At 59.0% G+C, this 230,686-nt stretch carries 206 protein-coding genes, 9 tRNA genes and 2 pseudogenes (1 of these 217 cut by a window edge); 131 read left to right on the top strand and 86 right to left on the bottom strand.

What is annotated here, in order from left to right; genetic code table 11:
* The 3 genes in view from CF137_RS01090 to CF137_RS01080 are tightly spaced (at most 38 nt apart) and all read left to right on the top strand, a layout consistent with a single transcriptional unit that may run on beyond the window.
* Window positions 1-4,093, top strand: the 3' portion of a protein-coding gene (locus tag CF137_RS01090; RefSeq protein WP_139717300.1) for an ATP-binding protein. The gene continues 167 nt to the left of window position 1, outside the view; the window shows 4,093 of its 4,260 coding nt (coding positions 168-4,260); the start codon falls outside the window, past its left edge; it ends in the stop codon at window positions 4,091-4,093.
* On the top strand, window positions 4,086-5,297 hold the full coding sequence (locus tag CF137_RS01085; RefSeq protein ID WP_139717298.1) for an EAL domain-containing response regulator: 1,212 nt from the start codon (window positions 4,086-4,088) through the stop codon (window positions 5,295-5,297). The genes CF137_RS01090 and CF137_RS01085 overlap by 8 nt, the downstream gene beginning before the upstream one ends.
* 38 nt (window positions 5,298-5,335) lie before the next feature.
* Window positions 5,336-7,312: a HAMP domain-containing methyl-accepting chemotaxis protein gene (locus CF137_RS01080; RefSeq protein ID WP_139717296.1), complete on the top strand. Its 1,977-nt coding sequence runs from the start codon at window positions 5,336-5,338 to the stop codon at window positions 7,310-7,312.
* A 27-nt stretch (window positions 7,313-7,339) separates the two neighbouring features.
* On the opposite strand, the gene rfaH is transcribed toward CF137_RS01080, so the two are convergent.
* The 4 genes from rfaH to metN form a co-directional block, all read right to left on the bottom strand.
* Window positions 7,340-7,840, bottom strand: a complete 501-nt coding sequence (rfaH, locus tag CF137_RS01075; protein WP_162515479.1) for a transcription/translation regulatory transformer protein RfaH — start codon at window positions 7,838-7,840, stop codon at window positions 7,340-7,342.
* Window positions 7,841-7,936: 96 nt separating this feature from the next.
* Window positions 7,937-8,737, bottom strand: a complete 801-nt coding sequence (gene metQ, locus CF137_RS01070; RefSeq protein WP_139717294.1) for a methionine ABC transporter substrate-binding lipoprotein MetQ — start codon at window positions 8,735-8,737, stop codon at window positions 7,937-7,939.
* A gap of 25 nt (window positions 8,738-8,762) precedes the next feature.
* Window positions 8,763-9,416: a methionine ABC transporter permease gene (locus CF137_RS01065; protein ID WP_042018533.1), complete on the bottom strand. Its 654-nt coding sequence runs from the start codon at window positions 9,414-9,416 to the stop codon at window positions 8,763-8,765.
* Entirely contained in the window at window positions 9,397-10,440 is a 1,044-nt protein-coding gene (metN, locus tag CF137_RS01060) for a methionine ABC transporter ATP-binding protein MetN (RefSeq protein WP_139717292.1), read from the bottom strand. The genes CF137_RS01065 and metN overlap by 20 nt, the downstream gene beginning before the upstream one ends.
* Before the next feature lie 517 nt (window positions 10,441-10,957).
* Between metN and CF137_RS01055 the strand changes: the two genes are divergently transcribed.
* Window positions 10,958-11,413 (top strand): hypothetical protein, encoded by a 456-nt coding sequence (locus tag CF137_RS01055; RefSeq protein WP_101323766.1) that lies wholly within the window; start codon window positions 10,958-10,960, stop codon window positions 11,411-11,413.
* A gap of 104 nt (window positions 11,414-11,517) precedes the next feature.
* On the opposite strand, the gene ppgK is transcribed toward CF137_RS01055, so the two are convergent.
* Window positions 11,518-12,258 (bottom strand): polyphosphate--glucose phosphotransferase, encoded by a 741-nt coding sequence (gene ppgK / locus CF137_RS01050; RefSeq protein WP_139717290.1) that lies wholly within the window; start codon window positions 12,256-12,258, stop codon window positions 11,518-11,520.
* Window positions 12,259-12,369: 111 nt separating this feature from the next.
* A complete protein-coding gene (queG, locus tag CF137_RS01045; RefSeq protein ID WP_139717287.1) occupies window positions 12,370-13,524 on the bottom strand; it encodes a tRNA epoxyqueuosine(34) reductase QueG in 1,155 nt (384 codons plus the stop codon).
* 60 nt (window positions 13,525-13,584) lie between these two features.
* On the opposite strand from queG, the gene CF137_RS01040 reads away from it, so the two are divergent.
* The 10 genes from CF137_RS01040 (at window position 13,585) to CF137_RS00995 (ending at window position 24,525) form a co-directional block, all read left to right on the top strand.
* Window positions 13,585-15,096 (top strand): NAD(P)H-hydrate dehydratase, encoded by a 1,512-nt coding sequence (locus CF137_RS01040; protein WP_139717285.1) that lies wholly within the window; start codon window positions 13,585-13,587, stop codon window positions 15,094-15,096.
* A 10-nt stretch (window positions 15,097-15,106) separates the two neighbouring features.
* Window positions 15,107-15,580, top strand: a complete 474-nt coding sequence (tsaE, locus tag CF137_RS01035) for a tRNA (adenosine(37)-N6)-threonylcarbamoyltransferase complex ATPase subunit type 1 TsaE (RefSeq protein WP_042018522.1) — start codon at window positions 15,107-15,109, stop codon at window positions 15,578-15,580.
* Window positions 15,571-17,310: an N-acetylmuramoyl-L-alanine amidase gene (locus tag CF137_RS01030; protein ID WP_139717283.1), complete on the top strand. Its 1,740-nt coding sequence runs from the start codon at window positions 15,571-15,573 to the stop codon at window positions 17,308-17,310. Before tsaE ends, CF137_RS01030 begins: the two co-directional genes overlap by 10 nt.
* 328 nt (window positions 17,311-17,638) lie before the next feature.
* Window positions 17,639-19,498, top strand: a complete 1,860-nt coding sequence (mutL, locus tag CF137_RS01025) for a DNA mismatch repair endonuclease MutL (RefSeq protein ID WP_139717281.1) — start codon at window positions 17,639-17,641, stop codon at window positions 19,496-19,498.
* Entirely contained in the window at window positions 19,488-20,417 is a 930-nt protein-coding gene (gene miaA, locus CF137_RS01020; RefSeq protein WP_162515480.1) for a tRNA (adenosine(37)-N6)-dimethylallyltransferase MiaA, read from the top strand. Before mutL ends, miaA begins: the two co-directional genes overlap by 11 nt.
* A 72-nt stretch (window positions 20,418-20,489) precedes the next feature.
* Window positions 20,490-20,753: an RNA chaperone Hfq gene (gene hfq, locus CF137_RS01015; RefSeq protein ID WP_042018518.1), complete on the top strand. Its 264-nt coding sequence runs from the start codon at window positions 20,490-20,492 to the stop codon at window positions 20,751-20,753.
* Between the two features lie 63 nt (window positions 20,754-20,816).
* Window positions 20,817-22,103, top strand: a complete 1,287-nt coding sequence (gene hflX, locus CF137_RS01010; RefSeq protein ID WP_101318116.1) for a ribosome rescue GTPase HflX — start codon at window positions 20,817-20,819, stop codon at window positions 22,101-22,103.
* A 92-nt stretch (window positions 22,104-22,195) separates the two neighbouring features.
* Complete coding sequence (gene hflK / locus CF137_RS01005) at window positions 22,196-23,344, top strand: FtsH protease activity modulator HflK (protein WP_042018513.1); 1,149 nt, start codon at window positions 22,196-22,198, stop codon at window positions 23,342-23,344.
* A gap of 3 nt (window positions 23,345-23,347) precedes the next feature.
* Entirely contained in the window at window positions 23,348-24,229 is an 882-nt protein-coding gene (gene hflC / locus CF137_RS01000; RefSeq protein WP_101323772.1) for a protease modulator HflC, read from the top strand.
* Window positions 24,230-24,336: 107 nt separating this feature from the next.
* Entirely contained in the window at window positions 24,337-24,525 is a 189-nt protein-coding gene (locus CF137_RS00995; protein ID WP_139717279.1) for a DUF2065 domain-containing protein, read from the top strand.
* Window positions 24,526-24,612: 87 nt separating this feature from the next.
* On the opposite strand, the gene ispB is transcribed toward CF137_RS00995, so the two are convergent.
* The gene (ispB, locus tag CF137_RS00990) at window positions 24,613-25,584 is read right to left on the bottom strand and encodes an octaprenyl diphosphate synthase (protein WP_101323774.1); all 972 of its coding nucleotides are present in this window, start codon (window positions 25,582-25,584) and stop codon (window positions 24,613-24,615) included.
* Window positions 25,585-25,826: 242 nt separating this feature from the next.
* Here ispB and rplU point away from each other — a divergent pair, with 242 nt between their 5' ends.
* The 7 genes from rplU (at window position 25,827) to CF137_RS00955 (ending at window position 31,760) form a co-directional block, all read left to right on the top strand.
* Complete coding sequence (gene rplU / locus CF137_RS00985) at window positions 25,827-26,138, top strand: 50S ribosomal protein L21 (RefSeq protein WP_005304210.1); 312 nt, start codon at window positions 25,827-25,829, stop codon at window positions 26,136-26,138.
* Between the two features lie 17 nt (window positions 26,139-26,155).
* Entirely contained in the window at window positions 26,156-26,413 is a 258-nt protein-coding gene (gene rpmA, locus CF137_RS00980) for a 50S ribosomal protein L27 (RefSeq protein WP_042018503.1), read from the top strand.
* Between the two features lie 190 nt (window positions 26,414-26,603).
* Window positions 26,604-27,806, top strand: a complete 1,203-nt coding sequence (gene cgtA / locus CF137_RS00975) for an Obg family GTPase CgtA (RefSeq protein WP_101323775.1) — start codon at window positions 26,604-26,606, stop codon at window positions 27,804-27,806.
* 367 nt (window positions 27,807-28,173) lie between these two features.
* Window positions 28,174-29,544, top strand: coding sequence for a YjiH family protein (locus tag CF137_RS00970; RefSeq protein ID WP_139717277.1), 1,371 nt, complete (start codon window positions 28,174-28,176; stop codon window positions 29,542-29,544).
* A 152-nt stretch (window positions 29,545-29,696) separates the two neighbouring features.
* Complete coding sequence (locus CF137_RS00965; protein ID WP_139692969.1) at window positions 29,697-30,686, top strand: luciferase-like monooxygenase; 990 nt, start codon at window positions 29,697-29,699, stop codon at window positions 30,684-30,686.
* A gap of 3 nt (window positions 30,687-30,689) precedes the next feature.
* Window positions 30,690-31,136 (top strand): bleomycin resistance protein, encoded by a 447-nt coding sequence (locus CF137_RS00960; protein ID WP_193556547.1) that lies wholly within the window; start codon window positions 30,690-30,692, stop codon window positions 31,134-31,136.
* Window positions 31,137-31,259: 123 nt separating this feature from the next.
* Window positions 31,260-31,760 carry a 2TM domain-containing protein gene (locus CF137_RS00955; protein WP_139717275.1) on the top strand — a complete coding sequence of 167 codons (501 nt, stop codon included), beginning with the start codon at window positions 31,260-31,262 and terminating at the stop codon, window positions 31,758-31,760.
* A 116-nt stretch (window positions 31,761-31,876) separates the two neighbouring features.
* On the opposite strand, the gene CF137_RS00950 is transcribed toward CF137_RS00955, so the two are convergent.
* From CF137_RS00950 to lptD, 6 genes are read right to left on the bottom strand one after another with little or no spacing between them, the layout of a single operon-like run.
* The gene (locus tag CF137_RS00950; RefSeq protein ID WP_139717273.1) at window positions 31,877-32,698 is read right to left on the bottom strand and encodes a symmetrical bis(5'-nucleosyl)-tetraphosphatase; all 822 of its coding nucleotides are present in this window, start codon (window positions 32,696-32,698) and stop codon (window positions 31,877-31,879) included.
* A 6-nt stretch (window positions 32,699-32,704) separates the two neighbouring features.
* Window positions 32,705-33,067: a Co2+/Mg2+ efflux protein ApaG gene (gene apaG, locus CF137_RS00945; protein ID WP_139717271.1), complete on the bottom strand. Its 363-nt coding sequence runs from the start codon at window positions 33,065-33,067 to the stop codon at window positions 32,705-32,707.
* Window positions 33,068-33,071: 4 nt separating this feature from the next.
* Window positions 33,072-33,899 (bottom strand): 16S rRNA (adenine(1518)-N(6)/adenine(1519)-N(6))-dimethyltransferase RsmA, encoded by an 828-nt coding sequence (gene rsmA, locus CF137_RS00940; RefSeq protein WP_139692975.1) that lies wholly within the window; start codon window positions 33,897-33,899, stop codon window positions 33,072-33,074.
* Window positions 33,889-34,884, bottom strand: a complete 996-nt coding sequence (gene pdxA / locus CF137_RS00935) for a 4-hydroxythreonine-4-phosphate dehydrogenase PdxA (RefSeq protein WP_139717268.1) — start codon at window positions 34,882-34,884, stop codon at window positions 33,889-33,891. The genes rsmA and pdxA overlap by 11 nt, the downstream gene beginning before the upstream one ends.
* Window positions 34,884-36,182 carry a peptidylprolyl isomerase SurA gene (gene surA, locus CF137_RS00930; protein WP_101323803.1) on the bottom strand — a complete coding sequence of 433 codons (1,299 nt, stop codon included), beginning with the start codon at window positions 36,180-36,182 and terminating at the stop codon, window positions 34,884-34,886. The genes pdxA and surA overlap by 1 nt, the downstream gene beginning before the upstream one ends.
* A gap of 26 nt (window positions 36,183-36,208) precedes the next feature.
* Window positions 36,209-38,653 (bottom strand): LPS assembly protein LptD, encoded by a 2,445-nt coding sequence (gene lptD / locus CF137_RS00925; protein WP_139717266.1) that lies wholly within the window; start codon window positions 38,651-38,653, stop codon window positions 36,209-36,211.
* 174 nt (window positions 38,654-38,827) lie between these two features.
* Between lptD and CF137_RS00920 the strand changes: the two genes are divergently transcribed.
* The 3 genes from CF137_RS00920 to djlA are packed head-to-tail and all read left to right on the top strand — an operon-like array spanning window position 38,828 to window position 41,356.
* Window positions 38,828-39,838: an aminoglycoside phosphotransferase family protein gene (locus CF137_RS00920; protein WP_139717264.1), complete on the top strand. Its 1,011-nt coding sequence runs from the start codon at window positions 38,828-38,830 to the stop codon at window positions 39,836-39,838.
* The gene (gene murU, locus CF137_RS00915) at window positions 39,835-40,503 is read left to right on the top strand and encodes an N-acetylmuramate alpha-1-phosphate uridylyltransferase MurU (RefSeq protein WP_139717261.1); all 669 of its coding nucleotides are present in this window, start codon (window positions 39,835-39,837) and stop codon (window positions 40,501-40,503) included. Before CF137_RS00920 ends, murU begins: the two co-directional genes overlap by 4 nt.
* 19 nt (window positions 40,504-40,522) lie before the next feature.
* On the top strand, window positions 40,523-41,356 hold the full coding sequence (gene djlA / locus CF137_RS00910) for a co-chaperone DjlA (protein WP_139717259.1): 834 nt from the start codon (window positions 40,523-40,525) through the stop codon (window positions 41,354-41,356).
* A 91-nt stretch (window positions 41,357-41,447) separates the two neighbouring features.
* Here the strand turns inward: djlA and CF137_RS00905 are convergent, their stop codons facing one another.
* Complete coding sequence (locus CF137_RS00905) at window positions 41,448-42,899, bottom strand: aminoacyl-histidine dipeptidase (protein ID WP_139717257.1); 1,452 nt, start codon at window positions 42,897-42,899, stop codon at window positions 41,448-41,450.
* A gap of 949 nt (window positions 42,900-43,848) precedes the next feature.
* Here CF137_RS00905 and gpt point away from each other — a divergent pair.
* From gpt to CF137_RS00875, 5 genes are all read left to right on the top strand, one after another.
* On the top strand, window positions 43,849-44,316 hold the full coding sequence (gene gpt / locus CF137_RS00895; RefSeq protein ID WP_101323788.1) for a xanthine phosphoribosyltransferase: 468 nt from the start codon (window positions 43,849-43,851) through the stop codon (window positions 44,314-44,316).
* Window positions 44,317-44,468: 152 nt separating this feature from the next.
* A complete protein-coding gene (frsA, locus tag CF137_RS00890) occupies window positions 44,469-45,737 on the top strand; it encodes an esterase FrsA (protein ID WP_101323789.1) in 1,269 nt (422 codons plus the stop codon).
* A 62-nt stretch (window positions 45,738-45,799) separates the two neighbouring features.
* Window positions 45,800-46,192, top strand: coding sequence for a sigma factor-binding protein Crl (crl, locus tag CF137_RS00885; protein ID WP_139717255.1), 393 nt, complete (start codon window positions 45,800-45,802; stop codon window positions 46,190-46,192).
* Window positions 46,193-46,377: 185 nt separating this feature from the next.
* The gene (gene proB / locus CF137_RS00880; protein ID WP_139717253.1) at window positions 46,378-47,481 is read left to right on the top strand and encodes a glutamate 5-kinase; all 1,104 of its coding nucleotides are present in this window, start codon (window positions 46,378-46,380) and stop codon (window positions 47,479-47,481) included.
* A 118-nt stretch (window positions 47,482-47,599) separates the two neighbouring features.
* Entirely contained in the window at window positions 47,600-48,853 is a 1,254-nt protein-coding gene (locus tag CF137_RS00875; protein WP_139717251.1) for a glutamate-5-semialdehyde dehydrogenase, read from the top strand.
* A 96-nt stretch (window positions 48,854-48,949) separates the two neighbouring features.
* On the opposite strand, the gene CF137_RS00870 is transcribed toward CF137_RS00875, so the two are convergent.
* From CF137_RS00870 to rsgA, 5 genes are read right to left on the bottom strand one after another with little or no spacing between them, the layout of a single operon-like run.
* Window positions 48,950-49,339, bottom strand: coding sequence for a hypothetical protein (locus CF137_RS00870; protein WP_101321334.1), 390 nt, complete (start codon window positions 49,337-49,339; stop codon window positions 48,950-48,952).
* Window positions 49,340-49,341: 2 nt separating this feature from the next.
* Window positions 49,342-49,593 carry a DUF2960 domain-containing protein gene (locus tag CF137_RS00865; RefSeq protein ID WP_042018474.1) on the bottom strand — a complete coding sequence of 84 codons (252 nt, stop codon included), beginning with the start codon at window positions 49,591-49,593 and terminating at the stop codon, window positions 49,342-49,344.
* Window positions 49,583-49,867 carry a VF530 family protein gene (locus tag CF137_RS00860; protein WP_042018472.1) on the bottom strand — a complete coding sequence of 95 codons (285 nt, stop codon included), beginning with the start codon at window positions 49,865-49,867 and terminating at the stop codon, window positions 49,583-49,585. The genes CF137_RS00865 and CF137_RS00860 overlap by 11 nt, the downstream gene beginning before the upstream one ends.
* Window positions 49,864-50,754, bottom strand: a complete 891-nt coding sequence (gene asd / locus CF137_RS00855; RefSeq protein ID WP_139717248.1) for an archaetidylserine decarboxylase — start codon at window positions 50,752-50,754, stop codon at window positions 49,864-49,866. The genes CF137_RS00860 and asd overlap by 4 nt, the downstream gene beginning before the upstream one ends.
* 43 nt (window positions 50,755-50,797) lie before the next feature.
* Window positions 50,798-51,832 (bottom strand): small ribosomal subunit biogenesis GTPase RsgA, encoded by a 1,035-nt coding sequence (rsgA, locus tag CF137_RS00850; protein ID WP_042018620.1) that lies wholly within the window; start codon window positions 51,830-51,832, stop codon window positions 50,798-50,800.
* 92 nt (window positions 51,833-51,924) lie between these two features.
* On the opposite strand from rsgA, the gene orn reads away from it, so the two are divergent.
* From orn to CF137_RS00810, 8 genes are all read left to right on the top strand, one after another.
* A complete protein-coding gene (orn, locus tag CF137_RS00845) occupies window positions 51,925-52,470 on the top strand; it encodes an oligoribonuclease (RefSeq protein ID WP_101323793.1) in 546 nt (181 codons plus the stop codon).
* 178 nt (window positions 52,471-52,648) lie between these two features.
* A tRNA-Gly gene (locus CF137_RS00840) sits at window positions 52,649-52,724 on the top strand.
* A 36-nt stretch (window positions 52,725-52,760) separates the two neighbouring features.
* Window positions 52,761-52,836, top strand: a tRNA-Gly gene (locus CF137_RS00835).
* Window positions 52,837-52,867: 31 nt separating this feature from the next.
* Window positions 52,868-52,943 (top strand) — tRNA-Gly (locus CF137_RS00830).
* A gap of 117 nt (window positions 52,944-53,060) precedes the next feature.
* Window positions 53,061-53,136, top strand: a tRNA-Gly gene (locus tag CF137_RS00825).
* 25 nt (window positions 53,137-53,161) lie between these two features.
* Window positions 53,162-53,237: transfer RNA gene (locus tag CF137_RS00820), tRNA-Gly, on the top strand.
* 127 nt (window positions 53,238-53,364) lie between these two features.
* A tRNA-Gly gene (locus CF137_RS00815) sits at window positions 53,365-53,440 on the top strand.
* Between the two features lie 24 nt (window positions 53,441-53,464).
* A tRNA-Gly gene (locus CF137_RS00810) sits at window positions 53,465-53,540 on the top strand.
* A 410-nt stretch (window positions 53,541-53,950) separates the two neighbouring features.
* Here CF137_RS00810 and CF137_RS00805 read toward each other — a convergent pair.
* The 3 genes from CF137_RS00805 to CF137_RS00795 form a co-directional block, all read right to left on the bottom strand.
* Window positions 53,951-54,160 (bottom strand): cold-shock protein, encoded by a 210-nt coding sequence (locus CF137_RS00805; RefSeq protein ID WP_005317918.1) that lies wholly within the window; start codon window positions 54,158-54,160, stop codon window positions 53,951-53,953.
* Window positions 54,161-54,432: 272 nt separating this feature from the next.
* A complete protein-coding gene (locus CF137_RS00800; protein ID WP_139717246.1) occupies window positions 54,433-55,092 on the bottom strand; it encodes a LysM-like peptidoglycan-binding domain-containing protein in 660 nt (219 codons plus the stop codon).
* Between the two features lie 99 nt (window positions 55,093-55,191).
* On the bottom strand, window positions 55,192-57,294 hold the full coding sequence (locus CF137_RS00795; RefSeq protein ID WP_162515780.1) for a methyl-accepting chemotaxis protein: 2,103 nt from the start codon (window positions 57,292-57,294) through the stop codon (window positions 55,192-55,194).
* A gap of 274 nt (window positions 57,295-57,568) precedes the next feature.
* Between CF137_RS00795 and gltX the strand changes: the two genes are divergently transcribed.
* Entirely contained in the window at window positions 57,569-58,984 is a 1,416-nt protein-coding gene (gltX, locus tag CF137_RS00790; RefSeq protein WP_068977804.1) for a glutamate--tRNA ligase, read from the top strand.
* A gap of 151 nt (window positions 58,985-59,135) precedes the next feature.
* On the opposite strand, the gene CF137_RS00785 is transcribed toward gltX, so the two are convergent.
* Window positions 59,136-60,386 carry a methyl-accepting chemotaxis protein gene (locus CF137_RS00785; protein ID WP_139717242.1) on the bottom strand — a complete coding sequence of 417 codons (1,251 nt, stop codon included), beginning with the start codon at window positions 60,384-60,386 and terminating at the stop codon, window positions 59,136-59,138.
* Window positions 60,387-60,486: 100 nt separating this feature from the next.
* On the opposite strand from CF137_RS00785, the gene CF137_RS00780 reads away from it, so the two are divergent.
* From CF137_RS00780 to CF137_RS00730, 11 genes are all read left to right on the top strand, one after another.
* On the top strand, window positions 60,487-61,239 hold the full coding sequence (locus tag CF137_RS00780) for a potassium channel family protein (protein WP_162515779.1): 753 nt from the start codon (window positions 60,487-60,489) through the stop codon (window positions 61,237-61,239).
* Between the two features lie 146 nt (window positions 61,240-61,385).
* On the top strand, window positions 61,386-61,991 hold the full coding sequence (locus tag CF137_RS00775) for a TIGR04211 family SH3 domain-containing protein (RefSeq protein WP_101323797.1): 606 nt from the start codon (window positions 61,386-61,388) through the stop codon (window positions 61,989-61,991).
* A gap of 323 nt (window positions 61,992-62,314) precedes the next feature.
* Window positions 62,315-65,479, top strand: coding sequence for a bifunctional proline dehydrogenase/L-glutamate gamma-semialdehyde dehydrogenase PutA (putA, locus tag CF137_RS00770; RefSeq protein WP_139717239.1), 3,165 nt, complete (start codon window positions 62,315-62,317; stop codon window positions 65,477-65,479).
* Between the two features lie 245 nt (window positions 65,480-65,724).
* Window positions 65,725-66,504, top strand: a complete 780-nt coding sequence (nudC, locus tag CF137_RS00765) for an NAD(+) diphosphatase (RefSeq protein WP_139717237.1) — start codon at window positions 65,725-65,727, stop codon at window positions 66,502-66,504.
* Between the two features lie 180 nt (window positions 66,505-66,684).
* Window positions 66,685-67,752 carry a uroporphyrinogen decarboxylase gene (gene hemE, locus CF137_RS00760; protein WP_139717235.1) on the top strand — a complete coding sequence of 356 codons (1,068 nt, stop codon included), beginning with the start codon at window positions 66,685-66,687 and terminating at the stop codon, window positions 67,750-67,752.
* Between the two features lie 109 nt (window positions 67,753-67,861).
* Complete coding sequence (locus CF137_RS00755; RefSeq protein ID WP_139717233.1) at window positions 67,862-68,791, top strand: ROK family protein; 930 nt, start codon at window positions 67,862-67,864, stop codon at window positions 68,789-68,791.
* A 60-nt stretch (window positions 68,792-68,851) separates the two neighbouring features.
* Window positions 68,852-69,862, top strand: a complete 1,011-nt coding sequence (gene epd, locus CF137_RS00750) for an erythrose-4-phosphate dehydrogenase (RefSeq protein ID WP_101321310.1) — start codon at window positions 68,852-68,854, stop codon at window positions 69,860-69,862.
* 61 nt (window positions 69,863-69,923) lie between these two features.
* Window positions 69,924-71,087: a phosphoglycerate kinase gene (locus CF137_RS00745; RefSeq protein ID WP_042018236.1), complete on the top strand. Its 1,164-nt coding sequence runs from the start codon at window positions 69,924-69,926 to the stop codon at window positions 71,085-71,087.
* A gap of 115 nt (window positions 71,088-71,202) precedes the next feature.
* Entirely contained in the window at window positions 71,203-72,282 is a 1,080-nt protein-coding gene (gene fbaA, locus CF137_RS00740; protein WP_042018234.1) for a class II fructose-bisphosphate aldolase, read from the top strand.
* Between the two features lie 159 nt (window positions 72,283-72,441).
* Window positions 72,442-73,746: an NAD(P)/FAD-dependent oxidoreductase gene (locus CF137_RS00735; protein WP_139717231.1), complete on the top strand. Its 1,305-nt coding sequence runs from the start codon at window positions 72,442-72,444 to the stop codon at window positions 73,744-73,746.
* Between the two features lie 218 nt (window positions 73,747-73,964).
* On the top strand, window positions 73,965-74,591 hold the full coding sequence (locus CF137_RS00730) for a hypothetical protein (protein ID WP_139717229.1): 627 nt from the start codon (window positions 73,965-73,967) through the stop codon (window positions 74,589-74,591).
* Between the two features lie 54 nt (window positions 74,592-74,645).
* On the opposite strand, the gene CF137_RS00725 is transcribed toward CF137_RS00730, so the two are convergent.
* The 3 genes from CF137_RS00725 to cutA form a co-directional block, all read right to left on the bottom strand.
* Window positions 74,646-75,059 carry a hypothetical protein gene (locus CF137_RS00725; protein ID WP_139717227.1) on the bottom strand — a complete coding sequence of 138 codons (414 nt, stop codon included), beginning with the start codon at window positions 75,057-75,059 and terminating at the stop codon, window positions 74,646-74,648.
* A gap of 132 nt (window positions 75,060-75,191) precedes the next feature.
* Window positions 75,192-76,997 carry a protein-disulfide reductase DsbD gene (locus tag CF137_RS00720; RefSeq protein WP_139717225.1) on the bottom strand — a complete coding sequence of 602 codons (1,806 nt, stop codon included), beginning with the start codon at window positions 76,995-76,997 and terminating at the stop codon, window positions 75,192-75,194.
* Window positions 76,994-77,311: a divalent-cation tolerance protein CutA gene (gene cutA / locus CF137_RS00715; RefSeq protein ID WP_139717223.1), complete on the bottom strand. Its 318-nt coding sequence runs from the start codon at window positions 77,309-77,311 to the stop codon at window positions 76,994-76,996. Before cutA ends, CF137_RS00720 begins: the two co-directional genes overlap by 4 nt.
* A 244-nt stretch (window positions 77,312-77,555) precedes the next feature.
* Here cutA and CF137_RS00710 point away from each other — a divergent pair, with 244 nt between their 5' ends.
* Window positions 77,556-77,912, top strand: a complete 357-nt coding sequence (locus CF137_RS00710) for a hypothetical protein (protein WP_005362699.1) — start codon at window positions 77,556-77,558, stop codon at window positions 77,910-77,912.
* Between the two features lie 162 nt (window positions 77,913-78,074).
* Here the strand turns inward: CF137_RS00710 and CF137_RS00705 are convergent, their stop codons facing one another.
* A complete protein-coding gene (locus CF137_RS00705; protein ID WP_101325710.1) occupies window positions 78,075-78,521 on the bottom strand; it encodes a PACE efflux transporter in 447 nt (148 codons plus the stop codon).
* Window positions 78,522-78,648: 127 nt separating this feature from the next.
* Here CF137_RS00705 and CF137_RS00700 point away from each other — a divergent pair, with 127 nt between their 5' ends.
* Entirely contained in the window at window positions 78,649-79,530 is an 882-nt protein-coding gene (locus CF137_RS00700; RefSeq protein WP_139717221.1) for a LysR family transcriptional regulator, read from the top strand.
* Window positions 79,531-79,536: 6 nt separating this feature from the next.
* Here the strand turns inward: CF137_RS00700 and ygfZ are convergent, their stop codons facing one another.
* Window positions 79,537-80,445 carry a tRNA-modifying protein YgfZ gene (gene ygfZ, locus CF137_RS00695; RefSeq protein WP_139717219.1) on the bottom strand — a complete coding sequence of 303 codons (909 nt, stop codon included), beginning with the start codon at window positions 80,443-80,445 and terminating at the stop codon, window positions 79,537-79,539.
* Between the two features lie 112 nt (window positions 80,446-80,557).
* Here ygfZ and CF137_RS00690 point away from each other — a divergent pair, with 112 nt between their 5' ends.
* The gene (locus CF137_RS00690) at window positions 80,558-80,827 is read left to right on the top strand and encodes an FAD assembly factor SdhE (protein WP_098968575.1); all 270 of its coding nucleotides are present in this window, start codon (window positions 80,558-80,560) and stop codon (window positions 80,825-80,827) included.
* A gap of 19 nt (window positions 80,828-80,846) precedes the next feature.
* Window positions 80,847-81,245 (top strand): protein YgfX, encoded by a 399-nt coding sequence (locus tag CF137_RS00685; RefSeq protein ID WP_139717443.1) that lies wholly within the window; start codon window positions 80,847-80,849, stop codon window positions 81,243-81,245.
* 84 nt (window positions 81,246-81,329) lie between these two features.
* Here the strand turns inward: CF137_RS00685 and CF137_RS00680 are convergent, their stop codons facing one another.
* The 4 genes from CF137_RS00680 to torC form a co-directional block, all read right to left on the bottom strand.
* On the bottom strand, window positions 81,330-81,698 hold the full coding sequence (locus CF137_RS00680; protein ID WP_139717217.1) for a hypothetical protein: 369 nt from the start codon (window positions 81,696-81,698) through the stop codon (window positions 81,330-81,332).
* Between the two features lie 4 nt (window positions 81,699-81,702).
* On the bottom strand, window positions 81,703-82,371 hold the full coding sequence (gene torD / locus CF137_RS00675; RefSeq protein ID WP_139717215.1) for a molecular chaperone TorD: 669 nt from the start codon (window positions 82,369-82,371) through the stop codon (window positions 81,703-81,705).
* A gap of 99 nt (window positions 82,372-82,470) precedes the next feature.
* Complete coding sequence (gene torA, locus CF137_RS00670) at window positions 82,471-84,963, bottom strand: trimethylamine-N-oxide reductase TorA (protein WP_139717213.1); 2,493 nt, start codon at window positions 84,961-84,963, stop codon at window positions 82,471-82,473.
* Window positions 84,964-85,003: 40 nt separating this feature from the next.
* Window positions 85,004-86,170 carry a pentaheme c-type cytochrome TorC gene (gene torC, locus CF137_RS00665; RefSeq protein ID WP_139717211.1) on the bottom strand — a complete coding sequence of 389 codons (1,167 nt, stop codon included), beginning with the start codon at window positions 86,168-86,170 and terminating at the stop codon, window positions 85,004-85,006.
* A 145-nt stretch (window positions 86,171-86,315) separates the two neighbouring features.
* Between torC and torR the strand changes: the two genes are divergently transcribed.
* The gene (torR, locus tag CF137_RS00660) at window positions 86,316-87,029 is read left to right on the top strand and encodes a two-component system response regulator TorR (RefSeq protein WP_139717209.1); all 714 of its coding nucleotides are present in this window, start codon (window positions 86,316-86,318) and stop codon (window positions 87,027-87,029) included.
* Between the two features lie 39 nt (window positions 87,030-87,068).
* Here torR and CF137_RS00655 read toward each other — a convergent pair whose 3' ends face one another.
* On the bottom strand, window positions 87,069-87,473 hold the full coding sequence (locus CF137_RS00655; protein WP_139717207.1) for a GFA family protein: 405 nt from the start codon (window positions 87,471-87,473) through the stop codon (window positions 87,069-87,071).
* Between the two features lie 37 nt (window positions 87,474-87,510).
* Window positions 87,511-88,557 carry a TMAO reductase system periplasmic protein TorT gene (torT, locus tag CF137_RS00650; RefSeq protein ID WP_139717205.1) on the bottom strand — a complete coding sequence of 349 codons (1,047 nt, stop codon included), beginning with the start codon at window positions 88,555-88,557 and terminating at the stop codon, window positions 87,511-87,513.
* A gap of 70 nt (window positions 88,558-88,627) precedes the next feature.
* Between torT and torS the strand changes: the two genes are divergently transcribed.
* Window positions 88,628-91,453, top strand: a complete 2,826-nt coding sequence (gene torS, locus CF137_RS00645; protein ID WP_139717203.1) for a TMAO reductase system sensor histidine kinase/response regulator TorS — start codon at window positions 88,628-88,630, stop codon at window positions 91,451-91,453.
* A 51-nt stretch (window positions 91,454-91,504) separates the two neighbouring features.
* Here torS and CF137_RS00640 read toward each other — a convergent pair whose 3' ends face one another.
* Both CF137_RS00640 and CF137_RS00635 read right to left on the bottom strand, forming a co-directional pair.
* The gene (locus CF137_RS00640; protein WP_139717201.1) at window positions 91,505-91,789 is read right to left on the bottom strand and encodes a hypothetical protein; all 285 of its coding nucleotides are present in this window, start codon (window positions 91,787-91,789) and stop codon (window positions 91,505-91,507) included.
* 15 nt (window positions 91,790-91,804) lie between these two features.
* The gene (locus tag CF137_RS00635; protein ID WP_139717199.1) at window positions 91,805-92,056 is read right to left on the bottom strand and encodes a hypothetical protein; all 252 of its coding nucleotides are present in this window, start codon (window positions 92,054-92,056) and stop codon (window positions 91,805-91,807) included.
* Window positions 92,057-92,113: 57 nt separating this feature from the next.
* Between CF137_RS00635 and glyA the strand changes: the two genes are divergently transcribed.
* The 14 genes from glyA to CF137_RS00565 all read left to right on the top strand — a co-directional run bounded on the left by glyA (window position 92,114) and on the right by CF137_RS00565 (window position 106,255).
* Window positions 92,114-93,367 carry a serine hydroxymethyltransferase gene (gene glyA, locus CF137_RS00630; protein ID WP_068977825.1) on the top strand — a complete coding sequence of 418 codons (1,254 nt, stop codon included), beginning with the start codon at window positions 92,114-92,116 and terminating at the stop codon, window positions 93,365-93,367.
* 82 nt (window positions 93,368-93,449) lie between these two features.
* On the top strand, window positions 93,450-93,908 hold the full coding sequence (locus tag CF137_RS00625) for a hypothetical protein (protein WP_139717197.1): 459 nt from the start codon (window positions 93,450-93,452) through the stop codon (window positions 93,906-93,908).
* Between the two features lie 135 nt (window positions 93,909-94,043).
* Window positions 94,044-94,493: a transcriptional regulator NrdR gene (gene nrdR / locus CF137_RS00620; RefSeq protein WP_005338880.1), complete on the top strand. Its 450-nt coding sequence runs from the start codon at window positions 94,044-94,046 to the stop codon at window positions 94,491-94,493.
* A 105-nt stretch (window positions 94,494-94,598) separates the two neighbouring features.
* The gene (gene ribD / locus CF137_RS00615) at window positions 94,599-95,708 is read left to right on the top strand and encodes a bifunctional diaminohydroxyphosphoribosylaminopyrimidine deaminase/5-amino-6-(5-phosphoribosylamino)uracil reductase RibD (protein WP_139717195.1); all 1,110 of its coding nucleotides are present in this window, start codon (window positions 94,599-94,601) and stop codon (window positions 95,706-95,708) included.
* A 55-nt stretch (window positions 95,709-95,763) separates the two neighbouring features.
* Window positions 95,764-96,417: a riboflavin synthase gene (locus CF137_RS00610; RefSeq protein ID WP_139717192.1), complete on the top strand. Its 654-nt coding sequence runs from the start codon at window positions 95,764-95,766 to the stop codon at window positions 96,415-96,417.
* 149 nt (window positions 96,418-96,566) lie between these two features.
* Entirely contained in the window at window positions 96,567-97,676 is a 1,110-nt protein-coding gene (ribBA, locus tag CF137_RS00605) for a bifunctional 3,4-dihydroxy-2-butanone-4-phosphate synthase/GTP cyclohydrolase II (protein ID WP_101325697.1), read from the top strand.
* A 285-nt stretch (window positions 97,677-97,961) separates the two neighbouring features.
* Window positions 97,962-98,432 (top strand): 6,7-dimethyl-8-ribityllumazine synthase, encoded by a 471-nt coding sequence (ribH, locus tag CF137_RS00600; protein WP_042018201.1) that lies wholly within the window; start codon window positions 97,962-97,964, stop codon window positions 98,430-98,432.
* Window positions 98,433-98,446: 14 nt separating this feature from the next.
* Window positions 98,447-98,860: a transcription antitermination factor NusB gene (gene nusB / locus CF137_RS00595; RefSeq protein WP_042018200.1), complete on the top strand. Its 414-nt coding sequence runs from the start codon at window positions 98,447-98,449 to the stop codon at window positions 98,858-98,860.
* A gap of 57 nt (window positions 98,861-98,917) precedes the next feature.
* The gene (gene thiL / locus CF137_RS00590; protein ID WP_101325696.1) at window positions 98,918-99,877 is read left to right on the top strand and encodes a thiamine-phosphate kinase; all 960 of its coding nucleotides are present in this window, start codon (window positions 98,918-98,920) and stop codon (window positions 99,875-99,877) included.
* Complete coding sequence (locus CF137_RS00585) at window positions 99,874-100,368, top strand: phosphatidylglycerophosphatase A family protein (RefSeq protein ID WP_139717190.1); 495 nt, start codon at window positions 99,874-99,876, stop codon at window positions 100,366-100,368. Before thiL ends, CF137_RS00585 begins: the two co-directional genes overlap by 4 nt.
* 512 nt (window positions 100,369-100,880) lie before the next feature.
* A complete protein-coding gene (locus CF137_RS00580) occupies window positions 100,881-102,605 on the top strand; it encodes an ABC transporter ATP-binding protein (protein WP_139717188.1) in 1,725 nt (574 codons plus the stop codon).
* Between the two features lie 75 nt (window positions 102,606-102,680).
* Window positions 102,681-104,237, top strand: coding sequence for an ABC transporter substrate-binding protein (locus tag CF137_RS00575; protein ID WP_139717186.1), 1,557 nt, complete (start codon window positions 102,681-102,683; stop codon window positions 104,235-104,237).
* Between the two features lie 98 nt (window positions 104,238-104,335).
* Window positions 104,336-105,310 (top strand): ABC transporter permease, encoded by a 975-nt coding sequence (locus CF137_RS00570; protein WP_101347947.1) that lies wholly within the window; start codon window positions 104,336-104,338, stop codon window positions 105,308-105,310.
* Window positions 105,311-105,313: 3 nt separating this feature from the next.
* On the top strand, window positions 105,314-106,255 hold the full coding sequence (locus CF137_RS00565; protein WP_101325692.1) for an ABC transporter permease: 942 nt from the start codon (window positions 105,314-105,316) through the stop codon (window positions 106,253-106,255).
* A 76-nt stretch (window positions 106,256-106,331) separates the two neighbouring features.
* Here CF137_RS00565 and dxs read toward each other — a convergent pair whose 3' ends face one another.
* From dxs to xseB, 3 genes are read right to left on the bottom strand one after another with little or no spacing between them, the layout of a single operon-like run.
* Window positions 106,332-108,200, bottom strand: coding sequence for a 1-deoxy-D-xylulose-5-phosphate synthase (gene dxs / locus CF137_RS00560; RefSeq protein WP_139717183.1), 1,869 nt, complete (start codon window positions 108,198-108,200; stop codon window positions 106,332-106,334).
* A gap of 21 nt (window positions 108,201-108,221) precedes the next feature.
* Window positions 108,222-109,112, bottom strand: a complete 891-nt coding sequence (ispA, locus tag CF137_RS00555) for a (2E,6E)-farnesyl diphosphate synthase (RefSeq protein ID WP_139717181.1) — start codon at window positions 109,110-109,112, stop codon at window positions 108,222-108,224.
* Complete coding sequence (xseB, locus tag CF137_RS00550) at window positions 109,113-109,364, bottom strand: exodeoxyribonuclease VII small subunit (protein ID WP_005338838.1); 252 nt, start codon at window positions 109,362-109,364, stop codon at window positions 109,113-109,115.
* A 209-nt stretch (window positions 109,365-109,573) separates the two neighbouring features.
* Here xseB and pomA point away from each other — a divergent pair, with 209 nt between their 5' ends.
* From pomA to greA, 3 genes are all read left to right on the top strand, one after another.
* Window positions 109,574-110,332, top strand: coding sequence for a flagellar motor protein PomA (gene pomA, locus CF137_RS00545; RefSeq protein WP_042018184.1), 759 nt, complete (start codon window positions 109,574-109,576; stop codon window positions 110,330-110,332).
* A gap of 8 nt (window positions 110,333-110,340) precedes the next feature.
* Window positions 110,341-111,234: a flagellar motor protein MotB gene (locus tag CF137_RS00540; RefSeq protein WP_101321263.1), complete on the top strand. Its 894-nt coding sequence runs from the start codon at window positions 110,341-110,343 to the stop codon at window positions 111,232-111,234.
* 156 nt (window positions 111,235-111,390) lie between these two features.
* Window positions 111,391-111,867, top strand: coding sequence for a transcription elongation factor GreA (gene greA / locus CF137_RS00535; RefSeq protein ID WP_042018182.1), 477 nt, complete (start codon window positions 111,391-111,393; stop codon window positions 111,865-111,867).
* A 72-nt stretch (window positions 111,868-111,939) separates the two neighbouring features.
* Here the strand turns inward: greA and CF137_RS00530 are convergent, their stop codons facing one another.
* Both CF137_RS00530 and yhbY read right to left on the bottom strand, forming a co-directional pair.
* Window positions 111,940-112,521, bottom strand: coding sequence for a PilZ domain-containing protein (locus CF137_RS00530; protein ID WP_101347944.1), 582 nt, complete (start codon window positions 112,519-112,521; stop codon window positions 111,940-111,942).
* 103 nt (window positions 112,522-112,624) lie between these two features.
* On the bottom strand, window positions 112,625-112,921 hold the full coding sequence (gene yhbY / locus CF137_RS00525; protein WP_042018180.1) for a ribosome assembly RNA-binding protein YhbY: 297 nt from the start codon (window positions 112,919-112,921) through the stop codon (window positions 112,625-112,627).
* Window positions 112,922-113,018: 97 nt separating this feature from the next.
* On the opposite strand from yhbY, the gene rlmE reads away from it, so the two are divergent.
* The 15 genes from rlmE (at window position 113,019) to pnp (ending at window position 128,410) form a co-directional block, all read left to right on the top strand.
* Window positions 113,019-113,648 (top strand): 23S rRNA (uridine(2552)-2'-O)-methyltransferase RlmE, encoded by a 630-nt coding sequence (gene rlmE / locus CF137_RS00520; RefSeq protein ID WP_068977837.1) that lies wholly within the window; start codon window positions 113,019-113,021, stop codon window positions 113,646-113,648.
* Window positions 113,649-113,693: 45 nt separating this feature from the next.
* Window positions 113,694-115,640, top strand: coding sequence for an ATP-dependent zinc metalloprotease FtsH (gene ftsH / locus CF137_RS00515; protein WP_042018176.1), 1,947 nt, complete (start codon window positions 113,694-113,696; stop codon window positions 115,638-115,640).
* A 60-nt stretch (window positions 115,641-115,700) separates the two neighbouring features.
* Entirely contained in the window at window positions 115,701-116,546 is an 846-nt protein-coding gene (gene folP / locus CF137_RS00510; RefSeq protein ID WP_139717179.1) for a dihydropteroate synthase, read from the top strand.
* Window positions 116,547-116,561: 15 nt separating this feature from the next.
* Window positions 116,562-117,896, top strand: a complete 1,335-nt coding sequence (gene glmM, locus CF137_RS00505; protein ID WP_101325685.1) for a phosphoglucosamine mutase — start codon at window positions 116,562-116,564, stop codon at window positions 117,894-117,896.
* Between the two features lie 131 nt (window positions 117,897-118,027).
* Window positions 118,028-118,792, top strand: a complete 765-nt coding sequence (tpiA, locus tag CF137_RS00500; protein ID WP_139717178.1) for a triose-phosphate isomerase — start codon at window positions 118,028-118,030, stop codon at window positions 118,790-118,792.
* Window positions 118,793-119,119, top strand: coding sequence for a preprotein translocase subunit SecG (secG, locus tag CF137_RS00495; protein ID WP_139717176.1), 327 nt, complete (start codon window positions 118,793-118,795; stop codon window positions 119,117-119,119).
* Between the two features lie 9 nt (window positions 119,120-119,128).
* Window positions 119,129-119,213, top strand: a tRNA-Leu gene (locus CF137_RS00490).
* A 93-nt stretch (window positions 119,214-119,306) separates the two neighbouring features.
* A tRNA-Met gene (locus CF137_RS00485) sits at window positions 119,307-119,383 on the top strand.
* 166 nt (window positions 119,384-119,549) lie between these two features.
* Window positions 119,550-120,008 (top strand): ribosome maturation factor RimP, encoded by a 459-nt coding sequence (gene rimP / locus CF137_RS00480; RefSeq protein ID WP_042018169.1) that lies wholly within the window; start codon window positions 119,550-119,552, stop codon window positions 120,006-120,008.
* A 14-nt stretch (window positions 120,009-120,022) separates the two neighbouring features.
* The gene (gene nusA / locus CF137_RS00475) at window positions 120,023-121,525 is read left to right on the top strand and encodes a transcription termination factor NusA (RefSeq protein ID WP_042018167.1); all 1,503 of its coding nucleotides are present in this window, start codon (window positions 120,023-120,025) and stop codon (window positions 121,523-121,525) included.
* Window positions 121,526-121,545: 20 nt separating this feature from the next.
* A complete protein-coding gene (infB, locus tag CF137_RS00470) occupies window positions 121,546-124,245 on the top strand; it encodes a translation initiation factor IF-2 (protein WP_068977841.1) in 2,700 nt (899 codons plus the stop codon).
* 55 nt (window positions 124,246-124,300) lie between these two features.
* Window positions 124,301-124,738, top strand: coding sequence for a 30S ribosome-binding factor RbfA (gene rbfA, locus CF137_RS00465; protein ID WP_042018165.1), 438 nt, complete (start codon window positions 124,301-124,303; stop codon window positions 124,736-124,738).
* A gap of 1 nt (window position 124,739) precedes the next feature.
* Window positions 124,740-125,699 (top strand): tRNA pseudouridine(55) synthase TruB, encoded by a 960-nt coding sequence (gene truB / locus CF137_RS00460; RefSeq protein ID WP_042018162.1) that lies wholly within the window; start codon window positions 124,740-124,742, stop codon window positions 125,697-125,699.
* Window positions 125,700-125,827: 128 nt separating this feature from the next.
* On the top strand, window positions 125,828-126,097 hold the full coding sequence (gene rpsO / locus CF137_RS00455) for a 30S ribosomal protein S15 (protein ID WP_005326646.1): 270 nt from the start codon (window positions 125,828-125,830) through the stop codon (window positions 126,095-126,097).
* A 168-nt stretch (window positions 126,098-126,265) separates the two neighbouring features.
* On the top strand, window positions 126,266-128,410 hold the full coding sequence (pnp, locus tag CF137_RS00450) for a polyribonucleotide nucleotidyltransferase (RefSeq protein ID WP_042018159.1): 2,145 nt from the start codon (window positions 126,266-126,268) through the stop codon (window positions 128,408-128,410).
* A 99-nt stretch (window positions 128,411-128,509) separates the two neighbouring features.
* Here the strand turns inward: pnp and CF137_RS00445 are convergent, their stop codons facing one another.
* From CF137_RS00445 to CF137_RS00395, 11 genes are all read right to left on the bottom strand, one after another.
* Complete coding sequence (locus CF137_RS00445; RefSeq protein WP_139717174.1) at window positions 128,510-129,568, bottom strand: protein-glutamate methylesterase/protein-glutamine glutaminase; 1,059 nt, start codon at window positions 129,566-129,568, stop codon at window positions 128,510-128,512.
* On the bottom strand, window positions 129,565-130,056 hold the full coding sequence (cheD, locus tag CF137_RS00440; protein WP_101321254.1) for a chemoreceptor glutamine deamidase CheD: 492 nt from the start codon (window positions 130,054-130,056) through the stop codon (window positions 129,565-129,567). The genes CF137_RS00445 and cheD overlap by 4 nt, the downstream gene beginning before the upstream one ends.
* A 3-nt stretch (window positions 130,057-130,059) precedes the next feature.
* On the bottom strand, window positions 130,060-130,863 hold the full coding sequence (locus tag CF137_RS00435; protein WP_101321252.1) for a CheR family methyltransferase: 804 nt from the start codon (window positions 130,861-130,863) through the stop codon (window positions 130,060-130,062).
* A 57-nt stretch (window positions 130,864-130,920) separates the two neighbouring features.
* Window positions 130,921-132,678, bottom strand: a complete 1,758-nt coding sequence (locus CF137_RS00430; RefSeq protein WP_139717172.1) for a methyl-accepting chemotaxis protein — start codon at window positions 132,676-132,678, stop codon at window positions 130,921-130,923.
* Between the two features lie 43 nt (window positions 132,679-132,721).
* Window positions 132,722-133,291 carry a chemotaxis protein CheW gene (locus tag CF137_RS00425; RefSeq protein WP_139717170.1) on the bottom strand — a complete coding sequence of 190 codons (570 nt, stop codon included), beginning with the start codon at window positions 133,289-133,291 and terminating at the stop codon, window positions 132,722-132,724.
* A gap of 12 nt (window positions 133,292-133,303) precedes the next feature.
* The gene (locus CF137_RS00420) at window positions 133,304-135,229 is read right to left on the bottom strand and encodes a HAMP domain-containing methyl-accepting chemotaxis protein (protein WP_139717168.1); all 1,926 of its coding nucleotides are present in this window, start codon (window positions 135,227-135,229) and stop codon (window positions 133,304-133,306) included.
* A 10-nt stretch (window positions 135,230-135,239) separates the two neighbouring features.
* Window positions 135,240-137,450 carry a chemotaxis protein CheA gene (locus tag CF137_RS00415; RefSeq protein WP_139717167.1) on the bottom strand — a complete coding sequence of 737 codons (2,211 nt, stop codon included), beginning with the start codon at window positions 137,448-137,450 and terminating at the stop codon, window positions 135,240-135,242.
* Between the two features lie 22 nt (window positions 137,451-137,472).
* Complete coding sequence (locus CF137_RS00410) at window positions 137,473-137,799, bottom strand: STAS domain-containing protein (protein ID WP_139717165.1); 327 nt, start codon at window positions 137,797-137,799, stop codon at window positions 137,473-137,475.
* Window positions 137,800-137,812: 13 nt separating this feature from the next.
* The gene (locus tag CF137_RS00405; RefSeq protein WP_068977849.1) at window positions 137,813-138,181 is read right to left on the bottom strand and encodes a response regulator; all 369 of its coding nucleotides are present in this window, start codon (window positions 138,179-138,181) and stop codon (window positions 137,813-137,815) included.
* Between the two features lie 9 nt (window positions 138,182-138,190).
* On the bottom strand, window positions 138,191-139,405 hold the full coding sequence (locus CF137_RS00400) for a methyl-accepting chemotaxis protein (protein ID WP_139717162.1): 1,215 nt from the start codon (window positions 139,403-139,405) through the stop codon (window positions 138,191-138,193).
* A gap of 275 nt (window positions 139,406-139,680) precedes the next feature.
* Window positions 139,681-140,769, bottom strand: coding sequence for a ketoacyl-ACP synthase III (locus CF137_RS00395; protein WP_139717160.1), 1,089 nt, complete (start codon window positions 140,767-140,769; stop codon window positions 139,681-139,683).
* A 225-nt stretch (window positions 140,770-140,994) separates the two neighbouring features.
* On the opposite strand from CF137_RS00395, the gene CF137_RS00390 reads away from it, so the two are divergent.
* The 3 genes from CF137_RS00390 (at window position 140,995) to CF137_RS00380 (ending at window position 144,687) form a co-directional block, all read left to right on the top strand.
* A complete protein-coding gene (locus tag CF137_RS00390) occupies window positions 140,995-141,936 on the top strand; it encodes a LysR family transcriptional regulator (protein ID WP_139717158.1) in 942 nt (313 codons plus the stop codon).
* Window positions 141,937-142,063: 127 nt separating this feature from the next.
* Window positions 142,064-142,672, top strand: coding sequence for a LysE family translocator (locus CF137_RS00385; RefSeq protein ID WP_139717156.1), 609 nt, complete (start codon window positions 142,064-142,066; stop codon window positions 142,670-142,672).
* A gap of 143 nt (window positions 142,673-142,815) precedes the next feature.
* Window positions 142,816-144,687 carry a peptidase U32 family protein gene (locus CF137_RS00380; protein ID WP_139717154.1) on the top strand — a complete coding sequence of 624 codons (1,872 nt, stop codon included), beginning with the start codon at window positions 142,816-142,818 and terminating at the stop codon, window positions 144,685-144,687.
* Between the two features lie 86 nt (window positions 144,688-144,773).
* On the opposite strand, the gene CF137_RS00375 is transcribed toward CF137_RS00380, so the two are convergent.
* Window positions 144,774-145,247, bottom strand: coding sequence for a methylated-DNA--[protein]-cysteine S-methyltransferase (locus CF137_RS00375; RefSeq protein WP_139717152.1), 474 nt, complete (start codon window positions 145,245-145,247; stop codon window positions 144,774-144,776).
* Complete coding sequence (locus CF137_RS00370; RefSeq protein WP_139717150.1) at window positions 145,244-146,788, bottom strand: DNA-3-methyladenine glycosylase 2; 1,545 nt, start codon at window positions 146,786-146,788, stop codon at window positions 145,244-145,246. The genes CF137_RS00375 and CF137_RS00370 overlap by 4 nt, the downstream gene beginning before the upstream one ends.
* A 312-nt stretch (window positions 146,789-147,100) precedes the next feature.
* Here CF137_RS00370 and CF137_RS00365 point away from each other — a divergent pair, with 312 nt between their 5' ends.
* Entirely contained in the window at window positions 147,101-149,281 is a 2,181-nt protein-coding gene (locus CF137_RS00365) for an AsmA family protein (RefSeq protein ID WP_139717148.1), read from the top strand.
* Here CF137_RS00365 and CF137_RS22445 read toward each other — a convergent pair.
* Window positions 149,274-149,477, bottom strand: a pseudogene (locus CF137_RS22445) (hypothetical protein); the annotation flags it as partial. The gene CF137_RS00365 and the pseudogene CF137_RS22445 sit on opposite strands and share 8 nt — an antisense overlap.
* Before the next feature lie 561 nt (window positions 149,478-150,038).
* On the opposite strand from CF137_RS22445, the gene CF137_RS00355 reads away from it, so the two are divergent.
* The 10 genes from CF137_RS00355 to CF137_RS00310 all read left to right on the top strand — a co-directional run bounded on the left by CF137_RS00355 (window position 150,039) and on the right by CF137_RS00310 (window position 159,751).
* On the top strand, window positions 150,039-150,428 hold the full coding sequence (locus tag CF137_RS00355; RefSeq protein WP_139690543.1) for a type IV pilin protein: 390 nt from the start codon (window positions 150,039-150,041) through the stop codon (window positions 150,426-150,428).
* Window position 150,429: 1 nt separating this feature from the next.
* A complete protein-coding gene (locus CF137_RS00350; RefSeq protein WP_139717146.1) occupies window positions 150,430-150,849 on the top strand; it encodes a GspH/FimT family pseudopilin in 420 nt (139 codons plus the stop codon).
* Entirely contained in the window at window positions 150,846-151,238 is a 393-nt protein-coding gene (locus CF137_RS00345) for a type IV pilus modification PilV family protein (RefSeq protein WP_139717143.1), read from the top strand. The genes CF137_RS00350 and CF137_RS00345 overlap by 4 nt, the downstream gene beginning before the upstream one ends.
* Window positions 151,232-151,792: a PilW family protein gene (locus tag CF137_RS00340; protein WP_139717141.1), complete on the top strand. Its 561-nt coding sequence runs from the start codon at window positions 151,232-151,234 to the stop codon at window positions 151,790-151,792. Before CF137_RS00345 ends, CF137_RS00340 begins: the two co-directional genes overlap by 7 nt.
* The gene (locus tag CF137_RS00335) at window positions 151,789-153,408 is read left to right on the top strand and encodes a polymer-forming cytoskeletal protein (protein WP_139717139.1); all 1,620 of its coding nucleotides are present in this window, start codon (window positions 151,789-151,791) and stop codon (window positions 153,406-153,408) included. The genes CF137_RS00340 and CF137_RS00335 overlap by 4 nt, the downstream gene beginning before the upstream one ends.
* 320 nt (window positions 153,409-153,728) lie before the next feature.
* Window positions 153,729-155,111 (top strand): ATP-binding protein, encoded by a 1,383-nt coding sequence (locus CF137_RS00330; protein ID WP_139717137.1) that lies wholly within the window; start codon window positions 153,729-153,731, stop codon window positions 155,109-155,111.
* Complete coding sequence (locus CF137_RS00325; RefSeq protein ID WP_139717135.1) at window positions 155,108-155,755, top strand: response regulator transcription factor; 648 nt, start codon at window positions 155,108-155,110, stop codon at window positions 155,753-155,755. The genes CF137_RS00330 and CF137_RS00325 overlap by 4 nt, the downstream gene beginning before the upstream one ends.
* Window positions 155,756-155,850: 95 nt before the next feature.
* Window positions 155,851-156,615 carry a DUF2861 family protein gene (locus CF137_RS00320; protein WP_240038493.1) on the top strand — a complete coding sequence of 255 codons (765 nt, stop codon included), beginning with the start codon at window positions 155,851-155,853 and terminating at the stop codon, window positions 156,613-156,615.
* Window positions 156,616-156,723: 108 nt separating this feature from the next.
* A complete protein-coding gene (locus CF137_RS00315; RefSeq protein ID WP_139717131.1) occupies window positions 156,724-158,934 on the top strand; it encodes a glycoside hydrolase in 2,211 nt (736 codons plus the stop codon).
* Between the two features lie 82 nt (window positions 158,935-159,016).
* Window positions 159,017-159,751, top strand: coding sequence for an SDR family oxidoreductase (locus CF137_RS00310; RefSeq protein ID WP_139717129.1), 735 nt, complete (start codon window positions 159,017-159,019; stop codon window positions 159,749-159,751).
* Window positions 159,752-159,831: 80 nt separating this feature from the next.
* On the opposite strand, the gene glnE is transcribed toward CF137_RS00310, so the two are convergent.
* The 4 genes from glnE to ettA all read right to left on the bottom strand — a co-directional run bounded on the left by glnE (window position 159,832) and on the right by ettA (window position 166,651).
* Entirely contained in the window at window positions 159,832-162,729 is a 2,898-nt protein-coding gene (gene glnE, locus CF137_RS00305) for a bifunctional [glutamate--ammonia ligase]-adenylyl-L-tyrosine phosphorylase/[glutamate--ammonia-ligase] adenylyltransferase (RefSeq protein WP_139717127.1), read from the bottom strand.
* 190 nt (window positions 162,730-162,919) lie between these two features.
* Window positions 162,920-164,263: an NCS2 family permease gene (locus tag CF137_RS00300; RefSeq protein WP_101321211.1), complete on the bottom strand. Its 1,344-nt coding sequence runs from the start codon at window positions 164,261-164,263 to the stop codon at window positions 162,920-162,922.
* Window positions 164,264-164,560: 297 nt separating this feature from the next.
* Window positions 164,561-164,890 (bottom strand): hypothetical protein, encoded by a 330-nt coding sequence (locus CF137_RS00295; RefSeq protein WP_101321209.1) that lies wholly within the window; start codon window positions 164,888-164,890, stop codon window positions 164,561-164,563.
* Between the two features lie 93 nt (window positions 164,891-164,983).
* Window positions 164,984-166,651: an energy-dependent translational throttle protein EttA gene (gene ettA / locus CF137_RS00290; protein WP_042018107.1), complete on the bottom strand. Its 1,668-nt coding sequence runs from the start codon at window positions 166,649-166,651 to the stop codon at window positions 164,984-164,986.
* A gap of 232 nt (window positions 166,652-166,883) precedes the next feature.
* Between ettA and CF137_RS00285 the strand changes: the two genes are divergently transcribed.
* Both CF137_RS00285 and CF137_RS00280 read left to right on the top strand, forming a co-directional pair.
* Window positions 166,884-167,459: a Crp/Fnr family transcriptional regulator gene (locus CF137_RS00285; protein ID WP_139717125.1), complete on the top strand. Its 576-nt coding sequence runs from the start codon at window positions 166,884-166,886 to the stop codon at window positions 167,457-167,459.
* Between the two features lie 57 nt (window positions 167,460-167,516).
* The gene (locus CF137_RS00280) at window positions 167,517-168,023 is read left to right on the top strand and encodes a YgjV family protein (protein ID WP_162515777.1); all 507 of its coding nucleotides are present in this window, start codon (window positions 167,517-167,519) and stop codon (window positions 168,021-168,023) included.
* Window positions 168,024-168,128: 105 nt separating this feature from the next.
* Here CF137_RS00280 and CF137_RS00275 read toward each other — a convergent pair whose 3' ends face one another.
* The 5 genes from CF137_RS00275 to CF137_RS00255 all read right to left on the bottom strand — a co-directional run bounded on the left by CF137_RS00275 (window position 168,129) and on the right by CF137_RS00255 (window position 173,021).
* A complete protein-coding gene (locus CF137_RS00275; protein ID WP_139717123.1) occupies window positions 168,129-168,965 on the bottom strand; it encodes a phosphorylase family protein in 837 nt (278 codons plus the stop codon).
* 129 nt (window positions 168,966-169,094) lie between these two features.
* Entirely contained in the window at window positions 169,095-169,946 is an 852-nt protein-coding gene (locus CF137_RS00270; RefSeq protein ID WP_139717121.1) for a lytic transglycosylase domain-containing protein, read from the bottom strand.
* 155 nt (window positions 169,947-170,101) lie between these two features.
* Window positions 170,102-170,302 carry a hypothetical protein gene (locus tag CF137_RS00265; protein ID WP_101321201.1) on the bottom strand — a complete coding sequence of 67 codons (201 nt, stop codon included), beginning with the start codon at window positions 170,300-170,302 and terminating at the stop codon, window positions 170,102-170,104.
* Between the two features lie 329 nt (window positions 170,303-170,631).
* Window positions 170,632-171,645 (bottom strand): NAD-dependent epimerase, encoded by a 1,014-nt coding sequence (locus CF137_RS00260; RefSeq protein ID WP_139717119.1) that lies wholly within the window; start codon window positions 171,643-171,645, stop codon window positions 170,632-170,634.
* The gene (locus tag CF137_RS00255; protein WP_139717118.1) at window positions 171,642-173,021 is read right to left on the bottom strand and encodes a UDP-glucose dehydrogenase family protein; all 1,380 of its coding nucleotides are present in this window, start codon (window positions 173,019-173,021) and stop codon (window positions 171,642-171,644) included. The genes CF137_RS00260 and CF137_RS00255 overlap by 4 nt, the downstream gene beginning before the upstream one ends.
* A 243-nt stretch (window positions 173,022-173,264) precedes the next feature.
* On the opposite strand from CF137_RS00255, the gene CF137_RS00250 reads away from it, so the two are divergent.
* Complete coding sequence (locus CF137_RS00250) at window positions 173,265-173,876, top strand: YitT family protein (RefSeq protein ID WP_139717116.1); 612 nt, start codon at window positions 173,265-173,267, stop codon at window positions 173,874-173,876.
* Window positions 173,877-173,887: 11 nt separating this feature from the next.
* Here the strand turns inward: CF137_RS00250 and CF137_RS00245 are convergent, their stop codons facing one another.
* Window positions 173,888-174,679 carry a substrate-binding periplasmic protein gene (locus CF137_RS00245; protein WP_101321196.1) on the bottom strand — a complete coding sequence of 264 codons (792 nt, stop codon included), beginning with the start codon at window positions 174,677-174,679 and terminating at the stop codon, window positions 173,888-173,890.
* 79 nt (window positions 174,680-174,758) lie between these two features.
* On the opposite strand from CF137_RS00245, the pseudogene CF137_RS00240 reads away from it, so the two are divergent.
* Window positions 174,759-174,875: pseudogene (locus CF137_RS00240) on the top strand (YitT family protein); the annotation flags it as partial.
* Window positions 174,876-174,976: 101 nt separating this feature from the next.
* Here CF137_RS00240 and CF137_RS00235 read toward each other — a convergent pair.
* From CF137_RS00235 to CF137_RS00215, 5 genes are all read right to left on the bottom strand, one after another.
* The gene (locus tag CF137_RS00235) at window positions 174,977-176,023 is read right to left on the bottom strand and encodes an ABC transporter ATP-binding protein (RefSeq protein ID WP_139717114.1); all 1,047 of its coding nucleotides are present in this window, start codon (window positions 176,021-176,023) and stop codon (window positions 174,977-174,979) included.
* Between the two features lie 127 nt (window positions 176,024-176,150).
* Window positions 176,151-177,209, bottom strand: a complete 1,059-nt coding sequence (locus CF137_RS00230) for an ABC transporter ATP-binding protein (protein ID WP_139717111.1) — start codon at window positions 177,207-177,209, stop codon at window positions 176,151-176,153.
* A gap of 31 nt (window positions 177,210-177,240) precedes the next feature.
* Window positions 177,241-179,058, bottom strand: coding sequence for an extracellular solute-binding protein (locus CF137_RS00225; RefSeq protein WP_139717109.1), 1,818 nt, complete (start codon window positions 179,056-179,058; stop codon window positions 177,241-177,243).
* Between the two features lie 151 nt (window positions 179,059-179,209).
* A complete protein-coding gene (locus CF137_RS00220) occupies window positions 179,210-180,253 on the bottom strand; it encodes an ABC transporter permease (protein WP_139717107.1) in 1,044 nt (347 codons plus the stop codon).
* A 2-nt stretch (window positions 180,254-180,255) separates the two neighbouring features.
* On the bottom strand, window positions 180,256-181,290 hold the full coding sequence (locus CF137_RS00215; RefSeq protein ID WP_139717105.1) for an ABC transporter permease subunit: 1,035 nt from the start codon (window positions 181,288-181,290) through the stop codon (window positions 180,256-180,258).
* Between the two features lie 738 nt (window positions 181,291-182,028).
* On the opposite strand from CF137_RS00215, the gene CF137_RS00210 reads away from it, so the two are divergent.
* From CF137_RS00210 to CF137_RS00175, 8 genes are all read left to right on the top strand, one after another.
* A complete protein-coding gene (locus CF137_RS00210) occupies window positions 182,029-184,629 on the top strand; it encodes a TonB-dependent receptor (RefSeq protein WP_139717103.1) in 2,601 nt (866 codons plus the stop codon).
* Window positions 184,630-184,737: 108 nt separating this feature from the next.
* Window positions 184,738-185,502 carry a DUF3450 domain-containing protein gene (locus tag CF137_RS00205; protein WP_005338938.1) on the top strand — a complete coding sequence of 255 codons (765 nt, stop codon included), beginning with the start codon at window positions 184,738-184,740 and terminating at the stop codon, window positions 185,500-185,502.
* A complete protein-coding gene (locus CF137_RS00200; protein ID WP_139717101.1) occupies window positions 185,499-186,872 on the top strand; it encodes a MotA/TolQ/ExbB proton channel family protein in 1,374 nt (457 codons plus the stop codon). The genes CF137_RS00205 and CF137_RS00200 overlap by 4 nt, the downstream gene beginning before the upstream one ends.
* A gap of 10 nt (window positions 186,873-186,882) precedes the next feature.
* A complete protein-coding gene (locus tag CF137_RS00195; RefSeq protein ID WP_139717099.1) occupies window positions 186,883-187,410 on the top strand; it encodes a MotA/TolQ/ExbB proton channel family protein in 528 nt (175 codons plus the stop codon).
* 66 nt (window positions 187,411-187,476) lie between these two features.
* Window positions 187,477-187,884, top strand: a complete 408-nt coding sequence (locus CF137_RS00190) for an ExbD/TolR family protein (protein ID WP_033137735.1) — start codon at window positions 187,477-187,479, stop codon at window positions 187,882-187,884.
* Between the two features lie 16 nt (window positions 187,885-187,900).
* Window positions 187,901-188,536, top strand: coding sequence for an energy transducer TonB (locus CF137_RS00185; RefSeq protein ID WP_101347899.1), 636 nt, complete (start codon window positions 187,901-187,903; stop codon window positions 188,534-188,536).
* An 11-nt stretch (window positions 188,537-188,547) separates the two neighbouring features.
* A complete protein-coding gene (locus CF137_RS00180; protein ID WP_139717096.1) occupies window positions 188,548-189,789 on the top strand; it encodes a tetratricopeptide repeat protein in 1,242 nt (413 codons plus the stop codon).
* Between the two features lie 514 nt (window positions 189,790-190,303).
* Window positions 190,304-191,224, top strand: a complete 921-nt coding sequence (locus tag CF137_RS00175; RefSeq protein WP_101325640.1) for a L,D-transpeptidase family protein — start codon at window positions 190,304-190,306, stop codon at window positions 191,222-191,224.
* Between the two features lie 103 nt (window positions 191,225-191,327).
* Here the strand turns inward: CF137_RS00175 and sppA are convergent, their stop codons facing one another.
* Window positions 191,328-193,172: a signal peptide peptidase SppA gene (gene sppA / locus CF137_RS00170; RefSeq protein ID WP_139717094.1), complete on the bottom strand. Its 1,845-nt coding sequence runs from the start codon at window positions 193,170-193,172 to the stop codon at window positions 191,328-191,330.
* 208 nt (window positions 193,173-193,380) lie between these two features.
* Here sppA and CF137_RS00165 point away from each other — a divergent pair, with 208 nt between their 5' ends.
* Window positions 193,381-195,408, top strand: a complete 2,028-nt coding sequence (locus CF137_RS00165) for an NADPH-dependent 2,4-dienoyl-CoA reductase (RefSeq protein ID WP_139717092.1) — start codon at window positions 193,381-193,383, stop codon at window positions 195,406-195,408.
* Window positions 195,409-195,522: 114 nt separating this feature from the next.
* Window positions 195,523-196,071 (top strand): NAD(P)H nitroreductase, encoded by a 549-nt coding sequence (locus tag CF137_RS00160; RefSeq protein ID WP_139717090.1) that lies wholly within the window; start codon window positions 195,523-195,525, stop codon window positions 196,069-196,071.
* 372 nt (window positions 196,072-196,443) lie between these two features.
* Here the strand turns inward: CF137_RS00160 and CF137_RS00155 are convergent, their stop codons facing one another.
* From CF137_RS00155 to CF137_RS00145, 3 genes are all read right to left on the bottom strand, one after another.
* Window positions 196,444-197,412: a D-2-hydroxyacid dehydrogenase family protein gene (locus CF137_RS00155; protein WP_139717088.1), complete on the bottom strand. Its 969-nt coding sequence runs from the start codon at window positions 197,410-197,412 to the stop codon at window positions 196,444-196,446.
* 202 nt (window positions 197,413-197,614) lie between these two features.
* Window positions 197,615-198,493, bottom strand: a complete 879-nt coding sequence (gene prmA / locus CF137_RS00150; protein WP_101347893.1) for a 50S ribosomal protein L11 methyltransferase — start codon at window positions 198,491-198,493, stop codon at window positions 197,615-197,617.
* A 518-nt stretch (window positions 198,494-199,011) separates the two neighbouring features.
* On the bottom strand, window positions 199,012-200,028 hold the full coding sequence (locus tag CF137_RS00145; RefSeq protein WP_139717086.1) for a zinc-binding alcohol dehydrogenase family protein: 1,017 nt from the start codon (window positions 200,026-200,028) through the stop codon (window positions 199,012-199,014).
* 100 nt (window positions 200,029-200,128) lie between these two features.
* Here CF137_RS00145 and CF137_RS00140 point away from each other — a divergent pair, with 100 nt between their 5' ends.
* On the top strand, window positions 200,129-201,001 hold the full coding sequence (locus CF137_RS00140; protein WP_162515776.1) for a LysR family transcriptional regulator: 873 nt from the start codon (window positions 200,129-200,131) through the stop codon (window positions 200,999-201,001).
* Between the two features lies 1 nt (window position 201,002).
* Here CF137_RS00140 and CF137_RS00135 read toward each other — a convergent pair whose 3' ends face one another.
* The 7 genes from CF137_RS00135 to acs form a co-directional block, all read right to left on the bottom strand.
* Window positions 201,003-202,430: a PTS transporter subunit EIIC gene (locus tag CF137_RS00135; RefSeq protein WP_139717084.1), complete on the bottom strand. Its 1,428-nt coding sequence runs from the start codon at window positions 202,428-202,430 to the stop codon at window positions 201,003-201,005.
* Window positions 202,431-202,519: 89 nt separating this feature from the next.
* Window positions 202,520-203,977 carry a sodium/pantothenate symporter gene (gene panF / locus CF137_RS00130; RefSeq protein WP_139717082.1) on the bottom strand — a complete coding sequence of 486 codons (1,458 nt, stop codon included), beginning with the start codon at window positions 203,975-203,977 and terminating at the stop codon, window positions 202,520-202,522.
* A complete protein-coding gene (locus CF137_RS00125; RefSeq protein ID WP_042020952.1) occupies window positions 203,967-204,230 on the bottom strand; it encodes a YhdT family protein in 264 nt (87 codons plus the stop codon). Before CF137_RS00125 ends, panF begins: the two co-directional genes overlap by 11 nt.
* Window positions 204,231-204,437: 207 nt before the next feature.
* Window positions 204,438-205,778 carry an acetyl-CoA carboxylase biotin carboxylase subunit gene (accC, locus tag CF137_RS00120; RefSeq protein WP_042020951.1) on the bottom strand — a complete coding sequence of 447 codons (1,341 nt, stop codon included), beginning with the start codon at window positions 205,776-205,778 and terminating at the stop codon, window positions 204,438-204,440.
* Window positions 205,779-205,793: 15 nt separating this feature from the next.
* Entirely contained in the window at window positions 205,794-206,243 is a 450-nt protein-coding gene (accB, locus tag CF137_RS00115) for an acetyl-CoA carboxylase biotin carboxyl carrier protein (RefSeq protein WP_042020950.1), read from the bottom strand.
* A gap of 33 nt (window positions 206,244-206,276) precedes the next feature.
* Window positions 206,277-206,729: a type II 3-dehydroquinate dehydratase gene (aroQ, locus tag CF137_RS00110; protein ID WP_101321167.1), complete on the bottom strand. Its 453-nt coding sequence runs from the start codon at window positions 206,727-206,729 to the stop codon at window positions 206,277-206,279.
* 287 nt (window positions 206,730-207,016) lie between these two features.
* Complete coding sequence (gene acs, locus CF137_RS00105; RefSeq protein WP_101321165.1) at window positions 207,017-208,963, bottom strand: acetate--CoA ligase; 1,947 nt, start codon at window positions 208,961-208,963, stop codon at window positions 207,017-207,019.
* Window positions 208,964-209,133: 170 nt separating this feature from the next.
* Between acs and CF137_RS00100 the strand changes: the two genes are divergently transcribed.
* Window positions 209,134-209,412 carry a hypothetical protein gene (locus tag CF137_RS00100; RefSeq protein WP_139717080.1) on the top strand — a complete coding sequence of 93 codons (279 nt, stop codon included), beginning with the start codon at window positions 209,134-209,136 and terminating at the stop codon, window positions 209,410-209,412.
* Between the two features lie 54 nt (window positions 209,413-209,466).
* On the opposite strand, the gene CF137_RS00095 is transcribed toward CF137_RS00100, so the two are convergent.
* The gene (locus tag CF137_RS00095; RefSeq protein WP_139717078.1) at window positions 209,467-211,911 is read right to left on the bottom strand and encodes a sensor domain-containing protein; all 2,445 of its coding nucleotides are present in this window, start codon (window positions 211,909-211,911) and stop codon (window positions 209,467-209,469) included.
* A gap of 217 nt (window positions 211,912-212,128) precedes the next feature.
* Window positions 212,129-213,736 (bottom strand): L-aspartate oxidase, encoded by a 1,608-nt coding sequence (nadB, locus tag CF137_RS00090; protein WP_139717076.1) that lies wholly within the window; start codon window positions 213,734-213,736, stop codon window positions 212,129-212,131.
* 182 nt (window positions 213,737-213,918) lie between these two features.
* Between nadB and rpoE the strand changes: the two genes are divergently transcribed.
* The 11 genes from rpoE to cysQ all read left to right on the top strand — a co-directional run bounded on the left by rpoE (window position 213,919) and on the right by cysQ (window position 223,719).
* Window positions 213,919-214,500 carry an RNA polymerase sigma factor RpoE gene (rpoE, locus tag CF137_RS00085; RefSeq protein WP_139717073.1) on the top strand — a complete coding sequence of 194 codons (582 nt, stop codon included), beginning with the start codon at window positions 213,919-213,921 and terminating at the stop codon, window positions 214,498-214,500.
* Between the two features lie 22 nt (window positions 214,501-214,522).
* A complete protein-coding gene (locus CF137_RS00080) occupies window positions 214,523-215,125 on the top strand; it encodes a sigma-E factor negative regulatory protein (protein ID WP_139717071.1) in 603 nt (200 codons plus the stop codon).
* A gap of 21 nt (window positions 215,126-215,146) precedes the next feature.
* On the top strand, window positions 215,147-216,127 hold the full coding sequence (locus CF137_RS00075) for a MucB/RseB C-terminal domain-containing protein (protein ID WP_139717068.1): 981 nt from the start codon (window positions 215,147-215,149) through the stop codon (window positions 216,125-216,127).
* A gap of 109 nt (window positions 216,128-216,236) precedes the next feature.
* Entirely contained in the window at window positions 216,237-216,698 is a 462-nt protein-coding gene (locus CF137_RS00070; RefSeq protein ID WP_101321155.1) for a SoxR reducing system RseC family protein, read from the top strand.
* A gap of 116 nt (window positions 216,699-216,814) precedes the next feature.
* Window positions 216,815-218,608, top strand: coding sequence for a translation elongation factor 4 (gene lepA, locus CF137_RS00065; RefSeq protein WP_098968646.1), 1,794 nt, complete (start codon window positions 216,815-216,817; stop codon window positions 218,606-218,608).
* A 6-nt stretch (window positions 218,609-218,614) separates the two neighbouring features.
* Window positions 218,615-219,553: a signal peptidase I gene (lepB, locus tag CF137_RS00060; protein WP_101321153.1), complete on the top strand. Its 939-nt coding sequence runs from the start codon at window positions 218,615-218,617 to the stop codon at window positions 219,551-219,553.
* Window positions 219,554-220,225: a ribonuclease III gene (gene rnc, locus CF137_RS00055; RefSeq protein ID WP_042020934.1), complete on the top strand. Its 672-nt coding sequence runs from the start codon at window positions 219,554-219,556 to the stop codon at window positions 220,223-220,225.
* A 61-nt stretch (window positions 220,226-220,286) separates the two neighbouring features.
* Window positions 220,287-221,186: a GTPase Era gene (gene era / locus CF137_RS00050; RefSeq protein WP_042020933.1), complete on the top strand. Its 900-nt coding sequence runs from the start codon at window positions 220,287-220,289 to the stop codon at window positions 221,184-221,186.
* Window positions 221,187-221,200: 14 nt separating this feature from the next.
* A complete protein-coding gene (gene recO, locus CF137_RS00045) occupies window positions 221,201-221,911 on the top strand; it encodes a DNA repair protein RecO (RefSeq protein WP_139717066.1) in 711 nt (236 codons plus the stop codon).
* 84 nt (window positions 221,912-221,995) lie between these two features.
* Window positions 221,996-222,733, top strand: coding sequence for a pyridoxine 5'-phosphate synthase (gene pdxJ / locus CF137_RS00040; protein ID WP_098968648.1), 738 nt, complete (start codon window positions 221,996-221,998; stop codon window positions 222,731-222,733).
* 203 nt (window positions 222,734-222,936) lie between these two features.
* Window positions 222,937-223,719, top strand: a complete 783-nt coding sequence (cysQ, locus tag CF137_RS00035; protein ID WP_139717064.1) for a 3'(2'),5'-bisphosphate nucleotidase CysQ — start codon at window positions 222,937-222,939, stop codon at window positions 223,717-223,719.
* 96 nt (window positions 223,720-223,815) lie between these two features.
* Here the strand turns inward: cysQ and CF137_RS00030 are convergent, their stop codons facing one another.
* The 3 genes from CF137_RS00030 to CF137_RS00020 form a co-directional block, all read right to left on the bottom strand.
* Window positions 223,816-224,112: a YciI family protein gene (locus CF137_RS00030; RefSeq protein WP_139717061.1), complete on the bottom strand. Its 297-nt coding sequence runs from the start codon at window positions 224,110-224,112 to the stop codon at window positions 223,816-223,818.
* Between the two features lie 24 nt (window positions 224,113-224,136).
* Window positions 224,137-224,688 carry a septation protein A gene (locus tag CF137_RS00025; RefSeq protein WP_098968651.1) on the bottom strand — a complete coding sequence of 184 codons (552 nt, stop codon included), beginning with the start codon at window positions 224,686-224,688 and terminating at the stop codon, window positions 224,137-224,139.
* Between the two features lie 115 nt (window positions 224,689-224,803).
* The gene (locus CF137_RS00020; protein WP_139717059.1) at window positions 224,804-226,309 is read right to left on the bottom strand and encodes an aminotransferase class V-fold PLP-dependent enzyme; all 1,506 of its coding nucleotides are present in this window, start codon (window positions 226,307-226,309) and stop codon (window positions 224,804-224,806) included.
* 173 nt (window positions 226,310-226,482) lie between these two features.
* Here CF137_RS00020 and trhA point away from each other — a divergent pair, with 173 nt between their 5' ends.
* The 3 genes from trhA to CF137_RS00005 form a co-directional block, all read left to right on the top strand.
* Window positions 226,483-227,118: a PAQR family membrane homeostasis protein TrhA gene (gene trhA / locus CF137_RS00015; protein WP_101320127.1), complete on the top strand. Its 636-nt coding sequence runs from the start codon at window positions 226,483-226,485 to the stop codon at window positions 227,116-227,118.
* 117 nt (window positions 227,119-227,235) lie between these two features.
* Window positions 227,236-228,897, top strand: coding sequence for a putative transporter (locus tag CF137_RS00010; RefSeq protein ID WP_139717058.1), 1,662 nt, complete (start codon window positions 227,236-227,238; stop codon window positions 228,895-228,897).
* 231 nt (window positions 228,898-229,128) lie between these two features.
* On the top strand, window positions 229,129-230,686 hold a 1,558-nt coding region (locus CF137_RS00005), incomplete at its 3' end, for a retention module-containing protein (protein ID WP_139717056.1).

The following is a 230,686-nucleotide window of genomic DNA, read 5'->3' as shown; positions in this document are numbered from 1 at the left end:
CCCCTATAGCTTCAAGGATGTGGTTCAGGGATTCAACGGTCCGGTGCCCGAGACGGCGCTATTGATCGCCAGAGCTCTGGGGGTCACCCTGCACTACAAGGAGTTTACCTCCTACGATCGTGCGCTTGACGCGTTGCGCGATGGCGAGATCCATGTGGTCATCAACTTTCCCCCCGGCGATCAGTGGCAGAATCACATCGCCTCGATTCCTCTGCCGTTCGCCATTCCCCGTGGGGTGCTGCTCAGTAGCGGCCGCACGGAGTTGTCACTGAGTGACGCGAAAAAAATGCGCTGGGTTTGTGTGGTGGGGGCCGACTCCTGTGATCAGCTCAAGGCGCTGGGGCTATCGCAAGTCACTGCGGCAGAACGCCGCAGTGAAGCCGTCTTTATGCTCAAGCAGCAGCTGGCTGATGCCTATCTGGCCGACATGCCTTCAATACTATCAGAGCTGGATCAGCACCCGAATGCGGGGCTCACCATCCTCACGCCTGCGTGGGCGCCGGTCGCCTCGCTCTCGGTCAGTATCAACCGTGCTGACAAGGCGCTCATCAGCTTAATAAATAGCTTGATGCCCGAGCTTCCTATCACTGACTTGCGTCCTATTCTCGAAACAATCAATGGGGGGCAGGCTGCGGCATCGGGGCAGATCACTACCGTCAAATTTACCCCTGAAGAGCAGGAGTGGCTGCGCACGCATCAGACCTTGCGGTACGGCGTCTCGCCTCACTGGGTCTCGATGAGCGAGTTCAATTACCGTGGCCGACTGATAGGTTTCGTACCCGATATGGTGGCCCTGCTGCGTCGCTACTCCGGTCTGGAGTTCTCGCTGGTGCGCACCGACTCCTGGCGAGATACCCAGGATCTGCTCAAACAACACGTAATCGACTTTATTCCAGTGATGACCCCGTCGGCAGAGCGCGAGCATCTGGGTTTTTATACCCCCAACTACATGTTTGTCGATCGCGTTATCGTCGGTACCAAGCAAAGTAAAAACCTGCCTAATATCGAATTGTTGCGCGGCTCGCGGGTCGGCATTGTGGATGCGTCCATTGACGAGGAGCTGTTGGCCTCGCTAGGCGCATACCCGGTAGCAGTCAAGGATGACAGTCGTCTGCTGCGCTTGCTTGATGATGGACGGGCTGATTATGTGCTGCTCACCATGACCACCCTGCCTGCCGCCCTGGGACGGGGCTTTGAAGATCGCTACCGGGTGGTCTACTCCGGGCAAGACTTGCGTATTCCCGGTGCCATGGGGATATCCCCTGCCGACCCTATGCTGCAGCAGGTCCTGACCAAAATTCTCTATGCCATCCCCCAGCACGAGATTAGCAAGCTTGAAGCTCGTTGGCTGACGATGCGACTGCAAACCGGCCTGGAGACCCACACTGTGGTGCTGTGGTTTGTGGTTGGCTGTTCAGTATCTATGCTGTTTTTTGCCCTGTTCTGGGTCTGGAACCGTACCTTGCAGCGGCAGATCGTCCAGCGGCGCATGGCACAGAAGCTGCTCAATGAGCAGTTGGCATTTGTTCAGACCTTGCTCGACTCGTTGCCGAGCATGGTGGCGCTGCGGGATCGTCAACAGAACCTGACCTTGTGTAACAAGGCATACCGGGAGGCCTTTATCGGGGCCGAGTCCGGCGGGGATGGCTGGAGTTACATGTCGCCCGAGGAACGGGAAAAGATGTTGCTTGAGGAGCAGTCTGTTTGGGCTACCTCCTGCCTGCTGGAGGGGGCCGGCTATACCCGGCGGATCGATAACTCCCAGTTTCATGTGGTCTACGTCAAGCTGCCTTACCTGGGCCCCGACGGTGACATTCATGGCGTATTGACCGTGCTGACCGATGTCAGTGCCCTGAAAGCGGCAGAAAACAAGGTTCGGGAAGTGGAAGCCATGCTGCGGGATATGACCGACAGCATGCCGGGGGTGGTGTACCAGTATCAGTGGCATCGCTCCGGTCATGGCGCATTTCTCTATATCTCGCAAGGGGCGGGGGAGACCCTGGGTGTCTCTTCGCTGGCGCTGATGTCTGACTGCTCCGGGAGGAACGAGTTTGGTGTCAGCGAGGAGGTGCTGCAGGAGTTTGTCTGCAGGGTCGCTGCCAGTGCGCCGACCATGACCCCGATCGATTGGGAGGTCAAGGTGCCCCATTCCGGCGGAGATCGTTACTTGCAGGTGCGTGGCACCTTTGTGGTACAAGGGGAGGAGACCCTGCTGCTCAATGGCATGGTGCAGGATATTACCGCCCTCAAATTGCAGCAATATGAGCTGCGCGAGGCTCGCATCCATGCGGAACAGGCTATGCAGGCACGCAGCCGCTTTTTGGCCACCATGAGCCATGAGTTGCGTACGCCCATCTCGGGTATGCATGGCATGCTGGAGCTGCTGCGGATGAGCGACGTGGATGATGATCAACGTTACCTGCTGCGCAATGTAGTCACCTCGACCAATAACTTGCTCTATCTGGTGAACGATATCCTCGATTTTTCCAAAATCGAGGCAGGTCAGCTGCATATAAATTGTCATATGAGCCACCTTCAGACGGTGATATGCGATGCGATCCGCGGACATGCTACCCAGGCTCATGGCAAGGGGCTGCATGTTGACCTCTGTTGGGCGGGACATGTTCCTGATCGGGCTGATATCGATGCCGTCCGGGTGGCGCAGGTGGTTTCCAACCTGCTCAATAATGCGGTCAAGTTTACCGAGATCGGGGTCATTGCCATCAAGGTGGACTATCACGGTCAGCAGCTGGTGGTGACGGTGACGGATTCCGGGATCGGGATCGCCAAGGAGAAGCAGGCGCTGCTGTTTACCCCATTCGAGCAACTGGAGTCGGATATCAATCGCCGCTTCGGCGGCACCGGGCTTGGGTTGGCTATCTGTGATCAGTTGGTCCGCAAGATGGGTGGCAGCTTGACCCTCAAGAGCCGTGCCGGTGAGGGGGCCAGCTTCAGCTTCACGATCCCCATTACCAAACCCAGGTGGGATACCCCCGTGCTGGCGGACAGTGAGTGGTGGTACTTCGGTGATGACCCGCAGTTACACGCAATGATGAAGCGCTTTGGTGCCACCTTGCAGCCGGTCAATGCTGCGCGCCTGAGCAGTGGCATCAGCGGGTTGCTGCTGGCCGATGAAGATCAGCTAGAGCGCGCGTTGGGCTGTGACTGGTTAGCGCAGATACAAAAGCCTGACCTCAAGGGGATCATCTTCTCTTCCCGCGAAGTACTGCGCTCACGGCTGGGACCCGATCGCTGGTGGCGGCTTGGCCAGTCACCGCTCTATCCGGATTTGTTGCTTGAAAGCTGCCGTGAATTACTTGGCGGATCGGTGCATACCGTCATGGTAGAAAGCGAGCAAACATTGAGCGGTCGGGTGCTGGTGGCGGATGACCACCCGGTCAATCGTGCCTTATTGATGCGCCAGTTGACCCTGCTGGGAGTCGATTGCGAGGTAGTAGAAGATGGTGAGAAGGCACTGAAAGCGTGGCAAGAGCAGCGTTTTTCATTGCTATTGACCGACTGCCACATGCCGGTAATGGATGGGTTTACCTTGACTCAGCAGCTACGGGCGCAAGGAGAGTTGGCTCCCATCATAGGTGTCACCGCGGATACCTCGGAGGCATCGTCAGCCCGCATGGCGGCCGTGGGGATGAGTGGCATGCTGCTCAAACCTTACTTGCTGGAGGCCTTGCGCCAGACCTTGCTGCAGTGGCTGCCCGCCTCGCAACTGGCTGCGCCCGAGCCGATGGTTGAGAGTGCTGACAGCGAGTTAGCCGAGCGTTGGATCGCCCTGTTTAGTGATGAAGCGACTGGCCGTGCGATGGCCGGGGAGTATCTGGCCTCTAACCAGCAAGATGGCGAAGAGATGTTGGCGGCGCTCGCGACCCGTGATGCCGAGGCCTTGCTGGAGATTGCCCACCGTATCAAGGGCGCAGCCCGCATTGTCGGTGAAGACGAGCTGGCGGAGCAGGCCGAAAGCCTTGAATCGGCAGCACGATTAGAGCAATGGGGGGCGCTGGAGGGCTTGGTCCAGCGTGTTGATGAGTGGATCGCTCGGGTAACCCATAAAACGAGGTTATGGCTAAATGCATAAAACAGAACACAACCCGGTCATCATGGTGGTCGAGGATCACGCTTTTCAGCGCAAGACTCTGCTGCACCAGATCCGTGGGCTGGGTCATCAGCAGTTGCTGGAAGCCAAAGATGGCCTGGAGGCGCTGGAGCTGTGTCAGCTGCACAATATCGATATCCTGTTTTGTGACTTGCGAATGCCTGGCATGGATGGCATGGGCTTGCTCCGTCGTCTCTCGTTGGCGGGGTTTCGTGGTGGCATTATTCTCTCCAGTGCGCTGGGGGGGGATGTGGTTGATGCGGTGCTGAGAATGGGCTCAGCCTATGGTTTGCAGGTGCTTGGCCGCATTGAAAAGCCCTGTCGACCGGCGCAGCTCAAGCAGTTGATCGATGCCTGGTCTCCCGCGCTACCCCTTGCTTGCAGAGAGGAAGCCTACCGCCTGGATGTCGATGACTTGAAGTTGGCCCTTGATCGTGACCAGATTGTGCCCTGGTATCAGCCCAAGGTCAGTTTTGCGACCGGTCACTGGGTGGGGATGGAGGCGTTGGCCCGCTGGCAGCATCCGGAGTTCGGGCTGATCTCCCCGGGGCTCTTTATTCCGATGGCAGAGGAGCACGGCCTGATCGACCCGCTGACTGACCTCATCATCAGCAAGTCGCTGAGTGATGCCCATTTTTGGGGGAAAACCGGGTTATCGATCAATCTGTCGATGAATCTGTGTGTCAGTTCGCTCCATGAGGGAGGCGTGTGCCAGACCCTGGTTGAGCAATGTCAGCGCTGGAGCGTTGATCCTGAACTGATCACCCTGGAGGTGACCGAGAGTGCCTTCATTCGAGATATTGGTGCCATGCTGGAGGTGTTGACCCGGCTGCGGATGCACGGCTTTGGTCTCTCCATCGATGACTTCGGCACCGGTTACTCCTCAATGCAACAGCTGGCCACGCTGCCCTTTACCGAGTTGAAGCTGGATCGCTCCTTCGTCCATCGTTGCTATGCCGATCCGGCTCGTTTGGCTATTATCGAATCCAGTATTGAACTGGCCCGCAAATTGGGACTCAAATCGGTGGCAGAGGGAGTGGAAGACGAGGTGACCTGGCAGCTGCTGGCCAAGCTCGGCTGTGATCTTTGTCAGGGATTTTTCTCCGCCAAGCCGATGCCACGCAGTGAATTGCAGCATTGGCACCGGACTTGGCAAGATAGATTGCCTACACTGCTATCTATCTGATTTGTTGGCCTGAGCGCCCAAGTTGAACAAGGATGTTCATGAAAATATCAAGCAAGCTACTGCTTAGTTTCGGTTTTATCAACCTGCTGATCCTGCTCTCATCGACCCTGGTCTATTACCGGCTGACCCAGATAAATCAGGCCCAACAAACCCTGCTGGAGCAGGCGCTGCCCGCCCTGCAGCGGGATGAGGCGAGCCAGAAGGCGCTGGTTGCCACCGTTTCTGCCCTGCGTGGCTATCTTATCCTCGGTAAAGACCCTGCCCAGGCCTCCCGCCTCAAGCAGGAGTGGGGGTCGGCCTGGCAAGCCATTGCCCATCAGGCGTTCAGCCCGGCGCTCACTCAGTCCCTCGATACTTTCAAGCGCCATCAGGAGCAGGTCTGGACCCTGGCCCAGAGTGAAGAGAACCTGCCTGCCCACACCCTGATGCTGCAAGAGGCGGGGCCGCTGGCGGAGGCGGCGCTCGATCAATTGCAATCTTTTGCCAATGAGGAGGTCGCTACCCCGCAGGAGCAGCTCTCCGGCGATCGCCGCATGTTGCTCAAGCAGGTGGGGGATGCCTACAACAGCCTCGCCAATGCGCTATCCGCTTTGCGGGACTTTCTTATCTCCGGCGATCCCGAGTACCGCAGCAAATATCAGGATTACTACCAGTTTCACCAGCAGCGGGTCGCCGAGGTGAAACAGCAAGCCGCGCTCTTTACCGAGACCCAGCGCAGCCTCTGGCAGCTGTTTGAAGAGATGGCGACCCCTTTCTCAGAGCTGGTGGATCAGGTGATCAGCAAGCGGCAGGCGCCGGATTGGGATCAGGCTAATTTTCTGATGGCCACCGACATCGAGCCGATGCAGTCCCGTCTCAGTGAGCAGCTGGTACAGCAAATTACCAAAACCGGGGCCGAAGTGGAGGCGATCTCGCTCCAGATGACCCAAGCCGGGCAAACCATCAGCCAAACCCTGCTGCTGGCAAGCGGCAGTGCCATCGTGCTTGGCATGGTGGTCGCCTGGCTCTTCAGCCATCGTCTGACCCGTGACATCGCCAGTCTGGTGACCCGGGCGGGACAGGTCGCGGATGGCCGACTGGCGGCCGAGCCCCTGCCGATCACGGGGCAGGATGAGCTGGGTGTGTTGACCGGCTCCATCAATCGGATGTCTGCCCAGTTGCGTCATCTGGTCGGGGAACTGCAAGGAGCCGTGGGGCAGGTTGAGACCGCGTGCCACGATGTGGGCAGCACCACAGGTGCCATCGTGCGTGACTTGACTGCGCAAGATCAGCAGGTCGATGCGGTGGCGGTTGCCATTGATCAGATGTCGATGCGTGCCCGTGATGTGGTGGATAATATTGCCAGCGCGGCTGATAGCGCTCATCAGGTGCAGCAGCAGACCCGGCAAGGGCAGATCACCCTGGAGCGCATGACCGACACCATGCAGCAGATTGCCGCCATGATTGGGCAGGCCAACGAAGCCATGGGGCTGCTGGAGCAGCAAAGTGAGCAGGTTGGGCAGATCACCGAAGTGATCGCCACCATTGCCGAGCAGACCAATCTGCTGGCCCTCAATGCGGCAATCGAGGCGGCGCGGGCGGGGGAGCAGGGACGCGGTTTTGCGGTGGTGGCCGACGAGGTGCGCCAACTGGCGACCCGCACTCATCAGTCGACCGCCGAGATCAGCCAGACCATTGCAGCTATCTCCCAGCAGACTCGCCAGACGGTGCTCACGGTGAGCGGGGGTACTCGATTGGTTGAACAGGGGCGAGATGCGGTGGGACTGGTGACCGACACCCTGAGCGCCATGAACCAGCTGGTGCAGTCGCTATCGGGTCAGCTGGAGGCGATCACTGTGGCTAGCGAGCAACAATCCCGGGTTGCCGCAGAGGTGGCTGGCACCGTAGACCATATCGCCGGGCTCAGCCGTCAATCCTGCCAACGCAGTCAGCAGGGGGAGGAGATAGTGGCTAGGCTGGCTGGGGATACCGGCAAGCTGACGGCAGTGATTGCCCGCTTCGATCTCAAGGCGTGAAATGGCGGGATGATCCCGCCACTTTCCTTAATCGAGCCGTCTGAAGGTGTGGTTATCGAAGCTGCTGGTGGTCTCCTGATTGAGCAGGGTGACCAGCAAAATAGCCCGTTTTTCCCCATCCGGTTCCATATAGATGGCTTCAAATCCTGCCAGCGGCCCCTCTTCAATCAGTACCTTGTCACCCGTGATGGGCAGGTTGGCGTAGCAGGCTCTTGCTTCGTCGCTGTCATCACGACTCATCAACTGATAGACCAGCTTGCTGTTGATCGGGGTCCATTCACTGCCAAAGTGGATGATCCGGCTGATGCCGCGGGTCGATTTCAGGGTGATCGGTGTCACCTCTTCCAGATCGACGAAGATAAACAGGTAGTTGGGGAACATGGGTTCCCGTACTGGAACTCGTTTGCCCCGGCGCAGCTTCTCGATCTCCACCATGGGGTAATAAGATTCGATACCCTGGGCATCGAGGTGGGCGCGGGCGCGGGCCTCTTCTTTTGGCTTGCAGTAGGCCAGATACCATTTTTTCATGTTATGAGTATGTTCGTGTTGCCGTGCTCGCGGATATGATAGCGGCGCCAATAAAAAAGGCCACGCATTGCGTGGCCTTTTTTGCCAAGTGAGCAATTACCAACCTTTGACCAGGCCGCCTTTGAACAACTCGACGCCCTTTTTGTAGACCTCGTCGGTCTGATAGGCCTGAACGAACTGTTTGACCTTCTCGTCATCCTTGTTGTTGTCGCGTGCCACGATCAGGTTGACGTAGGGGGACTCTTTATCTTCAACAAACAGGCCGTTTTCGGTCGGGGTCAGACCAATCTGACCAGCAAAGGTGTTGTTGATGATGGAGAGATCCACATCTTCCAGTGAACGGGGCAACTGGGCTGCTTCCAGCTCGACAATCTTGAAGTTGCGCGGGTTGCTGGCGATATCCAGCACAGTTGCTTCCAGACCGGCGCCATCCTTCAGGGTGATCAGACCCTGTTTGGCCAGCAGGATCAGCGAGCGACCCAGATTGGTCGGATCGTTCGGTACTGCGATCTGGGCGCCGTCTTTCAGCTCGCTCAGCGCCTTGATCTTCTTGGAGTAACCGGCAATCGGGTAGACGAAGGTGTTGCCGACTGGGATCAACTTGAAGTCGCGATCACGTACCTGCGCATCCAGATAAGGTTTGTGCTGGAAGGCGTTGACGTCGATGCTGCCATCGTTCAGCGCCACGTTCGGGGTGACGTAGTCGGAGAAGTTGACGATCTCGACGGTCAGACCGTATTTCTCTTTCGCTACCTTGGCAGCCACTTCAACCAGCTCGGTCTCGGGGCCCGCAATGGCGCCCACTTTCAGAACCTTGCTCTCTTCTTTTTGACCGCAACCGGTCAGAACCAAGCCAGCCAGCAACGCTGCCGCAACGGATTTGATGCCAAATTTCATAAAACCTCCTGTCAGAAATCGACGATTAACGATGATCATATTTGTGAACCAGGCGCTCACCTGCGCTCTGGATGAGTTGAACCAGTACTACCAGGATAACCACGGTTACCAGCATGACGGTGGGGTCAAAGCGCTGATAACCATAACGAATACCCACATCCCCCAGACCACCGCCACCGATGGCCCCGGCCATGGCCGAGTAGTTCACCAGGGTGACGAGGGTGATGGTGACGCTGTTGATGATGCCGGGCAGGGCTTCAGGCAGCAGCACCTTGGTGATGATTTGCAACGGCTTGGCGCCCATCGCCTTGGCCGCTTCCAGCAGGCCATCCGGCACCTCCATCAGGGCCCCTTCTACCAGTCGGGCGATAAAGGGCACTGCGCCAATGGTGAGCGGCACGATAGCGGCGATAGTGCCGATACTGGTGCCGACAATCAAGCGGGTGAGAGGGATGATCGCCACCAGCAGGATGATAAAGGGCACCGAGCGGCCCACGTTGACCACCATGCCGAGGCTGCGGTTGAGCAGCGGGTTGGCCAGGATTTGGCCCCCCTTGGTCACGTGCAGCGCCACGCCGAGTGGCAGGCCAAGCAGGCAGCCAAACAGGGCTGAGCCCGCGACCATCAGCAAGGTGTTGCCCAGCTCGATAATGAGCAGATTAATCATGGCTTCGGACATAACCCATTACCTCCAGCTGAATATGGTTGTCAGTCAGGAACTGCTGGGTCGCCGCGCACTGGGCTTCATCCCCGAACAGCTCTGCCAGCAGAAAACCGAATTTAACGCCACCGGCGTACTCGATATCCGCGCTCAAAATACTGATGTCGATGTTGAAACGGCGACTCGCCTCGGAAATCAGCGGGGTATCGACCGTGCTGCCGGTAAAACCGAGCTTCACCAGTGGATAACTGCCAGCCACCCGCTCGCTACTCATCCGATCCTGATACTCCTGCGGTACCTCCAGATGGATGGTGGAGTGGATGAAATCACGGGCCAGCTGGGTCTTGGCATTGCTGAAGAACCAGGCCACTTCGCCTTGCTCGATCAGGCGGCCGTCACTGATGATGGCCACTTCGTCACAGATCCCCTTCACCACATTCATTTCGTGGGTGATCAGCAGTATGGTGAGCCCCAGCTTGACGTTGATCTCCTTGAGCAGGGTCAGGATCGAGCGGGTAGTCTGCGGGTCGAGGGCCGAGGTAGCCTCGTCACACAGCAGCACCTTGGGCGCGGGCGCCAGTGCCCGGGCGATGGCGACACGTTGCTTCTGACCACCAGAGAGCTCGGACGGATAGGCGTGGGCACGGGCTTCCAGCCCGACCAGCGCCAACAGCTCTTCGACCCGGTTTTTTATCTGTTCTTTGCTCCAGCCTGCCAACTCCAGCGGAAAGGCGATGTTGGAAAACACGGTGCGGGAGGCGAGCAGGTTGAAGTGCTGGAAAATCATCCCGATCTGACGGCGGGCTTGGGTCAAATCCCGCTCGCTCAGGGCGACCAGATCCTGGCCCGCGACGATGACGTGCCCCTCTGTCGGTCGCTCCAACAGGTTGACACAGCGAATGAGGGTACTTTTGCCGGCACCGGAGGCACCGATCACCCCGAATATTTTGCCTTGGGGTACATGCAGACTCACGTCACGCAGGGCGTGCACGGCGTCACTGCCGGTACCGTAGACTTTGTTGAGACCGTTCAACTTAATCATGGATTATTCCGTGCTCACAGCCTTACAGCACAGGGCGCTACAGGCGGGTAAATTGGGCAGAGGTTCCACTGGGTTACTCTGTCATCATGGAGGATGATGCTAAGATGTCTGGATGGCCGTGTCAACGCATGTTTTTACGTCTAGACGTCTAAAAAAGTGATAAGGATTTCTGTCTGGTGGATAACGAACAGGGTGGATAGGTTGCGCATCCAGATCCTGTTTCGCCTGCGCGGCATATAGCCGAATTAAAGATGGGTTATGGCGGGTAAATGCTGGTTTTATTAGTGTGTCAGCCCAATTTCACTTACATCAGGTGTCGAGCCTGACGCTTCTTCATAGTTGCACAAATATTTGCACAAATAGCTGCACAAATCGTTCCCTCTTCGCGACTGGCTCACCTGCCTGCCCTTTTGTCGTCGTCAACCTTGATGCAGCGCAAGGGGGGCTCGGATAGGGATTGGGTTACTGGTGGTTGTTTTTTATACTGGCGATATCGGCAAACATGGAGGGCAGGGCGATGAGATTCCAACAGATCAAAGAGTTGCTGCACTATCTTGAGCAGGTTCATCACCAGCTCGGGCTCTGTTACGGGCGAATGGCCAGCCAGGTGGACAGCGAACGCAGTCGGATGTTGCTGGTCTATCTGCAAGGTCGCGAGGATGCGGCCAGCGCCCATCTGCACGAATATGCCGCTCAGCTGGGGGAGTCGGTGCGGGAGACCTGGCTGAACCAGAGTTTCAGCGAGGATATGCTGCCTGCCATCACCCGGTTCGAGATACCGGCCTCGGCCCAGACTCAGGATATCGTCACTCAGGTGTGCCGCTGGGAAGAGCAGTTGGTGGGGGAGCTGGGCCATCTGGCCCGGGAGTGCCCGACACCGGCCACCACCACACTGCTCGACAATCTGGCCGGGCTGGAGCAGACCCGCCTGACCCGATTGGTACATGGGGTGCATCGATTGGATGATATGTAACGCCTGATGGCGGTCCAACAGACAAGATGGCCGCCAAACAAAAGGGCCCGGCAGCAGTGCCGGGCCCTTTCCATTGGTATCTGCTGATCTGCAGTGAACGTCGGTCAGCCCTGCTGCTCGGCCGCGTAGAGGGCGGCCCCGATAATGCCCGCCTGATTGAGGCTGGCCGCCGGAATGAGCGGTGCCCGGGTCTCGATACGATCGACAAACTTCTCCAGCTTGGTGGCGCTGCCGCCCCCCAGAATGAAGATATCGGGGGAGAAGAGAAACTCGAGGCGCGCCAGATACTTGTTGAAGCGCTTGCCCCAGCGGTTCCAGGAGAGATCTTCCCGCTTGCGCACCGCATCGGAGCAGTAGTGCTCTGCCACCATCCCTTCCAGCATCAGGTGACCCAGCTCGGTATTGGGTAGCAGCTGGCCGTTGACGAACACGGCGGTGCCGATGCCGGTGCCAACCGTGATGAGGATGATCACCCCCTTGCGATCTTTACCGGTGCCAAAGCGCATCTCGGCCAAACCCGCCGCATCGGCATCATTCAGTACATAGCAGGGCTTGCCGGTGACATCGGCAAACAGATGCTCGGCATCGGTCTCAATCCAGCTCTGGTCGATATTGGCGGCACTCTTGGCTACCCCGTTATGGATGGTGGCGGGAAAGCCGCAACCCACCGGCCCTTTCCACTCGAAGTGTTCTACCAGCGCCTTGAGGGTATGGGCGATGGCGGCCGGAGTGGCCGGTTGCGGTGTGGCAATGCGATGGCGCTCGCCGATCAGTTCGCCGGTTTTGGTATCCACCAGGCAGCCCTTGATCCCAGAGCCGCCAATATCCACTCCCAACATTTGCATCTGTGTTGTCCTTGTTGTGTGCCGACCAGCTGGTACTAATTACGGTGTTCTGGTCACTGCGGGTCGGCAGAGCATGAAAAAAGTGCAGCAATCCGGCAAGGGGCAGATCACTTATGCGTGATCCGGCAGACCTTTTTCGATGCAGCGGATCAGCAAACGGGTTTTCTTGTTCTCTTCATCCTGACGCCGGGCAAGGGTGGCCAGCGCCCATTCGATATGTTCGGCCACCATGGGCTCGGCGGTGGTCAGCCCCTGTTGCAGGGCGGCGATGACCTCGGGAGTCGCCGGGCCATTGCCGAGGGCAACTGCCAGATTGCGGCGCCAGCGTTGATAGCCGATGCGGCGGATCGGGCTCCCTTCGGTCTGTTTGAGAAAATCACTCTCGCTCCAGCGCCACAGCGCCAGCAGGGGCGGGCGGTGCAGGCTGGGGCGCGGGCTGAAATCGGGCTCTGGGCTGGCATCGGCGTAGCGATTCCAGGGGCAGATAAGCTGGCAGTCGTCGCAGCCGTAGATGCGGTTGCCCAGCAAGGGCCTGAACTCTTCCGGAATAGGGCCGTCGTTCTCGATGGTGAGGTAGGAGATGCAGCGGCGGCCATCCACCACATAGGGGGCGACAATGGCGCCGGTCGGGCAGATGTTGATGCAGGCGACGCACTTGCCGCACTGCGCCTTCTCCACCGACTGGTCCAGCGGCAGCGGCAGGTTGAGCAACAGCTCACCGAGAAAGAAGAAGGAACCAGCTGATTCGTTGAGCAGCAGTGAGTGTTTGCCAACCCAGCCGAGCCCCGCCTTGGCTGCCAGCGGCCGCTCCAAAATGGGGGCGGAGTCGACGAAGGGGCGCCACTCCCCCAGGGTGTCTGCGGTGCCTTGAAACAGCTCGGCGCAGCGCGCTTCGATGCGATCTCCCAGCTGTTTGAGCCGGTTGCGCAGCACCTTGTGGTAGTCGCGGCCGAGGGCATAGCGGCTGATGTAGCCGAGGGTCGGGTCGCGCAGGGTGGCGGCGAAGCCCGCTTCGAACGGCAGGTAGTTCATCCGCACCGACAACACCCGCACCGTGCCCGGCAGCAGCTCGTGGGGGCGCGCTCGCATCATGCCGTGGCGGGCCATGTAATCCATGCTGCCGTGATAGCCCGCATCCAGCCAAGCCTGCAATCTCGGCTCTTCGCTACGCAGATCGGTGTCGGTGATGCCCGCCTGGTCAAATCCTAGCTCCCGTGCCCAGAGCTTGATATCGTGGGCCAGCTGGTGGAAGTCAGGTGCGCTCATGCGGCTTGGCCTGGCAGGCGTGTGCTGGCGAGGGCCGGTTGATAAGGGGCAGGAGCCGTCATGGTAGAGATCATCAGGGGCGCGTTGGGCATAAAAGAGGGGGGCAGTTTACCACAGGGGCTGTGGCAGACTGAACAGATCCGCGCACTGGAGCGCAACTGGGCCGCGCGCGAGGGGCAACCCCTCTATGCGCTGATGGAGCGAGCCGGTGCCGCGCTGCGCACCTATGCCACCCTACATTGGCCCGACAGTCGCTGCTGGTGGATCTTTGTCGGCCCCGGTAATAACGGCGGTGATGGTTATGTGCTGGCCCGCCTTGCCCGCCAGATTGACATCGAGGTGGTGGTGATTGCCGCCAGAGCACCCGACCAGCTGAAAGGGGATGCCAGACGGGCCGCCGATGAGTGGCTGGCGGCCGGTGGCCGGGTCTGGTTGGCCGAGCAGTTTGACGGGATGCAGCAGCCCACCCCGGATCTGGTGGTCGATGCCCTGCTTGGCACCGGCGTCCACACCCCCCTCTCGCCGTTACTGACAAAGATCGTCACAACAATCAATGGCTTGGCTGCCCCCGTGCTGGCGGTGGATCTCCCCTCCGGCCTCAACGGCGATACCGGCCGTGCCATGGGAGCCGTGGTGCAGGTCACTCGCACCCTCACCTTTATCGGTATCAAGCAGGGGATGCTCACCGGCGACGGGGTGGATTGCGTTGGCCAGCTCGACTGTGACCCCCTTGGCGTCACGCCGGATGACGCTATGTTGCCTGCCGCCTGGCGTATTGATTATCCACTGCTAAGCACGCAGCTGACCCCACGCCAGCGCGCTTGCCACAAGGGCTGTTATGGCAAGGTGCTGCTGGTGGGAGGCAATCGCGGCATGCAGGGAGCCATAGTGCTGGCTGCCCGCGCCTGCCTGCGGGCGGGGGCCGGGTTGGTGCGGGTGTGTCAGCATCCGGACCACCCGCCGGTCAGCCTCTATCAACCCGAGCTGATGAGCCTCACTACCGCAGATGACGAGGGGTGGGCGTCGGTGTGGGTCATCGGCCCCGGCCTCGGTCAGGATGAGTGGGGAAGGGGGCAAATCGCCCGTTATCTCACCGATCGGCTGCCACTGGTTTTGGACGCTGATGGATTGAATTGGCTGGCGCAATCTCCCCGCCATCAGGATAATTGGGTGCTCACGCCCCATCCCGGCGAAGCGGCGCGGCTGCTGGGATGCACCATTGCCGACATTGAAACCGACCGGTTTGCCGCCGTGCAGGCGCTGCAGCGGCGCTATGGCGGTGTGGTGTTGTTAAAAGGGGCGGGGACACTTATTTATGACGGCGAGCGGGTCGCTCTCTGTTGTGAAGGCAATCCCGGCATGGCAAGTGGCGGCATGGGCGATCTGTTATCTGGTATAATCGCCGCCCTTTTGGCTCAGGGCTGCTCTGCCACCATGGCAAGCTGGCTGGGTGCAGTGATCCACGGCGAGGCTGCCGACTTGGCCGCCACCGACGGCGAGCGGGGCATGCTGGCGTCAGATCTGCTGCCGCTGATCCGCAAACTGGTTAATCCCGACACCATAACAAGTTAACAAGAAGAACATGGCAAAACAGTTGATGATGACACTGCCGGATGAGGCAGCAACAGTGGCTCTAGGTGGTCGTTTGGCACAAGCTTGCCAGCAGGCGACCACAGTATTTCTACATGGCACGCTGGGCGCAGGTAAAACTACCCTGACCCGCGGCTGGGTACAGGGCCTTGGCCATCCGGGCAAGGTAAAAAGCCCGACTTATACCCTGGTCGAGCCCTACGAGCTCGATGGCTGGCAGGTCTACCATTTCGATCTCTATCGCCTGGCTGATCCGGAAGAGCTGGAGTTCATGGGCATTCGGGACTATTTTGCCGCCAACACCCTTTGTCTGGTGGAGTGGTCCGAGAAGGGCGAGGGTTGGTTACCGGCCCCCGACCTTGAAATTACCCTCACTTATGTAGGCGAGCAGCGTGAGGTGCTGATAGAGGCCCGCACTGCTATTGGCGAAGCCATTCTGGAACGGTTGTCATCTACGTGCGCTTGATCCTTGTTTTTGCTCTCTCTTTGATGGCGTTACCCTCTTGGGCGAATCAGCTCAAGAGCGTACGAATCTGGCCATCACCGGATAACACCCGGGTGGTGCTCGACATGAGCAGTGCCCCCAATTTCAACTATTTCACCCTGAACGGCCCGGATCGGCTGGTAATCGACCTGAAAGGGGCGAGCAACGCCGCCAATCTGGCCCGGGTCGAGAACAACAGTGAGCTGGTGCGCAAGATACGCCAGAGCACCCCGCTGGAGAAAGGGGGCTTGCGTCTGGTGCTGGATCTCAGCTCCACCATCAAGCCGGTGGTGTTTCCGCTGGCGCCAGCCGGGCCATATGGCCACCGTCTGGTGATTGACCTGCCTTATGAAGAGAAGCGATCCGCTGCCGCTGCGCAACCGGTGCCGGTGAGTGGCAAGCACCGCGGTGTGGTGATTGCCATTGACCCGGGTCATGGCGGGGAAGACCCCGGTTCCATCGGGCCGCGCCGCACCTACGAGAAACGGGTCACCATGGCCGTCTCCCAGAAGTTGGCGGCGCTGATCGACCGCGAGCCGGGTATGCGGGCGGTGCTGACCCGCCGTGGCGACTACTTCGTCGATCTCAACAAGCGCTCCGAGATTGCCCGCAAAGCCAAGGCGGATCTGCTGGTGTCGGTGCATGCGGACAGCTTCCACAACTCGACCCCTCGTGGCGCCTCGGTCTGGGTCTTGTCGACCAACCGCGCTAACCGCGAGATGGGCAGCTGGCTGGAAAAGCAAGAGAAGCAGGGCGAACTGCTGGGTGGGGTGGGTAAGGTGTTGGCTGAATCCGATCCTAACCCCTATCTGGCGCAGACTTTCCTCGACCTCTCCATGGACAAGTCCCGTGCCGAGGGTTACGACGTGAGTCGCCAGATCCTGCGTTCCATGGGCAAAGTCGCCAAGTTGCACAAAAGAGAGCCGGAACACGCCAGTCTGGCGGTGCTCAAGGCGCCTGATATTCCCTCTGTGCTGGTGGAGACCGGATTTATCTCCAACCATGCGGAAGAGAAGCTGCTGGCTACCGCCAGTTATCAGGACCAGCTGGCCCGCGCCATTTTCGAGGGGATCCGCAACTACTATCGTGCCCACCCGACCAAGGGGGCCATGTTGACCGGCAAGGGACAGGCCAGCCAGCCAGCCGCCGTTAGTCGGCCGGTCGCCCCCAAGCAACCGGTGAGCCGGCCACAACAGGCGCAATCGCAGCCGGTGGTGACCAACAAGATGCCAGCGACGACCGTGCGCGACGGCGGGGCGCCGGTCAGCAGTGTCAGCAGTGGCTCTGGTGCTGGGGTGATCAAACCCTATTCGGCTGCAACCGCATCACCGACCGCCCCGGTCAGCTCTGTTGGCGCCAATGACAAAGCGGGCATGACCCGCCACGTGGTCACCCGAGGTGAAAGCCTCTCTCGGTTGGCTGAAAAGAACGGAGTGAGTCAGGCGCGCTTGGTGGAGATTAACAATCTGAAGAGCCGTGATGTCCAGATTGGTCAGGTGCTTTATATTCCCCGTTCCGGGCAACCGGCTCAGGCGACTCGCACCCAGAGCAATAATCAGTCGCAGATGATCCGTCATGTGGTCGCGCGGGGTGAGAGCCTCTCCCGCCTGGCCGAGAAACATGGGGTGAGTCAGGCGCGACTGGTGGAGATCAACAAGCTCAAGTCGCGGGATATTCAGGTAGGCCAAGTGCTCTATATCCCCCAGAACTAACGCGCGGGAGCTGGCGATGCGGCTCCCTTTGGTTGTGCCAGTCCTGAGCTGCGGGATTGTTGTCGGCGGTGATGGCGCGGCGCATACCATCCGCAAGATTGAAATTCAGGAGTAAATGATGCCGATCCGTATATTACCCCCGCTCCTGGCCAACCAGATTCCGGTTGGTGGATAGGTGGTGGAGCGGCTCTCTATCTGCAAGATTGAAATTCAGGAGTAAGTGATGCCGATCCATATATTACCCCCAATCCTGGCCAACCAGATTCCGGTTGGTGGAGAGGTGGTGGAGCGGCTCTCTATCTGCAAGATTGAAATTCAGGAGTAAGTGATGCCGATCCGTATATTACCCCCGATCCTGGCCAACCAGATTGCTGCCGGAGAGGTGGTGGAACGGCCCTCTTCGGTGGTGAAAGAGCTGGTGGAAAACAGCCTGGATGCAGGTGCCGACCGGGTCGAGATCGACATCGACAAGGGGGGCGCCAAGCTGATCCGCATCCGTGACAACGGCTGTGGTGTCGCCAAAGAGGAGCTGGTGCTGGCGCTGTCGCGTCACGCCACCTCCAAGGTTGCCACGCTGGACGATCTGGAAGGGATCAACAGCCTCGGTTTTCGTGGCGAGGCACTCGCCTCCATCAGTTCGGTCTCCCGTCTCACCTTTACCTCCCGCACCGCAGAGCAGTCCGAAGCCTGGCAAGCCGAGGCGCAAGGGCGCGAGATGAGCGTCACCATCAAGCCGGCGGCCCATCCGGTGGGCACCACGGTGGAGGTGGTGGATCTCTTCTTCAATACTCCGGCTCGGCGCAAGTTCATGCGCAGCGAAAAGACCGAGTTTGCCCATATCGATGAGCTGGTGCGGCGCATCGCCCTCTCCCGCTTCGACGCCACCCTGATCCTGCGCCATAACGGCAAGGTGGTGCGCCAGTACAAGGGCGCCAATACGGTGCCGGAGCAGGAGCGCCGCCTCGCCGCCGTCTGCGGCACCCCCTTTATGCACCATGCGCTGGCGGTAGAGAGCGAGCATAGCGACGTACGGCTGTGGGGCTGGCTGGCGACCCCGGATGGAGCAAGACCGCAAAACGATCTGCAATACACCTATGTCAACGGCCGGATGATGCGCGACAAGCTGATCAATCACGCCATTCGCCAGGCCTATGACGAGCTGCTGCCCGCCGATCGCTTCGCTACCTATGTGCTCTATATCGAGCTGGATCCCCGTCAGGTGGATGTCAACGTCCACCCGGCCAAGCACGAGGTGCGCTTCCATCAGGCGCGGCTGGTGCACGACTTTATCTTTCAGGCGCTGTTTACTGCGTTGCGCCGCGAAGGGGCCAGCACTGCTCATCAGGAAGCGCCGTTGGCCGAAATCCTGGTCGAACTGCCGGTCAGCCCACAGATTGAATATCCCGGTCAGGCGCCACGGCCTGAATGGTACGGCGCCGAGCACAGCTATCGAGCGCCTGCGCAAGTGCGGGAAGGGGCGGCTGCGCGCGCCAGCAACTACCAACCGCCCGAGCCGCCAGGTCGCGAGGCGATGCGTGGCATGGGGTCGCTGTTAACTACCCTGCCCATCGCAACGGCAACGGCGGCTGAGCCAGACACCACCACAGTGACTCCGTCAAAACAGGGGGGATGCCGTGCCCTGACGTTGGTTGATCAGGCCTACCTGTTGCTCGAGCGGGATAATCAGCTGGCGCTGCTCTCGCTGGTGCGCGCCGAGCGGGTGCTGCTGCGAAGCTGGTTGCTGGATGCCTGGGGACAGGGACTGGCGGCTCAGCCACTGCTGCTGCCGGTCTCCTTCAAATTGCCGAAGAATCTGATTGCGCTGGTGAGCGAGCAGGAACGTTTGCTGAAACGGATGGGGCTGGAGTTGAAAAGCGGGGGGCGCGACACCATGATCCTGACTCGGGTGCCAGCCTTGCTGCGCCAGACCGATCTGGTGCGGCTGTTACCCGAACTGTTGCAACTCATCGAGGGCGGATCTGACAGTGATGCCGGTCAGCAGGCTGAAGTATTATGCCAATGGCTGGTGGAGCAGGGGATAAGCCGCGAGAAGATATACGATTTTTCAACTGCCAGTCGTCTGCTGACGGAACTTGTGGCCGATTTCAGTGACCAACTGGCAGACATTCGCATGGTGCGCCCGCTTTCGCTGGCGACCGTGCTGGAGGAGTTTGAACATGGCGAGTGACTTGCCGACCGCAATTTTTCTGATGGGGCCGACGGCCTCCGGCAAGACGGATCTCGCCATTGAACTGTGCCAGGCGCTGCCCTGCGACATCATCAGCGTCGATTCGGCGCTGATCTATCGCGGCATGGATATAGGTACGGCCAAGCCGACCGCCGATGAACTGGCACGGGCCCCGCACCGGCTGATCGACATTCTTGACCCAGCCATGAGCTATTCGGCGGCTGATTTTTGCAAGGATGCCCTGCGGGAGATGAAAGAGATCGCCGACCGTGGTCGCATTCCGCTATTGGTGGGCGGCACCATGCTCTATTTCAAGGCGCTGCTGGAGGGATTGTCCCCGCTGCCTTCTGCCGATCCCGCCATTCGTGCCGGGATTGAGGAAGAGGCAGCCCGCCTCGGTTGGCAGGCGCTGCATGACGAGCTGGTGCGGATCGACCCGGTGGCCGGGGCGCGGATTCACCCCAATGACCCGCAGCGGCTCAGCCGGGCACTTGAGGTCTACCGCATCAGCGGCAAGACCCTCACTGAGCTTACGCAAGTGCAGGGGGAGGGGTTGCCCTATCGGGTGCAGCAGTTTGCCATTGCTCCCAGTGATCGCGCTGTGCTGCACCAACGTATCGAAATGCGCTTCGACAAGATGCTGCAAGGTGGTTTCGAGCAGGAGGTGCGAGCGCTGATGATGCGCGGCGATCTGCACCCGGATCTCCCCTCTATTCGCTGCGTGGGTTATCGCCAAATGTGGGACTACCTGTGCGGCGAAGTGGAGTATGATGAAATGCGTTATCGTGGCATTGTTGCCACACGCCAATTGGCAAAACGACAGATGACCTGGTTGCGCGGCTGGCCCGAGGTGACCTGGTTGGAATCTGGAGAGTCCGGCAATCTCGACCGTGTGCTTGCGCACGCTGGTGCGGCTTGACACTCCCTGTATAATCAGGTTGTTATATTGATATCCGGTGTTTAAAAACAACAAACTATAAGGAAAAGAACAATGGCTAAGGGGCAATCTCTCCAAGACCCGTTTTTGAATGCGCTGCGCCGTGAGCGGATTCCTGTTTCTATCTATTTGGTGAACGGCATCAAACTGCAAGGTCAGATCGAGTCTTTCGACCAGTTTGTCATTTTGCTGAAAAACACCGTGAGCCAGATGGTTTACAAGCACGCTATTTCGACTGTGGTTCCCGCGCGTGCCGTTAACCACCACCAGCCAATGCCTGATGGTGCGGCTGATGCACAGGATGAAGCCGAGGCGTGATATCCCCGGGTGAGTCGACTCGCCGATTCGGATTGGTCATGATCCCTGTTAAGGAGCAAACGCTTGTTTGACCGTTATGAAGCTGGCGAACAGGCCGTTCTGGTGCATGTGAACTTCAGTGATGAAGGTGAGCGCGAGGATCTGGAAGAGCTCAAGATGTTGGTGAGCTCTGCCGGCGTCAATGCGTTAGGGGTTGTTACCACCAGTCGCAGTGCTCCCAGTGCCAAGCTGTTTGTCGGTAGCGGCAAGGCTGAAGAGATCGCGTCCCAAGTCCAGATGCTGGGTGCCGACGTGGTGATCTTCAACCATGCCCTGAGCCCTGCCCAAGAGCGTAACTTGGAGCGTCTGTTCCAGTGCCGGGTGGTCGACCGAACAGGTCTTATCCTCGATATCTTCGCCCAGCGCGCCCGAACCCACGAAGGTAAACTGCAGGTCGAACTGGCCCAGTTACGCCATCTATCCACTCGCTTGGTGCGAGGCTGGACCCACCTTGAGCGTCAAAAGGGCGGGATCGGTCTGCGTGGCCCGGGTGAAACCCAACTTGAAACTGACCGACGGCTGCTGCGGGAACGGATCAAGGCGATTTTGCGTCGGCTCGACAAGGTGGCCAAGCAGCGGGAACAGGGCCGTCGCGCCCGTAATCGTAATGAAGTGCCAACGGTGTCACTGGTTGGTTATACCAACGCCGGAAAGTCTACTTTGTTCAACCAACTTACAGCTGCCAGTGTGTATGCTGCCGATCAGTTGTTTGCAACTCTGGATCCCACCCTGCGTAAACTGGTGATCCGGGATGTGGGTGATGTGATTTTGGCAGATACAGTTGGATTTATTCGACACTTGCCCCATGATCTGGTCGCAGCCTTCAAGGCGACCCTGCAGGAGACCCGCGAAGCGGATCTGTTGCTGCATGTGGTGGACTGTGCCGATGAGCAGATGCAGGAAAATATCGATGCCGTGCAGCAGGTGCTCGCCGAAATCGAAGCGGATGACCGCCCGCAGCTGATGATCTGCAACAAGATCGACAAGCTGGCGGATCGCCCTGCGGGTCTGGAACGTAATGACGAGGGGCGCCCGGTGCGTGTCTGGTTATCGGCCCAGACCGGCGAAGGCTGTGAATACCTGTTTATGGCGCTGACTGAATTGCTGGCTGGCTCCATGGTGCATCACACCCTGCAGTTACCCCCCTCTGCTGCTAGATTGCGCAGTGCGCTCTATCAGCTGAAAGGGATTGAACGGGAAGGTTTTAGCGAGGAGGGGGATTTTGTACTGGAAGTCCGCTTGCAAGTGGCCGACTGGAACCGCCTTGTAAAACTGGAAGGTGAGAGTTTACAACGCTTTATCCGACATTGATTGGTCGATGAAGATGAATGCTTAATGGCTTCATCAACGATTGATGGTCAGATAGGGATGATATCCATCTGCATGTATTAATGGAGACGCTGATGGCTTGGAATGAGCCTGGAAATAACGGCAAAGACCGTGACCCTTGGGGGAATAACGGCAAGAATCAGGGACCCCCTGATCTGGATGCGATGCTGCGCAAGGTGACCAGCCGGTTTGGTGGTCTTTTTGGCGGTGGCAAGTCTGGTGGTGATGTGGGTCGGTTTGGCCTATCCATCGCGCTGGTTGTGGCGGTGGTGGTGTGGGTCGTCAGTGGCTTCTATACCATTCGCGAAGCTGAGCGAGGCGTGGTGCTGCGTTTTGGGGAGTATTCCCATAACGTCGATCCGGGCCTGCGCTGGAAGCCGACCTTTATCGATCGGGTGATCCCGGTGGATGTGGAGTCCGTGCGTTCCCTGCCAGCGTCAGGTTTCATGCTGACTCAGGATGAAAACGTGGTGCGGGTCGAAATGGACGTGCAATACCGTGTCGTCAATCCCGAGCAGTATCTGTTCAGTGTGACCAATGCCGACGAGAGTCTGAGTCAGGCAACCGATAGCGCCCTGCGTTATGTGGTGGGCCATACCCGGATGGACGATGTACTGACTACCGGTCGGGAAAAAGTGCGTCAGGAAACCTGGCAGGTTGTCGATAGCATCGTCGAACCTTACCAGATGGGCCTGCAAATCGTCGACGTCAACTTCTTGCCGGCTCGTCCGCCGGAAGAGGTGAAAGATGCCTTCGATGATGCCATCTCCGCTCAGGAAGATGAGCAGCGCTTTATCCGTGAAGCCGAAGCTTATGCTCGTGAAGTTGAGCCAAAAGCACGTGGCTCGGTCAAGCGTCTGGAACAGGAAGCCGAAGGTTACAAGTCCCAGATCGTGTTGAAGGCCCAGGGTGAAGTTGCTCGCTTCAACGAGTTGCTGCCCCAGTATCAAGCCGCGCCTGAACTGACTCGTGAGCGTATCTACCTGGAAACCATGGAAGAGCTCTATCAGCAGACTAACAAGGTGGTTGTGGACATGCCTGCTGGCAACAACAGCATGATTTATCTGCCGCTCGACAAACTGTCTGGTAAAGCGAACGCGGTACAACCGGCTCGTCCGGCAGGCACGCCAGCTGTTGAATCGACCCCACCTTCTAACGAAGGGGCCAACTCTACACCGACCCCGCTGCGTGGCGGTGACCGTTTCAGCTCAGGGAGAAACTAATAGATGAAAAAAATAGCTATTGGTGTCATCGCTGTAGCGGCCATGTTCTGCTTCTCTTCTGTTTTCATCATTGATGAAGGTCAGAAAGGGATAGTGGTGCAGTTTGGCAAGGTGAAGCGGGTTGAGTCCGGTGAGCCACGGCTCTATGAGCCTGGTCTGCACTTCAAGGTGCCACTCATCGATCAGGTTCGCAAGATGGATGCCCGCATCCAGACGCTGGAAGGCCAGGCAGATCGCTTTGTTACCTCCGAGAAGAAAGACCTCATCATCGACTCCTACGTGAAGTGGAAGATCGAGGACTTCTCCAAGTACTACCTGGCAACCGGTGGTGGCAACAAGATCCAGGCTGAAGACCTGCTCAAGCGTAAAATCAACAACGGTCTGCGTTCCGAGATCGGTAACCGTACCATCAAAGACATCGTCTCTGGTGAGCGCAGTACCGTGATGGAAGATGCGCTGATGAAGATGGCGCGCTCTTCCGAGCTCGGTATCAAGGTGGTTGATGTGCGGATCAAGCAGATCAACCTGCCGGTGGAAGTCTCCAGCTCCATCTATCAGCGGATGCGTGCCGAGCGGACTGCGGTAGCCCGTGAGCATCGCTCCCAGGGTCGTGAGCAGGCTGAAATCCTGCGTGCAGACATCGACCGCAAGGTGACCGTGATGATCGCCGACGCCGAGAGTAATGCGCGGCAACTGCGTGGTGAAGGTGATGCTGAGGCAGCCAAGATCTATGCCGACAGCTACAAGAAAGACCCCGAGTTTTTCAGCTTCGTGCGTAGTATGGAGGCCTATCGCAAGAGCTTCGCCGGTGGCAACGACCTGATGGTTCTGAAGCCGGACAGCGAGTTCTTCCGCTACCTCAAATCTCCTAACGGCACCAAGTAATTATCGCCGCGAGGTTATCTCAAAAGGGTCTGACACATCAGACCCTTTTGTTTTGAGTGCTAAAGCCACCTGTCGATGCGGGTGGCTTTTTTATTTAAGGGGACAAGATGCTGACATCTATGCTGGCAGGATTGGGGCTGTTATTGCTGTTTGAAGGGCTGGGTCCGCTGCTGGTCCCAAAAGTATGGCAACAGATGCTGCGTCTGCTGAGCGAGCTGCCTCCGGAGCAGTTGCGCCGCATCGGAGGGTCCCTGGTGGTGGCCGGGCTGGTGATCCTCTGGATGTTGAACCACTGAGTTTTGATACTTGGCGCCGGCCGTTGAATGACAGGCAATAAAAAAGAGGCGTGCGCCTCTTTTTTATTTGCCAGGGGAGCGGCAGACTTAGGCGCTGCGTTGTACCGCCATGTGAGCAAGGGTTTCCAGCGCCTGCTTGTGGCGGGAGTCCGGCAGGATGGCGAGGGCGGCAATGGCCTTGTCAGCCTCCTCCCGGGCACGCATGCGTGAGTACTCCAGCGCACCGGTACGGTCGAGAATCCCGAGGATCTGGTCGAGATGCTCCATACCATTGCGGTGCTCGATGGCATCGCGCACCAGCTGACGCTCTTCCGCACTGCCTACAGCCATGGCCCGCAGTAGCGGCAGGGTCGGCTTGCCTTCAGCCAGATCGTCACCGACGTTCTTGCCCATCTCCTCGCTCTGGGAGCAGTAATCCATCACGTCATCGATGATCTGGAACGCGGTGCCCAGATACTTGCCGTAATCGGTCATCGCCTGCTCGATGGGCTCGGGCTGATGGGTCAGTACGGCGGCGAGGCGAGTGGCGGCCTCGAACAGCTTGGCGGTCTTGCAGTAGATGACCGTCATGTAACTCTGCTCGGTGGTATCCGGGTCGTTACAGTTCATCAACTGCAACACTTCCCCTTCTGCAATGGTGTTGGTGGCATCCGACAGGATCTCCATCACCCGCAGGTTGGAGAGTTCGGCCATCATCTGGAAGGAGCGGCTATAGAGATAATCACCGACCAAGACGCTTGCGGCATTGCCAAACATGGCATTCGCCGTTTCACGGCCGCGACGCAGATCGGATTCATCGACCACGTCATCATGCAGCAAAGTGGAGGTGTGGATAAATTCGATGATAGCGGCCAGTTTCAGGTGATCCTCACCTTCATAGCCGAGCGCGCGGGCGGCCATCACTGTCAGCATGGGGCGCATTCGCTTGCCGCCGGCACTGACAATGTAGAAACCCAGCTGATTGATCAGACTAACATCGGACTGGAGTCGGGCCAGGATCAGTTCATTGACCGCCGTCATGTCGGCGGCACAGAGCGCACGGATAGTCTGTTGGTCCATAAGTCTCGTAACGTGACAGCAGCAATAACTGCGATTTTAGTAATGGCGGGGATTCTACACGATTTCACAATGGGTTACAGTTAGGTGTTTATCCACGGCGGCAGATATGCGCACAAAATAAACTTTTTGCTAAATTGGCCTTGCCTGAGCAAATCGATTTGCGTAGAATGCCCGCCCATTGTTATAGGTTTTTGCGCATGTCTAGCCTTGAGCAAAAGACATGCCTTTACGGAGTTAATCAAATGTACGCGGTATTCCAAAGCGGCGGAAAACAACACCGTGTGGCCGAAGGTCAAATCGTTCGTCTGGAAAAGCTGAACGTTGAGACTGGCGCTACCATCGACTTCAACGAAGTTCTGATGGTTGCTGCAGGCGACACTTTTAAAGTAGGTGCTCCTTTTGTTGAAGGTGGCAAGGTTGTAGCTGAAGTTGTGGCTCACGGCCGTGGCGAGAAAGTGACTATCGTCAAGTTCCGTCGTCGTAAGCACCATCGCAAGCAAGCGGGCCACCGTCAGTGGTTCACTGAAGTCAAAATCACTGGCATCAGCGCTTAATTAGAGGAGTCCGATAGATGGCACACAAAAAAGCTGGCGGTTCATCCCGCAACGGTCGCGATTCTGAAGCTAAACGCCTTGGCGTGAAGCGTTTCGGCGGCGAAACAGTTCTGGCTGGCAGCATCATCGTTCGTCAGCGTGGCACCAAGTTCCATGCTGGTACTAACGTTGGTCTGGGAACAGATCACACCCTGTTCGCGAAAGCGACTGGTAAAATCCTGTTCGAAGTTAAAGGTCCGCTGAATCGTAAATACGTAAGCATCATTGCTGAGTAATTACGGACCGCAAGGATCCGAAGCCCCGCCAACAGGCGGGGCTTTTGTTTTTCTGAATTGTTGACGAAAAAACGGAACGCAGATGACCCGTGCCTCGACAGAGGTGTGGATTGCCAAGATGCGTATCGCCCGCAGGGGTCTGTACCACTATAATCGCGTATCGGTTTTTCGAATTAAGGTGACGGTGCCTATGAAGTTTGTTGATGAAGTCCAGATTCGAGTCGATGCCGGCGATGGTGGTAACGGTTGCGTAAGCTTTCGCCGGGAATTGTATATTCCGAACGGTGGACCCGATGGTGGTGATGGTGGTGACGGTGGTGATGTTTATCTGCTGGCAGATGAGAACCTCAATACCCTGATCGACTACCGTTTCGAGCGCTTCCATGCTGCCGAGCGTGGGGAAAATGGTCGTAGTGCCAACTGTACTGGTCATCGTGGTAAGGATCGGGTGCTGCGCGTGCCGGTCGGTACCCGTGCCAGTGACGAAGATACCGGTGAGCGACTGGGTGACTTGACCAGCCATGGCCAGAAGCTGATGGTTGCCAAAGGTGGTTTCCACGGTTTGGGTAACACCCGTTTCAAGAGTTCAGTTAACCGTGCTCCCCGTCAGAAGAGTAATGGTACTCCGGGCGAAGTACGTACCCTCAAGCTGGAGCTGCTGCTGCTGGCCGACGTCGGCATGCTGGGTCTGCCCAACGCGGGCAAGTCTACCTTTATTCGCGCGGTCTCTGCTGCTCGTCCCAAGGTAGCCGATTATCCCTTCACCACCCTGGTACCGAATCTGGGTGTGGTGCGTGGTGAGAACTCCCGCTCTTTCGTGATCGCCGATATTCCGGGTCTGATCGAAGGTGCTGCTGACGGTGCAGGTCTCGGTATTCGTTTCCTGAAACACCTTGAGCGTTGCCGTGTATTGCTCCATCTGGTGGATATTTGCCCGGTCGATGGTTCTGATCCTGCGCAAAATGCCGTCACCATTGTGGGCGAGCTGGAGAAGTACAGCCCCGAGCTGGCAGGCAAACCGCGCTGGTTGGTGTTCAACAAGATGGATCTGATCCTGGAAGAAGAAGCCCAGGAAGTGATGGATCGCGTCAAGGCGGCCCTGAACCATGAAGGTCCGGTCTACGCCATCACCGCCATCAGCAAGGAAGGTACCAAGAAGGTCTGCTACGACATTCTGGACTTGCTGGACACCATGCCTCGTCAACTGGCGCAAGATGCGCAAGATGCTATCGAGAAGGTTGAGTTCAAGTGGGACGATTACCACAAGAATCAGCTGGCTCAAGCTGAAGCTGAAGCGCTCGCCGCTTCTGTGGCCTTCGACGAAGGGCTGGATGACGACGATTGGGATGACGACGAAGATGATGGTGTTGAAGTCATCTACGTGCGTGACTGATCCCCGTTACTGTCACTGAAAACCGGAGCCTTCGCAGGCTCCGGTTTTTTTATACCTGTCGAGCAACCACTGATTCGATGAGTCGGTTACATCAGCTATTGCCGAGCCTTTGGTACGGGTTATTCCGCCCACAAAATCCAACAAAAATGAAACAATAATCTGGCGATGTCGATTGAATCGATATGCGTTGCCGTATCCGGTTGTTTTGATGAAAGGTTTACCTGTGGAAATATTTATGCGTAATTCACGCGACTAAGGGCTTGTTTGAGCATTTTTTTAGAGTATTCTTGCGCCCGCTATTGCTGGTCAATGGGTGAATATGCAGGTTGGCCAGGCCAGGTAAATGTAACATTAGGGCTGTCATATCATGTTGGAAAAGAGTCTCGAAGCACCCGCGGTCAATACCCGCCGTAACTTGTTGATGTTTTTGGTTCCTTCACTTATCGGGATCCTGCTGTTCATGACGCCGGTCGTCTATGACGCTAACGTCACCATCCCGGTTGCCGTGTTGGCCAAGCTGGTGCAGCGGGTGTTTGCCGATTATCTGGTGGCCATGGTCAGTGCGGTGATCACCACCACCATGCTGATGACGGTGATTGCCTGGTTGTTCAAGCCGGCGCTTCTGGTGCGCCGCCCTTTCCTCAACAGTTTGTTCAATGTCTCCCCTTTCTGGGCCTGTGTGCGGGTGTTGGGCGGTATTTTCGTGCTGTTGACCTTCTTCCAGGTGGGGCCAGAGTTGCTCTATTCCGGCGCAACCGGTGGTCTGGTGTTGCACGATCTGCTGCCGGTGCTGTTTTCGGTCTTCCTGTTTGCCGGTTTGTTACTGCCACTGCTGCTCGATTTCGGGCTGCTGGAATTTGTCGGCACCATGATGACCCGCATCATGCGCCCGGTATTCCGCTTGCCGGGTCGCTCTGCAGTGGACTGCTTTGCCTCCTGGCTTGGCGATGGCAGCGTTGGCATCCTGCTGACCAGCAAGCAGTATGAAGGGAAGTTCTATACCCAGCGTGAAGCTGCTGTGATTGGCACCACCTTCTCTGCAGTCTCCATCACCTTCTGTCTGGTGGTGATCTCCCAGGTGAAGCTGGAGCACATGTTCGTCCCCTTCTACTTGACCGTCTGCCTGGCAGGTGTGGTCGCTGCCATCGTGGTGCCGCGTTTGCCACCGCTCTCTTGGAAGAAAGATATCTATGCCGATGGCACGCCCTTATGCCGCAAGCAAGAGGCCGTGCCGCATCAGCACAGCGTGATGAGCTATGGCTTTGAGCGGGCCTTGACCAAGGCTGATAATGTGAGTGACCTGGGCGCGGTAGCACGGGAAGGGGTGAAGAATGCGCTGGATATGATATTTGGCGTATTACCGGTGGTGATGGCGATCGGCACCTGTGCTTTGATACTGGCCGAACACACCCCTATCTTCAACTGGCTTGGCGCCCCGTTCGTCCCTTTGCTGGAGCTGCTGCAACTGCCGGAGGCGGAAGCGGCCTCCAAGACCATCATGGTCGGTTTTGCCGACATGTTCATTCCGGCGGTGCTGGCCTCGACCATAGAGAGCGACATGACCCGCTTCGTGATTGCCGCCATGTCGGTGACCCAGCTGATCTATATGTCGGAAGTGGGGGCCCTGCTGCTGGGCAGCAAGATCCCGGTCAAGCTGTGGGAGCTGTTCGTTATCTTCCTGCTGCGCACCCTGGTCACCTTGCCGGTCATCGCTGCTGTGGCGCACCTGTTGTTCTGATCATGCCGCAGTGCTGAAAAAGGCCATCCCGCTTGCGGGGTGGCCTTTTTGCATCGGGCGCGTGCGCCCCTGCAGGGCAGATGTGTTCCGTTCGAACATCTCATGCTAGAGTGCCCCTCTGTTAGCAAATTGTGATGCAATGGAGTGTATTTATGTCTGCCATCCCCTATTCCGTGCTCGATCTGGTGCCTGTTGCCGAAGGTTCTGTACCTGCCGAGTCGTTTCGCCGTTCGCGGGATCTCGCCCGCCATGCCGAGGGCTGGGGCTACCGGCGCTACTGGCTGGCCGAGCATCACAACATGCCGGGCATTGCCAGCGCCGCCACCTCGGTGCTGATCGGTCATCTGGCCGAGGCCACCACCACTTTGCGGATCGGGGCGGGCGGCATCATGTTGCCGAACCACTCGCCGCTGGTCATTGCCGAGCAGTTTGGCACGCTAAGCTCTCTTTACCCTGACCGCATCGATCTTGGTCTTGGCCGTGCGCCCGGGACCGATCAGCGCACCATGCGGGCGCTGCGGCGTATGCGCAGTGGTGAGGTGGATGATTTCCCGGCCGATGTGCGCGAGCTGATGAGTTACTTTGGCGACGAGATCGGCGCGGTGCAGGCGGTGCCCGGTCAGGGGCTACATCTGCCAGTCTGGCTGCTGGGCTCCAGCCTCTACAGCGCGCAACTGGCGGCGGCGATGGGCTTGCCGTTTGGTTTTGCCTCCCATTTCGCCCCTGCCATGTTGCTGCAAGCGCTGGAGATCTACCGCAGCCAGTATCGCCCGTCCGCTCGCTGGCCCAAGCCTCATGCAGTGGTCTGCATCAATATGATCGCTGCCGATAGCGAGCGGGAGGCTCGCTTCCAGTTCACCACAGTACAGCAGCAGTTCTTGCGCCTCCATCGCGGTGATGCGGGCAAGCTGCCCGCGCCGATCGCCCAGCTTGGCGACGAGTGGGCGCCCCGTGAACTGATGGCGATGGAGCAGACTCTGGCTCGCTCTCTGGTGGGGGATCCGGAGCAGGTTCGTCACGGTCTCAAGGCGCTGCTGGCTGAAACCCGGGCCGATGAGCTGATGTTCAATGGCCCCATCGTCGATCATCAAGCCCGGTTGCGCTCTTTCGAGATCGCCGCCGAGCTGATGCAGAGCCTGTAAGCCATGACGAATCCAACTGTCGCAGTGGATGAGGTGTATTGGAACCCCATGGTGCCGGAGTTGTCGGTCACCGATCTGGCTTGCTCTCTGGCGTTCTATACCGGCTTGTTGGGCTTCTCAGTCCGCTATCGGCGTGATGACCCTCCTTTTGCTTATCTGGAGCAGCAACAGGTACAGCTGATGCTGGAACAGGTTCATCCGGCGGGTTGGCAGGTCGGGGCGTTGGAACCACCGTTCGGTCGGGGGATCAATCTGCAGATGGAGCTGAGCGATATCCAGCCGCTACTCGACCGATTGCAGCGCGCTGACATTGTGCTCTTCCGGCAGCCCGCTGAAGTCTGGTATCCGGTGGGCGAAATGCTGGCCGGGCAGCGCGAATTTTTGCTGCAGGATCCCGATGGTTATCTGCTACGGTTTGTTCAATATCTGGGGGAACGACCGGCTGACTGACAATGGTCACACCTTAACCATCTGATTTTAAAGGACTGTCAGGTGAGTGTCGGCCATCTGTCGTGTCACCTTGCGCTGCGCAAGCCCTATGCTGGCCCTGTCAATTACCACAAGGAGTTCGCGATGATCGTCAGGAAGTTGAGATTGCAACGGGGTTGGTCCCAGGATCAGTTGGCGACGATGACTGGCTTGAGTGTCCGCACTATCCAGCGGATCGAGCAGGGGCAGCAACTCGGACTGGAATCTCTCAAGGCCCTGGCCTCCGTCTTTGAACTCGATGTGGCTCAATTGGATGGGTCAGAGCAACAGGAGCGCGAGATGAGAGGAAGTGACGCTATGGATCGGGATGCGGTGCAGGTATCGGCAGAAGAGCGGGAAGCCATGCGCTATGTGGAGGGGCTCAAGGGCTTCTATCACCATGTCGCCAGCTATGTGGTGGTGATCTGCGGGCTGTTTGTCATCAACTACTTGAGCAATCCGGAGTACATCTGGGCCTGGTGGCCAGCGCTGGGCTGGGGGTTGGGACTTGCCTCCCATGCCATTCGGGTATTTCAGCCGTTCAAGCTGTTTGGCCCTGAGTGGGAGCGGCGCCAGATCGAAAAACGGTTGGGGCGCAAGTTGTAACGTTGTCCGCCCGGAACACAGAGAAAAACAGAAAGCCCGGCAGCTTGCCGGGCTTTGTCATTGATGCGGTTCTTGGCAATCAGTGCGGCAGCGACCGCCTGCTTACAGCACCGCCCCTAGCTGGCGTGAACCGGGCAGGGGGTGGTGATCAACTCATCATCTTCGTAGCGCCACAGGGTGAGGCTGTTGCCCCAGACGCAGCCGGTATCGAGCGCCTTGATATCGCTTTTGCCGGTGTTGCCCATCAGGGCAGCCCAGTGGCCAAACACCAGAATGGGGTCATCCACGTGGTGTTCCCGCTGCTCGAACCAGGGGCGCAGCCCTGGGGTCGACTCCTTGGGGCCCTTCTTGCATTTGAAGTCGAGACGACCGTCGAAATAGCAGAAGCGCATCCGGGTGAAGGTGTTGATGATGTAGCGGTAGCGGTCGATCCCGACCAGGTCATCTTGCCAGCCATCGGGCTGATCGCCATACATGTTGTGCAGCAGCCACTGGTACTGATCGCCGCGCAGCAGGCTCTCTACCTCGCGGGCGCAGTTGCGGGCGGTGCGGGCATCCCAGGCCGGAGAGATACCGGCATGCACCATCATGATGGGCAGATCCGGATGCTCGGCCAGCAGCGGGCGGTGGCGTAGCCAATCCAGCAGTTCATCCCGATCCGGGGCATCCATCAGGCTCTGCAGCTTGTCTTTCTTTTTCAGCGGCGCGACGCCATTAGCGACCGCCAACAGGTGCAGGTCGTGATTACCGAGCACGGCGACGGCGCGGTTGCCCAACCCTTTGACGAAACGCAGGGTATTGAGGGAGTCCGGGCCGCGGGCGACCAGGTCGCCGCAGAGCCAGAGTGTGTCATTGCCCGGATCGAACGCGGCAAGATCCAGCAGACGGCGCAAGTCGTCGTAACAGCCCTGGATGTCACCGACAAAATAGTTCGCCATGAAACCTCAGTTGATAATATTGGGGATGGCCAGCGTGAAGGGGGCGATGGGCGCCTCGAACTGCTGACCAGAGCCATCTTGCAGGGTATAGCTCCCTTCCATCACCCCAAGCGGGGTCGCCAGCGGCACGCCACTCTGGTAGCGGTAGGTCTCACCTTCGGCGATGACGGGTTGTTCCCCCACCACGCCTGGGCCTGCCACTTCCTGCATCTTGCCATTGGCATCGGTGATGAGCCAGCGCCGGTGCAGCAGTTGCACCGGGCCGAGCCCCAGATTCTCAATCTCGATCAGATAGTGAAACTGGTAAGGGTCTTTGGACTCCGCCACATACACGGGGTATGGGCGGATCTCGATGTGCGGGTGAGCCACAGGATCAGGCCTGTTGCTGATCCGCCAGCCAGTTGGCGATCATGACAAACTGCTCGAGGGAGAGGTTCTCCGGACGCAGGTTGCCATCGATACCAAGCTCGGTCAGCTGGGCGTCGGTAATGAAGTTGGAGAAGCTGTTGCGGATGGTCTTGCGACGCTGGCCAAAGCCCTCGGTACAGACGCGGCTGAGGCAACGAATGTCTTTGGCGACTATGGTCGGGTTTTTGTGCGGCATCAGGCGCACTACGGCAGAGTCGACCTTGGGGGCGGGTTTGAAGGCGCCCGGGCCCACTTCCAGCACCGGTACAACCTGACAGTAGTACTGAACCATCACGCTCAGGCGGCCATAGGCTTTGCTGCCAGGACCGGCACACATCCGCAATACCACTTCCTTTTGCAGCATGAAGTGCATGTCTTCAACCCGGTCGGCAAATTCGCACAGGTGGAAGATCAGCGGAGTGGAGATGTTATACGGCAGGTTGCCGAAGATCCGCAGTGGCCCTTTGCCTTCACCCATCAGGGTGCCGAAGTCGAAACGCATGGCATCGGCTTCGATGACGGTCAGCTTGTCTTTGAGGGTCGGGTGCTCGCGCAGGCGCGCCGCCAGATCCCGGTCCAGCTCGACCACTGTCATCTTGTCCATCTGGGAGGCGACCGGCTCGGTCAGCGCAGCCAGACCCGGACCGATCTCCACCAGATTCTGACCCGGTTGCGGGTTGATGGCGGCGACGATCTGGTCGATCACATAGCGATCGTGCAAGAAGTTTTGACCGAATCGCTTACGGGCGGTGTGACCCATATGCACTTTATTGCTCTGCGCCTTACTGCTCATATCTTTTTTTCTCTACCATCTTGATGGCGTGGTTAATCGCGGTGATCAGACTGCCCGAATCCGCCAAGCCTTTGCCTGCCAGATCCAGTGCGGTGCCGTGATCCACCGAAGTGCGGATGAAGGGAAGCCCCAGAGTGATATTGACCGAACTGCCAAAGCCCTTGTATTTGAGCACCGGCAGCCCCTGGTCGTGGTACATGGCGAGTACCGCATCCGCATCCTTGAGGTATTTTTCCTGGAACAGGGTGTCGGCCGGCAATGGGCCGACCAGATCGATCCCCTCCTGGCGCAGATTGGCCAGAGCGGGTTCGATCACGTCAATCTCTTCACGTCCGAGGTGGCCACCTTCCCCGGCATGGGGATTGAGACCGCAGACGTAAATACGGGGTTTGGCGATGCCAAACTTGGTGGTGAGATCCTCGTTGAGGATCCTGATCACCTTGCCGAGGCGATCCTCGGTAATGGCCATTGCCACGTAGGCGAGGGGGATGTGAGTGGTCGCCAGTGCGACCCGTAGCCCCTCGGTTGCCAGCAGCATCACCACATCGGCGGTATTGGACTGCTGGGCAAAGAATTCGGTGTGACCGCTGAACGAGACGCCGGCCTGATTGATGATCCCCTTGTGCACCGGTCCGGTCACCACGGCGGCAAATTCACCGCTGAGGTTACCATCACAGGCGCGTTGCAGGGTCGCCAGCACATAGGCGCCATTGCCTTCGTTCAACTCGCCCGGCACCACGGGGACGCCGAGGGTGACCGGACAGATGGTCAGGGTGCCAGCCCGCTGGGGGCGGGCAGGGGCGGCAGCATCATAGGGTTCAAGCTCGACGCTGAGCCCCAGCAGGGCTGCCCGCTCGCGCAGCAGCAGCGGATCGGCGATCACCACCAACTGGTGGGGCCAATCCTGCTGGGCAATCTGCAGCACCAGATCCGGGCCGATCCCGGCTGGTTCGCCCGGGGTAACGGCAAGACGACGGCAGCTCATCAGCTGCTGGCGCCTTCGATCTGGATGTAGGCCTCGTCACGCAGCTCGTCCAGCCATGCCTGGGACTCTTCCACGAAGCGGCGGTTGTAGATCAGCTGGTAGGCGCGCTGCTCCTGAGCCTTGTCGGTGGCATCCTGACTGCGGCGATCTTCCAGCTGAACGATGTGCCAGCCATGGCTGGTACGGAACGGGGCGCTGATCTGGCCCGGTTGCAGGCGGTTGACCATGTCGCGGAACTCCGGCACATAGACGTTGGGATCAGACCAGCCCAGTTCGCCACCCTGCACCGCAGAGCCCGGATCTTCGGAGTGCTTCTCTGCCATGCTGGCGAAGCTGGCCTTGCCGCTCTTGATGTCGTGCAGAATGCCGTCCAGCATCCCTTTGGCTTTCTCTTCGCTCAGGATGATGGAGGGCTTGATCAGGATGTGACGGGCCTTTACCTCGGTCTGCATCACTTGTTGCTGACCCTTGGTGTCGAACACCTTGACGATGTGCAGGCCGGCACCGGAGCGCAGCGGGCCGACGATGTCACCCTTGTTGGCGCCCTGTACAGCTTCGGCCATCAGGGTCGGCATCTCTTGCGGGCTCATCCAGCCCCAGTCACCCCCTTCCAGAGCTTTGGGGCCGTTACTCTCGGCAATAGCCAGCTTGCGGAAGTCAGCACCTTGCTTGAGGGCGGCCAGAATACGGTCAATCTTGCTCTTGGCGGCATCCAGCTGGGCAGCGGTGGGGTTGTCCGGCAGGGCAATCTGGATATGACCGACGTGATATTCATTCTGCTGTTGGCCCTGTTTTTTCAGAACCTCGACCACCTGCTTCACCTCCTGTTCGGAGATGTTGATGCGACGACGCACCTGATTGCGGCGCACTTCATTCATCAGGATTTCGCGGCGCACCTCTTCCCGATACTGGGCATAGGTCATCCCTTCACGGGCGAGTTGAGCACGTAGCTGCTCCAGGGTCATCTTGTTATCGGCCGCGATCCCCTGAATAGCTTGCTCCAGCTGGGTATCACTGATTTTCAGTCCCTGACGATCCGCCAGTTGCAACTGCAAGCTCTCCTGGATCAGTCGATCCAGCGCCTGTTTGCGCAGGGTGGCATCGTCAGGCAGGGATTGGCCGCTCTCCTGAGCGGAAAGTTTTACCTTGTTGACCAGTGCGTCCTGTTGACTGGACAGCACCACGTCCTTGTTGACCACGGCCAGTACCTTGTCCATCAGCTCGGGCGCCGCCAGGGCAGCCTGACTCATGGCACCAAACATTCCCGCGGTCAGCAGGGCAATCAGGGTCTTTTTCATATCCATCTCTCAAGGCTGGACCAGCATCATTGCTGGTCTTTCAGATTAAACGGGCGAACATAGGGCAACAGCTCGGTATCCATGGTGACGCTGCGGCCACCGGTACCGACACTGCCAAGTCCCTTCATCTCGAACTGCAGACCAATGACTTTTTCCGAGGTGGGTTGCAGGGTGATGTTATCTGGCTGGTTATGCCACTCCAGACTCATATTGATGCTCCAGCAACAGGAGTCATATTTGACACCAATCATCCGGTCAATGTTCACATCCTGCTTGATATCACGATAGTAACCGCCATACATCTGCCACTGATCGGCGATCGGCGCCATCATTACCAAACCGGCCTGGCTCAGATCTTCGGTAAGGGCCGGGTTGTTCGGGTCTCTGTAGTCCCGGTTACCATCCTTGATATAGCGGTAGTTGAGCTGGGTGGTCAGCTTGCCAGTCCGGTATTCCACTGCGCTGTTACCGGCGATGAACTCCCCTTCCGCTGTGTCGTACTGGGCGCCTGCATGGGCAAACCACTGCTCGGTGATGCGGGCATCCCCCTCGAAGGAGAGCAGGGAGCGAGAGTTGGTGCTCTCTGGGTCGGACGGGTAGAGGCGCACCTTGGGCGGCGTCATCTCGAAGGCTTGAGCCACAGCCAGACGTAACCGCTCATCACCGACATTGTCATAGACCCGGCTGGTCAGGCCAACGGTGATCCGGTTGGCATCGCTGATGCGGTCGAGACCGGCGTAGCGGCGATCGCTGAACAGGCTGTAGTAGTCCTGACGGGTGGTAGTGGAGTCATAGATCCCGATATCATCCTGATCCCGATAGGGAACATAGAGATATTGGAACTCGGGCTCCAGGGTTTGGGTCCCCTTGCCATCATACCAGTTGAGCGGGCGGTCGAAGTTGACCCCCCCTTTGAGACGGAAGGAGGGCAAGGTACGGGTAACTGTGCCGTCTTTGAGGGTTAACTGCTTGGTATCCGCGTCGGTGAAGCGGCTGCGATCCGTGTAGACCAGATCCTTGGGCACCTCCTGGTTGTAGGAGGTAAACATCAGCTTGTACTGGCTGGTGAGGTAGTAACCCGGTGCGTCCACCAATGGAACGGTCAGGGTCGGTGCCAGATGCAAACGGGTGGCGGTGTAACGCTCACCGGCCTGCTGGGCACTGGCGTTGCCACTGTCGTAACCAAACTTGGTCAGCTCGCTGTTCCAGGCCAGATCGAACCATTTCCCCTGCTGATAGTAGTTGTAGTCGATACGGGGCAGCATCTCGTGGGGCAGCAGCGCGTAGGGACTCAGGATCTGGTAGCGGCGTACCTCGGAGGTGAGGTTCCAGTTGTGCTGGTAGTAGCCAGCGGTAAAAGATTGCTGCAACTGGCTGTCGACCTGGGTGCCCACTTGCGGGCTGAAGTCGTTGAAGTAGTTGTAGTCCTTGTCCCGCACCTTGGTGTAGTCGATGCCAAAGCGCAGGGCGCCATCCATCAGGGCAGAGCCGTGACGGAGGTTCATCAGGTAGCGATGGCCATCGGACAGGCCAGCCAGGCTCTGGTTGCTCGGAGTGTACTGCTTGTCATCCGCCAGATTTTCAAAATAGAGGGTGCCGGTATGGGCGGGGTCCGGCATGTAGCGGAACTCCACCTGCTCCATCAGGCCGCGTTTGTCCATAAAGCGGGAGGTGATGGTGGCATCATAGTTGGGGGCAATGTTCCAATAAAATGGCTGGGTGATCTCCATGCCGTTGCTGGAACTTTGCTTGTAACCCGGGTAGAGCAGACCGGTCTTGCGCTCATCTTTGATGGGGAAGTTGATGTACGGGAAGTAGAACACCGGATAGTCATAGAGCCAGAGGCTGGCATTCCAGGCTTCACCGAACACCTCTTTCTGGTCGATGTCGATGCTGCCCGCCTTGAGGGTCCACACTTCCTGACCGGGGGGGCAGGTGGTGTACTGGGCCCCCTCCATGGTGATGTTCTGATTGTTGTTGGTCATCACCACGCGCTTGGCAAAGCCGCGCACCGGTGAGCCGTGCACCTGATAATTGCCCTCTTCCAGCTCGGAATTTTTTGTATTGAGGTTGGATTTAAGGGTCTTGTCGCTGGTGACGGTCACCTGACCGTCGTTGTAATAGATGTTGCCGATGGCGATGACATCCCGGCTCTGCTGATCGAGCTGGGCATAGTCGGAGTCAAACTTGCGAACGCCTTGACGCACCTTGACGTCACCTTCGTAGACGGCGGTGCCGCCCTGTTTGGCCTCGAGACGGTCGGCATCCACCTCTACGGGCAGCGCGTTGGCCTCCTGATCAGATGCAGGCTTCACGATTTTGGGAACATAGTCATAGCAAAGACTATCGAGGATCCCGGTGGCTGGCGGCGGATCGAACGGTGCCGCCTGTACCATCATGGATGTCAGGGCGGGTGCCAGGCTGATAGTCAGGGCGATGGGATAGCCGTACCCCAGTGTCCATTTTTTCATGTGAAAGACTCGTGCAATCCGTGATAGATACGGTTGATCCAAGGCATGCATTTTACGACAGGTTTCATCGAGTTGACATTGCATGTCATTGCTTTATGTTAGCCGGCAATGATAAAGCATTATTGCAGCCAGGGCTAACAGCCAAGTGCTGCTTTCCACCTTGGTCCCCGACTTATGCACGATCGCGATTCCCTGCTTTTGCAGTGGGCACGCCATGTTTCTGGTGATGCCAACCTTCAGTTGACCCTTATTTCCGGTGATGCCAGCTTTCGCCGCTACTCCCGTGGCGGTGGTCTGGTATGGGTAGATGCCAATCCTAAAACCGAAAAAAATCATGAGTTTGTTCGTAACTCCGCCGCCTTGCTGGCGCGTCAGCTGCTGGCGCCAGAGGTCAAGGCGGTGGACTACGAACAGGGCTTGCTGGCGGTCAGCGACCTTGGCGATACCCAGCTGATCAGCTGTCTGAACGCGCAAACGGTGCAGGCCTGGTATGGTAAAGCCATTGATCTGTTGCCCCGACTGGGCTCAGTCGAACTGGCGCTTGAGCCGTTCGATGCGGCCTTTATGGCGCGAGAAAACAGCATCTTCCCCGAGTGGCTGCTGGGGCAGCATCTGCAGTTGACCCTGAGCAATGAAGAACAGTTGTTGCTGGATGAGACCTTTGCCTGCCTCACCGCCTGCAATCTGGCCCAGCCGCAAGGGGTGATGCACCGGGATTTCCACAGTCGCAACCTGATGGTGTGTGGCGGTGATACTCCCGAGACCAGCACCCTTGCTATCATCGATTTTCAGGACATGGTGATCGGGCCCCTGAGCTATGACCTGGTCTCCCTGCTCAAAGATTGCTATGTGCGCTGGCCGGATGAGGTGATCGATGAAGGGATGCGCCATGGCTTTGCCACCCTGCAGCAGGCGGGTCTGCTTGGCGAGCTCGATTATGCCAGTTTCCGTCGTGATGCCGACCTGACCGGCATGCAGCGCCACCTGAAAGCGGCAGGGATCTTCACCCGCCTTTATCATCGTGACGGCAAGTCCGGTTACCTCAAGGATATTCCCCGCACCCTCGGCTACGTGGTGGATGTCTGTCGCACTCACGGTAGCGCCTATCCGGTACTGGCCCGTTTTGGTCAGTGGCTGGAGCGGGTGGTGTTGCCCGGGATGGCCAACGCGGGAGTGAAACCATGAAGGCGATGATCCTGGCTGCTGGCCGTGGCGAGCGGATGCGCCCGCTCACCGATTTGCTGCCCAAGCCGCTGCTGGCGGTGGGGGGCAAGCCGCTCATCGTCCATCACATCGACAAGCTCAAAGCCGCCGGGGTGACCGAACTGGTGATCAACCACGCCTGGCTCGGCCACAAGTTGGTGGAGGCGCTCGGCGATGGCAGTGCGCTTGGCGTGACCATCCACTGGTCGGCCGAGGAGAGTGCATTGGAGACTGCAGGCGGTATCGTGCAGGCGCTACCGCTACTGGGCTCTGCGCCATTTCTGGTGATTAACGGCGATACCTGGCTCGATCTGGATTATCGCTCTCTGGTCAGCCAGCCCCTTGGCGATGATCTGGCCCATCTCTGGCTGGTACCTAATCCACCCCAACACCCAACCGGCGATTTTGCTCTGCAAGAGGGGCGAGTCATGGATACGCCAGCATTTACCTTCAGCGGGGTCGGACTATATGATCCGGCAGCCTTTGCCGGTCTCGCTGGCGGCGCCCGCAAGCTGGCGCCGCTGCTGCGGGAGTGGATGGCACAAGGGCGAGTGGGCGGCAGCTTGCTCGCTGGCGAATGGCGCGATATTGGCACGGTCGAGAGACTGCGCGAGCTGGACGACCAGCTCCAGGCTCGCACTCATTAACATCAAGAGGTCTTGAACCATGCGTATTTGGGGTAAGGTGCTGGGCGCCTTCTTCGGTTTTCTGCTCGGCAATATCATTGGCGCCCTGATTGGTCTGTGGATCGGCCACCGTTTTGATCGGGGTATGGGGCTGCAAGGGGCGTTTCGCCGCGGCCCGAACCCGCAACAACAAGCGGTCTTTTTTCATGCCACCTTTTCAGTTATGGGCCATATCGCCAAAGCGAGTGGTCAGGTAACCGAGCATGAGATCCGGGTTGCCTCCAACCTGATGGATCGAATGCGGCTGGCCGGTGATCAGCGTGCCCGGGCGCAGGAGTCGTTTCGTCTCGGTAAAGAGGCCGATTTTCCGCTGCGCGAGACCCTGGCCGAGTTCCGTCGCGCCAGTCTGGGGCAGCGCGATATACTGCGCTTCTTCCTTGAGGTACAGCTACAGGCCGCCTTTGCTGACGGGCGGGTAGAGGAGGGCGAGCGCGCCATTCTTCATACCATCGCCGACGAGCTGGGTTTCAGTCGCATCGAGCTGGCCCGCATTCTGGCGATGGCCGAGGCGCAGATGAACTTCTTCAATCGTTCTCATGGCCAATATCAGGGCGGTGGTGCGGGTGGCCAACAGTACCGGCAGGAGGCGCCCTCTGCAGATCGGCTCAAGGATGCCTACCAGCTGCTGGGGGTGAGCGAAAGCGACAGCGATCAGGATATCAAGCGCGCCTACCGCAAGGAGATGAGCAAGCACCATCCGGACAAGCTGGCCGCCAAAGGGCTGCCGCCGGAGATGATGGAGATGGCCAAGGAGAAGACCCAGGAGATCCAGCAAGCCTGGGAGTGGATCCGCGAGGCGCGCGGCATTCGTTAAGCGCTGAAGCCTGTCATACAGGCACAGCAGACAATAAAAAGCCCCGCAGCAGTGCGGGGCTTTTGTTTTTGCCGTGTGGCGTCACGCCGGGTTATTTGGCCGGAATGGCTTCCAGCACGTGCACCAGCAGTTGCCAGAAACGCTCGACCGCCGGGATGTGCACCTTCTCGTCAGGGGAGTGGGCACCACGGATGGTCGGGCCGAAGGAGACCATGTCCCACTTTGGATAGGCGCTCTTGAACAGACCGCACTCGAGACCGGCATGGATCACCATGACGTTGGGCATGGTGCCGAACAGGGTCTGGTAGCTGCTCCGTACCAGCGCCATCACAGGGGAGTCCACATTCGGCGCCCAACCCGGGTAGGCACCGGTGAATTCGCAGCTGGCGCCCGCCAGGGTGAACAGGGAGCGGGTCATCTGCTCGATGCTCTCGCGGCCGGAGTCGATCAGGGAGCGGATCAGGCACTGGACGTACACTTCGCCATCCTGAGTCTTGATGACCCCCAGGTTGGTAGAGGTTTCGGTCACGCCGGGCATGGCATCGCTCATGCGCATCACGCCGTTCGGGCAGGCCAGCAGGGCATCCAGCAGGCGCTGCTGCAGGGAGACGCTCATCAGCTTGGCCGGTTTGGCAGCGCTGTTGACCAGCAGGGTCAGATTTGGCTCGGTGGCGGCCAGCTCGGTCTGGTAGATACCGGTGTAACGGTCAACCAGCGCGTTGAACTCGCTCACGCTGGCGGTTGGCACCAGCAGGGTGGCACGGGCTTCGCGCGGGATGGCGTTGCGCAGGGTGCCGCCGTGGATTTCGGCCAGACGGATACCTAGCGGCTCAGCTGCTTTGAGCAGGCGCACCAGCAGCTTGTTGGCGTTGCCACGGCCGCGATGGATGTCGCAACCAGAGTGACCGCCACGCAGCCCTTTGACCGCCAGCTCGACAGCGTCGCCTTCGCTGGCGTCAACCAGTTCGAGCGGGAAGCGGATATTGGCATCCACACCGCCCGCGCAGCCCATGTAGACTTCGCCATCTTCTTCGGAGTCGGTGTTGAGCAGAATTTCGCCCTCCAGCCAGCCTGCTTCGAGGCCGAAGGCGCCAGTCATGCCGGTCTCTTCGTCGGTGGTCAGCAGCACTTCCAGCGGGCCGTGTTTGATGGTTTTGTCGGCCAGCACCGCCAGACAGCCTGCCATGCCAACGCCGTTGTCGGCACCCAGAGTCGTGCCACGGGCAGTGACCCACTCACCATCTATATAGGCATCGATAGGGTCGGTCGCGAAGTCGTGTTTGGTGTCGGCATTGGCCTGCGGCACCATGTCGATATGGGCTTGCAGCACCACGGCTTTGCGGTTTTCCATTCCCGGGGTGGCCGGCTTCTTGATGATGATGTTACCGACCTTATCTTGCTTGACGGTCAGCCCTTCCCCCTGGGCCCATTGGATGATCCAGGCACTGAGTTTGGCTTCATGCTTGGAAGGGTGGGGAATGGAGCAGATCTGTTCGAAGAAATGCCAAATCAGTTGGGGGGTCAAGGAACTTAGTTGTGCCACGTCGGGACTCCTTACCAGCACGGAAAAAAACAGGGCCCCATCAGCGGGCCGAGGAAGAGGCTAACGATAATACAGTCAATCGCACAAAAATGTGAGCCGTCAGCGCAAATCGCAGGCTGATTGTGCTGGTGTATGACAACAGGACAGTACGATCGTCAGGTGAGAGCGATGCTGCGTAGTGCAAAAGAAATTTTTGTGACCGATCTCACAAAAAAGTTGAATTTACGGTGTCGACTGGTACATTAGCTCCCGTGGTTCGCCACCCGTCAGGATGACGATGAAAGCCTCCAGGGAACCGAAGCAAAGCAAGTGCGCCTCCATGGAACCGAGTGTTCGTTCAAGGATTTGAGCCCGCATAAAGGTACGTAACTTGTTAAGCAATCAGGAGTTTTAATATGCCAGGCAGCAACTCAACCTATTGGTTTGCCCCTTCTTTGTATACCCAGGGTTTCAGCTACCCTAACCCCTTCGTCACTCGTCGCTAAGACGAGTAGCCTGATTAGGCGGGGACGAGAAAGCAGCAGGTGCGTGAGGTCAAACCTCCCCCTGCTATTTTTTTATCTGCGATTTACCGCTGTGTCCTTTTTGGTGTCAACAGCAGGGGTGACAGGTTGGCCGTTTGGCTCTCAGGATCTGCCGAATGGAGAGGGTGATGCCGATTTTTCCTGTTTTTGGCATACGTTTGCCAGGCATTTTCTCTGCAAACGGTGCTATCATCTCGGCCCAACAGCTTGTCCGCGGTTTCGGCACTCTCTCTCTAGCCGATCGCCGGATATGTCAGTTTTGCTTCCATTGTATCCAGATCCGCTGCCGAGGCTTAGCCCTGAGGCAGCCGAAGTGCAATCTGAATTCAGTTGGGCGCGAGCCACATTTTCTGATCTCCGAAAGATTTCTAGCGGGGGTTTTGCTTTAAGTCATTGTTTTTATATAACTATTCGAGATAGATAACATGCCGAAAAAGTTCTATGTGTCGTGGGATAACCTGCAACGTGAAGCTCGCCGTCTGGCCCGTCGTCAGCTGCCTGTCAGCCAGTGGAAAGGTATCATCGCGGTCAGCCGTGGTGGCCTGGTACCCGCAGCCCTGATGGCTCGTGAACTTGGCATCCGTAACGTAGAAACCCTCTGCATCTCCAGCTATGACCATAACAGCCAGCGCGAGCTGGTAGTGGTCAAAGGCGCGACGACTGCGGGTGATGGTGAAGGTTGGCTGGTAGTAGAAGATCTGGTGGATACCGGTACTACCGCCAAGGCAATCCGCGACCTCTACCCGAAAGCCAAGTTCATCGCGATCTTCGCCAAGCCGATGGGTGAGGCGCTGTTGGACGACTTCGAAGTGGCCATCCCGCAGGATACCTGGATCGAACAGCCGTGGGATATGGCGCTGGAGTTCGCCACGCCGATTTGTGAAGAAGAGTAACACCACGTTAGTGTGTCGCATTTCACAGTTATGGTTGCACTGGGCCCCAATTTGGGGCCCAGTTTTTTGTGTATCAATCTGTTGCAGGGTGGCTGATCGGCGTTAAAAGTGGTTAAGATGGACCATTGCCTGATTCTTAATGGGACATCATCTTGGACTTGAACGACGACCTAAACCTGACTGACAAGTTATTTACCCGCGTCAAGAAGGTATTGGAAACATCCGAGATTTCCAACTCCAGTGTGGCTGACGTGGCTGAGGCCCAGTCAGACCAGATGTTTATCGACGGCTCCATGTCAAAGAGCTGGTATCGTCTGTTACGCCGCCCCTCTTGGGCTTGGCAAGGAGCCGATCCCGTCGAGGTAGAGCAAACCCTGGCCCAGATTGCCATGGCAACCGGTGAGCGTACGCACGACTGCTATCTCGATACCATCAAGGGATACGTACCTGGCAACTGGATCTATGAGTGGAGCCAGCTGGCCGGGACTTACTTCAAGCGAGGCCGTGAACTGTGTGAGCAAGGCGACCCCAAGGGGGCTCTCAAACAGCTGCTGAAGGCCGTGCGTTACTACTCCATCGCCAGCTACCCCCACCTGAAAGATGACGAACTGGCCGATCAGGCCCAGTTGCTTGGCAATATGGCCTATCGTGAGGCGGGCAGGCTGTTCAAAGTGCCGCTCAAAGAGATCCAGGTGCCTTTTCGCGGCAAGCAGATCCAGGGTTATCTCCATCTGCCGACCACTGACAAACCGGTGCCGCTGGTGATCATCAGCGGGGGAATTGACTCCCTGCAGCTCGATTTTCTCAGCTTTTATCTCAAGCGGCTCGAGCCCAACGGCATCGGCATGCTCTCTCTTGATATGCCGGGGATCGGCTATGCCGAGCATTGGCCGCTGGTACAAGACACCAGTCGTCTCCACCAGGCAGTACTGCACCATCTATCCGATGTAGCCTGGGTCGATCACCAGCGTATTGCCATGGTCGGTTTTCGGCTGGCAGGCAATGTTGCAGCCCGGCTGGCCTTTATCGAACCCTTCAAACTGCGCACCGTGGTCTGTGTCGGGGCCGGGGTCAATCAGTTATTTACCAATCAGGAGTTGTTTACCAAGTGTCCACGCATGATGCGTGATAGCTTGGCTAACCGGTTGGGGGCCGATGCGGCGCAGTGGGATGCCATGCGCACCAAGTGCCAGGTATTTTCACTTAAAACCCAAGGATTACTGGGGAGTCGCACCTCGGTGCCGATATTAAGTATCGGACACAAGAAAGATTTTATTTGTCCCGAGCAGGATGTACGGGCATTGGCGGCAGCCAGCCGTAATGGCAAGGCCATCGTATTCGATAAACAGCCTTTGCTGGAGGTGTATGACAAGGCATTGGACGAAATAGTCCAGTGGTTGAAGCAACATTTGTGTACCTGACATTGCGCTAAAAAACTGACGCCCTCATAAGATGGCGTGGCTTGTTTAACAGGGAGGTTAACATGTCTGAAAGAGTGACCTACAAGCGGCTGCTGAGGCAGTTTGCGGCTCTCGGCCCCTATTTGCGTGAGGATCTCTGCGAAGAGGGGCGCTACCGTTTTGACAGCCTTTCCGTTTGCATCAGTGCCAAACCGGCGCCGGACAAACGGGAGTTCTGGGGCTGGTGGCTGGTGCTGGAGCAGGACGATCACCATTTCCGTTACCACTATGAGCTTGGTTTCTACAATGCCGAGGGTGAGTGGATCAATAAGGCGATCCCCAAGAAGCATCAGGCGGAGGTTGACCGAACCCTTAACCGCTTCTACAAGCTCATCAGTGACAAGTTGGCGGCTCTGGAGTGCCAGTTAGCACCCGCTGATCAGGTCACCAATGAATTGACCGTGACAGCTGCCTGAATCCTGATGCCCGGCGAGGGGAGCAGACCCTTTCGCCGGGCTATCAGCTAACCCTTCGTCCAACCCTGCGAGCCACCTGAGCCGCGCATTTTCCCGCATCCCCTTACCCCGACGTTAATTGCCTTGCAGGCCACCATGGCCGTGGGTATAAAGATATTCCTTACTTTTTTAGCCTTTATGCTCCCATGGAAAACAAAACCATAGTCGTCAAGTTGGGCACCAGCGTGCTCACAGGGGGGTCTTCCCAGCTCAATCGTGCCCATATGGTCGAGTTGGTCAGACAGTGTGCGGCCTTGCACCGTCACGGCCATCGGGTCGTGGTCGTTACATCGGGGGCTATTGCCGCCGGGCGTGAACATCTGGGCCATCCGCCACTGGCGCCAACCTTGCCCAACAAGCAGATGCTGGCGGCCGTCGGCCAGACCCAGCTGATCCGGGTATGGCAGGATCTGTTTAACCTTTATGGCGTGCATATCGGCCAGATGCTGCTGACTCGCGCCGACCTGGAAGACCGGGAACGCTACCTTAATGCCCGTGACACCCTGCGCACCCTGCTTGATCACCACATCATTCCGGTGATCAACGAGAACGATGCGGTGGCGACCGCCGAGATCAAGGTGGGCGACAACGACAACCTCTCGGCCCGCGCGGCCATTCTGGCGGATGCAGATCTGCTGATCCTGCTCACCGACCAGAAGGGACTCTTTACCGCCGATCCCCGTACCAATCCCGATGCCCAGCTGATCGAAGAGGTGCAGACCATCGACGATACCCTGCGCTCGCTGGCGGGTGACAGCGTCAGCGGCCTCGGTACCGGCGGCATGGCCACCAAGCTGCAGGCTGCCGACGTGGCGCGCCGCGCCGGTGTCAACGTGGTGATTGCTACCGGCCAGATGCCGGAGGTGATCGGTCGCCTTGCCAAGGGCGAGCGGATCGGCACCCTGTTCCCGGCGTTGGCTTCGCCGCTGGAAGGGCGCAAGAGCTGGATTTTGGCTGGCCCACCCCCTCACGGTGAAGTACATGTGGATCAGGGGGCTGTAGCTGCGATTCAGGAGAAAGGCTCCAGCCTGTTACCCAAGGGCATAGTCGCGGTCAAGGGTGACTTCATTCGGGGCGATGTGGTGCGTATTCTCGATCCCAAGGGGGTTGAGCTGGCCCGCGGCATCTGCCGTTACGACCATCTGGAGCTGGAGAAGCTGCGCGGCGTTCACTCGGATCAGATTGAGCTGGTATTGGGCTATGGATATGGTTCAGTAGCGATCCATCGAGACGACATGGTGCTGCTCTGAGTGGGTTTGTACTACTAGCCCAGAGCCAACGATGGCTACGGGGTCTGTGGGCGATCCATCGGGATGATATGGTGCTGCTCTAATCAGGGCGGCACGGCATGAATAAAAGGGAACTGAAATGAGTCTGGAGAAAATGGGGCAGGCGGCCCGTGAAGCCGCCTATCAGCTGGCCACCATCAGCACGGCGCAGAAGAATCGGGCGCTGGCCGCCATCGCCGACGAGCTGGAGGCGCGAAGCGAGCAGATCCTGGCTGCCAACGACAAGGATATCGCGGCAGGCCGTGAGGCAGGCCTCTCCGAGGCGATGCTGGATCGGCTGCTGCTCAATCCGGCCCGGCTGGCCGGGATTGTGGCCGATGTGCGCAAGGTGATCACTCTGGACGATCCGGTTGGCGCTGAAATCGACAGCCGGGTGCTGGAGAACGGCCTGCGGCTCTCCCGTCGTCGGGTGCCCATCGGCGTCATCGGCGTTATCTACGAGGCGCGCCCCAACGTCACCATCGACATCGCCAGCCTCTGCCTCAAGACCGGCAACGCCAGCATACTGCGCGGCGGGCGCGAGACCTTCCACTCCAATCTGGAGCTGGTGCGGGTGATCCAGCGTGCGCTAGCCGCCTCCGGTCTGCCTGCCGAGGCGGTACAGTACATCGACAACCCGGATCGGGCGCTGGTCGGCGAGTTGCTGCGCCTCGATCGTTATGTGGACATGATCATCCCCCGCGGCGGTGCCGGGCTGCACAAGATGTGCAAGGAGAACAGCTCCATCCCCGTTATCATCGGCGGCTTTGGCATCAGCCATATCTTCGTCGACGCGAGCGCCGATCTGGAGCGCTCCCTGGCGGTGATCGACAACGCCAAGGTGCAGCGCCCCTCCGCCTGCAATGCGCTCGATACCCTGCTGGTACATGAAAAAGTCGCTGCTGTTTTTGCGCCGCAGCTGGTGGCGCTGATGAATGAACGCAAGGTGACACTGGTCGGCGCGGCCAATGCCATGGGGCTGCTGGTTGGCGCCGACAACCTGTGCGAGGCGGGGTCGGAAGATTTCGACACCGAGTGGCTGGGGTTGACACTGGGGGTCAAGCTGGTGGCGGATGTGAACGAGGCGCTGGCCCATATGCGCGAACATAACGCCGGTCACTCCGATGCCATCCTCACCAACGATCTGGCCAACGCCGAGCGTTTCGTCAACGGTGCCGGTTCGGCGGCGGTTTACGTCAACGCCTCGACCCGCTTTACCGATGGCGGCCAGTTTGGTCTGGGGGCCGAGGTGGCGGTTTCGACCCAGATGCTCCATGCCCGTGGCCCCATGGGGTTGACCGAGCTCACCAGCTACAAGTGGGTGGGGCAGGCGGATTATCTTATTCGCGCCTGATAACGCCATGTTTACCTGCAAAAATGCCGACCATAGGGTCGGCATTTTGTTTGACTGGTATCGCGCCGATACCACGCAGTGCGCTATCCCTTGGGGTTATTCCCCCTGATAAAGCACCTTGTCACCGGACTTGAGCACATAACCCTTCCAGATAAAGAGGGTGTAGTCGCCGCCCAGCCAGGACCAGTTGCCCTCTGCACCCTGACGGGTCAGAGCAAGCATCTCGCCGCTGGGCAGATGCAACTCGGCCAGCGTCTGGTCGGCATTGAACAGCACGAAGGCGCTGCTGGTCTGGCTGGTGTCGGTCGGATTGAGTCGTACACCCTGTTCAAACAGGCGCACACACTGGTTGGCCAGTGGTGACCACTGGTAGCCAGCACTGGCAAGGCAGCCGTGATTGTCGTGATCATTACCTACCATAGATGGCTCCGGTGCGCTGCAGGCAGCCAATAAGAGAGAGGCGGTCAGCAGGGTCAAGGTTCGCATGGTTACTCCTGATTATCTCGTTCAATGACGATGTTGGAAAATCCCAACTCTTTGAAGTAGTTCTCTTGGTAATCCTTTACGCTTTTCTTGTCACGACGACAAACCTGAGCCAGTTGGGCCTCCATGGCGTGGAAACTGGCGAGATCCAGCCCTTCGGCAGCGGCAATGGCATCGTAGATGCTGCGGAACTTGTCGTTCGCGTAGCCGAGCTCTTTAGCCTGTTTTTTATAGGTATAGGTAATCTTAAACGCCATCTGGCCCTTCCTTCTTCGATTTGGCTTGCTTGCGCTGGACGTAGAGGTAGAGGCTCTCCACCTTTTCCCGTGCCCACGGGGTCTTGCGCAAAAACTTCAGGCTGGACTTGATACTGGGATCTTCAGTGAAACAGCGGATATTGACTTGCTGCCCCAGCTCTTCCCAGCCGTAGTATTCGACCAGTGCGGTGACGATTGCTTCCAGCGTCAGCCCGTGCAGCGGGTTGTTTTTCTGCGCAGAGCCTGGCTGTGCAGGGGGTTGCTGCTCGCTCATGCTTGCTCCGTCAGCTTGGCAAAGGGTTGACCCATGCGAGTGGTCACACCGTTGGTCAAGTGGGATTCAAAGCCAGCCAGCATCCCGGGGCCAAACAGACAGACCACGGTACTGCCCAGCTTGAACAGGCCCATCTCGGCCCCTTTTTGCAGAGTGATAGCCTCATCACCGCTGTAATCCCAGCGCACCACTTCCTTCTGGCCACACACACCTTTCTGCTTAACCGGCGCAATGTTGCCGGCCCAGATGGTTTCGATACTGGCGACGATGGTGGCACCGACCAGCACCAGCGCCATCGGGCCGTGCGGGGTGCGGAAAGTCGCAACCACCCGCTCATTGCGGGCGAACAGGTTGGGCACGTTCTCGGCAGTGAGCGGGTTGACGGAGAACAGATCCCCCGGCACGAACACCATGCTCTCCAGCACGCCGTCCAGCGGCATGTGGATACGGTGGTAATCCTTGGGCGCCAGATAGATGGTAGCGAAATCGCCGCCTTGGAATGGTGCCACCAGATCCTGATAACCGCCCAGCAGCTCACGGGCGCTGTAGTCGTGGCCCTTGGCCTGAATGATGCGGCCCTGCTGGATCGGGCCGAGCTGGCTGACGGTGCCATCCACCGGCAGCGCCAGAGTCATGGCATCTTCAACTATCGGGCGGATACCGGGTTTGAGCTCACGGGTGAAGAACTCGTTGAAGCTCTTGTAGTGAGCCGGGCTTTCGTGCAGCGCTTCACTCATGTCGACCTGGTACTGCTTGATAAAGGTCTCGATGACGCGGGTGGTCAGGTTACCGGCTTGCGCAGCAGCAAACTTGCCGACCAGACGGGAGAGGGCATGCTTGGGCAAACAGTATTGACCGGCAATTTTAAGGTTGTCAGTAATGCTCATGTTGATCATCAGCTCTTAGTCAAAAGAGGGGGTGAATAGCGGGTCACAGTCGGGCCTGTTGCCGACCGTGACGGGCTTCCTGCATGGTTTCCAGGATGCGGTGATAATTGTAGAATCGATCGGCACTGATTTGGCCGCTATTGACGGCACCACGCAGTGCGCAGCCTGGGTCATCTTTGTGGGTACAGTCGCGAAAACGGCACCCCCCCAGATAGTCGCGAAACTCGATAAAGCACCAGGTGATGCGATCGGCTTCCAGATGCCAGAGGGCAAATTCGCGGATCCCCGGGGAGTCGATCAGATCGCCACCGCTCGGGAAGTGATAGAGTCGGGCCGTGGTAGTGGTGTGCTGGCCGAGCCCCGAGTTTTCCGAGACCTCGCCAGTGAGCACTCCCAGCCCCGGCATCAAGGCGTTGGTCAGGGATGATTTACCAACCCCTGACTGGCCGACGAAGATGCTGATCTTGCCTTCGAACTGGGCCTTGAGCTCGTCAAGCCCTTCGCCGCTCTCGCAACTGACCAGGATCACTTGATAGCCCAGCTTGCGATAGGGGGTCAGCTGCTGCTCAATACGCAGACGCGCTGCATCATCCAGCAAATCGACTTTGTTCAGCACTATGAGTGGCTGGATCTCCACATCCTCGGCGGCCACCAGATAGCGGTCGACGATGTTGGTGGAGAACTCGGGTAACACCGCCGAAACGATGATGATCTGGTCGATATTGGCTGCGATGGGCTTTACCCCGTCGTAGAAGTCCGGTCGGGTCAGCACTGAATGACGGGGATGAACCGCCTCGATGACCCCGGCGGTCGCGGCATTGAGGCCGGGACGCCACACCACCTTGTCGCCACACACCAGGCTGCTGATGCTGCTGCGCCGCAGGTTGCTGCGATGGATGGTGCCGTCAGTCGCTTCGACGTCTGCATGCTGACCGAAACGACTGATCACCATCCCTTCAATAGCCGGGCCAAACAGGGTGTCATCCACCACTGTGGTGTGATCTTTTTGCAGTCGCCGCTCGCGGTTAGCCTGGACGCGCCTTTGTTGACCCAGATTGAGTTTTGCTTTCTTTGCCACTCGATTCGCCAGTTTATGAACAGATCCAAAGCCAGTATGATACATGCAAATTGGCAAAATTCCGCCATTCCTCCCATATAGAGAGAGTAATCATGACAGTCAGCGCGCAGAACCTGGTATGGATCGACATGGAAATGACGGGTCTGGACCCTGAAGAGTGTGTCGTTCTGGAGATTGCCACCATAGTCACCGACAAGGATCTGAATGTGCTGGCACAAGGCCCGGTCATCGCCATTCACCAGAGTGATGCAGAGCTGGCCAAGATGGACGACTGGAACGTTAATACCCACACCAAGAGCGGTCTGGTGGCCCGGGTCAAGGCGAGCCAGCACGATGAGGCGAAAGCCGTGGCCGAGACCCTCGAGTTTATTCGTCAGTGGGTGCCGGAGCGTACCAGCCCGCTGTGTGGCAACAGCATTGGTCAGGATCGCCGCTTCATGGTCAAGCACATGGCCGAGCTGGAAGCCTTCTTCCACTATCGCAACGTCGATGTCAGTACCATCAAGGAGCTGGTGCGTCGCTGGCAGCCGGAGTTGCTGGATCAGTTCACCAAGAGCGGCTCCCATCAGGCACTGGATGACATTCGTGAATCCATTGCAGAATTGCAGTTCTATCGCAGCCACGTCTTCAAAATCTGAGTACCAGGTAAGGAGTTAGCCTGGTTTGGTTGCTAAAAGCGGCAGTTCGGCCAGCTTTTGAGCGAACGCGCGCAACCAGATAAAAAAGCCCTTGCAATTGGAACGACTGCTCTTATAATTCGGCTCCCGTACAGTAGCGCAAGCAACCAAATGCTGTACGACCTGTTTTAAGGTAGTTGCGGGAATAGCTCAGTTGGTAGAGCACGACCTTGCCAAGGTCGGGGTCGCGAGTTCGAGTCTCGTTTCCCGCTCCAAAAAGTGATGATGAAACTGGTTCAATCCAGCCCGATGCGGGAATAGCTCAGTTGGTAGAGCACGACCTTGCCAAGGTCGGGGTCGCGAGTTCGAGTCTCGTTTCCCGCTCCAATCATCATTGCACCTTCGAACACAATTTGTTGCGGGAATAGCTCAGTTGGTAGAGCACGACCTTGCCAAGGTCGGGGTCGCGAGTTCGAGTCTCGTTTCCCGCTCCAATACATGTATTGCCGGAGTAACAGAGTTGGTAGAGCATGATCTGTGCCAGCCAAGGCTGGGGTAGCGAGTTTGAATCTCGTTTCCTGCTTCAATCTATTTGCAAATGACATTCCGTTGCGGGAATAGCTCAGTTGGTAGAGCACGACCTTGCCAAGGTCGGGGTCGCGAGTTCGAGTCTCGTTTCCCGCTCCAAATTATTTGCAAGTGACAATCTGTTGCGGGAATAGCTCAGTTGGTAGAGCACGACCTTGCCAAGGTCGGGGTCGCGAGTTCGAGTCTCGTTTCCCGCTCCAATACGTTTTGCCGGAGTAGCCAGGTTGGTAGAGCATGATCCGTGTTTGCCAAGGCTGGGGTAGCGAGTTTGAATCTCGTTTCCTGCTCCAAAGAGTTTTACTAGATATGTGTAAGTGATATTCCGTTGCGGGAATAGCTCAGTTGGTAGAGCACGACCTTGCCAAGGTCGGGGTCGCGAGTTCGAGTCTCGTTTCCCGCTCCAATCACTTGCAAATGACATTCTGTTGCGGGAATAGCTCAGTTGGTAGAGCACGACCTTGCCAAGGTCGGGGTCGCGAGTTCGAGTCTCGTTTCCCGCTCCAATCTCTCTCCTCGAAGTACATCCATCCAATATCTCAAAACACTCACTGCCACATCCAGTTGGTAGAGCATGATCCGCGCCTTGCCAAGGCTGGGGTCGCGAGTTCGAGTCTCGCTTCCTGCTCCAATCTCTCTCCTTGAAGTACATCCATCCAATATCTCAAGACACTCACACCAATCCTTATCTCTTCGTGGTTTCATTATCTATTTGAATTACCCGTCACATCGCGCTGCGATGCTTTGTCGTATCTGGCGTTTACTCAGGGCGTATCTACCGCCTCTTGCAAGCAGGGAGGATATGGGGGCTCACACGGTGGGTTGAACGGGGCAAGTGGTTGTGACCGAAGAGGGCAAATTGCGGGCAAAAAAAGAGGAGGGGCCTTGGCTCCTCCTGCATATTCACTGGCGTGGCTTAGAGCAGGGTAACGTTCTCAGCCTGAGGACCTTTTTGGCCCTGAGTCACAGTGAACTGGACTTTCTGACCTTCAGCCAGGGTTTTGAAACCAGTGCTCTGGATGGAGGAGAAGTGAACGAAAACGTCCGGTCCTTGGGATTGCTCGATAAAGCCAAAACCCTTGGTTTCGTTGAACCATTTTACCTGGCCGGTGCGAATGTCAGACATGTGCTAAATCCTATCAATTACGAAATGAAACTAAGCCCGAGGTGGGCTGCATTTGCCTTGCAAGCAGGGGTTGGCTCATGACTGACCACGTCTCTTTGTCCCAGTAGCACGTAGAACAATCCCCGTTTAAAGCACAAACGATTGTACGTTAGCGCAGATCCTTGTCAATTTGCCCCCTTTCGTTTTTCGAACAAGCTAAAAATATTGTGAAGTCAGTAGCTTATTTGAAGGCAATTGACCAAAAAAACGGGAGGCCAGCGCCTCCCGTGTTGTTATTCCTTGAGGGCGAACCCTTCGCCCTGCCGGTCGTAGCGGTAGACCGCCTGACCATAGGAGCGGATCTCTACCCGCTGGATGCGGCGGGTGTCGTCCACCAGGATGAAGATGGCGCGGCCCGATTGCAGGCGGGTCAATGGCCGATCTGGCCCCTCGATGGCGATCAGGCGGCTCAGCTCCGCACCCGGCAACTCGAATTTGCGCCAGATGGAGTAGAGGGTCTCGCCAGCCTTCACCTCGTGTTGCAGCCAGGTACCGTTGACCTTCTCCTCGACCACGGGTTTGGCTGCCGCAGAGGTAGCGTTACCGGCAGTCAGTGCTTGCGCCGGTACCGCCAGCGGCACATCAAGCGAACCGGATGGGGCCGCTTGGGGGGCGGTCGGGGCCGGCTCCCAGGCCAGCACCAGCAACCAGAGCGGGATCAGGATCAGCAGACCTATGGTGTTTTTGCGCGGCAGCGGGCTGGACAGCTTGAATTTGCCTGCTTTGGCATCCTGGCGACGTTGGCCCAGGCTGCTCATCCCTTGGCCAAAACGTTGGCGCAGGGACAGAGTCACGGCATTGATGCGATGGAGCAGGGATCCTTGAGATTCGTCTTGGCGACGCAGCTGGGCTCGTCTGTTATGGCCTCGTGGGCGACGGTCCGGGGTGGGCACGGCATTTACCTCTCACTACATTGCCTGCCATCAGGCAAATTCGTTGCCTATGGTAAACGTACTCGCCCCCGAGGGGGAGAGTACCGGAGAGGAAAATTATCAGCTGAGACGAAATTGTCCCAATAATTGCTGCAATTGATCGGCTGCCTGACGCAATGCCTGACTGGCTTTGGCCGTATCGGTTGCATCCTGAGCAATGTCGTTGGCCAGAGCATTGGTTTTTGACAGGTTGCCGGAGACAGTCTCGGAGACCGAGCTCTGCTCTTCGGCAGCAGAGGCGATCTGATAGGTCATGTCGTTGATAGTGGCAATGGCCTTGTAGATGGTGCCCAGCGCCTCTTCCGCCAGATCCGCTTCGCCTACCGCCTGATGGGTCAGCTGCTGGCTGTGGGTGATGGTGTTGACCGCATTGGCGGAGCTCAAGCGAATTTTTTCGATCAGCTCCTGGGTATTTTGTACTGCTTGCTGGGTGTTACCCGCCAGTTTGCGCACCTCGTCAGCGACCACTGCAAAGCCGCGCCCCTGTTCGCCAGCACGCGCTGCCTCGATGGCCGCGTTGAGCGCCAGCAGGTTGGTCTGGTCGGCAATCCCCTGAATGACGGTGAGGATGCTGGTGATCTGGGTGCTGTCATGGGCCAGCCCTTCGACCACTTCGGCCCCTTTACCGGCTTCTGCTGCTACCTTGTGCATCGACTGGATCACCTGCTGGAAGCGCGCCTTACCCTGTTCGGCCGCACTTTGGGCCTGTTTGGCCGAGTCGGCGGTGTTGTTGGCATGGGTCGCCACCTCCTGACTGACGTAGGACATCTCCTGCACGGCGGTTAGCATCTGCTCCATCTCTGCCTGGTGATGCTGCAGGTTATTGTCGGTTTGACCGGCGATGCGGTCGGTATCGCTGGCGTGGCGGTTCACCTCGCTGGCGGTGTTCAGCACCTCCCCGAGCAGCCCCTGCAGCTTGTCGATAAAGCGGTTGATCCCTTTGGCCAGATCCCCCAGCTCGTCCACCGAGCGGGTGGTGAGGCGTTTGGTGAGATCTCCCTCGCCATCGGCGATGTCATCCACCAGGCTGACCATCTGACGGATGGGGCCTGTGATGCTGCGGGCGATCACCAGCATGGTGGCCAGTGCCAGCACCAGCACGATAACGGCGCCGACCAATTGCTGGGTCATGGCTGCCTGGTTCATGTCGCTCAGCTGGCTCTCCAGTTGATCGGCTCCCGCCAGTACCACCTTGTAGGGCAGGGTGACGATGATGGCCCAGTTACGGCTCATCCCCGGCACCATGATGGGCACCGAGATGCGGAACGACTCGTCCAGCTCCTGACGCTGCACTTCCGGTTTAAGGTACTGCTGCCACTGGTTGCCAAGCACCTTCTCTGCGCTACTGCCGAGCAGGCTGGCATCGCCGCTGGTGCCGGTGATGACGCCGGCGGCGCTGACGATCAGGGTCTCGCCCTTGCCGTCATAGATGTTGCTGTTGAGGGACTGGGCCTGACGGCTGATGGAGTCCACCGCCAAGTCCAGCGCGGCGATCCCCTTAAACTGACCGCCCACCAGAATGGGGGTGGTGATGGTGCTCACCAGCACCTGTTGACCGTTGATATCCACCTTGAAGGGATCAATAAGGCAGGATTGCCCTTCCCGTTTCGGGCAGGAGTAGTAGTCATTGGCGGGATTGCCGAATTGGTCCGGATCAGTTTTTTCGATGGAGAGCAGCAGGTCGGTGCCGATTTGATCCTTGTCGCGATAGAAGTAGGGGACGAAGCGACCCTTGCCGTCACTGCCGAGTGCATTCTGGCCGGCGAAGGTGGCATCCTGACCGTCGAAGCCGTTTGGTTCGAAGCCAGCAAAGGCGCCGTACAGCTGGGGTTCCAGCGCCAGCTGCGCCTTGAGCAGATCGATAGCCTGCTGGCGATCCAGTGGCAGCTTACCCTGTTGCTGCAACGCGAGGGCGCTGGCCATCTGCTGGGTATAGGAGAGCCCTTTTTGCAACAATTGGGTGATGGTGGCGGCCTCGGCGCGGGCGTTGGCGCTCACTTTTTGCCATGCCTCCTGCTGCAGCGCTGCGCGGCTGGAGCTGATGGTTATCTTTTGGGTCTGTTGGCCGGAGTATTGATTGAGCAGGATCAGGATGACCAGGGCTGCGGTCATGGCGATCCCCGCCATCACTAGAATGCGATTCTGGATAGAACGAAATTGCATCGTCTCTTCCTTGTGCGTGAGATGTGTGGTGAGCGTTATTTGGGTATCGGCTGAAGGAGGCAGCTCTCCAGCGCGATGCATAGCAAATCTGAAACAGCACTTCTGTTTTGCGATCCCCTTCAAATATCAGACGGTAAGCGAGCGGAGCACACATTTAATCCCGCTACTTTGGCCCACAACGGCTTCATGGTTTTCCCATCCGCGATGGTCGGTGCTAAAATGCGACGGTTTTTTCTAACGAATTGGCCCAAGGCCCTCTACACAAGGCTTAAAGATGAAAGTCAAAACCCGTTTTGCTCCCAGCCCGACCGGCTTTTTGCATGTCGGCGGTGCCCGTACCGCACTCTATTCCTGGTTGTTTGCAAAGAGCCAGGGCGGTGAGTTCGTGCTGCGTATTGAGGATACTGACCTGGAACGTTCCACTCAGGAGGCGATCGACGCCATTATTGAGGGAATGGGCTGGTTGGAGCTGAACTGGGATGAGGGCCCCTACTACCAGACCAAGCGTTTCGACCGTTATAACGCCTTGATTGACGAGATGCTGGCCGATGGCCGCGCCTACAAGTGCTACTGCTCCCGCGAGCGGCTTGACGAATTGCGCGAAGGCCAGATGGCCAATGGCGAGAAGCCCCGTTATGACGGTAAGTGCCGCGATCACGCTCACGACCATCCGGCCGATGCGCCGCACGTTATTCGCTTCCGCAACCCGACTGAAGGCTCCGTGGTGTTCGATGACCACGTCCGTGGCCGTATCGAGTTCGCCAACACCGAACTGGACGATCTGATCATCCGCCGTACCGATGGCGCCCCGACCTACAACTTCTGCGTAGTGGTCGATGACTGGGATATGGAGATCACCCACGTGGTGCGTGGCGAAGACCACATCAACAACACCCCGCGCCAGATCAACATCTACAAGGCGTTGAACGCACCGGTACCGGAGTTTGCTCACGTCTCCATGATCCTGGGCGACGACGGTGCCAAGCTCTCCAAGCGCCACGGTGCAGTCTCCGTGATGCAGTATCGCGATGACGGCTACCTGCCGGAAGCGCTGCTGAACTATCTGGTGCGTCTGGGCTGGTCCCACGGCGATCAGGAGATCTTCACCCTGGATGAGATGATCAAGCTGTTCAGCCTGGATGCCATCTCCAAGTCCGCCTCTGCCTTCAATACCGACAAGCTGCTGTGGCTCAACAACCACTACATGCGCACTCTGGATCCAGCCCGCGTTGCCACCTTCCTGGCATGGCACATGGAAAACCAGCAGATTGACACCCGCAATGGCCCGACCTTGCCAGAAGTGGTGACTCTGCTGGCCGAGCGCTGCAATACGCTCGTTGAGATGGCTGCCCAGAGCCGCTATCTGTTCGAAGAGTACGAAGCCATTGACGAAGCCGCTGCCAAGAAGCACCTGCGTGGCGTCGCGGCCGAGCCGCTGGCGCTGGCCAAGGCCAAGCTGGCTGCACTGGATAGCTGGACCACCGAAGCGCTGCACGAGCTGATTGAAGCCACTGCCGCTGAACTGGGTCAGGGCATGGGCAAGGTTGGCATGCCGCTGCGTGTTGCCGTGACCGGTCTGGGCCAGTCACCGGGTATCGACGCCGTGATGGCGCTGGTGGGTAAAGAGCGGGTGCTTGCTCGTATCGACCGTGCGCTGGCCTATATTGAAGCGCGCATGGCTGCTGAGTAAGCACTGCCGATGTGGCAGGCGAGGGGATAACCCGGCTCTGCCATTCGCCGAATAGAAAAAATCCGAAACCACTGGTTTCGGATTTTTTTATGGCTGCGATTTGCCCTCCTATTGGGGCTCGGCGGCTGTGATGCCCGGTCAGTGAGCGCTGTCAGATGAGCTTGAAGGAGTGTATCTGGCTGTCGAGCTCCTTGCTGTGCTGCTCGACCAGTTCCGAGGCTTCCTGCAGTTCACGGAAAACCACCACGGATCCTTCCGCGATCTGTTTGACCTGCTCCAGATTGCCGCGCATCTCTTCGGCGACCGCGATCTGCTGTTCGGAGGCGGTGGCGATATGGCGATTCATGTCGGCCACCCCCAGTACCCGCTCCACTATGGTAGCGAGCTGGGTGCCTGCCTGTGTCACCTGTTCCACCCCCTTGTCGGCCTGGCGCACGCTCTGAGCCATCAGCTCGGCGGCCTGACCGGCATTGCCCTGCAACTGTTCGATCATCTTCTGGATCTCGACAGTGGCGGCCTGAGCCCGGTTGGCCAGTTCGCGTACCTCGGAGGCGACCACCGCAAAGCCGCGACCCGCCTCCCCGGCGCGGGCCGCTTCGATGGCGGCGTTAAGGGCCAGCAGGTTGGTCTGTTCGGAAATACTGCGAATGGTGTCGACCACAGAGCCGATCTGCTCGACCCCCTGTTCTACCTGATTAACCACGCTCGCCGAGCGTTGGATGTTGCCAGAAAGGGTGTCGATGGTGCTGACGGTATCGGCGACGCAGCGGCTGCCTTCGTGTGCCAACTGGCTGGTTTCTGCGGTGGCACGGGAGGCCTGATCCGCATGGGCTGCAACCTCGCGAATGGCGCCCACCATCTGGCTCATGGCACTGGCCAGTTGCTCAATCTGGGTGAACTCTTCGCTGATCGCTTCGTGGGCTTCTTCCATGCAGAGGGTCACCTGGGAGGCGATGTCGTTGAGCTCCTTGCAGGCGATACGCTGGTTGCCGAATACCTCTTTGAGGTTCTCTTGCGAGTGGGAGACCGCCTTGGCGATGTCACCGAACTCGTCGCGGGACTTGAGCAACACCTTGTGGCTGAGATCCCGCTTGGCAAAGCGCTCCAGCAGGCCGACCAGATAGTTCACCTGTTTGACCATCAGCCGGGAGCCGGTGAGCAGCAGGATCACGAACAGCAACCCCATGATGGCTGTCTCCATCAAACCGGTCCAGAGCAGGCGATTGGAGATGGCGTCCGCTTTGGCAGGATCCAGCCCTTCGGCGAGCAGGGTCATCTCGAGATTGTTGGCATCAAACCAGAGTTTGGTCAGTAGCATCAGGGTACTGAACACCATCAGCAGCACCACTTTGGGTACCAGACGGATGTTGCTCATTCGCTTTTCCAGCAGGTTCAACTGCATTATCATTCTCCTTTTAAAATCTGCTTATCCTTTCCCGTCAGGGCTATCGGCATTATCTGCTTTTTTATTAATCCGTAATGTATTCAACATTGGAAAATGTATGCGAAGTCACTTAACTCATCTGCGGGCGATGGATCTGCTGATGGCATTTTTGTCTATTGTGTCGGTATTGCTGGTGACGGCCCGCTGGTGGGGGCACCAGAGTGTCACCCCGCAGACCTTGCAGCTCTTCTATGACATCGACAGCCTGATCTGCTACTTCTTCCTCGCTCACTTTGCCTATGGCTGGGTACGGGCCAGCGACAAGTGGGCATTCTTCAGGGCCAACTGGATCTATCTGCCGGGCAGTCTGCCGATGGCGGAGCAACTGCGTTGGGCGCGGTTGATCCAGTTGTGGCGGGTCTATCAGCTGATCCGCGAAAACCCGGATATCTGGGGCATGTTCCGCCGCGAGCGCAACGAGACCACCATATCTGGCATCCTGTTCCTGTTCTTCCTGCTGCTCGGGGTGGGGTCCGGCGTCATGTACTGGATTGAGTCTGGCCAGCCTGGCAGTCAGATTGAGACCCCTTACGATGCCTTCTGGTGGACGCTGGTGACCCTCTCTACCGTGGGATATGGCGATCTGGTCCCCAAGACCGAGCAGGGGCGTTTCGTTGCCAGCCTGCTGATCCTGTTCGGGGTCGGTCTGTTCGGTGCCATCAGCGGTTTTATGGCCAGTTTGTTCTTGCAGCCCAACAAGGGGGATGGCGAGACCGACAAGTGGCGCCATCACTACAACAGCCAGCAGGAGCAGCTGTTGCAGGAGATCCGCGCCCTGCGCAGCGAGGTGCGGGAGCTGAAAAACAAGTAAGGCTGCGGGCGGGCAAGTTGCGAGCTGACTCGCAACTCTGCGCGCTTTATTCGGGGGCAGGTGCTTTTTCTTTGCTTGTCCTTTAACCTGCAGGCGGCTTAACATTCAACCTCTTGTCCAAACCTGAAAAAGAGAACCGATCGACCATGCGCGCCCTTCTCGGGATTTTGATCTGCTTGTGTGCCCAACAGGCACTGGCCGATACCCGTTATGTTTCAGACAACATTTTTACCTTCATCCACAACGGTCCGGGCACCCAGTACCGGATCCTTGGCAGCATCAAAGCTGGTGAACCGCTGGAGGTAAAAGCGGTGAACAGCGAGGCCGGTTTCACCCAGGTGGTGGACAGTCGTGGTCGCGAGGGATGGATCAAAAACAGCGAACTGCAGAGCCAGATCAGCCTGCGTGAGCGGCTGCCCCAGGTGGAAAAAGAGCGCGATGAGCTCAAAGACCGCCTGCAGAATCTCAACGGTGACAACGAGAAACGCTTCACCGAGAAGGATGGCCAGCTTGCTGCCCAGAGCAAGGAGATTGCCGCCCTCAAGGCTCAGCTGGTCAGCCAGGGGGAGGAGCTTGGCAATCTCAAAGAGCAGAATGACGCTTTGACCCAGAGCTACGACAACCAGGAGCATGACATGCAGATGGACTGGTTTATTCGTGGTGGTGCCATGGTGGGGGCGGGGATCCTGCTCGGCATCCTGTTGCCGATGCTGCCCCGTCGTCGCAGCCGCGGCGATCGCTGGATGAATTGACCACACTGGTCTGAATAAACTGAAGGGTCGCCGTGGCGGCCCTTCTTTTTTATCTGCATTTTTGCTGGCACCGGTTGCTGTCGCCAGCGCCCGGATAGCGGAAAGCAACGGCACAAGATCGTATACAAACTGATGCCAGTTGACCCTCTTCATAGTCGGAAAAGGGACTCGTAGAGGGAGAATGAGGCAGAATTAGCGATCTTTGTTAAAGAGTGGCAACAAATTCATTTCATATAGGGTGCAACATTGTATACATTATCGGCGTTTCGGCGGCGCGTCCGCCTTTGTCGATATCAGCCTTCGGGCGTACAGGAAGACCCCCTATGTTCAAAGCGACTCACGTGCTTGCTGCTGACTACATTCCCTCTGATTTGACCGCCCTGCGCGAAGCCATCACCCAGAACTATGTGGTGGATGAAAATGCCTATCTGGCCGAACTGTCGGCCATGCTGGCGGTGGATGGTGCCGCGCTGGAGCAGGTGACCCAGCGTGCCCGCATGCTGGTGACCAAGGTGCGCAAAGAGAGCGGCTCCGGTGACGGTATCGACGCCTTCCTGCAGGAGTACAGCCTCGATACTCAGGAGGGGATCATCCTGATGTGTCTGGCCGAGGCGCTGCTGCGCATTCCCGATGCCGAGACCGCCGATGCCCTGATCAAGGACAAGCTCTCCGGCGCCAACTGGTCATCCCATTTCCGCAAGAGCGACTCCACCCTGGTCAACGCCTCCACCTGGGGCTTGATGCTGACCGGCAAGATCATCAAGCTCGACAAGAAGCTCGATGGCAACCCGGCCAACCTGCTGGGGCGCATGGTCAACAAGCTGGGGGAGCCGGTGGTGCGCTCCGCCATGTACGCTGCCATGAAGATCATGGGCAAGCAGTTCGTGCTGGGTCGCGACATGAAGGAGGCGCTCAAGGCGAGCCGCAAATCCCGCGAGCTGGGCTACACCCACACCTACGACATGCTGGGTGAGTCGGCGCTGACTTTGCAGGATGCCGACAAGTATCTGACCGATTACCGCAACGCCATCGAGGCGGTGGGCAACGAGCGGATCAGCGACGGCGGCCCGGCCCCCTCCATCTCCATCAAGCTCTCGGCGCTGCATCCGCGCTATGACGTGGCCAACCGCGAACGGGTGCTCGGCGAGATGTGCGAGCGACTGGTGGGGCTGGTGCGGCTGGCCCGCGACAAGGATGTGGCCATCAGCATCGATGCCGAGGAGATGGACAGACTCGAGCTCTCTCTCGATCTGTTCGAGCAGCTCTACCGCTCCGACGCCAACCGTGGCTGGGGCAAGCTAGGCATGGTGGTGCAGGCCTACTCCAAACGCGCGTTGCCGGTGCTGTGCTGGCTCACCGCGCTGGCCCGCGAGCAGGGTGATCTTATTCCGGTGCGACTGGTAAAAGGTGCCTATTGGGACAGCGAGCTGAAATATGCCCAGCAGGCGGGCTTGCCCGGCTACCCGCTGTTTACCCGCAAGGCGGGCACCGATATCTCTTACCTCGCCTGCGCCCGCTACCTGCTGAGCGAGCCAACCTGCGGCTTTATCGCCCCCCAGTTCGCCACCCACAACGCCAATACCGTGGTCAGCATTCTGGAGATGGCCGGCGATCGCCAGTTTGAATTCCAGCGCCTGCATGGCATGGGGGAGGAGCTGCACAACGCCGTGTTGAATGACAATCCCGGCCTGCACTGCCGCATCTATGCGCCGGTCGGTGCCCACAAGGACTTGCTGCCCTATCTGGTGCGCCGCCTGCTGGAGAACGGGGCCAACACCTCCTTCGTTCACAAGCTGGTGGACCCCAACACCCCGGTGGATTCACTGGCCGAGCACCCGCTGCGCACCCTCAAGCGCTACTCCGGCTTTGCCAACGACCGCATTCCACAGCCGGTGAACCTGTTCAGCGACCGCAAGAACTCCAGCGGCGTCAACATGAACATCCTCTCCATCCAGCGTCCCTTCTTCGCCCGCTTGCAAGAGCTGGAGAGCAAGCAGTGGCTGGCGGGCCCCATCGTCGATGGCGAGACCCTCAAGCGCAGTGAAGCCCGCGTGGTGCTGAGCCCGCAGGATGTGAGCCTGACTGTCGGCAAGATCCACTGGGCTGACGAGCAGGCGGTGGAGCAGGCCTTGGCCTCCGCCCACGCCGCCTTCCCGCGCTGGCGCGCAACCCCGGTGAGCGAGCGTGCCGCTGCGCTGGAGAAGCTGGCGGATCTGCTGGAAGCCAACCGCGAGCAGTTCGTCTCCCTCTGTACCCGCGAGGCGGGCAAGCTGCTACAAGATGGCATCGACGAAGTGCGCGAGGCGGTGGATTTTTGCCGCTACTACGCGGTGCAGGCCCGCAGTCTGATGGGGCAGGCGACTCTGCTGCCCGGTTACACCGGCGAGCAGAACGAGCTGTTCCTGCAGGGGCGCGGGGTGTTTGTCTGCATCAGCCCGTGGAACTTCCCGCTGGCGATTTTCCTCGGCCAGGTTGCGGCGGCGCTGGCCACCGGCAACACCGTCATCGCCAAACCGGCGGAGCAGACCGGCCTTATCGCCCATCTGGCGGTGACCCTGGCGCATCAGGCTGGTATTCCGGGCGATGTGCTGCAACTGCTGCCCGGTGACGGCGCCACCGTGGGGGCCAAGCTGACGGCGGATCCGCGCATCGGCGGCGTCTGCTTCACCGGCTCCACCGAGACCGCCAAGCTGATCAACATGACCCTGGCCCAGCGCGATGGCGCCATCCTGCCGCTCATCGCCGAGACCGGCGGCCAGAACGCCATGATCGTCGACTCTACCGCCCTGCCAGAGCAGGTGGTACGCGATGTGGTGAGCGCCGCCTTCCAGAGCGCCGGTCAGCGCTGCTCGGCCCTGCGGGTGCTCTATCTGCAGGAGGAGATAGCCCCGCGGGTGCTGGAGATCCTCACCGGCGCCATGCAGGAGCTCAAAGTCGGCAATCCGGCCGAACACAACACCGACGTCGGCCCGGTGATCGATGCCGATGCCAAGCTGGGTCTGGATGCCCATCTGGCCCGGATGATCCCGCGCGCTCGGCTGATTGCCCAAGCGCCGATGCCCGCCGCGACAATGGAAGGGCACTTCGTCCAGCCGACCGCACTGGAGATTGGCTCCATCCGCGAGCTGGTGAAGGAGCAATTCGGCCCGATCCTGCACGTGGTGCGCTACGCCATCCGGGATCTGGACAAGGTGATCGCGGATATCAACGGCACCGGCTACGGCCTGACGCTGGGGATTCACAGCCGTAACGAATCCCACGCCGAGGAGCTGGCGAGCCGCATCAATGTGGGCAACGTCTACATCAACCGCAACCAGATCGGCGCCATGGTCGGGGTGCAGCCGTTCGGCGGCCAGGGGCTCTCCGGCACCGGTCCCAAGGCAGGTGGCCCCCACTACTTAAGCCGCTTCGTCACCGAGAAGACCCGCACCATCAACACCGCGGCGGTGGGTGGCAACGCCTCCCTGCTGGCGATGGGCGATGCCTGATCCGCGTCGATAGAGGCCGGATAGTGGATGCCGGATAACAGCGGGCCGCCTTAGGGCGGCCTCTTTATTTGGGCTATCCGTTTTTTACGAAGAGGACAATCGGCCACGGCGGGGTCGTCAGCGACCTGTGCTGGTCGTAAGATGGGGCCATTCGCGCGGCGGCTGCCCCTTGGTGGGCCCGCCGTGGCCAGGGTTTTGTTTAACTGGACTTTGTGTAATTGGACTTAAGCGAGAGTGATTATCTGATGTCATTAACCGAACAAGCCCGCTGGTTCGTGCTAGGGGGCGATCATCTGCTACTGCTCGATCAGCAGGGAGAGGTGCCACAGGGAAGTAAAGCGTGCCTGCCCGCAGCGCTGGCTGATGCCCATTTCGAGCTGTTCGACGAGTGGCAGGGGCTGCCCTGCTATCTGCTGGATCTGGGGGATGAGGCCGACACGACTATGATGGCCCCCCTGCGCCAGCTGATGGTGGCGGGGGACGAAGAGGGCTTTCGGCTCGCGGGTCGCGCCTGGCAGCTAGCCACCTTCCGCCGTACCCACAGTTTCTGCGGCGAGTGTGGCGCCCCCATGACCCCGAAGGCGGGGGAGTGGGCGCAGGTGTGCCACCATGGCCACACGGCCTATCCGCGCATTTCACCCTGCATTATCGTGGCGGTGCGCAAGGGGGCCGAGATCCTGCTGGCTGCCCATCGCCGTCACTATCAGGCCGACGATCCCATGTATACCGTGCTGGCCGGCTTTGTGGAGGCGGGGGAGAATCTTGAGCAGTGCGTGGCACGGGAGGTGTTCGAGGAGAGCGGCATCCGGGTGCGCAATGTGCGCTACGTGGCGAGCCAGCCCTGGCCCTTCCCCCATAGCCTGATGATGGGCTTTACCGCCGACTACCAGAGCGGCGAGATCAGGGTGCAGGATGACGAACTGGTGGCCGCTGCTTTCTTCACCGCCGAACAGTTGCCGCGCTTGCCGCCCCACGGCACTATCGCCCGGCGACTGATCGCACTGTCGCTGGCAGGCGAGGGGTAGGGGCGCTGATCTTTTCGCCACTTTTTTGCACTTCTTTTTACAAACAGGGGTGCTCGGGTTTGCGCCCCTTCACATCTTTGCAACCGCGCGCCCATTTGCCACGTTTGGGGCAGTCCGCTTGGTCGGGCAAAGTGGTATTATGGCCGCCATTTTATGCGTGATACGAACTCAGGAACTGGGATGAAAGAGCTGAAGAACGATCGATACCTGCGCGCCCTGCTGCGCCAGGACGTGGATATGACCCCGGTATGGATGATGCGCCAGGCTGGCCGTTATCTGCCGGAATACAAGGCGACTCGTGCCCAGGCGGGGGATTTCATGTCCCTGTGCCGCAACGCCGAACTGGCCTGTGAAGTCACCCTGCAGCCCCTGCGCCGCTACCCGCTCGATGCCGCCATCCTCTTCTCCGACATCCTCACCGTGCCCGATGCCATGGGGCTGGGTCTCTACTTCGAGCAGGGTGAAGGCCCGCGCTTCGAGCGCCCGATCACCTCCATGGCTGACGTGCAGGCGCTGCCGATCCCGGATCCGGAAGATGAGCTGGGCTACGTGATGAACGCGGTGCGCACCATCCGCCGCGAGCTGAAGGGCGAAGTGCCGCTGATTGGCTTTTCCGGCAGTCCATGGACCCTGGCCACCTACATGGTGGAGGGGGGCAGCTCCAAGGCGTTCACCAAGATCAAGCAGATGATGTATGCCGAGCCGCAAACCCTGCATCTGTTGCTCTACAAGCTGGCCGACAGCGTCATCAGCTACCTCAACGCCCAGATCATGGCGGGTGCCCAATCCGTCATGGTGTTCGACACCTGGGGCGGCGTGCTCACCCCGCGCGATTACCGCGACTTCTCCCTGCAGTACATGCACAAGATTGTCGATGGCCTGATCCGCGAGCACGATGGTCGTCGCGTGCCGGTCACCCTATTCACCAAGAACGGTGGTCAGTGGCTGGAGCAGATCGCCGCCACCGGTTGCGATGCGCTGGGGCTGGACTGGACCATCGACATTGCCGATGCCAAGCGCCGGGTCGGTGACAAGGTGGCGCTGCAGGGCAACATGGATCCCTCCATGCTCTACGCCAATCCGGCACGGATCCGTGAAGAGGTTGCCTCCATTCTGGCCGGTTTCGGTCAGGGCAACGGCCACGTCTTCAACCTGGGTCACGGCATCCATCAGGATGTGAACCCGGAGCATGCCGGCGTGTTCGTCAACGCGGTGCACGAGTTCTCTGCTCAGTACCACGGCCGCTAAGGCTGGGTGAGCGAAGAGAGAGTGATTGATATCCGGGGCCACAAGGCCCCGTTTTACATTTAAAAAGGCGCCGCGACGAAAAGAGCGTGGCACCCGCGCAGGAGGCAAGATGAGCAGCAAATCACTGGATTGGGGTATCGATCTTGGCGGTACCAAGTGTGAATGCGTGGTGCTGGATGGCGACGAGGTGCTGTTGCGCCACCGCATTCCCACCGAGCGGGCTGGTGGTTATGACCACATGATCGGCCAGATCGCCAAGCTGGTGGCACAGTGCGTCGAGAAGGTTGGCCAGCGCCCGACCGTTATCGGCATGGGCACCCCGGGGGCGCGGGATCCGCAAACCGGCCTGATGAAGAACTGCAACACCACCGAGCTCAACGGCAAGCCGTTCAAGGAAGATCTGGAGCGCAAGCTGGGCGTGCCGGTACTGATTGCCAACGACGCCAACTGCTTCGCGCTGGCAGAAACCCACCTCGGCGCAGTGCGTCAGCACCATCCCGATGCGAAAGTGGTGTTCGGCATCATCATGGGCACCGGGGTTGGCTCCGGTATCGTCATCAACGGCCAGATCCTCAACGGCCACCACGGCATCGCCGGTGAGTGGGGTCACAATGTGCTCTCCCCCGATGGTCCCGAGTGCTACTGCGGCAGGCGTGGCTGCGTCGAGACCCTGATCAGCGGCCCGGCGCTGGAGGCCTGGTACGAGGCCAAGGCCAAGCGTCGCCTCTCGCTCGCTCAAATAGCGGCCGCCACCGCTCACGATCATGTGGCCAAGCTCACCATCGACCGGCTGCACCTGCTGTTTGGTCAGGCGCTGGCCAACGTGGTCAACATTCTCGACCCGGACGTGATCGTCATCGGCGGCGGGGTGGGTAACGTACAGAGCCTTTACAGCGTGGGACGGCAGACAATTTTGCCCTTCCTCTTTAATCCCCGCTTCACAACCCCCATTATTGCTCCTGCCCTTGGTGACAGTGCCGGGGTATTCGGGGCGGCGTTGCTGGCCCGCGGTGAATTCAAGGAGGCCCTGCTGTCGTAGCCGGGGCCCCCGGGCGGCCAGTGTGCCGCCCTGTTGCTGGTTCAAGGAAACGGATTCTCGATGATCAAGATTGCCATCAATGGTTACGGACGGATCGGTCGCAATGTGTTGCGAGCCCTCTATGAAAGCGGGCGCGACAAGACCATCAAGATTGTCGCCATCAATGAGCTGGCGGCCCCCGAGGCCATGGTGCACCTGACCCGTTACGATACCAGTCACGGTCGCTTCCACCATCCGGTACAACTGGCGGGCAACAGCATGCTGGTGGGGGAGGATCTCATCTCCCTGTTTGCCGAGCGGGATCCGGCGAAGCTGCCGTGGCGGGCGCTGGGGGTGGATGTGGTGCTCGATTGCACCGGGGTGTTCGGCTCGCGGGCCGATGCAGAGCTGCATCTGGCGGCGGGGGCGGGCAAGGTGCTCTTTTCCCACCCGGCCGATGCGGATGTGGATGCCACCGTGGTCTACGGGGTCAACCATCAGGTGCTGACCGGACGGGAGCGGATCGTCTCCAACGCCTCCTGCACCACCAACTGCGTGGTGCCGGTGATTGAAACATTGCATCGAGAATTCGAGATAAATTGTGGTACTATTACGACAATTCATTCGGCCATGCATGATCAGCAAGTCATCGATGCCTACCACAGTGACTTGCGCCGAACCCGTGCTGCCAGCCAGTCCATTATTCCGGTGGACACCAAGCTGGCAAAGGGGTTGGAGCGTATCCTGCCCCACTTCGCCGGCAAGTTCGAGGCGATTGCGGTACGGGTGCCGACCATCAATGTAACAGCGATGGATCTCAGTATTACTGTTCGTAAAAAAGTGACAGTTACTGACGTAAATCAAGCCCTGCAACGGGCGTCCAGAGGTACATTACAAGGTATTCTGGATTACACGGAAGAGCCTTTGGTCTCCGTAGACTTCAATCATGATGCACACTCCTGCATCATTGATGGTACCCAGACCCGGGTGAGCGATGCCAACCTCGTCAAGATGTTGATGTGGTGTGATAACGAATGGGGCTTCGCAAACCGGATGCTGGATACCACCCGGGCCATGATGGCCGCAGGCTGAGCCTGCCCCGGGCGAATAGGTTACTGTTTTTAACATTACCTGAAAATATAGAGGACTGAATATGTCTGTTATCAAGATGACTGACCTGGATCTGGCGGGTAAACGCGTTCTGATCCGTGCTGACCTGAACGTACCGGTAAAAGACGGTAAGGTCACTTCCGATGCACGTATCGTGGCGACGCTGCCGACCATCAAGCTGGCTCTGGAAAAGGGCGCCAAGCTGATGATCACCTCCCACCTGGGTCGTCCGACCGAGGGTGAATACAACGAAGAATTCTCCCTGGCTCCGGTTGTTAACTATCTGAAAGACGCTCTGTCTTGCCCGGTTCGTCTGGCCAAAGATTACCTGGATGGCGTAGATGTCGCCGCCGGTGAACTGGTTGTGCTGGAAAACTGCCGTTTCAACAAAGGCGAGAAGAAGAACACCGAAGAGCTGGCCAAAAAATACGCCGCCCTGTGTGATGTCTTTGTAATGGATGCGTTCGGTACTGCTCACCGCGCCGAAGGTTCTACCTACGGTGTTGCCCAGTTTGCTCCTGTTGCTTGTGCCGGTCCGCTGCTGGCGGGTGAACTGGAAGCCCTGGGTAAAGCCATGCTCAAGCCCGAGCGCCCGATGGTTGCCATCGTTGGCGGCTCCAAGGTCTCTACCAAGCTGACCGTGCTGGAATCCCTCTCCAAGATCGCTGACCAGCTGGTGGTCGGTGGTGGCATCGCCAACACCTTCATCGCTGCTGCCGGTCACAACGTCGGCAAGTCCCTGTGCGAACACGACCTGCTCGACACCGCCAAGAAGCTGGCTGCCGAGACCAACATTCCGGTCACCACCGACGTGGTTGTAGGCACCGAGTTCTCCGAGTCCACTCCGGCCACCATCAAGTCTGTTGCTGACGTGACCGACGGCGACATGATCTTCGACATCGGCCCTGACTCTGCCAAGGCCCTGGCTGACATCATCATGAACGCCAAGACCATTCTGTGGAACGGCCCGGTCGGTGTGTTCGAGTTCGATCAGTTCTCTGCTGGCACCAAAGTGATCGCTGAAGCCATCGCTGCTTCTCCGGCCTTCTCCATCGCTGGCGGTGGTGACACCCTGGCTGCCATCGACAAGTTTGGCATCGCCGACAAAGTCTCCTATATCTCCACTGGCGGCGGCGCCTTCCTGGAGTTCGTAGAAGGCAAGGTACTGCCGGCTGTTGCGATGCTGGAACAGCGCGCCAAAGCCTAATTGACCCGAGACGGGGGGCAAACGCCTCCCGTTTCGTTTATCATGTGGCCGCTGTGCCGGTTCATGATGAACCTCCCATTTTTTATTAACGGCATACGAGACAGGACGATTAAACATGTCTAAGAAAATTTTCGACTTCGTAAAACCCGGCGTGATCACTGGTGATGACGTTCAGAAAGTGTTCGCCATCGCTAAAGAGAACGGCTTTGCTCTGCCAGCAGTTAACTGTGTTGGTACCGACTCCGTTAACGCTGTGCTGGAAGCTGCTGCCAATGTTAAAGCGCCGGTAATCGTTCAGTTCTCCAACGGTGGTGCCGTGTTCACCGCCGGTAAGGGTCTGAAGATGGAAGGCCAGAAAGCCGCCATCCTGGGTGCCATCTCCGGTGCCAAGCACGTTCACGCTGTTGCCGAAGCCTACGGTATCCCGGTTATCCTGCACACCGACCACGCTGCCAAGAAGCTGCTGCCGTGGATCGACGGTCTGCTGGAAGCGGGCGAGAAGCACTTTGCTGAAACCGGCAAGCCGCTGTTCTCCTCCCACATGCTGGATCTGTCCGAAGAGTCTCTGGAAGAGAACATCGACATCTGCTGCGAGTACCTGACCCGCATGGCCAAGATGAACATGACTCTGGAGCTGGAACTGGGTTGCACCGGTGGCGAAGAAGATGGCGTAGACAACAGCCACCTGGATCAATCTTCCCTGTACACCCAGCCGGAAGATGTTGCTTACGCTTACGAGCGTCTGTCCAAGATCAGCCCGCGTTTCACCATCGCTGCCTCCTTCGGCAACGTACACGGTGTATACAAGCCGGGTAACGTCAAGCTGACCCCGTCCATCCTGGACGCGTCCCAGAAGTACGTTTCCGAGAAGTTTGCGCTGCCTGCCAAGTCTCTGGACTTCGTATTCCACGGTGGTTCAGGTTCCACTCTGGAAGAGATCCGCGAGTCCATCTCCTACGGCGTAGTGAAGATGAACATCGACACCGACACCCAGTGGGCAACTTGGGAAGGTCTGCTGAAGTTCTATCAGAAGAACGAAGCTTACCTGCAAGGCCAGCTGGGCAACCCGGAAGGCGCTGACAAGCCGAACAAGAAGTTCTACGATCCGCGCGTATGGCTGCGTGAAGGTCAGACTTCCATGATCAAGCGTCTGGAACAGGCTTTTGCCGACCTGAACGCCATCAACGTACTGTAATTCGTTACAGCACCTTGATTGCATGAAAAGGCGCCCTTCGGGGCGCCTTTTGCATTTCTGTGATCCGCACCGGTTGGTGAGTGGAGGAGGAACTGGGTATTATCGAAACAACTTTGCTTATTTTATTAAACAATTTGCAACCAAAGCAGGATGCTGAGTATGCAGGCAGGAAAGCACAACGGACATCAGGAGCACGTCGCCTCCTACTACGCGGCCACTCGCAACGATCCGCAACAGTGGCCGGAGCTGGAGGGGGAGCACAAGGCGGACGTCTGCATCATCGGCGGCGGCTTTACCGGCCTTAACACCGCCATCAATCTGGCGGATGCCGGTTACAAGGTGGTGTTGCTGGAGGCCAATCGTATCGGCTGGGGGGCGTCGGGGCGCAACGGTGGTCAGCTTATTCGCGGTATCGGCCACGACACCAGCCAGTTTACCCGCTGGATTGGCGAGCAAGGGGTCCGTGAGCTGGATCTGATGGGGCTTGGGGCGGTGCAGCTGGTGCGCGAGCGGGTCGAGCATTTCAATATCGACTGCGATCTGCGTTGGGGTTATTGCGATCTTGCCACCCGCCAGCGCCATCTGGTCGGTTTCGAGGAGGATCTCGCGCATCTGGCGAGCCTTGGCTACGAGCACGAGCTGAAGCTGGTGGCGCGGGAAGATATCCATACCGTGGTGGGGTCGGATCGCTACATCGGTGGCCTCATCGACATGGGCTCCGGCCACCTGCATCCCCTCAATCTGGCGCTCGGCGAGGCGCGCGCCGCCGCCAGCCTCGGGGTTGCCCTGTTTGAACACTCTCGGGTGACCCATATCGACTACGGCAAGCGGGTCGAGGTGACCACTGCCCACGGCCGGGTCACTGCCGATTATCTGGTGATCGGCTGCAACGCCTACCTCAACGACCTCAATCCCGATCTGGGTGGCAAGGTGCTGCCCGCCGGTTCTTACATCCTCGCTACCGAGGTGCTGGATCGCCGCTTGCGCCAGCGGCTGTTGCCGCAAAACATGGCGGTGTGCGATCAGAATGTGGCCCTCGACTACTACCGTCTCTCTGCCGACGGCCGCCTGCTGTTTGGCGGCGCCTGCAACTATTCGGGGCGAGACCCGAAGGATATCAAGGCCTTTATGCTGCCCAAGCTGCTGCGGGTCTTCCCCGAGCTGGCCGAGACCGCCATCGAGTTCCAGTGGGGGGGCATGATCGGGATCGGTGCCAACCGGCTGCCGCAGATTGGCCGCTTGAAGGAATACCCCAACGTACTCTACGCCCAGGCTTACTCGGGTCACGGTCTCAACGCCACCCATATGGCGGGCAAGCTGGTGGCCGAGGCGATCAGGGGCGAGAGCCGGGGTTTCGATCTCTTCGCCAGCGTGCCCCATATGACCTTCCCCGGCGGCCCGGCGCTGCGCTCCCCGCTGCTGGCACTGGGAATGTTGTGGCACCGGATGAAGGATATCTTCTGACCCGCCTTGTCAGCCTCTGTTGTGATGGCTGAAAGCGACCCTTGTACCGGCCCCTTGTTTATAGCGGGTTGGCACTATCGTTCCGCCTGATAGACCAAAATATGCATTCGCGCCAATCCCTTCCGGTTGGCGCTATCTTTTAGGTGTGAGAGTGATTCTATGCGGGCGTATCAGCTTGCCGGAAAAGGGCCGAGGACGAGGGAGAGAGGAGGGCTGAGATGGAGATGAATGTGGTAGCGTCAGGCGGGCTCAGCCCGCTGGCGCAGCGGCAGGGATCTCCCGCTGCGCAGGTACCGGAGAGGGCCACGCCGTCGCCATCGGCGAGCAGTGACAGCCGGATGGTACGCGACCTTGGCGCTGTGCTGGACGAGCTCGGACTGTCGCCGAAAGGTGAAGATAGCGGCGGGAGCAGTGCCTCAATCAGGGATTCGATGGAGGCATTCATCAACACCATGATGGGGGCCCTGCAACAGCAGCAGGAACAACAGCTGGCGTTACAGCAACAACAGCGGCAAGAGCAGGAACAGCGCAAGCTTGCCCTTGAAGGCAGCAGCGAGGATCCGCTGAAGCGGGATCTGGAGCGCCTGCTGGAGAAGCTGGATCAACCGGGCGAACAGGGAAGAGCGCGGGCGCAAGGATCAGAGAGCGGACAAGTTACAGAGAACGAGCAAGTCGCAGAGAGCAAGGAGGTGAACCCCTTGCAGAGTCAGCTGACCAAACTGCTGGAGAGCAGTGGTGCGGCAGAGAGCGGGGTTACTCTCAAGGAGGTGCTGTCAGGGTTGGCCAGCAAACTGCCGAACGAACCTGCCGAGCGAAAAGGGTATCGGGTCGATACCCAGGTTTGAGCTGGCTGGCAACAGCAGGCCAGTCGTTGCAGTGCGTAAGGGGCGGGAAGCCCTTTATTGGGCTGGTTCGGCCAGCCGCCAGCCCTGTTCGCGCTTCATCATCCACACCTCTGCCTCTTGCGGCAGCACCTGACCCGCCTCGAACTCGCCATATTTGCGCTCGAGCTCCATCAGTCCCATCTCCTGCTGGAAGGGGCCGACCCGGTCATAAATCAGATCTTCATCGTGCAACACCTGCAGTTGATCGATCCCCCGCTTGAAGTGGAGCTGGTAGCTGACCTTGACCAGATAGACCCCCTCCATCCGCTCCTCCTTGCCGAGGATGGTGAAGTCGCTGATCTCGAACAGGTTGGCGTCTGTCTCGGCCAGCAGCCTGGCGGTGACCTGTTGCCGGATATCCTCTTCACCGGGCCCTGCACTGCAGCCATAGAGCCAGAGGGCTAGCAGGGGGATGAACCACTTTTTCATCAAAACTCCGGACGGGCGAGACAATCGAAGGGCAAATTTTGCCATGCTGCCGGTCATATACAAGGGATTGCCAGAAAAATCAGCGCGTAACGTATAAGGCGGCCCCTGTCTGCCGACAAGGGACGCCGTTGGTCAGCGTAGCTGATCAAGCTTGCCCAGAAACTCGGTCGGCCCCATAAAGCCGGTGACCCGCTGCCCCGTCAGCTCCTTGCCCTCGCGGTCGAAGAAGATGAGGGTCGGCAATCCCAGCACGTTGAGGCTGTTGAGCAACTCGATATCGGCATCGTCGTTGGCGGTGACATCCGCCTGCAGCAGCACCATCTGGCCGAAGCGCTCGCGCACTGCGGGGTCGCTGAAGGTCTTGTGCTCGAACTCCTTGCAGGCGACGCACCAGTCGGCGTAGAGGTCGAGCAGCACCGGCTTGCCGCGGGCGGCGGCCAGCTGCACCTTGAGATCATCCAGGGTCTTGATGCGGACAAACTGTGGAGCGTTTTGGCTGGCGCCCGCAGAGACGGTGGCAGGGGCGGCCGGTTGCAGCAGATCCTTGCCCACCACCACGGCGCTGATCATCGCCAGCAACAGCACGAAACCGCGCACGCTTTTGGCCACCGAGTGGGGCTGGTGCTGGTTGTGGTGATAGAGGTAGCCGCACAGCAGCAGCCCCCAGCTGAGCCAGGCGAGGGTGGCAAGCTGATCGCTCCAGAGCCGTGACAGCAGCATGATGGGCACCGCCAGCAGGGCAAAGCCAAACAGCTGCTTGATCACATCCATCCAGGCGCCCGCCTTGGGCAGCAGCTTGCCCCCCGAGGTGCCGAGCAGCAGCAGCGGTAGTCCCATCCCCAGCGACAGCGCATAGAGCGCCGCGCCGCCGAGCCAGAGATCGCCGCTCTGGGCCACATAGATCAGCGCCCCCGAAAGTGGCGCAGTGGTGCAGGGGGAGCAGACCAGCCCGGAGATCATTCCCATAATGGCGACCCCGACCACAGAGCCGCCCTGCTGGCGGTTGGAGAGGCCGGAGAGGCGGGTTTGCAGGCTGCTCGGCAGTTGCAGGGTGTAGAGCCCGAACATGGAGAGGGCCAGCAGCACGAACATCAGCGAGAGGCCGATCAGCACATAGGGGTGTTGCAGCGCCGCCTGGAATTTCAGCCCCGCCGAGGCCACTACCAGTCCGAGCAGGGTGTAGGTGACCGCCATCCCCTGTACATAGACCAGGGAGAGCAGGAAGGCGCGGCCGGTGGAGAGGCGATGACCGGCACCGGCGATGATGCCGGTCAGAATGGGATACATGGGGAAGACGCAGGGGGTGAAGGCGAGCCCCAGCCCCAGTGCGAAGAAGGCGACGATGCTGAGCCAGAAACCTTGATTGCCGAGGGCGGCCGCCAGCTGATCCTGCTGACTCACTGCTGCGACGCTTTGTGGCGCCGCATCAGTAGTCGCTTTACTCGCTGTGGTCGCAGTAGTCGCGGCGGCCAGCGGGGCCACATCGATCAGCTTGTCGGTCGGCGGGTAGCAGAGGCCGTCGGTACAGCCCTGATAGCGCACTCGCAGGGTAGCGCCGTCGCCCACCTCCTTTAGCGGCACGGCGATGCTCACCTGCTGGTAGTAGACCCGGGTCTTGCCGAAGAAGTCATCCTGGTGCTCGGTGCCTTCTGGCAGGGTTGGCTCGCTGAAGCTGAGGTTGTTCCCCTTGAAGCGCAGGCTGTGGCGATAGAGGTAGTAGTCGTCGGCGATATAGAGGGTCAGCAGCAGCTGATCGCCGCGCTGTTCACTCTCGACCTGAAAGGCCTCATCGACCTGCAAAAATTTGGGTTTGGCATTGGCTGCAATGCCCAGTGAGCTGAGCAGATCGGCGCCGTTGGCCTGGGCCGAGGGGCTGCCCACCGCTGTCATCAGCAGGGTACAGAGCAGCAGGGGAGAGAGCAGTCGGGTGAGCGTCATGAGGTCTCCCCGTGCAGCCAGTCGAGGTAGGCGGGCAGTCCGGCACTGACAGGCAGGGCCAGCAGCTCGGGCACCTCATAGGGGTGATTGGCTTGAATGCATGCCTGCAGCTCGGCAAAGAGCGGCTGGCGGGATTTGATGATGAGCTGGATCTCGGTGGCGCGCTCCACTTTGCCTTGCCAGCGATAGACGGAGGTGACACCCGGCAGCTGATTGATGCAGGCGGCCAACCGCTGATTGAGCAGCTGTTCGCAGACGAGGTCGGCACTGGTTTGATCTGGGCAGGTGCAGAGCACCACAATGGCGTCGGTCATAAAGCGGATCTTCACCTCGTTGGGGTAAACCGGGCAGGCGCCCTTGCCGTGTCATCCCTCTCTTGCGGATGAAGGTGAAAAAGCGCCCGAAAATCAGCGGCTACTATACCCCAGAGCCGCTTCAAATAGCATCTGTAGCCATTTGTGAGCCAGCGCCAAAAATTAGTGGGGGGCATGAGATAGACGCTGTCATGGGGACAGGGCAGAATGAGCGGGCTTGTTCCCAATTGACGTAAGGAAATGTATGACCCAACAGAATGAGCAGCAGAGAAACCGCATGTTGAGCCTGCTGCGCGAAGGTGAGCGCCGCATGTTGGTTCAATTGGCCGGGCTGCTGCGCACTACCGCCGATGAAATCAATGCCGAGCTGGAGAAAGAGGAGCTGATGGCCACCCTGGAGCAGCCCATCACGGTGGAGTATCTCAACGGCGTGGTGCAGCACCATCTGTTCGAGCGCAAACACAAGGGAGATATGGCGGTTGCCCAGCAGATCCTGAGCGATTATCAGAGCGAGCTGGAAGCGCTGCAGGCCGCCCAGGCCCAGCCTGAAGAGGCTGCCGCTGCCGATGAGAGCGGCGAAGAGCTCAAGGCCCAGGCCTGAGCGACGGGCAGGCCTGAATCCTTACCTCTGAATCAGCCGGCCTGCCAGCGTTGATCCCTCTTGCGGCACCATCATGTCTGCCATGATGGTGCCGTGTCGTTACTTCTGTTGCCCTCACTTGTCGACCTTCACTTTCCGGTTCCGGCCTACTCGATTCGAGCCTTAGTTTGCCCCTTGTGGCATGCCGTGCGGCACTGCGCGGGGGATGGGGAACACCTTGTCATAACCCCAGTTGTAGACGAAGGCATAGATCAGGTAGAAGGCGACGAAGCCCAGATCCAGCACCAGCGCCTCCAGCATGCTGACGTTCAGCCACCAGGACATGACCGGCAGCGCGACGATCAGCAGACCGCCCTCAAAGCCGAAGGTATGCAGCACCCGTTGCCACAGGGTCTTGTGGGTGTGGCCCTGATATTTGAGCAGCAGCTTGTCGACCCCGATGTTGTAGATGTAGTTCCAGACGGTGGCCAGCAGCGAGAAGAACAGTGCCAGCGGCCCCATATGGTTGAGCCCGACCCCGGTGACCCAGCTGGCCAGTGGGGCGGCAATCAGCAGGCCAATAAATTCAAAGCCAATGGCATGGCGCAGGCGATCGTTACGGGTACGCATAAGTCACTCTCTTAATCAGGTTTATTCACGAATTACTGGCTAATCTATAGATCTTTTGCGATAGATTCATGTTGGTATCCATCGCTAAAATAGATAGATGAACAGAGGCTTGCCGGAGGGCCATAAGATGACGCCATCACTGGAACAACTGAGGATCTTGCTGGCCGCCGCCGAAACCGGCTCGTTTTCAGCCGCCGCCCGCAAGCTGGGCAAGGCGCAGTCGGTGGTGAGCAGCGCCATCGCCAATCTGGAGATCGATCTGGCGCTCACCCTGTTCGACCGCAGCGGCCGCTATCCGCAGCTGACGGAGGCGGGGGCCCGCATGGTGCAGGAGGCGGGGATCCTGCTGGCGCAAAGTGAACGGTTGCAGTCCATTGCCGGGGAGCTGGCGGCCGGGGTGGAGACGGGCCTCACCCTGGCCATCGATGATGATTCCCACCTCCCCTGGCTTGGCACCCTGCTGGAGGAGTTTGCCACCCGCTACCCGACCGTGGAGCTGGAGCTGCTCTTTCCACTGATGGAGGATGTGACCGAGCTGCTGGTGACCGGCCGGGCCCAGCTCGGTATCAGTTACCAGAAGGTGCATCCCCAGCGGGAGATCGTCGCCCGTTCGCTGGGGGAGGTGACCATGCCGCTGGTGGTATCACCGGCTCATCCGCTGGCCCGCAAGCAGCCGCTGCGAGAGGTCGATCTGCAGGGGGCGCGCCAGCTGATGGTGACCGGCCGACGGGAAGGGAGCGAGCGTCAGCGTTTTCGCATCTCGGCTCAGGTGTGGTGGGTCGAGGGGGATCTCGGGGTGCTGGAGCTGGTCAAGCGGGGCCTTGGCTGGTCCGCCATCCCGGAATTTCTGCTGCATCAGCCGTTGGCGCGGGGCGAAGTGGTGGTGTTGGAACCGGATTTTATCGCCAGCCACGCGCTGGCGCTGGAGCTGCAGTGGCATCGCGCCCGCCCGCTGGGGCAGGCGGGGCGCTGGCTGAAGGAGGCACTGCTGGCGCGGGTGCCTCGCTAGCCGACCTTACTCGGTCAGTGCGTAAGGCAGGGGTTGCAGGGTGAGGCGGGAGCCTTCGTCCTGCTTGAGGCGGAATTGGGCGTCAGCCTCGGTATCTTTCGGCAATACGGCGGTGAGCCACACCTGCCCGGCCTGTTGCCAGGCGTTGAGCACCATGCCGCTGCGGCGCCAGTTGTCACCCAGTTGCAGCTCAAGGGTATCGCCGCTGGCGATCGGCTCGCCGCTGGTGCCCGCCAGCAGGAACAGGGCGCGGTTGTTGGCGCCGCGATACTTGGCGCGGGCTACCGTCTCCTGCCCCATGTAGCAGCCCTTGTTGAAGCTGATGCCATCCAGTGCTTGCAGGTTGAGCATCTGCGGGATGTACTCCCCCTGATGCACCGCTTCCATGTGCGGCAGACCCGCCTTGATCTCGAGTCCCCACCAGAGTGATTCGTCGCCCTGTGGCAGAGAGTCCGCTTGCTGATTGCTCACCAGCAGCCAGCGATCCTGTTCGATCTTCACCGCCATGCCGCCGTCGATGAGACCGCTCTGCGCCAGATCAAACTGGGCGGCGATCCACCCATCGCTGCCTGCACCGGCGATCCCGGTGGCGTGGCGCTCATCGGCACAGATCTCCACCTTGGAGAAGACTGCGAACTTTTTGAGCTCCGGCAGTTGGCGTTCCAGCACCGATGGAGTGGTCAGCATTAATAGGGACTCTTCCAGGCAGAGCAGGCGAAAATCACTCCATAGCTTGCCCTTGGGATCGCAATGACCACCCGGGGTCTGTTGCCCCGGCTGCAGGGCATTCACATCACAGGTGACCTGACCTTGCAGAAATTTTGCGCGATCCGGGCCACTGAGGCGGGTGATGGCCAGCTTGGTCAGGGGGAAACGGGTCGGTTCGGCAGGAAAAGCAGGTGGTTGCAGACTCACGATGGTATTCCAGAGAGAAAGTATGTGAGCTGCATGGTAAAGATGTAACTAATGTTTGTCAGCCGGAAAATCCTGCTGGTACCATCCCCCGGGTCTATGTAAGGAGAGTGCCATGTTGAGCCCAGTTGAAAAATCCCGTCTGAAATGGGCCTGCCGTCGCGGCATGCTGGAGTTGGATGTGATCTTTATGCCGTTTTATGAAAACGAGTTCGACGCCCTGAGCGACGCCGATCAGCAGACCTTTATCCGCCTGCTGGAGAGCGATGATCCGGATCTGTTCCGTTGGACCATGGGCCACGCCGTACCGGCCGATCCCGCTTTTGTCGCCCTGATCAAGATGATCCTGGAGCGTAATCAGGCCCGCCACGACCGTCAGTTGTAATGCCGTGGCGCGGGTGATCATCCAGGTTCACCCCTCCCGCCATCAGCAGATATTGCTGGTGGCCCTCTTTCTGTTGCTGCTTTGGCCGGTGGCGGGTCTGATTAGCGGCTGGCAGTGGGCGCTGTTGCTGCCCGTCTGGCTGGTGGCGCTCTGCTTTAGCTGGCGCGCGCTCGCCGCACCCCCGTTTGAACTGATCTGGGATGGCCAGTGGCTGCAGTGGCAAGGGTGCCGCTACCAGCTTGGCAAGCAGAGCCGCACTCTGCCCGGTGTGCTGCGATTATCCCTGTTCCCCGATCCGCAAGGCACTGGATCGGCGTCGCCACGGCAACTGTGGCTCTTCTCCGATGCCCTTCCCCCTGAACACTACCGCCTGCTGGCCCGTGCCATTCACTTCCTGCCGTCTGGCCATCAAGGCTGATACCCCTTTACTGAGTAAGGCGCCAGGTGATTGCCAGTGTTGGCGTGTCTGGCTCAGGCAGTGATCAATAGGCGGTAGGGGTGATCAGCCTTTCTGGCGACCAAACGCTTGAATCCCCCGCACCAGCACCAGCCAGCCGAGCAGATGGAAGGGCAGGGCCAGCAGGTAGAGCAGCAGAAAGTGTGACTCGTTGCCGCTGCTGTTGATGAAGTCGATCCAGGCGGCCAGCAGGGCCAGCATACCGGCGATCTGAAAACGGCGGCGCAACACCACTTCCACACCGAGGTTGGCAAGATAGAGGGTGAGCAGAATACCGGCAAAGCCGGTGAGCTGGGCGGTGCCATACAGCTCACGATCCGGGTTGAACAGCAGCGTAATCAGTGGGGTAAGGCCCTGATCCAGCGGGATCAGGGCCAGCAGCCAGCATGCTATCAATAGCAGCGCTGTTCTCATTGCGTCAACCGGCCGGTTGGGTCAGCTTCACCAGACTCAGATAGTTGGCATCCATGGTGAGGAAGACCCCCAGCAGGCGCGCACAGGCGCCATAGAAGCCAAACTGGTCGGCAGCGCGACAGGCGGTTTCGAACTTGGCGAACCAGCCCAGCAGATGGGTGTGCAGCAGCGCCTCCTGTTCGTTCAACCAGCTTTCCCGCTCGGCCGCGCTCTTGGCTTCCGCCGCGCGGATGATGAGATTGCCCATCAGATCCAGCTCGATGGCCAGATGGTCGGCAGGCTCCTGGTATTTGTCGCTGACATTGATGCCGAGGCGATCGAGGCGGGCCTGCATCTCGGTCATCGGGGCCTGCATCAGCAGCTTGGCATCGCCGCGGTAGAGCGATTCGTAGGGCAGGGCGCCCTGCTTGGGATCCACCAGAAACAGGCCGGCGAAGTCGGCGGCCAGCTCCAGCTGGCGATCCGGGCGCACCAGCAGGCGAGCGATGGCGTCGTTGAGTTCCGCCACGGCGTCGCGCATCGGGTCGAGGGTCGAGAGGCTTTTCAGGAAGCTTCGCACATCATAGGTGTCATATTCGGCGATCTGCTCATCGCTGAGTTCGGCGGCGAACAGGGTGGAGAACCACCAGTAGAGTTCGGCCCGGCGTTCGCTGGTAGCCATAAATTCCTGCATTTTTCCTCCGTGGATGGCAATCGGGAGCCTTGATGGCTCCCGATTCTAACGACTTTAAAAATAAAGGAAACTCAAGGGGGCGCTTTCGTCCCCCAAGGGTCAGAGTGCCGGGAACATGGGGTCGATGCCCTTGGCTGATTCAGGTGTGCCGAAGGCAGTGACAGCCGGTGCCTGCCCGCGGAACTTCTCGATCTCCACCAGCGCGGTATGGGCCGTGGTGGCCTGCGCTAGGCTGGAGGAGCCGATGTCAGCAGTCAGTACGTTGGGGTCACCATAGGTACAGAGCGTACCCACCTTGCCGCCCTCTTGCGGGCCATACCAGGCACCTTCCTGAATGCGCACCACGCCGGGGGCGTAGTCATCGCTCACCACCAGACCGGCCAATACCTGACCGCGACCGTTGAACACCCGCACCAGATCGCCGTCCTTGAGGCCGCGGGATTTGGCATCCTGCGGATTCATATAGACAGGCTCGCGCCCCTGCACCGTGTAAGTGGCGCGGTAGTTGTCAGAGGAGCAGAGCTGGCTATGTAGCCGCTTGTCCGGGTGGCAGGATTGCAGGTGCAGCGGGTACTGCTTGCTGCCGGGCCCGCCGTGGGAGCGCTCGTAGGGCTCGATCCAGACCGGGTGGCCCGGGCAATCCCCATAGCCGTAGTCGGCGATGGTCTTGGAGTAGATCTCGATAAGGCCAGACGGGGTACCGAGGGGTTCCAGATCCGGCTCCTGACGGAACGATTCGTGGCGTACCCAGGGCTGGCCCGCCGGGAAGGTGACGAACCCCTCGCCGTGCCAGAACTGGCTGAAACGGGGCAGACGAATACCGATGCCGCGACCCTGCAGGCGGGCGTCGTCATAGATGCTCTGGATCCACTCCAGCTTGCTCTTGCCGCCGGTGAACTCGGCCTCGCGACCGAAGCGACGGCAGAGATCGGCGAAGATGTCGTAGTCATCGCGCGCCTCGAACAGCGGTTCCACCACCTTGTACATGGCCAGAATGCCCGCGTTGGAGTGGGAACCCCACTGCTCGATGTCATCCCGCTCATAGGTGGTGGTGGCCGGCAGCACGATGTCGGCGAAGCGGCAGCTGGCAGTCCACTGGTGATCGATGCTGACCACGGTTTCCAGCTTGCGCCAGGCCGCGACCATCTTGTTGCGATCCTGCTGGTGGTGGAACGGGTTGTTGCCGCAGAACACCGCCATCTTCATGTGGGGGTAGGTGATGGTCTGGCCGTTGAAGGCGATCTGCTTGCCCGGATTGAGGATGCAGTCGACGAAACGGGCCACCGGAATGAATTTGGAGTAGCCCTTCCAGTCGCCGTCATGGAGCGGCTTGACCCCGGGAATGACCGAGCTGAAACCGGACATGATGGGGCCGCTTGAGGTGATGGTGCCCGCACCGTTGTAGTGCCAGCCAAAGCCGTAACCGCCGCCCGGCAGGCCGATCTGGCCAATCATCGAGGCCAGTACCACCAGCATCCATGCGTACTGCTCGCCGTGGTGCATCCGCTGTACACACCAGCCGCCGATAAGCTGGGTACGGCCGCTGCTCATGGCGCGGGCCAGCTCGCGGATGGTCTCGGCTGGTACGCCACAGATGGCGGCCGCCCACTCGGCATCCTTCACCTGACCATCGCTGGTGCCCAGCAGGTAGGGCAGGAACTTGTCAAAGCCGGTGGTGTAGTTCTTGAGGAACGCCTCGTCGTGGCGCTTCTCGCTGTAGAGGGTGTGGGCGATGCCCAGCATCAGCGGCACGTCGGTCTGCGGATTCAGGGTCACCTGATCGCAATTGAGATACTTCTGGGTCTTGGATTTGACCGGATCGACGCTGATGACCCGGATCTCGCCCTTGGCCACCTTATCTTTCAGCTGTGCCCAGTAGTCGTAGACGCTGTGATCCGGCACCAGCCAGCCCACTTGCAGGTTCTTGATGGGATCTGAACCCCAGATGACGATGGTCTTGCTGTGCTCCAGCACCAGCGGCCAGGAGGTCTGCTGCTCATACACCTCCATGGCGCCCGCCACGTGGGGCAGGATCACCTGGGCGGCGCCGGTGGAGTAGTCACCGGCCTTGGCCAGATAGGTGCCGTGCAGGTTCATGGCGCGGCCAAGCATGGCGCCAGCGGAGTGCAGTTTGCCCACCGACTGCCAGCCGGAGTGACCGGCATAGAGGGCGCTAGGGCCATGGGTTTTCTGCACCCGCTCCAGCTCGTGATAGAAAAAATCGAGCGCCTGGGACCAGGTGACCCGCACAAAGCGGTTCTGGCCACGTTCGCTGGTGTCGGACTGATGGCCTTTGCGCAGCCAATCCAGTCGCACCATGGGGTAACGAATGCGAGACGGGTTATAAACCACTTCGCTCAAGGCTTTGAGCATGTCGGTGGGGTGCTTGTCATGCTGGAACGGCAGGGTATCGACCCAGCGGCCATCGACCACCCGGGCGCGGAAGGCGCCCCAGTGGGAGCCAGATTGCACCAGCTTGTCGCCAGACTCGGCGGCCATCACGGCACGACCGAGCAGGGAGGGGCCGATCAGGGCGGAGGCACCGCCAGCCAGCAAGCCACCCAGAAAACCACGACGGGAAATATTGATCATCTTGTTATTCCTCTCTCGGATCCGGAACTCGAATCCGGAATTAGTGGCTGCCCTGACCACCGGTATCGGCGGCATGGTTCTGCAGGTATTTGAGCAGGGTGCGCTCCTCTTCCTTGCTCAGGCGATAGTAGGCAGACATCGCCTTGAGTCCCGAGATCCAGCCGTTGGCAGTGAAGTGAGCGGGATCCGGCGCGCCGTGGCAGGAGTTGCAGGTGGATTTGTACATCTCGCCGGCGTAATCCCAGATCGGCTTGAGTGAGGATTCAAAGCCCTTGTTGTCGACCCAAGCCTGTACCTGTACCAGCTCCCAATTGATATGGGTGGCACTGTCGGTCTCTTTTTTCAGGATCTGTTCGCTGGCTTTCAGCTCGTCACGGATGGTGGCGACAAAGACCCGCTTGCCCATGTATTCGCTCAGCACCCGGCCCTTGCCGTCGCTCTCGCGCCACCCTTCGATGGTCACCTTGAGGCGATCGCCGCTGCGGGCCACTACCTCGATGCGGGAGGCGGGCAGCAGTTTGCCGACCGGATCTGTGCTCTGTTCGCTGGCATAGAGATCTTTTTCACCCAGGTTGTAGAGGGTCTCGGCGGCTGGCGCCTCTTGCGCGTCGTTGACCAGAGTGGCGTAAGTGGCCCGGAAGCCGCCCGCCATGTTGGGCAGTTCGTGGGCGATGCCCTTGTGGCACTCGATGCAGTTCATGTTCTTCGCTGCCGCATCTTTCATCGCCAGCGCTGCCGCCGGGGACTGCTTGGCGTGATCCATGTTGTCGTAGCTGTGGCAGGACTTGCAGGTCTTGGAGTTCTGGCTGCTCATCCGGGCCCATACCTTCTCGGCCAGATGCAGGCGCCGGTCCTCGAACTTCTCCTGGGTGTCGATGCTGTGGCCGATGTACTCCTGATAGAGGTCGTTGGCCGCCTCCATCTTGCGGGCCACCTTGCCAACGAAATCCTTCGGCTGGTGACAGTCGGTACAGACCGCCTGTACGCCGGAAGCATTCTTGAAGTGGATGGACTCCTTGTACTCCGGATAGACGGTGTCTTTCATGGAGTGGCAGGAGATGCAGAATTCGAGGCTGCTGGTTTTCTCAAAGCCATAGTGCAGGCCGACGGTGCCCGCGAGGGTGACGCCGACGCCCACCAGAAGCAGCGCCAGTACCGACCAGCGACGGCTGGGGGTGCGCAGGAAGTGCCACAGTTTTTTCATCATGCTCTCTCACATCACTTTTTTGATGGGAGCCATGATAGGGAGGCGTTGTGAACAGGGCTGCCGCCACAAATTAATGAAATAGGGGTATTTATGACAAAATGTGAATAGAATAATCCTCCCTTGTCGACCATCGTGAACCCTGCCCATGAGCTACCACATTCTGGTTGTTGAAGATGATGCGGTTACCCGCGAGAAGCTGACCGGCTATTTCGAGCGGGAGGGCTATCGGGTGACGGCGGTCGAAAACGGCCAGCAGATGCGCGCCGTGCTGGTGGGGCAGACGGTCGATCTGGTGATGCTGGATATCAACCTGCCGGGGGAAGATGGCCTGCTGCTGACCCGTGAACTGAGGGCGCGCAGCACTGTGGGGATCATTCTTGTCACCGGCCGCAGCGATGCGGTGGACCGGATTGTCGGCCTCGAGATGGGGGCCGATGACTATGTCACCAAGCCGTTCGAGCTCAGGGAGCTGCTGGTGCGGGTCAAAAATCTGCTGTGGCGGATCTCGCTGGCGGCCGCCGCGCCGAGCGAGCCTGCGGTGGCTGACGATGCGGTGCGCTTTGGCCCCTGGCGTTTTGATATTCCCCGCCGCCAGCTCAGCAAGGACGGAGTGCCGGTGCGCCTGACCAAGGCGGAATATGAAGTGCTGGTGGCCTTTGTCGCCCATGCCGGGCGGGTGCTTAGCCGGGAGCGGATCCTGACCCTCATCAGCCATCGCGGCGATGGCCCGAGCGATCGCACCATCGACGTGCTGATCCGGCGGCTGCGCGGCAAGATGGAGCTGGATCCGCGGGATCCCCAGCTGTTTGTCACCGTCCATGGTGAAGGCTATCTGTTTGCTGGCGAGATAGTATCCTGACTCCGGCGTGGTAGCTTTGGTCTGTCTAACTCTCGAGGATCAGACCGGCGGACGGGTATCCAATTGCGGGCAGTCGTCGCCAATCTGGTGCCAGGGCGCCTTGGAGCCGACAAAGATGTGAAATGCGGGCCGCTGGCTTGGTACATCGTCCAGCACTCCGAGGCGCAGGTTGATCTTGCCGCTGCTGCTCTTCTGGCTGAACAGGCTGGAGCCGCAGTGACGACAGAAGGCCAGGGTGGTCTCTGCCGATTTCCGGTAGCGGCCGATGGCCTCTTCTCCCTTCACAATGGTGACCTTGTTGCCATCCAGTCCGCCGACAGAGGCGTAATCTCCCCCTGAAAACTTGCGGCATTCGCTGCAGTGGCAGTTCCCCATATAGTCGAACTGATCCGGCAGGATCAGGGCGACGGCGCCGCACAGGCAGCTGGCATGTAACTCTTTCATCTCTTCTCCTTGAGTGTGCTAATCGGATTTGGAACGGCTATTCGACCCGATAGACGGGACGAAAAGCGCCATCCGAGAGGGAATCGGCAGGGTCGGCCAGCGGTGCAGAGAGGGTCAGAATGGGTGGCCCCATCACCCGCGGGCACTGCTCGGCATTGGCATCCGGGTGTTGTAGCAGGCAGATAGCCTGAGCCACTGCAAGGCGCCCCTGCAGCCGCATCTGATCGCTGTTGGCAGCCAGGATCTTGCCCCGGCGCAGGCCCCGCTGCACCCCGTGGCTGAAGTAGGTACTCAGCACTTGGGGCCTGTCGAGATGGCGCTGCGCCAGTTCGTTGACGGCCACTTCGGCGGCGATGGCGCCTCCCACCAGATAGTCGAGATCGGGATAGCGGGCAAGGGTCTGCTGCACCAGAGTGCGCTGGATTTCCCGGCTGTTGTCGCCGCGCTCGGTTGTGACCAGCTTGATGGCGCTCCCCTTGATGGCGTCGGCAAAGCCAGGTTCGACGAAGTTATTGCCGCCGCTCGCCTGCGGGCCGGGAAAGAGGGCGACCGAGACCGGCTTGCTGCCGGCGGGGTGGCGCTGCGCCAGCCAGTGGCCAATCTGCCAGCCCATCTGGTACCAGGAGACCCCCACCTTGGCCTGCACCAGACCGGTGGGCAGATCGTTGACCAGACCAAAGACCGGCAGCGGCGTGGCCTTGATTGCCTCGTGCAAGCCCTGATAGCTCACGGCGCCGAGCAAGATGGCGTCGCTCCCTTCGTGCGCGCAGCGCTGCAACTGCTGGCGCTGCTCGGCGAGGGCGCCGTAGCCCCCCGCTTCGTGGATCTGCAACTTGACTCCCAGCCGCTTCGCCTCGTCCACCATGCCCTGATTGACCGACAGCCAGTAGGCGTCGCGAAGATGGGGGTAGAGGGCACAGAGGGTCAGCGGTTTGGTTGCTGCGGCGGGTTCCGGCCACTGCTGGCGCACCGGCTGGCCGCTGAATTCGCCGCCGGGCCAGATATCGACCGCAAAGGCGAGGGCGGCGCGGGGAAGCATTAGCAACCAGATCAGCAACAACGGGGAGAGATAGACGCTTCGCATAGTCAGGGGTTTTGTTAAAGTGTTGGGCCATATTATCCGGTCAAAGCCGACCACAACCAAGGGACTTCCCGTGAGAATCTTTTCCGGCCTGGGTGGCAAGTTGCTGCTGGCCTTCTCCCTGATGGCATTACTCACACTGAGTGCCTCCCTGCTGGGCTGGGTAGGGCTTAGCCATCTGCGCCAGCTGGAACAAGGGGTACAGCAGACTCTGGCCGATCAGGAGCTGGCACGCACACTCTCTCGCCTCAGCGGCGAGATCCAGAGCGCGTCACGGCTGCTGGCCACCGCAACCAGCGAGCAGGAGCGGGAGCATCAGGGGCGTTTGCTCACCCTGCAGGGACAGCAGCTGCAGCAGGTGCTGGCGCAACTTGGCCGTGGGCAGGGTTCAACAAGCCTCGATCAGCTCAGTCAGAGCATCATCGGCAATCTGGGTCAGCAGGGCTGGCTGGTGGGGGAGCGGTTGACCCTGATGGCGCAGGGTGAGGCGCAGCGGGCCCGTCTGGTGGCGGCGGCCGGACAGATCGCCGAGTTGGCGCGCAGCCAGATGGAGAACGCCGAAACCGTGATGGTGGCGGGATTGGGTTCCCTCTACCAACAACAAGGTGCGCAGGCGACTCGGACGCTGGACCGCCTGCTGGAGCAGGATCTCGACTGGCTGGAGCAGATGACCGAGCTGCGCCATCGCACCCTGATGCAGCAGCAGCGCATCGAAGAGATGTGGCGCAGCGATCGGCAGGAACAGTTGCAAACGTTATTGCAAGAGGGGCAGCGGGAGCTGGCTATCTTGCAACTGCGGGCCGGGGCGGTGACCGATCCGGCACGTCGTCAGGCGGTGGAGCAGGCGCTGACCGTGCTGGCGCAGAGCGACAAGCTGGTGCAACTGCGCAGCGACTGGCTCGGCAAGGGGGAGGCGCTGCGGGTGCTGGCCAATGCCAATGAGGCTTTGATGAGCAGCCTCAACCAGCAGGTCGGTGAGCTGGTCAGCCGTGCCCGCGATTCGCTGGGACAGAGCCAGCAGGCGCTAAGTCAGCGCCTCAGGCTGCTGGAGCAGGCGCTGATGGCCATTGGCCTGCTCACCCTGCTACTGCTGATGCTGCTGATGTGGCGCATGGTCTACGGCAGGATCGTCTGGCCGCTGCAACGGGCAGTGGCGGGGATGAGCCGGTTGGCGCGCGGGGATCTGGCTCCCCTTGAGCCGATCGCCAGCACCGGGCGCGATGAGCTGGTGGAGCTGGGGCGGGCCCTGCAGGTGTTTCGTGACAATGCGGTGGAGCTGGGCCGCTATCAGCGCGAGCTGGAGTCGCGAGTAGAGGAGCGCACCGGCCAGCTCAGCCACGCCAACGAGCGGCTCAATGAGGAGGTGGAGAAGCAGCGGCAAGCCCGCGCCGAGGCCGAGCAGGCCAACCGGGCCAAGTCGGTGTTTCTCGCCACCATGAGCCACGAGATCCGCACCCCCATGAACGGCATTCTCGGGGGCCTGACGCTGCTGGAAGATACCCACCTGAGCGATACCCAGCAGCGCTATCTGGCCGCCATCGAGCACAGCGGCGAATCCCTGCTGGAGATCCTCAACGACATTCTCGACTACTCCAAGATAGAGGCGGGCCATGTGGAGGCGCGCCGCGAGCCCTTCCCCCTGTTCCAGCTGGTGGATGAGCTGGGCGCGCTGTTCCGGCCAAAGGCAGAGGCCAAGGGGGTCACCCTGGCACTGGAGTATGCGCCCGGGCTGGCGCCTGTGGTCGAGGGGGATCTGGGCAAGCTGCGGCAGGTGCTCGGCAACTTGCTCGGCAATGCAGTCAAGTTTACCGCCCGTGGCCAGATTACCCTGACGGTGGCGCCCCTTGTCTGTCACGGCCCTTGCGCCGAGCCCTGCATCCGCTTCATGGTGCGCGATACCGGCCCCGGCATTCCGGGCGATGAGCAGGAGGCGGTGTTCGAGGCGTTTCGCCAGCGCAAGCGCGATATAGGCCATCAGGGCGGCACCGGGCTGGGACTGGCGATCAGCCGCAAGCTGGTGGCCGCCATGGGGGGCGAGCTGATCCTTGCCAGCGAACCGGGCAAGGGGTGTGAATTCAGCTTCAGCCTGCCCTTGCAACGCTCGAGTGCTCAATTGCCCGCCGAGGCGCAGCAGCTGCACCTTGGTCAGTCTCGCGACATCCTGCTGGTGGAGGATAACGAGATCAACCGGCTGGTGGCGCAAGGCATGCTGACCCGCCTCGGCCATCGCGTCACCCTGGCGGAGGATGGTCGCAGCGCGCTGGCGCTGGTGACCGAGCGTCCCTTCGAGCTGGCGCTGCTCGATATCAATCTGCCCGATATGGACGGCATGACCCTGCGCGAGGATCTGGCAGCCATCAGTGAGGAGATGCATGAACGGCCGCTGCCAGCCATCGCCATCTCGGCCCAGATGTATCCGGAGGATATCCGCCACTGCCTTGCCGCCGGCTTCGTCGATTTTGTCGGCAAGCCGGTGCGGCTGGCGGTGCTGGCGAACGCCATAGATCAACTATTTCGGCAAGAAGGGGCCTCTATCGAGCCGCAGGTGCAGTTATCAGTAGCCGTGCCCCCAACTAACCACCCCGAGTGGGCCAATCCGGTGCTGGATGCCGATCTGCCCCTGCTCGGCATGGCGCGGATCCGCCAGCTGGTCGCGCTGTTTGAGTCGCAAGGGCGGGTGTTGGTGGATAAGTTGGCTCAGGGTGAGGGAAGTGAGCAACGTCAGCTGGCGCACAAGCTCAAGGGGAGTGCGCTGGCGCTGGGGTTGACCGAATTTGCCAGCCACTGTGCGGCTCTTGAGGCGGGAGGCGGGGAGCCTGCGGCAATCGGGCCGCAATTTGAAGCGGCGGTGAGCGGGTTACAGCAGTGGCTGGCGGCCAATAGGGATGCGCCGTCCTGATCCCTTCTGACTATGCACAACGTTCAGAGGTGGTGGCCAGCCCCTGCGCCGTTATTCGATTTCACGAAACAGCGCTTGCTTGCACTTGGCGCAGACCCATTCACGGCGAAAGTCGGCCAGATGCACCAGACCCACTTCCCGCAACTCGTGGTGGCCGCAGTGGTGGCAGAAGATGATGTCGCCATCGACCGCCTCCGGGTGGGCCGCCAGATATTGTGCCTTGGTGGGGAGATCCTCCCACGGGCAGGTGGCAATATGTTTGCGCTGGCTGGTGTAGTAGACCCAGTAAAACAGAAAAAAAATAGCCAGGATCGCGAATGTCAGCAGATGGTCCATGTTGAGTTCCTCCGGTCAGATGCCGCCCTTCGGGCGAGTGGTGGCAATCAGCTCCATCATCATTAAATTTGTTTCGAATGAATATGTTACAGGATGGATCACCACGACGTTGTGATCCCCTTCGGGTTTTGCCCGCCCAGTAGCGGGATGAAAAATGTCTCTTTTGGCGGAGCGGCCAGGGTATTGAACAGGGAGGAAATCTTGTTTTTTACAACATAAAATCAACATTTTTTTAGGTTGTTGGACTGTCTCTTTGATCCAGCTCACGTTACAATGCCACGCCCATTACACCTACCGCGCAAACGATTTTCAGGAGAGAAACGGATGTTGAAACGTGACATGACCATCGCCAGCTATGACCCCCAGCTGTGGCAGGCCATCACAGACGAGACCCGTCGTCAGGAAGAGCATATCGAGCTGATTGCGTCTGAGAACTACACCAGCCCCCGTGTCATGGAAGCCCAGGGCTCCCAGTTGACCAACAAGTACGCTGAAGGCTATCCGGCCAAGCGCTACTACGGTGGTTGCGAGTATGTGGATGTGGTCGAAACCCTGGCCATCGAGCGCGCCAAAGAGCTGTTCGGTGCCACTTACGCCAACGTGCAGCCGCACTCCGGCTCCCAGGCCAACAGCGCTGTCTATATGGCGCTGCTGCAGCCGGGCGACACCGTGCTGGGTATGAACCTGGCCCACGGTGGTCACCTGACTCACGGCTCCCCGGTCAACTTCTCCGGCAAGCTCTACAACATCATCCCTTACGGTATCGATGAGTCCGGCAAAATTGACTACGACGAGATGGAGCGTCTGGCCGTTGAGCACAAGCCGAAGATGATGATCGGTGGCTTCTCCGCCTACTCCGGTATCGTTGACTGGGCCCGTATGCGTGAAATCGCTGACAAGATCGGTGCTTACCTGTTCGTCGACATGGCTCACGTAGCCGGTCTGATTGCCGCTGGCGTCTACCCGAACCCGGTGCCCCACGCTCACGTGGTGACCTCTACCACTCACAAGACCCTGGCCGGTCCCCGTGGTGGTCTGATCCTCTCCGCCGCTGACGACGAAGAGCTCTACAAAAAGCTCAACTCCGCCGTTTTCCCGGGTGGTCAGGGTGGCCCGCTGATGCACGTCATCGCCGGTAAAGCCGTTGCCTTCAAAGAGGCGCTGGAGCCGGAGTTCAAGACCTATCAGGCTCAGGTAGTGAAAAACGCCAAGGCGATGGCCGCGACCTTTATCGAGCGCGGTTACAAGATCGTCTCCGGCGGTACCGACAACCATCTGATGCTGGTTGACCTGATTGGCCGTGAGCTGACTGGTAAGGAAGCTGATGCTGCGCTGGGCAAAGCCAACATCACCGTCAACAAGAACTCTGTGCCTAACGACCCACGCTCCCCGTTCGTCACCTCAGGTGTGCGGATCGGTACCCCGGCCATCACCCGCCGTGGTTTCAAGGAAGCCGAGTCTATCCAGCTGACCAACTGGATCTGCGACGTACTGGACAACCACGACAACGATGCCGTGCTGGCCACCGTACGCGAGCAGGTGCTGGACATCTGCCGCCGCTTCCCGGTTTATGCCTGATAACGGCGTTAATCCGGTTTGAGACCAATGCCACCTTCGGGTGGCATTGTTTTTTCTGGCATTTGGCAAGAGGTGAGGGCGGATGACGCTGAACAACGACGCACAAAGGTGCGATGAAAGGGGTGATGAGGAGTGGGAGGCGGCGCTCAAGCTGGCGATCCGCGCCCAGTATCACTTTCGTACCAGCGAGCAGGGGCTGCTGGCCTGGGATGTGCGCCGACTGGTGCGATTGAGCCGCGACCTGCCGGTGCAGACGGTGGCACTCGGCCGGATTGCCGAACTTGACCGGGTGCACTGGTACGGCCATGACGGCGCCAGCCCCACGGTGCGCAGCGTGGTCGAGCATTGTCAGCTCATCATGGCGGCGGATCTCGCTTATCCGGTTATTCTCGACAGCGCCGGTCGGGTGATGGATGGCATGCACCGGATCGGCAAGGCATTAATGCTGGGTCATGACCATATCGATGCGGTGCAGTTTATGGTCGATCCCGCCCCCGATTATCTGGATTGCGATCCCGATAGCCTGCCTTACGACGACTGAGTTGCCCCTTGGTGATAACGGACAGAAAAATCACGCTTTTCCGCTTTTTACCGCCCTTGTATGGCCGTGCTACACTGGCCGACCTAGATCCTGGCCCGCCGGGCCGGTCCCTGTTCCATTAACGCCGGAGGTCCGATGCATTGCCCATTCTGTAGTGCGGTTGATACCAAGGTGATCGATTCCCGTCTGGTGGCAGAAGGCCATCAGGTGCGCCGCCGTCGTGAGTGTCTGCTCTGTCACGAGCGCTTTACCACCTTCGAGATGGCCGAACTGGTGATGCCCCGCGTCATCAAGTCCAACGGCTCCCGCGAGCCGTTCAACGAAGACAAGCTGCGTGCCGGCATCCTGCGGGCGCTGGAGAAACGACCGGTGAGCATGGAGGCCATCGAAAAGGCGGTCAACCACATCAAATCCCGCCTGCGCGCCACCGGCGAGCGCGAAGTCGCCTCAGAGCTGGTGGGCAATCTGGTGATGGATGAGCTCAAGAGTCTGGACAAGGTGGCCTATATCCGCTTTGCCTCCGTCTATCGCAGCTTCGAAGATATCCGTGAGTTTGGCGAAGAGATCGCCAAGCTGGAAAAGTGAACCTTCCCGGACGCAGGTTCGATTAGCGAAGCGTAACCGGACGCGGTAACGCAGTCAGTTACGTGATCGGATGCGGCTTGGGTGTTGTTGAAGACAGGAGTCCTGATGTTTAGTCAAGATGATTACCAATGGATGAGTCGGGCCCTCGAGTTGGCTAGCCGCGGCCGTTACACCACGGCCCCCAACCCCTGCGTCGGTGCTGTGCTGGTCAAAGATGGGGTGGTGGTTGGCGAAGGGTGGCATCAGAAGGCGGGCGAGCCCCATGCGGAGGTCTATGCCCTGCGCGCCGCCGGTGACAATGCCCGTGGCGCCACCGCCTATGTGACCCTCGAACCCTGCTCTCACCATGGCCGTACTCCCCCTTGCGCCGAGGCGCTGATCAAAGCCGGGGTTGCCCGGGTGGTGGCGGCCATGGTCGATCCCAATCCCGAAGTGGCCGGGCGCGGTCTGCGCATGCTCTCCGAGGCGGGTATCAAGACCGATTTTGGCCTGTTGGCCAGCGATGCCGAGGCGCTCAATCCGGGCTTTTTCAAGCGGATGCGAACCGCTTTTCCACGGACCACAATCAAGCTGGGTGCCAGCCTCGATGGCCGCACCGCCATGGCGAGCGGCGAGAGCCAGTGGATCACCTCCCCCGATGCGCGCCGCGACGTTCAGCGGCTGCGGGCTCGCCACGATGCGGTGCTCTCCAGCGCCGAGACGGTGCTGGCCGATGGCGCCTCCCTGACCGTGCGTTGGGACGAGCTGCCACCTTCGGTCAAGGCCAGCTATTCCAAAGAGACCCTGCGCCAGCCGCTGCGGGTCATCGTCGATTCGCAAAACCGGCTCACCCCCGATCTGCCGCTGTTCCAGAGCGAAAGCCCGGTGCTGCTGGCCCGTCACAAGGCATCCGGTGAGTGGCCCGCGTGGGTGCAGCAGCTGGAGCTGCCGCTGTTGGATGGCAAGCTGGATCTGGTCAGCCTGTTCATGCTGCTGGCTAAACGGCAGATCAACTCAGTGCTGGTTGAAGCGGGGCCACGACTGTGCGGCGCGCTGCTGGATAAAGGACTGGTGGATGAGCTGGTGCTCTATCAGGCGCCAAAACTGATGGGTGATGAGGGGCGCGGCCTGTTCCATCTGCCCGGGCTGAGCCGCTTGTTCCAGGCGCCCAAGCTCAACATCAAGGATGTGCGCATGGTCGGGCTGGATATTCGCATTACCGCCAAAATAGCCTGATTTATCAATGTTAAAGGGGGCCAACGCAGCCCCCGTCATCAGCAAGGTGATCTGCATGTTTACCGGAATTATCGAAGCGGTGGGAACCCTGGCCGAACTGCGCCGTCAGGGCGACGACATGGCCCTCACCGTCCATGCGCCGAATCTGGATTTTAGCGACGTCAAGCTGGGTGACTCCATCGCCACCAACGGCGTCTGCCTCACTGTGGTGGCGCTGGGCGACCAGCGCTATACCGCCGATGTGTCGCTGGAAACCCTGTCGCGCAGCGGCTTTGCTGCGGCCAGGGTGGGCGATCGGGTCAACCTCGAGAAGGCGCTGATGCCTACCTCCCGCCTCGGTGGCCATCTGGTCTCCGGCCATGTGGATGGAGTGGGGGAGGTGAAAAGCGTCTCCAGCAGCGGCCGCGCCATCGAGTACTGGATCAAGGCGCCGGGCGAGCTCTCCCGTTACATAGCCGAGAAGGGGTCGATTGCGGTGGATGGCATCAGCCTCACCGTCAATGCCGTGCAGGGGGATCTGTTCCGCCTGACCATAGTGCCCCACACCGCTCAGGAGACCACCATCGCCAGCTGGAAGCCCGGCCACAAGGTCAACCTGGAGGTGGATCAGATCGCCCGCTATCTGGAGCGGCTGATGATGGGCAAACCTCAGGAGAGCAGCGCCTCGACCCTGACCATGGCGACCCTGGCCAAGGCCGGTTTTCTCTAACGGTGTGCGCTAAATCTGGCTACCAAAACGATTTTCTGTGATCCCGCTCTGATTGAAATGGGGCCGTGCGCCCCCATCTAGAGCAACATACACCCGCATTTTTATTGAGCCTGCGGGCTCAATTCCCAAGCACATTGATGGAGTAACCCATGGCGCTGAGCACAACCCAGGAAATCATTGCCGATATCAAGGCTGGCAAGATGGTGATCCTGATGGATGACGAAGACAGGGAGAATGAAGGTGACCTCATCATGGCCGCCTCCTGCGTCCGTCCTGAGGATATCAACTTCATGGCCCGCTACGGCCGTGGCCTCATCTGCCTGACCCTGACTCAGGATCGCTGCAAGCAGTTGGCGCTGCCGCTGATGGTTGATCGCAACAATGCCCAGTTCTCCACCGCCTTCACCGTAACCATAGAAGCGGCCGAAGGGGTGACTACCGGTATCTCAGCTGCCGATCGCGCGGTGACCGTGCAAGCGGCAGTGGCGCCCAATGCCAAGGCGGCCGATCTGGTCCAGCCGGGCCACATCTTCCCGCTGATGGCGCAGGATGGCGGCGTGCTGACCCGTGCCGGTCACACCGAGGCGGGCTGCGATCTGGCCCGTCTGGCCGGTTACGAGGCGGCCTCCGTCATCGTCGAGATCCTCAACGAAGATGGCTCCATGGCGCGCCGTCCGGATCTGGAAGTGTTCGCCGAGCAACACGGCATCAAGCTTGGCACCATTGCCGATCTTATCGAGTACCGCAACCAGCACGAGACCACGGTCGAGAAAGTGGCCGAGTGCAAGCTGCCTACCGAATATGGCGAGTTCGACCTCATCACCTTCCGTGACACCATCGACAATCAGGTGCACTTCGCCCTGAAAAAGGGTGAGGTGCAGGCTGACCAGCCGACGCTGGTGCGGGTACATCTGCACGATGTGTTGGGGGATCTGCTGCTGACCGACCGCCACGCTGCCCGCAGCTGGCCGTTGCCCAAATCCATGGCGCGTATCGCCAGCGAGGGTGGGGTGCTGGTGATTTTGGGGGCCGAGTCTCATGGTGATGAACTGCTGGCCCGGGTCAAGGGCTTTGAAGCCGCTGACAAGGGATTGGCACCGGAAGGGGCCAAGTGGCAGGGTACCTCGCGCCGGGTTGGCGTGGGCTCCCAGATCCTCAAAGCCCTTGGCGTGAGCAAGATGCGCCTGCTGAGCTCGCCGAAGAAGTACCACGCCCTCGGTGGTTTCGGTCTGGAAGTGGTTGAGTACGTCAGCGAGTAAAGTTCTACCAGAGAAGTACCATCCCCTTCCGGGTGGGTTCGGTCTGGAAGTGGTTGAGTTCGTCAGCGAGTAAAGGGCTCAAGGTTCCGCCAGAGAAGTACCATCCCCTTCCGGGTGGTTTCGGTCTGGAAGTGGTGGAATAAGTCGGCGAGTAAGCTCGCCGGACTGGTTAAATCGCGATCATGGCTGTCTATTGCAGCCATGGTTTTTGTCGTGGGTCTGTTGTGCTAGAATGTGCGCACTTTTGACTCCGGCTCTTTTGATTGCACAGATACAGGATTTCCAATGAAAGTTATCGAAGGAAATATCGCCGCTCCTGAGGCGCGCGTTGCTATTGTTGTTGCCCGTTTCAACAGCTTCATCAACGACAGTCTGGTGAACGGTGCGGTGGACGTACTGAAGCGTCAAGGTCAAGTGCAGGACAGCAACCTGACACTGGTAAAAGTGCCGGGCGCGATGGAAATGCCATTGGTCATCAAAAAGTTGGCCAAGAGTGGTCAATACGACGCCATCGTGGCGGTCGGTACTGTCATCCGTGGCGGCACCTACCACTTCGATCTGGTGGCAAACGAGAACAGCAAGGGCATGGCTCAGGTAATGATGGAGTATGAAATTCCCGTTGCCTTCGGCGTGCTGACCACTGAAAACATTGAACAAGCCATCGAGCGTGCAGGTACCAAGGCGGGTAACAAGGGTGCAGAGGCTGCACTGGCAGCGCTCGAAATGATCAACGTCCTGAAAGAACTGGACGTGTAACGAGGAGAAGTACATTGAAACCGTCCGAGCGCCGTAAAGCCCGCCATTGCGCCACCCAGGCCATCTACCAGTGGCAGATGACCAAGGCTAACGTGGGTGACATCGAAGAGCAGTTCAAGATCGATCAGGACACCAAGGGTGTAGACCTGAGCTATTTCCGCGATCTGCTGTTTGGGGTAGCCCTCCACTGCAACGAGCTGGATAAGGTATTTGCACCTTTCCTCTCCCGTCCGCTGGAAGAAGTGGACATGGTGGACAAGGCGATCCTGCGTCTGGCGACCTATGAGCTGACCCGTCGTGATGATGTGCCGCCCCGTGTGGTGATCAACGAAGCGATCGAGCTGGCCAAAGCCTTTGCTGCCGATGACAGCCACAAGTTTGTCAACGGTGTACTGGACAAAGTGATCAAGACGCTGAGCAAGCGTTGATCCTGCTGTCCGTCAGCATTAAGAGAGGAGCCAGCCTAACCGCTGGCTTTTTACTGTATGGGTGAATTTGAGCTGATTGATAAGTACTTCAAGGTTCCTCACGCCCGCAAGGACGTGGTGATGGGCCCTGGAGATGACTGTGCCTTGCTGACCCTGCCACCCGATACCCAGCTGGCAGTGAGCACCGACACCCTGGTGAGCGGCGTACACTTCTTTCCCGACATGGATCCGGTGGATCTCGGCTACAAGGCGCTGGCGGTCAATCTCTCCGATCTCGCCGCCATGGGGGCCGAGCCGCGCTGGGTGTCGCTGGCGTTGACCTTGCCCGCTATCAACGAGAGCTGGGTTGCCGGTTTTGCCGAAGGGTTCCTCGAACTGGCCGAGTACTACAATGTGGCGCTGGTGGGGGGGGATATGACCCGCGGGCCGCTCTCCATCACCATCTCGGTCAAGGGATCTGTACCTACCGGTCGTGCCCTGCTGCGCAGCGGTGCCAAAGCCGGTGACGGCATCTATGTGACCGGTACTCTGGGGGATGCGGCGCTGGCGCTCTCCCACCTGCTTGGCAAACGCACCCTCAACGAGAACCAGCTGGCTGCGGTATTGCCCAGACTCGAGCATCCTCATCCCCGTATTCTGGCCGGACAGGCCCTGCGCGGGCTGGCGGGCAGCGCGCTGGATCTCTCCGATGGTCTTGCATCGGATCTTCGTCATATTCTCAAGGCCTCCGGGGTACGGGCCCAGATCGATCTCGATCTGCTGCCGCTCTCGCCAGTGCTGCGCGATGCGGTGAGCGATCAGGCAGCGTGGCAACTGGCGCTGGCCGGTGGCGATGACTACGAGCTCTGCTTCACCGTGCCGCAGGAACATCACGGTGCGCTGGATACGGCGCTGGCCCACAGCGGGGTCAAGTTCACCCGCATCGGTCGCATCCTGGCGGGTGAGCCGGGTATCGATTATCTGCGTGGCGAACAAGTGGTGGAGCTGCAATTGAAAGGGTGGGATCACTTCGCATGAGCTTTTTTATGATAAAGCCCGAGTTGAAACGACTGAACCTGAAGAACCCGCTCCACTTGCTGGCGGTGGGGTTTGGCTCCGGCCTCTCCCCCAAGGCGCCCGGCACCATGGGCACGCTGGCGGCCATTCCGCTCTACCTGCTGGTGAGCGGTCTGCCGACCCACTGGTTTATCGCCTTGCTGGCGGTGGGGTTTGTGGTGGGGATCCGCATCTGCCAGAGCGCCACCGATGCCATCGGCATGGCGGATCATGGCGCCATCGTCTGGGACGAGGTGATCGGCTTTGGTGTCACCATGATTGCCGCCCCGGCTGGCTGGGAGTGGGTGTTGGCTGGCTTCTTGCTGTTCCGCCTGTTCGATGTGCTCAAACCCTGGCCCATCTGCTGGTTTGACCGCCGGATCCACGGTGGCCTCGGCATCATGCTGGACGATCTGATCGCCGCGTTGTTTGCCCTGTTTTGTATGCAATTGCTGGCGGTCTGGCTCGGCTGAGTGCTGCCTTCCGGGGGATGACCGTTCTGGCATTCCCCGATTTATATCTGCTTAATTTTCATTCACTGGCATATGCTGCCGTTTATCACCCATTTCACATAAATATTCACTACTCATTCGGGGCCTGCACTCGTGTTTTAAATAGTGATAAATGCTACTTGTTGCGTTGTTGTTGAAATTAAAGTAATGATACCAATAGATATGCGGACGGACAGGCCATTTTTGTGATGATAGTCATCATTTGTTGCTATTGAATGGGTGGTTATCTGCACAAAACATTGCGGGATTGTATAACGCAAGCATTTACACCCGAGGTTAAACCGTCTAAGTTACTCGCGGGTTATTCCAAAAAAATGCAAAAAACCCGCCCGGATCGCTGGTTTCGCTGCCTCATGGATTGAGCGTTTTTTATTCTACAAACACTCAATATCAACTGCCCAAGGTAACAACCGGCATCTGCGGCTGATTTACGGACGAATTATTTGGGACGGATGTCCCCCGCAGAGGTAAACATGTCCTTGCTCGAAGTGAAAAACTTGCGGATCGAGTACCCCTCCCGCTACGGGGTGCTGGCCGCGGTGAAGGATCTCTCTTTCTCCATCGAAAAGGGTGAGATTGTCGGGGTAGTCGGAGAATCCGGCGCCGGCAAGTCCACCATCGGCAACGCCGTCATCGATCTGCTCAGTCCCCCCGGGCACATTGCCCGTGGCGATATCTACCTCAATGGCGAGCTCATCTCCGGCAAGAGCCAGAATGAGATGCGGGCCATTCGTGGCTCCCGGATCGGATTTATCTTTCAAGATCCCATGACCTCCCTCAACCCGCTGTTTACCGTTGAACAGCAGTTGGTGGAGACCATGCTGGCCAATACCAAACTCTCCCGCGAAGCGGCCTTTGCCAAGGCATTGGAGCTGATGGGGGCGGTGGGGATCCCGCAGCCGGAGCTGCGCATCAAGCAGTACCCGCACCAGTTCTCCGGCGGTATGCGCCAGCGGGTGGTCATCGCCATCGCCCTGTCGTGCGATCCTGAGTTGATCATCGCCGACGAGCCGACCACTGCCCTCGATGTCTCCATTCAGGATCAGATCCTCCAGCTTATCCGCAACCTCTGCAAAGAGCGTCAGGTGGGCTGCATGCTGGTGACCCACGACATGGGGGTGGTCTCTAACGTCACCGACAAGGTGGCGGTGATGTATCGCGGCGATCTGGTGGAGTTCGGCCTGACCGAGCAGGTGTTGGGTCACCCCAATCACCCTTATACCCGCAGCCTGATCTCTGCGGTGCCGCGCTCCGACGTCAAGCTGGTGCGCTTCCCGCTGGTCTCCTATATCGAAGATGCCAGTGCGCCGGATACCAATATCGACCTCAAGACCCACTGGCTCGGCCAGAGTCAGGATGAGCGCGCCTATGAAGGGGCGCTGCTGCGGGTGGAAAACGTCGATCTGAAGTTCGTCACCAAGGACTCCATCTTCCCGAGTCGCCGCCAGTATGTGCGCGCCTGCAACAACATCAGTTTCGAGATCTTCGAAGGGGAGACCTTCGGTCTGGTGGGGGAGTCGGGCTCCGGCAAATCGACCATTGCCCGCGCCATCACCGGCCTCTATCCGCCTGATACCGGCCAGATCTTTTTCGAGGGGATCGACTTGACCGCCCTCAAGAGCGAGCGTGAGCGTCGCCCCCTGCGCCGCCAGATGCAGATGGTATTCCAGAATCCTTATTCGTCAATGAACCCGCGCATGAAGGTGCGCGACATCATTGCTGAGCCGATCCGCTTCCACAAATTGGCCCAGAGCGAGAGCCAGATCGAGGGGATCGTCAATGATTTGCTCGATCACGTCGGTCTTGGCCGTGGTGCCGGGGTCAAGTATCCCCACGAGTTCTCCGGCGGTCAGCGCCAGCGCATCTCCATTGCCCGCGCTTTGGCCACTCGTCCGCGCTTTCTGATCTGCGACGAGCCGACTTCGGCGCTGGATGTGTCGGTGCAGGCCCAGATCCTCAACCTGCTCAAGGATCTGCAGCAGGAGCTCAAGCTCACCATGCTGTTTATCAGCCACGATCTGCCGGTGATCCGCCAGATGTGCGACCGCATCGGGGTGATGCAGCACGGCCATCTGGTGGAAGTGGCCGATACCGAGAAACTCTTTACCAATGCCGAGCATGAGTACAGCCGCAAGCTGATCTCCCTCATGCCTGCATTTAAAGGCATGTCCCGTGAGGGGCTGGAAATCGCCAGCTAGTAACGCGCCGGTTCGCCGGATGGTGAGTTAAGTACCTTGTCATTTAATAAAAAAGCCAAAAGCATGGAGAAAACGATGAAGAAAGGATTATCCAAAATTGCCCTGGCGCTGTTTGCCGCCGGTTTCGCCTTCAGTGTTTCAGCCGCTGATATCAAGGTCGGTGTCGCCTCTGACGCCACTTCGCTGGATCCGCAGGAGCAGCTCTCCGGTCAGACCCTGGAGATGTCGCACCTGGTATTCGATCCCCTGATGCGTTACACCCAGGACCTGAAATTCGAGCCCCGTCTGGCCGAGAAGTTTGAGCGTGTCGATGACAAGACAGTTCGCTTCCATCTGCGCAAAGGGGTCAAGTTCCACTCTGGCAACGACTTCACCGCCGACGACGTGGTGTGGACCGTCAACCGTCTGAAATCCTCCGTCGACTTCAAGGCGATCTTTGATCCTATCAGCGAAGTGAAGAAGGTCGATGACTACACAGTCGATCTGATCACCGCCAAGCCGTTCCCGCTGGTGCTGCAGACCGTCACCTACATCTTCCCGATGGACTCCAAGTTCTACACCGGCAAGACCGACGCAGGTAAAGACAAGGCCGAGATCGTCAAAAATGGCGACTCCTATGCTTCAACCAACGTGTCTGGTACTGGTCCGTTTATCGTCAAGTTCCGCGAGCAGGGTGTGAAGCTGGACTATGCCCGCAACGCCAACTACTGGGACAAAGCCTCCAAGGGTAACGTCGAGAACCTGACCGTGGTGCCGATCAAGGAAGATGCGACCCGTGTTGCAGCCCTGCTGGGTGGCGACGTGGACATGATCTATCCGGTTGCCCCCAACGATCTGGAGCGCGTCAAGAATGGCAAGGACTCCCAGCTGGTGACCCTGTCCGGTACCCGCGCCATCATCATCGAACTGAACCAGAACACCAACCCGGCGCTGAAAGACAAGCGGGTGCGTCAGGCGATCAACTACGCCATCAACCAGGTGGGCATCGTCGAGAAGATCAACAAGGGCTTCGGTACTCCCGCAGGTCAGCTGAGCCCGAAAGGCTATGCCGGTCACAACGAGGCGCTGGTGCCCCAGTATGATCTGGCCAAGGCCAAGGAGCTGATGAAAGAGGCCGGTTATGAGAAGGGCTTCAAGATGACCTTCATCGCCCCGGCTGCCCGCTACGTCAACGACGTCAAGATTGCCCAGGCTGTCTCCGCCATGCTGGCCAAGATCAACATCAAAGTGGATCTGAAGACCATGCCGGTGGCCCAGTACTGGCCGGAGTTTGACAAGTGCGCCGCGGACATGCAGATGATCGGCTGGCACTCAGATACCGAAGATACTGCGAACTTCTTCGAGTTCCTGACCTTCACCAAGGATGCCAAGACCGGTATGGGTCAGTACAACTGCGCCGGTTATGCCAACGCCGAGGCTGACAAGCTGATCGAGCAGGCCAATGCCGAGACCGATCCGGCCAAGCGTGCCGAGATGCTGAAGAAGGTCGAAGCCATGGTGATCGAAGATGCTGCCTACGTGCCGTTGCACTGGGAAGATCTGGCTTATGGCGCCAAGAAAAACGTCGACATCAAGCCGGTGGTCAACGTGATGAACTTCCCTTACCTGGGTGACCTGGTGGTCGGCAAGTAAGCGAAGCACCAAGGAAGGACCGGGCGGGGTGGTCAGCTGGCTACTCCGCCCACTAACAGAAGCCTGTGCCAAGACACAGGCCACGTAGAAGGACAAGCATGTTTACATTCCTGCTGAAACGGTTCTATCAGGCCGTGATAGTGATGTTCGTCATCAGCCTGGTCGCCTTCTCCATCCAGGACAACCTGGGTGACCCGTTGCGCGAGATGGTGGGACAATCGGTCTCCGAAGCCCAGCGTCACGAGTTGCGTGAGAAGATGGGCCTCAATGATCCCTTCCTCATTAAATACAGCCGCTTTTTGAAAAATGCGGTGCATGGGGATTTGGGCACCTCCTATTTCTTCAAGCGACCTGCTCTCGAGGTGATCCTCGACAAGCTGGTGGCTACCCTTGAGCTGGTGTTTGCCGCTGCGCTGATCATCGTAGTGGTCTCTATCCCGCTCGGTGTTTACTCGGCGATCCACCCGCGCAGCATTGGCACCAAGATCATCATGGCGGGGAGCAGTATCGGCATCTCGATCCCGGTGTTTTTGACTGCCATCATGTTGATGTATCTCTTCTCCATCCAGCTGGGTTGGCTGCCGGCCTATGGCCGCGGCGAGACCTATAACCTGCTGGGCTGGGAGTCGGGCTTCTTCACCTGGGATGGTATCTTGCACCTGATCCTGCCTGCGGTGTCGCTCTCCTCCATCATGCTGCCGCTGTTTATCCGGCTGGTGCGCTCCGAGATGCTGGAGCAGCTCTCCTCCGAGTACGTCAAGTTCGCCCGTGCCAAGGGGCTGGACAACAACAAGGTCTACTACAGCCACGCCCTCAAAAACACCATGCTGCCGGTGATCACCGTCGGTGGGGTGCAGATCGGCACCATGGTGGCTTACACCATCCTGACCGAGAGCGTGTTCCAGTGGCCGGGGACCGGTTTCCTGTTCCTCGAGGCGATCCACCGGGTCGATACCCCGCTGATCACCGCCTACGTCATCTTCGTGGGGCTGATTTTCGTGGTGACCAACACGCTGGTCGACCTGCTCTACGGGTTTATCAACCCGACCGTCAACCTGACCGCCAAGGGGTAACAGATGACTAATGCTGTAACTGCACGCCCGGGCCGTTGGGCGCGCGTCAAGAACTCTGACATCGTCTACTACTTCCTGCGGGACAAGGTAGCCATGTTCAGCTTTGCCATATTCGTGCTGTTTGTGCTGGCGGCGCTGCTGGCGCCCTGGCTGGCACCGCACAACGTCTATGACCAGACCAGTTTTGATCTGATGGATGCCGAACTGCCACCCTCCTGGCTGGAAGGGGGCGATGCACGTTTCTGGCTCGGTACCGATAACCAGGGGCGCGATATCTGGAGCACCATCCTCTATGGTGCCCGTATCTCGCTTTCCATCGGTCTGTTTGCGGTGGCGCTGCAGCTGGTGCTCGGCATCGTTATCGGTCTGATCGCCGGTTACTTCGGCGGTCGCATCGACAACCTGCTGATGCGCTTTGCCGACGTGCAGTTGTCATTCTCCACCATGATGGTGGCGATCATCATCTCCGCCATCTTTCAGGCAACCTTTGGCTCCGAGTTCTACTCGAAGTTCGCCATCATGATGCTGGTGGTGATCATCGGTGTAGCCGAGTGGCCACAGTACGCCCGTACCGTGCGCGCCTCTGTGCTGGCCGAGAAGAAGAAGGAGTATGTGGAAGCGGCCAAGGTGATGGGATTCCGTGCCCCGCGCATCATGTTCCGCCACATTCTGCCGAACTGTCTGTCGCCCATTCTGGTGATCTCCACCGTGCAGGTGGCCAACGCCATCATGAGCGAGGCGGCACTCTCCTTCCTCGGTCTCGGGATGCCGGTAGACCAGCCGTCACTGGGGTCGCTGATCAGCGTCGGCTTCAACTACATCTTCTCCGGCTCCTGGTGGATCACCGCCTTCCCGGGGATCTGTCTGGTGGTGCTGGTGCTGGTCATCAACCTGCTGGGTGACTGGCTGCGGGATGTGTTTAACCCGAAGATTTACAAGGGTTAACTCGGGTCAGAAGTGAAGATACAAGAAGGGCGCCATCAGGCGCCCTTCTCTTATTTACTCTTTAACTCGCAGCAGGTCAGGCTTGCAGCCAGCTTTCGATGCTGTGCTGGATGCCAGCATCGTCCAGACCGAGCAGGGTATAGATCTCCTGCTGGGTGCCCTGTTCCACGAAGCGATCCGGCAGGCCGAGGTTGAGCACCGGCTTGCACTGTTTATTGCGCATCAGCAACTCGTTCACCGCCGAACCGGCGCCGCCCATGATGGCGTTGTCTTCGAGAGTGACGAAGTGATCGTGACTTGCAGCAAGGGAAAGCACCAGCGCCTCATCCATCGGTTTGACGAAACGCATGTCCACCAGGGTGGCATCCAGTGCCTCGGCAGCTGCTTTCGCAGCGTGCAGCAGGGTGCCAAAGGCCAGAATGGCGGTGCCCTTGCCCTCTCGCACTATGCGACCTTTGCCGAGTTCCAGCGCCTGCATCTCTGACGAGACGGGGGCATCGCTCAGGCTGCTGCCGCGGGGGTAACGCACGGCGGCAGGGCCCTGATGGAGATAGCCGGTATAGAGCATCTGACGGCATTCGTTCTCGTCGGACGGCGTCATCACCACCATATTGGGTACGGTGCGCAGGAAGCTGATATCAAACGCCCCCTGATGGGTTGGGCCATCAGCGCCCACCAGACCGGCCCGGTCGATGGCGAACAGCACCGGCAGACCTTGCAGCGCCACGTCGTGGATCACCTGATCGTAGGCGCGCTGCAGGAAGCTCGAATAGATGGCGACCACCGGCTTCTTGTCGGCGATGGCAAGGCCAGCGGCAAAGGTGACCGCATGCTGCTCGGCAATGGCCACATCGAAGTAGCGATCCGGATATTGTTGGCTGAATTTGACCAGCCCGGAGCCTTCGCGCATGGCGGGGGTGATACCGACCAGCTTCTCGTCTTTGGCGGCCATGTCGCACAGCCACTGGCCAAAGATGGCGGAGAAAGTGGGTTTGGCACCGCTCGCCTTGGGCAGGGAGCACTCATCCGGGTTGAACTTGGGTACAGCATGATAACCGATGGGGTCTTTCTCCGCCGGCTCGTAACCCTTACCCTTCTTGGTCTTGACGTGCAGTAGCTGCGGGCCCTTGAGGTTGCGCATGTTGCGCAGGGTCTCGACCAGCGCCTCGATATCGTGGCCGTCGATGGGGCCGATATAGTTGAAGCCGAACTCCTCGAACAGGGTGCCGGGCACCACCATCCCCTTGAGGTGCTCTTCGGCCCGCTTGGCCAGCTCCTTGACCGGTGGCAGACCCGCCAGCACCTTCTTGCCGCCTTCGCGGATGGTGGTGTAGAGCTTGCCGGACATGACCCGGGCCAGATGGTTGTTGAGTGCGCCGACATTCTCGGAGATGGACATCTCGTTGTCGTTGAGGATCACCAGCATGTCTTTGTGCACATCACCGGCGTGGTTCAGCGCTTCAAACGCCATCCCCGCAGTAATGGCTCCATCCCCGATCACAGCAACCACCTTGCGACCCAGCCCTTCGCTCTCGGCGGCAACCGCCATGCCGAGCGCGGCACCGATGGAGGTACTGGAGTGGCCGACGCTGAGTACGTCGTACTCGCTCTCGCCACGCCAGGGGAAGGGGTGCAGACCATCCTTCTGACGGATGGTGTGGATCCGATCACGGCGTCCGGTCAGGATCTTGTGGGGATAGGCCTGATGGCCCACGTCCCAGATCAACCGATCAAACGGCGTGTTATAGACGTAGTGCAGCGCCACGGTCAGTTCGACCGTGCCGAGACCGGAGGCAAAGTGTCCGCTGGAGCGGCTGACCGAGCGCAGCAGATATTCGCGCAGCTCGTTGCACAGCGCCGGCAGCCGATCTTTGGGCAAGGAACGCAGCTCGATTGGCGTATCCGCCAGGGCCAGGTTGGGGAAATTGCTAATATCAACGCTCATATTGTTACTGTTATCCAGCGTTTAGTGGGTTCGCTCGATGATGTAATCGGCAAACGCTTCCAGAATGTCGGTATTGTAGGGCAAGGATTGCAGGGCTGTTAAGGCTTTGCCGTGCAGTTCGCGAGCCAGCTCACGGGCATTTTCAAGACCGAGCAGGGCCGGATAGGTACTTTTCTCCAGCGCCAGGTCAGAGCCTTGCGGCTTGCCGAGGGTGGCGGTATCACCGATGATATCGAGGATGTCATCCTGCACCTGAAAAGCCAGCCCGATGGCAGCGGCGTAGGTTTGCAGGGCAGCCAGCGTGTCGTCATCGACATCGGCTTTGCACAGGGCGCCGAGCGCCACGGCGCATTCAATCAGCGCACCGGTCTTGTGGCGGTGTACCTGCTCCAGTTCGGCAAGCGTGATCTGGCGCCCTTCGGCCTGCAGATCCAGCGCCTGACCACCACACATACCGAGATAGCCGGAGGCGCGGGCGAGGGTACTCAGCATCCGCACCCGGTTGGCCATCAAGGAGTCGGGCATGGGGTGATCGGCCAGAATGGAGAACGCCAGGGTCTGCAGCGCATCACCGGCCAGAATGGCGGTTCCTTCGTCAAACGCCTTGTGAACGGTTGGCTGACCACGACGCAGGTCGTCGTTATCCATGGCGGGCAGGTCATCGTGCAGCAGGGAGTAGGCGTGGATGCACTCCACGGCAGCCGCAGGGCCATCCAGCAGTTCGCTCTTGACGCCCAGCATCTCGCCGACCGCGTAGACCAGAAACGGGCGAACCCGCTTGCCGCCCAGCAGCAGGCCATAACTCATGGCATCGCGCAGGCGCGGCGCCATGGCGGGCAAGGATTCAAGTTGTGCTGACAGACAGTCGTCAATACGCTGACGATGCAGACGGGAAAAATGGTCCAGCGCCACTCACTCCTCTCCTTGTTCTGGCTGGAAGGGGGCGAGCTGGTCACTGCCATCGGCTTGACTGAGCAGGATCTGGATCTTCTGTTCGGCCAGTTCCAGCTTCTGCTGACCGGCCCGCACCAGATGGACTCCTTGCTCGAACTGTTTGAGCGCCTCTTCCAGGGGTAGGGAACCTTGTTCCAGCTGATGAACGATGGTTTCCAGCTCTTCCAGAGTGGCATCAAAACTCAGACGGTCGATTTTTTTACTGGCCATGTCCATCCTCGGGGATTGAAAAAACGGCTTATATTAACATCGACCGTCCGCAGGGGGGAGGCAGAAAAGCACTGGCCCCTCAAACTCTCGCTAAACTGGCCGATAATGAGCCATCATTCTCTGTGGGTTGAGGCTTGCTGCGTGGGACGCAATAGCAGAAAATTCAACAGACTATAATAGCCATAAGAACGGGTGACAGGAGTAGGAACGTGGATCTAGGCAGTCTGATCGGGATAGTGCTGGGTTTCGGGGTGGTGGTTTACGGCATGCTGCTGGGCGGCCCCATGAGCATGTATGTGGATATGCCATCGGTCTATATCACCATTTTTGGTTCAATCTTCATCGCCATGATGAAGTTCAACATTGGCCAGTTCTTTATGGCATTCAAGGTTGGCGGCAAAGCCTTTATGTACAAGGGCGACAAGCTGGATGATTTAATTACCAAGGCGGTCGAACTGGCTGATGCAGCTCGCAAAGGGGGCTTTCTGGCGCTGGAAGCGGCTGAGATCCCCAACCCTTTCATGAAAAAAGGGATCGATATGCTGGTGGATGGCCACGATGCCGATGTGGTACGTGCCGTGATGGAAAAAGATATCGAGTTGACTGCCGAACGTCATGTCACCGCCATCAAGGTTTTCCGTACCCTAGGGGATCTGGGCCCTGCCATGGGGATGATAGGTACTCTGGTGGGGTTGGTAGCTATGCTGGCCAACATGAGTGACCCCAAGTCAATCGGCCCGGCGATGGCGGTTGCCTTGTTGACCACCCTTTATGGTGCGATTTTGGCAAACATGGTCGCGATTCCCATCGCGGACAAGCTGGAGCTGCGTAGCGGCGAGGAAAAACTGTGTCGAGCGTTGATTCTGGACGCCATTATGGGGATTCAGGATGGCCAGAACCCGCGGGTGATCCAGTCGATGTTGCAAAACTATCTGAACCAATCCAAACGTAATACCGGCACCGAGTAGGGGGCAGAATGTCCGATTGCAAGTGTCCGCCGCCCGGCCTACCCGCGTACATGGGTACGTTTGCCGACTTGATGTCACTGTTGATGTGTTTCTTTGTGTTGTTGCTCTCCTTTGCCGAGATGGACGTCCAAAAATTCAAACAAATTGCGGGCTCCATGGAAAAAGCCTTCGGGGTGCAGAATATTCTCGAGGTAAAAGATATTCCCAAGGGAACCTCTGTGATTGCCCAGGAATTTCGGCCTGGCCGGCCCGAGCCAACGCCGATTGATACTGTGATGCAGCAGACCATCGACATGACCCAGACCGAACTGGAGTTTCTGCCCGGTGAGTCGGATCAGGCTGGTGGTCAGGATAAGAGTGATGGCAAACAGACAGGGGGGGACACGGCTCAGGATGCGCAAAAAGCACAGCAGCAGTCCAATACCTTGGCCAAAGCGCTCGCCGAACAGATGAAAGATCAGATTCAGGACGGTGCTATCGAGATCGAGGCGCTGGGCCAACAGATCGTTATCCGGATCAGGGAGAAAGCGTCGTTTCCTGCCGGCTCCGCTTTTTTGCAACCCCAGTTCTGGCCGGTTATTCGCAAGGTTGCGGCGTTGCTCAAGGATGTACCGGGTGAAATAACCATTTCTGGTCACACCGACAACGTCGCGACCGAAGATGAGCTGTTCCAGTCCAACTGGGAGCTCTCTTCCCAGCGGGCGGTCGCGGTGGCGCATCAGATGGTCAAGGTGCCAGGTTTCGATGGTAAGAGGCTGGTGGTGCAGGGGATGGCAGATTCCCAGCCGCTGGTGCCCAACACCACCCCCGAGAATCGCCGGATGAACCGTCGGGTAGAGATCTCTATCCTGCAGGGTAAACCGACAGTATCGGCGCCTATCTCGGTACCGGAAGGGAAGTAAGCATTGCCGATGCAGGGCAACCAAGGCGGACTGGCGGCAGGGCGCTGACGTGGATTTTGTGTTGGCTTCATATTAAGATGCCTCATCCGAACCGATTGCTGCGGCTTCCTAGCAGATAGCCGCAGCGTCTATTTTCAAGCAACCCAGGTTTCGACTATGAATCATACTCCGATGACTGTTCGCGGCGCTGAGAAGCTGCGCGCAGAGCTCGACCATCTCAAGACCGAGCTTCGTCCCCAGATTATCGAAGCGATTGCCGATGCGCGTGAGCATGGCGATCTGAAAGAAAATGCCGAATACCACGCTGCCCGTGAGCAGCAGGGGTTCTGCGAAGGCCGCATCCAGGAGATTGAAGCCAAGCTCTCCAATGCTCAGGTGATCGATGTCACCAAGATCACCAATAATGGCCGTGTCATTTTTGGCGCGACCGTGACGCTGCTCAAGAGCGAGACAGAGGAAGAGGTCATCTACCGCATCGTGGGTGATGATGAGGCTGATATCAAACAGAACCTTATCTCTGTCAACTCGCCGATTGCCCGTGCGCTGATTGGCAAGGAAGTAGACGACGTCGCCATCGTCAAGACTCCTGCCGGTGATGTGGAATACGAAGTGCTGAACGTAGCTTACGTTTAAGCGACGTCAGGTTATGACGAAACAGGGGGGCTGGTGCTCCCCTGTTGTATTTGGCTAAGGCTCAGATACTTGCTAGGGCAGATAAGCCTCGGTAAAAGCATCCTGATGGCGCTGGAACAGCCACTGACGTAGCCGTTCGATATCGCTTTCGCTCATCTGAAAGCTCAGTGCCCAGGTTGCATGGTTGGCATCAGATTTGATGCGCCGAACCAATCTGGCATCAAGGGGGAACCAAGCTTCTTGCGCGATGCAGAGTTCTCCACTGAGTGAGTCATCGGCTAGCATATCGGTTGGCAAATTTTCGACGATGAGGCCGTTCAGTGAGAGGCTTAATACTTGAAAGAGCCCTTTACTGCTGTGCAATTTGGCTTTTTGTTCGAGACGCCAGGCCCGTGGCTGGGTAAAGCCAAGCTCTCTGATCACTGGTGCAGCCAGATGTGGCTCGACCACACCCTCAGCGGCTTCGATAAAGGTAAGCGGAAAGCGTAACTGATGGCCTGCGAAGCGCGCTTCGAGTACCAGGTGTTCGGCTTTGTGCAGCAAGCCAAGCATGGGGGCATCAAGGTGTCCACTCAGGACATGGGTGTCCTGATTGCTCCCCAAGTCCCGCAGCATGGCCAGCTCATCTTCAGTGAGAATTTGACGGTGAGCCATAATGCGTGTCCAAAAGTATTCATCGCAGGTTAAGGGCTTTGCGACTACTTTGGCAAGCGACTCGGGAAGAAGTGGAATAAGGAAAGAGCGATGCTCTTTCCTTTTACTTGCGGGGCAGCTGGATTTTTGGCTCGGTGGCTTGACGATAAATAGTCAGCACGTGGCCCATGCTTTGCACCTTGATTGCAGCGGTTTCACGGACGATTGCATCCATAACCAGTTGCTTCATCTCGCGATCTTCAGCGGCAACCTTAACCTTGATCAGCTCGTGATGGTTCAGTGCCAGATCGATTTCGGCCAGTACACCTTCGGTCAGACCATGCTGACCCAGCAGGACGACGGGTTTGAGGCTGTGAGCAAGGCCCTTGAGGTACTGTTTCTGTTTATTGTTGAGAATCATCGCAATTTCTTCATAAGTCAGGGTTGAAAGGGGCGTATTCTAACCCCACTTAGCCCTTAATACTAATAACCCTTGTGGTTTTTTAAAGTCGATTATCATGACCCAGAAAAAGCGTTCCCCCAGTTCTAGTCGCTGGTTAAAAGAACATTTCGACGATCAATACGTCAAAAAAGCTCAAAAATTGGGCCTGCGTTCCCGTGCTGTTTTCAAGATTGACGAGATTCAGGGCAAGGATCGCTTGCTCAAAAACGGCATGACAGTTGTGGATTTGGGGGCTGCTCCTGGTGGCTGGTCCCAGTTTGCGGTTGAACAGGTTGGTGACTCGGGTCGCGTCATCGCATGTGATATTTTGCCTATGGATCCCATTGCCGGTGTCGATTTCCTGCAAGGGGACTTTCGGGAGGATGCTGTGCTCAGTGCCTTGCTGGGAAGAGTAGGTCCCGATAAGGTCGATGTTGTGATGTCTGATATGGCACCTAACATGAGCGGTACCCAGCAGGTGGATCAGGCGCGCGCCATGTATCTTGTCGAGCTGGCACTGGACATGTGTAATCAGGTATTACGCAGTGACGGCAGTTTCGTAGTGAAGGTGTTCCAGGGGGAGGGGTTTGATACCTATCTCAATGAAATACGTAAACTTTTTTCAGCTGTTAAAATTCGTAAACCAGACTCATCCCGTGCCAGATCTCGGGAAGTCTACATTGTGGCTACCGGTTTTAAACTGTAGTACCCTACCCTTCATCGTTAACTGTCAGTCTGCGAGGTTACTGATTTGAGTGACATGGCGAAAAACTTAATCCTGTGGCTGGTCATCGCCGTCGTATTGATGTCGGTGTTCAATAGCTTCAGCCCCAGCGATACCACCAGTCGCCAGCTGGACTATTCCAGCTTCGTTAAAGAAGTGACCCAAGAGCAGATCCGTGAAGTGCGGATGGATGGTAAGGTCATTAATGGCGTCAAGCGCACTGGTGAAAAATTCACCACCATCATCCCTGCGCCGGATCCCCAGCTGCTCAATGATATGCTCAATCACAACGTTAAAGTGATGGGTGAGAAGCCGGAAGAGCCGTCTCTGTTGACCTCTATTTTTATCTCCTGGTTCCCGATGCTGTTGCTGATCGGTGTCTGGGTCTTCTTCATGCGTCAGATGCAGGGCGGCGGTGGCAAAGGCGCCATGTCGTTCGGCAAGAGCAAGGCTCGCCTGATGAGTGAAGACCAGATCAAGACCACCTTTGCCGATGTCGCAGGTTGTGATGAGGCCAAAGAGGAAGTGAAAGAGCTGGTCGACTATCTGCGAGATCCGAGCAAGTTCCAGAAACTGGGCGGCAAGATCCCGACTGGTGTGCTGCTGGTTGGCCCACCCGGTACCGGTAAGACCCTGCTGGCCAAGGCCATTGCTGGTGAAGCCAAGGTTCCGTTCTTTACCATCTCCGGTTCCGATTTCGTGGAGATGTTCGTTGGTGTCGGTGCCTCTCGGGTACGTGACATGTTCGAACAGGCCAAGAAGTCCTCTCCTTGCATCATCTTCATTGATGAAATTGATGCGGTAGGTCGTCAGCGTGGCGCGGGTCTGGGTGGTGGTCACGATGAACGTGAGCAGACTCTAAACCAGATGCTGGTTGAAATGGATGGTTTTGAAGGTAACGAAGGCGTCATCGTCATCGCTGCAACCAACCGTCCTGACGTACTGGATCCGGCATTGCTGCGTCCGGGTCGTTTCGACCGTCAGGTTGTGGTCGGTCTGCCAGATGTACGTGGTCGCGAACAGATCCTGAAAGTACACATGCGCAAAGTTCCGTTGGCGGATGACGTCAATCCGGCGCTGATTGCTCGTGGTACCCCCGGTTTCTCCGGTGCCGACTTGGCCAACCTAGTCAACGAAGCGGCCCTGTTCTCTGCCCGTGAAAGCCGCCGTGTGGTTTCTATGGCTGAGTTCGAGAAGGCCAAGGACAAGATCATGATGGGCGCTGAACGTCGCTCCATGGTGATGAAAGAGTCCGAGAAGGAGATGACGGCATACCATGAGGCGGGTCACGCCATCATTGGTCGTGTGGTACCGGATCATGATCCTGTCTACAAGGTCTCAATCATTCCCCGTGGTCGTGCGCTGGGTGTCACCATGTATCTGCCGGAGCAGGATCGCTGGAGCCACTCCAAGCAGCATCTGGAGTCAATGATCTCCAGTCTGTATGGCGGTCGCTTGGCAGAAGAGCTGATCTACGGCGCGGAAAAGGTCTCGACCGGTGCGTCCAACGACATCGAGCGTGCGACCGACATCGCTCGCAAGATGGTGACCCAGTGGGGCATGTCCGAGCGTCTTGGTCCCATGCTCTATGCCGAAGAGGATGGTGAAGTGTTCCTCGGTCGCAGCATGGCCAAGGCCAAGCATATGTCTGACGATACCGCCCGCGTCATCGATGCCGAGGTCAAGCTGGTGATTGATCGCAACTACGCCCGCTCCAAGCAAATCTTGCTGGATAACATGGACGTGTTGCACACCATGAAAGATGCGCTGATGAAGTACGAAACCATCGACGCCAAGCAGATCGATGATCTGATGGCGCGCCGCGAGGTCCGTGCTCCGAGCAACTGGCATGACGAACACGGTGATACTCCGCAAGGTGGTTCTACCGTGGCAGCCGAGGCCAAGCCGGCCGATGAGGCAGCACCGGTGGCGGATGTCACTATCGACAAAGCCAACGACGCTCCGGCCAAATAATCGTGACTCTCCAAACCCCGGGCTTGCCCGGGGTTTTTCTTTATGCAAATGGACGCGAAGATGCAGTTAATCAGCAAGGGGCTCAGCCTCTCCCTCGATCGCCCCCATGTGATGGGGATCCTCAACGTAACCCCTGACTCCTTCTCCGATGGTGGCAATTTCAATCAGATTGAACGGGCGATGGCCCATGCGCGTCAGATGGTCTCTGATGGTGCCACGCTGATCGATATCGGCGGCGAGTCCACTCGCCCTGGCGCGCCGGATGTGAGCGAGCAGGAGGAGCTCGACAGAGTCATCCCAGTGATCAAGCGAATAGCCGCAGAGCTGGAGGTGATGATCTCGCTCGACACCTCCAAGGCGGAGGTGATGCGGGAAGGCTGCCAAGCGGGTGCCCATCTGATCAACGATGTGAGGGCGCTGCAAGAGCCTGGAGCATTGCAGACAGCTGCAGAAGCCGCTGTTCCTGTCTGTCTGATGCATATGCAGGGGCAGCCGAGAACCATGCAGGTCGAGCCACACTATGACGATCTGCTGGAGGAGGTGCGTGGCTTTTTTGATGAGCGAATTACGGCTTGCATGGCTGCCGGTATTGCGCGTGAACAGCTGCTACTGGATCCCGGCTACGGCTTTGGCAAGACCCTTGCGCATAACTACCAGCTACTGGCGGCCCAAAAGGAACTGCTCGATTATGGCTTGCCGCTCTTGGTGGGGATGTCGCGAAAGTCTATGATAGGCAACCTGCTGGGCCGTCCGGTTGACGAGCGCCTGGCGGGCAGTCTGGCATGCGCCCTTATCGGGATGCAGCATGGGGCCCGGATCATCCGGGTGCATGATGTGCGGGAAACCATGGATGCACTGCGCGTCGGCTGGCAGGTAATGACGGGACAAGATTTTATTTCCAAATAATAAAGAGAACAGACAATGGCAAGAAAGTATTTTGGCACCGATGGCGTGCGTGGCAAGGTTGGCGAGTATCCGATCACCCCTGAATTCGTGATGAAGTTGGGTTGGGCGGCTGGCAAGGTGCTCTCCAAGAAAGGCACCAAGAAGGTGCTGATTGGCAAAGATACCCGTATCTCCGGTTACATGCTGGAATCTGCTCTGGAAGCGGGTCTCTCCGCCGCTGGTCTCAAGGCCATTCTGATGGGCCCCATGCCCACTCCGGCGGTTGCTTATCTGACGCGCACCTTCCGTGCCGAAGCCGGTATCGTCATCAGCGCCTCCCATAACCCCTTCTATGACAACGGCATCAAGTTCTTCTCCGCCGATGGCACCAAATTGCCGGATGATGTCGAGATGGCCATCGAGGCCGAACTTGATCACGAGCTCACTTGTGTCGAGTCTGCCCTGCTTGGTAAAGCGATGCGTATTGATGATGCGGCCGGTCGCTATATCGAATTTTGCAAGAGCACCTTCCCATCTCATATGAACCTTGATGGCGTCAAGATGGTGGTTGATTGTGGCCATGGTGCCACTTATCACATTGCTCCGTCCGTTTTCCGCGAATTGGGCGCCGAGGTGATCACCATGGGTTGTGCCCCGGATGGCCTCAATATTAACGATGGTGTCGGTTCTACCGCACCTGAGGCGCTGGTTGCCAAGGTGTTGGAGTGCAAGGCCGATCTGGGGGTTGCATTTGATGGTGACGGTGATCGCCTGATCATGGTTGACCATACCGGTTATCTCATCGACGGTGACGAAATCCTCTATATCATCGCCCGCGATGCCTTGCGCAATGGTCGCCTCAAAGGTGGCGTAGTCGGCACCTTGATGGCCAATATGGGTCTGGAGCTGGCCTTGCAGACCTTGGGTATTCCGTTTGCCCGTGCGCAGGTGGGTGACCGCTATGTGCTGGAGATGATGGAAGAGAAAGGCTGGCGTATCGGTGGTGAGAACTCAGGTCACATCATCTGCCTGGATCAAACCACCACAGGTGATGGCATCGTAGCCGCCTTGCAAGTGCTGACTGCCATGCGCAGTGCCGAGATGCCGCTGGCCAAGTTGCGCTCCGGCATGAGTAAGTTCCCGCAAGTGCTGGTGAATGTCCGCTTTGCCGAAGGCAATGATCCGTTGGCGGCTGATGCTGTTATGGAGGAGGTCGCCAAGGTAGAGCAGGAGTTGGCTGGTCGTGGCCGTGTTCTGTTGCGCAAATCCGGTACCGAGCCTCTCATCAGGGTAATGGTGGAAGGGGAGCATGAGCAGCAGGTACGTGACATGGCTCAGCGTATCGCACAACAGGTAAAGTCGGCGTTTTAATGAGCGCAAGGGGCGGCTTTTTAGCCGCCCTGGTTGTATCTTGTTCAAACGATTCAAAAAATTAAAAATAGCACTTGTCAGCTGAGCATCCTCTGGATATTATCAGCCCCGCTTTCGCAAGGGAGTTGCCGATGGGAAACCGCAAGCCGTTTGTAGCAGCCAATTGGAAGTTGCACGGTAGTAGGTCGCAGTTAGAGCAGTTTACGAGTCACTGCCTGAAAGGTGTTGATGAAAAAGTAGATGTAGTTCTCTGTCCTTCCCATGTGCATCTCGACTTTAGTGCTTCACTGCTCAATGAGCAGAAAGTAATAAGGTTGGGGGCTCAGAATGTGAGTCAGCACGGTGCTGGCGCTTACACCGGAGAAATCTCGTGTCAGATGCTGGTAGAGGCAGGGTGTCGTTACGTATTGGTAGGGCACTCCGAGCGCAGGCGTCTCTTTGGTGAGACCAGTTTTATCGTCGCAGAGAAGTTTGCGGCTGCCAGAGCGGCAGGCTTGATTCCCATCTTCTGTTTAGGTGAATCAGGTGCAGCGAGGCAGGCGAGAAGAGCCTTTGAGGTGATCGCTGAAGAACTGGATATCGTCATAGAGAAAAATGGCGCGATGGCTTTCGATAATGCTATCATCGCCTACGAGCCGATTTGGGCTGTAGGTACAGGTAAGTGCGCCACACCCGAGCAGGCACAAGAGGTTCATTCCTTTATACGCGGTCGCTTGGCGGAGGATACTCCGGTAATAGGTGAAAAAGTTAGAATCATCTATGGTGGGAGCGTAACGCCGACCAACGCGAGAGATTTGTTTGCCCAGCCCGACATTGATGGCGGTCTGATTGGTGGTGCAAGTCTTGATAGCGACACGTTTTTAGGAATTGTTGAAGCGGCAAAGGGTGCAAGTTAAATGTACGAAATTCTTTTAGTCGTTTATCTGTTGGTGTCACTGGCTCTGATTGGTCTGGTGATGATTCAGCAAGGTAAAGGGGCTGACATGGGCGCCTCCTTCGGCGCAGGGGCATCGAATACTGTATTCGGCTCCGGTGGTTCAGGTAGCTTTCTGACCCGAACAACAGCAATTTTGGCTACTCTGTTTTTCATTATCAGCTTGGTGCTTGGATCTATGTCCACACACAAGGTGAAGCAGGGTAGTGAGTGGGAAAATCTGCAACAAACCGAACAGGTTGAGCAGACTAAAACGCCAGTGAACAAAGATACTGACGTTCCCCAGTAAGAGAGTTTTGCCGTGGTGGTGGAATTGGTAGACACGCTATCTTGAGGGGGTAGTGCTCTAGGGTGTGCGGGTTCGAGTCCCGCCCACGGCACCAATTAAGCAGTGAGCTCGGGTAACCGAGTATATTATAGTCAGTCTGTCTCTTGTACCAAGATGATAGAGTGGCTATAATCTCGCACGATTCGGACGCGGGGTGGAGCAGCATGGTAGCTCGTCGGGCTCATAACCCGAAGGTCGTCGGTTCAAATCCGGCCCCCGCAACCAAATTTCACGCATTTCCTACGCTCAGGAAAGCGGTCGCTGCGAGGCGACAGTCAGGGTAAAGCGCCAAGCCCCGATTTGACATCGGGGCTTTTTGTTACGTGCGATTTACTCTGAATCGATATCTATCTGGGCTCTATGCCCTTTTTTTGTTTTTCGGAGGGTGACTTTGGCTACGTTGGAACAACGTTTGACCGATCTGCTCGAGGCTCCGGTCGTTGCCTTGGGTTTTGAACTTTGGGGTATTGAGTTTACCCGTGCGGGTAGCTACTCCACCTTGCGTGTCTACATCGATAGCGAGCAGGGTGTGACTGTCGAAAGCTGTGCAGCAGTCAGCCATCAGGTTGGCGCCATCATGGATGTCGAAGATCCCATTACCGAGGAGTATTACCTCGAGGTGTCCTCCCCGGGTCTGGATCGCCCCCTGTTCAAGGTTGCCCAATTCGAAAAATACGTTGGCCAAGAGGCGGCGGTTTCGCTTCGGATGGCAACAAATAACCGCCGCAAGTTCAAAGGCGTAATCAAAGCTGTGCAAGGCGACATGATCACCCTGACAGTAGATGGTAAGGACGATGTGTTGGCTTTCACCAATATCCAAAAAGCGAACATAGTGCCGAACTTTGGTTAACGAGGCTATCGGATATGAATAAAGAGATTTTGCTGGTCGTTGACGCAGTATCCAACGAGAAGGCGGTACCCCGCGAGAAGATCTTCCAGGCTCTGGAAACTGCGCTGGCGACTGCGACCAAAAAGAAATATGAAGGCGAGATTGAAGTTCGGGTTGAAATCGATCGCAAGACCGGTGACTACGACACCTATCGCCGTTGGGTAGTGGTTGCTGATCAAGCATCCATGGAAAATGCCTACGGTGAAATCACCCTGGAAGCTGCGCAGATTGATCAGCCGGAAATCCAGATCGGTGAGTATGTTGAAGACCAGATCGACTCTGTTACTTTCGACCGTATCACTACCCAGACCGCCAAACAGGTTATCGTGCAGAAAGTGCGTGAGGCCGAGCGTTCCCAGGTAGTTGATCAGTTTAAAGATAAAGAAGGCACCATCATCAGTGGTGTGGTCAAAAAGAGCAGCCGCGACAACGTGGTTCTCGATCTGGGCAGCAATGCCGAAGCCGTGATCTTCCGTGATGACATGCTGCCGCGCGAGACCTTCCGTCCGGGTGACCGCATTCGTGGCCTGCTCTACGCAGTTCGCCCGGAAGCCCGTGGTGCCCAGCTGTTTGTCAGCCGCTCCAGCCCTGATTTCCTGAAAGAGCTGTTCCGCATCGAAGTGCCAGAGATCGGCGAAGAGATGATCGAAATCATGGGCGCCGCCCGTGATCCGGGCTCTCGCGCCAAGATCGCGGTGAAGACCAACGATCGTCGTATCGATCCGATCGGTGCTTGTATCGGTATGCGTGGTGCCCGTGTGCAAGCTGTTTCAGCCGAGCTGAATGGTGAGCGTGCTGACATCGTGCTGTACGATGACAACCCGGCCCAGTACGTGATCAATGCCATGGCGCCTGCCGATGTGGCCTCCATCATTGTTGATGAAGATAACCACACCATGGATATCGCCGTGGAAGCTGCCAACCTGGCTCAGGCCATCGGTCGCAATGGTCAGAACGTGCGTCTGGCATCCCAGCTGACCGGTTGGGAACTGAACGTGATGACCGTTGAAGACATGCGCTCCAAGCATCAGGCTGAAAACGACCGCATCATGAACCTGTTCACCAGCACCCTGGATATCGACGATGAGTTCGCCGGTCTGCTGATGGAAGAGGGCTTCTCGACTCTGGAAGAGATCGCCTTCGTACCGGTTAACGAGTTGCTGGCTGTCGATGGTCTGGATGAAGACATGGTCGAAGAGCTGCGCAACCGCGCCAAAGATGCCCTGACTACCAAGGCACTGGCTAAAGAAGAATCTTTTGATGGCGTTGAGCCTTCTGAAGACCTGCTCAATCTGAATGGCCTGAGCCGTGAAATGGCTTACGCTCTGGCGGGCCGTGGTGTTGGCACTCTGGAAGATTTGGCTGAGCAAGGTATTGATGACCTTGCTGATATCGAAGAGTTGACTGCCGAGAAGGCTGGTGAGCTCATTATGGCTGCTCGTAATATCTGTTGGTTCGGAGAAGAGCAGTCCGAGTAAGATCAAACGGAGGAAAATGAATGGCAGAAGTATCAGTCAAACAACTTGCCACTGACATCGACACACCGGTTGATCGTCTTCTCCAGCAGTTTGTCGATGCCGGTATCAGCAAGAGCAAGGCCGACGACATGGTTAGCGAGTCTGAAAAGCAGACCCTGCTGGCACACCTGAAGAAACAGCATGGGGGTGACGAGGTCGCCACTCCTGCCCGCATGACCTTGCAGCGCAAGACCAAGAGCACCATCAGTGTTCAGGGTACTGGCGGCAAGAACAAGGAAGTGCAGGTAGAAGTGCGTAAATCTCGCACCTATGTAAGACGCTCGGCGCTGGAAGATGAACAGCGTCAGGTGGAAGCCGAGGAAACAGCGCGTTTGGAAGCAGAAGAAAAAGCTCGTTGCGAGGCCGAGAATAAGGCCCGTCTCGAAGCTGAAGAGAAGGCTCGCCGTGAGGCTGAGCAGGCTCGTCGTGACGCTGAGGAAAAGGCGCGGATCGAGGCACAATCAAAGGCTCGACAGGCTCCACAGCCCGCCAAAGCAGCCAGTAGCACAGCTCAGCAAGAGGCAGAAAAGATGGCCAAGCGCGAAGCAGAAGAACTGAAGCGCCAACAGGAATTAACCGCTTTGCAAAAAGCAGAAGAACTCGCCGCAAAGAAAGCCGAAGAGGCTCGTCTTATGGCAGAACAGAATGGCCCTCGCTGGGCTGAAGAAGAAGCTGCTCGCGCCAAAGAGAGCAGTGACTATCATCTGACCACCAACAAGCATGCGCAAGCCGCAGAAGATGAGTTGGATCGGAAGGAAGAGACCAGCCGTCGTACCGCTGCAGCTGCTGCGGTCAAGGCCCCGAAAAAGCCGGGTCGTCGTGAAGATGATCGTGACTCACGCAACCCGCGTGCCCGTAAAGGCAAGCGTGGCAAGGTGGCTACTCCTAACGCGATGAAGCATGGCTTCAACAAACCCGCGGTAGTGGTCAACCGTGACGTGGTCATTGGCGAAACCATCACTGTAGCCGAACTGGCTAACAAGATGGCCGTCAAAGGCGTGGAAGTCATCAAGGCGATGATGAAGATGGGCGCCATGGCGACCATCAACCAGGTGATCGACCAGGAGACCGCTCAGCTGGTCGCCGAGGAGATGGGTCACAAGGTAGTGTTGCGTCGTGAGAACGAGCTGGAAGAGGCGGTACTGTCCGATCGTGACGAGACCTCCGAAGCCAAGCCGCGCGCTCCGGTCGTGACCATCATGGGCCACGTTGACCACGGTAAAACCTCGCTGCTCGACTATATCCGTAAAGCCAAGGTTGCTGCTGGCGAAGCCGGTGGTATTACCCAGCATATCGGTGCTTACCACGTCGAAACTGACAGTGGCATGATCACCTTCCTGGATACTCCGGGTCACGCTGCGTTTACCTCCATGCGTGCTCGTGGTGCCAAGTCCACCGATATCGTGGTACTGGTTGTTGCTGCCGATGACGGCGTCATGCCGCAGACCATCGAAGCGATCCAGCACGCCAAAGCGGCTGGGGTACCTATCGTTGTCGCAGTTAACAAGATCGACAAGCCTGAAGCGGATCCGGATCGCGTCAAAACCGAGCTGTCCCGTTACAACGTAATGTCTGAAGATTGGGGTGGCGATAGCCAGTTCGTTCACGTCTCTGCCAAGTCTGGCGAAGGCATTGACGATCTGCTGGAAGCCATTCTGATCCAGTCCGAAGTACTGGAACTGAAAGCCGTCGTTGATGGTATGGCAAGCGGTGTGGTTGTTGAATCCTTCCTCGACAAAGGTCGTGGTCCGGTTGCAACCGTACTGGTTCAGCAAGGTACCCTGCGTCAGGGCGACATCGTCCTGTGTGGTCTGGAGTACGGCCGTATTCGTGCGATGCGTGACGAATTGGGTCGCGACATCAAAGAAGCAGGCCCGTCTCTGCCGGTCGAAATCCTCGGTCTGTCCGGGGTGCCGTCTGCCGGTGACGAAGCCACTGTTGTACGTGACGAGAAGAAAGCCCGTGAAGTGGCACTCTATCGTCAGGGCAAATTCCGCGACGTCAAGCTGGCTCGCCAGCAGAAGGCCAAGCTGGAAAACATGTTCGCCAACATGACCGAGGGCGAAGTGTCCGAAGTGAATGTGGTGATCAAGGCCGACGTACAGGGCTCTGTGCAAGCTATCTGCGATGCGCTGGTTCAGCTCTCTACTGATGAAGTTAAAGTCAAGATCATCGGCTCAGGTGTTGGTGGCATCACCGAAACTGACGCCACTCTGGCTGCCGCTTCCAGCGCCATCCTGGTTGGTTTCAACGTCCGTGCTGACGCATCTGCGCGCAAGGTCATCGAAGCCGAGAGCCTGGATCTGCGTTACTACTCCGTCATCTATGATTTGATCGACGAAGTGAAGCAGGCCATGAGCGGTAAGCTGGCTCCTGAATATCGTCAGGAGATCATCGGTCTGGCTCAGGTGCGTAGCGTCTTCAAGTCACCCAAGTTCGGCGCTGTTGCTGGCTGTATGGTCACTGAAGGTATCGTCAAGCGCTCCAACCGTATCCGTGTTCTGCGTGACAACGTGGTTATCTATGAAGGCGAGCTGGAATCCCTGCGCCGCTTCAAGGATGACGTTAACGAAGTCCGTAACGGTTACGAGTGTGGTATCGCGGTCAAGAACTACAATGACGTGCGCGAAGGCGACCAGATCGAAGTTTACGAGACTGTTGAAATTCAACGGACACTGTAAGCCGAGAGTCAGACAAAATAGGGGGCCACGGCCCCCTTTTATCGCAGGATAGAATATGGCCAGAGAATTCAGCCGGACCCGTCGGGTCGGACAGCAGATCCAGCGTGAAATCGCGCTGATCCTGCAGCGTGAGGTGAAAGATCCCCGCATTGGCATGGTGACAGTTTCCGATGTGGAAGTGTCCAAAGATCTTAACTATGCAAAAATTTACGTTACTTTTCTGCAGTTGGAGAATGACGGCGATCGCATCAAGGAAGGCCTGTTGGGTCTGACTGAAGCTGCCGGTTATATCCGCAGCCTGCTTGGCAGCGCCATGCGTCTGCGGGTAGTGCCTGAGCTGCGTTTCTACTACGACCAGACCCTGGTCGAAGGGATGCGTCTCTCCAACCTGGTGACCAACACTGTGCGCGAAGACAAGCGTCGCATGGCCGAAGCTGGCCGTGACGAAGAGACGGATGCCACACCCGATGACACAACAGAGGATAAAGCCTGAGATGTCACGCAGACGTCGTTTCAAGGGCCGTGATGTTCACGGCATCCTGCTGCTGGATAAGCCAACCGGTCTGACCTCCAACGATGTGTTGCAGAAGGTCAAGCGGATCTACAACGCCGCCAAGGCTGGCCACACTGGCGCCCTGGACCCGTTGGCGACCGGCATGCTGCCGATCTGCCTCGGTGAGGCCACCAAGTTCTCCCAGTATCTGCTGGAGGCGGACAAGCGCTATGAGGTGACCGCCAAGCTGGGCGAGCGCACCAATACCAGCGACTCCGACGGCGAAGTGGTGTCCACTCGTCCGGTGAACGTGGCTATGGGTACCCTGATTGAGTCGCTGGATCAGTTCCGCGGCCCGATCATGCAGGTGCCGTCCATGTATTCTGCGCTCAAGCACAATGGCCGCCCGCTCTATGAGTATGCCCGTGAAGGCATCACCATCGAGCGTGAAGCCCGTCCCATCACGATATTCGAACTCAAACTGCTGAGCTTCGAAGGTGATGAAGTGCGCCTCGAAGTGCACTGCAGCAAAGGCACCTACATCCGCACGCTGGTCGATGACCTGGGTGAAGTGCTGGGTTGTGGCGCTCATGTCACCCAGTTGCGTCGTACTCAGGTTGCCAGCTATCCCTATGATCGGATGCTGACCCTGGAGCAGCTGGAGTGCATTCTCGAGCAGTCCAAGGCCGAGAGTACCCCGCCGCGCGAGCAGCTCGATCCGCTGCTGTTGCCGATGGATACCGCAGTGGCATCTTTGCCTGAGGTGAACATGCTGGCGGTGGTCGCTGCCTATGTGAATCAGGGCCAAGCGGTACAGGTGCCTGGCGCACCGGCCAGCGGTCAGGTTCGCATGACAGTCGGCCCTGAGCGCGAGTTTATCGGCGTGGGTGACATTGATGCTGATGGTCGGGTTGCGCCCAAGCGATTGGTGCGTTATCACGACGATAACATCGAGGAGTAATCCTCTGGCGGTATCGGCGCGTCTTTCCCGTTGCGAAAATAGCCGGGGACGATTATGATACCGCCCTCATTTCACGGCTGAATTAGAGATTGGCTGTGAACCTTTAAACACTCTACTGGAGTACACACATGTCTCTAAATGCTGAGATCAAAGCGTCCATCGTTGCTGACAACGCTCGTTGCGCTAACGACACTGGTTCCCCCGAAGTGCAGGTTGCCCTGCTGACTGCCCAGATCAACCATCTGCAAGGTCACTTCAAGGAGCACTCAAAGGACCACCACGGTCGTCGCGGTCTGCTGCGCATGGTTTCCCAGCGTCGTAAGCTGCTGGACTACCTGAAGCGTAAAGATGTTCAGCGTTATGCTGCTCTGATCGCCAAGCTGGGTCTGCGTCGTTAATCGACCATCAGATTTCGCGAAAAAGGGGAACCGTGAGGTTCCCCTTTTTTATTGCTCTTCAAGTCGTTGCCTGCTTCACAGAATTCGTGTCCCCGCTTACCTTTTGCAGTGAATCAAGTATACTTGTGCGCGAATTTAAAGAGCCAAATTGTAAAAAAGGAAATTCACGTGAATCCTATTGTAAAGTCATTCCAGTACGGTCAACACACCGTCACGCTGGAAACCGGTGTGATGGCCCGTCAAGCCACTGCGGCCGTTATGGTCAGCATGGACGATACCTGCGTATTTGTGACCGTAGTTGGTAAGAAAGAGGCCGATCATGGCCGTGATTTCTTCCCGCTGACCGTCAACTACCAGGAGCGTACCTATGCTGCTGGTCGTATCCCGGGTGGTTTCTTCCGTCGTGAAGGCCGTCCGAGCGAAGGTGAGACCCTCACTTCCCGCCTGATCGACCGTCCTATTCGCCCGCTGTTCCCGGAAGGCTTCCTCAATGAGGTTCAGGTGGTTGCCACCGTCATGTCCGTGAATCCGCTGGTTTCTCCGGACATCGTTGCCATGATCGGTGCCTCTGCTGCACTGGCCATCTCCGGTATTCCGTTTGGTGGCCCGATTGCAGCTGCTCGCGTGGGCTACATGAACGGTCAGTACATGCTGAACCCGACTACCGCTGAACTGCCGCAGAGCGATCTGGACCTGGTGGTTGCCGGTACTGCCAACGCGGTACTGATGGTTGAGTCCGAAGCTGCCATCCTCTCTGAAGAGGTGATGCTGGGCGCCGTGGTATTTGGTCACGACCAGATGCAGATCGTCATCAATGCGATCAACGAGTTTGCTGCCGCTGTTGGCACCAAGCCGTGGAACTGGACTGCGCCTGCCGTTAACGAGCCGCTGAAAGCCAAGATCGCCGAGCTGGCGACTGCCGAACTGGGTGAAGCGTATCGCATCACTGAGAAAGCAGTACGTTACGAAGCCATCGGTGCCATCAAGGCGCGCGTGGTTGAGCAGGTCATTGCTTCCGGCGTTGCCGACGATGCCAAGAAGATCGGTGAAGAGTTCCACAGCCTGGAAAGCCGCATCGTCCGTGGCCGCGTAGTGCGTGGCGAGCCGCGTATCGATGGTCGTGATCCGGAAATGATCCGCGCCCTGTCTGTCGGCACCGGCATTCTGCCCCGTGCTCACGGTTCTGCCCTGTTCACCCGTGGTGAGACTCAGGCCATCGTGGTTGCCACTCTGGGTACCGAGCGTGACGCTCAGAACATCGATGAGCTGGCTGGCCATCGTGCCGACCGCTTCATGCTGCACTATAACTTCCCGCCGTACTGCGTCGGTGAGACTGGCATGATGGGTAGCCCCAAGCGTCGTGAAATCGGTCACGGTCGTCTGGCCAAGCGTGGCGTTGCTGCCGTAATGCCGAGCGCCGCCGAGTTCCCGTACGTGGTGCGTGTGGTGTCTGAAATCACCGAATCCAACGGCTCCTCCTCCATGGCTTCTGTCTGTGGTTCCTCCCTGGCGCTGATGGATGCGGGTGTGCCGATCAAGGCCTCTGTTGCCGGTATCGCCATGGGTCTGGTGAAGGAAGAAGAAGGTTTCGTCGTGCTGTCCGACATCCTGGGTGACGAAGATCACCTGGGTGACATGGACTTCAAAGTAGCCGGTACTACCGAAGGTATCACCGCGCTGCAGATGGACATCAAAATCGAAGGCATCACCAAAGAGATCATGGAGATTGCCCTCAAGCAAGCTCGTGGCGCTCGCCTGCACATCCTGAAAGTGATGGATGAAGCCATCCAGGCTCCGCGTAGCGAAATCTCTGATTTTGCCCCGCGTATCCACACCATCAAGATCAATCCTGAGAAGATCAAGGACGTGATCGGTAAGGGTGGTTCCGTGATCCGTGCGCTGACCGAAGAGACCGGCACCAACATCGAGCTGGATGATGACGGTACTGTTCGCATCTCCGCCGTGGCCAACGAAGCTGCCATGGAAGCGATCCGTCGTATCGAAGCGATCACCGCCGAGATCGAAGTGAACCGCATCTATGAAGGTAAAGTGGTCCGTCTGGCTGACTTCGGTGCCTTCGTCAATATCCTGCCGGGTAAAGATGGTCTGGTACACATCTCCCAGATCACCGACGCTCGCGTGCAGAACGTGGCTGACCACCTGACCATCGGTGACGTGGTCAAGGTGAAGGTACTGGAAGTTGACCGTCAGGGCCGTGTACGTCTCTCCATCAAGGAAGCGAACGCCCCGACTGAAGCTGCACCTGCCGCTGATGCTGCTCCGGCTGCTGAAGAAGCGCCTGCCGCAGAGTAATCTGCCGCTCTGATACCGGACTGGTTTCGGTTGACGTAAAAAGTCCGGCTCCCCTTGGGGAGCCGGACTTTTTTATGGTCAAAATGCACGCGGGAGAGCTTACTTGCCAAGGATGGCATATTGCATCTCTTGCAGAGGGAGCACATGGCGAGCGGCCCCCAGTTTTATCGCCTCTTTGGGCATGCCGAAAACCACGCAGGAGGCTTCGTCCTGGGCATAGGTGTTGGCACCGGCTTCCAGCATCTCGCGCAATCCCCGCGCACCATCATCCCCCATGCCGGTCATGATGATGCCGGTGGCGTTCTTGCCGGCATATTTGGCGACGGAGCGAAACAGCACATCCACCGAGGGTCGATGACGGTTGATGAGCGGCCCATCGACCACTTCGACGTGATAGTAGGCACCGCTGCGCTTGAGCAGCATATGTTTCCCGCCGGGAGCAATCAGCGCGAGTCCGGGGATCACCCTGTCATTGTTTCTCGCCTCCCGTACTTCTATCTGGCAGACCCCGTTGAGCCGCTCAGCAAACATGGCGGTAAATTTCTCCGGCATGTGCTGCACAATGACAATGCCGGGGCTGACCCGGGGCAGGGCAGTCAGCACTACTTCCAGCGCTTGGGTGCCGCCAGTGGAGGTTCCGATGGCAATGAGCCGTTCAGTGGTTTGTGCCATGGCATCTTGGTTGGGTGGCAGCATGACATCCGCACTGAGTTTGGTGCTGATCGGTGAGGGGGCAGGCTTGCCAACACGTTTAAGATTGGCCTGAGCGGCAGCCCGCACTGCCATGGCCAGATCGTGGGCGGATTCTTGCAGAAAGCTTTTTAATCCCATGGTTGGCTTGGTGATGATATCCACTGCACCTGCAGCCATCGCTTGCAGTGTGGTTTCCGCTCCCTTTTCGGTGAGAGATGAGCAGATCACCACCGGTGTCGGGTGTTCAGCCATGATTTTGGTGAGAAATGTGATGCCGTCCATGCGTGGCATTTCCACATCGAGCACGATGACGTCAGGCCACTCTTTCTTCAGTTTTTCCTGAGCAAACAGGGGATCTGATGCCGTGGCGATCACCTTGATGTCAGGCTCCTGCTCCAGCACCGCTTGCAATACCTGTCTGACGACGGCGGAATCATCCACCAGCATGACCCGGATTTGCTTCATTCTCGCGACTCCCGTTGATGTGGCAGACGATGATGGCGGAGCCAGACACTGCCGTTGCTGAGCTCAAAGAGCAAGCTTCGGTGGCCGCTATGGCCAAGATGATGAGCCTTGATATCAAGGCCAAGGTCTCTGGTCAGCTGCCAGGCTGCCTGAATATTTTTGGTGGCGACATTGTTGTCGCTCTGTGCGTATTGCTGCTCGGTGAACATGTTGCCTCCCCCGAACAGCTTGGCTTCGTACTCATGAATGGGGGCGGGATAGTGACCGGCTGCCTGCACTAGCAAGGCGAGGGCCTCATCGGCATAGCGTCCATCAAGCCCGGTCGAGGGGTTGCCTCGCGTGGGTAACATGTAGTGACACATGCCCCCCTGTTTTTGCTCGGGATGCCACAGAGTGATGGCGATACAGGACCCCAGCAGGGTTTTGACCACCACATCCTCCTTGCCAAAAAAGAGTTCGCCCGGTTGCAGGATCACCTCCCGTGCCATGGTTCATCTCTTCTGATAAATGGAGGGGGACACCAACTGCAGGCCGTGAGGCAAGCCGTGCAGGCTTTCAGCGTGGCTGACCAGCAGATAGCCACCGGGTTTGAGCCGAGGGACCAGCCGTTGCAACACTTGCCCTTTGGTCTCCTTGTTGAAATAGATCATCACGTTCCTGATGAAGATCACGTCGAACATCCCCAGATCCGGCAGCTCCTGATTTAGGTTAATCTGCATGAAATTGACTTTGTCCCGTAACTTGCGGTCGATGATGAAGATACCCTCCTGCAAACCGACCCCTTTGAGGCAGTACTTCATCAAAAAGGGCAGCGGAATGTTGTGTGCCCGTTCGATCAGATAGCGCCCGCTTATGGCCTGTTCCAGCACCCGTGACGAGATGTCAGATGCCACGATTTCCCAGTTGAGGGTGCCGCGCTTCTCTGCCAGCGTCATGGCCAGACTGTAAGGCTCTTCTCCCGATGAGCTGGCGGCACTCCAGATCCGTAAGGTGCGTTCTGTCGGGAAGTGCGCAAGTACTTGCCTGGTCAGAAACTCGAAGTGTTTGGGCTCCCTGAAAAAGTAGGTTTCATTGGTGGTGAGCAGATCGAGCGCCAGCTGTAGTTCGCTGCTACGGTCGTTCATGATGAGCTGGAAATAGTCGTCATAACTATCCAGCTCGTAGTGGCAGAGTCGTTTCGCCAGCCGGCTGGCAACCAAAGCCTTTTTGGCCGGAGACAGCTCTATTCCCGCCGTTTGATGAAGCCAGTGCTGGAAACGGGAGAACTCATCATCATGCAACTGGGTTTGATACAAAATCCTGCCCCTCTACCAGTGACGTCGGATGCAGGAGAGGCAAAGCCTCTCCCATAGCTAGAATCGGACAAAATCGGCGTCGTTGAGCGGTGGTCGCGACTGACTTGATGGTCGTTCATTACCAGGGGTGTTGCCCTCGTTGATGAAACGCCCCTTGGTGATCGCATTGCGTGTCGTGGCGTGGGCCCGGCTATCCTTGCGCACTTCCTCCAAAGTGAAAAACTCCATGGCCAGCTGTAGCTGCTCGGCCTGGCTGCTCATCTCCTCGGCAGTGGCTGCAAGCTCTTCACTACAAGAGGCATTCTGCTGGGTGACCTGGCTTAACTGATTCATGGCCAGGTTGATTTGGCTGACCCCTGTCGATTGCTCATTGGAGGCTGCGCTGATCTCCTGTACCAAGTCAGAGGTTTTGTTAATGGACGGCACCATCTGATCCAGCAAGCGACCTGCTTTTTCTGCCATCTCCACACTACTGGAGGCGAGCTCGCCAATCTCCTGTGCTGCAATTTGGCTGCGCTCTGCCAGTTTGCGCACCTCTGCGGCTACGACCGCAAAGCCTTTGCCATGGTCACCTGCCCGTGCCGCTTCAATGGCTGCGTTGAGTGCCAGCAGATTAGTCTGGTAGGCGATGTCGTCGATGATGCCAATTCGTTTGGCGATCTGCTTCATCGCATCGACGGTGAGTTTGACGGCTTCCCCTCCCTCGACGGCCTCTTTGGCGGCCTTGCTGGCCATGCCATCGGTGACTTGAGCGTTGTCGGTATTCTGGTTGATGCTGGCGCTCATCTGCTCGATGGAGGCGCTGGTCTCTTCCATACTGGAGGCCTGTTCACTGCTGGATTGGCTGATGGACTGGGCTGTCGCGCTTACCTGCTCGGCGGCGCTGGAGAGGTTGTCAGAGGCGCCGCGAACTTCGGTGACGATTTTGGTCAGCGAGGTGATCGTGATGTTGAGTGAATCCTTGGTGGTACCAAAAATACCGGGATAGTCAGCCTCTATCTGTTGGGTCAGGTCCCCTTTCGCCAGACATTGCACGACCCGGATAACCTCGTTAAGGGTGCGGTCGATCACTTCGGCAATCTGGTTGATCCCTTCACCCATCGCCTGAAAGAAGCCGCTCTTGCCAGCAAGCTCCATCCGGCGGTGCAGTTCACCATTGATCACTGCCTGTACGATGTCGGACATCTCTTTCTCTATCATCACCTCCTTGGTTCTGTCTGCCCATTCTACGACTGAGCCCATGCGCTCGCCGCTATCGCTGAAGACCGGATTGGCAATCAGGGAGAAGGTTCGTCCTCCCAGCTGGATCTGGGTTCGGAATGTATTGTTGAGTTTGGCCAGCATCGCCCGTTGATGGCTGGGATTTTTATGAAAACTGTCGATATTGGCGCCCATCAGCTGATTGGCATTGAAGCTGTAGAGCTCTTTTTTAATGTCCGTTTCAGCCTGATTAAGCATGCCGGTCACGGCCTCGTTCATATAAATAATGTCGAGATTGGTGTCGGCGATCATCACGTTGGTGCTGGCGCAGTCCAGTGCCTTGCGAACCAGTCGGTTCTCATTGAGCAACGCCTGACTGTTCCTGACTTCATCCCGGCTCTGCTCCAGCTTGTCGCTGAGCAAGGCCACCACGTCGTTGACGGCATTTCCTATCGTGCGCAGGGCATTATCCAGCCCGGAAAGGTCGAGTGGGGCTGGGGGGCGATCTTCCACTATGGCGCGCTGGAGTTGCCCGATAGCGTCGAGTAACAGGGCCTGTTGTCTTGCTTCTGCGGCATCGTTCCCGAAGAGTTTACCTAAGAGTGACTGGGTCATGAGCGTTTCCTTATGCTGCATGTCGTGGAGTGTGGGGGCCTGTTCAGGAGTGTTGCAGACCGCCTTGCGGTAACCTTGCCTGTGGCTGGGCCAGTTCGTTGAGTTGTGCCATCTCATCGAGTGACAACACTTTTTCGGTATCGATGAGGATGACGAATTTACCGCTGACTTTGCCCATGCCGCTGATAAAGTCAGCTCTGATGCGGGCGCCAAAACTTGGTGGTGGTTCAATATCAGTTTGTGGAATACATAACACCTCCGACACCGAATCCACCACGACACCTATATCCTGGCTGACAGGTTCATCACCCTGCTGCGCCATCCCCTCAATGATGATAATGCAGCTGCGGCGGGTAATATTTGAAGGGGTATTGCCAAAGCGCGCACTGAGGTCAACGACCGAGACAACCGCTCCTCGCAGATTGATGACGCCACGAATAAAGCTCGGCATCATCGGGATGGGAGTGATATTGCCGTATTCAATGATCTCTTTGACCCCCAGAATATTGATGGCGAACATCTCGTTGTTGATCAGAAACGTCAGGTACTGGGCATCGCCGCTGCTCTCGCCAGCGGCCAATAATGGCAGCGTGATGTCGGTGGATGTATGCATGGTCGCCTCCGGTTAGAAACGGACAAAATCCGCTTCAGTAATGGAATGGGATGATGGTTGATTGGGCTGACTGGCCCGTTGTGGCGGTGCGATGAAACTGCCTCTGGGAGGCATCCCCTTGTGGCCGGTTTCATGGGGCCTGGAGTTGAGCTGCGAATTTTTTTCCAGAGCGAAGAAGGCCATGGTTTGCTGCAGTTCGCTGGCTTGCGAGCTCATCTCTTCAGCGGTGGCCGCCAGCTCCTCGCTACTGGCTGCATTCTGTTGTGTCACCTGATTGAGTTGGCTCATAGCCAGACTGATCTGGTTGGCTGCACTGGCCTGCTCGCCCGAAGCGGCATTGATCTCTTGTACCAGATCAGAGGTCTTGCGAATGGAGGGGACGATCTTCTCCAGCAGGTTGCCGGCCCGCTCTGCCTTGCTGACGCTGTCGGAGGAGAGCTCGCCAATCTCTTGCGCTGCGATCTGGCTGCGCTCCGCCAGTTTCCTCACCTCTGCGGCAACCACCGCAAAGCCTTTGCCATGTTCTCCGGCGCGAGCTGCCTCGATGGCCGCGTTGAGCGCAAGCAGGTTGGTCTGGTAGGCGATGTCATCGATGATGCTGACTTTCTTGGCGATTTGCTGCATGGCGGTCACCGTCTGTTGTACGGATTGGCCCCCTTCGCTGGCTTCCAGCACCGAGTTGCTGGCCATGCTGTCGGTGATCTTGGCGTTCTCGGTGTTCTGGTTGATGCTGGCGCTCATCTGCTCGATAGAGGCGCTGGTCTCCTCCACACTGGCCGCTTGCTCGCTGGTGGCCTGACTCAATGCCTGCGCCGTATTGCTCACCTGATTGGAGGCGTTGGTCAGGTTGTCGGCGGCATTACGTACCTCTTCGATGATATTGGTTAGTGCGGTGATGGTCTGGTTGAGACCATCTTTGGTCTGGCCAAAAATACCGGGGTAGGGCTCATCGATCCGCTGGGTCAGATCCCCCTTGGAGAGTGCGGTGGCGATGCGCATCACATCTTCCAGGCTGGTATCTGTCACATTGGAGAGGCGATTCAGTAACTCGGATACCCGCTTGATATAGCCCTGGCGATCCTCCAGTGCAATCTTGTGGCTGAAGTCTCCCTGCTCGACGGCGGCAGTGACCAGGGTCTCGATATCCGTGATCAAGGCCCCCAGTTTTTTGACCATGTTGTCCATCGCCATCAAGAGTTGGCCCGCCTCGTCGTTGGATTCGATCTTGATTGATACATCCAGATTGCCCTCGGCCAGGCTATTGGCCACGCGCAGGGCCTGTTCGATCGGGGTGATGATGCTCTTGATCAACATGGCGCCAAACCAGGCGGCGAACATGATGCCGACCGCGATAACCACCGCCATGGTTATCAGCATCACGTCATACCAGGATTGCGCTGCGGTATATTCCGACTTGGCCACGTTGAGCTGCAGGTTGACCAGCTCGGTGATTTTGTTACCTATCGGGTCGATGGAACCATACAGAGTGCCGTCAAAATTGCTCAGCATGCCGGCAATCATGCCGTGCTGGGTGGCGAGGAATTTCTCCAGTTTGCCAATATCGGTATCGGCCGAGTTGAACAGGGTTGTTGCCTCGGCTGACAAACGCTGCTCATCCGGGGTGAGGGTGGTGGACTGGTAGTTATGCCACTCGTTCTTGATCGTCTGTTGGGCCTGTTTAATTTGAGTCAGGGCCTCTTCTGCCGGGATCAGCCCCGCATTGGCCTTGTTGAGGTTGTCGATGATCGACACTGCATAGCTGTCGGAGATGGTCTTCAGCTGCTTGAGAGGAACCACCCTGTCGTTGTAAACACGCTGCAACCCGGTATTGCTGCTCTGCATGTTGTATAGCCCGAGGCTGCCAACGGCCAGCAGCAACAGGCAGAGCATGCAGAGCAGCACGATGAGACGCAATTTGATGGTGGAGTTTTTGAACATGATGGTCCCCTCAGTTGATGCTGGATTGAGGCAGGTTGCGCGATACGGTCAACCTGTTGAGCTGACTGGATTCTTGAGTTATCGCGTGCTGGATCAGCGAGGGAATGTCGAGGATCAGGGCGACCTCTCCTCCCCCCAGAATGGTTGAACCACTGATGCCCTGCAGGCGCTGGAATAATTTTCCCAACGGCTTGATGACGGTCTGGAATTCTCCCAGCAGTTCATCCACCACCAGGCCGGATTTTTTGCCTGCATGGCTGACCACGACAATGTTCTCGCGCCGCCCCTTGCTGCCATTGGTATCGAAGTAGTGTTGCAGGCGGATAAAGGGCAGCACCTCGCCACGCAAATTGATGTAATTACGGCCCTGGGTGTCGGCCAGTGCACTCTGGGTCAATTCCACGCACTCGATCACCATATCGAGCGGAATGACGTAGTGGGTGTCGCAGACCCGCACCAGGAAGCCGTCGATGATGGCAAGGGTAAGCGGCAGGCGGATCTGCACGCGGGTTCCTTTTCCCGGGATGCTGTCCAGATCGACCGTGCCGCGCAGGGCAGTTATGTTGCGTTTGACGACATCCATCCCTACTCCGCGACCGGAGAGGTTGGTGACGGCCTCTGCGGTGGAGAACCCCGGCTCGAAGATCAGGTTGTATATCTCCTGATCCGTCAGCGTGGTGGTGGTGCTGATCAGACCGCGCTCGATGGCTTTTTGCTGGATCCTGACTTTGTTGAGACCTGCACCGTCATCCCGAATTTCGATGACGATACTGTTGGAGTCGTGATAGGCGTTGAGATTCAGGGTGCCGCGGGGTGATTTGCCTGCCAGCAGCCGTTGTTCTGCCGATTCGATACCGTGATCCATCGAGTTTCTGACTAGATGCATCAGCGGGTCACCGATCTTCTCTACCACCGACTTGTCCAGTTCGGTCTCGGCTCCGGAGATCACCAGCGTGATATCCTTGTTCAGCTCCTGACTGACATCGCGCACCACCCGTTGGAAGCGGTTGAAGGTATCGCCGATAGGCACCATGCGCAGGCGCAGCGCACTGTCACGGATCTCTTCCACCAGCATGGCGATGACCGAGGTGGCTTCCTGCAGCTGGCTCTCTCGGGTGCGCTGGGCCAGCAGATTGGCCCCTGAACTGGCTACCACCAGCTCCCCGACCAGATTGATCAGGTCATCCAGCTTGTCGGCATGCACCCTGACGTAACGACCCTCTTTGCTCTTGCTCTCCTTGGTCTGGTTCTGTTTTTTCAGGGCGGCATCGACCACTGCTTCGTTGACTGCACCCTGCGCAATCAGGATCTCCCCGAGTTTGGGCGCTTGCTCTGGCGGGGTTGCTTGCTGTGCCTGCAGACCATTGGCCAGCTCCTCTGCGGTCAGGGCGCCGGTGTTGACCAGCAACTGTCCCAGCATGGCGCTATCTTCCGGCAGTGACTCGATCAGGTTGATGAACTCGGCGATCTTGCTGTGGGGCGGCAAGATGGTGATCTGGCAGTCATCTCTGACAAATTCAAAAACATCGCTGATGGCCGCCTTGTCTGCCTGCGAGTCGAAGTCTATCTCGTAGCCGAGGTAGCAATTCTCCGGATCGAACTGCTCCCAATCCGGTAGCGCCTGATGGATGGTCTCCATCGAGCAGATGGTGCCGAGTGTGCCGAGATAACGCAGAAAGGCGGCCGGATCCATGCCGTTGCGCAGCACGTCGGGGCCAAAACGCAGGGAGATATGCCACAAGGAGGCGGAGCTGGTAATGCCTCCCTCTTTTTCGATCTTGGGTTCAGGTGTATGCACCCTATCTGGCAGCGTGGCATGGGGGACGCACTGATGACGGGTGAGGGCGAGCCTCAGCCGTTCATCCTGACTGGCATCGTTTTCGCTCAGCGCATCGCCCTGTTCTGCAACGACGCTGATCAGCATCTGGATGTGGTCGCAGCTTTCCAGCAAGTCTTTGATCAACACGGAGGTGACGGTGAGCTGCTGATTACGGATCTGGTCGAGCAGGTCCTCGATGATGTGGGTAAACCCGACGATTGGCTGCAGACCAAACAGGCCAGCAGAACCCTTGATGGTATGGGCTGCGCGGAAGATGGCGCCTATCAGCTCGCTATTGTCCGGGTCAGCCTCCAGTGAAAGCAGGGCTGACTCCATCTCTTCGAGCAACTCCCGTGCCTCGGCGATATAGGTGTGTAAAGCCTGATCAAGATCGATGCTCACGGTGACTCCTTGTCATGGTGGCTCAAGGCCGTTCGCCATGGGTGATGAGGGTGGGGTCGCCAAAAAAGACTGAGAGCTGGCACAGCTCCAGCAGCTCCAGCACAACGTTGCTGTGCCAGATCAGTGCCAGGGATGAACCTTGCTGTAGTGCGGTTTTCTTGGCCGCCAGCAGCAGTTGTAGCCCGGCGCTGTCTATCTCGGATACCGCGGCCAGATTCAGCTCCAGTTCGCGCCCCTGATGCAGCAAGGGCGAGAGGGCATCTTTCAGCTCGCTGACCGTATAGATGGTGATCTCGTCCGGCATGGTCACCACCACCTTGTTGTCGAGCAGCTCATTCTGTAGTTGCATGATGCGCTCCGGATCAGGGCATGATGAGCTTGGCGACGGCGGCCAGCATCTGCTCGGGCTGGAAGGGCTTGACCACCCACGCTTTGGCTCCTGCGGCTTGTCCTTCCTGCTTCTTGCTGTCTTGCGACTCGGTAGTCAGCATGATGACGGGGGTGAATTTGTAGCTGGCCAGCTTTTTGGCCTCTTTGACGAAGGTGATGCCATCCATGTTCGGCATGTTGACATCACTGATGATCAGGTTGATCTTCTTGCCATCAAGCTTCTTGAGCGCATCTTTGCCGTCGTTCGCCTCCATTACTTCATAACCAGCCCCCTTGAGGGTCATGCCTACGACTTGGCGAATGGTTGCCGAGTCATCCACGATCAGGATCGTTTTGCCCATATCTCTCTCCTAGAAAAATGTGATGTCGGCGCTGCTTGGCTGCGCTTTGACAGAACGGGTGGTGCGACCATGGTGAATATTGCGCTGCTCATCAGTGGCATATGAGAGTTCCATCTCTGCCAGCCAGCGATTGGCATCGATCTGGATTGGTCCCCCTGTCTGGCTGTTCTGCTCGGAAGTAACGAGGTGGTTGGAGAGGCTCTCCATGTTTTGTCTGACGTGGCTGAGGATCTGGCTGACTCTGTCTTGAAATTGCAGCGAGACAATGACATTGGAGATTTCGAGGTGGATCTCCGTGCTCTCGTTTTGCAGCAGGGACGCCGATTCCGCCAGGCTATCGGTGGCATGGCGAAAACGCGTCAGCACTTGTTCTATGGTCTGCTCCGAATTGAGCGCCGAGGCGTGATCCCGAGCCGCCGCATTCTCGGCAATCTGGAAAGCACGGCCGATAGCGGTGTTGATGGTATCGACCTTTTCGGTCATCTTCTGGGCGGTCTCGCTGGAGAGGCGCGAGAGGTTGCGAACCTCATCGGCAACGACGGCAAAGCCACGACCGGCTTCGCCAGCGCGAGCGGCTTCAATGGCAGCGTTGAGAGCCAGCAGATTGGTCTGGGAGGCGATTTTGGCCACATCCATGGCCATGGTGTTGAGCTCTATGGTGTAGGTGGTCAGGCTCTTGATTTCGGCCAGCATGGCATCACGGTTTGCCTGGGCAGAGTGCAGGATGGCAACCACCTCATTGAGTTGTTGCTGGCTCTCGCTCAAGACCCCGGCCATGCCACGGGAATTGGCATCACCCAGTTCACCAGCGGCCAGATGGGAGGCATTGACCGCCTCTTCCAGCTTGCTGGCCAAGCCGCTGAAGCGTTGAGTCAAATCGATCATCGCCGCTTCGGTCTGTTGGCGAGAGTTTTCAATCTGTTGTGACCAGATGGGCAGTGCCTTCTCGCACACCTGTTCGAGCCCGACGATGGAGCGGGCGAGGGTATTGGTTGTGGCGGGTTCTTCCCGCTCGGCACTGTTTCGTTGCAAGTGCCGGTGGAAGTGGCTGGATGCCCAGAGGGCGGCTGTGATGGCAACCAGCACATTGAGCAGCAGATAGAGAGGTGACAGCGCATCGGCGAGTTGCAGCAACAGGCAGCTCAGCAGAGCAAGCCCGATGCAGCAAATCCAGCAAACCGGTTCCCAAAGCGGTGTGTTCACGCCACTTTTGTGTTGTGCCATACGTAGCTTATCCCTGTGCAAGTATCTGGTAAGAGGTCAAGGAGCTGGACTGCGAGAGTCATGGTGTCTCTTGAAGCTCTTTTATTTATAGTTGTCTCAGTAAGGTTAGCGGAAAAAAATAAATTGGCTGCAAATCGGATTTGTTTGCATCAGCGATAGCACTATAGGGGGATGGCAAAGAGGATGGCGGGAGGCGAGAGCTGCGGGTAAGGAACGGGAGCGGCGGGCAAGGAAAGAGAGGGAAGGAGCCTGATGATTCAGGCTCCTGATGAGGATCAGGCCTGGTTGGCGTGGGCCTTCTTGCATCCTTCAACGGCGTGGGCAATCAGCTCCAGCGCACTCTTGTCGCAGGGGGGCAGTTCGGCATCGCATGAGTTGATGGGGGTGACGCGATCGCCCCACTTGATGATGGCAGCGCCCCAGGTCAGGCCTGCGCCGAAGGCAGCGGTCAGCAGATAGGAGTTCGGCTTGACGCGGCCCTGCTCCAGCGCCTCGCACAGGGCGATAGGGACGGTGGCGGCGGAGGTGTTGCCGTAGTTTTCGATGTTGACCATCACCTTGTCCATCGGGGCATTCATCCGCTTGGCCAGGGTCTCAATGATGCGAACATTGGCCTGATGGGGCACGATGAGATCAATCTGCTCAGGGGTTATACCGGCCTGGGTGAGTGCGCTCGTGGTAGCCTCGCCCATCCCGCGCACCGCGCGCTTGAATATCTCCTGGCCTTCAAAGTTGAAGGTAAACAGACCGTCGATATCGGCAAAACGCACCCGATCGGTACCAAAGTTCGGTACGTGCAGGATCTCTCGAGCTTCGCTGTCACAGCCGAGTTTGTTGGCAATCAGGCCACACTCCTGCTCGCTCGCCTCGATCACCACTGCCCCCGCACCATCACCAAACAGCACTGCGGTATCGCGGCGGGTCCAGTCCAGCAGGTAAGTCAGACGCTCGGCACCGATCACCAGTACCTTCTTCATCATGCCAGTTTGTACCAGGGATGTGCCGACTGACAAGGCGTAGACAAATCCGGTACAGGCGGCATTGAGGTCAAACACGGCGGAGTTGACGGCCCCCAGTTTCTGCTGCACCGCAGAGGCTGCGTTGGGCGCGAGGGTATCCGGGGTTGCTGTCGCCAGTATGATGCAGTCGATATCGGTGGCATCCAGCCCGGCACAGGCCAATGCCCGGCGACTGGCCAGGGTGGCGAGATCCGAAGTGCTGACGTGGGAGATCCGGCGAGCCTTGATGCCGGTACGCGGATAGATCCACTCGTCTGATGTATCCATGATGGTGCTGAGGTCATCGTTGGTCAGCACGGAGGGAGGCAGGCATTTGCCCCAGCCGGTGATATTGGCGTATTTCATCTTGTTACCGCTTCTCAAAGTGGATCGCCCGCGGGCGGAAAATCGTGCAATTATGCCGTACGAGACAACCACTGTCATCTTGTGGTCATGGCTATGCGCAGGGTGAGCGGCTGCGCCATCTGGCCCGAAAGGGCTGCAACGTGCTGAACATGGCAGGAAATTTTGCTTAAAACGCGGGCCTCGGCTGCCCTAAGATAGTCGTTTCTCCACCGATGAGGGTATCCCTTGCTCAGAGCCAATCTCAACTTGCTACCCACCCTCAAGGTGCTGTTGGAGACCCGCAATATCAGCCGCGCCGCCGAGCTGCTGCACCTGAGTCAACCCTCCATCAGCAAGCAGCTTGCCCAGTTGCGCTGCGAGTTTGACGACGAGCTGCTGGTACGGGAGGGGCAACGCTGGCTGCTGACGTCACGGGCAGAGCTGCTGGCCGCCCAGCTGGCGGATTCTCTCGGGGCGCTGGAGCGGCTCTACGAGGCGCCCGGGTTTGACCCGAGCCGCTGCGAGCGGGTATTTCGGCTCGCTTCCTCTGATTATGTGGCCCAGCATATTCTGCCCGATATCTGCGCCGCGCTCGCCAAAGAGGCGCCGTTGGCGGCGCTGGAGTACAGCCTGTGGGATAAGCGTCAGTTGCCGCAGCTGTGGCAGTCCGAGCTGGATCTGGTCTCCACCATCACCGAGCAGGTACCGGATCAGATCCGTGGACTGCATCAGGGGGAAGATCGGCTGGCGGTGCTGATGGGAAGCCACCATCCATTGGCGGGCAAGGCGCTGAGTCTCGATGACTATCTCGCCTGGCCTCACCTGCAGGTGAGCGGTGGTGGCGACAAGGACAGCCCGGTAGAGCAGGTATTGGCGCCGCAGGGGCTAAGTCGGCGCTGGTTTGCCAGGGTTCCCTTCTTTCAGGCGGCGGTGGAGGTGTTGCTGCGTACCGATTGCCTGATGACCACCCCGGCCCATATCGCCTGGCAGCTCTCCTGCGGTCATGGGCTCACCTTTGTCGATCTGCCATTTGCTACCCGCGACCAGCAGTATCATCTGCTGTGGCACCAGCGCCACCATCAGGATCCGGCCCACCGCTGGTTCCGCGAGCTGGCCTACCCCTTCCTGCGGGATCACCTGCAACGCACCGTCGGCGAGAGTCGCAAGCAGCTCGATCACACAGGTTAGCCCCGGTCAGTTGTGTGGCGCTATAGCCATGGGTTATGGGTTCTATTCATAACTTTCACTACTGGCATAATGGCTCAGCCCGTACCCTGAGTGCAGGTCATCATATCGAGCACAACAGAGGAAAAGCATGGAACTGACGAGTTGGCTGGCTCTGGCCGCAATCTGTGTGATGGGCGCCATCAGCCCGGGGCCGAGTCTGGCGCTGATCATCCGCAACACGGTGCAGGGCGGGCAGGGGCATGGTGTCGCCACTGCACTCGGTCATGGCCTCGGGGTTGGTATCTATGCGCTGGTCACGGCGCTCGGCCTCTCCATTTTGATCACCCAGACTCCGCTCCTGTTTGATCTGATCCGCTACGGCGGCGCCGCATTTCTTGCCTGGCTCGGGGTGAAAGCCCTGCTGGCCAAGCCTGCCAGTGGCGAAGCGAGTGAAGAGGTGCACCAGTTGCGTGGTCGGCAGGGGGCCTTTGAAGGCTTTATGGTGGCCTTCCTCAATCCCCAGCTGGCGGTGTTCTTTATCGCCCTGTTCAGCCAGTTTGTGCGGGCCGATACCGGCTGGAGCGAAGGGGGAATCATGATGCTCACCGCTGGCGGGATCGATGCCGTCTGGTACGTGCTGGTGGCGCTGATGCTCTCTCGTGGTCCCGTACTGGCGTGGCTCAAAGCCAAATCCTTCGTGATCGACAAGGTAAGCGGCTTGGTGCTACTTGGATTGGCCTTGAAGGTGGTGCTTTAGTCTTCTCGTGGACGATCTGCAGCTGGCACCCAAGGTGGTTATCTAATCCTGTATTTCGCGGATACCTTAAGCGGGATCAAGGCACGCGGGTGGTGAATGGGCTAGAGTAGCGCCCATTTGCTGTCCGCCCTGATCCCGAGACCATGCACCAGAACAAGCACCCTTTAAGCCACAACAACCGGTTGGAGCTGCTGGCTCCGGCCAAGAACCTCGCCTACGGCATCGAAGCCATCAACCATGGCGCCGATGCCGTCTACATGGGCGGCCCTGCCTTTGGTGCCCGCAGTGCGGCGGGCAACTCCCTCGAAGATATCGAAGCGCTGGCGCGCCACGCCCACCGTTTCGGTGCCCAGGTCTTTGTCGCCTTCAACACCTTGCTGCACGACCACGAGCTGGAGCAGGCTCAACGGCTGACCCACCAGATCTACGAAGCGGGTGCCGATGCGCTTATCGTGCAGGATATGGGGCTGCTGGCGCTGGATTTGCCTCCGATTGCGCTCCATGCCAGTACCCAGACTGACAACCGCACGCCGGAGAAGGTGAAGTTTCTGCAGGATGTGGGCTTCTCTCAGGTGGTGCTGGCGCGCGAACTGTCGCTCGAGCAGATCCGCGAGATCAGCGCGGCGACCAATGTGCAGCTGGAGTTCTTTATTCACGGCGCGCTCTGCGTCTCCTACAGCGGCCAGTGCAACATCAGCCACGCCCGTACCGGTCGCAGTGCCAACCGCGGTGAGTGTGCCCAGCTCTGCCGTCTGCCCTGCTCGCTGCAAAAGCCGGACGGTGAAGTGCTGGTGGCCGACAGCCACCTGTTGTCGCTCAAGGATATGGATCAGACCGACAACCTGGAGGCGCTGATCGCCGCGGGGATCCGCTCGTTCAAGATTGAAGGGCGCCTCAAGGGGCTGGATTACGTCAAGAACGTCACCGCTTGGTATCGCAAAAAGCTCGACGCCATTCTTGAGCGCCGCTCCGATCTGGTGGCCGCTTCGGCGGGTCGTTGCAGCTACAGCTTCGAGCCGGATCCGAAAAAGAGCTTCAACCGCGGCAGCACCGACTACTTCCTCAATGGCCGCCAACAAGGTATCGACTCCACCAAGAGCCCGAAATATGTGGGTGAGCCGCTGGGGCGTGTCACCAAGGTGACCAAGGATGGCATCGAGATCGACGGCAAGCAGGTGACCCTCAACAACGGCGACGGTCTGGGCTTCTTCAAGCCGAATAACGAGCTGGTGGGGATGCGCCTCAACAAGGTCGAAGAGAAGGCAGAGAGTAAGCTGTTACTCCTGTCAGAATCCATGCCGGGGCTGAAAGTAGGCACCGAGCTCTACCGTAACCATGATCAGGCGTTCAGCAAGATGCTGGAGAAGGCGAGTGCGGATCGCCGTATTCGGGTCGATATGCAGCTCTCTGAATGTGATGAGGGCTTGTGCCTCACGCTTACCGATGAGCAGGGCATCTGCGCCGAAGTGACCCTGCCGTGCGACAAGCAGCCGGCCGACAATCCGGAGCGGGCGTTGCAACAGGCGCGCGACCAGCTCGGCAAACTCGGCAATACCCTGTTTGTGGCGCGCAAGATTGAGTTGGCATTCACTCACCCGCTATTCATCGCGGCATCACAGCTTAACGGGCTGCGCCGGGATGGCATCGCCGCGCTGGAGGCTGCGCGTGTGGCCAGCTACCAGCGCCCGGAGCGACGCATCGCCCTGCGGGAAATCAGCTATCCCCAGCACCGCCTCTCTTACCTTGGCAATGTGCTGAACAGTGCGGCCGAGCAGTTCTTCCGCGAGCATGGGGTCGAGCGCATTGCTCCTGCCTATGAGGCGAACAAGGAGGAGGGGGAAGTGGTGCTGATGATCACCAAGCACTGCATCCGCTACAGCCAGAACCTCTGCCCGAAAGAGGTGCCCGGTCTCAAGGCCGAGCCGCTGGAGCTCAAGATGGGTAAAGACACCTTCCGCCTGCGTTTTGACTGCAACCGCTGCGAAATGCAGGTGATGGGCAGCCTGAAACGCTGATCCAATTGCCCCTTTCTCCGTCAGGAAAAGGGGCAACTTTTTATCGCAGGTTCTCTGTCCACCCTCCTTTAATTGCCAACCTCCCTTTAATTGCCCCCTTCCAGCGCCAGCAGCGCTTTTTTAATCTCCAATCCCCCCGCATAGCCGGTCAGGCTGCCGTTTTGGCCGATCACCCGATGGCAGGGGACTATGATCGAGAGCGGATTGCGGCCATTCGCCGCGCCCACTGCCCGCACTGCATTCGGCTTGCCGATGGCGCGGGCAATATCGCTGTAGCTGCGGGTCTCGCCATAGGGGATGTCGCACAGCGCTTGCCACACCGCTTGCTGAAAGGTGGTGCCGTGGGCGGCCAAGGGCAGAGTGAAGTGCTGCAAACGACCAGAAAAATAGGCATCAAATTCAGCGAGATAAGGGGCCAGCGTCCCGTGATCTTGCTGCCAGCCACTCATATCGGGCAGCGCCCGCAGGCCCGCCACAAAGTCCACATGCACCAGACCAGATTCATTGATGGCGACCAGCAGGTCGCCGCAGCGGGTCGGCAGAATATCGTAGCGGGTCATGGGGTTATCTCCTGTTGTTGGTTATCTGGCGGTTGTTCGTTGCCGGTGGAGTGGCACAGCAAATTGGGTGCTTCACTCATGGCGTGCCACAGCCAGCTGGCCGCATAGCTGCGCCACGGTTGCCAGGCTGCGCTTTGCGCCAACACCTCCTTCACCGGTAGCTTGGTGCCGTCCCCGAGCGCCTTTTGCAGTACCAGATCGGAGGCGGGGAAAGCATCAGGATCCAGAGCGCAGCGCAGCCGCCAGTACGAGACCGTCCAGGGGCCTATGCCCGGTAGCGCCAGCAACTGCTCGTCACTGGCCGTAGTGAGGGTCAGCTCGCCGCTGGCCAGTGCCTGCGCCACTCCCCGCAGGGTGCGAATGCGGCTGCCGGGCATGCCGATGCCGTCGAGATCGAGTTCGCACAACTGGGCGGGGGTCGGCAGTTGCGCCACCCCGAATTGCGCCTCGGTGCGGGCCACCAGTCGTCCGAGTATGGTGATGGCCCCCTTGACCGATACCTGCTGGCCGACGATGGCGCGCAGCATCACCTCGTATTCGTCCCAGCCACCCGGCAGCCGTACGCCGGGCCAGCGCGCCTGCAAACGGGCGAGCAGCGGATCCTGACCGAGCAGATCGCCGATCCGTTGCATATCGGCATCGAGATCCCACATCCGGCGCACCCGATAGAGCAGATCGGGCAGCGAAGCGAGCGGCAGATCATGGACGGTGAGCTGCAGGCTGTGCCCCTTGCCCTGGGCGATGCGCACCAGCGCGACCTGATCGCCAATCCGGTAGCGCCGCTCATATACCTCACCATCCACCCGCTCCAGCCCCGGGATCGCCCGCAGCCGGTAGAACGCCAGCATGGCCGCCACGTCATAAGGGGGGCGATAGGGCAGTTGCAGGGTCAGGGTTGCGCCACGCGGCTCCGAGCCCATGTGGTCTGGCGCGTCATCGTGTGCCTCTTGTTGGCGCAGGGTGCGCGGGGCCAGCCCGTAGGCGTTGAGCCAGGCGTCGTTGAAGCGGCGGATGCTGGCAAAACCTGCGGCAAACGCGATATCGGTGATGGGCAGCCCGGTTTCGGTCAGCAGCCTTTTTGCCAGCAGCAGGCGGCGTGTCTGCTCCACCTGTTTTGGCGAGGCGCCAAGGTGCTGCTCGAACTGGCGGCGCAGGGTGCGTTCGCTTATCCCGGCCTCTTTAGCGAGTTCGGCGAGCGTGCCGTCAGCCAGCTCGCCGCGATCGATGCGGGCCAGCAGGCGCGCCAGTTCAACCGGCAGATCGCCACGGGCGGCGGGGGCCAGCTCGGGTCGGCAGCGCAGGCAGGGGCGCAGGCCATGTTGCTCGGCAGCTGCAGCGCTTTGGAAGTAGCGCACATTGTGCTCGTGCGGTGGCCGTGCCGGGCAGACCGGTCGGCAGTAGATGCCGGTCGAGATGACACCGGTAAAAAAGCGGCCATCGAAGCGGGCATCGCGGGCGAGCCGCGCGGCGTGGCACTGTTCGCGGCTGAGGGTGTTGATCACCTCATCCGGTGACGACTCTGGGCGTGGCTCTGCATTCATGGCGTGGTGGCTTTGCTGGAATAGATGGCAAGAGAGTAAGGGCGCGCGGGGGCTATGACTAGCCAGAAACGGACAGGGATAGCAAAAATCGGTCGCACCCTTTCCGTTTATCTTGTGTGGCTCGGCGGGGTAATTTGGCAGGGCAGCTCGGTAGGTCATGTGCAACGGATCTATCGAGTTGGCTGGCTGCAGCCACTGCTACCGCATTGCCAACGCGCATCACCACTGACGAGTACCGCTTTCATCGCCGCGCTCATCAGTGTGCCCCGGATGATATAGTCACTGTCAGGATCCGCATTCAAGGAGCTTGTTGTGAAGAAGATCATCTACATAGTGTTGGGAGTGGTGGTCGCCGCCGTGGTTGCTATTGCCGCCCTGGTCAGTCTGATCGACCCGAATCAATTCAAACCCCAGTTGGCAGAGCAGGTGCGTAACAGCACGGGCCGCGAGCTGGTGATGACGGGAGCGATTGACTGGCGCTTCTGGCCGAGTCTCGGCCTCTCGCTGGAGCAGGTCGCTTTGCGCAATCCGGCCGGTTTTGCCGAGCCGGATCTCGTCCGCTTCGAGCAGGGGGAGGCATCGGTGGCCCTGTTACCACTGCTCTCCCATCGGTTGGAGATCGGCAAGGTGACCTTGAGTGGCGCCCATCTCTTTATCCAGACCAAAGCTGATGGCAGCTCCAATCTGAGCGGCCTGCTCAAAGACGCTGCTGCCTCAACGGCGACAGCAACGAGCGAGCCAGCTCAGCCTGCTGCCGAACCGGCTGCGGCTAGCGAGAGTCAGCCCTGGCAGATCAGCTTGCAGGGTGTCGCGCTGTCCCAGGCCAGTGCATTGGTGCAGGATGATCGCAATGGCACCGCGCTGCGACTGGATCGCCTCGATCTCGATATCGGGCAGTTGATTACGGGGCAGTGGGTTCCGGTGACGCTGGTCGCCAAGGGGAGTGTCGACAAGCTCGCTTTCGACGTGACAGGGCAGACCCAAATCAAGCTGGCGCAAGAGGTGATGGCCAGTGAACTGAAAGATCTGAGCCTCAGCGGTAGCCTGAGTGCACCAGCCCTGCGGCTTGATAGCTTCTCCATCAAGGGGGATCGACTGGCCCTGGGTGAGTGGAGCAACCTCACTCTGGCGCTCAAGGGGGCCAAAGGTGATGCGCTGGCTGGCTCACTGGAAGGGACGCTTAAGGGGCGGCTCGACAAGGAGCTGAAGCTGGCAGAGCTCTCCGATGTGGTGCTGACCGCCGCGCTGGAAGGTGATGCGCTGCCGCGCCCGCAGATGAAGCTGAAACTGGCCGGTTTTGCCCGCGCCGAGCTCGGCAAGCAGTTGATTACCCTGAGCAAGCTGGTGATGAGTGCCGATGAGGCGCTGCTGAGTGGTGATGGCGCCGTGCAGCTTGGTGCTGTTCCCGCGATCACTTTCGATCTCAAGGGGGAGAAGCTGGATCTCGACCGCTGGCTCGCCAAGCCGACTCCGGCCACGACCGCACCGGCGAAAGAGGGCAAACCGGCGGCCAGTGCCGCCAACGCCGTGGCAAGCGGCACTAAAGCGGCAACCGGTAATGCGGTAACCGGTAATAGTGAAGCCCTGTCCGCAGTCGAGCCGGATCTGAGCGCGCTCAAGGGGCTGGATCTGGATGGCCGCTTGCAGCTCGGCAGCCTGCGCCTGAAAGGGCTGGATCTCGGCGCTGTGGATTTGCAGGTGGCGCTAGCCAAGGGGCTGCTCACGCTCAAACAGTTCAACGCAACCGTGGCGGGCGGGCAGGTGACGGCGAACGGTGTACTCGATGCACGCCAGCAGCCAGCCAGCTACCAGGTGCACAAGCAGGTGGCCGGGATGAACATTCGTCCCTTGCTGCAGACGCTGGCTCACAGCGATCTGCTGGAGGGCAAGGGTGATCTCGATGTGCAGGTGCAGGGGAGTGGTCTCTCTGCGCTGGCGCTGCGCAACCGGATGCAGGGCAAAGTCACATTGAAACTGAGTGACGGTGCCCTGCACGGCATCAACTTGCCGGAGATGATCCGCGAGGCGCGGGCTACCCTCACCGGCAAGGGGGCCGAGAAGGTGAAAGAGGCGCGCAAGACCGACTTCAGCGCCCTGACCGCCAGCTTCCAGCTTGCCGATGGCATCGCCCGCAGCAAGGATATCCAGCTCTTTGCACCGGCCTTGCGGGTCAAGGGCGAAGGGCAGACCGCGCTGGTGCCACAGAGCCTCGACTTCCTGTTTCTCACCTCCATCGTCGAGAGCAGCAAGGGGCAGGGGGGCAAGGATCTGGATGAACTACAAGAGATCACCATTCCGGTGCGGATCGGTGGCCACTGGCAGGCGCCCAGCTATCAGCTCGACGTGAAGGCGCTGCTCAGCAACAACAAGCTGCTGGAGGAGAAGGCGCGCAAGGAGGCCGAGCGCGGTCTCAAGAAGTTGCTCGGCGACAAGGCCGACAATGAGGCCATCAAAGGGGTGGCCGATCAGCTGCTCAAGGGGCTGTTCAAATAGGTGACGGTTCGCATGGGCTGGCGGGAGCTGTGCCACGGTTTCGACCGGCAGCTCTCTTTCGCCCAGCAGCGCGTGGGTCAGTTGCTGGTCGAGAGCACGCCAGCATCCGTGTGCGCAGGCCAGTCGCCACGGGCTGCGGGGCGGTGGCCAGCTCAGGTCGGCAGTAGAGCCCGGTCGAGAGCACGCCAGTAAAGAAGTGGTCATCGAAGCGGGCATTGCGGGCGAGTCGTGCGGCACTGTTCGCGGCTGAGGGTGTTGATCATCTCATCCGGTGACGGCTCTGGGCTTGTCTTCGCATTCATGGCGTGGCGGTTTTGCCGGGATACTTTGCTGGAATAGATGGCAAGAGAGTAAGGGGGGCGTGACTCGCCAGAAACGGACTGGGATAGCAAAAATCGACCGCATTTTTCTGTTCACTTTCTCTTTTCAGTCTCTCTTTCCACGATTTCGTTTCACTCTTAGTCTCACTCTCCTCCTCATTCTCCGTCTCACTTTTATCCATTTGGCGCGGTTCCGGCAGGGGCGTGTAGAGCGGATGGGTCGGGGGCACTATTGGCTCAACTTTATTTGTTTGGCGAGATTAGTTGTGGTGCAAACTGCTTAAAAACTAATAACAGATCACATAATTATCTTTTTGTCGTTGAGTGAGGTGGCGTTGTATTGTTCAATCGAGTCAGTTAATTTTTTATGATTATTAAGTTAACTGTTTCGCGGCCCAAGGCCGACCAATAACAACAACACTTGCCAAGGATGATAAGTGAGCGACTGTACGGCATGGCCCCATTGCCGGGGCTTTAGTCTGATCGAGTTGCTGATCGCCATGACGGTTGTCAGTATTCTCGCGGCCATCGCGCTGCCTGCGTATCAGGGTTATCTGCAACAGGGGCGTCGCTACGACGCGCAGCAGCAACTGCTGGAGCAGGCGCTCGCCCTCGAGCGTATTTATACCCAGCAGGGCCGTTATCCCGACAAGTTTGCCACCCCTTCCAACACAGATTTCTACCAATTCAGCTACAGCCAGCAAGACGCTGGCGACTACCTGCTCAAAGCCATTCCAACGACGCGACAACAGGATGAGTGCGGCACTCTGACCCTCGATCAAACCGGTTATCGCGCGGCCAATCGTCATGACTGCTGGGGATCATAAGATGAACGTGCGCGGATTTACCCTGATTGAGTTGATGATCACGGTCGGCATTGCCGCCATCTTGCTGCTGGTCGGGGTGCCCTCCATGAGCCAGCGCCTCGCGGCCGAGCGGCTCGATCGCAGTGTGACCGAACTTGCTTCCGCCTACCGTTTTGCCCGCAGCGAAGCGGTCAAACTGACCCTGCCGGTAGTGCTGCAGGGCACCGAAAACGGTGGCTGGGAGGTGATGGCCGACAGCCAGCTGCTGCGTCAGGCGGCGGCGCCCGGTGGCGGTGTGGTGATCCAGCCGTTTGAGCCCATCCAGATCGCACCAACCGGCAGCAGCAGTCACGCCGAGATCACCCTGGCCAATCGCCTCGGTGATCAACGGGTGCTCTGTGTGGCCCCGAGCGGCCAGCTGCTGCAAGGGAGCTGCTCATGAGACACGCCGCGCCTGCCCGCCAGCAGGGCTTCAATCTGGTGGAGATCATGGTCTCCATGGTGCTGGCGGTGATGGTGTTTCTCGGTCTCGCCAAGGGGCAGGTGGTCTCATTGCAGCAGGCGCACTACAGCCTGCAAAGCACGCTGGCCACTATCGAGGCGAGTAACAGCGTGGAGCAGATCTGGAGTTCGTTGTGCGAGGTGCAGCGCAAGCCGGAGCGGTTCACCCAGGCCGATTTTCTCCAGCGTTTCACCCTGCAGGATGGCCACCGGCTGGTGCTGCCCAACCGCTATAGCGACAACTTTGTGGTCGCCATCGAATGGCAGGATGAGCGGGTTTCCGGTGCCAAGCGGGTGGAGTTGAACGCAGGATTTCCGCCCCTATGCTGAGCGCCCCCTCCCGACAGCGAGGCGTCAGTCTGGTCGAGCTGATGATCTCCATGGTGCTCGGTCTGATGCTGATGCTGGCGATTTTTGCCGGTTACGCCCCGATCAAGAGCACGGTCGAGCAGAGCAAGGCGCTGGAGCAGGCGAACGAGGTGCTGCGCTTTGCCACCCTCACCTTTACCAACAGCATCAAGCAGGCGGATCAGCTGATTGCCGTCACCCCTGATCGCCTGACGTTGGCTTTCAAGGTGGAGGGGGGCAGCAAGGTGCTCTCCTGCCTTGGCAACCAGAAAACTGCCGATTTTACCGAGCAATACCGCTTCACGCCGCCGGTACTCAGTTGTGATGACGGGGACGGCCCCCGCCTGTTGCTGGCGGATCTTCAGGATCTTGAATTCGGCCAGCAGGGTGCGCTGGTCAATATCCGCATCTTGCCCGAAGGGCTGCCCAGCTATCTGGCGCCGGGGGTAGAGGTGCAGGTGGCCCGCCGCAAGGCGGTCTGGGCGGCAGCGCTGGCCACATCCGGTGCCAACGCCACTACAGGAGGTGCGCGATGAACAAGGGATTGCAGGGGCAGCGGGGAGCCGTGCTGCTGGTGGTGTTGGTGGTGAGCCTGCTGTCGAGTCTGCTGGTATTTACCAGCATTCAGGAGAACCAGTTGCAGACTCGCCTGAGCGGCAATTTTCACAAGAAGATCAATGCACAACTGAGCGCCGAGCAGGGGATGAACGACAGTTATCGCGCCCTGCATCAGGCGCTCGGCGCCGAACCGCGCATCGCGTGGGATCAACTGGTGCAAAAGGTGCCGGGCAAGGGCGAAGGGGCCATAGCGGGCAGCCGCTTCAGCATCGATCAGCTTAATGCTTCCGCCGACAGCAAGCTGGCGTTGCAGAGCAATGGCCGCTATCTGGAGGGAAATTCCAGTCTCAACGCGCTGTTTGCCCTCAAGCGCGAGCCCGGCAATCTGGTCTTTCAGGATTCGGTGGTGGCGTGCGAGGGGCTGAGCCTCTCCGGCAGCGGTTTGATCGACAGTTACGATTCGCGCAAGGGCAAATATGGCGGCAGCAACATCAACCAAAATGCCAAGGTGGCGACCGTCAGCGACAAGGCCAATGTGGTGCTCGACGGCAATTCGCCAATTTGGGGAGATGTGCGGGCGACCGGGGCCGTGACGCTTAACGGATCTTCCCCCATCTCCGGCAATGTGAATGCCGGGAGCGATGTCATTATCTCCCCCTCTTCGGACAAGATTGTCCGGGTCTCCGGCAATGTGAAAGGGGGCGGCAGTTTGACTCTGAAAGGGGGGCGCATCGGTGGACAGGTGGCGGTCAATGGCAATGTTGCCATGGATTGGGGCACCAGCATCGACAGCGGCAAGCTCAGTTATGGCGGCGCGGGCCTTTTTAAAGATCCGGTAAACCAGAAATATCTGGATCCCCTGTACCGTACTGACCCCAAGTTGCCACCGGTGGCGGGGCAGGTGTGTGATCCGCTCAATGTGGCGGCGCTGCCCAAATCCCCCAAGCTGGCCAATCTGCCGCCTAATGGCCCGCTGACGCTGGGGGCGACCCAGCAGATGGTGCTGACCACGGATCCCGCCACCGGTTCGGTGACCAGCAGCAACCAGAGCAAGCCCGGGCTACCGCTGCCCGGCAAGGGGGAGCTGTTTGGCAAAGAGCAGACCGTTTACAAGCTCGACAGCCTCAATATGGGGTCGGACGCCACGCTCACCATCAAGGGGGATGTGGTGCTGCTGATCGGCAAGGATTTCACCATGGGCGGCAGCAACCAGTTAACGGTCGCGCCCGGCAGCAGCCTGACCCTGATCGTCAGCGGCAAGATCGATCTCGGGGCCGGTGCCGAGGTCACGGCGGCCAAGCAGGGGCTGACCCCTGCAGGCAACCCGGCCATCTCCATCTATTCCGCTTACAACGGTAAGGATGGGGTCAAGTTGTCGGGCAATACCCCGCTCTATGCCGCTCTCTATGCGCCGCTCACCGAGATGAAGATCGCTGGCAGTGGTGGCCTCTATGGTGCGGTGCGCGCCAAGCATCTGACCGAGAGCGGTGCCGGTGGTGTGCACTACGACGAGGCGCTGGGCATGGCAGACATGGGGGAGGATCAGGGGCCAGCCCCGACGCTGGCGTTGCGTCAGTGGCACTTTGTCCAGTGAGGCTGGCGAGCCGCTAACAAGGATCGAACGGGGCGACCGACTGTCTGCGGTGCAGATCTAGCGGCATCGCCCGCAGCAATGATATTCAGCTCCTTGCACCTGCCTTGCAGGTCAAAGGCGAGGGGCAGACCCAGCTGCCAGCTCGACGTGAGTGACGGTTCAAATGATGTAGCGGGAACGGCGCCAAGGCCGTTAGCGGTTGACCGGATGTCAGTGCCATTGAAGAATGGCGCTGACATTTTTTCTTGGGGCGACACGCGCTATTGCGCCGTCGCCATCTATTGCACCTCCCCTATCCGGAGTCATGCCGAATTGAACCCATGCGCCTGATCCTGCTGCTCTGCTCCCTGATCTGCTACGGCATGGCCTGTCCCGTGTTGGCCGGGCCGCTCTCTGATCGCCTGGCTGGGGAGCTGGCCAAACAGGCACCGGAACAGGCGCTTCCCCTTGACGAGGTACAGCGGCTCGACCGCCGCCTGATTGCTCCAGATTCCCTTCATCCCGGCTGGCAGCGCTATCCGCTGCGCCAGTTGCAGGCCATCTATCGCTATCAGCAGGAGTGCGGGACAGATAACGCCTTGCCCACCGAGTGGCTGCCACTGCTGCGGGCGATGTGCGGCCAAGGGGCTGCGCCCTCGACCAGCTGGTTTGCCGCTCACCCCGTCTATCCGCTGGGCGGCTCCAGTGCGGCCCGCTGGCTGGCTCGTTATCCGACTGTGGAGCTCGACGATCTGCTCCATGTGCGGGAGCGGCGCGATCAGCTGGGGCTGCTTGGCGAACTTGATGATGACAACCTAGACGCCCTGCTGCGGGGGGAGCGCTGGCTGCTGCAATCCGGCCAGCTCTGGCTGCTCGGCGATGGGCAGTGGCGCCGCTATGGCACCGGCCAGTGGCAACCGCTGGCCGAGCGGCTCGGCGTGATGCTGGATAGCCGGGTCGATGGCCCCTGTCAGGAGCGGGTCGGCGCGCTCTGCTTCAACGAGCGTCCCACGCTGCATTGGCAGTGGCTAGCGCTGGCCAGCTCGTTTGGTTTCATCCTGCTGCTGGGGTGGGCCAGCTGGCAGCGCTGGCGCTTGCTGCGGGAGCGGCGCGTCGCGTTGCAGATGCTGACTCACGAGTTGCGCACTCCCATCATGGCGCTCTCCGGCATCAGTGAGGAGCTGCGCCACGATTTCGACCGGCTGCCCCCTTCCGCCCAGCAGAGCGTGGGTCAGTTGCTGGGCAGTGTCGCCCGTCTGCATCAACTGGCACAGGCCAGTCGCCACTATCTGGCGGCAGAGACCCTCGAGGATGAGCGGGTGGCGGTCAGTCTGGCCGAGTGGCTCACGCTGGCCTGCGAGCGGCATGGCGCCACCTTCTGCCTTGAGCGGGAGATGATTCTGGCGCTCCCCTTCTACTGGCTCGATCTCGCCCTCGACAATCTGCTGCGCAACGCCAGCCAGCATGGCCGCGTACCGGTTCGGGTCAGTGCCCGCTGGCAGGCGGGGCGCTTGATTCTCGCAGTCAGCGATGGTGGCGAGCTGCCGAGTTACCGGCTCGCCACCCTGCTGCGTCGCGGTGCCCGTGCCGATGGCTTGGGGCTGGGGCTTGCCATCGTGCGCCATCTGCTGCGCCGTCTTGGCGGGCGCCTCGCCCTATCCGGCCCGCCCACCACCTTCACCCTGACGCTGCCCTGCCAACACTGGAGCGACACCGAATCATGAAGACCATCTTGCTTGTCGAAGACGAGGCGCTGCTGGCGGAGAACCTGCAACGCTATCTGACCCGCGAGGGGTATCGTTGCCTCTGGTGCGACACCCTGACTGCGGCGGAGCAGCAGTGGCTGGCGGCGGATCTGGTGCTGCTTGATCGCACCATGCCGGAGGGGGATGCCCTCGACTGGCTGCCCCAGTGGCTGGCGCGCAAGGCGTTGCCGGTGATCGTGCTGACCGCCCGGGTGGAGGTGAGCGATAGAGTGGCCGGGCTCGATGCGGGGGCGCGCGACTACCTGACCAAGCCCTTCTCCCACGATGAGCTGCTGGCGCGGATCCGTGCCCAGCTGCGTCAGCTGGGGGATGGCACTCAGGTGGTGGGCGGTTTGCAGCTCCATCCCGCCCGGATGCAGGCGAGCTGGCAGGATACGGAGGTGAGTTTTACCCCCACCGAGTTTGCCCTGCTCACCCTGCTGGTGCGAATGGCGGGGCGGGTGCTGAGCCGGGAGGAGATCCTCAATCGGGTGTGGGGCTATCAGGCGTTTCCCTCCACCCGCACGGTTGATACCCATATTCTGCAACTACGCCAGAAGCTGCCGGGGCTGGCCATCGAGACGGTGCGCGGCATCGGCTACCGGCTGGAGGTGACAGCGTGAAGCGCGCAACGCTGGCTGGGCTGCGGTTGGCTCTGGGCGTTGGCCTTCTGAACTTATGCCTTCTGAACATAGGCCTTCTGAGCGCAGGCAGCGTGATGGCAACCGAGCGCCTCCTGGAAACCGAACGCACCGACCCGCTGCAACCAGCCACCCTGGCGCTGTTACAGGGGGATAACCTGCACGGCTGGCAATCTTTGCAGCAGGCGTGGCCTGCGCTCAACAGCGATGCCGAGCGCCGTAGCTGGCAGGGGATGCTGGCAGCGCTAAGTGCCCAGCACTGCGGCAAGGATTTCCCGCTCACTCTGCCTGATGGGGTGGGCGAGCTGCGGCTTGAGCTGATCCAGCGCGATGCGCCGCTGCTGCGGGACTATCGGGTGCAGCTGACCGGGGAGGGGCCCATCACCGCTGCTGAACTTATCGATCCCGCTGGTCGCAACCGGCTGGCGGGTGCCCAGTGGGAGACGGAAGGGAATAAAGGGGTCAGGGTCGTGGGGGCCGATCTGCCGACCCCTTTGCCAGCCGGGCTTTATCAGTTGCAGTTGGATGTAGCGGGCAAGCGCTGGCAGGTGGCGCTGCCGCTGCCTGCGGTGCAGGATCTGGACTGGCTCTCCCGTTCGCCGCAAGCGGTGGCCAATCCCCCCGCCAACCCTGCTTCCTGTACGCCGCTCTGGCTCGATCAGGCGGTGCTGGCCCGCCCGCAATACTCCCTGCTCTGGTGGCACCGCATTGCGCCCGATGAGCCGGTGAGCTGGCCTGCCGTTACCCCCGACAGCTGGCGCACTCTTTCGCTGGTGCAGACCAGCCAGCGCGGCCAGCTGGTGTTGCAGCTAAGCCACAGTCAGGCGGGGCCGGTGGACTAATGACCATCGTGATGGTCAGGTGCCCGCAATCCTGACATTGGCCTGACAATCGCAGGCTGCCGATCTGCTGAAATGGCGATTCCCGTGTGTTATCAGGAATCACAGACCATGACTCTTCTCCCCGAATTCGCGAGCCGGATCCGCCCGCTGCTGCTGTTGGCGCCGCTGTTCTCACTGCTCTCACTGCCTGCGGAGGCGCTGACCCTTGCCAACGAGCAGTGGCGTATCGAGCTGGATCCCGCCACCCTGGCGGCCGAGGCTGTGCTGCCCTCGGGCCAGCACCTTGCCATCTCTTCCCCCGGCCCGCGCCAGCCGGTCACTGCCCTGCAGCAGGAGGGGGAGCGTGCCAACTGGCTGACCCGCGCCGATGGCGAGGTACGGGCTTTGGCCCGCCTTGAGGGCAACCGGCTGATCCTCAGCTTGAGCCGCGCGACGACTGGTGAGCTGGTGTGGCCGCGAGTACCGGCAGGTGCGCAAGCGTTGATGCTGCCGATCCACGAGGGTTTTCGCATTCCCGCGACTCACCCCGCGTGGCGCAAGGCGCTGGCGCAGGAGTATCAGGGGATCAATACCACCGAGGATCTCACCCTGCCGCTGGTGGGGCTGGATCACGGGGATCAGCAGCTAGCGATCCTCTTTGCCAATCCCTTCAACAACCGCCTTGCCTTTACGCCCAAACCGGACGGCATAGCCATCACCGCGACCCACAGCGTCAACCGTCTTAATCAGGCCGACCCCTATGAGGTGGCGGTATCGCTGCAACCGGGCAACGACTGGCTGGCGGCGGCCAAGGCCTATCGTCACCGGTTGCAGGAGCGGGGCGAGCTGGTCTCGCTTGAGAGCAAGCTGGCGGCAGTAAAGGATGGCAAGCGGCTGATCGGCGCCTCTCACCTCTATCTCTGGGGCGAGCGACTGCTGGTGCCACAGGATGTCAAGAGCTGGTCTACCCTGCGCAAGTTGATCCCCACAGGCTGGTTAAGTGGCGAGAGCAAGCTGGCGCTGCAGGCCCCCGATCTGGCCCGTAATCGTTATCTGCAGGAGCGGGTACTGCAAGGCCTGGAGGTCGCGCTGCGCCAGCGCCATCCGGGGCAGCGTCCCGAGTCGTTTATTGCCCCTCGTGAACTGGCTCGAGAGTTGTTGGGCCCGGCATTGAATCAGCCTGAAAGTTGGGGCGATGGCAGCTCCAGCAAATTGGTCAATGCCCTCAAGCAGGCTGGATTGCCCAAGCTCTGGCTGGGGCTGCCCCAGTGGACCGCCGGTTTTGCCGCGCCACAGGGGATTGAACTCGCCAAGCAGGCGGGTTATCTCATCGCCCCTTATGACTCCTACGACACCGCCTTGCCCGATGGTAATAAGCAGCAGGGATGGCTGACAGCTCAGATGGGGCAGGATATCTATCAGCGCTGCGGCATCATGCAGGAGAACGGCCAGCGCAAGAGCGGCTTTCAAAACAGCGGCGTCTACACCAATCAGGCCTGCGTGCGCCCAGTGATGGAGCAGCGGGTGCCCTGGTTGCAGTCTGCCAGTCACTACAACAGCTGGTTTCTCGATGTGGCGGCGACCGGCATGGTGTTTGACGACTTCGATCCGGCCAAGCTGACCACTCAGGCGCAGGATGCGGAAAATCGGATAGATGGCATGGCGTGGATTGCCAAAAGTCAGGGGGTGCTGGTGGGCTCGGAGGTGGGTGGGGCAGTGGCCAACCGCACTGCGGCCTTTGCCCACGGCACCCAGACCAGCGGCTTTGGCTGGCGAGATCCTGATATGCGCAGTAACAAGCGATCGCCCTACTATCTGGGGGCCTGGTATCCCGAGTCGCAACCGGCGTTTTTCTTTCGCCAGAGTCACCTCAAGCCCGAGTATCAGGGGCTCTACTTCGATCCTGCGCTGCGGTTGCCGCTGTTCCAGAGTGTCTTCCACGACAGCATAGTGACCACCCACCACTGGACGGTGGACAGCCTCAAGTTCAAGGAGAGCCGTCAGGTCACCGAGCTATTGCAGCAGCTCTACAACGTACCGCCCCTGCTCAACCTCAGTCTGGATTCTGCCAGTGCGCGCATTCCCTACCTCAAGGGGCTCGATGCCTTCTTCCGTCCGCTGCACCAACGGCTCTACAACCAGCCCCTCACCGGTTTTCGCTGGCTCGACAAGCGAGGAGATGTGCAGCAGAGCGAGTTTGCCGATGGCACCCGACTGATAGCCAACTTTGGCCCGGCCACCGAGCTGGCAGGGATAAAGCTGGCAGCTCAAAGCGTGCTGGCGCAGCTGCCCGATGGCAGGCAGCTGCAGTTTGTCTCGCAAGCTGATGGTGCGCGTTGAAGTTGGATCTGGGTGGTTTGGGTACGTACTATCGTGGCGGGTAGCGATCGTGAAACTGATAGTGGAATAACAAGGATGCTAAATGAACAAAAATGTGCTGATCACCGGAGGTAGCAGAGGAATTGGTGCTGCCACCGCCCGCTATCTGGCGGAACAGGGGTATAACCTCTGCCTTAACTATCGATGTGACCGACAGGCCGCCGATGCGCTGGTGGCTGAGATCAAGGCTAACTTTGCAGTCTCCTGTATATCCGTGCAGGCGGATATCAGCATTGAGGCTGAGGTGGTGCATCTGTTTGAGGAGATGGACGAGCGACTCGGGGTGATCACCCATCTGGTCAACAACGCCGGCATCTTGCAGCCACAGATGAAGGTGCTGGAGATGAGCGCCGAGCGGATCAACAAGACACTGACCACCAATGTGACCGGCTATTTTCTCTGCTGCCGTGAGGCGGTGCGCCGCATGACGGTGGGTTGCGCCATCGTCAATGTCTCCTCGGCTGCCGCTCGTCTGGGCTCGGCGGGTGAATACGTGGACTATGCCGCCTCCAAGGGGGCCATAGACGTGCTGACCAAGGGCTTGTCGCTGGAGGTGGCGGCGCAGGGGATCCGGGTCAACGGGGTACGCCCTGGCTTTATCTACACAGAGATGCATGCCGACGGTGGTGAACCCGACCGAGTGGAGAGGGTGAAAAACCAGATCCCGCTGCAGCGGGGCGGTCAACCAGCCGAGGTGGCCGCCGCCATTGCCTGGCTGCTGTCGGATGAAGCCTCCTACGCCACCGGCACCTTTATCGATCTTGCCGGGGGGCGATAGCGCTTAATGCTACCGCTTATATCTGGATGAAGAAGGGGCGCCCAAGCGCCCCTTTCTCGTTGATCCTGCGGTGCTTTACCTTACTCCCCCAGCTGTTGTTGCCAGACTGCCAGCACATGGCTGCGCTCACTCTGCAGCTGATCGTCGCTCACCTTGCGGGAGATCTCCGAGAGGTTGAGGCGATGGCCGAGGTTGCGGATCTCCAGATAGGCGTGCTTGAGCCCTTCTGCCTGCTCCAGCGTCAGCACCCCCGCCATCACGCACTCGTCGAAGATGCGCACGTTATCGGACCAACGGGTGAGGGCATCCGGTTCGCTAGCTGCGTAGGCCAGCACCAGATACTGGGCGATAAACTCGATATCCACCATGCCACCGGGGGACTGCTTGAGGTCGAACTCACCAGCACCCGCTTTGAGCAGGTGATCCCGCATCTTGTGGCGCATCTCGCGCACCTCGCGTGCCAGGGTCGGCAGTTCCCGCGCTTTGGCCAGCACATCGCGGCGGATGCGGGCAAATTCGGCTTTGATCGCATCATCGCCATAGATGGGGCGGGCCCGCACCAGCGCCTGATGCTCCCAGGTCCAGGCTTCTTTTTGCTGGTACTGCTCATAGGCCGACAGGGACGAGACCAGCAGCCCCGAGTCGCCGGAGGGGCGCAGCCGCATATCGATCTCGTAGAGGATCCCGGAGGGGGTGCGGGTGCTGAACAGGTGCAGGATCCGCTGGGCAAGGCGCAGGTAGAACTGGCGGCTGTCGATGGGTTTGCGCCCGTCTGTGTAGCTGTTGGGGTCGCCGCCGTGCAGGAACACCAGATCGAGATCCGAGCCGTAGCCGAGCTCGATGCCGCCGAGCTTGCCGTAGGCCACCACCGCAAAGCCGCGCTGGCCGCTCACCGCCACCTCGGGCGGCACCCCGTAGCGCTCGCTCATCTGGGCCCAGGCCTGATTGACCACCTCCTCGGTGATCGCCTCCGCCAGCCAGGTGAGGTGGTCGCTCACCTTCATCAGCGGCAGGGCGCCGGCGATGTCGGCCGCCACGATACGCAGCAGTTGCACCTGCTTGAACTGGCGCAGCGCCTCCATCTGCTGCTCCACGTCCTCTTCGGGGATCCGCAGCAGAAACTGGCGCAGCTGGGGTTTGTACTGATCGAGCGGGGTGGGGTGGTAGAGGTGCTGGGGATCGAGCAGCTCGTCCAGCAGGATGGGGTAGCGGGCCAACTGTTCGCTCACCAGATGGCTGGCGTCACAGAGCCGCACCAGCTGGCGCAATGCAGCTGGGTTTTCCGCCAGCAGTTGCAGATAGGCGCTGCGGGTGAAGATGCGGGTCAGCAGCGCGCACACCCGCTCGAACAGCCGAGAGGGTTGCTCGCTGGCGACCACCAACCGCAGCAGCTCCGGCATCAACCAGTCCAGCGCGATGCGCCCCTGCGGGCCCACCTGACGGCGCTTGTACTCTTCTTTGAAGCGCAGCAGAGCGGCGCAGAGCGGGGCGGACTCGGCCACCCCCTGCGCGGTCAGCAGTTTTTCCAGCTCGGCGGCATCGAGCTCGGTGCGCCAGAGATCGAGCCAGAGCTGCTCCAGATGGGCGGGGGCCTCTTTTTCTTCCCCTACCACGGCGGCGAACTCTTGGTGAACGGCGGCCATCTCCTCATCCAGATGAGCCATAAAGGCGCCCCAGTCGCCAAAACCCAGAGCAGCGATCAGCCGCTGGCGATCCCGCTCCTCGGTGGGCAGGGTCTGGGTCTGCTGATCGCCGATCTCCTGCAATATGTTCTCGACCCGGCGCAGGAAGCGATAGGCCGTCAGCAAGCGGTCGCAATGGGCGGATTCGAGGGCGCCGCACTGGGCGATGGCGGCCAGCGCCTCGGGCAGGTGACGCACCCGCAAGGCGGGCTCACGGCCACCGCGAATAAGTTGCAGCGCCTGGGCGATAAACTCCACCTCGCGAATGCCGCCAGCCCCCAGCTTGATGTTGCCCTCCAGCCCCTTGCGGCGCACCTCGGCGGCGATCATCGCCTTCATCTGGCGCAGACCGTCGATAACACCGAAGTCGATATAGCGGCGAAACACGAAGGGGCGCAGCATCTCGGCCAGCTCCACCGCGTGTTCACACTGGGGTCCCAGCACCCGCGCCTTGACCATGGCGTAGCGCTCCCAGTTGCGGCCGTGGTGCTGGTAGTAATCCTCCATGGCGGCAAAGGAGATGGCCAGCGGCCCCGCATCACCAAAGGGACGCAGCCGCATATCGACCCGGAACACCTGACCATCCTGAGTGGGCTGGTGGAGGGCGTTGATGATGCGCTGGCCGAGCTTGATGAAGAAGGGCTGGTTGGCGAGCTCCCGCCGCCCGCCGACCGTGTAGCCGTTCTCGGGGAAGGTGAAGATAAGGTCGATGTCCGATGAGAAATTGAGCTCGCCACCGCCCAACTTGCCCATGCCGAGGATGAGCAGCGGCTGCGGGTTGCCGTCGCCATCCATCGGGGTGCCCAGCTCGCTGCACTGTTTGGCGTAGAGCCAGTCGCGGGCGGAGCAGATCAGGGCATCCGCCAGCTTGGTGAGATGGATAAAGCTCTCTTCCACCGCGGAATGGCCCAGTAGCTCGCGCCAGGCGATCACCAGCATGCGGCTGCGGCGGAACTGGCGCAGGATGCGCTTGAGCGCCTCTTCATCACTCACCTCGGCGAGCAATGTGGTCAGATCGCACTGGTAGGCGGGCCAGCGCTCGGCCCGCTCGAGATCCCCGGAGGCGAGCAGCTCGGTCAGCAATTCGGGCTGTTTGAAGAGGGAATCGGCGACAAAATCGGAGAGGCCAAGCAAGGTCATCAGGGTCTGGCGAACCGGCTCGGACAGGTCGCCATAGTCAGGGGCCAGCTCGACCAGCCGCTGCCACTGGCGCTCGGCCTGATCTTGCAGCAAGGGCGGGAAAGCGGTGATAGATGGGGAGATTGATGTTGAGGGAGAAGCAAAATGCTGGGCCACGGTTGCCGTCCTTGTGGTTCACGACAGGTGGTTAACGACACGGGGTTAACGAAACTGCCGGTTCAAAATGGTGGCTGCCAATCTAGCACTGTCAGGCCCCCGCGTCACAGCGCAGGGGAAGGAAGCCGGATGTTGGCCACAAAAATGGGCCCCCGATATCGGAGGCCCATTGTATTGGTGGAACAGCAGCTTAGTGGCTGTCGACCCAGACGAACTTGAGCACGAACAGCAGGGCAACCACCAGCACGCAGGGGTTGATCTCGCGCCAGCGGCCAGTGCCTGCCTTCATCACGCAGTAGGAGATAAAACCGATGGCGATCCCCTCGGTGATGGAGAAGCTGAACGGCATCATCACCGCGGTCATGAAGGCCGGTACCGCTTCGGTCAAATCTTCCCACTTGACCCGGGTCAGCTCGGAGCACATCAGCACGCCCACATAGATGAGGGCGCCAGCGGCGGCATAGGCCGGCACCATGGCGGCAACCGGGGAGAAGAAGATCGCCAGCAGGAACAGGACGCCAGCCACGATAGCGGTGAGGCCGGTGCGACCGCCGACGGCGACGCCGGAGCTGCTCTCGATAAAGGCGGTAACCGAGGAGGTGCCCATGAAAGCACCGCCGACCGAGCTGACGCTATCCACCATCAGTGCCTGCTTCATGCGCGGGAAGTGACCGCGATCATCAGCCAGCTTGGCGCGGTTGGTGACGCCAATCAGGGTGCCGGAAGAGTCGAACAGGTTGACCAGCATGAAGGAGAAGATGATCCCGGCGAGGCTGATATCCAGCGAACCCATCAGATCCAGCTGGCCGAACACCGGCTCTATGCTGGGGGGCATGGAGACGAAGCCTTTGAAGGAGACATCGCCAAACAGCCAGCCTAGACCCGTGGTCACCACGATGGCGATCAGTACCGCCGAGTGAACACCACGGGCGGAGAAGATACAGATGATAAAGAAGCCAAGCAGCCCCAGCAGGCAGGGCAGGGAGGTGAGGTTGCCCACGGTCACCATAGTAGCGGGGCTGGCCACCACGATCCCGGCGTTGTGCAGGCCGAGCAGGGCGATCAGCAGACCGATACCGGCGGTGATGCCGACCCGCAGGGTGAGCGGGATGTTACCGATCAGCCAATAACGAACCCGCAGCAGGGTGAGGATCAACAGACCCATGGCACCCCAGAAGATGGTGCCCATGCCCACTTGCCAGGAGTAACCCATGCCAGCGACCACCACGAAGGCGAAGAAGGCGTTGAGGCCCATGGCGGGGGCCAGGGCGATGGGCAGGTTGGCCAACAGCCCCATCAGGATGCTGCCGATACCGGCGATCAGGCAGGTAGTGACGAACACCGCCTGGGTGTCCATGCCCGCCGCAGAGAGGATCTGCGGGTTGACGAACACGATATAGACCATGGTCAGGAAGGTGGTGCACCCGGCGATGACCTCGGTGCGGGCATTGGTGCCATGGCCCTTCAGCGCAAACAGGCGCTCAAGCAATCCTTGCCCGGCGGCCTGATTGGCAGCTTGGTGTTGTTGATTCATGTTGGATTCCAATAGATGACGTGAAATAAGCAGCAGGGGAACGGGCTATCCCATCCATGCGGGGTAAATTGCCCTGTTTCTGATGGTTAAGTAACCAGACCCGTCCTGATACCGTGACAGCGCGCACATTTTCACACAGGCCGCCTCGTTTACAAACCCTGGATCTGCGAGGCAGATCAATGAATAGGGGAAAAATTAAAACGTTTGCTTTGTGAGCAACAAAAAAGGTTCTCACCAGAGAACCTTTTATCGACAACTTGCTATCGAGAATTTGATATCGAAAGCCAAGGCCGGGGATCAGAGGGTTTTGAAGTAACGCTCCACCAGCTGGGCCAGCACAGAGTCGAGTCGGTCTTGTACCTCACCCAGTTCACGGCCGACGCGGCGCAGAAACAGGCTGGCCTGCTCCTCGGTCAGCTTGCGCCCCTCGATAAAGAACTCCTGCTCCGGCAGCTGTTTGTCGTAGCGGGGGATCAGTATCCAGCTCACCAGTTCGGGCTCCACGGCGGCAAAGATCTTGGCGGCAGCGGCACAGAAGGTCTCTATGTGCTCCTTGCCATCCGGCCCGAGGCAACCCGGTTCAACCCGGATCTGGATGGTCAGTTTTTTCTCTATTGGGGTCGTCATCGTGCTACATCCATGCAAAGGCATCCGTCTTGGATTGTAAGCTAAAAGGAAATAGAAAGGGGAGCCGAAGCTCCCCTTGTGACGCAGTCAGCCTTATTTGGTGATGCGTTTGTACTTCGCACGGTGTGGCTGGATCGCCTCGGCGCCGTAGGTCTTCTTCTTCCACTCTTCGTATTCGGTAAAGTTACCTTCGAAGAAGGCAATATTACCCTCGTCCTGATAATCCAGGATGTGAGTGGCGATACGGTCGAGGAACCAGCGGTCGTGGGAGATGACCATGGCGCAACCCGGGAACTCCAGCAGGGCGTTCTCGAGGGCGCGCAGGGTTTCGATATCCAGATCGTTGGTCGGTTCATCCAGCAGCAGTACGTTGCCGCCGGTCTGCAGCAGCTTGGCCAGATGCAGACGACCACGCTCACCACCGGAGAGCTCGCCAACCCGCTTCTGCTGGTCGGAACCCTTGAAGTTGAAGCGGCCGATATAGGCACGGCTCGGGAACTCGTAGTTGCCGATGCGCAGGATATCCTGGCCGTCAGCGACCTCTTCGAATACCGTCTTCTTGTCATCCATGCTGTCGCGGAACTGATCCACGGAAGCCAGCACCACGGTTTCACCTAGCGTGATGGCGCCGGAATCCGGCTGCTCCTGACCCGACATCATGCGGAACAGGGTCGACTTACCGGCACCGTTAGGACCGATAATGCCAACGATGGCCCCTTTCGGAATGGCAAACGACAGATCGTCGATCAACACCCGATCACCGTAGGATTTGCGCAGGTTGGCCACTTCCAGCACCTTGTCGCCGAGGCGCGGTCCGGGCGGAATGAACAGCTCGTTGGTCTCGTTGCGCTTCTGGTAGTCGTTGGTGTTGAGCTCTTCGAAGCGAGCCATACGGGCCTTGGACTTGGCCTGACGGCCTTTCGGGTTCTGACGCACCCACTCCAGCTCTTTCTCGATGGACTTGCGACGGGCCGCTTCGGAACTTGCTTCCTGCGCCAGACGGGCGTCCTTCTGCTCCAGCCAGGAGGAGTAGTTGCCTTCCCACGGGATACCCTCGCCGCGGTCCAGCTCCAGGATCCAGCCTGCCACGTTGTCGAGGAAGTAGCGGTCGTGAGTGATGGCCACCACAGTGCCTTCGTAGTCGTGCAGGAAGCGCTCCAGCCAGGCCACGGATTCCGCATCCAGGTGGTTGGTTGGTTCGTCCAGCAGCAGCATGTCCGGCTTTTCCAGCAGCAGACGGCACAGCGCCACACGGCGGCGCTCACCACCGGAGAGGTGCTGGATCTTGGCGTCCCAGGCTGGCAGGCGCAGGGCATCGGCCGCGCGCTCCAGCTGGTTCTCCATGTTATGGCCACCCTGAGCCTGGATGATGGCTTCCAGCTCGCCCTGTTCGCGGGCCAGCTTGTCAAAATCCGCATCCGGATCGGCGTAGGCCGCATAGACCTCGTCGAGACGGGCCATGGCGCGCTTTACCTCGCCGATCGCCTCTTCGACCGCTTCGCGCACGGTCTGCTCCGGATCCAGCTTTGGCTCCTGGGGCAGGTAGCCGATCTTGATGCCGGGTTGCGGACGGGCTTCCCCTTCAATATCGGTGTCGATGCCTGCCATGATGCGCAGCAGAGTAGACTTACCGGCACCGTTGAGACCCAGTACGCCGATCTTTGCGCCCGGGAAGAAGCTCAAGGAGATGTTCTTGAGGATATGACGCTTGGGCGGCACAACCTTGCCAACCCTGTTCATGGTGTAAATAAATTGAGCCATTGGCTAATTCTCTTCCTTTTCAGCAGGTTAATGTCTTGGCACTAACAGACTGATGTCGTGGTGGGGCCAGGTCGACACGCCGTCAACCCGGTTCCAAAAAACCCGTCGATTGTAAACCAATGGCTAAAGAGGGGCAAAGGTGGCGCCCCCCTTTGCCGACCCGGTCACGTCTTGCTGCATCAGCCGCGCAATTTGGGCATGATGTGGCCTGCTGTTTTGACCTGGAGCCATCATGACCCCATCCCCTCAGGCACCCACTCTGGCCGCCTTTCTCAGTGCCATGGGATTGGATGCCGTGCTGAGCGCATCCCGCTGCCAGCGCTTGCCTCGGCTGACGTTGTGCACCGGTCAGGCGCTGTTGGCGCAAGGGGCCGAGCAGGAGGCTGCCTTCTATATCGAGGCGGGCATCGCCCGAGCCTGTCACTACACCCGGGACGGGCAGGAGCGCTGCAAGGAGTTCTACTTCGAAGGGGAGCTTTGTCTGCTCTATGACAGCTGGCTCACGGGGTCGCCAGCTCGCTATCAGCTGGAGGCGCTGACGGAACTGCAGGTGGTGCGGGTGCCGCTCTCCCTGTTGGATGAACCCGCCTGGCAGCAAGTCTGCATGGCCCTGTTGCGCCAGCAGCTGGGCTACAAGGAGCGCAAGGAGGCGTTTTTGCTACTCCACTCCCCCGAGGAGCGTTATCGGGAGCTTTGCCACACCTTTCCCCACTGGCCCGCGCGGCTCACTCAGGTACAGCTGGCCAACTACATCGGCATCAGCCCGGTCACCCTGTCGCGGATCCGTCGGCGCATTAACACGGGTTAATGCCATCTGCTGGTTGCCACTTCATGCTGCGCCATCCAAACGAAGGATGAGGTATGGATGATGTCGCTGTTTCTGTGGTCGCAACTGGTGGTGAGCCTGGCCTTGCTGCTCGACCTGCTGTCGTTTCAGTTGCGGGATCGCCGCAGGATCCTGGCCTGTCTGGCCCTCTCCTGTGTGCTTAATGCCGGTCACTTTGCCCTGCTCGGGCAGTGGTCAGCCGCCACCCTGTTGCTGTTGGCCTGTGTGCGTTTTCTGGTCAGCATCTGGCTGGTTCGTCGCATCTTGATGTGGTTTTTCATGGGGTTGGCCTGTGTGGCGGTGCTGGCTACTTATCAGGGCGTGCTATCCGGGATTGGTCTGTTGGCCAGTCTGCTGCAAACCCGGGCCGCTTTTTGCCCCGACGATCGCCTGCTGCGGCGCTGGATGCTGCTCGGCACCCTCTGCTGGTTGGCCAACAACTTGCTGGTGGTCTCACCGGTCGCCGCGCTGATGGAGGGGCTGTTTCTGGTCAGCAATCTGGTGGGTTACTACCGCCACTACGGGCGCAAGGTGCCTGCCTGCTGAGGATTGTTGCTGACTGACTTGAGAGGTATCTGGAGGATTGCGCTCTGGTTGAGGCTGGGGGGGCAAAACAGAGAGGCCGCCATTGCGGCGGCCTCTCTGGCACTATCAAGCCTTGTTAAAGCTGTTGATCAGGGCTTTGGTGTAGTCGATGACGAATTGCTGGCAGTGGATCGCTGTTTTCGGATCGAACTCCTCGCCATGGAGGTCGGTGTTGGAGAGCACCCGGATCCCGACAAAGGGGACCTTGTAGGCTTCGGCGACCAGTGCGGCAGAAGAGGTTTCCATCTCCTCTGTGGCGGTGTTGTAGGTCTGGTGCAGCCAGTTGATACGCGCCACCTGGCGGTTCCACTCATCGGCAGTGCCGATAATGCCTGCCACCACGCGACCGTGCTGATAACGGTCAGCCATACCCAGGGCGCGGCCCACCAGCTCGGGGTCGCCAGCAAACGAGGTGTGTTCTACCAGCTTGCCGTTGTCGCGCAGCCGCATGGTCACATCGAAGTTGTGCCATTTACGCGAGTCAATCCCTTGATCTGCCGGGGTAAAGTCACTGCGATAGGCCCCCATGTTGAAGCTCTTGGTACCGATGACGATATCGCCGCGATGGAGCGCCGGATCATGACCGCCTGAGGTGCCCTGATTGATGATGAGGCGCGGCTTGAAGCGTTCGATAGCCAGCGTGGTGGCTGCCGCCGCATTGGCCAGACCCACTTCAGTGCGGGAGATAACCACCGGATAGCCCGCCAGCGTGCCCTGCCAGAATGTCCATGCGCCGACAGTCAGCTCCTGCTTCTCTTGCAGGGCGGCGATCATGGTGTCCACTTCCACCTCCATGGCCCCCTGGATCAGGATGGGCGCGGCAGGGGTGTTTGGCGTATTGGCGGCAAATAGCGGTGCGCTCACCAGAGCGATCAGACACGCCAAGGATTTAAAGAAATTCATGTTTTACCTGTCAGGGCTGCGGGAAAGCGCCGAATTCTACTCATAGGAAAACGATTGCGCAAATTTATTAATCATTTTGTGATTAGAGCGATTTGTCTGGCTCCCCCGGTAGGGATAACTGCATCAGGGTTACTTGTGGCCGGCGAAATAGAGCACCCGTTTCACATACTGCTGGGTTTCGTCATAGGGTGGGATCCCGCCATAGCGCTCCACCGCCTTTTCCCCGGCGTTGTAGGCCGCCGAGATCAGCACCCAGTCGCCATCGAAGCGGCGATCCAGCCACTTGAGATAGGTGACGCCGCCCTTGATGTTCTGGGCCGGATCAAACGGTCGGGTTACCCCGAATCGTTGCTGGGTCTCGGGAATAAGCTGCATCAGCCCCTGGGCATTCTTCGGTGAAACGGCGCGGCTGTTGAGGTTGGATTCGGCGATGGCAATCGCCAGCACTAGCCGGGCATCTACTTTATGGTGCTTGGCGGCGTGACGCAGCATGGAGACCAGCTTCTGTTTGGCGGGTGGCTGGCGGGCAACCCAGGAGTCGACATTGAAGGGGGTGGTGGGGAGTTGGGCCAGATAGCCACCCTGACCGCCACGGATCCCGATGCCGCACTGATCCCCCATTGGCGCATTGCCGATGCGGGCGTTGTAGTAACGGGCAGCCTGCTGGTTGCCAAGGCGCATCGCCATGGCGAGGTAGCTGTTGGCCAGTTTGGCGCTGCGCACCGAGGCGGGGCCGGTGGCGAGCAGACGACCGATCCGGAAATACCCCTCAGGGTTGCCGGTGCTGGCTGCGACACAATAGAGAGCGATGGCCTTTTGCAGATTGCCGCTGTGTTGGGCGTTCTGGCCCTGCTTGAGCGCCGTCAGCGCTTTGGGGGCCTGTCTGAAATCCCTGCCTTGTGCCATCGCCCGCGGCGTACCTGCCAGTAACAACGACAAAAAAAGCAGCAAAAACAGTCCGTTTTCGCTGATGTCCCGCATGGGTTATCTCCTGTTTGAGTACAGAAGATATAGAGGAACATGGCTGCTATCGCCACGAACCCAGTGGATCCTGTTGTTATAGCCCGGGGATTTCAGAGATCAAAACGGTATGGAACTAATGGTGAACGAGCCGTTTATCGAGGTTTTTCGGTCCCTTAGAAGTCGTGGTGGTACTCCTGCTCATCGGTGTTGGCATCTGTGTTGGCATCGGAGAGGTCACGGTAGAATTGGCCAACTTCGCTCACAACCCAGAGCGAGAGCAAAGTCAGCAGGCTGAGCAGTGGCAGCAGGGTATGGCTCTGTAGCAGGGCATAGGCCGCGATGGCGGCACCGGTCAAAAGCAGGGTTCGGATCATGGGTGGCTCCTTGTGGCCATGGGGCTGTTGCGTGGCTGCGGACCACATGCCGGGGGTCGGGAGTCGCTCCCGGGTGGCACCAGGCGAGTATATCGCGCGGCGCCACCGCCGATCCGTGGTGTCATCACACTTGTCGTAATCATTTCGGCTCTTTGGGCGGGTTATTGAAGTAGGTGATCGAATCATCCGGTGTCGCTGTTCGCCCCCTGTTCACTACATCCAATCACCCTGCAAATCCATGCTGCCAGTGCGTTCAGCCATCCTAAAACCCATGGCACGACAGTGATATCTGATTAACCCATCAATGGCCGAGGGGCTACCCACGCTCGTCAGTGGGCAGGACGGTAGTAGTCGAGATACCAACGGACAAACTCGGTGACCCCCTGCTTGAGGGGCGTGCTGGGGCGCAGGCCGGTGAGGGTGTGCAGCGGCTCGCTGTCGGCCCAGGTGGCGTGCATGTCGCCCGCCTGCATCGGCAGCATCCGCTTGATGGCTGGCTTGCCGATGGCCTCTTCCAGCGCCTCGATAAAGTCGAGCAGCCGTACCGGCTGGCCGTTGCCGATATTGAGGATGCGGTAGGGCGCCGCGCTCTCGGCTGGGCTCTGCTTGCTGGCATGCCAATGGGGATTGGCGCTGGGCGGCTGGTCGGCCACGGCGAGGATCCCCGCGACTATGTCATCTATGTAGGTGAAGTCGCGGCTGAGATCGCCGTGGTTGTACACCTCGATGGGCTCACCCGCCAGAATGGCGCGGGTGAACTTGATGATGGCCATGTCGGGGCGACCCCAGGGGCCGTAGACGGTAAAGAAGCGCAACCCGGTGGTGGGCAGGCCATAGAGCGCCGAATAGGCGTGGGCCATCAACTCACCACTCTTCTTGGTGGCGGCGTAGAGGGAGACGGGGTGATCCACCTGCTGCGCGGTGGAGTAGGGCATCTGATCCCCCATGCCATAGACCGAGCTGGAGGAGGCGTAGATGAGGTGCTGGATACCGTGGTGGCGACACCCTTCCAGCACAGTCAGCATGCCGGTGAGGTTGCTGTCGGCATAGGCGAACGGATTGTCGATGGAGTAGCGTACCCCCGCCTGTGCCCCCAAATGGATCACCCGCTCGAAGTGGTAGCTGGTAAACAGGGCTGCCATCGCCTCGCGATCCGCCAGATCCACTCGCTCGAAGTGAAAATGGGGGAGGGCTTTGAGTTGGGCCAGCCGCGCCTCTTTCAGGCTCACCTCGTAGTAGTCGTTGAGGTTGTCGATCCCCACCACCTGATGGCCTGCGGCGCACAGCTGGCTGGCCACATGAAAACCGATAAAACCGGCAACGCCGGTGACCAGATAGATCATGGTTGGGTCTCCGGGTTGCAGTTCGCGTGGGCGGGCCGCTTTTGGGCGGGTAGATGTGGCCGCCCGATGGCGTGATAGTCAAACCCGAGCTCGCTGAGCTGGCGGGGGTCATAGAGGTTGCGGCCATCGATGATGACGGGCTGGTTGAGCAGCGCCTTTAGCTGTTGGAAATCGGGGGCGCGAAACGCCTGCCACTCGGTACAGATCAGCAGGGCATCGGCCCCTTCCAGTGCAGATTCCTGAGTGGGGCAGAGCTGCAGGTCCGGTCGCTGGCCGTAGAGCTGGCGGGCGCGCGCCATCGCCTTGGGATCAAAGGCCTGCACTCGGCCACCGGCAGCCCAGATGGCGGCCAGCAGCGGGCGGCTCGGCGCATCGCGCAGATCGTCGGTGCCGGGTTTGAACGCCAGTCCCCACAGGGCGAAGGTGCGGCCGCGCAGGTCCGGGCCGAAGCGGGTCAGCAGGGTTTGCGCCATCTTCTGTTGCTGGCGCTGGTTGACCTGCTCGACCGCCGCCAGCAGCGGGGCGTCGCAGCCGACACTCGCCGCAGTATGACGCAACGACTTGATATCTTTGGGGAAGCAGGAGCCGCCATAGCCGCAGCCCGGGTAGATAAAGTGGTAACCGATGCGGGGATCGGCCCCCATTCCTTGCCGTACCGCCTCGATATCGGCACCCAGCTGCTCGGCGAGGGCCGCCATCTCGTTCATAAAGGAGATCTTGGTGGCCAGCATGGCGTTGGCGGCGTATTTGGTGAGCTCGGCGCTGCGCAGATCCATCACCACGATCCGGTCGTGATTACGGTTGAAGGGGGCGTAGAGGGCGCGCAACTGCTCAAGCGCCCGCTCGCTGTCACAGCCGATGATGATGCGATCCGGCCGCATGCAGTCGTTGACCGCAGCCCCCTCTTTGAGAAACTCGGGGTTGGCCGCCACCTCGCAGGCGAGGGTTAGTCCACGCACGGCCAACTGCTGCTCAATGTGCTCTTGTACTTGCTGGGTAGTGCCGACCGGCACAGTGCTCTTGGTCACCACCAGCTTGGGGCGCTGCATTAGTCGACCTATGGTGTCGGCTACCGTCAGCACATGTTGCAGATCGGCTGATCCATCCTCGTCAGCCGGGGTGCCCACGGCGATCAGCAGCAGGTCGGCGTGTGCCACGCCAATGGCGGGATCGACCGTGAAGCTCAGGCGGCCGCTGGCCAGATGGCCCTCGACCAGCGGGGTCAGCCCCGGTTCGTAGAAGGGGATCTGCCCCTGCCTGAGGGCGGCGATCCGCTCGTCATCCACATCCACGCAGCAGACCTGATGGCCCACCTCGGCCAGAACGGCGGCCTGCACCAGCCCGACATAGCCTGTGCCAAAAATGGTGACCTTCATGAAAAGTGCCTCGTGCAGTGAATGGGGTGATGGCGCGGTTAAACCGCGGCATGCTGCATCTTGGTGCAGCGAGTGTCAATGCCAGATGACAGGCACCAGAATGGGGCGTTCAGCCCGACTGTTGTGATCCTTTTCACAAAAAATAGACTGGACCCCATAACGAAGCCCTGTGGACAGGGCTCGCAGCCCGCCCGCAACGGCGGGCGACAGACACTCTCTCTTTACTTCGCTTGGATACAGGTTATGGACAACACCTCGATTCGCACTGCCCATCCTATTTATGAGGATGTGCTGGCCCTGCTGACGGCGGCCGGCTTTGTTTCCCTCGGCATCTTTCTGTTTCATCAGGTTGGCCTGCTCACCGGTGGGACCGCCGGGCTGGCGCTGCTGCTGCAAAAGGTGACCGGCATCAGCTTCGGCATGCTGTTTTTCGGTATCAACCTGCCCTTTTATGCGCTGGCATGGTTGCGGATGGGGCCACGTTTTACCTTCAACACCTTCGTCTCGGTGGCGGCGGTCTCCTACATGACCGATCACCTCAACGGCGTGTTGCAGATCGGCAAGATAGAGCCCCTCTATGCGGCGCTGATCGGCGGTACCCTGATTGGCATGGGGCTGCTCATCATGTTCCGCCACAAGTCGAGTCTGGGGGGCTTCAACATTCTGGCGCTCTTTATTCAGGATCGCTTTGGCATCCGGGCGGGCAAGCTGCAGATGGGGCTCGATTGCGCCATTGTTGTCGCCTCGTTTTTCGTGGTGCAGCCCTGGATCCTGGCGCTCTCCATCGTGGCGGCGGTTATCTGTAATCTGGTGTTGACACTCAACCACAAGCCGGGCCGCTACCAGATTGCCTGACGGGCTTTATATCAGTGGAACAGGGAGTGCAGATCCTCATCTTTACGTGGCGAGGATATGCCCCAACGCACTCTATAAGTAAGCAAGACGCCCTCATTCTCCAGTCGCTCCAGGATCTTGTTAAATGCCATCAGCTGGTCCTGGTTAACCATCTGCTTGTTGAACGCTATGTAGTAGTTACCAACGTGACTGATTTTCAATAACTTGAGCTGGTGGTTGCCGCTTTGCTCCATATAGTGAAGGGCCACATCGACATTGGAAAAATAGAACTGGTAGCGTGAGTTTCGCCGCAATTTTTCCAGACTGCGCATCGAGTCGGTGACGTTAGCGTCAATTTGCAACGGTTTTGCGCCCTGCAACTGGAGTTGCTTATCAAGCTTTAACAGCAAGTATTCGCTGAATGAATTTTGAGTAACGCCGACACTCGCACCGGAAAGCGCCTTGAAGGTCAGGTCGGTTTGTGGATTATCTGTATGGGAAAAAAATCCCCAAGCAGTACGACTCAGTGGGCGGCTAAACCAGAGTTCTTGGCTACGTTCCGGGTTTTTGGACAAGGGAAACATGCCATCAACCAGGCCTTTTTGCAGCATCTTGCGAGCTCGCAGATTGGGCAACTGAATAATGTCGCACCCGTCAGGCCACTCCTTGCAGGCAGCTTTCACCATCTCGGTATATGCGCCGGTGATGTTATTGTTTTTGTCAGTAAAAGTGTAAGGGGGGAATTGTTGTACAACGAATCGCAGAGGTTTTGCATTCGGAGCCAGGCTGACTATGAGTGCCAATATCGCAATGAGCCTGAGCATCTGAATCCCCGCGTGTTTTGGTCATGGGATGAGTATGGCAGTGCGGCTACGGTTTTATAACTTCTGATTTACCACCAAGCTTGCCTTCTTCTTCGTGGCTCAGCCTTGGATCCTGGCGCTCTCCATCGTGGCGGCGGTTATCTGTAATCTGGTGTTGACACTCAACCACAAGCCGGGCCGCTACCAGATTGCCTGACGAGTTGCGGCTGTGGCTCGATAAGACAAGAGTGACCCGATAGCACGAGGCGGCCTGATGGCCGCCTCGTCTGTTTCTACCCTGGCGTTTGTTCGCTGCGCCTAGCTCGCCTGCTCCAGCCTGCTGTCGCCGCTCATAATGTTGCCACTGATGGAACTGCCGCTGATGGCGTGACTGCCGACGGCGAGCGGGGTGTGGCAGGCCACCTGATGATGGGCCTCATCACACGCCTCAAGTCTTGGCGCCTTGCTCTTGCACAGCTCGGTGGCATAGGGGCAGCGCTGGTGGAAGTGGCAGCCGCTTGGCGGCGAGATGGGGGAGGGCACATCGCCGGTCAGCAGAATGCGCTGGCTGCGCCTGCGCGGATCCGGCACCGGAATGGCGGAGATCAGCGCCTGGGTATAGGGGTGGCGCGGCGCCAGATAGAGCGACTGGGCATCTGCCAGTTCGACGATCCGTCCCAGATACATCACCGCGATGCGATCAGAGATGTGTTTGACCACCGACAGATCGTGGGCGATGAAGATGATGGAGAGGTTCATCTCCCGCTGCAGGCTGAGCAGCAGGTTGACGATCTGCGACTGCACCGAGACATCGAGCGCCGAGACCGCCTCGTCGCATACCAGTAGCTTGGGCTTGAGGGCGATGGCGCGGGCGATGCCGATGCGCTGGCGCTGACCGCCGGAAAACTCGTGGGGGTAGCGATCCACCGCACTGCCCGGCAGGCCCACTTTTGCCAACAGCTCCTGCACCCAGCCGTGGCGCTGCTCAGTGTTGCCTTTTCCGTGGATGATAAAGGGCTCCTCCAAAATCTGGCCCACGGTGTGGCGGCTGTTGAGGGATTCTGCAGGATCCTGAAACACCATCTGCATCTCTTGGCGCAGGGAGCGCATCTCCTTCGGGCTGAGGGCGGTGATATCGCGCCCCTCGAAGGTGATGGTGCCCGCGGTCGGCTCGAACAGCTTGAGCAGACTGCGCCCGAGGGTGGACTTGCCGCAGCCCGACTCACCCACCAGCCCCAGCGTCTCCCCCTGTTTCAGGTCGAAGCTGATGCCATCCACCGCGTGAACCGTATATTGCTTGCGCAGGAACCCGCCTCCCAGCCGGAAGTGCTGTTTCAGATCCCTGACCGATAACAGAGTGCTCATACGGTCAACTCCTTCCAGTAGTGACAGGCGACATGTGTTGAATGAGGGGGATTTAGCCGCTCCATGGGCAATGCTGCCTGATTACCCCGGAATAGCGGTTGCACATTTATGACCCATGCAAGCGCGTTCATACGGTCAACTCCTGCCAATAGTGGCAAGCGACATGGTGACGGGGATTTAACTGCTCCACCGCCGGAATGGCGCTGATGCAGAGATCGGTCGCGTGGGGGCAGCGGTTGGAGAAGCGGCAGCCAGCGGGCATCTCGTGCAGGGCAGGCACCTGTCCCTTGATGGTCTTGAGCAGACTCTTGGGCTCATCCTCAAGGCGCGGGATCGAGCTCATCAAGCCGTGGGTATAGGGGTGACGGGGGTGGTCAAACAGCTCGAACACATCGGCCTGCTCTACCGCCCGCCCGGCATACATCACCACCACTTCGTCGCACAGCTCCGCCACCACTCCCAGATCGTGGGTAATAAAGATGATTGCCATCCCGGTCTGGGCCTGCAGCTCTTTCATCAGTTCGAGGATCTGCGCCTGAATGGTGACATCCAGCGCCGTGGTCGGCTCGTCACAGATCAGCAGGTCTGGCTCGCAGGAGAGCGCCATGGCGATCATCACCCGCTGGCGCATGCCGCCGGAGAGGTTGTGGGGATAGACCGCAAAGCGCTGGGCTGGCTCCGGGATCCCCACCTTCTGCAGCATGGCGATGGCCGCGACTTTGCGCTGGGCCTTGTCATAGTCGGGGCGATGGAGGCGAAACACCTCCATCAGCTGCTCCCCCACCGTCTGCACCGGGTTAAGGGCCGTCATCGGCTCCTGAAAGATCATCGAGATGCGGTTGCCGCGCACCTTGTACATCTGATCCGGCGCCAGGGTGAGCAGCTCCTCCCCCTGAAAGCGGATGGATCCGGCCACCACCTGACCATGGGGCTTGGGCAAGAGCCCCATGATGGCGAGCGAGGTGACGCTCTTGCCACAGCCAGACTCGCCGACGATGCCCAGAGTTTGACCGGGGGCCACCTTGAAGCTGACCCCGTCGAGCACCTTGATCTTGCCGTCGTCGATGGCGAACTCCACCTCGAGATCGCGTACTTCGAGGATTGGGGCTTGGTTCTGTCCGCGATCAGCGGCGAACTCCCCCCCGTTATCCGGTACGTCAAGAATCGAAGCCTGGGTGTTGGGCATAACCGCTGCTCCCTTCGCAATGGCCTGAATATCAATGACGTGCATAGGTCTTGTCGAGCAGGTTGATGGGCGCTATCGCTTCCCCTGCCTCCTTGGCGTTGCGGGTCTCTTCCTTCACCTTGGGATCGAGCCAGAGCAGACCGCCGCTACTGTGAGGATAACCGTCCATTGGCCAGTAGAGCAGATCCGGCGTGTTCTTGGTGGCAGGTACTTCCGGCAGCATCACATAACGCCAGCTGCTGGCCCGCACATAGTTGAGCTGCACGCCGGGCACGAAGATGGCGAGATCATAGATACGCTGCTGGATCTGCTGTGAGAGCTTGGCCCGTTTGGCCGTGTCGAATTCGACGTTGTAGGCGTCGATCAGCGCGTCCAGCTCCTTGTCAGCCACGTTGAACAGGTTGTTGGTCTGCGGCTTGTTGGCGTTGGCGGAATGGAAAAACTCCCAATATTGCGGATAGAGACCGCCGCCGCCCCAGCCGAGCCAAGCCGCTTCGTGTTTCTTCTCCAGCATCACCTTGAAGCCGGTGGCACCATCCACCAGGTTAAGCTCCAGATCCAGACCCGCCTTCTTGGCCTCTTCTTTCAGCACGGTCAGTCGCTTGGAGTGCTCCTGACTGGTGTAGGTGAGCGCCAGCGTCAGCCGCTCCCCCTTCTCATTTTGCAGGATGCCGTCCGGCCCCGGCTTGTTATAGCCGCCCTTGGCAAAGTAATCCCGCGCCTTGGCGATATCGTAAGCCCGCTCCGGCAACGTGATGTCGGTGAATTCGCCAAAGCCCGAGTCAAAGGTGGTGGCTCTGTCGTAGTCGCCGCGCAGCACGGTTTCGATCATCTTGTCGATGTTGAAGGCATGCTGGATGCCGAGCCGCACGTTCACATCCGCCAGTTTGGGGTTGGCCACATTGAGGTGAACCCCCTGACCGCCCTGTTTGGTGTCGGTCATGGCCATCACCTTCTGCACGTAACCTTTTTTGTACTCCGAGGTGACCGCTTTTTCATGCCACCAGTTGGGCAGGATCATCTCGAAGGTATCGAGTTCCCCTTTCAGGAAGTGACGGAAGGCGATGTTGTGGTCGCGGATCACCTGCACCTTGATGGTATCGATGTTGAATCTGTGCTGGTTATAGCGATCGCTCTTTGCCCACCAATCCTGCTGCTTGCTGAAGGTGACCGACTTGCCCTTCTTGACGTCGCTGATCACATAGGGGCCTGTGGTGGGCACCACGGCCCAGTTGTACTGCTTCACCCAGTTGGGGGTCAGCTTGTAGTAGTGCTTGGGCTGTGGCCACAGCTCGGTGGTGTTGAGCAGGTCCAGCTTGGCCTTGCGGTTGCCCGCTTTGACCAGAATGGTGTGGTCATCGATCTTCTCTACCGCCACCACTTCGGTGGTGTAGTAGTTGTTGAACCAGGGCCCCTTGATGTGTTTGGAGCGCATCATCTGGTAGCCGAAGGTGTAGTCGTCGGCATTGACCGGCTTGCCATCCGACCATTTGGCGCGGGGATCCAGCTTGAAGTAGACGGTCTGGCTGTCTGGCGCGATGGCCCAGTGGGTCGCCAGCGACGGGATGGGGTTTCCTGTATTGGGGTGGAAGCTGATGAGCCGCAGCTGGTTATCCAGAATGAAGGAGCGGAACGAGCCGTTGGAATCTGGCCCCACGGTACGGAACGTCAGCGGAAAGCTGTCGACAAACATATTGAGGCTGCCACCCGGCAGCGCCTTGGGGGAGGCGAACACGGGGTCGGTGTCGTTGGTCTCCCACTTGAGATCCGCGGGCAGGCTGGCCGCCCACACCCAGGATCCGTTCACCAGCACAAAGAGAGCACCTATCCATTTGATTTTATTTTTCATGTTTGACTTCCAGGTCTGGCCCCTGCACTGGGGGTCTTGATTGATAACGGGATTATCCCTTGCTCCCGGGACCGCCGATGGCGGCGGCCCGTCCTTCATAAATCACAGTTCGTTGCCCGGCGCATGCCGATGCGCGCTGGCATCGGCTTGCTTATTGGTAACGGGTAAATTTACGCGGGTCGAACGCCTCGCGGATCGCCTCGCCGATAAAGGAGACCATGATCAGCACCAGACTCACCGCCGCCACCACCGAGCTGACGATCCAGATGGCATCCAGATTGTTGATGCCCTGGGAGAGCAGCTCCCCCCAGCTCGGGGTTGGCGGTGCCAGTCCGAAGCCCAGATAGTCGAGGGCCGTCAGGGTGGAGATATTGCCCACCACGGCGAACGGCGCCAGGGTGACGATCATCATCAGGGTGTTGGGCAGGATGTGGTTGAAGATGATCCGCTTGGTGCTTGCTCCCAGTGCCCGTGCCGCCATCACATAGTCCCGCGCCCGCTCCTTGTAGGTGAGGGTGCGCATATACCAGGTGATGCCCATCCAGCCGAACAGCACGTTGATGGCGACAAACAGGCCGAAGTTGGGCTTGGCCAGCGACACCAGGATCATGATGACGTAGAGAAACGGCACCTGGGACCAGATCTCGATAAAGCGTTGCAGGATGAGGTCAAAGCGGCCGCCGAGAAAGCCCATCAGACAGCCGATGGTGACCCCGATGGCGTAACTGGCCGCCAGCGCGATAAAGGCAAAGCCGATGGCGATGCGAAAGCCGTAGACCAGCCGCGCCAGCACGTCGCGGCCACTGGTGTCGGTGCCGAGGAAGTGGCGCTCAGCCAGACTGGGGGCGTAAGGGGGGTAGGCATCCTCCTTGAAATCCTGCTCGTAGGGGTTCCAGGGCACCGGTGGCAGCAGCACCCAGTCGCCCTGGCCCTCTGCGGCAAATTTGGCCTTGAGCTGGCGGTAGTTGGTCTCGTACTCGTAATCGAGCCCGAACTGTTGACCGGGGATCACAGCGCCATAGGTGGGGAAGTGCAGCTGGCCCTGATAGCTCACCATCAGCGCCCGGCTGTTGACCAGCAGCTCCGCCAGCAGGGAGAGCAGCACCAGGGTGGTGAAGATGATAAAGGAGTAGTAACCACGCTTGATCGACTTGAAGCGCTTGAGTTTTTTCAAGGTAACCGGATTGAGCTTCATGGTCAGTCTCCAAACCGCACGCGGGGATCGACAAGGGCGACACAGATATCGGAGACGATATGGCGTGATATCAGCATCAGCATCAGCATCGAGGTGATGGCCAGAATGCCCATGACGGTGGGGTAATCCCGCTCGACGATCGCCTCGTAACCGAGCAGGCCGATGCCGTCGATGTTGAAGATGGTCTCGATGAGGAAGGAGCCGCCAAAGAAGACGGTGAGCACAGACCCCAGGTGGCTGGCAATGGGGATCAGGCTGTTGCGCATGGCGTGGTCGGTGACCGCCTTGCGAAACGGCAGCCCCTTGGCCACGGCGGTACGCACATAATCGGCCGACAGGTTCTCCATCAGGCTGTTTTTCATGGTCATGGTGAGGATGGCGAAATCGCCGATGGCGTAGGCGATCAGTGGCAACAGAGCGTGGGCAAAGACGGTGCGGATCTGATCCCAGCTGCTCTCCATGTACTCAAAATCATCCCCCGGAAAACCTCCCATCGGCAGCCACTCCAGATGGAAGGCGAAGACGGTGATGAGGAAGATCCCCACCACGTAGGCGGGCAGGGCATAGGCCATGTAGATGAGCATGGAGCTTAACGAGTCGAAGCGGCTGTTGTGCCTGAGCGCCTTGGCCACCCCGAGCGGGATGGAGACCGCATAGCTCAGCACAAAGGTAGCCAGCCCAAAGAAGGCGGTGACGGGGAGCTTGTCCTTGATGAGATCCCATACCGGTTCGTAGTAGCGGGTCGATTCGCCGAGATCCAGCACCGCCAGTTTTTGCAGCCACTCCCAATAGGCGATCAGCATCGGCTTGTCGAGACCATAGAAGGCCTTGAGCTCCTCGATCTGTTCATCGGAGAGGGCCTGTGCCCCCTTGCTGCCGCTGGATCGGCCAGATTCATTCTGGGAAACCTGGGCTTGCAGCAGCATGCGTTCAACCGGGCCGCCCGGCACGAAACGGGTGATGGTGAAGACGAGCAGGGTGATACCGAGAAACGTCGGGATGATAAGAAGCATCCGGCGTAGGAAATACGACAGCATGGTGGAACCTCGTCCTTGTTGTTCTTTTTTGCGACCAGTCAAATCCGGTGACGGGCCTATCCTTCCTGGCATTACGCGCTGGATTGGTTGCCAAACAGCAGACAATCCGCTTGGCCACTGTAAAAGCTCTGCAACAAAAATCAAGTACAAGGAAATGGAAAACTGGGACAAATGACCCGCTGAGACCAAAAACGCAGAAAAATGATGTTTTTTATCTGAAAAGTGAAAATCAAAACAAAACGCTACTACTCAACATAATTTGAAAAAATATAAACAGCTGTTTTTAAAAGTCTGCTTTTTGTTTATGTAATTGAATTTATAGGTTTTTGTTGGTGTAGCTGAAAATGGGGAAAACGATATCATCTCGATGGTTTTATCTATCATCCCCATCAGTCGGTCAGGTTCAATCATCATGAAGTTAGTGTTTTATTCTTATTAAGGCCGATAAACCGAAATAAGATATAAGCGGACAGTACACCAACTAATAAGTTCATCAACTTTTAATTCAGCGCCATTTACATTCATTAACAATGTTTTCACATTGCATTGGTTGTTTTTGGCAGAGCTATTCACTAATTATGCCGGTAAAAATTAATACACTCCGCTTATTCTACGCCCGACCTTGCCACACCCCTACTCCATTGACGCCGCCAGTCAAAGATTGATAAGCCTTACACATCGCTCCAAAGAGGGCGGTATCAGGAAGCAAACAATAAACAACCAGGAAGGATATAAGCGATGCTTAGGAAGAGCAGAATCTCTGCTGCGATTGCGTTCGCCTTGGCGAGCCTTGCGGCGGCCCCATCCGTATCTGCCGAAGAAGGGCTGAACGTCGAAAAACTGCAGAAAATCAAAGTCACTGGCTCCCGTATCTCGACTACTCAAGTGGAAGGTCCGGCTCCTGTTACCATGATTAGTGCCAAAGATATCGAAGCTCGCGGATTCAATAGTGCAGCTGACATTCTTGGTTCTTTGTCGCAAAACAGCGGTGTGATGAATCAGACTAATTCCTTCTCATTCACTCCCGCTGCTCAGTCAGTGAACTTGCGCGGCCTCGGCGCTGGCAAGACCTTGGTGCTTGTCGATGGCCGTCGTCTGCCTCAATACCCGCTTGCACAAGACGGATCCAGTAATTTCACCGACATTGGTCAAATTCCTGTTGCCGCCATCGAGCGTGTTGAGATTCTCACCGATGCAGGCTCCGCCATTTACGGCTCTGATGCCATCGGTGGGGTAGTCAACTTCATTCTAAAAAAAGATTTCGATGGTGCTGCCGTCAAAGCCAAATATGGTGATACGACCGAAGGTGGCTACCAGCATGGCCGCTTGGACATCGTTGCAGGCTCCCAATGGGAACGTTCGCGAGCCATGTTTGTGGGCCAGTTTTCTGGTAATGAAATTTTGAAGAACAAAGATCGTGACTGGGCTGATTTGGATAAATCAGATCGTTCCGCTTTTGGTAACTTCTCTAGTTATGGAGCCAACTTCCAGAAGCCTAATGGCGCATTGGTTGCAACAGTTGCAGATTGCACCAGTCTTATTGGTGAAAATGCAGTCAAGCTAGCAAATGGCAAGTGTGGTTATAACCGTGCAGGTGATCGAACCCTCAAACCAGAAGACAAGCAGTACGACCTGATGGGTCGTGGTGAGTACGATATCACTGATAACGTCACCGCAATGGCAGAGCTCCGCTGGGGAACCAAAGAGACCAACTCACAATTTGAGCCCAATCCGCTGGAGGTTAAGGTTTCTGCAACGGATCCTGGTAATCCATATGGTCAAGAGGGCTCCTATGTACGCCGTCTTGTCGAGTTCGGGCCGCGCCAGAGTAATACCACCTCTGATGCTGCTGCTTTTACGACTGGGCTGACTGGTACTTTGGCTGATAAATATGATTGGGAAGCCTACGTGGGGTACGCTACCCAAGATGTGTCCACAGACAATCCTGCTGTACTTGGGACACTCGAAGATGCTGTTCGTCAAGGTGATGTTGACCTATTCCAACGTATCGATCCTGCTACCGTAGCCAAATATTCAGGAAACTCCAATAAGGATGCCTCCACCAAGCTGTGGACCTTCAACAGCGCCCTTAGTGGTGATTTGGTTGAGCTCCCTGCTGGCACTTCGGGCTTCGCCCTTGCTGCCGAGTGGACGAACACGGACTACAGCGAGACAACTGATGACATAACCAAAGCAGGCGGTTTTTCTGGTTTGGGAGGTACTGAAGGTGGTGGTAAACGTGATCAGGTTGGTCTCGGTGGTGAACTTCTTATTCCAATGATCACTGACGTCGAGATGACATTGGCCGGTCGTTACGATCGCTACTTTGATGATTCGGAAACCGGCGGCGCGTTCACTCCCAAGGTTGCCATCACCTATCGTCCTATTGATACGCTGTTATTGCGTGGTAGCTGGGGGCAAGGGTTCAAGGCTCCCGATATGAAGCGACTTTTTGGTGGTTCAACCCAGGCGTTTGGTTCTAGCTCTGATTTACAATACTGCTTGGCTCAGGGAGGATCTGGCTTGGGTGACAAGTCTACCCCGGCGATCGCAGAAGCTTGTGGAACTCAGTACTACGACGTTGTTACCGGCCCCAACAAGGCTCTAAAGGAAGAGCGTAGTAACAACTACAACCTGGGCTTGGCTTGGGAACCGATAGAGCGCCTAGGTTTTACCGTTGATTACTATTACATCGATCTCGAGGATATTGTTGATGACCCTGATCGTCAGAAAGTCATTAACAACCCATCTCAGTATCCGGGCTCAGTGGCCGAACGCGATGCTAACGGTAAGTTGGTAAAGGTAAGCTATGGTCCGGTCAACATGGCATCCGAGAGGATTTCAGGTCTCGACTTCAAAGTAAAATACAGCTACGAGACTGATTCTTTCGGAATCTTCCGTACTTCAGTGGCCCTCACTCGTGAGCTCAAACGTGAGCGCACAGTGCAGGCGGGTGAATCGGCCGTTGACGATCTGCCGTTCACTCCGAAATACAAAGGAAACTGGGAGCTTGGGTGGGGTTATGGTGACCTGACAACAACCTTGTTTGCCAACTACCGTGATCGGATGTGCTCATCCTACGCTAACAATTACTACTTCACTGATTGCGAAGATGCCAAAGCACAAGGATTTGACCCAGAGATCGCTAGCTTCACGACATGGAATCTCACCATGGGGTACCAGATTAATGAAGCTGCCAGCCTGACACTGGGGGCGGTCAACCTGTTTGACAAGACACCTCCGGCTGACCGCATCAGCGATACCACACCCTACTTTGCCAACAATTACGACAATCCGATTGGTCGGACAGTCTTTGTGGAAGGCAATTACAAGTTCTAATCAACCCCGTTGATATACAACCTCAGCCGGCCCGGTCGGGCCGGCTGTGCCCAACGTCCAAGGAAGTTACGGAGATAGGGTAATCCTATGAAGACAAGGACCATTACAATGAAGAAAGCGCTCCTTGGCAGCCTGGTTTCGGCCGCCTTGTTGACCAGCTTCAATCTGAGTGCCGCCACTGCCGGTCAGGCCGTGGACGCTCAAGCCGCCACCGACAACGCATCCAAAGTTTCCCAGCAGAAGATCGACAGCTATGCCGAATCTGCCGAATCCGCACTGGCCCAGTACAAGGCCGCCCTGCGTCAGGTCGACAGTCTGCGTACCTACAACGAGCAGGTGAGCAAGATGGTCGAGTCCCAGAGCGCCGAGCTGGCGTCGATGCAAAAGCAGATCGCCCAGATTGATCAGACCAGCACCGAAGTGGTGCCTCTGATGCTCAAGATGATCGACTCCCTCGAGCAGTTTGTGTCACTGGATCTGCCGTTCCAGAAGGTCGAGCGCGAGGACCGCGTGGCGGCCCTGACCGACCTGATGAACCGGGCAGATGTCACCATCTCCGAGAAGTACCGCAAGATCCTGGAGGCATACCAGATCGAGGAGGGCTTCAGCCGCACCATCGAGGCCTACAAGGCGAGCCTCGACAAGGATGGCAGCGAGAAGACCTACGAGTTCCTGCGTGTTGGCCGCATTGCGCTGCTTTACCAGTCCCCGGATGGTCAGGAGACCGGCATGTGGAACAAGCAGACCCGTCAGTGGGAAGAGTTGCCCCAGGAGTATCGCAGTGCGGTTGAACAGGGCCTTCGCATCGCCAAGAAGCAGGCGCCTCCCGCGCTGATCAAGCTGCCGGTTCAAACTGCGGAGAAAGCATCATGAAAGGAATCAAACTTGCTATTGCCTCCCTGATTGCGGGAGCAACCCTGGTCACCCTGCCGGTGACCGCCGCCGAAAAACCGGTGGATCTCAATGCGCTGCTGAACCAGGTCAAGGCCTCCAGCCTGAGCGAATCCCAACTCAACAAGGAGCGGGAAGCCCGCTTCCTGGCTGACAAGAACGAGCAGGGGGCGCTGCTGGCCAAGGCCAAGGCCGAGCTGGCTGCTGAAACCGCCAAGGGCGAACAGCTCAAGGCGACCTTCGATGCCAACGACAAGCAGCTGACCGAACTGACTGAAACCCTGCGCCAGCGTTCCGGCAACATGGGCGAGATGTTTGGTGTGCTGCGTCAGTTTGCCGGCGAGTTCAAGGGGATCTTCAACGCCTCTGCCCGCCGGGTCGAGCATCCGGAGCAATCCGCCCTGCTGACCCGTTTGGCTGAGAGTAAAGAACTCCCCTCCAGCGACGATCTGGAAGCGTTCTGGACTACCACCCTCGGCCGCATGGTGGACGGTGGCAAAGTGAGCCAGATCCCGGCGACCGTGGTTTATGGCGAGGGCAACCAGGTCGAGAAGACCGTCACCCAGATCGGTGAGTTCAACACAGTCTCCGAAGGCAAGTACCTTACCTTCGTGCCGGAGACCGGCAAGTTCGAGCAGCTCTCTCGTCAACCGGACAAGGGGGTGCTGGAGCCGATTGCCGAGTTTGAACAGGGTGGTGACGGGGTCAAACCCATCTTCATCGACCCGTCTCGCGGGGTGATCCTCTCCCTGCTGGTGCAGTCTCCGACCTTCAAGGAGCGGGTCGATCAGGGTGGTGAAGTCGGTTACGTCATCATGGTGCTCGGTGTGCTCGGTACCCTGCTGGCCATCTTCTGCGGTATCCGCCTGTCGCTGATCGGCACCTCCATGCGCAAGCAGCTGAAATCCGATCAGATCATCAAGGGCAACCCCATTGGTGACATGCTGGGGGCTTACCAGAGCCATCGCGGGGACAACATCGAGGATCTGGAGTCCAAGCTCGACGAGATCATCCTGCGCAACGTACCCAAGTTCGAGAAAGGCATCAGCATCATCAAGCTGATCGCCTCCGTCGCACCGCTGCTGGGTCTGCTCGGTACCGTGGTGGGGATGATTGCCACCTTCCAGGCCATCACATTGTTCGGTACCGGCGATCCCAAGCTGATGGCGGGCGGTATCTCCGAGGCGCTGGTGACCACCATGCAGGGTCTGGTCGTCGCGGTGCCCATGCTGTTCCTCTACACCATTGTGCAGACCCAGAGCCGTCGTCTGATCCAGGTGCTGGAAGAGCAGAGCGCCGGTTTCGTCGCCCGTTATCAGGAACGTCTGCACGCCTCCAAAGCCGCAGCGTAAGGAGTCATCCATGTGGTTCTGGTTGATTGAAGAAGTTGAGTCGGTTCGCCGGTTTTTGGGATTGGGGGGCGATGTACTGGTCGCCCTATTCTTCCTGACCCTGATGATGTGGGCCCTGTTGCTGGAGCGCTGGATCTACTTCATGGCGGTCTACCCCAAGCAGGTGAAGCAGACCAAGGCCACTTGGCTGGCCCGCAGCGATCATCTCTCCTGGTCTGCCAAGCAGATCCGGCGCGAGCTGGTGTCTCGGGTCGCCATGGCGGTGGACAAGGGGATGCCGGTCATCAAGGTGCTGATCGCCCTCTGTCCACTGATGGGGCTGCTCGGTACCGTGGTGGGGATGGTGCAGGTGTTTGACACCCTGGCCATCACCGGCACCGGTTCGCCGCGAGCGATGGCATCGGGGATCTCCAAGGCGACGGTACCGACCATGGCGGGCATGATTACCGCCCTTTCCGGCCTGTTTTTTGTCAATCAGCTCGATCACAAAGCCAAGCTGGCGGTGCAAAAGCTGGAAGACAACCTGAAACACGGCTGATGCAGGATGCATACCCCGGCGAGGCCTGGCCTGCCGGGGGCACAGAACAAGCAAGGAGTTTCTGCTATGAGAAAACGTTACAGCGACAGCGGTGCTGATGAGGCGGCTATCGATTTGACCCCCATGCTGGACATAGTGTTCATCATGCTGATCTTCTTTATCGTCACCACCTCCTTCGTCAAGGAGTCCGGTGTCGAGATCAACCGTCCCAGTGCCAGCACGGCCGAGACGGTGAAGAAGGGCAATATCATGGTCGCGGTGCGCGAAAACGGTCAGGTCTGGGTCGACAAGCGCATCGTGGAAGTGGGGGCGGTACGTGCCAACATCGAGCGGCTGCGGGCGGAAAACCCGGAGAGCGCCGTGGTGATCCAGGCCGACACCGAATCCCGTTCCGGTCTGGTGGTGCAGGTCATGGATCAGATCCGCATGGCCGGTGTCCAGAACATCTCCATCGCTGCCAGCAAGAGCAGCTGATGCTGGAGAGAGACCTATGAGATACCTGATATCGTTAACGGTCTCCTGTGTGGTGGTGTTCTTTCTGTTTTTGGGAATGAACAAGCTGATCACACCGGATCACCGGGAGCTGGTGGAGAAGGATGATATCGCCATGACCGATTTCATTCGCATCAAGCCCCAGGAGACCCTGCAAGAGAAGCAACGGGAGCTGCCCAAACCGCCGCCGCCGAACCGTCCGCCGCCCCCTCCCGAGATGGAGGTGGCCAGCACGGATCGGCCGCAGATGGAGAGCTCTCCCATGGACATGCCCAAGCTCGACATCCCGGTCAACATCGGTGGTGGCAATGCCCTCGGTGCCTACAGCACCGGCGGTGGTGGTGGCGGAGTGGGTGGCAACAACGGCGCCATTCCGCTGGCAACCTTCGAGCCCATGATGCCCCGCAAGGCGGCACTGGCGGGTCTGGCCTCCGGCAAGGTGCTGGTTGAGTTCACCGTCACCGAGCGTGGCACCGTCAGCAACGTGCGGATCGTCAAGGAAGAGCCGCGCAGCTATGACCTCGGCAAAGAGGCGCGCAAAACCATCGCCAAGTGGACATTCAAGCCGTCCATGGTGGATGGCAAGCCGCAAGCGAGCCGGATGCAGCAAGAAATCGAGTTTGCGGTCAACTAAGGAAGGTGGCGATGAACAAGTTACACCAGATGATCCTCGCCCCGGTCGCCATGGCTGTGCTGCTTAGCACCGCCAGTTGGGCCGCCGAGCAGCCGGCCCTGTCGGATCAGGCCTATCGAGCGGTCAACAAGGCGCAGGAGCTGATCACCGAGAAAAAGTACGGCGAGGCCAATGCCAAGTTGCAAGATGCACTCTCCGGTGCGGGTGAGCGGGTCTACGACAAGGGAGTCATATTGCAGACTCTCGGTTTTGTGGCCGCCCAGCAGGAGAAATACGGTCAGGCGACCAAGTACTTTGCCGATGCCATCGCGACCGGCGGCTTGCCGCCACCGGTGGCGCAGCAGGTGCGCTACAACCTGGCCCAGCTCTATATGGCGGAGGGCAACTACCAGGGGTCTATCAAGACCATGAAGGAGTGGTTTGCCAATCAGGGCAAGGATGACAAGCCCAACTCCCATGCCTATATCACCCTGGCTAACGCCCACGTGCAGCTCAAGCAGTACCGTGACGCGATCCCCGCGGTGGATCAGGCGATCAAGCTCTCGGCGGGTAAAGCGCCGGAGTCCTGGTATCTGCTGAAGATGGGGGCTCACTACGAGCTGAAACAGTACAAACCGGCGACCGAGGTGTTGACCTCCCTGGTCAACATGTTCCCGGAGAAGAAGAAGTACTGGACCCAGCTTTCGGCCATGCATATGCAGGCGGGTAACGATGGCAAGGCGCTGGCGGCGCTGGAGTCGGCCTACAACCTGGGCATGCTGACCGAGGCTGCCGAGCTGCAGCGGCTGGCCAACTACCTCGCCTTCAGCGGCATTCCCCATCGCGCGGCACGGATGATGGAGAAGGGGATGAAGGAGGGGGTGATTGAGCAGAGCGCCAGCAACTACAAAACCCTGGCTAACTACTGGCATCAGGCCAAGGAGCTGGATCCGGCCATCGACACCCTGGCCAAATCCTACCTGCTGGCTCCGAACGCCGACTTGCAGCTGAAAATGGCGCGCATGATGATCCAGAGCAAGCGCTATCAGGATCTGGTGGCGCTGGCCACCAAACCGGCGGCCAATGCCAATGGTGAACAGCGTGCGGATCTCAAGTTCCTGACCGGGGTCGCCTATTTTGAGCAACAGAAGCCGAAGGAGGCCCTCAACGCCTTCACCCAGGCGGCTCAGAATGGCAACGTCAGTGGTCGGGCATCTCCCTGGATCAGCTTCCTCAAGGAGCAGAGTGGCGCAGGGGAGGCGACCGTCCAGTAATTCCAATGACAACACCTGTAGTCCCTTTTATGGTTGCCTGGTGGCTCCATTAACCGCTCTTCGGAGCGGTTTTTTTTATCTCAATGGCAGCAAGCGCCTGCTGGTGGTCGATGCGCTGTTTCACCCTTTTTCACGCCAATAAGGCGCTACCGTCGACATTGGCTTATCTACTTGGGTGTGACAACCGTTTTGGCCTCTGCTTCCACCGTGACATCAGGTGGCGCAGCGCCCTGGTTGATGGGGGAGTGGGTGGCCCGCTGGCAGTAGATCGGTGCTGTTCATCTTGCTCTCAGCGGCGACTTGTTAGGGTAGCTTTTGCCCTGTTGATAAGAGTCACACCGCAAACGGCCACTTTTAACAAGAAAAGCAACATATCGAAGTTGAAATTTTGGCCGACTCAGGAAAGAATGCGCGCTCGGTTATTGGCGCCGTGGTGCAGGTTTACCCGCCACCGGCAGACCGAGGATGAGACGGCCCACGGCCCATTTGGTACAGGAAACCACACAGGAATTTTATGAATCCCCTTCGCACTGCCGCTTCGGCCCTTTTATGTACATTTGCGCTGGTCAGCCAGCAGGCTGCCGCCGTCGAGTACCGTCTGCCTGCGGCCAACAGCCGCCTGATCGGTGAAAACCAGCAATACGTGGTGCCTGCGGACAACCGTCCGTTGGAGCAGATCGCGGCTGACTTTCAGCTGGGTCTGACCAACATCATGGAAGCCAACCCGGGCGTTGATCCCTATCTGCCGAAGGCGGGTAGCACCCTGATCATCCCCCACCAGCTGATCCTGCCCAACGCGCCCCGCGAAGGGATCGTCATCAACGTCGCCGAGATGCGTCTCTACTACTACCCGAAAGGGAAAAATGTGGTGGAAGTGCTGCCCATCGGCATCGGCCAGCTGGGGGTAAACACCCCGGAGAACTGGATCACCAAGGTAGAGCGCAAGCGCGCCAACCCGACCTGGACCCCGACCGAGAACATCCGTCGCCGCTATGCCGCCCAGGGCAAGACCCTGCCAGCAGTATGGCCAGCAGGTCCGGATAACCCCATGGGTCTGCACGCCCTCTACATCGGCAACCTTTACGCCATCCACGGCACCAACGCCACCTTCGGCATCGGCCTGCGGGTGAGCAGCGGTTGCGTGCGTCTGCGTGCCGACGACATCAAGTATCTGTTCGACAACGTGCCGGTCGGTACTCGCGTCCAGTTCGTCAACCAGCCGGTCAAGACCTCGGTCGAGCCGGATGGCGGTCGCTACATGGAAGTGCACGAGCCGCTGTCGCGCAACGAGGAGGAGTTCAACTCCACTGCCTCTGTGCCGCTTCCGATGACCCAGGCTACTACCCGCTTTATCGCTCATGTCGAGTCTGACTCCAACGTGGTCAAGCAGGTGCTGGAACAGCGTACCGGTATGCCGACCCGTCTCAATCCCTGATTGAGGCAGTTGGCCGTGCCGAGTGCACTGGCAGGATAAAGAAAACGGCGACCATCTGGTCGCCGTTTTTCTTGGCTCGATTCAGCTCTTTATCAGGACTGCGTTACTGCACACAGACCGGACAGAAAGCGTAAGTGCCTTGCGGGTCGTTGAAGCGGGTGAGCGGGTCGAGGCTGCGGTTTATCTCCAGCAGAGCCTTGCCAAGCCCGGTGGGCAGCCAGCTTTGCAATTGCGGAGCCAGCACCCGGGCGCTGCTGTCAAACAGCTGACGCAGGAACCTGTCTCTGGTTGACTCCTCCTGCTCGATGGGGGTCACCTGCCACTCTTTGAGGTTGGCCAGTTCGGCAGCGGCCTTGATGGCGTCATCCAGATTGCCGAACTCGTCCACCAGTCCGAGGGTCTTGGCATCTTCACCGGTCCAGACCCGACCTTCGGCCGCTTTTTCGGCCTCTTGCGGGCTCAGGCCACGGCCCTTGCTGACCAGACCGATGAAGCGTTGGTAGGTATCTTCCACACTCAGCTGGATCGCCTGACCGACGTGATCCGGCAGGGCGCGGGTCGGGCCAACGCCAACGTAATCGGTGGTGCCGACCCCGTCGGTGTGGACACCGAACTGGGCCAGCGCCTTGTCGATGGTGGCGAACATGCCGAACACCCCTATGGAGCCGGTGAGGGTAGTGGGGGAGGCAAAGATCTTGTCCGCATCGGCGGAGATCCAGTAGCCACCGGAGGCGGCATAGCTGCCCATGGAGATGACCACCGGCTTGCCAGCCTGTTTCAGGGCCAGCAGCTCGGCGCGGATCTGCTCGGCGGCGAAGGCGCTGCCACCGGGGCTGTCGACCCGTAGCACCACGGCTTTGACCTTGTCATCGCGGCGGGCATCGGCCAGCAGGTCGGAGAGGGTATCACCGCCGATGGTACCGGCAGGCTGCACGCCATCCATGATGGCGCCGCTGGCGACCACCAGACCTACCTCATCCTTGCCACTCTGGGGATACTGTTCGGGCGCGGCGGCCAGATACTCTTTCAGGCCGACCCCTTTCCAGCCGTGATCGTCCGCTTCACCGACCTCTTTGATGACCGCCTGGGTCATCTCGTCGCGGGTGGCCAGCTGATCTACCAGACCGTTGTCGAGAGCGTAGTTGGCGGCATTGCCACCGGCCTTGCGCAGCCGCTCGAGGAAGCGCTCCTTGCCCGGCGCGACGGCATCGGGTTCGATCTCCCGCTGCTCGGCCACATCGGCCACATAGGATTGCCACAGTTGATCCAGCCAGCGCTGGTTCGCCTCTTTGCTTTCGGGGGACATCTCGTCGCGGGTATAGGGCTCGACGAAGGATTTGTAAGTGCCGACCTTGAACACGTGCGGGGTGATGTTGAGCTTTTCCAGCGCCGACTTGAAGTAGGTCTGGTAGACGCCGAGCCCCTCGATCACCACAGCGCCGCTCTGGTTGAGCAGCACGTGATCGGCGTGGGCTGCCAGCAGATAGGGACCCTGCGCGTAGAAGTCCGCCATGGCGATCACCGGTTTGCCGCTCTCCTTGAACTGGTCGATGGCGTTCGCCACCTCCTGCAGTTTGGACAAGCTGGCGCCCTGCAGCCCTTGTGGCTTGATCACCAGCGCCTTGATGCGCTCGTCATCCTTGGCGCTCTTGATGGCCCACAGCAGGTCGGAGAGGACGATCTCGCTCGGCTGCTCGTCGCTGCTGTCCATCTGGCGTAGCAGCTGTACGGTGGGATCGGTCTGGGAGCGTTGCTCCACCAGTACGCCGTTGAGATTGATGGTCAGCGCCCCTTCGATGGGAGCCTCTGGGGCCTCTTTCTGGCTGACGCTGAAGACGATGACCAGCACTACGATGAGAAACAGCAGATTGACCAGCATCAGCCGGGTGAAATTGAGCAGGCGCCACAGGCTGCGGAACAACCAACCCAGACCTTTGAAAATAGACATAGTCGCGTTATCGCCCTGTTAATGGGTAGAGAAGGGTCATTATTAACCAGTTGCGGGCGAAATTGCCATTTCCGACTGGCGGATCCCGGCTATCTTCATTCAGGGCACGGCTGTTCGCTGAAAAATTGTCCAAACATTTGTTTGAAAAAGGATTTTCGATTCTTTACTCTAGCTTCAGTTTGATAACAAAAAATTAACTGGAGGCCTTGTGAGTCTTTACCCTACTTTGCTGACCCCCCTTGACCTCGGTTTTACCCAGCTGCGCAACCGGGTGTTGATGGGCTCCATGCACACCGGCCTCGAAGAGGAGAAGGGCGGTTTTGACAAGCTGGCCGCCTTCTACGCCGAGCGGGCCCGCGGTGGCGTTGGCCTTATCGTCACCGGCGGCATCGCCCCCAATTTGCGCGGTCGGCTGGTGCCTCACGGTTCCCAGCTGAGCTTCCCCTGGCAAGTGAGCAAGCACAAGAAGGTGACCAGTGCCGTGCATCAGGAGGGGGGCAAGATAGCGCTGCAGATCCTCCATGCCGGTCGTTATGCCTACCATCCGTTCAGCCTGGCACCGAGCGCCCTCAAGGCCCCCATCTCCCCGTTCAAGCCGCGCGCCATGAGTGAACGGCAGATCCGTGGCACCATTCGCGACTTCGCCGCTACCGCTGCGCTGGCCAAGGCGGCCGGTTATGACGGGGTCGAGGTGATGGGCTCGGAAGGTTATCTCATCAACCAGTTTATCTGCGAGCGCACCAACAAGCGCAGCGATGGCTGGGGTGGCAGCAATGAGAACCGCATGCGCTTCCCGGTGGCGATAGTGCGCGCCATCCGCGAGCGGGTCGGTACCGACTTCATCATTATCTTCCGCCTCTCCATGCTGGATCTGGTGGAGCAGGGCTCGACCCTGGAAGAGGTGATCGCCCTTGGCAAAGCGCTGGAAGCGGTGGGGGTGACTCTGATCAACACCGGCATCGGCTGGCACGAGGCGCGCATTCCCACCATCGCCACCAGCGTGCCGCGTGGTGCTTTCAGCTGGGTGACCGCCGAGCTGAAAAAGCACCTCACAGTGCCACTTATCACCACCAACCGGATCAACACCCCCGAGGTGGCCGAGCGCATTCTGGCGGGCGGCGAGGCAGACATGGTCTCCATGGCGCGCCCCTTCCTGGCGGATCCCGAATTTGTCATCAAGGCGGCTGAAAACCGGGCGGACGAGATCAATACCTGCATCGCCTGCAATCAGGCTTGCCTCGACCATGTGTTCAAGCAGCAGCGTGCCTCCTGTCTGGTCAATCCCCGCGCCTGTTTCGAGACCGAACTGACCTTTGGCCGCGTCCCACAGCCCAAAAAGCTGGCGGTGGTGGGGGCGGGCCCAGCCGGGCTGGCGTTTGCCTGCTACGCTGCCGAGCGCGGCCATCAGGTGAGCCTGTTCGATCAGGCGCCGATAATCGGCGGCCAGTTCAACTTCGCCAAGCAGATCCCGGGCAAGGAGGAGTTTCACGAGACCCTGCGCTATTTCGCCAAACGGCTGGAGAAGTGTGGCGTCGAGCTCTACCTCGGCCAGCGCCAGAGTGCCGAGAGCTTGCTCGGCGGCGGTTTTGACGAGGTGATCCTCGCCACCGGCATCCGCCCGCGCTCTCCAAATATTCCGGGTATTGAGCATCCCAAGGTGATGAACTACCTCGATGTGCTGCGGGATCACAAGCCGGTCGGCCAGAAGGTGGCGGTGATCGGCGCCGGCGGCATCGGCTTCGATGTGGCTGAATACCTTGTGGAGAAAAAGGTGGCGATGGATGCCGACGGCCATCGTGATCACTGGCTCAAGGAGTGGGGCATCGACAAGCAACTCGACCAGCGTGGCGGCTTGATCGCCCCCGAGATCGACGCCCCCGAGCGCCAGGTCTGGCTGCTGCAGCGCAAGGAGAGCAAGGTGGGTGATGGCCTTGGTAAGACCACCGGCTGGATCCACCGTACCGTGCTCAAGAACCGCAAGGTGCAGATGCTCTCCGGGGTGCAATATCTGGGGATCGATGACGAGGGCTTGCATATTCAGGTGGGCGAGACCAAACAGTGTCTGCCGGTGGATCAGGTGATCATCTGCGCAGGGCAAGAGCCCCTCAAGGAGCTGCAGGCGGGGTTGCTGGCGGCGGGCAAACCGGTGCATATCATCGGCGGCGCCGACGTGGCGGCCGAGCTGGATGCCAAGCGCGCCATCCGGCAAGGGGCCGAGCTGGCTGCTGTCATCTAGCCAGCCATACCCCCTGACCCTCTATCGTGCGATAAACCCCTGAGCCTCAGGGGTTTTCTTCATTCGGTGCTGTGCTAAGGTAGCGCCATCATTGCCCCAGAGAAGGAATTGCCCATGGATGCCCTCACCCTGTTGCTCAACCGCCACTCCTGTGGCCGTCTCGCCGACCCCGCCCCGCGCGGTGAGGTGCTCGACAATATCCTCAAGGCTGGCCTGCGCGCGCCGGATCACGGCACCCTGACTCCCTGGCAGTTCATTCTGTTTGAAGGGGAGGGTCGTGAGCGGTTGGGTAAGCTGCTGGCCGAGGCTGCCCGTGCCCGTGGCGAGGATGACGATAGCGTCAAGAAGTGCAGCGAAGCGCCGCTGCGCGCCCCCTTGGTAGTCGCCGTGGCAACCCGTTATCAGGATCACCCCAAGGTGCCGAAACTGGAGCAGGAGCTCTCTGCCGGTTGTGCCCTGATGGCGATGCAGATGGCGGCGCAGGCGCAGGGCTTCAACGGCATCTGGCGCTCTGGCTGGTTTATCTTCGATGAGCAGGTCAACAAGGGACTGGGATTGGCGGCAGAGGATCAGCTGGTGGGCTTTCTCTACCTTGGCACCCCCATGCTGGAAGCGCGCAAACTGCGCGAGCTGCCGCCGGATGCGTTTGTTCGCCGTTTCTGACTTGTCGGTCACATTGCGGTTGAGAAAAGCAAAGCCTCGAGAAATCGGGGCTTTTCTGTTTAACCGTGAATAGTAACCAGAGTGATTGGGGAAAATAAATGGGTCAAACAGGCTTCGCGCGCCGTAGCAGGTAATTATTTAAATAGTGCGATGTACCTCGCAATCCTGTTGTTTTTCACTACGTAAAACGTTTGCGCATTCGTTAATATCTCTCTCGCCAGTTTAGAAGGGTATCCCTTCTAATTTTTCTGCGATGAGAGTCGCAATTCCGTAGCACCTTTTAACAGCCCAACGTCTTCGTGACATTGGGCTTTATTTTTATGTCTTTTTGGCACTTCGTGACGAACGCTATTTCACTACGAGCGAGCTTCGTCAAGTTGGCTTCAGCAGGTTCCGTGGTTGCCCAGCGGCAAAGGCCAGCACATTCTCGAACGCCACGCGAAAGTAGAGTTCGTAGCTGTTTTGCTCCACATAGCCGAGATGGGGCGTCGCCAATACGTTGGGCAGGCGCAGCAGGGGCTCGTTTTGTGGCGTTGCCGGTTCGGTGTCAAATACATCGAGCGCGGCCCGTTTCTCCGGATGGGTGCTTAGCTCTGCATAGAGGGCGCCCGGCTCGATAAGCTCGGCCCGGCTGGTATTGACCAGCAGGGAGTCTCTTTTCATTCGGGTAAGGTCTGCGCGGGTAACACTGCCGCGGGTTGCCTCGCTCAGGCGCAAATGCAGCGTGAGGATATCGGCCTGACCGAAGAAAGCCTCCTTGCTGGAGGCGCTGGCATAGCCATCCAGTTCGGCCTGCCTGCGTGAAGCGTCACTGCCCCATATCAGCACCGACATGCCAAATGCCTTGCCGTAGCAGGCGATATGTTTGCCAATTTTGCCGTAGCCCCAGATGCCGAGCGTCAGCCCATGCAGAGTGCGTCCCAAACCGAGGGTGCCTGATTGCTGCCATTGGCCTTGGCTCAACGCCTGGCTGTAAGCAGGGATATGACGGGAGGCTGCCATGATGAGCGCCCAGCAGAGCTCGGCGGGGGCAATGGGGCTGCCTATCCCTTCTGCTACTGCAACGCCGTACCGCTGGCACAGTGCCGGGTCGATATGCTGGCTGACTTTGCCGGTCTGGCTGATGAGTTTAAGGCTGGGAAGCCGCATCAGCAGCTGTTCGTCGATGCGGGTACGCTCGCGGATCAGCACCAGTACTTCCATCCCTTCCAGCATGGCGGCGAGGCGCGCCGTATCGGGTTCGCTCTGGTTGAGGATGGTGACGTCATGACCCGCCAGCAGGGCAAAGCAGGGGAGGTGGCACACCTGATCCTGATAGTCATCCAGAATGGCAATCCGCATAAGAAGTCCCTCTCGGTTGCGTTGGCTTGGATCGCTATCTTACCGGAATAAAGGCGACTGTTGTTTTCAAATGAACACTATCAGAAGAGCTGTGCCATCAAGCGTGTGCGCACTGACAGGGAAGGGCCTAGCAGGCCAAAACAATCAGGGCCCCCGAATGGGAGCCCTGATGGCATTAGGTTGGCGTCTATGCTGCCCGCACTTAGCCGTGCTTGCGGCCGGAGAGGCGGCACCACTCCTCCTTGACGGCGGTCGGGTCCATATCGAACCACTGGCCGTAGATGGTTTCCAGCTCGGGAGCTTGGCTCTCCAGCACGCCGGAGAGGGCCATCAGGCTGCCCGGCTTGCCGTGACCGGCGATGAGCGGTGCCAGTTCGCGCAGTGGGCCGGCCAGGATATTGGCGACCACCACGTCCGCTTCGACATCTTGCGGCTGGTCGGCAGGCAGGTAGAGTTCGATCTGGCCCGCAACGCCGTTACGCTCGGCGTTGTCGCGGCTGGCCTGGATGGCTTGCGGGTCGATGTCGATGCCGATGACGCGGGCAGCACCCAGTTTCAGGGCAGCGATGCCGAGAATGCCGGAGCCACAGCCAAAGTCGACCACGGTTTTACCGGTCAGATCCAACCCGTCCAGCCACTGCAGGCAGAGGGCTGTGGTGGGGTGGGTACCGGTACCGAAGGCCAGACCCGGATCCAGCATCACGTTGACCGCATCGGGGTTCGGCACATCGCGCCAGCTCGGGCAGATCCAGAGGCGCTCGCCAAACTGCATAGGGTGGAAGTGATCCATCCACTCGCGCACCCAGTCCTTGTCTTCCAGCTGCTCGACCTTGTAGCCGACCTCTTCACCGAAGATCTGCTGGAAGAAGGCGATGGTGGGGGCCGGATCGGTTTCGGCATCGAACAGGCCCATTACTTCGGTCTCACCCCAGAGCGGCGTTTCACCGGGCAGCGGCTCATAGACAGGGACATCCTGGGCATCCATAAAGGTCACGGCCTGGGCTCCACGCCCCAGCAGCATGTTGCTCACCTTGTCTGCGGTCTTGGCAGTGGCGTTGATTCGAATTTGTATCCAGGGCATGGCGTCGACTCTTCATAAATGTGAAACCGCGAGATTCTACCATCATGGGGCAGTGCTGTCGTGGTTTGCCCATGGAGTGGGGTGATATGGGGGCTTTTGCCGGATTGGCACGGTTCCTGTATCGCTCTATGCAGGCGAAGACGACCGGTTTTCGCTGAACGCTTTGCTCAAGTTCCGTCATCTTTCACTGCCACCCTCGGGTGGCATTTTTTATCTGCGCTGCCGAGCAAAAAAAAAGAGCAAGGTCGATGCCTTGCTCACGGATGGGTTGGCGCCGGTTTGGCGCAGTCATGTTGCTGTTGGCATGCCAGATGCAAAGACTAATGTGTCCTGCATAAGGATATGTGTGTGATTGTTACCCCAATGTTCAGGTATTCAGGCCATTTCTCGCGAAATGGCCTCTTTTTTGGCTGAATTGTTGGACGTTGCCCTGCCACTGGTTGGCATGAGTGTCGCTGGTTGTGCCCGTTTGGGGCATCTCCTTGGTGAACTTATCCCATCATGGTGCGTTTGAGGGCTTAGTTTGCAAAGTTGCTCATGTCGATCACCAGCTTGCCTACCATGCGGCCCGTTTCCACCTCGGCATGGGCCTGAGCCAGCGTGACCGTGGTCAGCGAGGGTATGGTGCTGGTCAGGGTGGTCTGCAGCACCCCTTCATCGACCAGTGCCGCCACCCGACCGAGCAGGTGGTGTTGCTCGATCATGTCCGGCGTCTGGAACAGGGATCGGGTGAACATGAACTCCTGGCTGAAGGTGACGCTCTTGCTCTTGAGCAGGGAGAGATCCCACGGCTCGCTCGATTCGGCGATGGTACAGATATGGCCGAACGGGCGGATCAACCCTGCCATGGTGGCCCAGTGCTCGGCAGTGGCGTTGGTGCAGAAGATGGCATCGACCTGAGTGATGCCAAGGGCGGTCAGCTCCTCCTGCAACTTGTGGTGGTTCACAACCTGATGGGCCCCCATCTCGAGGCACCACTCGCGGCTCTCGGGGCGGGAGGCGGTAGCAATCACTTCCATGCCGGTGAGCTGGCGAGCCAGCTGGATGGCGATGGAGCCCACGCCACCGGCGCCGCCGATGATCAGCAGTTTGCCACGACTCTCACGGGTGAGGGCGAAGCGATCGAACAGGGTCTCCCAGGCGGTGATGGCGGTCAGCGGCAGGGCGGCGGCCTCCACATCGCTCAAGCTAGTGGGGGCGATCGCAGCGATGCGCTCATCCACCAGTTGCAGGGCGCTGTTGCTGCCGGGGCGGCTGATGTCGCCGGCATACCAGACCCGGTCGCCTGCCTTGAACAGGGCTACTTCGCTGCCGGTGGCGATCACTTCACCTACCGCATCCCAGCCCAGTACCCGGGGCGTGCTTTCAATTTTGGTTTTGGGGGAGCGCACCTTGGTATCCACCGGATTGACGGAGGTGGCGGTGATCCGCACCAGCAGATCCCGCGGGCCCGGGGTGGGATCGGGCAGGTTGGCGGCGATAAAGCAGTCGGGGTGGTCGCTTGGCAGGTAGTGAGTCAGGGCAATGGCTTTCATGGTTATTCCTTTCAAATCGCTGTGTTCGGGATTGCCACTCACTCTAGTCTGGTTAATTATCAAGATTAAGATGGGTAATCGGTAAAGACTGTTTGAATATATGAACAATGTCGATCTGGAGTTGATGGGACTGTTCGCCACCGTGGTGGAGCAGGGGAGCTTTACTCGGGCCGCCGAGCTGCTCGGCATGCCCAAGTCGTCGGTGAGCCAGAAGATCTCGCGGCTCGAAGCCCAGCTCGGGGTGCGGCTGTTGCAGCGCACCACCCGCAGGTTGAGCCTGACGCCGCAAGGGGAGCTCTATGTGGAGCACTGTCAGGGACTGCTGACACTGGCCCGCAGCGCCAATCTGGCGATGGCGCGGCTGCGCTCGGCTCCGGCGGGGCGGGTGCGGATCACCGCCCCCGAGGCGACCGGTACCTTGCTGCTTGGCAAGATCCTCGCCGAGTTTCGCGCCCTCTATCCCGAGGTGGTGCTGGAGCTCACCCTGAGCGATGAGCAGGAGGATCTGGTGGGGGAGGGTTACGATCTGGCGCTGCGGGCGGCACCGCTGAAAGACTCCAGCCTCATCTGTCGGCGCATCGGTCAGGTGGCGCGCCATCTGGTAGCAGCGCCCGCCTATCTGGCGGCTCATGGCATGCCGCAACAGCTGAGCGAGCTGGGTCGTTATGCCTGTCTGGTGCACTCAGCCATGCCGGTGTGGCCATTGCAGGAGGGGGGCTGGCGGCCGCAGGGGGCCTGTGTCAGCAACAGCTTGCTGGCGCTGCGGGAGATGGCAATCCATGACGGGGGAATTGCCCTGTTGCCCCACCATGTCTGTGCAGGGGATTTGGCGGCGGGGCGGTTGCAGAAGGTGTTGCCGGATCAGCCCATTCCGGCCAACCCGTTTTACTTGATCTATCCCAGTCGGGAGCATCTGGCCCCTGCGTTGCGCACCCTGATGGATTTTGTGGCCGAGCGGCTGCCGTTCGCCTGAGTTACCAGCTGCTTTCGCTGGCTGACTCCTGATTAGGTTTGAGGCCGAGGGGCACTGACTGGCGTTCTGCCAGCATGCGGATCTGCCCTTCGATCAGACTGGCGCTGGGACCCAGTACCAGCACCAGCTGGTGGTCGTTGAGCTCGATCCAGGAGAGGCAACCCAGCCCCAGCAGGCGGGATTGATCCACCAGCGAAATATCGCGCACCCGCAGGCTGAGGCGGGTGAGGCAGACGCTCATCGCTTGCAGGTTGTCCATCCCGCCCAGCACCTTGAGGTACTGGATCGCCAGCATCTGCGGATCAGAAGGGGCTACGTTTGCCAGCCGTGGATGCTCTTTGGCGATGGGTTTACTCGGCATGCTGAGGGGGGCGCGCTCCAGCAGCTGATAGAACAGCAAGGTGTAGGCGACGAAGAACAGGATACCGACCGGAATCAGCCAGAAGCTGCGCTCACCGTACTGATAGCTCAACACCAGATCGAGCAGACCGGCGGAGAAGTAGCTGCCGACCTTGATCCCCAACCCACTGCAGACCGCCAACGACAATCCGGTTAGCAAGGCGTGGGCGAGAAACAGCCAGGGGGCGGTGAAGGCGAACAGAAACTCGATGGGTTCGGTGATGCCCAGCAGTGCCGAGGTGAGCGCCAGGGTGAGCAGCAGTCCACCCTGTGGCAACCGCTGCATCCGTTGGCGGTGCAGCCAGATGGCAAAACAGGCGCCGGGCAGGCCGAACATGATGATGGGGTAGAGACCGGCCACATACCCTTCATGGAGCGGCTTGGCGGCGGCCAGCGCTTGCAGGTTGCTCTCGCCAAGGCCGATGACACTGCCCAGCACCTGATGCAGCCCGAGCGGGATCAGCAGCCGGTTGAGGGTGCCGTAGCAGAAGGCGCCAAACGGCGTGGTGAGCAGCTCCGAGGTGAGCAGGGTCAGCCCCCGTTCCAGTGGCGGCCACAGCAACGAGAGGGGGATGGCGATCAGCAGGCAGGCGAGCGCCGAGATCAGCAGGCTGGGAAACTCCCCTTTGGCGATCTGCAGCCAGCGGGGCAGAGTTTGCTGGTGTACCCAGGGATAGATGATGGCGGTGGTGAGCCCTGCCAGCAGGCCGCAGATCATCTCAGCGTGCAGGTTGGGGGCCAGGGTGTTGAAGGCGGTACTGAGCAGCAGAAAGTTGACGGCTCCCGCCAGCGTTTGCCCTCCCAGCTCCTGTCGACTGAGGCCAAAGGCAATTGCCACCGCATAGATAAGCGGCATCTGGCTGAAGATCGCCTGACCGGTGAGGGAGAGCACCGCCAAATCCAGTACGTCGGGTTGCCCAAGCCGGAAGATCAAGGCCGCCATCGGCAGGATGGAGACCGGCAGCAGCAGGGCATAACCGAGCCGCTGCAGGGCTTGGGTAACTAGGTGTCGAGTGGCTTTTACGGGCATACAGCGGCAACTTTTTGTGACTTGGCGCACAGTTTACCCGTAAAACACCTCTTTGGGGATAGTATTGAAACCCCTAATTTATCTTTTTGTTATTTCTGCTCGAAAAGTTCCTGCACTTGCCGCGAGGGCGGCGCCGTCAGCAGGCTTACCACGATGAAGAGACCCAATCCCACACCCAGACTCGGCACTATGGCATGCAGGCCCGCCAGCTTGATCCCCCACTGGCTCAAGATGCCATAGCTGACGATACCGCTGACCATGCAGGCCAGCGCGCCCGGGCCATTAGCCCGCGACCAGTAGAGACCGAGTACCAGCGGCCAGAGGAACACCGCCTGCAGACCGCCAAAGGCGAGCAGGTTGAGCCAGATGATCATCTCGGGCGGCTGCAGTGCCGCCAGCAGCACCAAAGTGCCGAGGATCAGGGTGCAGAGCAGGGAGAGGCGGGGGATGCGCACCTCCAGCTTTTCTTGCTTCGGATTGAGGTAGTTGAGGTAGAGATCCTTCACCAAGGTCGCAGAAGCCTGGATCAGCTGGGAATCGATGGTGGACATGATGGCCGCCATCGGCGCCGCAAGGAAGACCCCGGCCAGCCAGGGAGGCAGCACCTCCATCATCAAGGAGGGCATGATCTTGTCCGGGCTATCCATACCCGGCAGGATGGCACGACCCAGAGCGCCGGCCAGATGCATGCCAAACATCAGCAGGGCGCTCACCACAGTGCCGATCAACATGCCGCGATGGAGCGCCTTGCTGTCGCGATAACCAAAGCAGCGCAGCGCCGAGTGGGGCAACCCCACCACGCCGATACAGACCAGGATCCAGAAGCTCAGCATAAAGGGCTGGGTCAGCATGTCATCGGCCCCTTGCGGGCTGACCAGCTTGGGGTCGATCTCCTTTAGCTGATGGATAAGATTGGGCAATCCATCCCCTGCAATCAGGATCCCTGCCAGCAGGGCACCGGTGCCAATCAGCATGATGATCCCCTGCAGCGCATCGGTCATCACCACCGCTCGAAAGCCGCCGATCACCGTGTAGAGCAGCACGCAGCTGGCAAACAGCATCAGCCCGTGGTGGTAGGAGAGGCCGGTGGCGGTCTCCAGCAGGCGGGCACCGCCGATAAACTGCACCACCATGGTGGCGATAAAGGCCAGAATGATGGTGACGGAGCCGAGGATCACCACCGCCTTGCTCTGGTAGCGGGCCCACAGCATGTCGTTGATGGTCACCGCATTGACCCGGCGGGCGATGATGGCGAACTTTTTACCCAGCACTCCCAGGGTGAGCCAGACGGTGGGCAGCTGGATCATTGCCAGCAACACCCAGCCAAGACCAATCTTGTAGGCCGCCCCCGGCCCGCCGATAAAGGAGGAGGCCGAGGTGTAAGTGGCCACCAGGGTCATCGCCAGCACCAGCCCGCCCATGCTGCGGTTGCCGATGAAGTACTCCTGTACGAAGTTGCCTTCCGCCCGATGGCGGCTGGCCCAAAAGCCCACTCCCAGCACCAGCACCAGATAGATAATCAACGGCAGCATCAGCTCAAGATTCATGGGATGACCCCTCGTTTTGGTGGGGCAGGGTATCGAGGGGGATCTCCACAAACAGCCGGTTCACCATCAGCGCGCACAGCACGATGAACAGCAACGGCATCACCATGCAGCTGAGCAGGAACCACAGTGGCAGCCCCCAGAGCTCCAGTTGGAGGGGGGTAAAATAGGCTGTGCCATACCAGGCAAAGAAGTAGAGCAGGGTCAGCAGCAGGCAGAAAGCGGCTTCCCGGCGGGCGAGAGCAAAACGGTTCACCTTGGCCTCCGACGAATTTGAGGGGCGCAAGGATAACAAAAAAGGGCCATGTCGCCATGGCCCTTTTTCAGCAGAGGCTCCTTGCGGAGCTGACTTCTAACGGAAGTCCTATATCTATTAGCGATCCTTACAGACCCAACTTCTTGTGCAGGTAGTGGGCGTTGGTACTGCCACCGTGCAATGTCATCGGGTCTCTATCAGCGATCCTTACAGACCTAACTTCTTGTGCAGGTAGTGGATATTGGTGCCACCGTGCTGGAAGTTTTCGTCTTTCATGATCTCTTTTTGCAGCGGTACGTTGGTCTTGATCCCTTCCACCACCAGCTCGTCCAGCGCATGACGCATGCGGGCGATGGCAATGTCACGATTCTCGCCGTAGCAGATCAGCTTGCCGATCATTGAATCGTAGTAAGGCGGTACCTTGTAACCGGCATAGATATGGGAATCCCAACGCACACCCAGACCACCCGGCGCATGGAAGCGCTGTACCAGACCCGGAGAGGGCATGAAGGTGGCCGGATCTTCGGCGTTGATCCGGCACTCGATGGCATGGCCATGGATGCGGATATCCTGCTGGGTGATCGACAGGGGCTGACCGGCAGCGATGCGCAGTTGCTCCTTGATGAGATCGATACCGGTGACCATCTCGGTAACCGGATGCTCAACCTGAATACGGGTGTTCATCTCGATGAAATAGAACTCGCCGTTCTCGTACAGGAACTCGAAAGTGCCCGCACCGCGGTAGCCGATCTCGACACAGGCGCGTACGCAACGCTCACCGATGAACTTGCGCATTTCGGCAGTGATACCTGGCGCAGGTGCTTCTTCCACCACTTTCTGGTGGCGACGCTGCATGGAGCAGTCACGCTCGCCCAGATAGAGGGCATTGCCCTGGCCATCTGCCAACACCTGAATTTCGATGTGGCGCGGGTTTTCCAGGTACTTCTCCATGTAGACCATGTCGTTCTTGAAGAACTGGCCTGCTTCGGATTTGGTCAGGGCGATGGCCGCAGCCAGCTCGGCTTCGTTGCGCACCACGCGCATGCCGCGACCACCACCGCCACCGGCGGCTTTGATGATCACCGGATAGCCGATGCGCTTGGCAACGGCAGCATTGTGCTTGGCATCGCTGTCAACCGGGCCGTCAGAGCCTGGTACGCACGGTACACCCGCCTTCTTCATCGCTTCGATGGCAGAGACCTTGTCACCCATCAGGCGAATGGTCTCGGCACGGGGGCCGATGAAGACAAAACCGGATTTTTCGACCACTTCGGCGAAATCGGCGTTCTCGGACAGGAAGCCGTAACCCGGGTGGATGGCCACGGCACCGGTTACCTCGGCGGCGGCGATGATCGCCGGAACATTGAGGTAGGAGTCGGTACTGGCCGGTTTGCCGATACAGATGGATTCGTCGGCCAGCAGCACATGTTTGAGCTCCCGGTCGGCGGTGGAGTGAACGGCCACTGTCTTGATCCCGAGCTCTTTACAAGCACGCAGGATCCGCAGGGCAATTTCACCGCGGTTGGCGATGACTACTTTGTCCAACATGGGTGGCAATTTCCCTTATTCGATGATGAACAGCGGCTCGTCAAATTCGACGGCCTGACCATTTTCAACCAGGATCGCTTTGATCACACCGGCCTTGTCAGACTCGATTTGGTTCATCATTTTCATGGCTTCGATGATGCACAGGGTATCACCGACGTTAACCTGTTGACCCACTTCTGCGAATGGCTTGGCTTCAGGGCTGGAGGAGCGGTAGAAGGAGCCAACCATTGGCGAGCGCATCAGGTGACCGCTCGGGGCGGCATCGGCGGCCGGTGCGGCGGCAGCAACAGGTGCGGCGGCAACCGGAGCGGCTTGCTGCATCATCATCTGCGGCATGGCGGTGGTCACCTGACCGGAGAAGTTGCGGCTGATGCGAACGGACTCTTCACCTTCGGAGATCTCCAGTTCGGCGATGCCGGACTCTTCAACCAGTTCAATCAGCTTCTTGATTTTGCGGATATCCATTAGCATTCTCTTTCTTCTTTATCTGATCAGTGATTAACAAGCCGCGCGCAGATGGTGCACGGCCGCGGTTAAAGCGAATTGGTAGCCATCGGCCCCCAGACCACAAATGACCCCTTTGGCGACATCAGACAGATAGGAGTGATGACGGAACGGCTCCCTGGCATGGACGTTTGACAGGTGAACCTCGATAAAAGGGATGGCAACACCCAGCAAGGCATCGCGGATGGCGACGCTGGTGTGGGTGAAAGCGGCTGGATTGATAATGATGAAATCCACCACGCCCATGGCCTGATGGATGCGGCTGACCAACTCATGTTCGGCGTTGGATTGCAGGTGTTCCAGAGTGACACCGAGTTCGCTGGCGTTTAGCTTCAGATCGGCGACGATCTCATCGAGCGTCTTGCTGCCGTAGATGCCCGGTTCCCGTTTGCCCAGCAGATTCAGATTTGGCCCGTTGAGCAGGAGAATTCGGTGATTTTGCGACATATTGAGTACATCCTCGATGATAATGCTGCGATCTATCAGCTATCTTGTGGACTACCAGAAATCTAGCCATTTTCTGCGCAAATCGGTGTGCCCTGGCACACAGATTTCGCAATTATATTGATTTCGTGAAAATTAGCAGCATTTTACTGGTCTAATCTCTACATCTGCCTATTTATTGCCCAATCTTGCTTGCTCTGTATATCCACGACAGCGTTTGCCTTTGCGGCTTCCTGAAAAGAGTAAAGCCGGCACAATGCCGGCTTTACTCAGTTGCAAAGGAAGCGGGATCAAGCTGCTTCCGACTTCTCGCGGATGAGTTTGTCCACCACACCAGGATCCGCCAGGGTAGAGATATCCCCCAGACTGTCGGTCTCGCCGGTGGCGATTTTGCGCAATATTCGACGCATGATCTTGCCGGAGCGGGTCTTCGGCAGCCCCTCGGCCCAGTGGATCACATCCGGGGTGGCGATGGCCCCAATCTCTTTGCGCACCCACTCTTTCACCTCTTTGTGCAGCTCGCGGCTCGGCTCTTCACCGGAGATCAGGGTGACATAGGCATAGATCCCCTGACCCTTGATCTCGTGAGGCACCCCCACTACCGCCGCTTCGGCGATCTTGGGATGGGAGACCAGCGCCGATTCAATTTCGGCGGTGCCCATGCGGTGGCCGGAGACGTTGAGTACATCATCCACCCGACCGGTGATCCAGTAGTCGCCATCGGCGTCGCGACGGGCGCCGTCGCCAGTGAAGTAGCGGCCGGGGAAGGTAGAGAAGTAGGTCTGCTCAAAGCGTTCGTGATCGCCGAACACGGTACGCATTTGGCCCGGCCAGGAGTCGGTGAGCACCAGATTGCCCTCGGTGGCCCCTTCCAGCGGTTCGCCCATGTTGTCCACCAGCGCCGGTTGCACCCCGAAGAAGGGTTTGGTGGCTGAACCCGGTTTCAGGTCGGTAACGCCGGGCAGCGGGGTGATCAGGATGCCGCCGGTCTCGGTCTGCCACCAGGTATCGACGATGGGGCAGCGCTCGTCACCGATGGTGCGGTAGTACCACTCCCAGGCTTCCGGGTTGATGGGCTCGCCCACCGATCCCATGATCCGCAGGCTCTGGCGCGACGTGCCGGTGACCGCTTCGTTGCCCTTGGCCATCAAGGCGCGGATGGCGGTGGGGGCGGTATAGAGAATGGTGACCTGGTGCTTGTCCACCACCTGACTCATGCGGTTGGTCGCCGGGTAGTTGGGCACCCCTTCGAACATGATGGTGGTAGCGCCGTTGGCCAGCGGGCCATAGACCAGATAGGAGTGACCGGTAACCCAGCCCACGTCGGCGGTACACCAGTAGATATCCTGCTCGTGGTAGTCGAACACATATTTGAAGGTGAGGGTGGCGTAGACCAGATAGCCGCCGGTGGTGTGCAGCACCCCTTTGGGTTTGCCGGTGGAGCCGGAAGTGTAGAGGATAAACAGCGGATCTTCGGCGTTCATCGCCTCGGGCGGGCAGTCGCTGCTGACGGCGGCGGTTGCTTCATGCCACCAGACATCGCGGTGATTGTGCCAGGCGACATTGCCGCCTGTGCGTTTGAGCACGATCACCTTGTTGACCTGGGTATCCGGGTTGGTGAGCGCTTCATCGACGTTTTTCTTGAGTGGCACCGGACGGCCGCCACGCAGCCCCTCGTCAGCGGTGATCACGATGCGGGAACCGGAGTCGATGATGCGGCCAGCCAGCGCTTCCGGCGAAAACCCGCCGAAGACGATGCTGTGTACCGCGCCGATACGGGTACAGGCCAGCATGGCAATGGCCGCTTCGGGCACCATGGGCATATAGAGGCAGACCACGTCGCCGCGGTGAACCCCTTGTGCTTTCAAGACGTTGGCGAACTTACACACTTCGCTGTGCAGCTCGCGGTAAGTGAGTTTGCGATCTTCGGCCGGGTTGTCCCCTTCCCAGATGATGGCGACCTTGTCACCCCGTTCGGCGAGATGACGATCGAGACAGTTGGCCGAGACGTTGAGCTGGCCATCTTCAAACCACTTGATGGAGACATGGCCCGGATCGTAGGAGGTGTTTTTAACCTTGCTGTAGGGCTTGATCCAGTCGAGAATTTTTCCCTGTTCGCCCCAAAAGGTATCAGGATCCTCGATGGAGGCCTGATACATGGCGGCATAGTCGCCCTTGTCGAGCAGGGCGTTGTTGCTGATATGGGGCTTTACCGGGTAGACCTTGCTCTCGCTCATTGCTCACTCCTTTGCATACATTCCCTTAATGATTAAGTAACAACTTATACCTTTGGCTGATGGGGGCAATTAGACTTTTGGATAGGCGGCAACAGTTGGTTACAGGGCAAAGAGTGACAATTAATCGGTGAGCGGGTAAAAGGGGGCGTGTTGATTAATAGGAGGTGATTATGTTTTCCCTGTTGCTCTGTGCATCCCTCTGGCAGTTTGATGCGCCAGTTCCTGCTGGCGAACCAGTGAAAGAGTTTGCGATCACCCATCAGGAAGCCTCGCCCGCGCTGCGGGATCAGGTGGCCGATCAGCTTGGTCATGCGTGGCAGGCCAAAGAGCCCGGCACCAAACTTACCTTCAGCGAGCCTGCCCCCCGTTATGCTGGCGAATCACCGCTGACGCGGATGCTCAATGACCGTGATGATGGTTGGGAATCCCGCTTGCAGATTGAGTGGTAATCCGCTTGGCAGCCAGGAGGCGGATGCCTCCCGGCTGGTGATGATGGCTTGCTGCTATGAGACATAGCGCTGATGCAGCCGATCCCCCATATGTTCGACATGCAGTGGTTTGCTGAACAGATAGCCCTGTCCTTCGCCGCAGTTGAGTGACTGTAAGAAGGCATGTTGTGCCCGGGTTTCAATCCCCTCGGCGGTGACCTCCATATCCAGACTGTCGGCCAGATTGATGATGGTGCGGCAGAGCTCCCGACTGTTCTTGTCTTCCGGCAATGCTTGCACAAACGCCCGGTCGATCTTGATGCGATCAATCGGCAGGGTCTTGAGCAGGCTCAGTGACGAGAAGCCGGTGCCAAAGTCATCGATGGCAATCTGAACGCCGAGACTTTTCAGACGGGTAAAGAGATCCAGACTCTGTTCGACCCGCTGGATAATGCTCTCCGTCACCTCTATCTCCAGCCGCTCTGGCGGAAATCCGGTCTCGTCCAAGATGGCGGCGACCCGCTCAACGTAGCCGGGGGAGCGCATCTCCCGTACCGACACATTGACCGACAAGCGGGGCACCGGCAGCCCTGCGGCCAACCAGTTTTGCCCCTGCTCGCAGGCGTTGCGCATCACCCACTCGCCAATCTTCTCGATCAGGCCGCACTCCTCTGCCACCGGAATAAAGCGGGTCGGCGCTATCATCCCCTCACTTGGATGCTGCCAGCGCAGCAGCGCTTCCAGCCCGCTCAGGTGGCCGTTAGCCAGATTGGTCATGGGTTGATAGAAGATGCAGAGCTGTTCGAGCTCAAGGGCCTTGAGCAGTCCCTGCTCAATCTGCATCCGCTCGCGAGCCTGTGCCGCCATGCCGGGGTTATAGAACTGGAAGCCGTTGCGCCCCTGATTTTTCGCCTCGTACATGGCGCTGTCGGCGGCGCTGACCAGGGTTTCCGGGCTATCTGCATGATCCGGATAGATGGCGATACCTATGCTCGCCGAGATAGCCACCAGTTCATGGGCCAGCTCAACCGGTTCACGCAACACGGTGAGCAGGGTATTGGCGAGGGTTGCCAGCTCGTCCGGTTCCTCCAGATAGGGGATCAGCACCAGAAACTCGTCGCCACCCAAGCGGGTTGCCAGATCATTGTGCTGCAGGCAGCCACGGATCCGCTCTGCCAGCCGCTTGAGCAGCTCATCGCCGACCCCGTGGCCCAGACTGTCGTTGATCAGTTTGAAGCCATCCAGATCGATAAAGAGCAGCCCCAACCGTTTGCGATTGAGCTGCGCAGTTTTCAGCTCAAGGGCCAGCCGCTCCTGCAACAGATGGCGATTACCCAGCTCGGTCAGGGGATCGTGATAGGCAAGGTGATTCAGCTCGGCCTCCACTTTGCGAATGGCGCTGATGTCGGAGAGGGCGATCACATAGTGGGTGGTGTTGTTGAAGTTGTCATAGACAGCGCTGATCTGCTGCCAGGAGGAGAAGTAGCTGCCATCCTTGCGCAGGCAGACCATCTCGCCATGCCAGGCGTTGTTGCCGGGGCGCAGGTGATACCAGGGATAGTCGAGGTCGGTGTAGCGCTTGGGGTGCATGATGATATCCGGGGTGCGCCCTATCACCTCCTCGGCATTGTATTGGGTCAGCATGGTGAAGGCCGGGTTGACCGACAGAATATGGTGCTCGCTGTCGAGGATGATGATCCCCTCGGCCGTGGTATCGAATACCACGTTGGCCTGATGCAGTCGCTCCTCCTGACGGCGGCGGGCGGTGGCATTGTGAATGACCCCCATGACCCGGTGGCCGACTGACTCGGTGGCGGGCACATGGTCGGCATGAATATCGACCCAGTGCCGCTCTTTGAGGGGGGTGAGGTAGCTCAGGGTGAGATGGATGGGGTCATGACTTTGCAGAGCCGCCTTAAGCTGGCTGCCTGATCCCGGTTCAAAGCAGTCGACGAACGCTTGCAGTCCGCCGTGGAACTGGTTGGCCTCGATGCCCAGCAGGGGTTCAATCTGGCCGTCGAACAGCAATCTGTCCTCCGCCACATGCCACTCCCACACCCCGATTTGGGCTGCTCGCATCGCCAGCTGCAGCCGTTGCTCGGTTTCGTACTGCTCGGTGATGTCCCGCACGATGGCGAGGATGCCGTTGAGCTCCCCCTTGTCATCACGCATCGGGCTGTAGGTGGCCTGAAAGCGTCGGGAGCTGCTGTCGTATGCCGCAGTTTGACCGGTGATGGCGATATCCACGTAGGGAATGCCGCTGCGCATGATCTGCTGAAACATGGGCTCCAGAGTTGGGGCCAGCTTGGGCAGCACCTCTCTGAGGTGCTTGCCCTGATGCTCCTCGATACTTTTACCGTTGATGTCGGCCAGCACCTGATTGACTTTGCGGTAGCGAAATTCGCAGTCAAAGACGCCTATGCCCAGAGGGGCGTTATCCATCAGCTGTTCCAGGACAGTGTGATCTGACAGCTGGCTCAACATTGCCTCGGCGTCGGCGTTGAAAAGCTTCCCATCCATGATGACCTCGGCATTGATTGTTTTGTCACTTTCATCAGTTGTCAGTATGGCACGAGCTGTTTAGAAGGGAGTCAAGCGGAGTTATCTGGTTGTTATGTTGAACAAATGTTGCGCGATGTGTGGCCATTTGCTGCGTGCTGCCACAGAGTCGCAGCATCTAAAAGACCCCGCCGAAGCGGGGTCAGGTTTACTGCCAAACAGTGGGATGGAAGGGGGCTTAATCCCGATCCGGGGTCAGCACGGTCGGTTTGGAATCCGGCAGCATATCCGGATGATCCAGGTTGTAGTGCAGTCCGCGGGACTCCTTGCGCAGCAGGGCGCAGTTGACGATAAGCTCTGCCACCTGCAGCAGGTTGCGCAGCTCCAGCAGGTTGTTGGAGACGCGGAAGTTGGCGTAGTACTCCTGCACCTCCTGCTTGAGCAGGTCGATGCGGCGCTTGGCGCGGGCCAGACGTTTGTTGGTACGCACTATTCCCACGTAGTCCCACATCATCAACCGCAGCTCGTGCCAGTTGTGCTGGATCACCACCAGTTCGTCGGAATCGTCCACCTTGCTCTCATCCCACACCGGCAGGCGCGGCGGCTCGACGCTCATCGGCAGCTTGGCCAGAATGTCGGCTCCTGCCTGATGGGCATAGACCACGCATTCGAGCAGGGAGTTGGAGGCCATGCGGTTGGCGCCGTGCAGACCGGTGTAGGTCACTTCGCCGATAGCGTAGAGACCGGGAATATCGGTCTGGCCGTTGTTGTCGATCATCACGCCGCCACAGGTGTAGTGGGCGGCTGGCACGATAGGCATCGGCTCCTTGGTAATGTCGATACCGACCGCGAGGCAGCGCTCATGGATGGTCGGGAAGTGCTTGATGATGAAGTCGGCCGGCTTGTGGCTGATATCCAGATACATGCAGTCGGCCCCGAGCCGCTTCATCTCGTGGTCGATGGCGCGGGCGACGATATCCCGCGGGGCCAGCTCGGCCCGCTCGTCAAACTCCGACATAAAGCGGCTGCCGTCGGGGCGGCGCAGATAGGCACCCTCGCCACGTAGCGCTTCGGTCAGCAGGAAGTTGGGGTCATCGGGGTGAAACAGGCTGGTGGGGTGGAACTGGTTGAACTCCAAATTCGCCACCCGGCAACCGGCCCGCCATGCCATGGCGATGCCATCGCCAGAGCTCACATCCGGGTTGGAGGTGTATTGGTAGACCTTGGAGGCGCCACCGGTCGCCAGCGCCACGAAACGGGCGCGGATCACCTCGACCTGCTCGGCGTTGCGGTTCCAGACATAAGCACCCAGCACCTTGTTGCCCGGCAGGTTGAGCTTGCAGGTGGTGATGAGATCGACCGCGTTGAAGCGCTCCATCAGCTGGATATTGGGGTGGGCACGCACCTGATCGATCAGGGTGAGCTGCACCGCCTTGCCGGTGGCGTCGGCCGCGTGGAAGATGCGACGATGGCTGTGACCTCCTTCGCGGGTCAGGTGATAGTGGGATTCCCCATCGGCGTCCTGCTCTTGATCGAAGGGAACTCCCTGCTGGATCAACCACTGGATGGATTCGCGGGCGTGGCGAGCGGTGAACTCCACCACGGCCGGATCACACAACCCAGCCCCGGCGTTGAGCGTGTCGCTCACATGGGATTCGATGCTGTCGGTTTCGTCGAAAACGGCAGCGATGCCTCCTTGCGCATAGAAAGTGGCCCCTTCACTGATGGGCCCCTTGCTCAGAACCAGGATTTTGGCGTGGTCTGCCAATCGCAACGCGAGGGACAGACCAGCGGCACCGCTGCCAATGATCAGTACATCGCAAAGGTATTCAACACTTGCTTTCATAAGTATCATTGGCCTGGATTAAGAACTGGCACCATGGTAGCCCAAGCGAGGGCGAGGATGCAGCCTGCGTCACATTTTTTTCAATTGAAGCGAACTTTCTCTTATTCTCCCTGTCTGAACTTGTGCGCTTAGGAAGGGCCGGAAAAGAAGAACGATAACCTGATGGGGGTTTTACGGCTCTGATGAGCGACCAGAATCTACTGGACGAACAGCTGGTTGAACGGGTCCAGCGCGGCGATAAAGCAGCATTCAACCTGTTGGTAAAAAAATACCAGCATAAGGTGGTCAACCTGGTGGCCAGGTATGTCAACAATCCCGGTGATGTGCCCGACGTGGCGCAAGAGGCCTTTATAAAAGCCTACCGGGCATTGCCGACATTCCGTGGCGAAAGTGCTTTTTACACCTGGTTGTACCGTATTGCCGTGAATACGGCGAAGAATTATCTGACCTCCCAGGGGCGCAGGCCGCCCAGCAGTGATGTGGAGGCTGACGACGCAGAGTCTTATGGTGGTGGTGAAGCCTTGCAAGAGGTGGCTACCCCTGAAAACCTGGCGCTGACCGACGAGATCCAGCGAACAGTGTTTGCCGCTATCGAGGCCTTGCCGGAAGACCTGAGGACAGCGATCACCCTTCGTGAGTTGGAAGGGTTGAGCTATGAAGAGATTGCCGAAATCATGGATTGCCCTGTGGGTACGGTCAGATCCCGTATCTTCCGGGCGAGGGACACAATCGATAAAAAGCTGAAACCTCTGATCGAGAATTAACTGGGGAAAGACGGGTTAACTTATGGCAAATAAAGAGCAAATCTCTGCCCTGATGGATGGTGAACTGAGTGATGCCAAGGTGTTGAACGAGTTGGAGATGGATTCCGACTTGCAAGATACTTGGGGTCGTTACCACCTGATAGGCAATGCCATGCGGGGTGACCTGTCGGTCAATCTGCAACTGGATCTCAGCACCAGCATCATGGCTGCGCTGGAAGATGAGCCAACCATACTGGCACCCAAGCCGGTTGAGGCGGCTCCTGTGCTGCAACCGGTCGTTGCACCGGTCAAGACAGATTCCAATGTAATACCGCTGTTCCGTCGGGTCGGTCAGCAGCTTGGTCAATATGCCATTGCCGCTTCCGTTGCTGCCGCCGTTATCTTCGGGGTGCAGCAGTATCAGGGGCAGGATGGTCTACCAACCAATCCGGTACTGAATACTATTCCTGTTGGTGGTAGTGCTACGCCGGTGAGCGTTCACTATCCGCAACAAGACGGCACTCGTGCTCGTCAGCAAGGGCTGACCGAACAGCAAATGCAGGAGCAGCGGGAGCGCGTCAATGCCTTCCTGCGTGACCACCAGTTGCAGCAACGCCTGTTGCAAGACAGACAGATTCAACAATAACGTATTGTCAGGGATCACATCGTGCGCCAGTCCAGCCGTATTTTGCTGGCCTCTCTCCTGCTGATCAGTGCCAAGGCCTCGGCCGACGATAAGTCGGCCGAGGCCTTGTTGCAGCAGATGCAGAGTGCCGTGCAGCAGCAAAACTTTGAGTTATCCATGGTCAAGGCCCGTCAGGGGCGTCTTGAACCGATCCGCATCAGCCATGCGGTGATCGATGGCCAGGAAGTCGCCCATCTCAGTTACCTCGATGGCAAGGCGATCGAATATCTGCAGCGTCAGGATGAATACACCTTTTTCGAGAACAGTCACGAGCCTTATACCCTGAAAGATGCCCGTTTTCCCGGTGTCTGGTCGACCCTGGTGAATATGCCAATCGCGCGGGTGCTGGAGAGTTATGATCCGGTGCTGGCTGGCCGTAGTCGTGTTGCCGGTGTGGTGGCGCAGGTGGTCAGACTGGTGCCCAAAGAGGCAGACAAGTACGGCTTCGTGCTGTGGATTGATGAGCAGAGCAATCTGTTGCTGCGGGTCGACATGGTGGAGCGGGAAGGCAATCTGGTGGAGCAGGTGTTGGGGGTTGAGCTGGCGTTGCAGAGCAAACCAGCCCCCTGGCTGGTGACCCTGGCCAAGAGTAAACAGCCTGCCGCCTTAGCGCTGGAAGATGCCTATCCTGCCCCCCAGCAAGCCCTGAACTGGCAGATTTCCTGGCTGCCAGATGGCTTCAAGGTGTTGTCGCAAGACCGACATCAGCTGGTGACCACCAGTATGCCGGTGGATTACATGATGCTCTCCGACGGGTTGGTGGATTTGTCGGTCTATGTCTCCCGGGTTGACCCTAAGCAGGCGGTGCGTCAGCAGCTGATCCGTCAGGGCGCCACCTCGCTGGTAAGCTATGTCAACGATGTGGGGGTCGAGATCACCGTGGTGGGTGAAGTACCAGCCGAGACGGCCAAGCGAATTGCCGAGTCGGTCCAGCCGTTGGCCCGTAACGAAGCAATCCCCTAATGGGCGATGACCGGAACATCCCGGCTGGCCGGGCGCGGCGTGTTATCTTCAGGTATCTTTATGCTTTTTCAGATCCCTTTGTTGATCCCGAGGTCTTGCCGTGAATGAGATGAGTGAAGAGTTGGCGACTGTGGTGGCCATCGAGGGAGACCACGTCTGGGTAGAGTGCGAGCGGCGTTCTGCCTGTAGTGGCTGCCAGCAACAGTCCAACTGTGGCACTGGCACCGTGGCCAAGGCATTTCCTCTCAGGGCACAACGCTTGCGGGTCAAAATGACCACCGAGGTAGGGGTCGGCCAGCAAATTCGGCTGGGTATCCCGCAGCAGAGCCTGCTGCGTGGTGCCGCCCTGGTCTACGTCTTGCCGCTGTTTTGCCTGCTGGCAGGCGCCCTGTTGGGGCAGCTGTGGTTGGCACCGCTACTCCTGGGCGGGGAGGGGATCACCATTCTCTGCTGCCTGTTGGGGGGAGGGCTGGGTTTTTTACTGGTTCGTTACTTTTCCAACCGCCTCGATCAGGGCTGCTACGGCCCGCAGATGCTTGGCGTGGTGGTTCCTGTCCATATCCTCTCCTGACCGAACACGCGCTATTTCACGGGTGCTGGCGACTAAAGAATGGCCGTCAGCCGGGTTATCCAGTAAAATCGCGCCTCCATAACTGACCTTAACTAATTTTGAGTGACTCTTGCTCGATGAAACACATTCGTAACTTTTCGATTATTGCGCACATCGACCACGGTAAATCGACCCTGTCGGACCGTCTGATCCAGACTTGCGGTGGCTTGTCCTCCCGCGAGATGCAGGCTCAGGTGCTTGACTCCATGGACCTGGAGCGCGAGCGCGGCATTACCATCAAAGCACAGAGTGTGACCCTGAACTACCAGGCACAAGACGGTAACACCTATCAGCTGAACTTTATCGACACCCCGGGCCACGTAGATTTCTCCTACGAAGTCTCCCGCTCGCTGGCGGCCTGTGAAGGGGCGCTGCTGGTGGTGGATGCCGGTCAGGGGGTTGAGGCACAGACTCTGGCCAACTGCTACACCGCCATGGAAATGGCGTTGGAAGTGGTGCCGGTGCTGAACAAGATTGACTTGCCTGCGGCCGAGCCGGAGCGGGTTGCTGAAGAGATCGAAGATATCGTCGGTATCGATGCGATCGATGCGGTGCGTTGCTCCGCCAAAACCGGCCTCGGTGTTGACCTGGTGCTGGAAGAGATCGTAGCGCGTATCCCGCCACCGGAAGGTGATCCGGATGCCCCGCTGCAGGCGCTGATCATCGACTCCTGGTTCGACTCCTATCTGGGGGTTGTGTCTCTGGTGCGGGTCAAGAACGGCTCGCTCAAGAAGAACGACAAGATCAAAGTGATGACTACCGGCCAGGTATGGGGTGTCGATCGTATCGGTATTTTCACCCCCAAGCAGGTCGATACTCAAGGTCTGGGCTGTGGCGAGGTAGGTTGGGTTGTCTGCGGTATCAAAGACATCCATGGCGCGCCGGTGGGCGATACCCTGACCCAAGCCAAGAACGGTGCAGACAAGCCGCTGGCGGGTTTCAAGAAGGTCAAGCCGCAGGTTTATGCCGGTCTGTTCCCCATCTCCAGCGATGACTACGAGTCGTTCCGTGACGCCCTCGACAAGCTGTCACTCAATGACGCTTCCCTGTTCTTCGAACCGGAGAGCTCCACAGCACTGGGCTTTGGCTTCCGTTGCGGCTTCCTCGGTATGCTGCACATGGAGATCATCCAGGAGCGTCTGGAGCGGGAATACGATCTGGATCTGATCACCACTGCGCCGACTGTGGTTTACCAGATTGAGTTGAATAATGGCGAGACTATCCACATCGATAGCCCGTCTGCGATGCCGCCGGTTAACAACATCAAAGAGATGCGTGAGCCGATCGCCGAGTGCAACATCCTGCTGCCGCAAGAGTACATGGGTAACGTCATTACCCTCTGTATCGAGAAGCGGGGCGTGCAGACCAACATGGTCTACCACGGCAATCAGGTTGCATTGACCTATGAAATCCCGATGGCAGAAGTGGTGCTCGACTTCTTCGACCGCCTGAAATCCACCAGTCGTGGCTACGCCTCGCTGGATTATGGCTTCAAGCGTTTCGAAACCTCCGAGATGGTTCGTCTGGACATCATGATCAACGGTGAGCGGGTTGACGCGCTGGCCATCATCACCCACAAGGAGAACGCCCAGTATCGCGGTCGCCAGGTGGTTGAGAAGATGCGTGAGCTGATCCCCCGTCAGATGTTTGATATTGCCATTCAGGCATCCATCGGCAACCAGATCATTGCGCGCAGCACCGTCAAGGCACTGCGTAAGGACGTAACCGCCAAATGCTACGGTGGTGACGTGAGCCGGAAGAAGAAACTGCTGAACAAGCAGAAAGAAGGTAAGAAGCGGATGAAGTCTGTTGGCCGTGTCGACGTGCCACAGGAAGCCTTCCTCGCGATTCTCCATGTCGGAAAGGACTAAAAATAGATGGCAAGCACGTTTTCCCTGATCCTGGTGGTGGTCTGTGTGATCACCGGTTTTATCTGGTGTCTGGACAAGATGATCTGGTCCAAGCAGCGCGCCGCCAAGATTGCCGTGGCCCGTGCCCATGGCGGTGCCCACCTGGATGAAAAAACGCTGGCCAAGGTTGCCCCCGTGCCGGTCTGGATTGAGCAGACCGCCGGGATCTTCCCGGTGATCACTTTTGTGCTGATCCTGCGTTCGTTCATCTTTGAACCGTTCCAGATCCCGTCAGGTTCCATGATGCCCACCTTGCTGGTGGGCGACTTCATCCTGGTGGAAAAGTTTGCCTATGGCCTGCGGGATCCGGTGACCAACACCAAATTCCTCGAAACTGGCGAGCCGGTGCGTGGCGATGTGGTGGTGTTCAAGTATCCCCTTGAGCCGCGCGTTGACTACATCAAGCGGGTGGTCGGCATGCCGGGTGATCGGATCATCTATCGCAACAAAGAGCTGATGATCCGACCACGCTGTGCTGAAGCGGGTGGCGAGGAGCAGGAAGGGAAAACGTGCCCGGGCTTTACCAAGCTCGACATCAAGTTTGAACAAAGAGGCGAATTTACCCAGATGGGGATCCCCCTTGACCGCTATACCGAGCAGTTGGGTGATGTTTCTCACGAGACTCTGCGCAACCCGCTGATGCCGGATCTGGTTGGTCGTTACTATCGCCAGCCCGGCACTTATCCTGATGAGTGGGTGGTACCGGAAGGGCAGTACTTCGTGATGGGCGATAACCGTGACAACAGCACCGACAGCCGTTTCTGGGGCTTTGTGCCCGAGCAGAATCTGGTCGGCAAGGCGGTCGCTATCTGGATAAGTTTTGAATTTGAGCGCGAAGAAGGCTCCCTGCTGCCAAGTTGGGTACCGACAGGGGTGCGCTTCAACCGCATTGGCGGAATTAAGTAAATGAATATCAAGATGAACAGACTGCAGTCCCGTCTCGGGCATGTCTTTCAGGATCAAGAGTTGCTGACCCGCGCATTGACACATCGCAGCGCCGGTTCTCGTCACAACGAGCGACTGGAATTTCTGGGTGACTCCATTTTGAGCCTGGTGATTGCTGATGCGCTGTTCCACCGCTTCCCGCAAGCGGCAGAAGGGGATCTCAGCCGGATGCGTGCCACTTTGGTGCGTGAGAAAACCCTGGCCGAACTGGGCCGGGAGTTTGACCTCGGGGATCACCTGATCCTCGGGCCAGGTGAACTCAAGAGCGGTGGTTTTCGCCGTGAATCCATTCTGGCCGACACGGTCGAGGCGGTGATTGGCGCCGTCTATCTGGATACGGATCTTGAGGTAGTGCGGACACTGCTGCTGAGCTGGTACGCCAGCCGTCTGGACGAGATCAAGCCAGGCATTGAGCAGAAAGATCCCAAGACCCGCCTGCAAGAAATTTTGCAGGGAACCCGCAAATCCCTGCCGACTTACACAGTGACTAACGTCAAGGGTGAGGCCCACAACCAGGAGTTCACCGTCCAGTGCGACGTGGAAGGTCTGGATGGTCCGCTCAAAGGGGTCGGCACCAGCCGCCGCAAGGCCGAGCAGGCTGCGGCGCAGCAAGCGCTGGACAAATTGTCATGACAGGTACGTCTGATTCAAAAAGGCGCTGTCTTTTAACACCACAAGCATTGGAACAACTGTCATGACAGATACTACCTACTGCGGCTTTGTCGCCATTGTGGGCCGCCCTAACGTGGGCAAGTCCACCCTGCTCAACAAGCTGCTTGGCCAGAAGGTCAGCATTACCTCGAAAAAACCCCAGACCACCCGTCACCGGATTTTGGGGATCGATACCGATGAGAACTATCAGACCATCTTTGTTGATACTCCGGGCCTGCACATCGAAGAGAAGCGGGCCATCAACCGCTTGATGAACCGTGCCGCCACCAGTTCGCTGGGGGATGTGGCCATGGTGGTATTCATGGTTGACGGTACCCACTGGACCAAGGATGACGAGATGGTGCTTGGCAAGTTGCGCCACTTGCCTTGCCCCGTGGTGCTGGCGGTCAACAAGGTCGACAACGTCAAAGAGAAAGAAGATTTGCTGCCCCACCTCGAGTGGCTGGGTCAGCAGATGAATTTCTCCCACATCCTGCCCATCAGTGCCGAGAAGGGCACCAACGTGGAGAAGATCCGCGAGTGGGCCAAGGATCTGCTGCCGGAAAACAACCACTTCTTCCCGGAAGATTACGTGACCGATCGTTCGTCACGCTTCATGGCCTCCGAAATCATCCGCGAGAAGCTGATGCGCTTCACCGGTGAGGAGCTGCCCTACTCGGTGACGGTGGAGATCGAACGCTTCAAGGTGGAAGAGAACGGCCTCTACCACATCCACGGTCTGATCCTGGTTGAGCGTGATGGCCAGAAAAAGATGGTCATCGGCAACAAGGGCGAGAAGATCAAAACCATCGGCACCGAAGCACGCCTCGATATGGAGCGGCTGTTCCAGAACAAGGTGCACCTCGAGCTGTGGGTCAAGGTCAAGTCCGGCTGGGCTGATGACGAGCGCGCCCTGCGTAGTCTCGGCTATGGTGACGATTAAGTGGCGTTGATGGATTGCTGAGCCCGGCTTTCGTCATCCATAGTCGGCCCTATCGGGAGACCAGCCAGCTGGTCGAGGTATTCACCCAGGATAGTGGCCGCTTTACCCTGGTGGCTCGCGGTTCTCGCGGGCCACGCTCCCCCCTCAAGGGGCTGCTGCAACCCTTTACCCTGCTCACCATCGCCTGGCGCGGCAAGGGGGATCTCAAGAACCTCACCCAGGTCGAATGCCCGGATCACTCCCTGCGACTCGGCGGCGATCGCCTCTTCTACGGTCTCTATCTCAACGAGCTGGTCTACTACCTGCTGGAAGCCCATACCCCGTTCCCCGAGGTGTTTGACGCCTATGCCCGTGCCATCATGGCGCTGGCCGATGGCGAGACGCCGGAGCTGCCGCTGCGCCGCTTCGAGTTCCTGCTGCTGCAGGCGCTGGGTTATGCGGTGGATTTCGAATATACGGCGGACGACGAGTCGGCCATCGAGCCAACCCGGCTCTATGGCTTCGAGCGTGAATTGGGCTTTGTTGCTTGCGAGCGGGCGCCGGATCCCCGTACCCTGTTTCTCGGTGCCCACCTGCTGGCCTTTGCCGAGGGACGTTTCGATACCCCTCCCTTGCTGCAGGCGGCCAAACGTTTCAGCCGACTGGCGCTGCAACCCTATCTGGGCAAGCGCCAGCTAAAGAGCCGGGAGCTGTTTTTAAAACGTAAAGCCAGCATGCAAGGCTGACACACATTACAGACATACGGATATTGGCGCGGGGTGATTTGCTGACCGCGCAGTCAACAGATGAAGAGTTTCAAGGAGTTCTCAATGAGTGAAATCTATCTGGGTGTGAACATCGACCATATCGCGACTCTGCGCAACGCCCGTGGCACCCAGTATCCGGATCCGGTGCAGGCTGCTTTTGTCGCTGAACAGGCGGGTGCTGATGGCATTACCGTTCATTTGCGTGAAGATCGCCGCCACATCACCGATCGCGACGTGGAGATCCTGCGCCAGACTATCCAGACCAGAATGAACCTGGAGATGGCGGTGACCGAAGAGATGATCGGCATCGCCTGCCGCATCAAGCCCCATTTCGTCTGTCTGGTGCCGGAGAAGCGCACCGAAGTGACCACCGAGGGCGGTCTGGATGTGGCTGGCCAGCTGGCCAAGGTGACTGACGCTGTTGCTCGTCTCTCTGCCGTGGGAGCCCAGGTATCGCTCTTTATCGACGCAGATCCCCTCCAGATCGATGCGGCTGCCGAAAGCGGCGCCCCCTTTATCGAGATCCACACTGGTCGTTACGCCGACGCCACCACTGATGCCGAGCGCAACGCCGAGTTCAAGCGCATCGCCGCCGGCGCCTCCTATGCTGCTGGCAAGGGCTTGAAGGTCAATGCCGGCCACGGCCTGCACTACCACAACGTCAAAGCCATCGCCGCCATCCCCGAGCTCTATGAGCTCAATATCGGCCACGCCATCATCGGCCGCGCCGCCTTCGACGGTCTGGCCAAGGCGGTCAGCGACATGCGCCTGCTGATGCAGGAAGCCCGTCAGGGGATCTGATCATCCAGATAGGCCCGCGCCTGCGGCAGGCCGCCAGAAATAACAAGGGACGCCACGGCGTCCTTTGTTGTTGCTGGCCCTGTTCATCCAAGCGAAATGGCCTGTCGGGGTACCCACGCTGTAATAACCCAGCACAATCGGTTATAAGCAGTTGATGTCAAAAGGGTTACACTGGTTGACCCTGTAAGCTGGACGAGATTGTTATGGACCACCCCCTGTACCACCCTGATATCACCGACCTGGAACCTGTCGCCCGTGCGGCGGGGGCGGCCATCATGGCGATCTACCGCGAGCCTTTCGCGGTGGAGTACAAGAGCGACGAGAGTCCGCTCACGGCGGCCGACAAGGGGGCTCATGAGGTGATCGTTCAGGCGTTGGAGTGGCTGACCCCCGATATCCCTGTGCTGTCGGAGGAGTCGGGCCCCGAGGTGATGGCGGCCCGTCACGGCTGGTCACGCTACTGGCTGGTGGACCCCCTCGATGGCACCAAGGAGTTTGTCTCCCGCAATGGCGAGTTCACCGTCAATATCGCGCTGATTGAAGAGGGATCGCCGCGTTGGGGGCTGGTCTATGCGCCTGTGCTGGACAAGCTCTGGTACGGTGGCAAGGGGCTTGGGGCTTGGCGCATTGCCGATGGCAAGCGCGAGGCCATCCAGACCCAGCCTCATCGGGAAGGAACGGCGTGGCGGGTGGTGGGCAGTCGCAACCACCTGTCGCAGGAGACCCTCGATTATCTGGCTCGCTTCGGGGATATGGGGCGGGGCGAGATTGAGCTGGTCTCCATTGGCAGCTCCCTCAAGTTCTGCATCATTGCCGAAGGTGGCGCCGAGCTCTATCCACGCCTTGCTCCGACTTGCGAGTGGGATACCGGTGCGGCGCAGGCGGTGCTGGAGGGGGCGGGGGGCAGCGTCACCCAACTCGATGGTTCCCCCCTTGCTTACAACAAGCCCGACATCCTCAACCCCTGGTTTGTCGCCAGGGCGTGATCTTGCCGGTGCGCTGAGCATCGCTCACATTGCCCAATAAAAAGAGGCCGGAGCGGGTTGCACACCCACTCCGGCCTCTTTGCATCTGACGCTGGCTTAAAAGACTTTCTTGAACGGCTTGATGGTGACCTTGGCGTAAATACCGGCGGTCACATAAGGATCGGCATCAGCCCAGGCTTTGGCGTCCGCCTGCGAGGCAAATTCGGCGATGACGGTGCTGCCAGTAAAGCCGGCATCGGCCGGATCCTCGGCATCGATAGCCGGGTTGGGGCCGGCGGTCAGCAGGCGACCTTCATCCTGCAGCGCTTGCAGCCGGGCCAAGTGAGCAGGGCGAACCTGCTTGCGCAGTGGCAGGCTGTTGGGGACATCTTCGGAGTAGATGAGATACCACATGAGAGGATCCTTTTCTGATGAGGGTTATTTTTTCAGCTCGTTCTTTTGTTCGGCAGGGATGTGGCGGTAGAGATAGACACCGCTCAGCAGGGTAAAGACCAGGGTCATCCCCAGCAGGCCGAACACCTTGAAGTTGACCCACATCTCTTGCGGCAGGCTAAACGCCACGTAGAGGTTGAGCAGGCCACAGACGGTAAAGAAGCCGACCCAGCCGAGGTTGACCTTGTCCCAGACGGCATCGGGGGCTTGCAGCTCTTTGGCCAGCATCTGTTTGATCAGGTTCTTGCCAAAGCCGTAGCGGCTGATCAGCAGGCCTAGCGCGAATAGCACATTGATGATGGTCACTTTCCATTTGATGAAGGTGTCATCGTGGAAGAACACGGTGAGCCCGCCGAAGAAGCCGACCAAGATGAAGGTGAACAGCTGCATCTTCTCGACCTTGCGGTAGCGCACCCAGCTGTAGAGCAGTTGCAGACCGGTCACTACCACCAGTGCGCCGGTAGCCATGTAGATGTCGTAAAACTTGTAGACCGCGAAGAAAACGATAAGTGGAATAAATTCAATAAATTGCTTCATGTTTGGCGCATAGCCCTCAGGAATAGACCACAAAATTTTGTCCAGTTTACCTGCAAGGTAAACAACGGCAAATGAATAAGACCTGCCATTTGCCGTCCAGCTTCCCGTCGCAGCGCTAGCCAAATAGCTGGCGGGCAAGAGGCTCGCCCAACCGTTTTTGATCCGCCAGCAGCTCGCGGATGTGGTGCTCTTCGATTAGCGGGTTGAGCAGCACAGCGCGCAGCAGGGTGAGCGGCTGGGCACCGTAGCGCACCACCGCCCGTTGGGTGCGGGAGACAAAGCTGTGCCCCTCGGCCCGCTGGGCTTTTTGCAGGGCCACGTTGAAGTCGTTGATCTGCACGTTGGCCGCTTCGTCCAGCGGCTTGCCCTGCAGGTGGGGCGGGATGCAGCGGTAGGAGAGCAGGTTCATCACCGGCGCCGACATCAGCTCGAAGGCAGGATCGCTTTCGATGAGCTCGGCCATCAGCCGGGCGCGGTCGTAGTTGGCTTCAATGAGGCGGGCGTAACCCTGCTGGCCAAACAGCTGGAAGGCGGCATCCAGATAGAGGGCGTTGGCCGGGCGGGTGCCCTCCAGCGTGAAGCGCCCCTGATCGAACGAGGTGGCACGAATGGCGTAGGGGGCTTCGCGCTTGACCGCCATCATCAGGTCGGGCTGGCGGCAGAGCAGCATGCCGGTACCGAGCGGCACCAGCAGTTGCTTGTGGCCATCCAGCGTGACGGTGTCGGCCCGCTCAATGCCGGTCAGCAGGTTTTGATAGCGGGGGGAGAAGAGGGTCGGTCCACCCCAGGCGGCATCCACATGAAAATGGATCTGCTCACGCTCGGCGATGGCTGCCAGCTCCGGCAGCGGATCGATGGAGCCAAAGTCGGTGCTGCCCGCCACGCCGACCAGTGCCAGCACTTTGAGCTTCTGTTCCTTGCACTGGATCAGCGCCTGCTCCAGCGCAGCCAGACTGAGCCGGTTCTGCTCGTCGGTCTCAAGGCGCCAGACGCTGCGGGCGCCCAGTCCCAGCAGATCCATCCCCTTGTCGAAGGAGTAGTGCATCAGCCGCGAGCCCAGAATGACGGCACCGCGATAGCCCTGCTCATAGAGGGCGAACAGATTGTCGCCGCAGGCGCGGTTGCGGGCCAGCCACAGCGCCGTGACGTTGGCGATGGTGCCGCCGCTGGTCATGACGCCGAGGGCTGCATCCTTGGCGTGCATCTGTTCGCCGTAGAAGGCATTGTCCCTGCCATAGATGAGGCGGTGCAGCTTGGCCAGCACCTCCCGCTCCAGAAAACTGAGCATGCGGGAGGACTCCATCTTCATCGGATTCTGGTTGAGCATCACCAGCAGGCGCGACAGCTCGGCGGTATAGGCCGGTAGTGGCGCAGTCATGTGACCCATGTAGCGTGGCGAGGTGAGGTGAGAAGCGCCGGGCACCAGGGTGGCTAGCCGCGCCAGATAGTGCTCGATGGAGAGGCCTTCCGCAGGCATGCAGGACTGATCGAGCTGGTGGGTGAACAGGTCGCGCTGGTAGGGGGCCTGACTGTCATCCGAGTGGTGAAAATGTGCCAGCATGGCGCTCATTGCGTCGCCAAAGGCGGCATCCGGTTGTGTAAACAGCTCAGTCAACTTCATCAGGTTCTCCAGACCAGGTCACCGGGTAGGTGTCTATGCCGCTTGTCTCGGGCATCGGCGGCAGAGCATACACCAAAGGTTGGCAGGTGGCAGCCACCCCATTTTTTAAGCGAACACTTGTACTCTGAAATGGTGCTGGGTAGAGTGAGCCCATCAAAGCTGGAGTAAACGATATGAGTGGCGTGACAGATTATTCTCCCCGTGAAGAGTTAGCCAACCGGCTCAGCCACGGATTGGGATTGTTGCTGGGGGGGATCGGCCTGGTACTGCTGCTCATCAAGGGATGGGGGCAGGGCACGCAGGCGCTGGTGAGTTACAGCCTCTATGGCGGCAGCCTGGTGCTGCTCTATCTGGCCTCTACCCTCTATCACAGCATGGCTGAAGGGCGGGCCAGACGCTGGTGCAAGGTGTTTGATCACTGTGCCATCTATCTGTTGATTGCCGGCACCTATACCCCCTTCCTGCTGGTGGCCCTCGATACGCCGCTGGCGAATGGTTTGATGATGGTGATCTGGGGCCTGGCGCTGGCCGGGGTGGTGTTCAAGCTGGTGTTCATCAACCGCTTCAAGAAGTTGTCGCTCTTTACCTACCTGATGCTGGGCTGGTTATCGCTGGTGGTCATCTATCAGCTCTACATCCATCTGGCCGGGGAGGGGCTGCTGCTGCTTGGACTCGGCGGTCTTATCTACAGTCTCGGGGTCATTTTCTATGTGGCCAAGCAGATCCCCTACAACCACGCCATCTGGCACCTTTTTGTGCTGGGCGGCAGTGTTTGTCACTTTATGGCCATTTATGGCTATGTCGCTTGAATAGCCCTTAATTGGTATTTTTAGCGCGAAAAAGGATAAATTCGTGCGGTATCACACAGTTGGCGTCAGCGTTTGCTGACAAGCTAATGTCAGTTGAATTTGCAAAGGATGCACGAAATGAGTGATATCGCGCTTTCCATCAGCATGTTGTCGCTGGTGGCAGTGCTGGGGCTCTGGCTGGGAAACTGGCGAGTCTATGGCGTTGGTTTAGGGATCGGGGGGGTGCTGTTCGGCGGCATCATTGTGGGTCATTTCGCTGGTGCTTCCAATCTTGCGCTGGACGCGCAAACCCTTCACTTTATTCAAGAATTTGGCTTGATCCTGTTTGTTTACACCATTGGCATCCAGGTCGGCCCGGGGTTTTTCTCTTCTCTGCGCAGTTCGGGCCTCAAACTCAATGCCTTTGCCGCCATGCTGGTGCTGCTTGGCTGCGTGGTGGCTGCGGGATTGCATCAACTGTTTGATGTGCCGCTGCCAGTGATCTTGGGGGTGTTCTCTGGCGCGGTGACCAATACGCCATCCCTCGGTGCGGGCCAGCAGATCCTGGCCGAGCTGGGGGCCGATCCTGGTTCGACCGGTTTGATGGGGATGGGCTATGCGGTCGCCTATCCCTTTGGGATCTGCGGTATCTTGCTCACCATGTGGCTGGTCAGGCTTTTCTTTCACATCAAGATCGACGAAGAGGCCGCCCAGTTCGAGCAACAAAGCGGCAAGGCCAAGGAGAGCCTGCAAACCATCAATATCGCGGTACGCAACCCCAATATGCACGGTTTGATGCTGCGTGAAATCCCCAGTCTCGACGAGTCGGACGTGATCTGCTCCCGCCTCAAGCGCGGCGAGGAGTTGATGGTGCCGCGGCCAGATTCGCGCATCGAGCTTGGTGACCTGCTCCATCTGGTGGGTGAACGCCATGCCCTGCACAATGTGCTGCTGGTGTTGGGGGAGGAGGTGGCAACATCGCTCTCGACCCGTGGCACCGATCTGCGGGTTGAGCGGGTAGTGGTGACCAACGAGCAGGTACTTGGCAAGAAGATCCGCGATCTTGACATCAAACAGCGTTATGACGTGGTGATCTCCCGTCTTAACCGCGCCGGTATCGAGCTGGTGCCAACCAGCCAGACCAGTTTGCAGTTTGGTGACATCCTTAATCTGGTGGGACGCCTGGAGGCGATCGAGGCGGTTACCAATGTAGTTGGCAACGTGCAGCAAAAACTGCAACAGGTGCAGATGTTGCCGGTATTTATCGGGATCGGCCTGGGTGTGTTGCTGGGCTCCATCCCCTTCTATTTGCCCGGATTCCCGGCCGCTCTCAAGTTGGGTCTGGCGGGTGGTCCACTGGTGGTGGCACTGATCCTGTCGCGGATCGGCAGCATCGGCAAGCTCTACTGGTTCATGCCCCCCAGTGCCAACCTGGCGCTGCGGGAGATCGGTATCGTGCTGTTTCTGGCGGTGGTGGGCTTCAAATCGGGGGCTGGCTTTATCGATACCCTGATCAACGGCGATGGTCCGGCCTGGATGCTTTATGGCATGGCTATTACCCTGATCCCGCTGCTGGTGGTCGGTGTGCTGGCGCGCCTCTACGGAAAAATGAATTACCTCACCCTGTGTGGCTTGTTGGCCGGTTCCATGACTGATCCTCCCGCGTTGGCGTTTGCCAATGGCATGCACCCGACCAGTGGGGCCAGCGCGCTCTCATACGCGACTGTCTACCCGCTGGTGATGTTCCTGCGGATCATCTCGCCACAGCTGCTGGCTATCATCCTCTGGGCTGGCGCTTAGGGTTAATCTGAACAGGAGCATGCCTTGTCATGCTCCTGTCATTTTTTTGTAATGTATTGATAAGTTAGGTTTTTACCCTTCTGGCCTTGCCATTTCATATCCTCCTGCCTGGCTGAACGATCCAGCCTCAAATCAGTCTATCCTTTCGAATTTTCGAGCTGGTTATTTGCTCCATCTGTATGCACAGTAGGCTGTGGCTTATTGCATTCAAATCAGGATTCAGGAGAGAACATGATTACTAACACCGTTACCATGGAACAGGGCATCACCATTACACAACTCAAAGGGCAGGCTTATCAGATTGCTGCCGATGGCAGTCAAAAATTGTTGGCTGAAGGTGATGTATTGCCGAAAGGTGCAGTGATCATGTCGCCAGATGGTGCCAGCTTTATGGGTGGCGGACAGTCATTCAATGTGCAACCGGCCAGCGAGCAGAGTGAGCCCGCCGAAGAGGGGGATGCCCCCCAGCTGGCGCAAAACGGTGCAGCCGGTACTCCTGATGAGATCAATGCCTTGCAACAGGCGATTTTGGGCGGCGCCGACCCGACCCAGGCCTTTGAAGCTGCTGCAGCAGGCGGTGCACCTGCCGCCGGTGGTGGCGGTATTGGTGGTGTCGCCGGAGCCAGTGGCAACGGTGGGTTTGTCACCATCGACCGTACCGGTTCTGCAACCATTGCCGAAGCTACCTTCGATACCACCTACAACGCCACTGGTGAGCCGCCGCTTGGTGCTGCAGGAGAAGATGAAGTCTTTGACCTGACGCCCCCCACTATTTCCGTCGTCGCCCCAGACAATACCAAAGACACCACACCAACTCTGACAGGTACCACGGATGCTCCCGTTGGCAGCATCGTGACCCTGCTGGTCACCGATGCAAACGGTAATCAACAAACCCTGACCGCCGTCGTCACACCCGGTGGCACCTTCACCGTGGATGTCATTACCCCATTGGCCGAGGGCTCTTATACCGTCACCGCCACAGTGACCGATCCTGCGGGTAATACCGGCAGTGCAACTGATGATGGGAGTGTGGATGTAACCGCACCAGTGATCACCGTCGAGGCGCCAGATAACACTCAAGACACCACCCCGACCATCACTGGTACTACCAATGCGATACCGGGCAGCACGGTCACTTTGGTTGTGACCGATGCCAATGGCAACCAGCAAACCTTGACCGCCACGGTGCAACCGGGTGGTAACTACAGCGTGGATGTGACCACCCCGCTGGCGGAAGGCAGCTATCAGGTAACTGCCACCGTTACCGACCCGGCAGGCAACACCGGCACCGCGACTGATGATGGGAATGTCGACACCAGTGCCAATATCACGGTTAGCTTGGATGACGTGAACAGTGCCAATGTGGGCAACGCCCCCATCAGCGGCACCTCCGATGTCGGTCCCAACCGCACAGTGACTCTGGTTATCACGGATGCCAGTGGCAAGAGCGTGACCGTCACCGCGGTCACCGATGCCAACGGCAACTACAACACCACCGCTGACCTGAGCGGTCTGGCGGATGGCAACCTGGAGGTCGTGGCCAGCGTCACCGACGCGGCGGGTAACCCTGCCAGCGCCACTGACGACACCACTTTGCTGGACAGCAGCGCCAGCGCCACCATTGCGGTGGGCAACATTACCGCTGACGACATCCTTAATGCTCAGGAAGCGGCAGGTAACGTCCTGGTCACCGGCACCGTGGGCGGCGATGCAGCCGTGGGTGACGCGGTGACCATGGTGATCAACGGCACGACTTACAGCACCCAGGTCATTGCACTGGTGGGCGGCG

Source organism: Aeromonas sobria (assembly GCF_006243315.1).
Lineage (GTDB): Bacteria > Pseudomonadota > Gammaproteobacteria > Enterobacterales > Aeromonadaceae > Aeromonas > Aeromonas sobria_A.
Note: the sequence above shows the minus strand (reverse complement) of the source record. Positions and strands in the feature narration are given on the sequence as shown.

Coding starts and splice junctions, on each gene's coding strand:
- CF137_RS01085 (WP_139717298.1), top strand. CDS start 4,086: ATGCATAAAACAGAACACAACCCGGTCATCATGGTGGTCGAGGATCAC.
- CF137_RS01080 (WP_139717296.1), top strand. CDS start 5,336: ATGAAAATATCAAGCAAGCTACTGCTTAGTTTCGGTTTTATCAACCTG.
- rfaH (WP_162515479.1), bottom strand. CDS start 7,840: ATGAAAAAATGGTATCTGGCCTACTGCAAGCCAAAAGAAGAGGCCCGC.
- metQ (WP_139717294.1), bottom strand. CDS start 8,737: ATGAAATTTGGCATCAAATCCGTTGCGGCAGCGTTGCTGGCTGGCTTG.
- CF137_RS01065 (WP_042018533.1), bottom strand. CDS start 9,416: ATGTCCGAAGCCATGATTAATCTGCTCATTATCGAGCTGGGCAACACC.
- metN (WP_139717292.1), bottom strand. CDS start 10,440: ATGATTAAGTTGAACGGTCTCAACAAAGTCTACGGTACCGGCAGTGAC.
- CF137_RS01055 (WP_101323766.1), top strand. CDS start 10,958: ATGAGATTCCAACAGATCAAAGAGTTGCTGCACTATCTTGAGCAGGTT.
- ppgK (WP_139717290.1), bottom strand. CDS start 12,258: ATGCAAATGTTGGGAGTGGATATTGGCGGCTCTGGGATCAAGGGCTGC.
- queG (WP_139717287.1), bottom strand. CDS start 13,524: ATGAGCGCACCTGACTTCCACCAGCTGGCCCACGATATCAAGCTCTGG.
- CF137_RS01040 (WP_139717285.1), top strand. CDS start 13,585: ATGGTAGAGATCATCAGGGGCGCGTTGGGCATAAAAGAGGGGGGCAGT.
- tsaE (WP_042018522.1), top strand. CDS start 15,107: ATGGCAAAACAGTTGATGATGACACTGCCGGATGAGGCAGCAACAGTG.
- mutL (WP_139717281.1), top strand. CDS start 17,639: ATGCCGATCCGTATATTACCCCCGATCCTGGCCAACCAGATTGCTGCC.
- miaA (WP_162515480.1), top strand. CDS start 19,488: ATGGCGAGTGACTTGCCGACCGCAATTTTTCTGATGGGGCCGACGGCC.
- hfq (WP_042018518.1), top strand. CDS start 20,490: ATGGCTAAGGGGCAATCTCTCCAAGACCCGTTTTTGAATGCGCTGCGC.
- hflK (WP_042018513.1), top strand. CDS start 22,196: ATGGCTTGGAATGAGCCTGGAAATAACGGCAAAGACCGTGACCCTTGG.
- hflC (WP_101323772.1), top strand. CDS start 23,348: ATGAAAAAAATAGCTATTGGTGTCATCGCTGTAGCGGCCATGTTCTGC.
- CF137_RS00995 (WP_139717279.1), top strand. CDS start 24,337: ATGCTGACATCTATGCTGGCAGGATTGGGGCTGTTATTGCTGTTTGAA.
- ispB (WP_101323774.1), bottom strand. CDS start 25,584: ATGGACCAACAGACTATCCGTGCGCTCTGTGCCGCCGACATGACGGCG.
- rplU (WP_005304210.1), top strand. CDS start 25,827: ATGTACGCGGTATTCCAAAGCGGCGGAAAACAACACCGTGTGGCCGAA.
- rpmA (WP_042018503.1), top strand. CDS start 26,156: ATGGCACACAAAAAAGCTGGCGGTTCATCCCGCAACGGTCGCGATTCT.
- cgtA (WP_101323775.1), top strand. CDS start 26,604: ATGAAGTTTGTTGATGAAGTCCAGATTCGAGTCGATGCCGGCGATGGT.
- CF137_RS00970 (WP_139717277.1), top strand. CDS start 28,174: ATGTTGGAAAAGAGTCTCGAAGCACCCGCGGTCAATACCCGCCGTAAC.
- CF137_RS00965 (WP_139692969.1), top strand. CDS start 29,697: ATGTCTGCCATCCCCTATTCCGTGCTCGATCTGGTGCCTGTTGCCGAA.
- CF137_RS00960 (WP_193556547.1), top strand. CDS start 30,690: ATGACGAATCCAACTGTCGCAGTGGATGAGGTGTATTGGAACCCCATG.
- CF137_RS00955 (WP_139717275.1), top strand. CDS start 31,260: ATGATCGTCAGGAAGTTGAGATTGCAACGGGGTTGGTCCCAGGATCAG.
- CF137_RS00950 (WP_139717273.1), bottom strand. CDS start 32,698: ATGGCGAACTATTTTGTCGGTGACATCCAGGGCTGTTACGACGACTTG.
- rsmA (WP_139692975.1), bottom strand. CDS start 33,899: ATGAGCAGTAAGGCGCAGAGCAATAAAGTGCATATGGGTCACACCGCC.
- pdxA (WP_139717268.1), bottom strand. CDS start 34,884: ATGAGCTGCCGTCGTCTTGCCGTTACCCCGGGCGAACCAGCCGGGATC.
- surA (WP_101323803.1), bottom strand. CDS start 36,182: ATGAAAAAGACCCTGATTGCCCTGCTGACCGCGGGAATGTTTGGTGCC.
- lptD (WP_139717266.1), bottom strand. CDS start 38,653: ATGAAAAAATGGACACTGGGGTACGGCTATCCCATCGCCCTGACTATC.
- CF137_RS00920 (WP_139717264.1), top strand. CDS start 38,828: ATGCACGATCGCGATTCCCTGCTTTTGCAGTGGGCACGCCATGTTTCT.
- murU (WP_139717261.1), top strand. CDS start 39,835: ATGAAGGCGATGATCCTGGCTGCTGGCCGTGGCGAGCGGATGCGCCCG.
- djlA (WP_139717259.1), top strand. CDS start 40,523: ATGCGTATTTGGGGTAAGGTGCTGGGCGCCTTCTTCGGTTTTCTGCTC.
- gpt (WP_101323788.1), top strand. CDS start 43,849: ATGCCGAAAAAGTTCTATGTGTCGTGGGATAACCTGCAACGTGAAGCT.
- crl (WP_139717255.1), top strand. CDS start 45,800: ATGTCTGAAAGAGTGACCTACAAGCGGCTGCTGAGGCAGTTTGCGGCT.
- proB (WP_139717253.1), top strand. CDS start 46,378: ATGGAAAACAAAACCATAGTCGTCAAGTTGGGCACCAGCGTGCTCACA.
- CF137_RS00875 (WP_139717251.1), top strand. CDS start 47,600: ATGAGTCTGGAGAAAATGGGGCAGGCGGCCCGTGAAGCCGCCTATCAG.
- CF137_RS00870 (WP_101321334.1), bottom strand. CDS start 49,339: ATGCGAACCTTGACCCTGCTGACCGCCTCTCTCTTATTGGCTGCCTGC.
- CF137_RS00865 (WP_042018474.1), bottom strand. CDS start 49,593: ATGGCGTTTAAGATTACCTATACCTATAAAAAACAGGCTAAAGAGCTC.
- CF137_RS00860 (WP_042018472.1), bottom strand. CDS start 49,867: ATGAGCGAGCAGCAACCCCCTGCACAGCCAGGCTCTGCGCAGAAAAAC.
- asd (WP_139717248.1), bottom strand. CDS start 50,754: ATGAGCATTACTGACAACCTTAAAATTGCCGGTCAATACTGTTTGCCC.
- orn (WP_101323793.1), top strand. CDS start 51,925: ATGACAGTCAGCGCGCAGAACCTGGTATGGATCGACATGGAAATGACG.
- CF137_RS00805 (WP_005317918.1), bottom strand. CDS start 54,160: ATGTCTGACATTCGCACCGGCCAGGTAAAATGGTTCAACGAAACCAAG.
- CF137_RS00795 (WP_162515780.1), bottom strand. CDS start 57,294: ATGCAATTTCGTTCTATCCAGAATCGCATTCTAGTGATGGCGGGGATC.
- gltX (WP_068977804.1), top strand. CDS start 57,569: ATGAAAGTCAAAACCCGTTTTGCTCCCAGCCCGACCGGCTTTTTGCAT.
- CF137_RS00785 (WP_139717242.1), bottom strand. CDS start 60,386: ATGCAGTTGAACCTGCTGGAAAAGCGAATGAGCAACATCCGTCTGGTA.
- CF137_RS00780 (WP_162515779.1), top strand. CDS start 60,487: ATGCGAAGTCACTTAACTCATCTGCGGGCGATGGATCTGCTGATGGCA.
- CF137_RS00775 (WP_101323797.1), top strand. CDS start 61,386: ATGCGCGCCCTTCTCGGGATTTTGATCTGCTTGTGTGCCCAACAGGCA.
- putA (WP_139717239.1), top strand. CDS start 62,315: ATGTTCAAAGCGACTCACGTGCTTGCTGCTGACTACATTCCCTCTGAT.
- nudC (WP_139717237.1), top strand. CDS start 65,725: ATGTCATTAACCGAACAAGCCCGCTGGTTCGTGCTAGGGGGCGATCAT.
- hemE (WP_139717235.1), top strand. CDS start 66,685: ATGAAAGAGCTGAAGAACGATCGATACCTGCGCGCCCTGCTGCGCCAG.
- CF137_RS00755 (WP_139717233.1), top strand. CDS start 67,862: ATGAGCAGCAAATCACTGGATTGGGGTATCGATCTTGGCGGTACCAAG.
- epd (WP_101321310.1), top strand. CDS start 68,852: ATGATCAAGATTGCCATCAATGGTTACGGACGGATCGGTCGCAATGTG.
- CF137_RS00745 (WP_042018236.1), top strand. CDS start 69,924: ATGTCTGTTATCAAGATGACTGACCTGGATCTGGCGGGTAAACGCGTT.
- fbaA (WP_042018234.1), top strand. CDS start 71,203: ATGTCTAAGAAAATTTTCGACTTCGTAAAACCCGGCGTGATCACTGGT.
- CF137_RS00735 (WP_139717231.1), top strand. CDS start 72,442: ATGCAGGCAGGAAAGCACAACGGACATCAGGAGCACGTCGCCTCCTAC.
- CF137_RS00730 (WP_139717229.1), top strand. CDS start 73,965: ATGGAGATGAATGTGGTAGCGTCAGGCGGGCTCAGCCCGCTGGCGCAG.
- CF137_RS00725 (WP_139717227.1), bottom strand. CDS start 75,059: ATGAAAAAGTGGTTCATCCCCCTGCTAGCCCTCTGGCTCTATGGCTGC.
- CF137_RS00720 (WP_139717225.1), bottom strand. CDS start 76,997: ATGACGCTCACCCGACTGCTCTCTCCCCTGCTGCTCTGTACCCTGCTG.
- cutA (WP_139717223.1), bottom strand. CDS start 77,311: ATGACCGACGCCATTGTGGTGCTCTGCACCTGCCCAGATCAAACCAGT.
- CF137_RS00710 (WP_005362699.1), top strand. CDS start 77,556: ATGACCCAACAGAATGAGCAGCAGAGAAACCGCATGTTGAGCCTGCTG.
- CF137_RS00705 (WP_101325710.1), bottom strand. CDS start 78,521: ATGCGTACCCGTAACGATCGCCTGCGCCATGCCATTGGCTTTGAATTT.
- CF137_RS00700 (WP_139717221.1), top strand. CDS start 78,649: ATGACGCCATCACTGGAACAACTGAGGATCTTGCTGGCCGCCGCCGAA.
- CF137_RS00690 (WP_098968575.1), top strand. CDS start 80,558: ATGTTGAGCCCAGTTGAAAAATCCCGTCTGAAATGGGCCTGCCGTCGC.
- CF137_RS00680 (WP_139717217.1), bottom strand. CDS start 81,698: ATGAGAACAGCGCTGCTATTGATAGCATGCTGGCTGCTGGCCCTGATC.
- torD (WP_139717215.1), bottom strand. CDS start 82,371: ATGCAGGAATTTATGGCTACCAGCGAACGCCGGGCCGAACTCTACTGG.
- torA (WP_139717213.1), bottom strand. CDS start 84,963: ATGATCAATATTTCCCGTCGTGGTTTTCTGGGTGGCTTGCTGGCTGGC.
- torC (WP_139717211.1), bottom strand. CDS start 86,170: ATGATGAAAAAACTGTGGCACTTCCTGCGCACCCCCAGCCGTCGCTGG.
- torR (WP_139717209.1), top strand. CDS start 86,316: ATGAGCTACCACATTCTGGTTGTTGAAGATGATGCGGTTACCCGCGAG.
- CF137_RS00655 (WP_139717207.1), bottom strand. CDS start 87,473: ATGAAAGAGTTACATGCCAGCTGCCTGTGCGGCGCCGTCGCCCTGATC.
- torT (WP_139717205.1), bottom strand. CDS start 88,557: ATGCGAAGCGTCTATCTCTCCCCGTTGTTGCTGATCTGGTTGCTAATG.
- CF137_RS00640 (WP_139717201.1), bottom strand. CDS start 91,789: ATGGACCATCTGCTGACATTCGCGATCCTGGCTATTTTTTTTCTGTTT.
- glyA (WP_068977825.1), top strand. CDS start 92,114: ATGTTGAAACGTGACATGACCATCGCCAGCTATGACCCCCAGCTGTGG.
- CF137_RS00625 (WP_139717197.1), top strand. CDS start 93,450: ATGACGCTGAACAACGACGCACAAAGGTGCGATGAAAGGGGTGATGAG.
- nrdR (WP_005338880.1), top strand. CDS start 94,044: ATGCATTGCCCATTCTGTAGTGCGGTTGATACCAAGGTGATCGATTCC.
- ribD (WP_139717195.1), top strand. CDS start 94,599: ATGTTTAGTCAAGATGATTACCAATGGATGAGTCGGGCCCTCGAGTTG.
- CF137_RS00610 (WP_139717192.1), top strand. CDS start 95,764: ATGTTTACCGGAATTATCGAAGCGGTGGGAACCCTGGCCGAACTGCGC.
- ribBA (WP_101325697.1), top strand. CDS start 96,567: ATGGCGCTGAGCACAACCCAGGAAATCATTGCCGATATCAAGGCTGGC.
- ribH (WP_042018201.1), top strand. CDS start 97,962: ATGAAAGTTATCGAAGGAAATATCGCCGCTCCTGAGGCGCGCGTTGCT.
- thiL (WP_101325696.1), top strand. CDS start 98,918: ATGGGTGAATTTGAGCTGATTGATAAGTACTTCAAGGTTCCTCACGCC.
- CF137_RS00585 (WP_139717190.1), top strand. CDS start 99,874: ATGAGCTTTTTTATGATAAAGCCCGAGTTGAAACGACTGAACCTGAAG.
- CF137_RS00580 (WP_139717188.1), top strand. CDS start 100,881: ATGTCCTTGCTCGAAGTGAAAAACTTGCGGATCGAGTACCCCTCCCGC.
- CF137_RS00575 (WP_139717186.1), top strand. CDS start 102,681: ATGAAGAAAGGATTATCCAAAATTGCCCTGGCGCTGTTTGCCGCCGGT.
- CF137_RS00570 (WP_101347947.1), top strand. CDS start 104,336: ATGTTTACATTCCTGCTGAAACGGTTCTATCAGGCCGTGATAGTGATG.
- CF137_RS00565 (WP_101325692.1), top strand. CDS start 105,314: ATGACTAATGCTGTAACTGCACGCCCGGGCCGTTGGGCGCGCGTCAAG.
- dxs (WP_139717183.1), bottom strand. CDS start 108,200: ATGAGCGTTGATATTAGCAATTTCCCCAACCTGGCCCTGGCGGATACG.
- xseB (WP_005338838.1), bottom strand. CDS start 109,364: ATGGCCAGTAAAAAAATCGACCGTCTGAGTTTTGATGCCACTCTGGAA.
- CF137_RS00540 (WP_101321263.1), top strand. CDS start 110,341: ATGTCCGATTGCAAGTGTCCGCCGCCCGGCCTACCCGCGTACATGGGT.
- greA (WP_042018182.1), top strand. CDS start 111,391: ATGAATCATACTCCGATGACTGTTCGCGGCGCTGAGAAGCTGCGCGCA.
- CF137_RS00530 (WP_101347944.1), bottom strand. CDS start 112,521: ATGGCTCACCGTCAAATTCTCACTGAAGATGAGCTGGCCATGCTGCGG.
- yhbY (WP_042018180.1), bottom strand. CDS start 112,921: ATGATTCTCAACAATAAACAGAAACAGTACCTCAAGGGCCTTGCTCAC.
- rlmE (WP_068977837.1), top strand. CDS start 113,019: ATGACCCAGAAAAAGCGTTCCCCCAGTTCTAGTCGCTGGTTAAAAGAA.
- folP (WP_139717179.1), top strand. CDS start 115,701: ATGCAGTTAATCAGCAAGGGGCTCAGCCTCTCCCTCGATCGCCCCCAT.
- glmM (WP_101325685.1), top strand. CDS start 116,562: ATGGCAAGAAAGTATTTTGGCACCGATGGCGTGCGTGGCAAGGTTGGC.
- tpiA (WP_139717178.1), top strand. CDS start 118,028: ATGGGAAACCGCAAGCCGTTTGTAGCAGCCAATTGGAAGTTGCACGGT.
- secG (WP_139717176.1), top strand. CDS start 118,793: ATGTACGAAATTCTTTTAGTCGTTTATCTGTTGGTGTCACTGGCTCTG.
- nusA (WP_042018167.1), top strand. CDS start 120,023: ATGAATAAAGAGATTTTGCTGGTCGTTGACGCAGTATCCAACGAGAAG.
- infB (WP_068977841.1), top strand. CDS start 121,546: ATGGCAGAAGTATCAGTCAAACAACTTGCCACTGACATCGACACACCG.
- rbfA (WP_042018165.1), top strand. CDS start 124,301: ATGGCCAGAGAATTCAGCCGGACCCGTCGGGTCGGACAGCAGATCCAG.
- truB (WP_042018162.1), top strand. CDS start 124,740: ATGTCACGCAGACGTCGTTTCAAGGGCCGTGATGTTCACGGCATCCTG.
- rpsO (WP_005326646.1), top strand. CDS start 125,828: ATGTCTCTAAATGCTGAGATCAAAGCGTCCATCGTTGCTGACAACGCT.
- CF137_RS00445 (WP_139717174.1), bottom strand. CDS start 129,568: ATGAAGCAAATCCGGGTCATGCTGGTGGATGATTCCGCCGTCGTCAGA.
- cheD (WP_101321254.1), bottom strand. CDS start 130,056: ATGGCACGGGAGGTGATCCTGCAACCGGGCGAACTCTTTTTTGGCAAG.
- CF137_RS00430 (WP_139717172.1), bottom strand. CDS start 132,678: ATGACCCAGTCACTCTTAGGTAAACTCTTCGGGAACGATGCCGCAGAA.
- CF137_RS00425 (WP_139717170.1), bottom strand. CDS start 133,291: ATGCATACATCCACCGACATCACGCTGCCATTATTGGCCGCTGGCGAG.
- CF137_RS00420 (WP_139717168.1), bottom strand. CDS start 135,229: ATGTTCAAAAACTCCACCATCAAATTGCGTCTCATCGTGCTGCTCTGC.
- CF137_RS00410 (WP_139717165.1), bottom strand. CDS start 137,799: ATGCAACTACAGAATGAGCTGCTCGACAACAAGGTGGTGGTGACCATG.
- CF137_RS00405 (WP_068977849.1), bottom strand. CDS start 138,181: ATGGGCAAAACGATCCTGATCGTGGATGACTCGGCAACCATTCGCCAA.
- CF137_RS00400 (WP_139717162.1), bottom strand. CDS start 139,405: ATGGCACAACACAAAAGTGGCGTGAACACACCGCTTTGGGAACCGGTT.
- CF137_RS00395 (WP_139717160.1), bottom strand. CDS start 140,769: ATGAAATACGCCAATATCACCGGCTGGGGCAAATGCCTGCCTCCCTCC.
- CF137_RS00385 (WP_139717156.1), top strand. CDS start 142,064: ATGGAACTGACGAGTTGGCTGGCTCTGGCCGCAATCTGTGTGATGGGC.
- CF137_RS00380 (WP_139717154.1), top strand. CDS start 142,816: ATGCACCAGAACAAGCACCCTTTAAGCCACAACAACCGGTTGGAGCTG.
- CF137_RS00375 (WP_139717152.1), bottom strand. CDS start 145,247: ATGACCCGCTACGATATTCTGCCGACCCGCTGCGGCGACCTGCTGGTC.
- CF137_RS00370 (WP_139717150.1), bottom strand. CDS start 146,788: ATGAATGCAGAGCCACGCCCAGAGTCGTCACCGGATGAGGTGATCAAC.
- CF137_RS00350 (WP_139717146.1), top strand. CDS start 150,430: ATGAACGTGCGCGGATTTACCCTGATTGAGTTGATGATCACGGTCGGC.
- CF137_RS00345 (WP_139717143.1), top strand. CDS start 150,846: ATGAGACACGCCGCGCCTGCCCGCCAGCAGGGCTTCAATCTGGTGGAG.
- CF137_RS00340 (WP_139717141.1), top strand. CDS start 151,232: ATGCTGAGCGCCCCCTCCCGACAGCGAGGCGTCAGTCTGGTCGAGCTG.
- CF137_RS00335 (WP_139717139.1), top strand. CDS start 151,789: ATGAACAAGGGATTGCAGGGGCAGCGGGGAGCCGTGCTGCTGGTGGTG.
- CF137_RS00330 (WP_139717137.1), top strand. CDS start 153,729: ATGCGCCTGATCCTGCTGCTCTGCTCCCTGATCTGCTACGGCATGGCC.
- CF137_RS00325 (WP_139717135.1), top strand. CDS start 155,108: ATGAAGACCATCTTGCTTGTCGAAGACGAGGCGCTGCTGGCGGAGAAC.
- CF137_RS00320 (WP_240038493.1), top strand. CDS start 155,851: ATGGCAACCGAGCGCCTCCTGGAAACCGAACGCACCGACCCGCTGCAA.
- CF137_RS00315 (WP_139717131.1), top strand. CDS start 156,724: ATGACTCTTCTCCCCGAATTCGCGAGCCGGATCCGCCCGCTGCTGCTG.
- CF137_RS00310 (WP_139717129.1), top strand. CDS start 159,017: ATGAACAAAAATGTGCTGATCACCGGAGGTAGCAGAGGAATTGGTGCT.
- CF137_RS00300 (WP_101321211.1), bottom strand. CDS start 164,263: ATGAATCAACAACACCAAGCTGCCAATCAGGCCGCCGGGCAAGGATTG.
- CF137_RS00295 (WP_101321209.1), bottom strand. CDS start 164,890: ATGACGACCCCAATAGAGAAAAAACTGACCATCCAGATCCGGGTTGAA.
- ettA (WP_042018107.1), bottom strand. CDS start 166,651: ATGGCTCAATTTATTTACACCATGAACAGGGTTGGCAAGGTTGTGCCG.
- CF137_RS00285 (WP_139717125.1), top strand. CDS start 166,884: ATGACCCCATCCCCTCAGGCACCCACTCTGGCCGCCTTTCTCAGTGCC.
- CF137_RS00280 (WP_162515777.1), top strand. CDS start 167,517: ATGATGTCGCTGTTTCTGTGGTCGCAACTGGTGGTGAGCCTGGCCTTG.
- CF137_RS00275 (WP_139717123.1), bottom strand. CDS start 168,965: ATGAATTTCTTTAAATCCTTGGCGTGTCTGATCGCTCTGGTGAGCGCA.
- CF137_RS00270 (WP_139717121.1), bottom strand. CDS start 169,946: ATGCGGGACATCAGCGAAAACGGACTGTTTTTGCTGCTTTTTTTGTCG.
- CF137_RS00265 (WP_101321201.1), bottom strand. CDS start 170,302: ATGATCCGAACCCTGCTTTTGACCGGTGCCGCCATCGCGGCCTATGCC.
- CF137_RS00260 (WP_139717119.1), bottom strand. CDS start 171,645: ATGATCTATCTGGTCACCGGCGTTGCCGGTTTTATCGGTTTTCATGTG.
- CF137_RS00255 (WP_139717118.1), bottom strand. CDS start 173,021: ATGAAGGTCACCATTTTTGGCACAGGCTATGTCGGGCTGGTGCAGGCC.
- CF137_RS00250 (WP_139717116.1), top strand. CDS start 173,265: ATGGACAACACCTCGATTCGCACTGCCCATCCTATTTATGAGGATGTG.
- CF137_RS00245 (WP_101321196.1), bottom strand. CDS start 174,679: ATGCTCAGGCTCATTGCGATATTGGCACTCATAGTCAGCCTGGCTCCG.
- CF137_RS00235 (WP_139717114.1), bottom strand. CDS start 176,023: ATGAGCACTCTGTTATCGGTCAGGGATCTGAAACAGCACTTCCGGCTG.
- CF137_RS00230 (WP_139717111.1), bottom strand. CDS start 177,209: ATGCCCAACACCCAGGCTTCGATTCTTGACGTACCGGATAACGGGGGG.
- CF137_RS00225 (WP_139717109.1), bottom strand. CDS start 179,058: ATGAAAAATAAAATCAAATGGATAGGTGCTCTCTTTGTGCTGGTGAAC.
- CF137_RS00220 (WP_139717107.1), bottom strand. CDS start 180,253: ATGAAGCTCAATCCGGTTACCTTGAAAAAACTCAAGCGCTTCAAGTCG.
- CF137_RS00215 (WP_139717105.1), bottom strand. CDS start 181,290: ATGCTGTCGTATTTCCTACGCCGGATGCTTCTTATCATCCCGACGTTT.
- CF137_RS00210 (WP_139717103.1), top strand. CDS start 182,029: ATGCTTAGGAAGAGCAGAATCTCTGCTGCGATTGCGTTCGCCTTGGCG.
- CF137_RS00205 (WP_005338938.1), top strand. CDS start 184,738: ATGAAGAAAGCGCTCCTTGGCAGCCTGGTTTCGGCCGCCTTGTTGACC.
- CF137_RS00200 (WP_139717101.1), top strand. CDS start 185,499: ATGAAAGGAATCAAACTTGCTATTGCCTCCCTGATTGCGGGAGCAACC.
- CF137_RS00195 (WP_139717099.1), top strand. CDS start 186,883: ATGTGGTTCTGGTTGATTGAAGAAGTTGAGTCGGTTCGCCGGTTTTTG.
- CF137_RS00190 (WP_033137735.1), top strand. CDS start 187,477: ATGAGAAAACGTTACAGCGACAGCGGTGCTGATGAGGCGGCTATCGAT.
- CF137_RS00185 (WP_101347899.1), top strand. CDS start 187,901: ATGAGATACCTGATATCGTTAACGGTCTCCTGTGTGGTGGTGTTCTTT.
- CF137_RS00180 (WP_139717096.1), top strand. CDS start 188,548: ATGAACAAGTTACACCAGATGATCCTCGCCCCGGTCGCCATGGCTGTG.
- CF137_RS00175 (WP_101325640.1), top strand. CDS start 190,304: ATGAATCCCCTTCGCACTGCCGCTTCGGCCCTTTTATGTACATTTGCG.
- sppA (WP_139717094.1), bottom strand. CDS start 193,172: ATGTCTATTTTCAAAGGTCTGGGTTGGTTGTTCCGCAGCCTGTGGCGC.
- CF137_RS00160 (WP_139717090.1), top strand. CDS start 195,523: ATGGATGCCCTCACCCTGTTGCTCAACCGCCACTCCTGTGGCCGTCTC.
- CF137_RS00155 (WP_139717088.1), bottom strand. CDS start 197,412: ATGCGGATTGCCATTCTGGATGACTATCAGGATCAGGTGTGCCACCTC.
- prmA (WP_101347893.1), bottom strand. CDS start 198,493: ATGCCCTGGATACAAATTCGAATCAACGCCACTGCCAAGACCGCAGAC.
- CF137_RS00145 (WP_139717086.1), bottom strand. CDS start 200,028: ATGAAAGCCATTGCCCTGACTCACTACCTGCCAAGCGACCACCCCGAC.
- CF137_RS00140 (WP_162515776.1), top strand. CDS start 200,129: ATGAACAATGTCGATCTGGAGTTGATGGGACTGTTCGCCACCGTGGTG.
- CF137_RS00135 (WP_139717084.1), bottom strand. CDS start 202,430: ATGCCCGTAAAAGCCACTCGACACCTAGTTACCCAAGCCCTGCAGCGG.
- panF (WP_139717082.1), bottom strand. CDS start 203,977: ATGAATCTTGAGCTGATGCTGCCGTTGATTATCTATCTGGTGCTGGTG.
- accC (WP_042020951.1), bottom strand. CDS start 205,778: ATGTTGGACAAAGTAGTCATCGCCAACCGCGGTGAAATTGCCCTGCGG.
- accB (WP_042020950.1), bottom strand. CDS start 206,243: ATGGATATCCGCAAAATCAAGAAGCTGATTGAACTGGTTGAAGAGTCC.
- aroQ (WP_101321167.1), bottom strand. CDS start 206,729: ATGTCGCAAAATCACCGAATTCTCCTGCTCAACGGGCCAAATCTGAAT.
- acs (WP_101321165.1), bottom strand. CDS start 208,963: ATGAGCGAGAGCAAGGTCTACCCGGTAAAGCCCCATATCAGCAACAAC.
- CF137_RS00100 (WP_139717080.1), top strand. CDS start 209,134: ATGTTTTCCCTGTTGCTCTGTGCATCCCTCTGGCAGTTTGATGCGCCA.
- CF137_RS00095 (WP_139717078.1), bottom strand. CDS start 211,911: ATGGATGGGAAGCTTTTCAACGCCGACGCCGAGGCAATGTTGAGCCAG.
- nadB (WP_139717076.1), bottom strand. CDS start 213,736: ATGAAAGCAAGTGTTGAATACCTTTGCGATGTACTGATCATTGGCAGC.
- rpoE (WP_139717073.1), top strand. CDS start 213,919: ATGAGCGACCAGAATCTACTGGACGAACAGCTGGTTGAACGGGTCCAG.
- CF137_RS00080 (WP_139717071.1), top strand. CDS start 214,523: ATGGCAAATAAAGAGCAAATCTCTGCCCTGATGGATGGTGAACTGAGT.
- CF137_RS00070 (WP_101321155.1), top strand. CDS start 216,237: ATGAGTGAAGAGTTGGCGACTGTGGTGGCCATCGAGGGAGACCACGTC.
- lepA (WP_098968646.1), top strand. CDS start 216,815: ATGAAACACATTCGTAACTTTTCGATTATTGCGCACATCGACCACGGT.
- lepB (WP_101321153.1), top strand. CDS start 218,615: ATGGCAAGCACGTTTTCCCTGATCCTGGTGGTGGTCTGTGTGATCACC.
- rnc (WP_042020934.1), top strand. CDS start 219,554: ATGAATATCAAGATGAACAGACTGCAGTCCCGTCTCGGGCATGTCTTT.
- era (WP_042020933.1), top strand. CDS start 220,287: ATGACAGATACTACCTACTGCGGCTTTGTCGCCATTGTGGGCCGCCCT.
- pdxJ (WP_098968648.1), top strand. CDS start 221,996: ATGAGTGAAATCTATCTGGGTGTGAACATCGACCATATCGCGACTCTG.
- cysQ (WP_139717064.1), top strand. CDS start 222,937: ATGGACCACCCCCTGTACCACCCTGATATCACCGACCTGGAACCTGTC.
- CF137_RS00030 (WP_139717061.1), bottom strand. CDS start 224,112: ATGTGGTATCTCATCTACTCCGAAGATGTCCCCAACAGCCTGCCACTG.
- CF137_RS00025 (WP_098968651.1), bottom strand. CDS start 224,688: ATGAAGCAATTTATTGAATTTATTCCACTTATCGTTTTCTTCGCGGTC.
- CF137_RS00020 (WP_139717059.1), bottom strand. CDS start 226,309: ATGAAGTTGACTGAGCTGTTTACACAACCGGATGCCGCCTTTGGCGAC.
- trhA (WP_101320127.1), top strand. CDS start 226,483: ATGAGTGGCGTGACAGATTATTCTCCCCGTGAAGAGTTAGCCAACCGG.
- CF137_RS00010 (WP_139717058.1), top strand. CDS start 227,236: ATGAGTGATATCGCGCTTTCCATCAGCATGTTGTCGCTGGTGGCAGTG.